Origin of the sequence: Microvirga lotononidis (assembly GCF_034627025.1) — a bacterium.
In the GTDB taxonomy this organism is placed as follows: Bacteria; Pseudomonadota; Alphaproteobacteria; order Rhizobiales; family Beijerinckiaceae; genus Microvirga; species Microvirga lotononidis.
This window is the reverse complement of the sequence record NZ_CP141050.1, coordinates 935,001-1,131,471: the sequence shown is the minus strand read 5'-3', so window position 1 is coordinate 1,131,471 and position 196,471 is coordinate 935,001. Positions and strand designations below refer to the sequence as shown.

General features: G+C 60.1%; 217 protein-coding genes, 2 tRNA genes and 9 pseudogenes. 118 read left to right on the top strand and 110 right to left on the bottom strand.

Annotated features, from left to right (window positions below):
* The first annotated feature begins 50 nt into the window (after positions 1 to 50).
* From U0023_RS35190 to repB, 5 genes are all read left to right on the top strand, one after another.
* Entirely contained in the window at positions 51 to 1,247 is a 1,197-nt protein-coding gene (locus tag U0023_RS35190; protein WP_009489732.1) for an IS256 family transposase, read from the top strand.
* Between the two features lie 484 nt (positions 1,248 to 1,731).
* A complete protein-coding gene (locus U0023_RS35185) occupies positions 1,732 to 2,130 on the top strand; it encodes a PIN domain-containing protein (protein WP_322883915.1) in 399 nt (132 codons plus the stop codon).
* A gap of 61 nt (positions 2,131 to 2,191) precedes the next feature.
* Positions 2,192 to 3,115, top strand: coding sequence for a recombinase family protein (locus U0023_RS35180; RefSeq protein ID WP_009492191.1), 924 nt, complete (start codon positions 2,192 to 2,194; stop codon positions 3,113 to 3,115).
* A 1,880-nt stretch (positions 3,116 to 4,995) separates the two neighbouring features.
* The gene (gene repA / locus U0023_RS35175; protein WP_009492190.1) at positions 4,996 to 6,210 is read left to right on the top strand and encodes a plasmid partitioning protein RepA; all 1,215 of its coding nucleotides are present in this window, start codon (positions 4,996 to 4,998) and stop codon (positions 6,208 to 6,210) included.
* On the top strand, positions 6,210 to 7,304 hold the full coding sequence (gene repB / locus U0023_RS35170; RefSeq protein WP_009492189.1) for a plasmid partitioning protein RepB: 1,095 nt from the start codon (positions 6,210 to 6,212) through the stop codon (positions 7,302 to 7,304). The genes repA and repB overlap by 1 nt, the downstream gene beginning before the upstream one ends.
* Positions 7,305 to 7,939: 635 nt before the next feature.
* On the opposite strand, the gene tnpC (U0023_RS35165) is transcribed toward repB, so the two are convergent.
* The 3 genes from tnpC (U0023_RS35165) to U0023_RS35155 form a co-directional block, all read right to left on the bottom strand.
* Complete coding sequence (gene tnpC / locus U0023_RS35165) at positions 7,940 to 9,514, bottom strand: IS66 family transposase (protein WP_009492188.1); 1,575 nt, start codon at positions 9,512 to 9,514, stop codon at positions 7,940 to 7,942.
* A 75-nt stretch (positions 9,515 to 9,589) separates the two neighbouring features.
* Complete coding sequence (gene tnpB, locus U0023_RS35160) at positions 9,590 to 9,934, bottom strand: IS66 family insertion sequence element accessory protein TnpB (RefSeq protein WP_009492187.1); 345 nt, start codon at positions 9,932 to 9,934, stop codon at positions 9,590 to 9,592.
* Positions 9,931 to 10,311, bottom strand: coding sequence for a transposase (locus U0023_RS35155; RefSeq protein WP_280942700.1), 381 nt, complete (start codon positions 10,309 to 10,311; stop codon positions 9,931 to 9,933). The genes tnpB (U0023_RS35160) and U0023_RS35155 overlap by 4 nt, the downstream gene beginning before the upstream one ends.
* Positions 10,312 to 10,765: 454 nt before the next feature.
* Here U0023_RS35155 and U0023_RS35150 point away from each other — a divergent pair, with 454 nt between their 5' ends.
* The 6 genes from U0023_RS35150 to U0023_RS35125 all read left to right on the top strand — a co-directional run bounded on the left by U0023_RS35150 (position 10,766) and on the right by U0023_RS35125 (position 18,027).
* Positions 10,766 to 11,431: an FABP family protein gene (locus tag U0023_RS35150; protein WP_009492185.1), complete on the top strand. Its 666-nt coding sequence runs from the start codon at positions 10,766 to 10,768 to the stop codon at positions 11,429 to 11,431.
* A gap of 102 nt (positions 11,432 to 11,533) precedes the next feature.
* Positions 11,534 to 12,673: an RHE_PE00001 family protein gene (locus U0023_RS35145; protein ID WP_280942692.1), complete on the top strand. Its 1,140-nt coding sequence runs from the start codon at positions 11,534 to 11,536 to the stop codon at positions 12,671 to 12,673.
* Positions 12,674 to 12,887: 214 nt separating this feature from the next.
* Positions 12,888 to 15,533, top strand: coding sequence for an EAL domain-containing protein (locus U0023_RS35140; RefSeq protein WP_009492183.1), 2,646 nt, complete (start codon positions 12,888 to 12,890; stop codon positions 15,531 to 15,533).
* Between the two features lie 164 nt (positions 15,534 to 15,697).
* On the top strand, positions 15,698 to 15,883 hold the full coding sequence (locus tag U0023_RS35135; RefSeq protein ID WP_009492182.1) for a hypothetical protein: 186 nt from the start codon (positions 15,698 to 15,700) through the stop codon (positions 15,881 to 15,883).
* 283 nt (positions 15,884 to 16,166) lie between these two features.
* Entirely contained in the window at positions 16,167 to 16,460 is a 294-nt protein-coding gene (locus tag U0023_RS35130; RefSeq protein WP_009492180.1) for a hypothetical protein, read from the top strand.
* A gap of 835 nt (positions 16,461 to 17,295) precedes the next feature.
* Positions 17,296 to 18,027 carry a GAF domain-containing protein gene (locus U0023_RS35125; RefSeq protein ID WP_009492178.1) on the top strand — a complete coding sequence of 244 codons (732 nt, stop codon included), beginning with the start codon at positions 17,296 to 17,298 and terminating at the stop codon, positions 18,025 to 18,027.
* A gap of 123 nt (positions 18,028 to 18,150) precedes the next feature.
* Here the strand turns inward: U0023_RS35125 and U0023_RS35120 are convergent, their stop codons facing one another.
* Positions 18,151 to 18,480, bottom strand: coding sequence for a hypothetical protein (locus U0023_RS35120; RefSeq protein ID WP_040639219.1), 330 nt, complete (start codon positions 18,478 to 18,480; stop codon positions 18,151 to 18,153).
* A 574-nt stretch (positions 18,481 to 19,054) separates the two neighbouring features.
* Here U0023_RS35120 and U0023_RS35115 point away from each other — a divergent pair.
* The 3 genes from U0023_RS35115 to U0023_RS35105 all read left to right on the top strand — a co-directional run bounded on the left by U0023_RS35115 (position 19,055) and on the right by U0023_RS35105 (position 20,445).
* Positions 19,055 to 19,240, top strand: coding sequence for a NepR family anti-sigma factor (locus tag U0023_RS35115; RefSeq protein WP_009488645.1), 186 nt, complete (start codon positions 19,055 to 19,057; stop codon positions 19,238 to 19,240).
* Between the two features lie 44 nt (positions 19,241 to 19,284).
* Positions 19,285 to 19,590, top strand: a complete 306-nt coding sequence (locus U0023_RS35110) for an integration host factor subunit alpha (protein ID WP_009488644.1) — start codon at positions 19,285 to 19,287, stop codon at positions 19,588 to 19,590.
* A gap of 381 nt (positions 19,591 to 19,971) precedes the next feature.
* A complete protein-coding gene (locus tag U0023_RS35105; protein ID WP_009488643.1) occupies positions 19,972 to 20,445 on the top strand; it encodes a sigma factor-like helix-turn-helix DNA-binding protein in 474 nt (157 codons plus the stop codon).
* A 13-nt stretch (positions 20,446 to 20,458) separates the two neighbouring features.
* On the opposite strand, the gene U0023_RS35100 is transcribed toward U0023_RS35105, so the two are convergent.
* The 7 genes from U0023_RS35100 to U0023_RS35070 form a co-directional block, all read right to left on the bottom strand.
* Positions 20,459 to 21,250, bottom strand: a complete 792-nt coding sequence (locus U0023_RS35100; protein WP_009488642.1) for a restriction endonuclease — start codon at positions 21,248 to 21,250, stop codon at positions 20,459 to 20,461.
* A 120-nt stretch (positions 21,251 to 21,370) separates the two neighbouring features.
* Positions 21,371 to 21,541, bottom strand: coding sequence for a hypothetical protein (locus U0023_RS35095; RefSeq protein ID WP_154660866.1), 171 nt, complete (start codon positions 21,539 to 21,541; stop codon positions 21,371 to 21,373).
* A 148-nt stretch (positions 21,542 to 21,689) separates the two neighbouring features.
* On the bottom strand, positions 21,690 to 21,995 hold the full coding sequence (locus U0023_RS35090) for a hypothetical protein (protein ID WP_322883893.1): 306 nt from the start codon (positions 21,993 to 21,995) through the stop codon (positions 21,690 to 21,692).
* A 94-nt stretch (positions 21,996 to 22,089) separates the two neighbouring features.
* Positions 22,090 to 22,299 carry a cold-shock protein gene (locus U0023_RS35085; RefSeq protein WP_262267116.1) on the bottom strand — a complete coding sequence of 70 codons (210 nt, stop codon included), beginning with the start codon at positions 22,297 to 22,299 and terminating at the stop codon, positions 22,090 to 22,092.
* 127 nt (positions 22,300 to 22,426) lie between these two features.
* A complete protein-coding gene (locus U0023_RS35080) occupies positions 22,427 to 23,746 on the bottom strand; it encodes a replication-associated recombination protein A (protein ID WP_322883892.1) in 1,320 nt (439 codons plus the stop codon).
* A 134-nt stretch (positions 23,747 to 23,880) separates the two neighbouring features.
* The gene (locus U0023_RS35075; protein WP_009492176.1) at positions 23,881 to 24,072 is read right to left on the bottom strand and encodes a hypothetical protein; all 192 of its coding nucleotides are present in this window, start codon (positions 24,070 to 24,072) and stop codon (positions 23,881 to 23,883) included.
* A 32-nt stretch (positions 24,073 to 24,104) separates the two neighbouring features.
* The gene (locus tag U0023_RS35070; protein ID WP_009492175.1) at positions 24,105 to 24,596 is read right to left on the bottom strand and encodes a hypothetical protein; all 492 of its coding nucleotides are present in this window, start codon (positions 24,594 to 24,596) and stop codon (positions 24,105 to 24,107) included.
* Positions 24,597 to 24,809: 213 nt separating this feature from the next.
* Between U0023_RS35070 and U0023_RS35065 the strand changes: the two genes are divergently transcribed.
* Complete coding sequence (locus U0023_RS35065) at positions 24,810 to 25,238, top strand: response regulator (RefSeq protein ID WP_009492174.1); 429 nt, start codon at positions 24,810 to 24,812, stop codon at positions 25,236 to 25,238.
* Between the two features lie 17 nt (positions 25,239 to 25,255).
* On the opposite strand, the gene U0023_RS35890 is transcribed toward U0023_RS35065, so the two are convergent.
* The 4 genes from U0023_RS35890 to U0023_RS35050 form a co-directional block, all read right to left on the bottom strand.
* The gene (locus U0023_RS35890) at positions 25,256 to 25,516 is read right to left on the bottom strand and encodes a LuxR C-terminal-related transcriptional regulator (RefSeq protein WP_009492173.1); all 261 of its coding nucleotides are present in this window, start codon (positions 25,514 to 25,516) and stop codon (positions 25,256 to 25,258) included.
* A gap of 150 nt (positions 25,517 to 25,666) precedes the next feature.
* Positions 25,667 to 26,485, bottom strand: coding sequence for a hypothetical protein (locus tag U0023_RS35060; RefSeq protein WP_009492172.1), 819 nt, complete (start codon positions 26,483 to 26,485; stop codon positions 25,667 to 25,669).
* Positions 26,486 to 26,499: 14 nt separating this feature from the next.
* Positions 26,500 to 27,303: a hypothetical protein gene (locus U0023_RS35055; protein ID WP_154661237.1), complete on the bottom strand. Its 804-nt coding sequence runs from the start codon at positions 27,301 to 27,303 to the stop codon at positions 26,500 to 26,502.
* A gap of 12 nt (positions 27,304 to 27,315) precedes the next feature.
* Entirely contained in the window at positions 27,316 to 27,741 is a 426-nt protein-coding gene (locus U0023_RS35050) for a hypothetical protein (protein ID WP_154661236.1), read from the bottom strand.
* Between the two features lie 42 nt (positions 27,742 to 27,783).
* Here U0023_RS35050 and U0023_RS35045 point away from each other — a divergent pair, with 42 nt between their 5' ends.
* A complete protein-coding gene (locus U0023_RS35045; RefSeq protein ID WP_154661235.1) occupies positions 27,784 to 27,972 on the top strand; it encodes a hypothetical protein in 189 nt (62 codons plus the stop codon).
* A gap of 29 nt (positions 27,973 to 28,001) precedes the next feature.
* Here U0023_RS35045 and U0023_RS35040 read toward each other — a convergent pair whose 3' ends face one another.
* From U0023_RS35040 to U0023_RS35005, 8 genes are all read right to left on the bottom strand, one after another.
* The gene (locus U0023_RS35040) at positions 28,002 to 28,319 is read right to left on the bottom strand and encodes a DUF5983 family protein (RefSeq protein WP_009492169.1); all 318 of its coding nucleotides are present in this window, start codon (positions 28,317 to 28,319) and stop codon (positions 28,002 to 28,004) included.
* Positions 28,320 to 28,402: 83 nt separating this feature from the next.
* Entirely contained in the window at positions 28,403 to 28,603 is a 201-nt protein-coding gene (locus tag U0023_RS35035) for a hypothetical protein (protein ID WP_009492168.1), read from the bottom strand.
* Positions 28,604 to 28,791: 188 nt separating this feature from the next.
* Positions 28,792 to 29,085, bottom strand: coding sequence for a hypothetical protein (locus U0023_RS35030; protein ID WP_009492167.1), 294 nt, complete (start codon positions 29,083 to 29,085; stop codon positions 28,792 to 28,794).
* Between the two features lie 210 nt (positions 29,086 to 29,295).
* Positions 29,296 to 29,736, bottom strand: coding sequence for a hypothetical protein (locus U0023_RS35025; protein WP_009492166.1), 441 nt, complete (start codon positions 29,734 to 29,736; stop codon positions 29,296 to 29,298).
* A 140-nt stretch (positions 29,737 to 29,876) separates the two neighbouring features.
* Positions 29,877 to 30,308 carry a hypothetical protein gene (locus tag U0023_RS35020; protein WP_009492165.1) on the bottom strand — a complete coding sequence of 144 codons (432 nt, stop codon included), beginning with the start codon at positions 30,306 to 30,308 and terminating at the stop codon, positions 29,877 to 29,879.
* Positions 30,309 to 30,320: 12 nt separating this feature from the next.
* On the bottom strand, positions 30,321 to 30,656 hold the full coding sequence (locus U0023_RS35015) for a hypothetical protein (RefSeq protein WP_009492164.1): 336 nt from the start codon (positions 30,654 to 30,656) through the stop codon (positions 30,321 to 30,323).
* Between the two features lie 89 nt (positions 30,657 to 30,745).
* The gene (locus U0023_RS35010) at positions 30,746 to 31,756 is read right to left on the bottom strand and encodes a hypothetical protein (protein ID WP_154661234.1); all 1,011 of its coding nucleotides are present in this window, start codon (positions 31,754 to 31,756) and stop codon (positions 30,746 to 30,748) included.
* Between the two features lie 373 nt (positions 31,757 to 32,129).
* Positions 32,130 to 32,402 (bottom strand): hypothetical protein, encoded by a 273-nt coding sequence (locus U0023_RS35005; RefSeq protein ID WP_154661233.1) that lies wholly within the window; start codon positions 32,400 to 32,402, stop codon positions 32,130 to 32,132.
* Between the two features lie 101 nt (positions 32,403 to 32,503).
* On the opposite strand from U0023_RS35005, the gene U0023_RS35000 reads away from it, so the two are divergent.
* A complete protein-coding gene (locus U0023_RS35000) occupies positions 32,504 to 32,896 on the top strand; it encodes a hypothetical protein (RefSeq protein WP_009492161.1) in 393 nt (130 codons plus the stop codon).
* A 1-nt stretch (position 32,897) separates the two neighbouring features.
* Here U0023_RS35000 and U0023_RS34995 read toward each other — a convergent pair whose 3' ends face one another.
* A complete protein-coding gene (locus U0023_RS34995; RefSeq protein ID WP_009492160.1) occupies positions 32,898 to 33,320 on the bottom strand; it encodes a hypothetical protein in 423 nt (140 codons plus the stop codon).
* 166 nt (positions 33,321 to 33,486) lie between these two features.
* Positions 33,487 to 33,894, bottom strand: a complete 408-nt coding sequence (locus tag U0023_RS34990) for a BA14K family protein (RefSeq protein ID WP_040639214.1) — start codon at positions 33,892 to 33,894, stop codon at positions 33,487 to 33,489.
* Positions 33,895 to 34,247: 353 nt separating this feature from the next.
* On the opposite strand from U0023_RS34990, the gene U0023_RS34985 reads away from it, so the two are divergent.
* Positions 34,248 to 35,666: a transposase gene (locus U0023_RS34985; RefSeq protein ID WP_040639222.1), complete on the top strand. Its 1,419-nt coding sequence runs from the start codon at positions 34,248 to 34,250 to the stop codon at positions 35,664 to 35,666.
* On the opposite strand, the pseudogene U0023_RS34980 reads toward U0023_RS34985, so the two are convergent.
* From U0023_RS34980 to U0023_RS34935, 10 genes and pseudogenes are all read right to left on the bottom strand, one after another.
* Positions 35,611 to 36,009, bottom strand: a pseudogene (locus tag U0023_RS34980) (transposase); the annotation flags it as partial. The gene U0023_RS34985 and the pseudogene U0023_RS34980 sit on opposite strands and share 56 nt — an antisense overlap.
* A gap of 232 nt (positions 36,010 to 36,241) precedes the next feature.
* Positions 36,242 to 37,012: an enoyl-CoA hydratase/isomerase family protein gene (locus U0023_RS34975; RefSeq protein ID WP_009492156.1), complete on the bottom strand. Its 771-nt coding sequence runs from the start codon at positions 37,010 to 37,012 to the stop codon at positions 36,242 to 36,244.
* Positions 37,009 to 38,205: a CaiB/BaiF CoA transferase family protein gene (locus U0023_RS34970; RefSeq protein WP_009492155.1), complete on the bottom strand. Its 1,197-nt coding sequence runs from the start codon at positions 38,203 to 38,205 to the stop codon at positions 37,009 to 37,011. Before U0023_RS34970 ends, U0023_RS34975 begins: the two co-directional genes overlap by 4 nt.
* A gap of 142 nt (positions 38,206 to 38,347) precedes the next feature.
* Positions 38,348 to 39,406 carry an ABC transporter ATP-binding protein gene (locus tag U0023_RS34965; protein ID WP_322883891.1) on the bottom strand — a complete coding sequence of 353 codons (1,059 nt, stop codon included), beginning with the start codon at positions 39,404 to 39,406 and terminating at the stop codon, positions 38,348 to 38,350.
* A gap of 43 nt (positions 39,407 to 39,449) precedes the next feature.
* On the bottom strand, positions 39,450 to 40,394 hold the full coding sequence (locus tag U0023_RS34960; RefSeq protein ID WP_009762988.1) for a carbohydrate ABC transporter permease: 945 nt from the start codon (positions 40,392 to 40,394) through the stop codon (positions 39,450 to 39,452).
* A 6-nt stretch (positions 40,395 to 40,400) separates the two neighbouring features.
* Entirely contained in the window at positions 40,401 to 41,279 is an 879-nt protein-coding gene (locus U0023_RS34955) for a carbohydrate ABC transporter permease (protein ID WP_210161015.1), read from the bottom strand.
* Positions 41,280 to 41,336: 57 nt separating this feature from the next.
* Positions 41,337 to 42,533: an ABC transporter substrate-binding protein gene (locus tag U0023_RS34950; RefSeq protein WP_323673926.1), complete on the bottom strand. Its 1,197-nt coding sequence runs from the start codon at positions 42,531 to 42,533 to the stop codon at positions 41,337 to 41,339.
* A gap of 174 nt (positions 42,534 to 42,707) precedes the next feature.
* A complete protein-coding gene (locus U0023_RS34945) occupies positions 42,708 to 43,496 on the bottom strand; it encodes an RraA family protein (protein WP_009762985.1) in 789 nt (262 codons plus the stop codon).
* 51 nt (positions 43,497 to 43,547) lie between these two features.
* Positions 43,548 to 44,459: an amidohydrolase family protein gene (locus U0023_RS34940; RefSeq protein ID WP_009762984.1), complete on the bottom strand. Its 912-nt coding sequence runs from the start codon at positions 44,457 to 44,459 to the stop codon at positions 43,548 to 43,550.
* Entirely contained in the window at positions 44,456 to 45,346 is an 891-nt protein-coding gene (locus U0023_RS34935) for an NAD(P)-dependent oxidoreductase (protein WP_009762983.1), read from the bottom strand. Before U0023_RS34935 ends, U0023_RS34940 begins: the two co-directional genes overlap by 4 nt.
* 311 nt (positions 45,347 to 45,657) lie before the next feature.
* Between U0023_RS34935 and U0023_RS35885 the strand changes: the two genes are divergently transcribed.
* From U0023_RS35885 to U0023_RS34895, 8 genes and pseudogenes are all read left to right on the top strand, one after another.
* Positions 45,658 to 46,425, top strand: coding sequence for a GntR family transcriptional regulator (locus tag U0023_RS35885; RefSeq protein WP_009762981.1), 768 nt, complete (start codon positions 45,658 to 45,660; stop codon positions 46,423 to 46,425).
* Positions 46,426 to 46,496: 71 nt separating this feature from the next.
* Positions 46,497 to 46,787, top strand: a pseudogene (locus U0023_RS35880) (NIPSNAP family protein); the annotation flags it as partial.
* 425 nt (positions 46,788 to 47,212) lie between these two features.
* Positions 47,213 to 47,668: an HAD domain-containing protein gene (locus tag U0023_RS34920; RefSeq protein WP_009762979.1), complete on the top strand. Its 456-nt coding sequence runs from the start codon at positions 47,213 to 47,215 to the stop codon at positions 47,666 to 47,668.
* 89 nt (positions 47,669 to 47,757) lie between these two features.
* Positions 47,758 to 47,958, top strand: a complete 201-nt coding sequence (locus U0023_RS34915; protein ID WP_009762978.1) for a hypothetical protein — start codon at positions 47,758 to 47,760, stop codon at positions 47,956 to 47,958.
* A 587-nt stretch (positions 47,959 to 48,545) separates the two neighbouring features.
* On the top strand, positions 48,546 to 49,022 hold the full coding sequence (locus U0023_RS34910) for a hypothetical protein (RefSeq protein WP_154661107.1): 477 nt from the start codon (positions 48,546 to 48,548) through the stop codon (positions 49,020 to 49,022).
* Positions 48,988 to 49,266: a hypothetical protein gene (locus U0023_RS34905; protein WP_009762975.1), complete on the top strand. Its 279-nt coding sequence runs from the start codon at positions 48,988 to 48,990 to the stop codon at positions 49,264 to 49,266. Before U0023_RS34910 ends, U0023_RS34905 begins: the two co-directional genes overlap by 35 nt.
* A gap of 112 nt (positions 49,267 to 49,378) precedes the next feature.
* Positions 49,379 to 49,864: a Panacea domain-containing protein gene (locus U0023_RS34900; protein ID WP_009762974.1), complete on the top strand. Its 486-nt coding sequence runs from the start codon at positions 49,379 to 49,381 to the stop codon at positions 49,862 to 49,864.
* A gap of 75 nt (positions 49,865 to 49,939) precedes the next feature.
* Positions 49,940 to 50,839 (top strand): hypothetical protein, encoded by a 900-nt coding sequence (locus tag U0023_RS34895; RefSeq protein WP_009762973.1) that lies wholly within the window; start codon positions 49,940 to 49,942, stop codon positions 50,837 to 50,839.
* Positions 50,840 to 51,658: 819 nt separating this feature from the next.
* On the opposite strand, the gene U0023_RS34890 is transcribed toward U0023_RS34895, so the two are convergent.
* The gene (locus U0023_RS34890; protein WP_009762971.1) at positions 51,659 to 53,248 is read right to left on the bottom strand and encodes an ABC transporter substrate-binding protein; all 1,590 of its coding nucleotides are present in this window, start codon (positions 53,246 to 53,248) and stop codon (positions 51,659 to 51,661) included.
* Positions 53,249 to 53,673: 425 nt separating this feature from the next.
* Positions 53,674 to 54,000, bottom strand: a pseudogene (locus tag U0023_RS34885) (IS66 family transposase); the annotation flags it as partial.
* A 278-nt stretch (positions 54,001 to 54,278) separates the two neighbouring features.
* Between U0023_RS34885 and U0023_RS34880 the strand changes: the two are divergent.
* Positions 54,279 to 55,484 (top strand): L,D-transpeptidase family protein, encoded by a 1,206-nt coding sequence (locus U0023_RS34880; protein WP_009762969.1) that lies wholly within the window; start codon positions 54,279 to 54,281, stop codon positions 55,482 to 55,484.
* A gap of 120 nt (positions 55,485 to 55,604) precedes the next feature.
* On the opposite strand, the gene U0023_RS34875 is transcribed toward U0023_RS34880, so the two are convergent.
* On the bottom strand, positions 55,605 to 56,270 hold the full coding sequence (locus U0023_RS34875) for a hypothetical protein (RefSeq protein ID WP_009762968.1): 666 nt from the start codon (positions 56,268 to 56,270) through the stop codon (positions 55,605 to 55,607).
* A gap of 399 nt (positions 56,271 to 56,669) precedes the next feature.
* Between U0023_RS34875 and U0023_RS34870 the strand changes: the two genes are divergently transcribed.
* From U0023_RS34870 to U0023_RS34855, 4 genes are all read left to right on the top strand, one after another.
* Positions 56,670 to 56,751: transfer RNA gene (locus U0023_RS34870), tRNA-Lys, on the top strand.
* A 690-nt stretch (positions 56,752 to 57,441) separates the two neighbouring features.
* Complete coding sequence (locus tag U0023_RS34865) at positions 57,442 to 58,824, top strand: cytochrome P450 (RefSeq protein WP_009762965.1); 1,383 nt, start codon at positions 57,442 to 57,444, stop codon at positions 58,822 to 58,824.
* Positions 58,825 to 59,091: 267 nt separating this feature from the next.
* Positions 59,092 to 59,283, top strand: coding sequence for a hypothetical protein (locus U0023_RS34860; RefSeq protein ID WP_040638642.1), 192 nt, complete (start codon positions 59,092 to 59,094; stop codon positions 59,281 to 59,283).
* Between the two features lie 190 nt (positions 59,284 to 59,473).
* Complete coding sequence (locus tag U0023_RS34855; RefSeq protein ID WP_009762963.1) at positions 59,474 to 59,866, top strand: cupin domain-containing protein; 393 nt, start codon at positions 59,474 to 59,476, stop codon at positions 59,864 to 59,866.
* Positions 59,867 to 59,906: 40 nt separating this feature from the next.
* On the opposite strand, the gene U0023_RS34850 is transcribed toward U0023_RS34855, so the two are convergent.
* Positions 59,907 to 62,360 (bottom strand): type IA DNA topoisomerase, encoded by a 2,454-nt coding sequence (locus U0023_RS34850; RefSeq protein ID WP_009762962.1) that lies wholly within the window; start codon positions 62,358 to 62,360, stop codon positions 59,907 to 59,909.
* A gap of 378 nt (positions 62,361 to 62,738) precedes the next feature.
* Between U0023_RS34850 and U0023_RS34845 the strand changes: the two genes are divergently transcribed.
* The 3 genes from U0023_RS34845 to U0023_RS34840 all read left to right on the top strand — a co-directional run bounded on the left by U0023_RS34845 (position 62,739) and on the right by U0023_RS34840 (position 65,614).
* Positions 62,739 to 62,999 carry a hypothetical protein gene (locus U0023_RS34845; RefSeq protein ID WP_009762961.1) on the top strand — a complete coding sequence of 87 codons (261 nt, stop codon included), beginning with the start codon at positions 62,739 to 62,741 and terminating at the stop codon, positions 62,997 to 62,999.
* 741 nt (positions 63,000 to 63,740) lie between these two features.
* Positions 63,741 to 64,013 carry a DUF6953 family protein gene (locus tag U0023_RS35875; RefSeq protein ID WP_040638641.1) on the top strand — a complete coding sequence of 91 codons (273 nt, stop codon included), beginning with the start codon at positions 63,741 to 63,743 and terminating at the stop codon, positions 64,011 to 64,013.
* 23 nt (positions 64,014 to 64,036) lie between these two features.
* Positions 64,037 to 65,614, top strand: coding sequence for an HNH endonuclease family protein (locus tag U0023_RS34840; RefSeq protein WP_009762960.1), 1,578 nt, complete (start codon positions 64,037 to 64,039; stop codon positions 65,612 to 65,614).
* Between the two features lie 86 nt (positions 65,615 to 65,700).
* Here U0023_RS34840 and U0023_RS34835 read toward each other — a convergent pair whose 3' ends face one another.
* Together U0023_RS34835 and U0023_RS34830 are read right to left on the bottom strand one after the other, a co-directional pair.
* Positions 65,701 to 67,641, bottom strand: coding sequence for a P-loop NTPase fold protein (locus U0023_RS34835; protein WP_009762959.1), 1,941 nt, complete (start codon positions 67,639 to 67,641; stop codon positions 65,701 to 65,703).
* Between the two features lie 188 nt (positions 67,642 to 67,829).
* Positions 67,830 to 68,261: a hypothetical protein gene (locus U0023_RS34830; protein WP_154661106.1), complete on the bottom strand. Its 432-nt coding sequence runs from the start codon at positions 68,259 to 68,261 to the stop codon at positions 67,830 to 67,832.
* A gap of 93 nt (positions 68,262 to 68,354) precedes the next feature.
* Here U0023_RS34830 and U0023_RS34825 point away from each other — a divergent pair, with 93 nt between their 5' ends.
* The 5 genes and pseudogenes from U0023_RS34825 to U0023_RS34805 all read left to right on the top strand — a co-directional run.
* Positions 68,355 to 68,495, top strand: coding sequence for a hypothetical protein (locus tag U0023_RS34825; protein ID WP_009762957.1), 141 nt, complete (start codon positions 68,355 to 68,357; stop codon positions 68,493 to 68,495).
* A gap of 102 nt (positions 68,496 to 68,597) precedes the next feature.
* Positions 68,598 to 68,744: a hypothetical protein gene (locus tag U0023_RS34820; protein WP_154661105.1), complete on the top strand. Its 147-nt coding sequence runs from the start codon at positions 68,598 to 68,600 to the stop codon at positions 68,742 to 68,744.
* A gap of 230 nt (positions 68,745 to 68,974) precedes the next feature.
* Positions 68,975 to 69,577 (top strand): annotated as a pseudogene (locus U0023_RS34815) (IS66 family transposase); the annotation flags it as partial.
* Between the two features lie 595 nt (positions 69,578 to 70,172).
* A complete protein-coding gene (locus U0023_RS34810) occupies positions 70,173 to 71,930 on the top strand; it encodes an adenylate/guanylate cyclase domain-containing protein (protein ID WP_245272975.1) in 1,758 nt (585 codons plus the stop codon).
* 189 nt (positions 71,931 to 72,119) lie between these two features.
* Positions 72,120 to 72,239: pseudogene (locus U0023_RS34805) on the top strand (IS6 family transposase); the annotation flags it as partial.
* A gap of 187 nt (positions 72,240 to 72,426) precedes the next feature.
* On the opposite strand, the gene U0023_RS34800 reads toward U0023_RS34805, so the two are convergent.
* Positions 72,427 to 72,723 (bottom strand): hypothetical protein, encoded by a 297-nt coding sequence (locus U0023_RS34800; RefSeq protein WP_009762954.1) that lies wholly within the window; start codon positions 72,721 to 72,723, stop codon positions 72,427 to 72,429.
* Between the two features lie 454 nt (positions 72,724 to 73,177).
* Here U0023_RS34800 and U0023_RS34795 point away from each other — a divergent pair, with 454 nt between their 5' ends.
* The 3 genes from U0023_RS34795 to istB all read left to right on the top strand — a co-directional run bounded on the left by U0023_RS34795 (position 73,178) and on the right by istB (position 75,835).
* Complete coding sequence (locus tag U0023_RS34795; protein ID WP_009762953.1) at positions 73,178 to 73,384, top strand: hypothetical protein; 207 nt, start codon at positions 73,178 to 73,180, stop codon at positions 73,382 to 73,384.
* Between the two features lie 133 nt (positions 73,385 to 73,517).
* Complete coding sequence (gene istA, locus U0023_RS34790) at positions 73,518 to 75,029, top strand: IS21 family transposase (protein WP_085985156.1); 1,512 nt, start codon at positions 73,518 to 73,520, stop codon at positions 75,027 to 75,029.
* Positions 75,026 to 75,835 carry an IS21-like element helper ATPase IstB gene (gene istB, locus U0023_RS34785; RefSeq protein ID WP_009492089.1) on the top strand — a complete coding sequence of 270 codons (810 nt, stop codon included), beginning with the start codon at positions 75,026 to 75,028 and terminating at the stop codon, positions 75,833 to 75,835. Before istA ends, istB begins: the two co-directional genes overlap by 4 nt.
* 1,029 nt (positions 75,836 to 76,864) lie before the next feature.
* Here the strand turns inward: istB and U0023_RS34780 are convergent.
* Positions 76,865 to 77,215, bottom strand: a pseudogene (locus U0023_RS34780) (MucR family transcriptional regulator); the annotation flags it as partial.
* A gap of 78 nt (positions 77,216 to 77,293) precedes the next feature.
* On the opposite strand from U0023_RS34780, the pseudogene U0023_RS34775 reads away from it, so the two are divergent.
* Positions 77,294 to 78,345: pseudogene (locus U0023_RS34775) on the top strand (IS110 family RNA-guided transposase).
* A gap of 200 nt (positions 78,346 to 78,545) precedes the next feature.
* Here U0023_RS34775 and U0023_RS34770 read toward each other — a convergent pair.
* A complete protein-coding gene (locus U0023_RS34770) occupies positions 78,546 to 78,758 on the bottom strand; it encodes a MucR family transcriptional regulator (protein ID WP_040638638.1) in 213 nt (70 codons plus the stop codon).
* Between the two features lie 827 nt (positions 78,759 to 79,585).
* Between U0023_RS34770 and U0023_RS34765 the strand changes: the two genes are divergently transcribed.
* Positions 79,586 to 79,816, top strand: a complete 231-nt coding sequence (locus U0023_RS34765; protein ID WP_009762948.1) for a hypothetical protein — start codon at positions 79,586 to 79,588, stop codon at positions 79,814 to 79,816.
* On the top strand, positions 79,806 to 80,351 hold the full coding sequence (locus U0023_RS34760) for a sigma-70 family RNA polymerase sigma factor (RefSeq protein ID WP_009762947.1): 546 nt from the start codon (positions 79,806 to 79,808) through the stop codon (positions 80,349 to 80,351). Before U0023_RS34765 ends, U0023_RS34760 begins: the two co-directional genes overlap by 11 nt.
* 194 nt (positions 80,352 to 80,545) lie before the next feature.
* Here U0023_RS34760 and U0023_RS34755 read toward each other — a convergent pair whose 3' ends face one another.
* The gene (locus tag U0023_RS34755; protein ID WP_009762946.1) at positions 80,546 to 80,884 is read right to left on the bottom strand and encodes a hypothetical protein; all 339 of its coding nucleotides are present in this window, start codon (positions 80,882 to 80,884) and stop codon (positions 80,546 to 80,548) included.
* A 216-nt stretch (positions 80,885 to 81,100) separates the two neighbouring features.
* Between U0023_RS34755 and U0023_RS34750 the strand changes: the two genes are divergently transcribed.
* Entirely contained in the window at positions 81,101 to 81,328 is a 228-nt protein-coding gene (locus tag U0023_RS34750; protein WP_009762945.1) for a hypothetical protein, read from the top strand.
* Between the two features lie 202 nt (positions 81,329 to 81,530).
* The gene (locus U0023_RS34745; RefSeq protein WP_009762944.1) at positions 81,531 to 83,636 is read left to right on the top strand and encodes a response regulator; all 2,106 of its coding nucleotides are present in this window, start codon (positions 81,531 to 81,533) and stop codon (positions 83,634 to 83,636) included.
* A gap of 264 nt (positions 83,637 to 83,900) precedes the next feature.
* Here U0023_RS34745 and U0023_RS34740 read toward each other — a convergent pair whose 3' ends face one another.
* Together U0023_RS34740 and U0023_RS35870 are read right to left on the bottom strand one after the other, a co-directional pair.
* Complete coding sequence (locus U0023_RS34740) at positions 83,901 to 84,311, bottom strand: hypothetical protein (RefSeq protein WP_009762943.1); 411 nt, start codon at positions 84,309 to 84,311, stop codon at positions 83,901 to 83,903.
* A 130-nt stretch (positions 84,312 to 84,441) separates the two neighbouring features.
* A complete protein-coding gene (locus U0023_RS35870; protein ID WP_195904201.1) occupies positions 84,442 to 84,621 on the bottom strand; it encodes a NepR family anti-sigma factor in 180 nt (59 codons plus the stop codon).
* A gap of 265 nt (positions 84,622 to 84,886) precedes the next feature.
* Between U0023_RS35870 and U0023_RS34735 the strand changes: the two genes are divergently transcribed.
* The 8 genes from U0023_RS34735 to U0023_RS34700 all read left to right on the top strand — a co-directional run bounded on the left by U0023_RS34735 (position 84,887) and on the right by U0023_RS34700 (position 88,812).
* Positions 84,887 to 85,231, top strand: a complete 345-nt coding sequence (locus U0023_RS34735; protein ID WP_009762942.1) for a hypothetical protein — start codon at positions 84,887 to 84,889, stop codon at positions 85,229 to 85,231.
* 166 nt (positions 85,232 to 85,397) lie between these two features.
* Positions 85,398 to 85,988, top strand: coding sequence for a LemA family protein (locus U0023_RS34730; RefSeq protein WP_009762941.1), 591 nt, complete (start codon positions 85,398 to 85,400; stop codon positions 85,986 to 85,988).
* 78 nt (positions 85,989 to 86,066) lie between these two features.
* On the top strand, positions 86,067 to 86,228 hold the full coding sequence (locus U0023_RS34725) for a hypothetical protein (protein WP_195904200.1): 162 nt from the start codon (positions 86,067 to 86,069) through the stop codon (positions 86,226 to 86,228).
* A gap of 20 nt (positions 86,229 to 86,248) precedes the next feature.
* Positions 86,249 to 86,707, top strand: coding sequence for a DUF6894 family protein (locus U0023_RS35865; RefSeq protein ID WP_407667451.1), 459 nt, complete (start codon positions 86,249 to 86,251; stop codon positions 86,705 to 86,707).
* Positions 86,708 to 87,034: 327 nt separating this feature from the next.
* On the top strand, positions 87,035 to 87,322 hold the full coding sequence (locus U0023_RS34715; RefSeq protein WP_154661104.1) for a hypothetical protein: 288 nt from the start codon (positions 87,035 to 87,037) through the stop codon (positions 87,320 to 87,322).
* Positions 87,323 to 87,410: 88 nt separating this feature from the next.
* The gene (locus U0023_RS34710; protein ID WP_009762937.1) at positions 87,411 to 87,635 is read left to right on the top strand and encodes a hypothetical protein; all 225 of its coding nucleotides are present in this window, start codon (positions 87,411 to 87,413) and stop codon (positions 87,633 to 87,635) included.
* A 200-nt stretch (positions 87,636 to 87,835) separates the two neighbouring features.
* On the top strand, positions 87,836 to 88,267 hold the full coding sequence (locus tag U0023_RS34705; RefSeq protein WP_009762936.1) for a PRC-barrel domain-containing protein: 432 nt from the start codon (positions 87,836 to 87,838) through the stop codon (positions 88,265 to 88,267).
* A 293-nt stretch (positions 88,268 to 88,560) separates the two neighbouring features.
* Positions 88,561 to 88,812, top strand: a complete 252-nt coding sequence (locus tag U0023_RS34700; RefSeq protein WP_009762935.1) for a hypothetical protein — start codon at positions 88,561 to 88,563, stop codon at positions 88,810 to 88,812.
* Positions 88,813 to 88,940: 128 nt separating this feature from the next.
* On the opposite strand, the gene U0023_RS34695 is transcribed toward U0023_RS34700, so the two are convergent.
* Both U0023_RS34695 and U0023_RS34690 read right to left on the bottom strand, forming a co-directional pair.
* On the bottom strand, positions 88,941 to 89,264 hold the full coding sequence (locus U0023_RS34695) for a hypothetical protein (RefSeq protein ID WP_009762934.1): 324 nt from the start codon (positions 89,262 to 89,264) through the stop codon (positions 88,941 to 88,943).
* A gap of 772 nt (positions 89,265 to 90,036) precedes the next feature.
* Positions 90,037 to 90,822, bottom strand: a complete 786-nt coding sequence (locus tag U0023_RS34690) for a hypothetical protein (protein ID WP_009762933.1) — start codon at positions 90,820 to 90,822, stop codon at positions 90,037 to 90,039.
* Positions 90,823 to 92,040: 1,218 nt separating this feature from the next.
* Between U0023_RS34690 and U0023_RS34685 the strand changes: the two genes are divergently transcribed.
* The 3 genes from U0023_RS34685 to U0023_RS34675 all read left to right on the top strand — a co-directional run bounded on the left by U0023_RS34685 (position 92,041) and on the right by U0023_RS34675 (position 93,609).
* Entirely contained in the window at positions 92,041 to 92,166 is a 126-nt protein-coding gene (locus tag U0023_RS34685; protein WP_009762931.1) for a hypothetical protein, read from the top strand.
* Between the two features lie 826 nt (positions 92,167 to 92,992).
* The gene (locus U0023_RS34680) at positions 92,993 to 93,199 is read left to right on the top strand and encodes a hypothetical protein (RefSeq protein ID WP_009762930.1); all 207 of its coding nucleotides are present in this window, start codon (positions 92,993 to 92,995) and stop codon (positions 93,197 to 93,199) included.
* Positions 93,196 to 93,609, top strand: a complete 414-nt coding sequence (locus tag U0023_RS34675; RefSeq protein ID WP_009762929.1) for an ASCH domain-containing protein — start codon at positions 93,196 to 93,198, stop codon at positions 93,607 to 93,609. The genes U0023_RS34680 and U0023_RS34675 overlap by 4 nt, the downstream gene beginning before the upstream one ends.
* A gap of 72 nt (positions 93,610 to 93,681) precedes the next feature.
* On the opposite strand, the gene U0023_RS34670 is transcribed toward U0023_RS34675, so the two are convergent.
* The gene (locus U0023_RS34670; RefSeq protein WP_009762928.1) at positions 93,682 to 94,260 is read right to left on the bottom strand and encodes a L,D-transpeptidase; all 579 of its coding nucleotides are present in this window, start codon (positions 94,258 to 94,260) and stop codon (positions 93,682 to 93,684) included.
* A gap of 197 nt (positions 94,261 to 94,457) precedes the next feature.
* Positions 94,458 to 94,760: a hypothetical protein gene (locus tag U0023_RS34665; protein ID WP_009762927.1), complete on the bottom strand. Its 303-nt coding sequence runs from the start codon at positions 94,758 to 94,760 to the stop codon at positions 94,458 to 94,460.
* Positions 94,761 to 95,054: 294 nt separating this feature from the next.
* Here U0023_RS34665 and U0023_RS34660 point away from each other — a divergent pair, with 294 nt between their 5' ends.
* Together U0023_RS34660 and U0023_RS34655 are read left to right on the top strand one after the other, a co-directional pair.
* Positions 95,055 to 95,417, top strand: coding sequence for a hypothetical protein (locus U0023_RS34660; protein WP_009762926.1), 363 nt, complete (start codon positions 95,055 to 95,057; stop codon positions 95,415 to 95,417).
* Between the two features lie 59 nt (positions 95,418 to 95,476).
* A complete protein-coding gene (locus U0023_RS34655) occupies positions 95,477 to 95,842 on the top strand; it encodes a DUF1236 domain-containing protein (RefSeq protein WP_009762925.1) in 366 nt (121 codons plus the stop codon).
* A gap of 55 nt (positions 95,843 to 95,897) precedes the next feature.
* Here U0023_RS34655 and U0023_RS34650 read toward each other — a convergent pair whose 3' ends face one another.
* Complete coding sequence (locus U0023_RS34650; RefSeq protein WP_280941514.1) at positions 95,898 to 96,293, bottom strand: response regulator; 396 nt, start codon at positions 96,291 to 96,293, stop codon at positions 95,898 to 95,900.
* Positions 96,294 to 96,304: 11 nt separating this feature from the next.
* On the opposite strand from U0023_RS34650, the gene U0023_RS34645 reads away from it, so the two are divergent.
* Positions 96,305 to 96,628 carry a transglutaminase-like cysteine peptidase gene (locus U0023_RS34645; RefSeq protein ID WP_009762923.1) on the top strand — a complete coding sequence of 108 codons (324 nt, stop codon included), beginning with the start codon at positions 96,305 to 96,307 and terminating at the stop codon, positions 96,626 to 96,628.
* A 1,010-nt stretch (positions 96,629 to 97,638) separates the two neighbouring features.
* Here the strand turns inward: U0023_RS34645 and U0023_RS34640 are convergent.
* Entirely contained in the window at positions 97,639 to 98,130 is a 492-nt protein-coding gene (locus U0023_RS34640; RefSeq protein ID WP_154661103.1) for a hypothetical protein, read from the bottom strand.
* Between the two features lie 223 nt (positions 98,131 to 98,353).
* A complete protein-coding gene (locus U0023_RS34635; RefSeq protein WP_009762921.1) occupies positions 98,354 to 98,581 on the bottom strand; it encodes a DUF6894 family protein in 228 nt (75 codons plus the stop codon).
* 209 nt (positions 98,582 to 98,790) lie between these two features.
* Between U0023_RS34635 and U0023_RS34630 the strand changes: the two genes are divergently transcribed.
* Positions 98,791 to 99,024, top strand: coding sequence for a hypothetical protein (locus tag U0023_RS34630; RefSeq protein WP_009762920.1), 234 nt, complete (start codon positions 98,791 to 98,793; stop codon positions 99,022 to 99,024).
* Between the two features lie 23 nt (positions 99,025 to 99,047).
* Here the strand turns inward: U0023_RS34630 and U0023_RS34625 are convergent, their stop codons facing one another.
* The 4 genes and pseudogenes from U0023_RS34625 to U0023_RS34610 form a co-directional block, all read right to left on the bottom strand.
* Complete coding sequence (locus tag U0023_RS34625) at positions 99,048 to 99,347, bottom strand: hypothetical protein (RefSeq protein WP_040638632.1); 300 nt, start codon at positions 99,345 to 99,347, stop codon at positions 99,048 to 99,050.
* A gap of 1,096 nt (positions 99,348 to 100,443) precedes the next feature.
* Positions 100,444 to 100,591: pseudogene (locus U0023_RS35990) on the bottom strand (IS6 family transposase); the annotation flags it as partial.
* A gap of 843 nt (positions 100,592 to 101,434) precedes the next feature.
* A complete protein-coding gene (locus tag U0023_RS34615) occupies positions 101,435 to 101,593 on the bottom strand; it encodes a hypothetical protein (RefSeq protein ID WP_009762918.1) in 159 nt (52 codons plus the stop codon).
* Between the two features lie 230 nt (positions 101,594 to 101,823).
* Positions 101,824 to 102,084: a DUF6894 family protein gene (locus U0023_RS34610; RefSeq protein ID WP_009762917.1), complete on the bottom strand. Its 261-nt coding sequence runs from the start codon at positions 102,082 to 102,084 to the stop codon at positions 101,824 to 101,826.
* Positions 102,085 to 102,907: 823 nt separating this feature from the next.
* On the opposite strand from U0023_RS34610, the gene U0023_RS34605 reads away from it, so the two are divergent.
* Positions 102,908 to 103,276, top strand: a complete 369-nt coding sequence (locus tag U0023_RS34605; RefSeq protein WP_009762915.1) for a hypothetical protein — start codon at positions 102,908 to 102,910, stop codon at positions 103,274 to 103,276.
* A gap of 16 nt (positions 103,277 to 103,292) precedes the next feature.
* Here the strand turns inward: U0023_RS34605 and U0023_RS34600 are convergent, their stop codons facing one another.
* On the bottom strand, positions 103,293 to 103,529 hold the full coding sequence (locus U0023_RS34600) for a hypothetical protein (protein WP_009762914.1): 237 nt from the start codon (positions 103,527 to 103,529) through the stop codon (positions 103,293 to 103,295).
* A 365-nt stretch (positions 103,530 to 103,894) separates the two neighbouring features.
* Between U0023_RS34600 and U0023_RS34595 the strand changes: the two genes are divergently transcribed.
* Positions 103,895 to 104,104: a hypothetical protein gene (locus U0023_RS34595; RefSeq protein ID WP_009762913.1), complete on the top strand. Its 210-nt coding sequence runs from the start codon at positions 103,895 to 103,897 to the stop codon at positions 104,102 to 104,104.
* A gap of 636 nt (positions 104,105 to 104,740) precedes the next feature.
* Here U0023_RS34595 and U0023_RS34590 read toward each other — a convergent pair.
* Positions 104,741 to 108,109: a PAS domain-containing protein gene (locus U0023_RS34590; RefSeq protein WP_009762912.1), complete on the bottom strand. Its 3,369-nt coding sequence runs from the start codon at positions 108,107 to 108,109 to the stop codon at positions 104,741 to 104,743.
* Between the two features lie 290 nt (positions 108,110 to 108,399).
* On the opposite strand from U0023_RS34590, the gene U0023_RS34585 reads away from it, so the two are divergent.
* From U0023_RS34585 to U0023_RS34575, 3 genes are all read left to right on the top strand, one after another.
* Positions 108,400 to 108,708 carry a response regulator gene (locus U0023_RS34585; protein ID WP_009762911.1) on the top strand — a complete coding sequence of 103 codons (309 nt, stop codon included), beginning with the start codon at positions 108,400 to 108,402 and terminating at the stop codon, positions 108,706 to 108,708.
* A gap of 48 nt (positions 108,709 to 108,756) precedes the next feature.
* Entirely contained in the window at positions 108,757 to 109,008 is a 252-nt protein-coding gene (locus U0023_RS34580; protein WP_009762910.1) for a WGR domain-containing protein, read from the top strand.
* A gap of 291 nt (positions 109,009 to 109,299) precedes the next feature.
* Positions 109,300 to 110,034, top strand: a complete 735-nt coding sequence (locus tag U0023_RS34575) for an outer membrane protein (RefSeq protein ID WP_322883890.1) — start codon at positions 109,300 to 109,302, stop codon at positions 110,032 to 110,034.
* 481 nt (positions 110,035 to 110,515) lie between these two features.
* Here the strand turns inward: U0023_RS34575 and U0023_RS34570 are convergent, their stop codons facing one another.
* Positions 110,516 to 112,489, bottom strand: a complete 1,974-nt coding sequence (locus U0023_RS34570; protein WP_009762908.1) for a transglycosylase domain-containing protein — start codon at positions 112,487 to 112,489, stop codon at positions 110,516 to 110,518.
* Between the two features lie 932 nt (positions 112,490 to 113,421).
* Between U0023_RS34570 and U0023_RS34565 the strand changes: the two genes are divergently transcribed.
* On the top strand, positions 113,422 to 113,631 hold the full coding sequence (locus U0023_RS34565; protein ID WP_009762905.1) for a hypothetical protein: 210 nt from the start codon (positions 113,422 to 113,424) through the stop codon (positions 113,629 to 113,631).
* Positions 113,632 to 113,767: 136 nt separating this feature from the next.
* On the top strand, positions 113,768 to 113,959 hold the full coding sequence (locus tag U0023_RS34560; protein ID WP_009762904.1) for a hypothetical protein: 192 nt from the start codon (positions 113,768 to 113,770) through the stop codon (positions 113,957 to 113,959).
* A gap of 361 nt (positions 113,960 to 114,320) precedes the next feature.
* Here U0023_RS34560 and U0023_RS34555 read toward each other — a convergent pair whose 3' ends face one another.
* The 4 genes from U0023_RS34555 to U0023_RS34540 all read right to left on the bottom strand — a co-directional run bounded on the left by U0023_RS34555 (position 114,321) and on the right by U0023_RS34540 (position 116,096).
* The gene (locus U0023_RS34555; RefSeq protein ID WP_009762902.1) at positions 114,321 to 114,572 is read right to left on the bottom strand and encodes a hypothetical protein; all 252 of its coding nucleotides are present in this window, start codon (positions 114,570 to 114,572) and stop codon (positions 114,321 to 114,323) included.
* Between the two features lie 30 nt (positions 114,573 to 114,602).
* Positions 114,603 to 114,941, bottom strand: coding sequence for a hypothetical protein (locus U0023_RS34550; protein ID WP_009762901.1), 339 nt, complete (start codon positions 114,939 to 114,941; stop codon positions 114,603 to 114,605).
* A gap of 322 nt (positions 114,942 to 115,263) precedes the next feature.
* Positions 115,264 to 115,491, bottom strand: a complete 228-nt coding sequence (locus U0023_RS35860; RefSeq protein WP_009762900.1) for a DUF6894 family protein — start codon at positions 115,489 to 115,491, stop codon at positions 115,264 to 115,266.
* Positions 115,492 to 115,640: 149 nt separating this feature from the next.
* Entirely contained in the window at positions 115,641 to 116,096 is a 456-nt protein-coding gene (locus tag U0023_RS34540) for a response regulator (protein WP_195904199.1), read from the bottom strand.
* Between the two features lie 217 nt (positions 116,097 to 116,313).
* Here U0023_RS34540 and U0023_RS34535 point away from each other — a divergent pair, with 217 nt between their 5' ends.
* The gene (locus U0023_RS34535) at positions 116,314 to 116,727 is read left to right on the top strand and encodes a response regulator (protein WP_009762898.1); all 414 of its coding nucleotides are present in this window, start codon (positions 116,314 to 116,316) and stop codon (positions 116,725 to 116,727) included.
* A 38-nt stretch (positions 116,728 to 116,765) separates the two neighbouring features.
* Positions 116,766 to 117,188 (top strand): response regulator, encoded by a 423-nt coding sequence (locus tag U0023_RS34530; RefSeq protein ID WP_009762897.1) that lies wholly within the window; start codon positions 116,766 to 116,768, stop codon positions 117,186 to 117,188.
* Between the two features lie 424 nt (positions 117,189 to 117,612).
* Here the strand turns inward: U0023_RS34530 and U0023_RS34525 are convergent, their stop codons facing one another.
* Positions 117,613 to 118,005, bottom strand: a complete 393-nt coding sequence (locus tag U0023_RS34525; RefSeq protein WP_009762895.1) for a hypothetical protein — start codon at positions 118,003 to 118,005, stop codon at positions 117,613 to 117,615.
* A 278-nt stretch (positions 118,006 to 118,283) separates the two neighbouring features.
* Here U0023_RS34525 and U0023_RS34520 point away from each other — a divergent pair, with 278 nt between their 5' ends.
* A complete protein-coding gene (locus tag U0023_RS34520; RefSeq protein WP_195904198.1) occupies positions 118,284 to 119,288 on the top strand; it encodes a sensor histidine kinase in 1,005 nt (334 codons plus the stop codon).
* Between the two features lie 45 nt (positions 119,289 to 119,333).
* Here the strand turns inward: U0023_RS34520 and U0023_RS34515 are convergent, their stop codons facing one another.
* The 3 genes from U0023_RS34515 to U0023_RS34505 form a co-directional block, all read right to left on the bottom strand.
* The gene (locus U0023_RS34515; protein ID WP_009762892.1) at positions 119,334 to 119,570 is read right to left on the bottom strand and encodes a hypothetical protein; all 237 of its coding nucleotides are present in this window, start codon (positions 119,568 to 119,570) and stop codon (positions 119,334 to 119,336) included.
* 59 nt (positions 119,571 to 119,629) lie between these two features.
* Positions 119,630 to 120,025 (bottom strand): response regulator, encoded by a 396-nt coding sequence (locus tag U0023_RS34510; RefSeq protein WP_009762891.1) that lies wholly within the window; start codon positions 120,023 to 120,025, stop codon positions 119,630 to 119,632.
* A gap of 153 nt (positions 120,026 to 120,178) precedes the next feature.
* A complete protein-coding gene (locus U0023_RS34505; protein WP_154661101.1) occupies positions 120,179 to 120,400 on the bottom strand; it encodes a hypothetical protein in 222 nt (73 codons plus the stop codon).
* A 130-nt stretch (positions 120,401 to 120,530) separates the two neighbouring features.
* Here U0023_RS34505 and U0023_RS34500 point away from each other — a divergent pair, with 130 nt between their 5' ends.
* Both U0023_RS34500 and U0023_RS34495 read left to right on the top strand, forming a co-directional pair.
* Positions 120,531 to 120,677 (top strand): ATP dependent DNA ligase, encoded by a 147-nt coding sequence (locus tag U0023_RS34500; protein ID WP_322883889.1) that lies wholly within the window; start codon positions 120,531 to 120,533, stop codon positions 120,675 to 120,677.
* Positions 120,678 to 120,851: 174 nt separating this feature from the next.
* The gene (locus U0023_RS34495) at positions 120,852 to 121,124 is read left to right on the top strand and encodes a hypothetical protein (protein ID WP_009762889.1); all 273 of its coding nucleotides are present in this window, start codon (positions 120,852 to 120,854) and stop codon (positions 121,122 to 121,124) included.
* Here the strand turns inward: U0023_RS34495 and U0023_RS34490 are convergent.
* On the bottom strand, positions 121,090 to 121,836 hold the full coding sequence (locus U0023_RS34490; protein ID WP_009762888.1) for an SOS response-associated peptidase: 747 nt from the start codon (positions 121,834 to 121,836) through the stop codon (positions 121,090 to 121,092). The genes U0023_RS34495 and U0023_RS34490 overlap by 35 nt on opposite strands.
* A gap of 95 nt (positions 121,837 to 121,931) precedes the next feature.
* On the opposite strand from U0023_RS34490, the gene U0023_RS34485 reads away from it, so the two are divergent.
* On the top strand, positions 121,932 to 122,543 hold the full coding sequence (locus U0023_RS34485) for a hypothetical protein (RefSeq protein WP_009762887.1): 612 nt from the start codon (positions 121,932 to 121,934) through the stop codon (positions 122,541 to 122,543).
* Between the two features lie 1,059 nt (positions 122,544 to 123,602).
* Here the strand turns inward: U0023_RS34485 and U0023_RS34480 are convergent.
* The 6 genes from U0023_RS34480 to U0023_RS34455 form a co-directional block, all read right to left on the bottom strand.
* Positions 123,603 to 124,076 (bottom strand): hypothetical protein, encoded by a 474-nt coding sequence (locus U0023_RS34480; RefSeq protein ID WP_009762886.1) that lies wholly within the window; start codon positions 124,074 to 124,076, stop codon positions 123,603 to 123,605.
* Between the two features lie 160 nt (positions 124,077 to 124,236).
* Positions 124,237 to 125,673: a phage/plasmid primase, P4 family gene (locus tag U0023_RS34475; protein ID WP_009762885.1), complete on the bottom strand. Its 1,437-nt coding sequence runs from the start codon at positions 125,671 to 125,673 to the stop codon at positions 124,237 to 124,239.
* Positions 125,663 to 125,893, bottom strand: coding sequence for a hypothetical protein (locus U0023_RS34470; protein ID WP_009762884.1), 231 nt, complete (start codon positions 125,891 to 125,893; stop codon positions 125,663 to 125,665). The genes U0023_RS34475 and U0023_RS34470 overlap by 11 nt, the downstream gene beginning before the upstream one ends.
* Before the next feature lie 411 nt (positions 125,894 to 126,304).
* On the bottom strand, positions 126,305 to 126,550 hold the full coding sequence (locus U0023_RS34465; RefSeq protein ID WP_210161013.1) for a helix-turn-helix transcriptional regulator: 246 nt from the start codon (positions 126,548 to 126,550) through the stop codon (positions 126,305 to 126,307).
* Between the two features lie 53 nt (positions 126,551 to 126,603).
* Complete coding sequence (locus U0023_RS34460; RefSeq protein ID WP_009762882.1) at positions 126,604 to 127,326, bottom strand: hypothetical protein; 723 nt, start codon at positions 127,324 to 127,326, stop codon at positions 126,604 to 126,606.
* A 13-nt stretch (positions 127,327 to 127,339) separates the two neighbouring features.
* Complete coding sequence (locus U0023_RS34455) at positions 127,340 to 128,575, bottom strand: tyrosine-type recombinase/integrase (protein ID WP_009762881.1); 1,236 nt, start codon at positions 128,573 to 128,575, stop codon at positions 127,340 to 127,342.
* Between the two features lie 330 nt (positions 128,576 to 128,905).
* Here U0023_RS34455 and U0023_RS34450 point away from each other — a divergent pair.
* The 7 genes from U0023_RS34450 (at position 128,906) to tnpC (U0023_RS34420) (ending at position 135,573) form a co-directional block, all read left to right on the top strand.
* A tRNA-Met gene (locus tag U0023_RS34450) sits at positions 128,906 to 128,982 on the top strand.
* A gap of 889 nt (positions 128,983 to 129,871) precedes the next feature.
* The gene (locus U0023_RS34445) at positions 129,872 to 130,447 is read left to right on the top strand and encodes an ABC-three component system protein (RefSeq protein WP_009762878.1); all 576 of its coding nucleotides are present in this window, start codon (positions 129,872 to 129,874) and stop codon (positions 130,445 to 130,447) included.
* A complete protein-coding gene (locus U0023_RS34440; protein ID WP_009762877.1) occupies positions 130,447 to 130,980 on the top strand; it encodes an ABC-three component system middle component 5 in 534 nt (177 codons plus the stop codon). The genes U0023_RS34445 and U0023_RS34440 overlap by 1 nt, the downstream gene beginning before the upstream one ends.
* On the top strand, positions 130,961 to 132,871 hold the full coding sequence (locus U0023_RS34435) for an AAA family ATPase (protein WP_040638626.1): 1,911 nt from the start codon (positions 130,961 to 130,963) through the stop codon (positions 132,869 to 132,871). The genes U0023_RS34440 and U0023_RS34435 overlap by 20 nt, the downstream gene beginning before the upstream one ends.
* 358 nt (positions 132,872 to 133,229) lie before the next feature.
* Complete coding sequence (gene tnpA / locus U0023_RS34430; RefSeq protein ID WP_040638625.1) at positions 133,230 to 133,625, top strand: IS66-like element accessory protein TnpA; 396 nt, start codon at positions 133,230 to 133,232, stop codon at positions 133,623 to 133,625.
* Entirely contained in the window at positions 133,622 to 133,978 is a 357-nt protein-coding gene (gene tnpB, locus U0023_RS34425) for an IS66 family insertion sequence element accessory protein TnpB (RefSeq protein WP_322883887.1), read from the top strand. Before tnpA ends, tnpB (U0023_RS34425) begins: the two co-directional genes overlap by 4 nt.
* A gap of 74 nt (positions 133,979 to 134,052) precedes the next feature.
* Positions 134,053 to 135,573 (top strand): IS66 family transposase, encoded by a 1,521-nt coding sequence (tnpC, locus tag U0023_RS34420; RefSeq protein ID WP_009762874.1) that lies wholly within the window; start codon positions 134,053 to 134,055, stop codon positions 135,571 to 135,573.
* Between the two features lie 141 nt (positions 135,574 to 135,714).
* Here the strand turns inward: tnpC (U0023_RS34420) and U0023_RS34415 are convergent, their stop codons facing one another.
* The 3 genes from U0023_RS34415 to U0023_RS34405 all read right to left on the bottom strand — a co-directional run bounded on the left by U0023_RS34415 (position 135,715) and on the right by U0023_RS34405 (position 137,254).
* The gene (locus U0023_RS34415; protein WP_154661100.1) at positions 135,715 to 136,224 is read right to left on the bottom strand and encodes a hypothetical protein; all 510 of its coding nucleotides are present in this window, start codon (positions 136,222 to 136,224) and stop codon (positions 135,715 to 135,717) included.
* Positions 136,225 to 136,390: 166 nt separating this feature from the next.
* Positions 136,391 to 136,750, bottom strand: a complete 360-nt coding sequence (locus U0023_RS34410; RefSeq protein WP_009762872.1) for a hypothetical protein — start codon at positions 136,748 to 136,750, stop codon at positions 136,391 to 136,393.
* A 78-nt stretch (positions 136,751 to 136,828) separates the two neighbouring features.
* Entirely contained in the window at positions 136,829 to 137,254 is a 426-nt protein-coding gene (locus U0023_RS34405) for a hypothetical protein (RefSeq protein WP_009762871.1), read from the bottom strand.
* Positions 137,255 to 137,384: 130 nt separating this feature from the next.
* On the opposite strand from U0023_RS34405, the gene U0023_RS34400 reads away from it, so the two are divergent.
* Positions 137,385 to 138,149 carry a hypothetical protein gene (locus U0023_RS34400; protein WP_009762870.1) on the top strand — a complete coding sequence of 255 codons (765 nt, stop codon included), beginning with the start codon at positions 137,385 to 137,387 and terminating at the stop codon, positions 138,147 to 138,149.
* 489 nt (positions 138,150 to 138,638) lie between these two features.
* On the opposite strand, the gene U0023_RS34395 is transcribed toward U0023_RS34400, so the two are convergent.
* A complete protein-coding gene (locus tag U0023_RS34395; RefSeq protein WP_083861461.1) occupies positions 138,639 to 139,199 on the bottom strand; it encodes an IS630 family transposase in 561 nt (186 codons plus the stop codon).
* Positions 139,171 to 139,704: a winged helix-turn-helix domain-containing protein gene (locus U0023_RS34390; protein ID WP_009489870.1), complete on the bottom strand. Its 534-nt coding sequence runs from the start codon at positions 139,702 to 139,704 to the stop codon at positions 139,171 to 139,173. Before U0023_RS34390 ends, U0023_RS34395 begins: the two co-directional genes overlap by 29 nt.
* 202 nt (positions 139,705 to 139,906) lie before the next feature.
* On the opposite strand from U0023_RS34390, the gene U0023_RS34385 reads away from it, so the two are divergent.
* The 4 genes from U0023_RS34385 (at position 139,907) to U0023_RS34370 (ending at position 142,794) form a co-directional block, all read left to right on the top strand.
* The gene (locus U0023_RS34385) at positions 139,907 to 140,737 is read left to right on the top strand and encodes an IS5 family transposase (protein WP_009764920.1); all 831 of its coding nucleotides are present in this window, start codon (positions 139,907 to 139,909) and stop codon (positions 140,735 to 140,737) included.
* Positions 140,738 to 140,983 (top strand): hypothetical protein, encoded by a 246-nt coding sequence (locus U0023_RS34380; protein WP_040639752.1) that lies wholly within the window; start codon positions 140,738 to 140,740, stop codon positions 140,981 to 140,983.
* A 123-nt stretch (positions 140,984 to 141,106) separates the two neighbouring features.
* On the top strand, positions 141,107 to 141,514 hold the full coding sequence (locus U0023_RS34375) for a DUF1236 domain-containing protein (RefSeq protein ID WP_009764919.1): 408 nt from the start codon (positions 141,107 to 141,109) through the stop codon (positions 141,512 to 141,514).
* A 722-nt stretch (positions 141,515 to 142,236) separates the two neighbouring features.
* Complete coding sequence (locus U0023_RS34370) at positions 142,237 to 142,794, top strand: PepSY domain-containing protein (protein ID WP_009764918.1); 558 nt, start codon at positions 142,237 to 142,239, stop codon at positions 142,792 to 142,794.
* Positions 142,795 to 143,401: 607 nt separating this feature from the next.
* Here U0023_RS34370 and U0023_RS34365 read toward each other — a convergent pair.
* Positions 143,402 to 144,433: an IS110 family RNA-guided transposase gene (locus U0023_RS34365; RefSeq protein ID WP_322883886.1), complete on the bottom strand. Its 1,032-nt coding sequence runs from the start codon at positions 144,431 to 144,433 to the stop codon at positions 143,402 to 143,404.
* Positions 144,434 to 144,817: 384 nt separating this feature from the next.
* On the opposite strand from U0023_RS34365, the gene U0023_RS34360 reads away from it, so the two are divergent.
* Positions 144,818 to 146,176 carry a metallophosphoesterase family protein gene (locus U0023_RS34360; RefSeq protein WP_009764914.1) on the top strand — a complete coding sequence of 453 codons (1,359 nt, stop codon included), beginning with the start codon at positions 144,818 to 144,820 and terminating at the stop codon, positions 146,174 to 146,176.
* Positions 146,177 to 146,216: 40 nt separating this feature from the next.
* Entirely contained in the window at positions 146,217 to 147,023 is an 807-nt protein-coding gene (locus U0023_RS34355; protein ID WP_009764913.1) for an inositol monophosphatase family protein, read from the top strand.
* 112 nt (positions 147,024 to 147,135) lie between these two features.
* Here U0023_RS34355 and U0023_RS34350 read toward each other — a convergent pair whose 3' ends face one another.
* On the bottom strand, positions 147,136 to 147,342 hold the full coding sequence (locus U0023_RS34350; RefSeq protein WP_040639749.1) for a GcrA family cell cycle regulator: 207 nt from the start codon (positions 147,340 to 147,342) through the stop codon (positions 147,136 to 147,138).
* 237 nt (positions 147,343 to 147,579) lie between these two features.
* On the opposite strand from U0023_RS34350, the gene U0023_RS34345 reads away from it, so the two are divergent.
* On the top strand, positions 147,580 to 147,780 hold the full coding sequence (locus tag U0023_RS34345) for a hypothetical protein (RefSeq protein WP_009764912.1): 201 nt from the start codon (positions 147,580 to 147,582) through the stop codon (positions 147,778 to 147,780).
* A gap of 31 nt (positions 147,781 to 147,811) precedes the next feature.
* Here the strand turns inward: U0023_RS34345 and U0023_RS34340 are convergent, their stop codons facing one another.
* The 3 genes from U0023_RS34340 to U0023_RS34330 are packed head-to-tail and all read right to left on the bottom strand — an operon-like array spanning position 147,812 to position 150,221.
* Entirely contained in the window at positions 147,812 to 148,168 is a 357-nt protein-coding gene (locus tag U0023_RS34340; protein ID WP_040639747.1) for a response regulator, read from the bottom strand.
* A gap of 54 nt (positions 148,169 to 148,222) precedes the next feature.
* On the bottom strand, positions 148,223 to 150,007 hold the full coding sequence (locus U0023_RS34335; RefSeq protein WP_009764910.1) for a sensor histidine kinase: 1,785 nt from the start codon (positions 150,005 to 150,007) through the stop codon (positions 148,223 to 148,225).
* A complete protein-coding gene (locus U0023_RS34330) occupies positions 149,985 to 150,221 on the bottom strand; it encodes a type II toxin-antitoxin system ParD family antitoxin (protein WP_210161073.1) in 237 nt (78 codons plus the stop codon). The genes U0023_RS34335 and U0023_RS34330 overlap by 23 nt, the downstream gene beginning before the upstream one ends.
* A gap of 164 nt (positions 150,222 to 150,385) precedes the next feature.
* Here U0023_RS34330 and U0023_RS34325 point away from each other — a divergent pair, with 164 nt between their 5' ends.
* Entirely contained in the window at positions 150,386 to 151,492 is a 1,107-nt protein-coding gene (locus U0023_RS34325; RefSeq protein WP_009764908.1) for a GGDEF domain-containing protein, read from the top strand.
* A gap of 439 nt (positions 151,493 to 151,931) precedes the next feature.
* Here the strand turns inward: U0023_RS34325 and U0023_RS34320 are convergent, their stop codons facing one another.
* Complete coding sequence (locus U0023_RS34320; protein ID WP_245273176.1) at positions 151,932 to 152,384, bottom strand: TetR/AcrR family transcriptional regulator; 453 nt, start codon at positions 152,382 to 152,384, stop codon at positions 151,932 to 151,934.
* Between the two features lie 165 nt (positions 152,385 to 152,549).
* On the opposite strand from U0023_RS34320, the gene U0023_RS34315 reads away from it, so the two are divergent.
* The 3 genes from U0023_RS34315 to U0023_RS34305 all read left to right on the top strand — a co-directional run bounded on the left by U0023_RS34315 (position 152,550) and on the right by U0023_RS34305 (position 154,151).
* Positions 152,550 to 152,936, top strand: a complete 387-nt coding sequence (locus tag U0023_RS34315) for a hypothetical protein (protein ID WP_009764906.1) — start codon at positions 152,550 to 152,552, stop codon at positions 152,934 to 152,936.
* Positions 152,937 to 153,188: 252 nt separating this feature from the next.
* Positions 153,189 to 153,506: a hypothetical protein gene (locus U0023_RS34310; RefSeq protein WP_210161072.1), complete on the top strand. Its 318-nt coding sequence runs from the start codon at positions 153,189 to 153,191 to the stop codon at positions 153,504 to 153,506.
* Positions 153,507 to 153,692: 186 nt separating this feature from the next.
* On the top strand, positions 153,693 to 154,151 hold the full coding sequence (locus tag U0023_RS34305) for a hypothetical protein (protein ID WP_009764900.1): 459 nt from the start codon (positions 153,693 to 153,695) through the stop codon (positions 154,149 to 154,151).
* Between the two features lie 177 nt (positions 154,152 to 154,328).
* Here U0023_RS34305 and U0023_RS34300 read toward each other — a convergent pair whose 3' ends face one another.
* The 4 genes from U0023_RS34300 to U0023_RS34285 are packed head-to-tail and all read right to left on the bottom strand — an operon-like array spanning position 154,329 to position 157,021.
* Positions 154,329 to 154,994, bottom strand: coding sequence for a dihydrofolate reductase family protein (locus tag U0023_RS34300; protein WP_009764899.1), 666 nt, complete (start codon positions 154,992 to 154,994; stop codon positions 154,329 to 154,331).
* Positions 154,987 to 155,487: a VOC family protein gene (locus U0023_RS34295; RefSeq protein WP_009764898.1), complete on the bottom strand. Its 501-nt coding sequence runs from the start codon at positions 155,485 to 155,487 to the stop codon at positions 154,987 to 154,989. The genes U0023_RS34300 and U0023_RS34295 overlap by 8 nt, the downstream gene beginning before the upstream one ends.
* A gap of 11 nt (positions 155,488 to 155,498) precedes the next feature.
* Positions 155,499 to 156,293, bottom strand: coding sequence for a VOC family protein (locus U0023_RS34290; protein WP_009764897.1), 795 nt, complete (start codon positions 156,291 to 156,293; stop codon positions 155,499 to 155,501).
* A 5-nt stretch (positions 156,294 to 156,298) separates the two neighbouring features.
* Complete coding sequence (locus U0023_RS34285; RefSeq protein ID WP_009764896.1) at positions 156,299 to 157,021, bottom strand: DUF1428 domain-containing protein; 723 nt, start codon at positions 157,019 to 157,021, stop codon at positions 156,299 to 156,301.
* A 105-nt stretch (positions 157,022 to 157,126) separates the two neighbouring features.
* Between U0023_RS34285 and U0023_RS34280 the strand changes: the two genes are divergently transcribed.
* Complete coding sequence (locus tag U0023_RS34280; RefSeq protein ID WP_009764895.1) at positions 157,127 to 157,573, top strand: MarR family winged helix-turn-helix transcriptional regulator; 447 nt, start codon at positions 157,127 to 157,129, stop codon at positions 157,571 to 157,573.
* A 765-nt stretch (positions 157,574 to 158,338) separates the two neighbouring features.
* Here the strand turns inward: U0023_RS34280 and U0023_RS34275 are convergent.
* A complete protein-coding gene (locus U0023_RS34275) occupies positions 158,339 to 158,845 on the bottom strand; it encodes a hypothetical protein (protein ID WP_009764894.1) in 507 nt (168 codons plus the stop codon).
* 944 nt (positions 158,846 to 159,789) lie between these two features.
* Here U0023_RS34275 and U0023_RS34270 point away from each other — a divergent pair.
* Positions 159,790 to 160,140, top strand: a complete 351-nt coding sequence (locus U0023_RS34270; protein WP_009764893.1) for a DUF2200 domain-containing protein — start codon at positions 159,790 to 159,792, stop codon at positions 160,138 to 160,140.
* Between the two features lie 117 nt (positions 160,141 to 160,257).
* Here the strand turns inward: U0023_RS34270 and U0023_RS34265 are convergent, their stop codons facing one another.
* Together U0023_RS34265 and U0023_RS34260 are read right to left on the bottom strand one after the other, a co-directional pair.
* On the bottom strand, positions 160,258 to 160,995 hold the full coding sequence (locus tag U0023_RS34265; RefSeq protein ID WP_009764892.1) for a Crp/Fnr family transcriptional regulator: 738 nt from the start codon (positions 160,993 to 160,995) through the stop codon (positions 160,258 to 160,260).
* A gap of 91 nt (positions 160,996 to 161,086) precedes the next feature.
* Complete coding sequence (locus U0023_RS34260) at positions 161,087 to 161,329, bottom strand: DUF6894 family protein (protein WP_009764891.1); 243 nt, start codon at positions 161,327 to 161,329, stop codon at positions 161,087 to 161,089.
* Between the two features lie 298 nt (positions 161,330 to 161,627).
* Here U0023_RS34260 and U0023_RS34255 point away from each other — a divergent pair, with 298 nt between their 5' ends.
* From U0023_RS34255 to U0023_RS34240, 4 genes are all read left to right on the top strand, one after another.
* Positions 161,628 to 162,071 carry a ribbon-helix-helix domain-containing protein gene (locus tag U0023_RS34255; protein ID WP_083861560.1) on the top strand — a complete coding sequence of 148 codons (444 nt, stop codon included), beginning with the start codon at positions 161,628 to 161,630 and terminating at the stop codon, positions 162,069 to 162,071.
* A 515-nt stretch (positions 162,072 to 162,586) separates the two neighbouring features.
* On the top strand, positions 162,587 to 162,796 hold the full coding sequence (locus tag U0023_RS34250) for a hypothetical protein (protein ID WP_154661341.1): 210 nt from the start codon (positions 162,587 to 162,589) through the stop codon (positions 162,794 to 162,796).
* Positions 162,797 to 163,031: 235 nt separating this feature from the next.
* Positions 163,032 to 163,223, top strand: a complete 192-nt coding sequence (locus tag U0023_RS34245) for a hypothetical protein (RefSeq protein WP_009764890.1) — start codon at positions 163,032 to 163,034, stop codon at positions 163,221 to 163,223.
* A gap of 188 nt (positions 163,224 to 163,411) precedes the next feature.
* Positions 163,412 to 163,660 carry a hypothetical protein gene (locus U0023_RS34240; protein ID WP_009764889.1) on the top strand — a complete coding sequence of 83 codons (249 nt, stop codon included), beginning with the start codon at positions 163,412 to 163,414 and terminating at the stop codon, positions 163,658 to 163,660.
* Between the two features lie 233 nt (positions 163,661 to 163,893).
* On the opposite strand, the gene U0023_RS34235 is transcribed toward U0023_RS34240, so the two are convergent.
* From U0023_RS34235 to U0023_RS34225, 3 genes are all read right to left on the bottom strand, one after another.
* Entirely contained in the window at positions 163,894 to 164,052 is a 159-nt protein-coding gene (locus U0023_RS34235) for a hypothetical protein (protein ID WP_195904281.1), read from the bottom strand.
* Positions 164,053 to 164,313: 261 nt separating this feature from the next.
* Positions 164,314 to 164,697, bottom strand: coding sequence for a response regulator (locus tag U0023_RS34230; RefSeq protein WP_009764888.1), 384 nt, complete (start codon positions 164,695 to 164,697; stop codon positions 164,314 to 164,316).
* Positions 164,698 to 164,818: 121 nt separating this feature from the next.
* On the bottom strand, positions 164,819 to 165,580 hold the full coding sequence (locus U0023_RS34225) for a hypothetical protein (protein WP_322883885.1): 762 nt from the start codon (positions 165,578 to 165,580) through the stop codon (positions 164,819 to 164,821).
* Positions 165,581 to 165,703: 123 nt separating this feature from the next.
* Between U0023_RS34225 and U0023_RS34220 the strand changes: the two genes are divergently transcribed.
* From U0023_RS34220 to U0023_RS34200, 5 genes are all read left to right on the top strand, one after another.
* Positions 165,704 to 166,573 (top strand): DUF6502 family protein, encoded by an 870-nt coding sequence (locus tag U0023_RS34220; protein ID WP_322883884.1) that lies wholly within the window; start codon positions 165,704 to 165,706, stop codon positions 166,571 to 166,573.
* Positions 166,570 to 167,841, top strand: a complete 1,272-nt coding sequence (locus tag U0023_RS34215) for a DUF5666 domain-containing protein (protein WP_322883883.1) — start codon at positions 166,570 to 166,572, stop codon at positions 167,839 to 167,841. Before U0023_RS34220 ends, U0023_RS34215 begins: the two co-directional genes overlap by 4 nt.
* A 1,086-nt stretch (positions 167,842 to 168,927) precedes the next feature.
* A complete protein-coding gene (locus U0023_RS34210) occupies positions 168,928 to 169,257 on the top strand; it encodes a hypothetical protein (RefSeq protein WP_322883882.1) in 330 nt (109 codons plus the stop codon).
* A 147-nt stretch (positions 169,258 to 169,404) separates the two neighbouring features.
* Positions 169,405 to 170,082 (top strand): transglutaminase-like cysteine peptidase, encoded by a 678-nt coding sequence (locus tag U0023_RS34205; RefSeq protein WP_322883881.1) that lies wholly within the window; start codon positions 169,405 to 169,407, stop codon positions 170,080 to 170,082.
* 587 nt (positions 170,083 to 170,669) lie between these two features.
* On the top strand, positions 170,670 to 171,404 hold the full coding sequence (locus tag U0023_RS34200) for an outer membrane protein (protein WP_322883880.1): 735 nt from the start codon (positions 170,670 to 170,672) through the stop codon (positions 171,402 to 171,404).
* Between the two features lie 317 nt (positions 171,405 to 171,721).
* On the opposite strand, the gene U0023_RS34195 is transcribed toward U0023_RS34200, so the two are convergent.
* Complete coding sequence (locus tag U0023_RS34195) at positions 171,722 to 171,955, bottom strand: type II toxin-antitoxin system Phd/YefM family antitoxin (RefSeq protein WP_322883879.1); 234 nt, start codon at positions 171,953 to 171,955, stop codon at positions 171,722 to 171,724.
* 284 nt (positions 171,956 to 172,239) lie between these two features.
* Complete coding sequence (locus U0023_RS35855; protein ID WP_052600562.1) at positions 172,240 to 172,614, bottom strand: response regulator; 375 nt, start codon at positions 172,612 to 172,614, stop codon at positions 172,240 to 172,242.
* 426 nt (positions 172,615 to 173,040) lie between these two features.
* On the opposite strand from U0023_RS35855, the pseudogene U0023_RS34190 reads away from it, so the two are divergent.
* Positions 173,041 to 173,241: pseudogene (locus U0023_RS34190) on the top strand (hypothetical protein); the annotation flags it as partial.
* Between the two features lie 387 nt (positions 173,242 to 173,628).
* Here the strand turns inward: U0023_RS34190 and U0023_RS34185 are convergent.
* On the bottom strand, positions 173,629 to 173,874 hold the full coding sequence (locus tag U0023_RS34185) for a DUF6894 family protein (protein ID WP_009764880.1): 246 nt from the start codon (positions 173,872 to 173,874) through the stop codon (positions 173,629 to 173,631).
* Between the two features lie 313 nt (positions 173,875 to 174,187).
* Here U0023_RS34185 and U0023_RS34180 point away from each other — a divergent pair, with 313 nt between their 5' ends.
* Positions 174,188 to 174,706 carry a PAS domain-containing protein gene (locus U0023_RS34180; protein ID WP_154661338.1) on the top strand — a complete coding sequence of 173 codons (519 nt, stop codon included), beginning with the start codon at positions 174,188 to 174,190 and terminating at the stop codon, positions 174,704 to 174,706.
* 77 nt (positions 174,707 to 174,783) lie between these two features.
* Entirely contained in the window at positions 174,784 to 175,005 is a 222-nt protein-coding gene (locus U0023_RS34175) for a DUF7696 family protein (RefSeq protein WP_009764878.1), read from the top strand.
* A gap of 329 nt (positions 175,006 to 175,334) precedes the next feature.
* Here the strand turns inward: U0023_RS34175 and U0023_RS34170 are convergent, their stop codons facing one another.
* Positions 175,335 to 175,763, bottom strand: a complete 429-nt coding sequence (locus U0023_RS34170; protein ID WP_009764876.1) for a DUF6894 family protein — start codon at positions 175,761 to 175,763, stop codon at positions 175,335 to 175,337.
* A gap of 323 nt (positions 175,764 to 176,086) precedes the next feature.
* On the opposite strand from U0023_RS34170, the gene U0023_RS34165 reads away from it, so the two are divergent.
* Positions 176,087 to 176,440, top strand: a complete 354-nt coding sequence (locus tag U0023_RS34165; protein WP_009764875.1) for a helix-turn-helix domain-containing protein — start codon at positions 176,087 to 176,089, stop codon at positions 176,438 to 176,440.
* 442 nt (positions 176,441 to 176,882) lie between these two features.
* On the opposite strand, the gene U0023_RS34160 is transcribed toward U0023_RS34165, so the two are convergent.
* From U0023_RS34160 to U0023_RS34150, 3 genes are all read right to left on the bottom strand, one after another.
* Entirely contained in the window at positions 176,883 to 177,143 is a 261-nt protein-coding gene (locus U0023_RS34160) for a DUF6894 family protein (protein ID WP_009764874.1), read from the bottom strand.
* A gap of 194 nt (positions 177,144 to 177,337) precedes the next feature.
* Positions 177,338 to 177,628, bottom strand: coding sequence for an excalibur calcium-binding domain-containing protein (locus U0023_RS34155; RefSeq protein WP_245273172.1), 291 nt, complete (start codon positions 177,626 to 177,628; stop codon positions 177,338 to 177,340).
* A 7-nt stretch (positions 177,629 to 177,635) separates the two neighbouring features.
* Positions 177,636 to 178,334 carry a thermonuclease family protein gene (locus U0023_RS34150; RefSeq protein ID WP_322883878.1) on the bottom strand — a complete coding sequence of 233 codons (699 nt, stop codon included), beginning with the start codon at positions 178,332 to 178,334 and terminating at the stop codon, positions 177,636 to 177,638.
* A gap of 566 nt (positions 178,335 to 178,900) precedes the next feature.
* On the opposite strand from U0023_RS34150, the gene U0023_RS34145 reads away from it, so the two are divergent.
* The gene (locus U0023_RS34145) at positions 178,901 to 179,734 is read left to right on the top strand and encodes a COG3904 family protein (RefSeq protein WP_040639740.1); all 834 of its coding nucleotides are present in this window, start codon (positions 178,901 to 178,903) and stop codon (positions 179,732 to 179,734) included.
* Between the two features lie 295 nt (positions 179,735 to 180,029).
* Here U0023_RS34145 and U0023_RS34140 read toward each other — a convergent pair whose 3' ends face one another.
* Complete coding sequence (locus tag U0023_RS34140; protein WP_009764869.1) at positions 180,030 to 181,061, bottom strand: IS110 family RNA-guided transposase; 1,032 nt, start codon at positions 181,059 to 181,061, stop codon at positions 180,030 to 180,032.
* Between the two features lie 434 nt (positions 181,062 to 181,495).
* Here U0023_RS34140 and U0023_RS34135 point away from each other — a divergent pair, with 434 nt between their 5' ends.
* From U0023_RS34135 to U0023_RS34115, 5 genes are all read left to right on the top strand, one after another.
* Positions 181,496 to 182,464 carry an IS5 family transposase gene (locus U0023_RS34135; protein WP_009764868.1) on the top strand — a complete coding sequence of 323 codons (969 nt, stop codon included), beginning with the start codon at positions 181,496 to 181,498 and terminating at the stop codon, positions 182,462 to 182,464.
* Positions 182,465 to 183,341: 877 nt separating this feature from the next.
* Entirely contained in the window at positions 183,342 to 183,749 is a 408-nt protein-coding gene (locus U0023_RS34130) for a response regulator (protein WP_009764866.1), read from the top strand.
* A 292-nt stretch (positions 183,750 to 184,041) separates the two neighbouring features.
* A complete protein-coding gene (locus tag U0023_RS34125) occupies positions 184,042 to 184,644 on the top strand; it encodes a hypothetical protein (protein ID WP_322883877.1) in 603 nt (200 codons plus the stop codon).
* Positions 184,645 to 185,532: 888 nt separating this feature from the next.
* Positions 185,533 to 185,784 carry a ParB N-terminal domain-containing protein gene (locus U0023_RS34120; RefSeq protein ID WP_009764864.1) on the top strand — a complete coding sequence of 84 codons (252 nt, stop codon included), beginning with the start codon at positions 185,533 to 185,535 and terminating at the stop codon, positions 185,782 to 185,784.
* A gap of 111 nt (positions 185,785 to 185,895) precedes the next feature.
* Complete coding sequence (locus U0023_RS34115) at positions 185,896 to 186,318, top strand: hypothetical protein (protein ID WP_009764863.1); 423 nt, start codon at positions 185,896 to 185,898, stop codon at positions 186,316 to 186,318.
* A gap of 74 nt (positions 186,319 to 186,392) precedes the next feature.
* Here U0023_RS34115 and U0023_RS34110 read toward each other — a convergent pair whose 3' ends face one another.
* Together U0023_RS34110 and U0023_RS34105 are read right to left on the bottom strand one after the other, a co-directional pair.
* Positions 186,393 to 186,728, bottom strand: a complete 336-nt coding sequence (locus tag U0023_RS34110; protein ID WP_009764862.1) for a DUF6894 family protein — start codon at positions 186,726 to 186,728, stop codon at positions 186,393 to 186,395.
* Positions 186,729 to 186,741: 13 nt separating this feature from the next.
* Complete coding sequence (locus U0023_RS34105) at positions 186,742 to 187,155, bottom strand: hypothetical protein (protein ID WP_040639736.1); 414 nt, start codon at positions 187,153 to 187,155, stop codon at positions 186,742 to 186,744.
* A 319-nt stretch (positions 187,156 to 187,474) separates the two neighbouring features.
* Between U0023_RS34105 and ilvA the strand changes: the two genes are divergently transcribed.
* Positions 187,475 to 189,034, top strand: a complete 1,560-nt coding sequence (gene ilvA / locus U0023_RS34100; protein WP_085985190.1) for a threonine ammonia-lyase, biosynthetic — start codon at positions 187,475 to 187,477, stop codon at positions 189,032 to 189,034.
* Between the two features lie 231 nt (positions 189,035 to 189,265).
* Here the strand turns inward: ilvA and U0023_RS34095 are convergent, their stop codons facing one another.
* On the bottom strand, positions 189,266 to 189,634 hold the full coding sequence (locus U0023_RS34095) for a hypothetical protein (RefSeq protein ID WP_009495109.1): 369 nt from the start codon (positions 189,632 to 189,634) through the stop codon (positions 189,266 to 189,268).
* A gap of 975 nt (positions 189,635 to 190,609) precedes the next feature.
* Here U0023_RS34095 and minD point away from each other — a divergent pair.
* Together minD and U0023_RS34085 are read left to right on the top strand one after the other, a co-directional pair.
* Positions 190,610 to 191,473, top strand: coding sequence for a septum site-determining protein MinD (gene minD, locus U0023_RS34090; RefSeq protein WP_009495107.1), 864 nt, complete (start codon positions 190,610 to 190,612; stop codon positions 191,471 to 191,473).
* A 185-nt stretch (positions 191,474 to 191,658) separates the two neighbouring features.
* On the top strand, positions 191,659 to 192,297 hold the full coding sequence (locus U0023_RS34085) for a hypothetical protein (RefSeq protein ID WP_009495105.1): 639 nt from the start codon (positions 191,659 to 191,661) through the stop codon (positions 192,295 to 192,297).
* A gap of 539 nt (positions 192,298 to 192,836) precedes the next feature.
* On the opposite strand, the gene U0023_RS34080 is transcribed toward U0023_RS34085, so the two are convergent.
* The gene (locus U0023_RS34080; protein WP_245273171.1) at positions 192,837 to 194,171 is read right to left on the bottom strand and encodes a replication-associated recombination protein A; all 1,335 of its coding nucleotides are present in this window, start codon (positions 194,169 to 194,171) and stop codon (positions 192,837 to 192,839) included.
* Positions 194,172 to 194,192: 21 nt separating this feature from the next.
* Positions 194,193 to 196,187 (bottom strand): putative bifunctional diguanylate cyclase/phosphodiesterase, encoded by a 1,995-nt coding sequence (locus U0023_RS34075; RefSeq protein ID WP_009495101.1) that lies wholly within the window; start codon positions 196,185 to 196,187, stop codon positions 194,193 to 194,195.
* Positions 196,188 to 196,471 lie beyond the last annotated feature (284 nt).

Below are 196,471 nucleotides of genomic sequence, written 5' to 3'. Positions count from 1 at the left end.
TCATGGCAGGATGGTGATGTTCAACGTCACCCTCCGAGAGGAGCCCCACCATGACCAACTCCAAGGATAAACCTGCCGCGGCCGCCATCAAGGACCTTCTGAGCCAGAACCCGGACGGGCTGCGCGAGATCGTGCGGGCCGTCATGCAGGAGATGCTCGAAGCCGAGATGACCGATGCGCTCCAGGCCGAGAAGGGCGAGCGCACCGCCTCCCGCCTCGGCTACCGCTCGGGCTATTACACCCGCACCCTGGTGACCCGCGTGGGCAAACTCGAGCTGCGGGTGCCGCAGGACCGGGACGGGCGCTTCTCGACCGAGCTGTTCGAGCGCTATCAGCGCTCCGAGCAGGCGCTGGTCGCCACCCTGGCCGAGATGTACGTGCAGGGGGTCTCTACCCGCAAGGTCAAGGCCATCACCGAGGAGCTGTGCGGCCACAGCTTCTCGGCTTCCGCCATCTCCTCGATCAACAAGCGGCTCGACGACAGCCTGGCCCAGTTCGCCTCCCGCCGGCTCGAGGAGCCGTTCCCATACCTGATCCTGGATGCCCGTTACGAGAAGGTGCGCGAGGGCGGCATCGTCCGCTCGCAGGCGGTGCTGATTGCGGTGGGCATCGACTGGGATGGCCGGCGCCAGATCCTGGGCGTCGAGATGGCCAACCGGGAAAGCCAGTCCTCCTGGCGCACGTTTCTGCTGGGCCTGCGCGAGCGCGGGCTGTCCGGGGTCGAGCTGGTGGTGGCCGATGATCATGCCGGGCTGAGAGCGGCGATCCGCGAAGTGCTGAGTGAGGCCGCCTACCAGCGCTGCTATGTGCACTTCCTCCGCAACGCGCTCGATCACCTGCCGCGCAAGGCCGATGACGACTGCCTGCAGGAGCTGCGCTGGCTCTACGACCGGCGTTCGGTCGAGGAGGCGCGGCGGGATCTCTCCGCCTGGATCGCCAAGTGGGAGGCGCGCTACCCGCGCCTGATCGCCTGGGCCGAGGAAACAATCGAGGAGACGTTCACGTTCTACCGGCTGCCGCGCCAGCACCATAAGCATCTCAAGAGCACCAACATGCTCGAGCGCCTGAACGAGGAGATCCGCCGACGCACCTACGTGGTGCGGATCTTCCCCAATGCCGCCTCATGCTGCCGGCTGGTGCGGGCGCTAGCGGTGGAGATGCACGAGAACTGGCTCGAAGCTCACCGCTACCTCAACATGGACGATCTGAAGGAGCACAAAAAGGATCAACTCCGCCAAGCCGCTTAGCCAGCCTGTCGGCCGCCCGCTTTGCAGAACTTGACGCACACAATCCTAATGCCCTCGTTTTCAAAGCATTTTCGCCGGCTGCAGGGAAGCCCTCCCCTCCCCCGCCGGTTAACAAAATGACTTGAAAGACGTCTTCAAACGATCGTTAGTACGCGCCTTGTGAAATTGTACAAATCGGCTTCACGTCGCTTGAAAACGCCGCCCTACGTGTTTACATACATTGCATGGCACATGTGATAACAATGAGAGAACTCCAGAAATTGTCGGCGGCTTCGATCGAGCGGCTGCCAGGTGCTGTCCCTGTGCAGAGCGATGGGCGAACCGTTGCTCTGCTCGTCCCGCTGCGTCCCGCGTCCGAAGCGGCCCGGGCACGGTTTCGTCAGGCGCTGGCACAGGCACACTCCCAACGCTCTCCCGAGGAGCAGGCTGCCCTTGACCGCGAGTTCGGTCCTTGAGCCGACCGCGCGGCGTTCCAGCCGCCTTGGTGGTCGACGCCAATATCCTTGTAGCCGCGGTCCTGGGGTCAATGACCGGTGCACACCTGGACCTGATCTCAGGACGGCGGAGCCTGCTCACCAGCGAAGAAGCCTTTGATGAGGCCTATCGGGTCATCGGGCATGTCAGGCCCAGCGATCTCGCCGTTCTGGAAAGCCTGCTTGAGCTCGTCACCATTATCGCCCGTGAGGACGTCGCCGACGAGGATAGGACAGCGGCTGCAACGGCGCTCAGCAACGGGCCGGCGTCCCGTAACGGCAGCGTCACCGATGCCCACTTGCTGGCTTTGGCCTGGACCTTGGATGCCGACCTGTGGAGCCACGATCGTGATTTCGCGGGGACCGGCTGGCCCTCGTGGTCGACCGCCAACTTGTTGTCAGCCGTATAAGCTTCGCACGTCATCCTCTCGATCGTAAGCCCGAGAACCGAACCGAGATGAGTGCCCCCTGATGGCCCCCTCCCCTGCCCCGAAACGGCGCCTGATCGGCTATGCCCGCGTGTCGACCGACGACCAGATGACGGACGCCCAGCTCATCGAGCTCGAGGCGGCCGGCTGCGGGCTAATCCATCAGGAGCAGGGCTCCGGGGGTTCCCGGGCCCGTCCGGTTCTTGCTCAACTGCTCAAGGAGATCCGGGCTGGTGACGTGCTCGTCGTCGTGCGCCTCGACCGGCTGGCGCGTTCGGTGAGCCATCTGCTCGAGGTCATTGAGGGGCTCGAGAAGAAGGGCGCGCATTTCAAATCTCTCCAGGATCCGATCGATACATCGACACCCCAGGGCATGTTCTCGCTGCAAGTGCTCGGTGCGGTGGCGCAGCTCGAGCGATCGCTGATCTCCGAGCGCACCAAGGCCGGACTACGGGCCGCCAAAGCCCGCGGGAAGGTTCTCGGCAGCCCCGGGGTTCGCGAACACCGCCCGGAAACTGTCCGCCGACTGACACTTGCCCGAGAGAAGCGGTATCTCGACCCACTCATTGCCTCGGCCGATCGCTGGATGCCCACGGTGAAGCGCATGCGGCCGGGCCAGCCGTGGTCCGACGTCGTTCAGGTTCTGAATGGATGGGGCCAAGATTGGACGGCGGAGCGCCTTCGGCGTGCCGTTCGAAAACTGGTCTCGCAGCGCATGGCCGATCCGGCGTTGCTTCAGAAGTCCCCTCCCCGCCCCTCTGCGGACCGGCTCATGACGCTGATCGCTGGCATTGCCATGGCCGATCCGGGTCTGTCGCTGCGGGATATTGCTGTGCAACTCGAACGCATGCGCGAGCGAAACCCACGAGGCGGGACAAAATGGAACGCCTCTTCCGTCAAGCAACAACTCGATCAAGCGCGAAGGGCCGGGCTGATTCTGCCGACTTCCCCGGAGGACGCAGCATAGCGCTTCTCCAGGGAACCTGGTTTACGAGCGGAGCCGAAGGTGTAACGGCCTATCCTCAGAGGGCGTTGTCGACAGGACGGAAAGGCAGCTGTCGAGGGGGCAGAGTGCTCTCAAGCCCCTGCCTGTTCTCCTCGACTAGGTTCTAGAGCTCCGCTCGCTCCTTTAGGTAGTCTCTGTGAGCTGGAATCGGAACGCACGCACTTCTCATGGTCATGCGAGCCAGCTCGGCATCAAAAAGCTCGTTAACCATAACTTGCAGTTTGGGGCGGCTCACGCATTTCGCCAACAAACCCAGGAACAGGCTCTCAGAATGTGTTTCCTCGGAAACCGCATGCCTTGATGGTCGAGATCGGCACAAAGCAGCCAGCTCGGAACCCGAGAGCTCGAATGGGGTGCCACGCCTATCATCCACGACGCTCCCCTGCCCCATAGCTCTTCCCCTATCGCCGGCTGACTCCCTAAGCTACGCGAAGTATAACATACTAGGTCGTCAGGAAATGCCGCGCCATCCTCGTCTGCTGGGAGCCTCTTCTCAGCTGAGAAGTTTCTGCCTAGAGCCGAGGTGTCGAACCCATTTCGACAACCGGCTGTGCTTCGAAGAGTCCGCCTATTCGAGTAAAAGTGGCTCCTAATGGATACTCTCGAAGTTCTCAGCTGAGAACTTCCAAGGCCTAAATGAGCGTTTTCGCGCCTCGACCAATCGTACGCCGGGTACACAGCGAGTTGTTAAGAGCAACTGGCTGACATGGTCGCAGCTGAGGAGCTTATACCGAAACAGGCTCGGGAGTATTGAGTTGTCTGGTACCGATCCGTGTTAAGTTAAGGCATCATATGAGCGAACAAGTTTTCTGCAGTCGGATGCCTTTTTTCACGATACCTCTCAGCCAACATGCATAGCCACAGCAACAAGTTCTCAGCTGAGAAGACCGCAAGGCCATTTGCAACTTTAGCGGCAAACTCTGTCAGCCGCCTCGTTTAGCAACCTGGATGCCAGTCGGGGGCCCAGGACTCCGGGTCCTATGGTAAAGGGCCTCTCTGCTTCAGAGATCAACCCAACAGACCGGCCAGTAGCCCTACCGGGCCAAGATGCTACCTCAAGGCAAGGTCAGAACAGGTCGTCGATATCAACGCTCTCAGCTGAGAAGTACTGCGGTCCCGGGATTGGCGAATAACCCTGCTAGAACCATACCTTCAGTTCGTACTCCGCCGTGTTTGAGCGGGGTGGGGCCCTTCCTTGGTGTCTTCTTCACATCGAGTTCTGAGCTGAGAACTCCCGGATCGGTCCTATACTCCTCACCTTAATCTTCCTACCAACTGGAGAACCGGGGAACGGATCGGCTCGCATTCAAAGCCTTTCTGAAGTCTCAGCTGAGAAGACATGGCCACCGGTAGGCGGCGCGACTGAGACACGTGTAGTGCCTTGGACCTGAAAACAAGAGTTCTCAGCTGAGAACTGCCGCGCAGGTTTAGATACGATCTGGGACCGCCCGATTGGATTCTCCGGCAGCAAAGTGTGTCGCCCGCTCCGGGGTGGTCAGTGGATGCAAAAGTTCTCAGATGAGAAGTTACAAATTTGGGCCTCGGTGCCGTTTCCGATAAAAATGAGTCGCTCACAGTCGATGAGTCCGTGAGATCGCTCAAAGGAGCGAAGACTTCTCAGCTGAGAAGTGCCTTGGTTCCGGATTAATCCCGACCAGCCCACTCGCTCCCAATCTTCTCAGCTGAGAACTCCGGGTGGAGGCAGATGCCAGCATCACTGACAAAATCGGCTCGAAACGTCTCAAAAGAGGGTCTCATTAACGATTTGTATAGAATTTCGACCTTTTAGTAACGGAAGAGGGTGCTTTTAGCCCCGGGTTTCCGTCTGAAGGAGAGCCAAAGTGTCTCTGGCCCAACCAAGAATCGACTTGGCGTCTTTCGTTGACCAAGAAGTCATCCGAAAGCACTCAAGCGATCTATCCGCAAAGCTTCATGCACAGCGTGTGAAGCAGAATCATCCTGGCATCCAAAAGCGGCTTCGCAAGTTCACCTCAGGCGAAGTCGCGAAGATGATCGGTATTGCGGATAGCTACCTGAGGCAGTTGGCGTTGGAGGGGAAGGGGCCTCAGGTCGAAGTCCTCCCGAATGGTCGCAGGCTGTACTCGGTCGAAGACATCAATGCTCTGCGCTTTCACCTGGATAGCGCCGATAAGGCCCGCCGTCACTACGTTAAGCATCGTGGTGAGGGCGAACACCTGCAGGTCATCAGTTGTGTCAACTTCAAAGGTGGCAGCGCCAAGACGACTACCACAGCCCACCTGGCACAGTATCTTGCCCTTAACGGATATCGCGTGCTCGCCGTAGATCTGGACCCACAAGCTAGCCTCACGGCTATCCACGGGCTTCAGCCTGAACTAGACGTCGGGGACCACCAAACCCTCTACGGAGCCATCCGGTATTCAGCCGACGCCTGCCATCCCAAAGATGTGATCCAGAAGACTTACTTCCCGAATTTGGACCTCATTCCAGCCAACCTCGAGTTGACCGAATTCGAGACCGAAACGCCAATGCACCTCCGGAGCCATAACCGGGACGCGTCGGTCATGTTCTTCGAACGTGTTGGGCTGGCTCTCTCTGCTGTAAGTGATCAGTACGACATCGTTCTGATCGACTGCCCACCTCAACTCGGCTTCCTCACCATGTCGGCTCTCAGCGCCTCTACCGCGCTGGTGGTCACCGTGCATCCGCAAATGCTGGACGTCATGTCGATGTGCCAGTTCCTTAAAATGACATCCTCAATGTTAGACGTTGTGCAGGATGCAGGTGGCAAGGTTCGTTACGACTGGATTCGCTACCTTATTACGCGCTTCGAGCCGAGCGACAAGCCACAAGCAGACATGGTCGATTTCATGCGGGGCATGTTCAAAGAGTATGTTCTGACCAACGCAGTGCTCAAGAGCACCGCGATCTCGGATGCAGGGATAACTAAGCAAACGCTCTATGAGGTCCCTCGTGAGGACTTCTCGAAAGGTACCTACGACCGGGCCATGGAGTCGTTAAACAGCGTCAATGCTGAAATCGAAGAACTTATCAAAGCCGCATGGGGGAGGGTGTAATGGGTAAGCGCGACAGAAAGTCTTTCCTTGATCCAGATATGGACGATTCTCTTGCACCACTCGGGGTTGTCGGCGGGACCGAACGGCCGGCTACCCCTCCTCAGGCATCCGCCACCGAGGGCTCATGGCTCCGAAGCATTAGTGCAACGATGAGGACTCCCCCTAACCCGAACAACCCAATCGGGGCAATGCGAGAGGTTATCGAACGCAGGCTTGAAAACGCAGGCCCTGAGGTGGAGGCTCTAAAGTCAAAACTTGAGGCTGGCGAGACAATTATCGAGCTTAGCCCAGATGAGATCGATCCTTCGTTCATCTCCGACCGCATGGAGATCAGCGACGCTGAGATCGAAGAGCTCGCCCAGCAGATTCATGAGCAAGGTCAGCTCGTCCCGATCCTGGTGCGCCCCCATCCCGAAAAGGAGGGACGCTACCAAGTCGCATTCGGTCACCGCCGTCTTCGCGCCGTTGCAAAACTCGGGATGAACGTCCGCGCAGTCGTCAAGAAGCTGACCGACGCAGAGCTCGTAATTGCGCAGGGTCAAGAAAATAATGCACGACTCGATCTAAGCTTCATCGAAAAAGCGCGATTCGCTTCGGAGCTTGAACAGCAAGGCTATGCTCGATCAATCATCAGCGCTGCTCTGACGATCACTGAGAACAACCTCTCAACCATGATCAGCATTGCTAATCGCATCCCGCGCGATGTGATCTACGCGATCGGTAAGGCTCCTAGTATTGGCCGCCCTCGGTGGAATGACCTTCTGACCATCTTTAAGGAAAAGGATAAAATCAAGAAGGCACTGGCTTTCGTAAAGACCGACGAGTTCCGAGCCCTTCAGTCTGATGATCGGTTCGTGGCCCTTTATGATCAGGTCATGAAGAAGGAGGCGACTGCGAGCACCACGAAAGTTGCTCCCGTGCAGACCTATCTCAATGACTCGTTTGGACGCCGGCGAGCCAGCATCAGCACGACGGATGCCCGTTGCACGATCCAGATCGACCGCCGCGACGATCCTGGATTCTCTGACTTCCTGGTTCAGAAGCTTGAAGAACTGTGTCGCGAGTATGAAGCACCCAAGAAGGAAGGCGATTGACCAAGTGGAGGGTAGGGGGCTTTGCTCACTATCCTCCACATGCTGTCCAACAGTATAATCATTACGTCCGTGGGCTGCTTTAAGCTGGGCAAGACACTGTGAAGGGGGAGAAGAGGGGCACATCTTTGAGAATGGGCAGTCCCTGGTATGCTTTGAACGAGAGTGCCGTCATCGCATGTCGCCTCATGACGGCAGGCGAGTGCCATGACATCAGCGGGGACGCGGCTGTTGCAACGAGCTTTAAAGGCAAAAATGGCATCCAGCCCCACGGGCTTTGTACAGGTTAAGAACGCGGATTAAACGAACGGTTGATGTCGCCGCCAGACTGCTTTTTGAGGGCTGCTGTAGTCGTACTTTCTTAGCCAGTTGCGGGGAATTTGCTCTGCGGGGCGGTCAGAAGCGGCCAAGATTGGCGCAGATCGGCCGATTTAGGGCCTAAACAGCCTGGAATGCCAGTTTTCAAGCGGCTCTCGCTCCGCACGGCAAGCTGTAGCCAAGTCGCTGGACACTACGGTTATTGAAGTAGACTCTTTCTTATACAATAGCTTAGATGTTGCGAAGCTAGTGACGGGGCTGGTAAGCGGGGCAGATTGGCAGGCAAAAGGATCCCCAGGTAAGCGCGTAGCTGATGCCGTTCAGGGGCGATAGTTCCACGGCATGAGAGCATCGATCTCGCGGTTGGGCCACCCGTTGGCGATGCGCTCAAGCGTTTGCGTCAGCCAGGCGTGTGGATCGACGTTGTTCATTTTGGCCGTGGCCAGAAGGCTGGCAATAGCAGCCCATGTGCGACCGCCGCCATCGGAGCCGGCGAAGAGCGAGTTCTTGCGTGTGATTGTCTGAGGCCGGATCGCGCGTTCAACCGTGTTGGAATCCAACTCGACGCGTCCGTCCGACAAGAACCGCTCTAAAGAGGCACGGCGCGTGAGCGCATACCGGATCGCCTCGGCCATCTTCGATTTGCGCGACAGCTTTGGCAGTTCCTGTTCCCACAGCGCGAAGAGTCCGCTCACGACAGCAGCCGATTCCGCCTGGCGGGCCTGCCTTCTTGTTCCCACATCCTTGCCGCGAACCCTCTCCTCCAGAGCCCAGAGCGAAGCCATCTGCTCCAGCGTCTGCGCGGCCACATTGGAGGCAGTCGACACGTGCAGCTCGTAGAATTTCCTGCGCACGTGCGACCAGCAGGCGGCCAGCTGCACGCCTTCATTGGCTCCCTTCGGCCGGGCAAGGCGATGATAGGCCGTGTAACCATCCACCTGCAGAATGCCGCGATAGCCCTCCAGGTGATGGACCACGCACTCACCGGCCCGACTGTCCTCAAAGCGGTAGACGACGATCGGCGGATCGCGGCCGCCAAACGGCCGATCATCGCGCACATAGGCCCACAAGTATGCTGTCTTGGCCTTGCCCATCCCGGTCGGCAGGGTGGTCTCATCGGCAAAGATCCGCTCGCCCTGCTTGATCCGCGCCAGGGCATACGCGGCCAGGGGCTCGAGCTCAAACCCGACCTTGCCCATCCACTGCGCCATCTGCGAACGCTCGATGAGAACCTGGTCGCGGGCGTAGATCGCTTCCTGGCGGTACAGCGGCAGGCCATCGGCGTACTTCGACACCGCGATCTGGGCCAGCAGCGCCTCGGTGGGAATGCCGCTGGCGATGATCCGGGCCGGCGCCGGAGCCTGAATGACGCCGTCGCGGCCCTTGTAGACATACTTGGGCCGGCGCGTGACGATCACCCGGAACTGCGCCGGCGTCACGTCCAGCCGCTCGCAGACGTCCTCGCCGATCCGGATCCGCTCCAGCCCTTCGCAGCCCGCAGGATCATCCGGCTCGATCACCACCTCAACCCGTTCCAGATGCGCTGCAAAGCCTTTGCGCGGGCGCGGTGGCCGCTTGGTTGACGAGCGTCCCAGGATCTCGTCCCTCTCGACCTCGAGGGCCGCCACACCGGTCTCGATCTCATCGAGCGCGAGGGCATACTGATCGTCCGTCAGCCGAGCCTTGCCGAGCCGCTCGGATCGGGTGCCGTAGCGGGCCCGCTCGAGCATCTTGACGATCTCCATCAGCCGCGCGATCCGCTCCTCGGCGCCTTGGTTCACCTGCTCGAGATGAGCATTGCGCTGTTCCAGACGCGCGGTCTTCTCGGCCATCGCCCGCACCATCGCCTTGAGCGCGTCGACATCATCGGGAAGGGTGGAATCATGGGCCGTCATCGCGTCCATCAGAGCATGGCGGGACCACCTGCCGAAGCGGCTCTCCGGCTCTGATTCATCATGCCGCAGGGAGAACTATCCGACCGATTGCGGAGCCCTGACGCTCACGGCGTGCACCCGCTTCCAGTCCATGCCATCGACCAGAGCGAGCAGCTGAGCATGATTGAGCTGCACCCGATGCTGACCGATCCGCGGCCAGCAGAAGTGCGCCTTCTCCAAGCGCTTGCTGTACAGGACCACGCCGGTGCCGTCCCACCAGACGATTTTGACACGATCCGCCCGTTTGGCCCGGAAGACGTAAAGCGCGCCGCTGAAGGGATCGGATCCGGCCTCGCGCACCAGCGCCAGCAAGCCGTCCGGACCTTTCCTAAAATCAACCGGATGGCTGGCCAGGAACACCTTCACGCCGGCCGGGATCATGCTTGTCGGACCGCCCGGAGGATGTTGACCAGGTGGTTCTGATCAACATCAGCCCCAACGCGAACCACCACGTCAGCGACAACGATCTCGATCATCGAGGCGGATGTCGGCGTGACTTCAACGAATCCAAGCCGCTGCTCATGGGGCTCGCCTTGGACGGCACCTGCCTGCATCGCCTTGCGGCGCCAGCCGAACAGTTGTGCTGGCGCAATCCCGGCCTGCCGCGCAATGGCCGACACATTGGCCCCAGGCTTAAGAGTCTCCTCAATGAGGGCCATTTTGGCTTCAACCGACCAGCGCCGGCGGGGCCGATCGGGACTCACCTCCAGGCGGCTGGGGATGGCTTCCAGGACATGGAAACTTCTATCATCAGACATAGGCGCAGACATAGAAACTGACACCGAAAGCTCCTCACTTTGATGTCAGTAAAGATCAGCCATCGCATCATGCCGCGCCAGATGTGGTCAGCTTACCGCTTACATCCCCAGAGGCGTCGATGTGATTCAATCCGTGGATGACGGGACCACACCCTCATTTCACCCAGCCCCTGTCCTGAAAGGCTCTGCGCCAGCCGGTCTCAGATCTAACCACCACCCTCAAGCTTGGCGAGCGGGGCTTCTCGCAACTGCCGACCCACAATCAGGCTGTGCGGGAGAGGACAAGCGGCGGCGTCTCGATGTTCGTAACTTGTACGCTGCAATCAGGTCCTTCAAGGCCTGATTGCATCCTGCCCTCTGACATGATCAAGGTCGCGGTTGCCGCCGCAGCCCGAGCCGACAATCGTTGTCAGTGTATGCTTGTCCCTCCAGCTGCAAAGAGAGAGGTTGCGCCATGATCCCTGCGCTTATGACTGTTCCCGCGGACGTCTTCACCGAACCCAGCGATGTCGATCCGGAAACACTGAACAATCTGGGTCCCTTGCGACGGCTGGCGGGACGCTGGCGGGCGCGCAAGGGCATTGACCTCAATCCCAAGGCAGAAGGCCCGGAGCGGCGCGTGTTCATCGAGACCATCGATTTTCGGGCGATCGACCCGCAGACGAACGGACCACAGCTGCTCTACGGCCTGCGCTACCACATCCACATCACGACCGAGGAAGAGGACATCACCTTCCACGATCAGGTCGGCTATTGGCTGTGGGAGCCGGCCACCGGCCTTGTCATGCAGACCGTGGCCATCCCGCGCGGGCAGGTTGCCATCGCGGCGGGCAAGGCGACAGCCGACGCGGACGAGATAATTGTAACGGCAACCCGCGGGCAAACCGAATATGGCATTTGCTCGACAACCTTTCTGGAGCAGGCGTTCCGCACGGACACTTACAAGATCACGATCACCTTCCACCCAGATGGAAGCTGGAGCTACGTGACTGATACCGAGCTGCTGGTGCATGGCCGGGACGCGCCTTTTGCTCATCAGGACAGGAACACGCTCCACCGGGTCGGTGACGCAAAGCCCAATCCCCTGGCGATGATTTTGGCCAAACGAAGGGCAGGTTGAGCGGAGTGGCGCGGCCGGTAGAACGTCGCTCCGTCTCGAATCTTATCCGCATGACGGTTCGGGCCTTCGCCTCCCAATCTGCCCCGCTTACCGGGGCTGCTGGTGCGCTTGAGTTTGACCGACGAAGGACCGGAACGGTCCGCGATCGCCATTCCCGAATTACCGTGGGAGACAATTGCGGGTCGTCTGGAGCAGCTCACGATTGCCATTCTCCGCTTCGATGCCCGGTTGGAGGCTTCCGGCCTTTCGGCGGGGTGGCAATCCCGTTGCGATATGACCGAAGCCGTCCGAGCGCTCATGCTCGATGGCCATCTGGTCGACGTCGGCGATCTCGTCCTGCATGACGCCGGAATGGATGTTCGGAGCCCGACCCATGAACTCACCCGGGCGGCCGCGGCTCTCAAATCTCGACGGACGGCAATGGCCCGCAAAGCCCCTTGGCCAGTGTCTTTCGACGGGCTCGCGGCCCTAAGGGGTGTTGGCGGGATCGGCTTGGAAGCAACGGCATCGAAACGTAAGCGGCCTGATCCGGATGATGACGAGGCTTACCCGGCCTTTGCCAATGATGCCGACCCCTGGCAGGCGCATTTCGCTGAAATCGACGCCGTGTTGGATCGCACCACCAGGGTCCTGGCGGGTGAAACTCCGCTGCCGAAGAGCCGGTCGCACCTGGTTTATGACCCGGATCAGGACGAGGCCGAAGCCGAGGACTTGTGGCTCGATCTCGTCAAACGGACTTCCCACTGGCCGGCCATTGCCGCCGCGGCGGTGGCTTGGAATGCCTGGCTCGATCTTAACCTCTATACCCGCTTGCCGTGGCTCGGGCTGACAATGGCCGCCTCTATCCTGAGAGCGCGAGGGCTCACGACCCATCTCTTGCCACTGGCCGCCGGCTTCAAGAAGTCGAGGTTCCGTCCACAGGGCAGGGAAGGGGCCAAGGAGAAACTCGACGGCTTTTGCAGTGTCGTCGAGGAGGCACTCGAGATCGCGAACAAGGATCTGGAGAGGCTAATTCTGGCCAAAGAATTGATGGGGCGGGTCACAGCCAAGACTCGCTCGAACTCGAAGCTGCCGGAACTGGTCGATCTGTTCCTGTCCCGCCCATTGGTGACCATGCCACTCGGCGCGAAATTGCTGAAGGTCACCCCAAAGGCAGTGGACCTCATGCTGCATCAACTGGGTGGGGCTCTCCCACGGGAACTGACCGGCCGAACCCGTTACCGAGCATGGGGCATCGTATAAGGGCGGCTCAACGTGCCTCGGGACGAGTTTTACAACACGACGTGCGCCTAGGCTGTCACCGCTTCCGATCCGGGCGCGATCATTTACCCCATTTCCTTTGTCCAATGGATTTCCAGAGGCTTCTCTGGCTTATTTCGATCAGGGCCGATTGTGGCCTGTGATGCACAGATTTCGTTGAAGTCCCGCCCGATGCCCCTGTCCAAGATATTGCCTCGTGACCTCCATTTCCTGGTGTAAGAACCTGCTTACTCGCAGTCCGGTCCTGAACGTTCTGGTTCTGGCTGCGGTCTTCAACCTGTTTTGCGTGGCCCTCGTCTACGATGAACGGGGGAACGCGTCCGACCAAGCCAAGGCAGCGTCAAGCAATCTTGTTGCATCGGTGAGCCGAGATATCTCCCGCAACATCGAGATCATCGATCTGACGATCCAGAAGGTTATAGATCGGGTCACTCAGCCGGGCTTCACCGAACTGGGTTCTGACCTTCAGCGCCAGTTGCTGTTCGACCAGGTTGCGACGGCGCAATATCTCGCCGCCATTGCCGTCGTCGATGAAACCGGAAAGCTGAGATATCACTCTCGTTTCACGGACCCGAACATCATCAACCTCTCTAAACAACAGTATTTTACCGTCCACCGTGATCGCCCGGATGTGGGGCTCTACGTTTCGCTACCGATCAAGAGCCCGGTTGGCCTTGGATGGGGTATTGTGTTCAGTCGGCGGCTTTCTCACCCGGATGGCCGGTTCGCTGGGATTGCGTATGTCGGCCTGGGCTTGGACTACTTCACCGATCTGTTCGGCAGAATGGACCTGGGACCGAATGGCTCCATGTCGCTCATGCGCGCGGACAAGAGGCTGCTCGTGCGGCAGCCGTTGAACGAAAAGCATCTCGGCACGGACGTCAGTGGGGCGGAGCTCTATCGTTACTATCCGCAGGAGCGCTCAGGGTCGTACGAGGCGACCACGTCTCCACTCGATGGTATTCCGCGGCTGTACACCTTCACCCAGATCGGGGATTACCCGCTTACCATCAGCGTAGGACGCTCCCTGCAGGATGTCTATGCCGCCTGGCGAAGCCGAGCTCTGACGATCGGCGGCATTGTGCTGGTCCTGACCGGGGCCATGATCGCCCTGGCTCTGAGCCTGCGCCGGGAATTCCGCTGGCGGCGAGCGGCGCACCAGGAGGCCTTGCACAACGAAGCGCTCTTCCGAGGAGCCATGAAGGGCGCAGGCATCGGGACGGCGCTTCTGCACCTCGACGGAACCGTGTTCAAGGTAAACCCGGCCTTCTGCCGGCTGTTCGGGTTTTCCGAAAGGGAGATGCTGTCGAAGACGGCGGCCGACCTGACGCCTCCGGATGACGATCCACCAGATGATGGCCCGCTCTTGCGAGGAGAGATCGCCTTCGCGGAAAGCGAACGGCGCTTGGTGCGCAAGGATGGGGTGGAAGTTTGGGTCCTCAGGTCTGCCTCTCTCCTGCGGGACGAGGCAGGTAAGCCCGCCTACATGATCGTGCAATTCCAGGATATCACGGCCCGGCGAGAAGCCGAGGAGCGGCTCAGATATAATGCGACCCATGACGAACTGACCGGCCTTCTGAATCGATCAGCCTTCGAGCAGAGGCTTGAAGAGGCTCTGGCGGAAAGCCGTGATACCGGCATCAAGCATGCCCTGGCCTTTGTCGATCTCGACCGGCTGAAGATCATCAACGATTCCGCCGGTCATGTCGCCGGCGACGCCCTGTTGCGAGGGGTGGCAGGGGCCTTACCGAGTTACCTGCGCGATGGCGATGTGATTGGCCGGCTCGGTGGAGATGAGTTTGGCATCATCCTGCTCGGGTGCTCGCTCGATGATGCGACACTGATCCTCGAGGAGCTCAATACCGCGCTCGGTGCGATCCAGTTCCCCTGGGACGATCGCAGCTATAGTGTCGGCGCGAGCATCGGGGTAACCGAGATCACGCCGAGCACCCGCTCCCCAAGCGCGGTCCTCGCTCAGGCGGATGTTGCCTGCCTGACGGCCAAGATGGCAGGACGGAACCGGGTCAGCATCTACAGACCCGAGCAGAGCGAAGCGGTTGATCGCCACCGCGAGATTGCGGTCGCTGCCGGGATTAAACTGGCCATAGACGAGGGTCGGCTCCGGCTGTTTGCTCAAAGGATTGTTGCGTGCGCGGATCCGACCCAGCAGCGGTATGAGGTCCTGGTGCGGATGCTGGACAGGGATGGGACGATCATCCCGCCGTCTGTGTTTGTTCCGGCGGCGGAACGGTATGATCTCATTGGCGCTATCGACCGTTGGGTGGTCCGGGAAGCGCTGACCTTTCTTGGACGGGCAGGGGGCCTTGACCAGCATCCCCAGATCCACCTCAACCTGTCGGCAGCCTCAATCGGTGATGCTTCGTTCGTGGCCTACGTGCGCGAGATCCTTGAGATTTCCGGAATCGCGCCCGAGATCCTTGCATTCGAGATCACGGAAACCACCGTGGTCAGCAATATGGCCGTGGCCGCGAAGACAGTCAGCAAGCTACGAGAAATCGGATGCCAGATTGCGCTGGATGATTTCGGCGTAGGCCTGAGTTCGTTCAACTACCTGCGCCAGTTCCCGGTCGATATCGTCAAAATCGACGGGAGCTTCGTTCACAACATGACGACGAACGCGGTGGATCGCTACATCGTCAAATCCATTCACCAGATTGCCAAAGAACTCGGGGCACAGACGGTTGCCGAGTTCGTCGAGGACCAAGCGACCTTAGAATTGGTCTCGTCCATGGGGATCACGTTCGCCCAGGGTTATGCGATCCACAGACCCGAGCCCTTCGAGGAGATCATGGCAGACCACGAAATCCGGGCCGAAGTGTAATGGCGGCGATCCACTATCTATTGGGCAAAGGTGAAGATTGAGCCTTGTGAGGATCGCTCCTGCGTTGGGTCGTCTAAGCTTTCCTTAGTTATGCCACGAGGTGCTCATTGGCTGTTCATCTTCAATGGGTTAAGGCTTCACCCCGTTCTAAGGGGCGGTTTCCCATGTTGATGTGGAGCACAGTTATTACTTTCCTCCTCTCGGCGGTGGCCATCGGGCCGCTGCGGGCGAGTGCTCCCTCCTGGCTTCTGTCTGGTGCAGAACTGGCGGCAGTGGTCAGTGTCTTTGCCCTGGTGTGCTTCCTTGAAAGCAGCGGTGGCAACGCCGATCGCTCCAATCCCACCGGCTGATAAGTTTTCGTAAGGGACTCCGCCTACGGTGCTGCTCCGTCCTTGATCGGAGACAGCCTATGAGACGCTTTCTGCTCGCCATGATCGGGATTGTCCTGGCGTCCCCAGCAGTCATCGCGGATGGCCTGAGCCTTGCGGGCTCGCTCTGGCAATGCACCCGCGCTTCCGACCGATCTCAGTTCGTGATTACCTTCTATCCGGGGGTGGCGTCGGGGGAGGGGAATTCGAGAACAACGAGGTAAGCCCCTACATTTTTCGATGCCTCGCACACCAAACCGGGCGAATGGTCGGGCTGGTGGAGCAGACAGGCCAGCGTTTCACCTGGTCGTTTCCCGACCAGAGCATCCGAATTGACGGGAGCCTCTCAGGCCCTGGGCAGGCAAATGCGCGGCTCACCGGCACCGAGACCTCGTTGGGAGAGCGCTCGGGCATTACCTGCACCTCCCTGTCCAAGCTGCCAAAGATCGGGGACGGTTTGGTCATCCCCTGGAATAACCATTTCATCGACTTGGATCAGGACGACGGCGAGCTGAAGGTGCCGGCGGGCATCTCTCTGCGGGAGCCAGGAGGTCGATAAGATTTATGGCTGCGGTGATCAGGGGTTAGTCGCAGATTCTGGTTCTGCGAGTTGTTACATCGCCATAGGCGTCGATCCGTTTTCGGACGACAACGCGGCACTCCTCTACCGGCGCAGAGATGCCGACAACTCTCTCCCGGTATACGGGTGGAGGCAGGAGCGGCTGCCCAGAGACGATCGGGAGGTTCCGGGGAGGGACCAAGGCAGGCCCCTCATAACCATCGCTATACTCCAGAGGCACAATCGGCAGAGGTCGCTGCGGCACCAGGGCTGGCCCTTCATAGCCACCAACGAAGCCTTGCTCGATCACCCGCCGGCCAATGACCCTGTGCTCGACCGGTGGGGCGATATAGGTCTCCTCAACCCCAAGCCTGCGCCGGACTGGTGGACGCTCCAGAACCGCCTGTTGATCCTCGTAGTATGGAGGGAGATCTGCCGCGATGGCAGCCGCGGTAATCACCAGAGACGATCCACTGAGCACAAGTGCAGCCAAGCTCAGTCGTGCAACTTTATGAAATTCAAAGGCCTGCATGTGAGCTCCTGACGCTCCTCGAAAGAGAACGTAGCCTTACGGTCAAGGTTCCGCTCGATGGAGTTTGAGAACGTGGCCTGGAGGCTCCAAAAGCTTTAGGTCCAGATGTCTGACCTCTCAGAATTGTGAAAGACTACGGCAACAGAAAACGGGAATAGAGCTCGCGTAGGGGTTCCTATCGCAATCTTAATATGCGACCCGTCAGGCATGCGGTCAGATTTAGGCTTTAATTCCTCTGCTGCAAAGCTTCTGACTGACCTTAGGAAATCCCTTCTATTGTGCTGTTAGAGGCCCCTTTTAAGAATGCATTTTCCGCTGCCGTCCAACGAAGACGAGCGCCTCGCCGCCCTTCATCAACTTCAGATCCTCGACACGCCTACATCGCCGGCTATCGATCGGATCTGCAGGATTGCACAGCGGTTGTTCGACGTTCCGATGGTTCATGTGACGCTGGCCGACACTCATCGGTACTTCTTGAAGGCGCGGTTCGGTGGAAGTGATGCAACGGAGGTGCCTCGAGATCACGCTTTCTGCAACTACACGATCTTGCACGATGAGGTCTTCGTGGTGCCTGACGCATGGGCAGACCAGACATTCATCAAAAACCCCCATGTGTCGGGCCCACCGTTCATCAGATTCTATGCTGGCGCCCCACTGACGATCCGGCCGGGCATCCGGCTGGGTGCCTTCTGTATTACGGACGTGAGGCCACGCGAGTTCAGCCCCCATCAGACATCGTTGCTTCGTGGTCTCAGCCGGTTGGTGGTCGACGAGATCTGGCTGCACCACCTGGACGTCTCGGGTCACGTTGAGACCCAATTCCATGCGTCTGGTACGACCGATCAATCTCTCGACTTCGAGACATGGATTCTGCCGACGAGCGCTCAGATCCGGGCAGCCCGTGGGCCGCTGAATTGGTCAATCCGAGAACTCGCAGGCGGCCAGCATCTCCCCGGCCTCGGTAAAGCAGATGGAGATTTCCGGAGAGCTTTCGGTCCGGCGCACCAGCGTGGACGCGGTTGTGCAAGCCTTTGAGCAGCACGGCGTTCAGTTTACGCGCGAGCCCGATGGGACTGTTGGGGTGGTCCGGAGGTCGGCGCTAGGGGACGTCCGCATCCCTGAAGAAACCGACTACCCGTTCTAAGAAGCGCTTGCCGGTCAACTGGGGAGGTGATGGGATACGTGGGTCCGTGGTTCGGACATCGCCTCCCAGGCGAGTTCGGCCAGCGCTCCATAGCGTTCCTGGTGGGCGGCGGAAGCCCAGATCACCTCCAGGTGGCCTCGGATGTCACGCAGCGCGATGACCGAGCCGTCCCAGCGAACCGTGGGTGAGGCAGCTGAGCTGGCGTCGTAGCCCGTTTCCTCACGCCAGATCATTCGGGCAATGGCACACATCACCCCGAAGGCCTCGTGGAGCCGGAAGACGCGGTCCGGCTCTGTCTCCTCATTGAGGGCCGACATGGCGGGGTAGTGATAGAGGCTGCTCATCAGGGGTGTAACCATCTTTCAGGCCAAGATGGGAACCTATGGCATGCCTAGGCCCTGAAGGCGTTGCGGCCAAAGGCCCCTAACCAACCAGAATGAACAGAAAAGCCTCCCCACCCGCCGTTGCCGTGGAGGTGAGGAGGCTTCCTTGAAGTGAGGAGGATGTGTCCTCGCCCGAGTAACGGCGGACCTGGCGGATGGTTTCACCGGCTTGAGACCGGGTCCGCGACGAAAGGGTTATTGCCAGCTATCGAGCCGATCGGTTTTGCTGGGGTGGATCAAGGCGACCGGCTTGGCCGTTAGCCAGACTGGGCCCAATGAAGAGACAGGTAGCAGTGATGACGGGACGCAGCGACAGGCCTTTGCCAGCTTAGTGGCCATGGTTCCTGGCGAGTATGGCGAGCGTCAGCTTCGCTCTTGCTACGCTTTTAAGGTAAGGTCCAAAGGCCTCCAGCTGAGCTTTTGCAGGCGTGTTCCGGGCGATACGGCCCCGCTGAAACCCATCACACGAGCGTGAGTTGCCTCTTCACATAGGTTAATCAGGGGCAATGCAGGGCACAGCCTTGAGAATTATGCCATGCAGCAGAATGACACTCGGGATTGGTCGCGTGACCTCCCCAGCAGCTTGAACTTTTCCCAGGAGCAGGTGGTCTTCTTCATCGGGCATTCCCTAAAGAGCCTGTACGATGATGTGCTCGCTGCCGACATGCCGGAGCATCTGAAAGCTCTTGTGCTCAAGCTTGAGGAGACATATCCCCCGTAGGCCATGCCGCTCGTGAGGGCCCCCTTTGTACGGTGGATGATCTGATGACCAGCAGGAACGTGACCCGAGTGGATCTGGCCCAGGCCGTCGTCGAGGCTGTTGGTTTGACCCGCCACGAAGCGGTGGCGCTCTCGGAGCAAGTGTTGGCCGAGATTTGCGATACCTTGGAGCGCGGCGAGAACGTGAAACTCTCCGGCTTCGGGAATTTCGTGGTTCGGGAGAAAGCCGAGAGAACCGGTCGAAATCCGAAGACGGGGGTTGAGGTCCCAATCGAACCTCGCCGCGTTGTCACCTTCACCCCATCCCATAAGCTGAAGGATCGTGTGAACGGCGATCCGGTGAGCGCCTGATCTAAGGCGCCGTGAACCCGCCCCTGAAATAAGAGACCTGTTCTCAGAGGCTAATTGCCCTTCGCAGGAGGATGCAAAGCCATCGGTGGCTGTGCCGTGAGCAGCGGGTATCGCCAAATACGGGGTTTGTACCGACTATAGGTTGAGCAAGCCCGCCCGCTCATCGTGGGGAACGGCGAAGATGGAACAAATCAACAACCAATTAGAATAGCCGAGCTTGAAAAACTCGAATCACGGACTCATTCTATTTCGGGTCGGCTTAATTCGGCAGACATGTCCAATAGCCGTGCGGGGCTGGTAGGACGCTCATCACCTCTTCGTCGTTCAAAAGTTTGTCTGAACCGGTGAGTGCATCGGGGCAGGAGTTCAGGAGTCTCTCTTTTGGCTACGCTGAAGCAATTTGAAGAAGCCCTGCGCGCCCAAGGCATGAATATGGCCTTGGCTATCCTGGAGAAGATGCGCAAGGAGGAGAAGAAGACCCGGTCGATCGCTCCGGCCCGTCGCGTCTCAGGGCGCAAAATGACGCCAGAGCTCGCCCGCAAGATCCTCGAGCTTCATAGCACCACCGACATGACCCAGCAGGAGATCGCGTTCCAGCTTGGGATCAACCAGGGTCGAGTGAACGAGGTGATCAAGCGCGGAAAGTGGCTCACTGAGGATTCGCAGTCCGAGGAGGCTCAGGCGCGAGATAAGGCGAAAGCCCGGATGAAGCGCATGCAGTCGGAGGATACACCGATCCCGCGCAAGCAGCCGGTGGCCGCAGGTGTCGAAGAAGCGCCGAAAAAGCCGAGAGCGAAGTCGGCCAGTCCTGCACAGTTGTCGATCGACGACTTCCTCAAAGTCTCCGACGACTAAATGGAATCTTGTATCAGCTAGACCCAGCGCCGCTGGCGACAATCAGCTCAAGCCGCGGCAGATCGGTGTGGTGCATCAGCAGCACGCCGTTCTTGTGCGCGAGCTGGTGAGCCGACTTGGTGAAGACCGAGTTGGTGACAACCACTGCGTAGGGTGCATCCTGAAAGGCGGCTGCGGCATAGGCTTCCTGAACCGCCTTGTTGCCGACGGTGCCGTTGTAGAACTTGCACTGGATCACAACCCGCCGGTCTTCCTTCTCGGCAATGATGTCAGCTCCCTGGTCGCCTGATCCGGGGGTGAGCGCAGCACGCCATCCGGCCTCCTGTAGGACATCCCGGCAGTAGAGCTCAAATTCCCTGCCGGTCATTGTGTCGTCGAGCACAACCGTCGACTCGGGTGGCTGGTGTCGATCGATGATCCGGTTGATCCGGGTCCTCAAGCGAGCCGCGTACCGCTTCGAATCCTTGGCCAGGAGATGATCGATCCTCCTGCGCTGGAATTCCGGCACGAGCGTCTTCTTGATGAAGCTGTTGAGGTGCTTATCCCACCCCTCCTCAGAGACATTCCCATATTCGTCAGGTGAGAGCATATGGGCGCGTTTCGTCGCTAGCGTCCTGACATGTGTCAGTGCCGCCCGGTCCGTCAGGTCATAGATCAGCAGGACCGAATGGATTTTGGTGAGGCGCAGGAACAGTAGCAGGGCCAGCCCGATCCAGGCGGCAACCGGCTGGATATACCAGCCGATACCGAGGAGGAAGAGCAGAACGGCGCTGAACGCCTTGTGTCTCCAGAGGTAGCGAAACATTCCCTTATCCGGCAGTCGGCGGGTTCCTATGTGACTGCAAGAGATTGGGTAGCCGACTGGGGTTACCAGCTGCCTCGCAAAGACTTCCGCGGACTGAAACTCACAGGATTATTTCGGCTGCTACTGCCTGGTGATCCGCGTCCGATCGAGAATTTGACCGGCGAAGGCTCGCAACCCTTCTGCCGTGCTGGTCTCGTCCCGCTGAATGACGAAGAGCCCGGTATGGAGCAGGATCATTAACTCTCTGGCTCGTTGAGACTCGGCATCAGTGGCCGGCATCACTTCAGCCATCTTCTCTCTCATGATCGCGGCGTCACGATCCAGGATCTGCATAAGGCGAGAGGTCACTGCATCTCCTTACAAGCGGTTCGTACAGGGGTGTTAGTCTTTGATCACTCACACCCGCTGATTGGTAGCGCTGCGAAGTCGGCAGGTCCAATCACTCAGGCTTGATGCCAAGGGCAAGGCAGTAGCCGTAGTAAGCGTGTTCTCCGGCCTTATGATAGATCTCCACAATGTCCATTTTCTTGCGCCGGTCGAGCGCAAAGCGCGATCTGGTCCGTTGAAGGCGCAGATACACCTTCGGGCAGGCATCGAGTTTGACGGCTTCCCGCAGGCGAGGGAACTCTTCCGTCGACATCTCCGCCGAGTAGCCATCACGCCCCATAAACATCACGAAGACCTTTCCGTGCCCGCGGATGAAGCGCTCGTCGCGGAGAAAGGCAGGGGGCGATGTCTCTGTCATGGGGTTCTCCGATTTGGCAGGCACAACAAAAAAAGCCGCCCCACAATGGAGCGGCTCGTTGTGAAGGCGGGTCGATCCGCGAAAGTGAGAGGTCTTAGACCTCCTGCAGGTTGGCGGCAGACTCTTTGCCCGTCCGGCGGTCCTGCTCGATCTCGTAGGAGATCTTCTGGCCGTCCTTCAGACCGCGGAGGCCTGCGCGCTCCACGGCTGAAATATGGACGAATACGTCCTTGCCGCCATTGTCCGGCTGGATGAAGCCGTAACCCTTGGTTTCGTTAAACCACTTAACCGTCCCAGTCGCCATTCTCGTCTCTAGTCCCTTGTAGTTCCCTCAGGCGGAGCGTCCTGCTCCGCCCTCCGGTGACCGATCGATCACGCGAAGGAGGCTAGTTGGGCAAGGTAACCGTGGCAACAACGTGGCAAAATCAATATTAACTTTTCTTCGGATGCCGCGATTGCTCCCGGCCGGTCACTTCCGCCCAGAACTGGTCCGCTCGGCCCTCAAAGGTATTCGGGCCCCGGCTGTCGCTTTGATAGAACTGGCCAGGTGTGATGCCTGGGGCATATTCCTGCTCCACCCAGCCTCTCGCGTCGTCATGCGGAAAGATGTACCCGCCATAGCCATGCAAGGATTTGGCGCTGGCATAGTGGGTATCGCGCAGATGCAGCGGAACTGGGATTGGCGGAGCGGACTGGGCGTAGGCCATAGCCTGTCCAATCCCGCGGCAGACCGAGTTCGATTTTGGAGCCCGGCAGATATGCAGAGCTGCATGCGCCAAGACAATCTGGGCCTCAGGATAGCCGATATGCTGCACGGCATGCAGCGCCGCGACAGCCGTCTGAAGGGCGGTGTTATCCGCGAGGCCGACATCCTCAGAGGCATGGATCATGATCCGCCGAGCGATGAATCTCGGGTCTTCGCCGGCATGAATTAATTTAGCCAGCCAGTAGAGCGTCGCGTCGGGGTCAGACCCTCGCATTGACTTGATGAAGGCGCTGATCGAGTCGTAGTGTTGATCGGCATTCCGATCATACAGAACCGGCGACGCCTGAAACAGGTCTGCGACCATCTCCCCAGTAATCGTCAGCATTGAGCCCGCGGTGGCATGGGCCGTAAGCCGGTCCATCGCCGTGAGAACGCGTCTGGCATCTCCACCCGCGTGAGCTGTGAGCTGTGCTAGAGCTGCTTCATCGACGTTGACCGAAATTCCTTTCTCCTCGAAGTGGGCCACGGCGCGAGTGACGACGTCCTTCATGTCGTTGACGGTCAGCGGCTCAAGCCGGAAGACAGTCATGCGTGACACGAGGGCAGGGGTGAGGACGAAACTCGGATTGCCCGTCGTCGCGCCAATCAGGTCAAAGACGCCGTCCTCGACGAGGCCGAGAAGATAGTCGCTTTGGCTGCTGCTGAAGCGATGCACCTCATCGGCAAAGACCAGGAGGTCGCGAACCTGCGATTCCCGGCCGAGTTCCTTGATGTCGGAGACGTTGTTGTGCGCGGGGTGGAGTTCCCGAAACTCTTTCCCGATCTCCTGGCCGATGGATCTCGCAATCGTCGTCTTGCCCGTGCCTGGAGGCCCCCAGAACAGCAATGCGCCCACACGCCCGGAGGACACGATGTTCCGGAGCACCGTGCCGGGGGCAAGGAGATGGCGCTGACCAACGATGTCATCGAGGCGGGTTGGCCGTATCTGAGCGGCAAGGGGCTTGGGGCGGTTACGCGCCGTGGCCGTCTGGAAGAGATCGCTCATGTGTGAACCTAAGGGATGTCCTTGCCCGGTTTCCGGGCGCTATGGGGAGCCTGAGATATGGTGATTTGATGCCGCGAATTCATCATCGATCCAAGGCTCTGCGACACTCTTCCATCAGGCCTCCCCAGCATTGTTCACGAGTGCCGGTAGCCGTCGGTTTCGATGCCGATGAACATCCCGTGCCAGGTTCCGCCGAAGACGCTGTCGAATGACAGGAGCTGGAATCTCTTCCGGAAAGCCCGATAATTCGGACTGCCATCTGGAGAGCGTTGAAAGAGCTGGTGCATGGACTTGATTTGGGCCCGGGTCGGGCGAGCGCGGTTCATGATTTCCCTCTTCTAAGTGGATTGAGGTTGGATCACTCGGTGAGGATGTGGGCAGCGGGCAGAACGGCTTTGGCCTGATCCGTGAAGAGGAATCCGACCTTCTGCTCTTCCGTCATGAGGTCCCATGCGGCGCGGAACAGGTCCTGAAGATCGCCAACCTCATGGTCGCCTTCCGAATCCTCGCCGTGTACGAAGGCAGCATGGGTGTAGGTGTCGGCACCCTTCACGTCAGTGAGCGTGAGAGGGCGCTTGGTGTCGTCTCGTTCCGTGAGGACCGGCTCAAAGAACTTCCTGGCCGGAAGCCCATCGCCCTCGTCGAACACGTTGACGATCTTGCCCTCGATGGCGAGGGTCAGTGCGATCCCTTGAGATCCCTCGAGGCGCTCAATGCGATCAATGATCGCCACGGCGCCGACCGGGAACGTGAGTTCGTTGTCATCGGGGTCCAAGCCGCTGGTTTCGACCAGCATTTGAACCACGTTGTCTTTCTTGAACCCGAGGGCCTCATGCAATTCCTGGGTCATTTCAGGTGTCCTCGATTGATGTTTCTGGGGTTTTCCGGAGTGGGAGTGCGCCAAGCAAAAAGGGCCGTCGTCTCTCGACGACAGCCCTCTTGGTCGGCTCGAACGAGCTCGATAACCCTTTACTTACCATACCGGCCACTCGTCGGCCCGGGAGCCGAACCGCTGGGCAGGCGCGTCGTTAACCAAGCGGACTAGCTCAGTGAGGTTGCGTACATGACACCGATCCTGTCCTCTTGGAGCCGCCCAGCCCCGGCTACAGCTCGCCTTCCAAAGAATCTGCGTCAGCGCGTTCTCGTGGTCGAAGATGAGTTGATCATCGGCGAGATTGCGGCTGAAGCCCTGACCGAGGCCGGCTTCGAGGTACTTACCGCTGCGAGTGCCGAGGAAGCCGAGATGATCTTGGCCGATGTTTCCGTGGACGTCCTCTTTACCGACATCAATCTCGGCGGCCGGGACGGGTTTGAGCTGGCGGCATCAGCTTTGACGCTCCAACCGCTTCTGTCGGTTGTCTTTACGTCCGGCCGCCCCCGCGCCTGTCACGGGATGTGTGCGTCTGCGGGTGTTCCGTTTCTGCCGAAGCCTTATCGGCTGCCGGAGATGATCGAGATGATCGAGCGGGTGGTGAAGCGCAATCCCCAGTGAGGCGGCATTGGCTTAGATCAGCCGTTAGCTGGGGTGCTCACCAGACGAGGCTTGGTCTGAGCCCTGGCTTTGAGAAGTAAGCCTTTGATGTGCTGCTTGACCTCAGGCTCGTCGACCGCGAGCCGCGCTGCGATGTCACTGGTCGGGACCCCCGCCGCTAAAAGCCGGAGAACAAGTGCTTCCTGCACCGACAGCGTAGGCCGTTGCCGCCTTGTATTCTCATTGGCGGCGGGATCGACATCCCGTTCAACCGGCCATTCTGTTCTCTTCGCCCCCATAAGCCCCCCTTGGCGTCGGAATATCATCCCAGCCATGTACTTGATTATAGGGGAACAGACTTTGCCGAGGAGCTCAAATAGTTTGAATTCTGCCGCAGCCCGCGCCTCATAGGGGGTATTGTTTAGCAGGCAATGAAAAGAGAGGTTGCTTTACCCGACCAGGGCCCACTGGCCGCCCATCGGCAGGTTCACGGTGAGCTTCTCGTGGGCGTAGAATAGGGTTTTCGACTCCTGATCGACCCAGCCATCGTCGTTGGACCAGAACTCACCGGCATCGTTGACAATCGCCCAGGTGGTTTTGTCCTGCTGTGCCTCCTGATGAACGCTAATCCGCTGGAACTCGACGGGCGCATTGTCCCTGAGCCAGTTCAGGATCGATTGGTGATAGGGACTGCCTCCCTGGGCCTTGCTGAAGACATGGGTCCAGGCCTCGGCATCGCCGGCGAACACGCCCATGCCATCGTCGCGCTCGAGCCGGGCTGTCTCGGTCTCCTCGTTGCATTCCGAAATGCGCCATCCTTCCTTCTCGGCCTGGTGCAGATCGGGCAGAGCGCTCCAGTCCGCACTGGGGGCCGTCGCGGGCGTAGGGCCTGCCTCGGGCTTTGCTGGCGCTGGGGTCACCTCGATGCCTTCGCTCAGGCAGAGTTCCTCCCAGCCGCCGTAGCGCTCGATACGATCATCCTGACCTTCGACCTGCAGAACAAAGGCCTCATCGTGATCGTCTTGGGCCGAGAGCAGTGACCATCCCGCAGCCTGGGCCGCAGCCTCATAGGAGCTCGCGTCCGTCTGCCCTTCAGTGAAGAGGGTCCAGTCTTCCTTGAACGCTTCCTGCCCGGCGCCATAGGTATAGACGCTGACGCCCTCGTCCTGACGCTTGATGAGGATCGTAAGCCCGTCGGCTTGATCCGTGATCTGGTCGCCGGTCTTGGGAAGGGACGCTTCGAGGCTGAGTACGGTGTCTGTCGGCATGGATGACCTGTTGTTCAAGCAGCTTGCGGAAGGGGTTCGAAGAAGAAGGGAGCGCCGGTTTCGGCATCATCACGGGCCTGCCGTGTGACGGCGCACCGGATGTTATGCAGGGCAGGGAAGAACGACCCGTCCTCTGGCCATCTGCGGCCGTTCGGAGCAATGAGGGCGAAGCCATGGCCCTTGGCATCGACTTCGACGTCAAAGCCGTCGGGCACCATGCCTTTGGTGCGCTCCTTCAGACCTTCAGGCTTGCCATGATCGGAACAGGTGCCATCGCTCCATTGACCGTTCCCTTCGATGATGAGGGCTGCATTGTAGGGATCGGTCTTGAGTTTCTTCATCGCGAGAAGCGCACCAGTGGCTGGCTGCGGGCCGTCCTCGCCTGGCTCGGGGAGCCGGTAGGTGGTCGCCGGGATCGGCAGCTTACCCTTGTGCTGTTTCCTGCGCTCCGTAAGCAGCGCCATGAAGGTTTCCTCGGACGATCCCTTTCGGCTGGAGCAACCCGACATGAATCCGGTCTCGCTGATGAAGGGCTTGCCCGGATCGATAGCGTAGAAGCACATCCAGCGATCCGGCGTGCAGATCGCCCGAATGCCATCGATCTCGAGGATGCAACGGGTCTTATCCTCGACAGCCTCTGGGCGGTCAGCCCACGGCTTTGTCTCGGTATCTCCGGAAGGAGCTTTGACAGGGTTCCTGTAGGAGAACACTGCGTCCTTGACGGCTTCTTTAACAGCCTCAGGCATCGTTGGATGCGGAGCAAACAATGCGTCGAAGTCGAACGCCATCTGGCGGGCGCCTAGAGTGTTTCGGGGCATGAGCTGAAGCCCCTACCAGGAGCCTCGGGTGACCACGCGGCGAGCCACATCGATCCATTCGTCGTCGCCATATCCGTGATAGCCACCGATGACCTTGGCGCCGGCGGGTGCAGTGGCGTCCCTTTCAAGTATGACAATCTTGTCGCCGTAGCGGTTGAGCAGACGTTCCTCGTAGAACACGGACGTCTCGCCCTGAGTGACACTCATGCGATGGCGCTCAATCCTGACCTTGGACGGATCGAAATCCGGAAGCGGGCGCTTCGTGTCATTGATGACCTCGACCCAAGCCTCGGTTGCGGTAAACCTGCCAATGATCGTGCCCGCCTCATCCTTGATCGTATGGCGTCCATCCGCACTGGTGAGGGCATCGCGCTTGTGGGAGAGGCCGCGAGCGTTGAGGGCCTCGTCTAGAGTCGGTTCTCCGGTCAACTCAACCATCAGACCATCACCGTCCTGCCTGACCCGGAATTTGAATCCTTCATGTTGAAACTCAGCCCAAGGATTGTCAGCCGTCAGTCCCCGGGCGCTGAACATCGTCTGAGCGGCTTTCTCGCGGACGATTTCGCGCCCTTGTGGGCCGAGGCGGCCGTGGAGTTTCGCCCGCAACGTCAGGAGCGGGTTATCGGACCGACCCGTGATGTGTTCTCGAAACCTTTCTTTCCTTCTTGACTGGAATGCTTTGGTCGATCGGGGCGGGATTAATGCTCGAAGACCGGAAGTACGTTCGGGTCCGGATCTGCCTCGTTGTCGTAGAGGACATAGTCGGCGCCGAGTTCACGGGCCTTCTTCATCGCTTCGACAATTTCGAGCGGGCACTTCGGATAAGCCTTGAGGTCAGCTTCGTGTGGGGCGTAGATGAGCCAACCGTGCTGGGTGACGCCGCCCGAGAACGGAAGCTCGTCGTTGTCGAGCGTGTTCAGATGGGTGATCGTCTCGGGCCGGAGATGTGCGGTGGACAGATCCAAGAAGGCGCGCAGCGGGTATTCCACCGCTGGCTTGAATACAGCGTCGGTCATAAGAATTTCCTGGGGTTTTGAATTGTCACTCTCGGCCAATTAAGGCTTACAGAGATGCAGACCTTCGCTGAAGAATGCTCAACTCAGCGGAAATGAAAAGGCGAGGGGTCTTCTCCAACCACTCGCCTGATCGGCAGGTTGTCTAATTCGCCCATCGGGTAAATGTTCATGGCGTAGATCTGCGCCGCGGCATCCCGCTCCGGTGGATCGTTCGGGAAAACGAGCGAAGCGGGAATGGCATTGGAGATGCTGCCGCCACGGGTCGCGGCGGCAATATGGAGCATGTTATTGTGTCCAGACGCTCAGAGCGAGCTCCCTTAGGGCCCATCGATATGAGCGCCACTGCCTGGGATCTGAAGCCGTGCTCCCGGTCAGCTGGCCGCTGGCCCGGAGCGAAACCGCCATTGTTGGGGGCGGGGTAAATCAGGTGCGGGAGGCGGATCTCACTAGATGATCCGGCCTTGTCCCTATCCTATCGAGCGTTGACGCGAGTCGGTTGAGTTCGCTTAATCGTGGCCTCAACCTTATCGAGTTTGTCCTCGATCTTATCCAATTTTGCCAGGATTTGGGTCAGAATGTCGGGCACGACCCGGTTGTAGTCCACGTTCTCCCGCGAAGCCTTCGCGGCGGCCTTTGTTGCATCAATCAATTCTCGGATATCTGCTCGAGATAGGTTGGCACTGTCAGAGGCCGACGGGCCGGACTGAGCTTGTGCTTGAGCCGTGAGAGCAATGAGGCAAATTCCGATCCCGATCGCAAGGCGCATGATCAAATCCCTGAAGTTGATGACACACAGCAAGTGTTGTCCTGGAATGCGCTAGGTCAAGCCCATCGCGGATTGAGTGCCGATCAATTTTGGATATGGTAGTTGGAGAACCCAGCTTTCAGAACTGCTCTGGGATGATTGAGCGTGTTCTCATGCATCTGCGGCTTCTTCCTGATCGGAATTCGCTTGGGAGGGTGGGCGGCGCGGCCCTTAGGCGGCGACCTGCTCCTCGCATGGGATGAACACGTAGTTGGCCGTGACCAGGACGCCGTACTGGGCGAGTTCCTCGATGAAGCGGTCGAGCCCTTCGGTCTGCTCGGCCGTCGCGGGCGAGGCGATCGGCTCGCCGTCGCCATCGAGGGAGTACCAGTCCTCGCCGTTGATCTGGTACTCGCGGGAGCCGTGATCGATGTAGAGAGCGTCGATCAGGTGGATCTCGTCCGGGCCTTCCCAGCCGAAGGCGCCCTCGTCGTCATTGCCGAACCGGGCTGCACCGGCGATCTCGAGCCGGAGCTTCTTGCAGATGTAGGCGAGGTGCTGTGCCAGGCGCTCATGGAGGTCACGGGCAAACGCTGTCTTGCAGGCGATAGCCTGGGCCCGAAGCTGGATGCGAATGCCGGACAGAACCGTGAATTGCTCGAGGGTGTCCATCGCCTTGCTCCTTCTTGGGGATTTTTCCAATCATCTCTTCACAATCCCAATCGAGAATTGAGATGAGCCGGGATCAGGGCGATGGGGTTTGAAAATGTGAGCATTAGAAAACCCGCCCCTTATGAGGGCGGGTTGGCGGGTCAGGCGGAGAACCCCGGCAGATCGACATGGTAAGGGGCCGGGTCATTGCAGACGAAGCCGCCACCCGGAAGTTTCCCGTCCTCCATGTACCGCTTGTGCTGCCTTTTGCAGCGGTCTCTCAGGGTGCGGCTATAACCGATGGCCTCAAAGAACGAATTTGGATTGTCGTGATCGACTAGCGTTCCATTTGCCTCAAGGAAGGCGTTCTGGATCTCGTGCTTGAGCACGTCCCCACCAAAGATCTGCTCATAGATCTTGGCCTGGATGTCGGCCTCGACCTGTTCCTGATCCTTGGCCGTATAGCCATGGATCAGGCACTGGCGGCGGAAGCTATCGAGGGTTCGTAGCTCCCCGATAGTCTTTGTCTTGATCCGATGCACGGTCCCTTTGGGATCGAGCACATAATAGGTGGACTTGAAGTGATCGGCCATGGTGGCACTGTATCACTGCAGAACGACGGATACGCCCTGGGTTTCCAGCGCCTCAATGACGCGGATAACTCCATCGAGGATAGCCGTCTGGTCGCTGGTCCAGAACTCAAACATCAGCCAAGTCGAGCTTTCGCCCTGCAGGAACCAGCAGGTGTCGACGAAGCGCTTCCCGTCCTCATGGCGGGTGAACCCATGTGGCGCCGCGCCAAGGTAGCGGAAGGCGGTGGCCCGGAACGTCTCGACGAAGGCAACCTCTTCTTCGTCGCTGTCGTTCATGTGGAGCTCAAGGAGCCAGCCCTTGCCGGGGAAGTCCGTGTGGAGCTTCAGGGAGTAGCGGCTCGCGTCCATCGTGAGGATCCTTTCGGGGATTTGTCCGATCATCTGTTTGCGGCAATGATCCCGAAATCGAAGACCTCCTACGTGCTATGGGAAAGCGGCTATCTGGATTGCTGATTGGCGCGGCGCTTGGACTGGATCTCCTTGACGATCATGGGATGGAAAATCCAGCGTCCCGTGCTGGAGACCGGAACAAGGATGCTTTGGCGGGAGAGGGCAGTGGCCCACGCCTGAATTGCGAATTCTGGAAATTCGAATTGAACCAAGCTTTCTCGCAGTGCAGCCGCCTGGTCTTCGGAGATGCGACTGAAACGGAAATTGATCCAGCCTCGATCCTTGAGCTTCCGAAGCGCCTCCTTGACAGTGATATGGGCGGATCTTCCAACAACAGCCTGTTCGATCACGCCGGAGACGATGGTTGCCTGCCAGTCCCGTGGCGGGACCTTAAAGCAACCCGATCCGGGGACATCGTGACCAATAGCCCTCTCCGTGCCATCGCTCTCGATGCGGCCTACCGCCAAGCACGCATTGCGGGAGGTTCGATGGCTCTCGAGAGCCGCTCGATAGGCCTTCACAAGAGGAGATACCTGTCGGGAGAGTGTGTCGGCTAGCCGGCGCCGACGGGTTTCAAGTTCCCGCTGCCCTTCCCGGGTTCTCGGATTGTGGATCCATTTGCGCGGGGCGGCGTGGAGGATGGCATCTTCGAGCCCCTCCCGCGAGATGTCGCGGGGCAGTCTGGATAGATCGACCTCAATGGCGCTGATGTCCATATCGACGATTTGCGCGATCTTGGCAGGCCCGCATTCATGGGTGACGGCAAACTCGACGATCAGGTCTCTGTTTCCCTTTCGAACGACGACGTCGGGAATGATCTCGCCCAGGCGGTTCTCCAAGACGGCGGCGTCAAATTCGTAGGACTTCCCTTCGAAGCCTACCCACCGCTCCGAACCGTCCCAAAGGTCCAGGGTCGGCAGGAAGAGCTGTAGCTTCTGTTCCAGAACCTCCTTGGCGAATTTGTGCAGGGCGGTTTCCGGTCCAGTGTTGCAGGGCCGCCCGTCTTCAGTGCCCTGGTGACCGAAATGGTGGTGTTGGACTTCTCCCTTCCGGGCCACGAGGGGAGCCCCGCAGCCGGGACAGATGCACTCGCAGGCTGTCCCTCGAGGGACCTCAGAGAGGTGAGCGATGGAGCCGTCCGGCCTCTGGCCGAGGACGAGGCTTTCCTGCCCGTCGTGGCAAGCGAAGCTGCTAAGGAGTGATGCCTCCATCACCGCAACCGTCCGTTTGAACTAATCCGGATCATAGCACAGGCTGACCCAGCGGGATCCTGCAGGCAGGGTCCTGACGATCAATGGTGGGTGGCAGAATAGTGGAACGTCAGTTCGGCATGAGGGCTTTTTGCGGAGTACCCGATGATGTCGCATCCGGTCTTGGATCTGACTGGGCCCGGAGCGCGAAGGATGATCTGGCTTCCCTGCTCCATACCGATCACCTGATAGGGGGCAGGGGCGCAGCCGGATTTGAACGCGAATGCGGTGCCGACGATCCGGTTTCCTTCGTAGTCCCTTCGAAAAGGACTGCCCCCTCCTTGACCCCTGCCGCTGCGAGGCTGGCCTTTGGCTTGGAATAGGTTGCTTTGATTTTGTCCCCGACGACAAACCAGTCGATGACCGACAGGTTGTGCTCATAGATATAGAGCTCGCCGGCAGAGGTGGGGCGTATCGCAATCGCGCTCAGAGTGGCTCCGAGCAGTGCGCTCATGAGGAGTGGCTTATGGCATTTCGGCAACATAGCAGGTAATCCGAGAGCGGAATCGATCGAGCATTGGTAGCCCCCATACCAGAATTCAAATGAGAATAGCGATGAGACGTTTTGGAATCCTGGTCGCAGGGTTAGCCGTGTCAGTATCGGCTTATGCGGCCGAACATACCCCGGCTGAGCGAGGTGAGATTTGTCGTGCCGCTATTGGCGGTGTGATGGGCAGAAAGCCATCGATTATGAAAGCCCAGGCCGAAGGCGAAGTTTCCGTCATTACCTACAATCGGCCTTCCGATGGCAAGCTTTGGAGCTATCGGTGTCGCCTCGAAGGCAACCGTGTGATCTGGGCCACCGAAACCGGGCGCTGGCGAACCGATCCGCTCGATAGCGTCGTGACATTTGAGGTTCTCGACAAGGGCAAGCGGGTCCGGATCGTCGAGCGGCACGAGGATGGATCTCAAAACGAGTATTCCTATCACCGGAGCGAGTTGCGCTGATTTAGGCCGCCTTCAGAACATTCCCTTCGGCCTCGGCAATCCGGGCCCAGAGGTCGATGTCCGGTTTCGGCGCCTCTGTCGCCGTGATGATGGCGGTACCATCCTGAAGGGCCTCGAAGGTCGTTCCGAGGCTTTCGAGCAGGGCGGGCGTTTTCCAGATCACGGAAATCTCGTCGACGGTCATGTCGCACATGCCGCCGCGGCCGCTGTTGTCGTAGATCATCGTGATCTTCGGCGTCATCAGGATCGAGTAATAGAAGCAGGATCGGATGATGACGTTTGGCTCCTTAGTCCGGCTCGGGTGACCGGCCATGAAGAAGGGGTCGAACTGATCGCCATTGTAAGCGCGGATCAGGAGGCGACCGACATCCGTCATCGGATCGCGAGGGAGGTCCTGCGGATGGGAGGCGGGAGCATCGGTCATTTCGAGCCTTTCGGGGTTTCTCAAATCATCGGATCGATGGGATGATTTTAAGGGAACTGAAGAAAGTCCGGATCGTAATTGGTCGAATTTCCAGAGGTTTGACGATACGCTCATAAAAAGAGGCCCCTGGTTGGAGCCTCTTTGCGTTCGTCTAGGGCCGGGCCGATTAGTACGTGCAGACGTAGCGATAGCCGTTGTTTGCCATGAACGTCCCCGTGACCGGGTCGTACGAACGGTACTTGCGGGCACAGTAGGCCGCGAGTTGCGGGTCCTGCGTACCGGGAGGCGGCGGCGGAGCCGCCTGTGCCTGGTTGGCGATCGCGCCAGCGACCAGAGCGCCAGCGGCGAGGCCAAGGACGCCAGCAGCAACCGCACCGCCGTTTCCGCCGCGGCGGTAATAGCGCGGGCCATTATAATAGCGGGGGCCGCCGTAGTAGCGGCGGTATTGGGTGTAGCTCTCACCCGGGTACTGCTTGGTGATCTCTGGCATCTTGGCGCGGGGTGCTGCAATCGCCTGAGACATAGGAGCCGCCAGGACAGAGGCGGCGAGAACGAGAGAAGTTAGCTTACGCATGATCGTCTGATTGACCTTTACCAGTGAGGTCCAAACGGGTCCGGCATGGTGACAGCCGTTCCGTTTGGCGCCTCGGTTTATAGGGCAGATTATCGAGGGGCTGAACTAAATCGTGGATGAACAAAATGCCTGCGGGGGATTACAAATTCGTAATCCGGATGATGGCTGGGTTTCCTGACGTGAGTATAAAGAATCTAAGACGGCAAACCTGACTGTCTGATAGAGTGTGGTGGTGGGGGTCTTCTGTACCTGATGGGAGGTGCGGGATGACCAGACTCTCAGGGCGCCAGCCGCCGGAGCGCGAGCGGGTGCTGCGTCCCGCCTGTCGGCTGTGTCCGGCCTGCAAAGCCCCGATGCGCATCCGCTACGAGAACCATCGCTCCCTTGTGACGCTGACCGGATCGATCCGCTTGCGGCTCAAGATCCGCTGGTGCGAGACCCTCGGCTGCGCCCGCTATCACAAGCCCTACCGGCCCGAGGTCGAGGGGGCCCTGGCCTTGCCCCAGCACGAGTTCGGCCTGGACATCATCGCCCTCGTCGGGGCCTTGCGCCAACGCGAGCATCGCAGCGTGCCCGAGATCCACGCGGTGCTCACCACCCGCGGCGTGGCGATTGCCGAGCGCAGTGTCACCAACCTGCTCGACCGCTACGATGAGCTGCTCGCCACAAGGCTGCTGGAGCGCCGCCCGCTGCAGAGGCTCCTGGCCCGGCAGGGGCGGGTCATTCTGGCGTTGGATGGCGTGCAGCCGGATGTCGGCCATGAGGTGCTGTGGGTGATCCGCGACTGCCTCTCGGGGATCATCGTGCTCGCCCGCAGCCTGCTCTCCGGCCGGGCCCAGGATCTGGCGGGGCTGCTGCGCGAGGCGGTGGCCGCCGTGGGCGTGCCGGTCGCGGGCGTGATCAGCGACGGTCAGACCTCCATTCGCCAGGCCGTCGCCCAGGTGCTGCCGGGCGTGCCGCATCAGCTGTGTCAGTTCCATTTCCTGCGCGAGGCGGCGCATCCGATCTTCGAGGCCGACCGGCATGCCAAGAAGGAACTCAAGAAGCAGGTGCGCGGCATCCGCGGGATCGTGCGCGCTGTGGAGGAGCGGGAAGATCCCGAAGCGGCGATCGTGCAGGGGTATTGTGCGGCCGTGCGCAGCGCGATCACCGATGATGGTCGGGCCCCGCTTTCCGCCTCGGGCCTCAAACTGAAGCGACGATTGGAGACGGTGGCCGGCTTGTGGCCGGACGTGGCGTACGCCTACCGGTTCGTGCACGCCGTGGCGCATTGGCTTGGCAATCCGCACGAGGAGAGTGCGGCGATGGTGCGGCGGCGGGTGAACGGGGTGCTGGGTGCGATGCAGCGGCAGCGCAACAAGGCCGGCACGCTGGCCGAGGCCTTCGATCATTTCCAGAAGGTCACGCGCAGCGATCGCCCTGGCCTGTTCCACACCTATGCGGTGCCGGACCTGCCGCGCACCAACAACGATCTCGAACAGCTGTTCGGCTCCCAGCGCTATCACGAGCGGCGCGCCACCGGCCGCAAGACGGCAGCCCCTGGTGCGGTTCTGCGCGGCCCGGTCCGGCTGCTCGCCGCTACCGCGACGCGCGTGCAGGCTCCGACAGCTCGCGACTTGGGCGTCGCGAACCGAGAGCACTGGAGAAGCTTGCGCCAGCGTCTGGAGAGAGGCCGCCGCGCGCGAACTCTGCGCACCCGGTTTCGACACGATCCCGCCGCTTACCTGGCGGCTCTCGAACAGCAGGCCTGCCAGTTAACTTTGCCGTCCTAGTTTTTTTGACCAGGCGGTTCTCGAGGGTGAGATCGGCCACCACCTCCTTGAGGGCGACAGCCTCCCGGCGCAGGCCCCTGACCTCGTCCGAGGTGGCCTCCCGGGCCGTGTCGCCGGCCAGGCGCTTCTTGCCGGCTTCCAGGAACTCCTTGGACCAGCGGTAATACCCGTTGGGCGAAATGCCCTCGCGCCGGCAAAGCTCGGCGATGCTGTCCTCGCCGCGCAGCCCTTCCAGCACGATGCGGATCTTCTCCTCGGCGGAGTAGTGCTTGCGGGTGGCGCGGCGGATCTCCTTGACCACCGTCTCAGCCGGCTCTTTCTCCGGCCTGTGCTTCTGTCTCATCGTCATGTCCTCATGGGCTACGATGAACCAGAACCTCTCCCTTCCTCAACTCACCCGATCTGTCTCATGAGTGCTGACGGCGGACAGCCGCAGCCTGATCCGAAGCCCCCGGATCCCGGCCAGCTTGAGAAAAGCCACCTTAACCAAGGTGGCTTTTCTTTTGTACAAATTTGTAAAACACCGAGCCGGTTGAGAACTTCTTGGTTTCGCTTCGTCGAATGGAACTGATTAACTACCGGCCGCTCCACGCAGGCTTACGCTTGGCGAGGAACGCGCTGACGCCTTCATGGAAATCCGCACTGCCATAGCAATCGCGGATCAGGTCGTCCCCTTCGAGCACGCCGGACGCAATCACCCGCCGGATTGCCTCTTTACTGACCCGCATTGTAATGGGTGCGTTTCGAGTCAGCCGGACAACCCATTCGGCCGTTCTATCATCGATGCTTCCTGCCTCAACAATCTCTGTCACGAAGCCGGCTTCCCGAGCTTCGGCGGCGGACAGAAGGGTTCCTCCAAGGATCATGCGCTTGACACGGCCGATCCCGAACTCTGCAACAAGGCGGGCGTAGCTGCTCATGGATAGGCAGTTCCCCAGGGTCCGTGCGATGGGAACACCGAATGATGCAGCGGGTGTTGCAATGCGCAAGTCGCAGCACGCCGCAATCGCAAGCCCTCCTCCGACGCACCAGCCATCAACGACGGCAAGGGTGGGACAGGGCAGCCGGTCGAGGCTCGTCAGGAATCTTTCCATGCGGCGTTCATATTCGACGCCATCATCACCGGTTCGGAACTCGGTAAATTGCTGGATGTCGGTCCCAGCCACGAAGGATCCACCAGTTCCCCGGAAGGTCGCGACGCGGATAGCAGAATCGGCTCCAATGCGCCCGCATATGGACGCGAGTTGCTCATACATCGCCCACGTCATGGCGTTGCGCGCCTCGGGACGATCAAAGGTTACGTGAGCGACCGGGCCTTCCCGCCTAAGGTGAACGTTGCCACTCATGGGCCGAACGCTCCCTGCTCACGCAGAGCCTGAATGCGGCCGGTATCGTATCCGAGCTCAGCCAGCACGGCCTCCGTGTGTTGCCCTAGGAGCGGGGGCGGGTAGCGCACTTGTTGAGGCGTTCCGCCCATCTTCACGGGAAATCCTAGAGCCTTGATCGCTCCCTCCACTGGATGATCCATCTCCATCACCATGTCTCGCGCGCTCGCCTGCTTGCTCTGTAGTGCCTGCGCATAATCATAGATCGGTGCGGCTGGAATGCCCGCTGCCAGGAAGGCATCCGTCCATTCGTCCCTCGATCGTTCTTTCAGGTTCTTCTCGATCTCTCGGATCAGTTCCTCACGATGCTGGAGCCGATCGGTGTTGGTCAGAAAACGCCTGTCTTCGACGAGATCTGGACGCCCGATGACCTCGCACAGGCTTACCCAGAGTTTCTGGTTGGCCGCCCCGATAACAAGGTAACCGTCGGAGGCGCGCACAGCCTGGTACGGCGCGCTCATGCGGTTAGCACTCCCGATCGGGCCGGGCACCCGTCCGGTGCCCCAATACTCCGCCGTTTCCCAGATCGACAGGCTCAGGGCCGTCTCGAACAAAGAGGCGTCGATGAATTGCCCCTCCCCAGTCTGCTCACGCCCGATGACGGCGCTGAGGATGCCGTAGAGCGCCAGCAGTCCGGACCCAAGGTCGGCAACCGGAATACTGTTCTTCACCGGCGGCAGCCCCGGATAGCCCGTTCCACTCATCACGCCGCTCATAGCTTGTGCAATCAGGTCGAAGCCCGGGCGTTGGGCCCAGGGGCCTGTTTGCCCAAAGCCTGAGATGCTCGCATATACGAGGCGCGGGTTGATCTCCCGTAATGTCGGATAGTCGATCTTCAATCTCGCGGTGACGCCTGGCCGGTAGTTCTCGACAAGGATGTCGGCCGTGCGAACGAGATCGTAGAACACGTCGCGTCCGGCTTCGCTCTTCAGGTCGATCTCAATGCTGCGCTTGTTCCTGTTCAGCGCGAGAAAGCCACCGCTGTCGGCCCCCTTTAGGCGGAAGCCCATGGCTCGTCGTGTCTGATCGCCGGTTCCCGGAGGCTCAACCTTGACTACGTTTGCGCCCATATCGCCGAGGAGCATGCAACAAAACGGCCCAGCCATGACTTGGCTGACGTCGAGAACCTTGAGCTGCGCAAGCGGGAGGGTCATTCGGAGGGTCCTTCTTCATCCTACGAGAGCAGGTTCCGGGCGAATCAATCGCCCTTCTGACTTGTTGTTGACCGTGTCTTGCATCGAACAAGGCTTCCTACCTGGCCAAATGCCACCAAATCGCACTCGTTCAGTCAGACGTTCAATTGATCCTCTGCCCCGTCTCCGGATTAAAGAGGTGCACCAGCTTAGGATCCGGCATGAGGGGGATCTGCTGGCCGGGCTGAGCGTCGACGCGCTCGCGGAACACGCCGACCACGTCGGCGCCGCCGAACTTGGCGAAGACCTGCGTCTCCGAGCCGGTCGGCTCGACCACCGCCACCTCGGCCGGCAGGCCGTTGGTGTCGTCGAGAATGAAGTGCTCGGGCCGGATGCCGTAGATGATCGGCTGCCCGTCCGAGGCCGCCGGGGCATTGGCCACCGGCAGGCTGGTGCCGCTCGCGGTGACGAAGCGCCCGCCCTGCAGGTGGCCTTTGAGGAAGTTCATCGCCGGCGAGCCGATGAAGCCGGCCACGAACAGGTTGGCCGGGCGGTCGTAGAGCTCGAGCGGCGCCCCGACCTGCTCGACCACGCCGTCGTGCATCACCACGATCTTGTCGGCCATGGTCATGGCCTCGATCTGGTCGTGGGTGACGTAGATGGTGGTGGTCTTCAGGCGCTGGTGCAGGGCCTTGATCTCGGTGCGCATGGCCACGCGCAGCTTGGCGTCGAGGTTGGACAGGGGCTCGTCGAACAGGAACACCTGCGGGTCGCGCACGATGGCCCGGCCCATCGCGACGCGCTGGCGCTGGCCGCCCGAGAGCTGGCGCGGGTAGCGGTCGAGCAGCTTGTTGAGCCCCAGGATCTCGGCGGCGCGGTCGACGCGGGCCTTGATCTCGGCTTTCGGCGCCTTCTTGAGCTTGAGCGAGAAGGCCATGTTGTCGGCGACCGTCATATGCGGGTAGAGGGCGTAGTTCTGGAACACCATGGCGATGTCGCGCTCTTTCGGCGGCATGTCGTTGACCACCTTCGGGCCGATGCGCAGCTCGCCGCCCGAGACGCTCTCCAGCCCGGCGATCATGCGCAGCAGGGTCGACTTGCCGCAGCCCGACGGGCCCACCAGGATCACGAACTCCCCGTCCTGGATGTCGATCGACACCCCGTGAATGACCGGGACCGTGCCGAAATTCTTGCGGATGTTGCGGATCTCAACTGAGGCCATTTCTGTATACCTTCCGATCGTGTCCAGACGCCGGCTAAGGCGCTTATCGCCCAACACCAAAGCTGATGCCCGTTGAGATGAATCGCTGGAGCAGAACGAAGAGCGATATCAGTGGGAGCGTCGCGATCACTGCACCGGTCATCAGGAGCGACCACTCGGTTCCCTCGCTTGATTGCAGCACAGCAAGACCAAGCTGGATGGTCTTGATATGATCACTGTTCGTGATGATGAGCGGCCACATGAAGTCGGACCAGGCAAACTGAAAGCTGAAGACGCCAAGCGTCGTCAGGGCCGGAATCGCCATCGGCAGCGTGATGCGCCAGTAGATGCCAAATTCACTGGCGCCATCGATCCGGGCGGCGTCCTCGAGCTCAGATGACATATTAAGAAAGAACTGGCGGAGGAAGAAGATCGAATAGCCACTCACGATGCCCGGAAGGATCAGACCCTTGAAGCTGTCAAGCCAGCCGGTCCCACCCATGCCGAGCCAGTCGTTTCCCCCTGCCAGTGGCATGTGCTTCATGATCACGAAAAGGGGGATGACCAGCACCTCGTGAGGAATCATGACGGTGGCGAGGATGGCGAAGAAGATTGCGTCTCGTCCGGGGAAGCGATAGCGGGCCAGCACGAAGGCTGCCATGCTGGAGAGGAGCAGCTGCAGGAATGTTCGGACGGTCGCATAGATCAGGGTGTTCCAGAACAGCAGGCCCATTTTCATGCGGGGATCTGACCAGATCCGGGCAAAGTTGTCCCAGCGGATCGTCTCCGGAAAAATGTGAGGCGGATAAGTGTAGATCTCCGGCTCAGACCGCAACGCGATCGAGATCATCCAGAAAAACGGGAACAGCATGACGAGCGCAATGACAGTGGCTGGCAGGTAGAACCCGAACCAATCCTTTAGAAGCCTTCGGACTGCCGGGCGTACGCTCAACTCCACACGACCGTCACGTGTGAGTTCGCTGGTAAAAGCTGTCGGATTTGCGGTCATGTGTGACTATCCGTAGATCTCTTTGCGGGCGACAAGCCGTAGGTTCACCATCGACACGGCCACCAGGATGACAAACAAGGCAAGTGCCATCGCAGAAGCGTAGCCAACCTCAAGATGAACAAATGCAGTCCTGTAGATCTGGTGTACGATGGTCGTGGTCGAGTTGTTCGGCCCCCCGCCCGTCATGACAAAGACCTGCGAGAACACCTGGAACGACGCGATGATCGAGGTGATTGTCACATAGACGGTCGAAGGTGCCAGCAGCGGCAGCGTAATGTACCGGAAGCTGCTGGTCGATCCGGCACCGTCAAGGGAGGCTGCCTCATAGAGCTCGCGGGGGATCGACTGAAGTCCGGCAAGGAAGATCACCATATTGAAGCCAAGCCCTTTCCAGATGCTCATAACGATGACGCTGGGCATTGCCCACGTGCTGCTGCTGAGCCACTGCTTCGGCGCGAAGCCGAGCAGCGCCAGAAGATAATTGAACAGACCGGTCGTCTCCGAATAGAACAACATCCAGACAAGAGCTGTCGTGACAAGCGGCGCAACGACTGGAGCATAATAGACGGTGCGGAAGAAGCCGACGCCCGGTAGCCTGCGATTTATGAATAGAGCAAGCAGAAGTGACAGGGCCATGCCGACCGGAACAGTCACAATCGTGTAATAGGCTGTGTTCAGTACCGCGGTCCAGAATACATCGTCGTCCAGAAGGTCCTCATAGTTGAGCAGACCAATCCATTTGGGTGACCCAAGAATGTCGTAGCTCGTAAAACTCAGGTAGACGACGAGTAGGATCGGGAACACCACGAAGAAGGTCAGCCAAGCCAACGGCAAGCCAAGGAAGACAGATCCAAGGATGATCTTCTGCCGATTCAGGCCCATCATTCACTCCTGGCAGGAACGGTGTGGGGCGGCGCGACCGCAGCGGTCGCGCCGGAGGTCTTAACGCCGCAGGCCGCGATTGGCCTGACGCGCGGCATTGTTGATGGTCTCCTGAGGATCAGCTCCTGAACTGATCGCTTCGAGAGCTGGCCGCAGCGCATCGACGACCTTCGTCCACTTGGCCTGGACCGGATAGATCTTGACGTTGGCGGCGATCTCCTGCGCCTTGGCGAGGGCCGGCACCTTCTGGAACGTTTCTTTTGCGTAGGGCTCGTTTACAACCGCCGGGGAGACACCGGTCTTGAGCACCTGGATGCGGTACTGCTGCGCCTCTGGAGACGCCATGAACTTCACGAACTTCGCCGCTTCCTCGGGGTGCTTACTGGACGCAAAGGCTGTGTAGGCTCCCACACTCGCGACTGTTCCCGACGGACCACCGGGTGTCGCGGACGGGAATGGCACCACATCGAAGGGTTGCGCCGGCTTTCCGAGATTCGCGGCCGCATAGAAAATCCACGGACCATCGAAAATCATCCCGAAGCGGCCAGTGAGCAAACCACTGCGCATGTTGTCCTGCGGCACGTTGGTGGAGACGAGCCCTTCGCGTGCCATTTTGCTGAGGAAGCCGGCTGCCTTCATGCCGGCATCGCTGTTGAAGGCCACTTCGGTCTCGTCGGCATTGAACACCTGTCCACCATTGGCATAAAGCAGGCTGACGAAGAAGTAGATGATATTGTCCTGATCCCCTACGGCCAAGCCATAGCGTTCAACGGCGTTTCCAGACTTCTTGGAAAGCGCCTTCGCCGAGGTGTACAGTTCGTCGAGGGTTGCAGGGCCTTTCTCCAGTCCGACCTCCTTGAAGGCATCAAGGTTGTAGACGATCATCCGCGGGTCCTGAGCGTATGGTACGCCATAGACGCCGTCCTTATACTGGACGTAGTTCCAGGAGGCCGGGTAAATGCTGTTCTTGATATCCGCCGCTCCGTACTTGTTCAGATCAATGAGAGATCCGGAGGCGGCGAATTGGGTCAGGAACCCGCTCCAGATCGGAGTGACGTCCGGTGCCGTACCAGATGCGACCGCTGTCGTGATTTTCTCGAAATTCCCGCCGAAGTTGACCTTGGTCCGAGTAATCTTGATATCCGGGTTGGCTTTTTCGAAGGCCTCGATCATCTTGATCGTCGCCGTCTCCTCCTGAACGCTGTGCCCCTCCCAGAACTGCAGCTCGACCGGGGCCGCCTGAGCGAGACCGTTCATTGTAAGAGATGCGCCGAGTACGAGACCGGTGGTCAAATAGCTCATCTTCGTCATCGTTTCCTCCGTTGTTCCGAGCCTCCTTGGCAGAGGTCTGCTTGATCTCCGGCGGAGCCGCCGCCGATGCGGAGTGGTCCCGGCCGGAGGCACTCCGAGGCGCGCCGGCCGGGATGTGTCTTAGGCCCGGTCGAGTGCGGCGTAGTACTCGTCAACCGCAGCAAAATCGACCGTCCTATCGACGGGCATTCCGAGCGCTTCGTAATGGCTCTTTCGCGACTTCATGTCGGCAATGAGCACTGCCTTGGCATGGCGCGCTACCTCTTCGGCGACTTCGAGAGGAACGACCACGAGGCCATCGTCGTCGCAGCCAACGATGTCGCCTGGACGAACCTGGGCTCCGCCAAAGCCGATTGTGGTTTGGGTCTCGACGGCCTCGATGCGGCCGGGAATGATCGTGCGGCCGCGGCTCTTAGCGCAAACCGGCGTCTTCTGCTGCAGGATCTCAGCGGTATCGCGGCATTGCCCGTTGGTGATGATCCCAACGGCCCCAGCTTTGACGGCGCGAAGGGTGTTTTCCGAGCCCCAGAGCCCGACGTTGTCGGCGCCCCCGACGTCGGTCACAACCACATGCCCAGGCTGGATTTCGTCGTTGAAGCCGAGTGCGCCCCGTCCGACCTTGTCGAACCAGATCCCATGGGCATTGACGATGTCTTCCGTGGTATCAAGCTTCCACATCGGCTTGTTGGATGGAACACAGCGCAGCGTGTAGGCGACACCCCAGAATCGCATCCCGAGCCAGAGTGGTCGAATATCTTCCGAGACCAGGCCGATGTTGAAGTATCCGATCCCGTCAAGGGCATCGCAAACGTCAACGACCCGCAACGGCTCAAAGTATTTGCGGATTCGAAATGCATCCGGCTGGCCTGCGGTGTTGGTTCCCATAGTGGAAGCGACTTTGGTATCCATTCTGCTCTCCTGCTGGGTTGGACGAACTCATGAGCCCGTGGTTGAAAGAGGTCAGAGGCGATAGATCCGCTCTGCGCTGTCGTGGGTCAGCTGATACTGCTCCGCCATCGGGCGGTCTGCGATCGCCGCTAGGAAGCCCGCTACAATCGTTCCGTAGGAGGCCACGAGGCTGTCCACGGGGTAGTTGCTAGCGAACATGGCTCGATCGGCTCCGAAGATCGCAATGGCGTCGCGGATCACTGGCGCATTGCTCTCCAAGCTCCAGGGACGCCCCTTCTGTCCGAGGCCGGAGATCTTGATAGCAATGTTCGGGCAGGTCGCCACCTTCTCAAGGGCACTGCGCCACGCGGCGAGCCCCTCTGGGCTGCGATCGGCAGGCAGGCCGGTGTGATTGATGATGATTTGTGTGTTTGGAAAATCGCGTGCGAGTTCCGAGGCGGCGTCCAAGTGCCACCAAGGCGTCTGCAGATCAAAGGACAGACCGAGGCATCCTAGGATCGCATATCCTTTGCGCCATTGTGGATCGTCCATTGATCCTGGTGCGCCACGCTTCGCCTCACCAGGGGAGCCCGCTGCAGTGGGTTTGTGGCGAATGCCACGCACGATAGAGACGCGGCTTTGCCGGTAAAGCGTCTCATCAGCATCTGGCGCGTCCAGAGCCGCATGAGCCACGCAGACTGTCGGAAGGCCTTCGCGGCGCGAGAGGTCATGCAGCCATTCGGTCTCAGCCACCGGCCGCGACCGATCCCACTCAGCTTCGATGTGAATCGTTTTCACGACCCGGTATGAGCCAATGTCACGTCGCAGGTCGGCAGGGAGGTAGTTGCGCTTGAGCGCGGAGTAGTCGCCGTATCGAAAGGGGATCGGGTCCGGATCCTGAAGCCAAGGGTAATAGTTCGTACTGAGATTCCAGAAATGCTGATGCGCATCAATGATCGGAATCTCGGCCCTGGTGTCGCTCATGATCCCGTTCCCTCATAAAGACGTACGATGGATGCTGAGTCCTCCATCTCATTGCCCTTCCCGACATAGGCGGCGTATCGGTCACAGGCGGTTTCGACGATCGGGAGGGACAGGCCAGCCGTGCGCTCGAAATCCACGACTGCCTTCAGATCCTTGAGAAGCTGGCGGGCATAGCCCTTGGGCGGCGCGAAATCGCGTGCCTTCATCTGCCGGTATATCGTCTGCAGCAGGACGCTGTCGGCCGCACCTCCCGCGAGGCACTGTGGGAGACGCTCAGCCGCAATACCCGCTGCTTCGGCGAGCACAACGGCTTCGGCCATCAGCACATAACCAGTCCCGACAATTGCCTGGTTGATGATCTTGGTGGTTTGCCCGGCCCCGACCGGACCCATGGGGGTGAAATTGGCGGCGAGGTCGTCCATGATCGGCTGGATCGCCTCGATATCGCTGGGCTCGCCACCGGCCATTATGGTCATAGTGCCCTGGCGCGCGGCCCCTGGACCGCCGGAGATCGGGGCATCAACCCAACTCGTCCCGGTCTCGGTGCGCAGGCGCATGGCCATCTCGCGAGTGGCCTCTGGATCAGCTGTGGAGAGGTCAATGACGATGCGTGGCTTGTTTTGCGCCGCCGCAATTCCATCCGGTGCAAACACGCATCGCCGCACCGCTTCTGTATGGAGCACGCACATCAGGACGAAATCACTGGCATCTGCCACGGCAGCCGGACTTGCCGCAGCGACTGCGCCGTGCGGGATGACCATATCGAGGCGCTCCGGCTCCTGATTCCAGACTGTCACGGTCCAGCCTCGGTCGAGAAGGCGACGGGTCATCCCCTCACCCATTAGGCCGATGCCGACGAACCCGAGCCGCGGCCTCGCTCCTGTCATAGCGGTGTCCTTCGAACACGCTTGCCCGGGTTGCTGCCGGCCTCTTGCAGAGGCGCCACCTTGTTTGAGATCAAAGTCTCAGCCCGGGGCTCCGCCACGTGGTGTTGCTGGAGGAACGGTTCGATCGACGCACACGATGCCGTCGGTGTCGGGGTTAAAGTGCGCGCAAGGGACCCTTCGCGCCAAAGCGCGATGCAGCCTGAAATGGCCATGGCGTTCTCCCTAACCCGGGATCGTCGAAGCGCCCCGGTTATTGTCAGCTAGCGTGCATACAAATTCCAGGAACGTCAACACCCCTCGTTCCCTTTTTGATGTTTGTCTCGGGCGCAAGAGTGGTGCATACATATCTCATGATGTATTCAGATCTCCCTGCTGACGTCCGGGACGAGACGTCTTCACCGATTGAGTCCGTTGGGGGGCGCAAGGGCCGCCTCCATGGCGCAGCAGTTACCGCGCTGCGGGAAAGGATCGTTTCAGGCCAGCTTCTGCCGGGGGCTCCCCTGAGGGAGAAGGAACTCTGCGAAGACCTCGGGATCTCCAGAACTCCATTGCGTGAGGCCATTCGGACGCTGGCAAGCGAAGGGTTGGTCCGGCTTGTCCCAAACCGGGGCGCCATTGTAGCGCCGCTCGATCTCGACGAGGTCGAGGCGCTCTATCAGACGGTCGGCCATATCGAGGCTGCGGCGGCTAAGCTGGCGTGTGTCAAGGCCAGCGATGAGGAGATCGCGGCGATCACGATCTCGCATCATCAGATGATGATTGCCTATGTGCAGCGCGATCTGCCTCGATACATCGCGCTCAATCAGGACATCCATCGTGGGATTGTCGCAGCTTCCCACAATTTTGTTCTCTTGGAAGTGTGGGACCTGCTCGCTCCTCGCGTGCGCCGCGCCCGCTCCGCTGCCAACCTTTATCCATCCCGATGGGATGCTGCCCTGCGCGAGCACGAGGCGATGCAATCAGCTCTTGTAGCCCGGGATGGGGACAGGCTCAGCGCCTTGATGGAGCCTCATTACCTTAACGGCTTGGCTGTGATGCGGGCAGCGAAAGATGTTGGCGAAAGCTCAGATTCCGCCTAGGGGTGGTAATCTTGTATACACGTTTTTGGCGGATGTCTTGTATACACCGATTAGGAATTAGGTGACGGGCCATGTTCTACGAGTTGCGGATGTACCACGCTGTCCCTGGGCGCCTGGAAGAACTCGTTGAACGGATCGGGCAGGTGCTACCACCCTTCTTTGAGCGACACGGTTTCCCGCCCCGGCTTGCTCAATGGACGGTGAGCGCCGGCCCGTCAGTACCCATGTTCGTGTGGCTGCTCCGCTGGCCGGGCGGGTTTGAACAGAGGTCTAGGTGCTTTGCCGGTCTGGGAGCAGATCAGGAGTGGCAGGCGATCCGGCAACGGACCAATGGAACAAGCGAGATGGTCCAGCGCTACGATCTGCGCTTTCTCACAGCCTCGACTGCTTGGAATCCGTCAGAGGCCGATGATACTGCGCCCCAACCAGTCGAAGCTGACCTCTTTGAACTGCGTATCCATGCGGTGCGGGTTGGTTCGCAAGGTACTGCGAATGAATTCCTTGCCCAATCTTACCTTCCCGCGATGGCCGCCAGTGGAGCGACGGTACTGGGGCTCTTCGAGAACCAGACTGGTCCCGCAAATCCAGGAGTTACGATGCTTCTTGGGTGGCGGAACTATAATGACAGACGCTCTGGTCTTCGGCAGCTCGAAACAATGCCTGACCTGCGAACGAGCAGTGCCGCTCAGACTCTTGGCTCAGCTGCGTGCATCCTGCTGGAACCCACCCCTTATGGACGCCCCAATCATGACCTGAGAACGGTCACTTGACATCGAATTGACCTAAGATGGCCGCGACCGCTCTCGTTTATCACGACATCGATGACGTGATCGTCACGGATCAGTCGATAAGACTTGGCGGGGCCGGCTACATAGCGCCAGGATCCGCCGCTATGGTCGTCGATATCCTCGACCAGACAGGTGTGCGCCTGGTCGTCGCGAGCACTTGGCGCCGCGACGCCGGCTGCCGGGACAAGCTCGCCAAGGCTGGGATCGGTCAGGATTGCTATTTCATGGATTGGCGGACACGGGATCTACTCCCGGAGGAGGAGATTGCCGACCTTCCGATCAGAGGCTCCGAGATCGATCGTCATCTGCAACGCCACCGGCCAGCCCGATACGTCATTATCGATGATGATCCAGGCATGCTGCTGCACCAGAAGCATTTCCACATTCAGGTTGACCCTAGCATCGAGCTCACATGGACCGATGCGGAAACAGCAATCGCCCTATTGCGCGGGTAGCGAAGTGCCAACTCCCCTGATCTGAATTCCAGGCTCAGTCCGAGATGAAAGGGATGAATTGAAAATCCCCAAAATCAAGGAGAGCCACGATGTCCGGTTACGATCGTTCTTCGTCTCAGGAAGCTGCCAACATCCAGACCTTCGGCTCTGACGTAAAGGACGCAACCGTCCTATCGGAAGGTAACGTCTTCGTGGTCCAGGTTGAGACGGCCCAGGGCGACTTCTTCTCCCTCCCCCACACCTCCTACGCAGCCGCCTCGGCCACCGCCGAGCGGCTCCTGTGCGCCTGATCGCGTCTGACAGAAAGGAAACACGATGCCGGATCATTACCGCGTCATTGAGCGAGACGGCAGCCGCCGTCTCGAAGCACGCCAGCTTGCCAGATCGACGGCCTCCACGAAGCCTGGATTCCTGCGGCTGTTCTATTCGTTGAATCCGAAGGCGACGCGCGGGTACTTCGGGGTTCGGCTCCACGATGATGGCGCCGACATCCTTGAAACGGCAACACGGCCACGTCCTTCATGCGGGTCCGGCCCAGCGAGCTCGGCCGATACAAAACCACTGACCATGTCGGGATTGGTTTACCCGCCTCTGCTACCATGGAGGCTGGAGAATTGGCCAAAGGCCCCTGATCGAGGGGACACAGCATCTCCAGCCTTACAGCCGCAGGATTCCGCAGTCATGGCAGACCCCCGTCAAACCCTTCTCATCGCTTACGACGCCCTGATGGCGGCTCGAACGCACAAGGAGGAACTGCTGCCTGCGCGGATCAAGACCCTGAAAACCGATCCGGAATGGACCGAAGCCGTGGCACGGGAAATCGCCTGCCGTACCGCTTTCGACCTCTGCGCTCTTGCCTTCTGTAAGGAACTGCGACGTGAATCTGCCCAGAATGATGCTTCACCTCCCCGCGACGGGAGAGTTGCTCGACGTAAAAGCTCTCGAGGAGGGTGAAATCCTCGGACTGAACGAAGCAGGCCATCTCCTCCAGTGGGGTGTGGACATTGGGATCTACACACCTCAGGAGACGGCGGAGGAGTTCGGAGCTCACAACGTTCGCCCCCACGAACTCCGCCGGCTCAAATCACAGGCAAAGAGGGCGACGGCCGATCTCCTCCTCTATCCGCTCAGCACGCAGGACAAGAACACGGTCCTCGCGGCTCTTTTCCATTACCATGAGGACGGCTTGGGAGAGCCCTTCGAGCGGTCGAATGAGGTCTATCTCCTAGCCTCCGGAGGCCAAGGGCCTGAACGAGGATATCTCGCTGGATCAGGACGGGGTTCAAGAACTACTCGACCGTCTGAGGCAGGCGGATGGTATGATCCCGAACGCCCCGCACCCATCCCCGTTTGATCCGACAAAACTCAGCCACCGTGATCTCTGCCTCGCCCTCGAGGAAATGCGCCGCCGGGGCTGGGCGGTGGCCGCCTATGATGTCAACGACGTTGACGCCCTGATCAGTGATAGCATCGAGCCGGCCCCTACCGATGAAGAAATCCGGACCTGGTTGAAGGCTAACCAGGACGATCATCAGGACGGCATGTGCGCAGCGATGCACGAGGCGATCAACGCCGAGTGGAACCGTCGCGGCGGCTAAGAGCTAGCCTCACAGCCACGATCTCGCGTCGGCCGGACCGACCACCAGCGCGGGAGGATGCATCCTCCCGCGCCGCATTCGTTTGCCTTCCGTTCAATGGAGATCCCGGACCATGGCATACCCCCCGATTGCAGTCGCAAACACGCTGATCGCCCGCCACGCCAGTTCAGGCGGTATCACACACAAGCGGAGCCAGACGCTCTGCTATCTCCTCTATGGCTGGTCGATCCCGATCCTTGGGAAGCCGCTCCTGACCGAAGCCCCGGAGGTCTGGAGCGAGGGTCCGATCTTCGGTCGCCTGTTCACTCAGCTGTCATCCTACGGGGATGCTCCGATCACGGAACCGGTTCAAGTCAAGGGGTGCCCCGCCGTGCCGGATGAGGACACGATCACCCACGAACTCATCGAATGGGTGGACGAGCGCCACGCCGGGCTGCCCGAGGCCAGCCTGAGCCTCCTCGCGCACAGTCCAAACTCACCGTGGCGGCGGGTGGCCGAAGAACATCACTTCCTCATGTCCGCCCCCGTCGAGATCCCACAGGCGGTGATTGCCCATCACTTCACCGCCCAAGCGCGGCAGGTTTCGCTCATCCAGTAGAGCCACCGCACTCTGGGACCCGATCAATGGTCGGGCCCACCTCGCTTCATCCCGTTCAAGCCCACGGAGGCTCCATTGCCGAAGAATCCTGGCATATTCACCGAACAAGGCCTCGCATCCCTGAAAGGGAGCATCGCTGCGATCTGCAGACACCCCTACAATGGCGAACGCTCATTCGTTGGGTTCGCCACGAACGTCGGCGGCGGTGCCTTCGCGACGATCTCAGATGGCAAGATCAAACTCCCTTGGGAGCAGTGGAAAGGGGCTGGCCCCTATCACGATCTTCGCATCCACCTTCTGGACGGTACCGGGCGAGTGTACTGGGTCGATTGGGTGTATGAGACGCCCGTTCTCCCGATCGCCGTCCTCCAGGTTCGCGGCGATGATATCGAGCGCTGGCCCAATCCTGACATTGCCACCATCGCGGCCATGAATGGCAAAAATCATGTATGGCGCATCGGCTATGCCGATGGTGTCTTCGGGGATAGCACTCTCAATCTTAGCACGCTCGGCACCGAGCCACCCCAAGTCCTTAAAGCCGGCTGGATCGCCACCCACCCGACGATGACGTACTTCCGCGACGGCGCCGACACCGCGTTTGGGGGCAAGCACACGATCGCAGCCCACGTCTGCTTCGATTATCCGAACCGAAGCGATCTGGGTGGTCCCGTCGTCGACAATGAGGGATGCCTCGCCGGAGTGCTGGTGGGAGCCGATCTAGGATCCCAGGAGGCCCATGTTGGGGCATATGTCCCTGCTCAGATGATCATGCCCTTTGTTGGGGCCGGTCGCGCCGCCAAGATCTATCACCAATTCCATGGGGGCATTGTACTCGGTTCTGCACCAGATCGACGAACAAGAGGCTGCGGCTTCCGCAGCGTAGAAGTATGGATTCTCTATCCAACTGAGAATGCGCAGAAGGGGAAGTTGAAATCCCCAAAAGAAGAATGTCGCTTCGAGAGGAGGCAACAATGAAGCTTTAGATCAAATCAACGTCCCGGCCCAGAGTGGCTTTCTGACATATACCTGCCTCATCCGTTGGTCCCTTTGACCGTTCTGCAGGGCTTCAAAACAAGTATCCTTGTTGGCCAGGTACTCGCTACGAGACCTCAGCCTCTGATCATCGCTGACGCGGACCCAAGATCCACGGGTCTAAAACATCGGCTAGTATGGGAACCGCTTACGGGCTTGCTACCTCTCGGGCATCGAAGGTGGGTTGGCACCCGAGGATCACTGCCAATCAGATTTTTGATTCATTTGAGAACGCGAAGAAGGGGAAGTTGAAATCCCCACGGATCAACCTGAGAGGAGGCCAACATGGAATGTTAGATACGCTAGCTGCTTCTGACATCGATAGTCGACCACATACCTGCCTCATCTGTTGGCCCATTGGCCGTACTCAGGAACTCTGCATCAGCGTGTCAAGCGATAGGATGCTCTACCTGTCAAACGCGGCAATCCAGTATGAATTGTGTCTCATAAGGTTAGTGCAACAATGCCGTTTAAGGACCCTGGCGAGGAGTGGTGAGCCACAGTGGGGCCAGAAACCCTGACAACAGGCTCGGAGGCCAGGTCCGACCATGTCATCCGAGAGGGGAGGGGAGTTGTTGCATCCGGGCGAGGCTTGAAGCCGGGAACCCATTCAAATGGGATGGTGCCAGATCATCGTGATCAGGCCGCTCCATTTGGGCTGGAGGCCTCCTCATCCGCTTAGAGACACCTGAGAAGGCCTCGTGCTTGAATATGCCGGCCCGCCGCGCTGGCAGGGCCGACGACACGACGATCCGCAGATCCCTAGTCCTTCTTGGCCCAGTAGAACAGGAGCTGGTTGTCGGCGCGCTGAACGAGCTTGACCTTCTTCGACACGCCCCAGGCGAGCGCCTGCTGGTGCAGCGGGATATGGCCGTAGTCTTTGGTGGCGATCTCAAATGCCGTCTTGATCAGCTGATTGCGCTTCTCCGGATCCGTTTCGACCAGGATCTGGTCGGTCACAGCATCAAGCTCCTTGTTGCAGTACCCGCCGTAATTGGTCTCGCCCCGGCTTGATCCCGGCACGTCGCGGCAGCCCATGACGTCATATAGAACATTGTGGCTGTCGAAGGTGCCGGGGGTCCAGCCGAGCAGCGAAAGGGATGTGGTGTAGCCGCCGGACTTGCCGGCTTTCGCGAAGTAGAGAGCCTTCGGCTGCGCGGTCAGGTTCACCTTCACACCGGCCCGGGCCAGCATACTAACGATGGCCTGACAGATCGCCTCGTCGTTGACGTAGCGGTCATTCGGGCAGTCCATGCCGACTTCGAACCCATTCGGATAGCCGGCATCGGCCAGCAGTTTCTTGGCGCCTTCGAGGTCGTATTTCGGGCGCTCGAAGTCCTTCGAGTAAACGAAGAGTTCCGGCGCGATCATCAGGGCCGACGGGGTCGACAGTCCGCGCATGACGCGGTCGCGGACGAGATTGATGTCAATTGCTTTGAAGAATGCCTCCCGAACCCGCACGTCCTTGAACGGGTTCTTGCCCTTCACGTTGGAGAATAGAAGCTCATCGCGGGCCGAGTCCATGTTAATAAAGATCGTCCGGAGCTCGGGCCCGGTGAGCACCTGGGCATTAGGCGAAGAATTGACGCGGGCAATGTCCTGCACCGGGACCGGCTCGATGACATCAACCTCGCCCGACAAGAGCGCGGCGACCCGGGTAGCGTCGCTTGCGATGGGCGTAAACACGATCTCATCGAGATTGTGCTCCGGCTTGTCCCACCAGCCCGGGTTCGGCTTGAAGACCGTCTTCACGCCAGCTTGATGGCTTTCGATCTTGAACGGTCCTGTGCCGTTGGCGTTCAGCGCCGCGAAGCTCGGCGTGGTGGCGGCCGCTGGCGTCGGAGCGGTGGCGCTGTTCGCCTCCGCCCATTCCTTGTCCATTATGTACCAGGTGTCCCATTGGGAGTTCAGGATCGGGTTCGGAGTTTTGAGCTTCACGTCGACGGTAAAATCATCGACCTTCACGAACTCGGCATTGGTCGGGACGCGGGTCGTGAAGTTCGAGCCGTTCATGCGGACCCGGGTGGCCGAGAAGATCACGTCGTCAGCATTGAAGTCGTTGCCGTTGTGAAATTTGACGCCCTTGCGCAGGAAGAAGCGCCAAGTCAGGCCGTCGTCGCTAATCTCCCAGCGCTCCGCAAGTGACGGCTGCACTGCGAGGTCCTTCCCGCGCCGCGTCAGACCCTCGTAGACATGCCCCAGGTGGGCGTTGGTGGTGGTCTCGTTGAGCGTATAAGGATCGAGGGACTTCAGATCGCCTTGGTTGGCGTAGCGCAGGGACGCGGCCAGGACAGGGGTGGACACGGCTGCGAGGAGGATCGTTGCAGGGATGACGACGCTGGTTCGGATCATAAGGCTATTCTCCACTGGCGGCTCCGCCTGATGCGAGGGCGGCGCTCTCGTTCGGTCCGGCCCGGAGCCGGAAGCGTCAGCGTGGCAGGAATTCCGGAGAGCGTCCAGCAGGGGAGGGGAGACCCAGGCCCGGAACAGGAGCGGCTCCCAAACACCTGCAAGCCCAAGACTCAGCCGCAGCCGATTTGGGCCTAGAAGGGACCGATGCACTCTTCCGAAAGGGTCCAAAACGGAGAACTGGCCATTAGTAACGATAAGCGGCGATTATCGATACTAAAATGCACCGAGAACAGGCATCAGGCAGCCAGTAGGCAAACGACCTATCGCTTCGCTTCTGGCTCCGGGTACATTGCTCCTCAATGACTTAGCCTAACTGTTCAGGCGCTCCGGACAGGTCATCGCGGCAGTTTGGGGGGCCTGGGGCCTCAGGCTGACCGGACGACGAGGTCGGCAAGGGGCCGAATTATCGGCTGATCCCCATTCAGGCCGAGCCGGTCGCCAAGATAGTCGAAGATCGACAGTCTGAGTTTGCGGCAGGTCTTCGAGAGCCCCAGCATCACATCTCGGGCCACCCGGCCATCCGCACTCATGGTGCCGCCGGAGATCTTGCGCTTGATCACCCAGGCCCGCAGGTCGTTCTCGGACGCATTGGTGTGCAGCGGGATCTCCGGCCGCTCGAGCACCATCAGCAGTTCGGCTTTCCGTCGCGCCACTTGGGCCAGCAGCGTGTCGAACTCCTGGTAGCCTGTGCGTTGACCAGAGATTGGGTTCAACGGTCGCCCGAGCGCTCAGTCGATCAACCCGCTATCCTGCACGGCATCGTGCCGCGAGAGCCGGGGAGACACTCGCCAAAACTGTCCATGCCTGTCCGGCGAGTCGAGGCGGCAATTTTCTCTTTGCCGCTCCTCTTTCACTGAGCTCCCCCGGGCTGGAGGCAAGCCACGTGTTGCCGCAATTTCCTGCAAATGGCAGTCTCGGTCCGTTACTCACGCCATAAGAGCCCATTTCATCCAACAACTGAAAGCCGCCTATGATCTCCATGCTCAGATGGTCACATCTGCCTGTCTTGGCTCTCATAGCCGCTGCCCTGCTAGGACAGGTCGCGCAGGCAGCGCCCGGATATCCGAAGCACGAAGCGCCTCTCCCCCCAGCAACAGTGGCTCTGATGAAGGAGAAGAGCACCGCTCCCGCCGAACCAATGCTAATCCGCATCTACAAGAAGGAGGCGGAGCTCGAAATCTGGAAGCGCAGCAGCAGCGGGCGCTATCTTCACCTCAAGACATTCCCCATCTGCCGCTGGTCGGGCCAACTCGGTCCCAAGCAGAAGGAGGGAGACCGGCAGACGCCGGAAGGCTTCTATGCCGTCACCGCCTCCCAAATGAACCCGAAATCCAAGCACTATCTCTCCTTCGACACCGGCTTTCCCAATGCCTACGATCGGGCGCAGGGGGCCACCGGCTCCGCCCTGATGGTGCACGGAACCTGCTCCTCCGCCGGCTGCTATGCCATGACGGATGCGGGAATGGCGGAGATCTACGCCCTGATGCGGGAGGCGTTCAGGGGCGGCCAGAAGGCCGTCCAGCTGCAAGCCTATCCGTTTCGCATGACGGCGGAAAACCTCGTTCAGCATCGCCTGGATCCGAACATTGCGTTCTGGCGCCAGCTCAAGGAGGGCTCCGATCGCTTCGAGGCCACTCGGGAAGAACTCGTCGTGATTGTTTCAACGGGGCGATACACCTTCCAACCGGCCAAAAGCCCGGACACGGAAGCAGAGGTGTTGGCCTACCGGGCCATGGAAGACGACCATATGACCGTGTTGCTGGAGGAGGGCAGGGCGGCCATCCGGACCACCTATGCCGATGGCGGGCAGCACCCCTCCTTCACCGCTCTGTGGCGCCGCGGCATCTCCCTGGGTGAGGTCAGCCGTCCCGAGGCTCTGGCCTATGCCGGCCTCGAGCGGGTGATTGCGCCCGCCCGGGCGACGCGACCGGTGTGTCCCGGAGCAGGTCCCTGCACCCCATCATCCGCTGACGCAAAGGTCGTCTCTCCTCCAGCCAGGGAAGAACGGCTCGTCGCCATCGCGCCGGTGGACGGCCCGTCCACGTGGCTGAAGGAACTGCCATCGCTATTGACGTCCGCCCCAGTTGGTGGCGCTGCAGTGAGTTTCTCTCACGACCAGCCGGCGATCCTGGGAGCGCAGGAGATCGTGCCCGCGCACTTGGAACAGAAGAGTTGAAGGGCGCATTGCCGGCGGGCGCCAGCGATCTGGCGGCTGGAAACACCGTCCTGCCGGGCCTGAAGGCGCCCGTGATGTCGGGGCCATGCTGAATAGACCTGTACGCTGTTACAATGGCGGTTAGGGCTTCAGTGCCACTGTGCGAGCAGAGGTCCAACGAATGGGCTTGTAGTTCTTGCCCTTGAGCTTGGCTTGGCCCCAGATCGCCTCGAGGTAGCGCGCCTCCCCGAGGATGATACCAACCAGTTTGGCGGCCCGGTTGATGTCGATGCTTTCCTGCTTGTCCTTGAGCCGCTGCGTGTCCGGCGTGGACATCCGGCTGACGAAGGTCACCACGAGGCCGGGAGCGCCCTCGACCTCGTAGGCATTGAACAGGCGTAGGCCATCCGGCTTCTCGTCAAGGAGCCGCTCGACGAAGGCGAAGCCGTTGTTCTGGGCATGCATCCGGATGTCCGCAAGGGTGGTCTCGCCATAGCGGAAGCCAGGAAAGTCGGCGGGCTTGCCATCAGGCCGGCCACCCCAGGTTTCCTCAGCATAGGCGATCCGGCCGTTGACCGGATCTGTCGCGAGCGCGAACATGTTCCCGTCAGACAGTCTCCACCGGACCTCCTCGTGGGGGCCTGCGGCAACTCTGGAGGTCGGCCTGCCCACGATCCGCGAGGCCGTGGCGATGTCCTCCCCGATGTGAATGCCGTTCAGGGTCTGAGCCTGCGTCCCGGCCGTCAGGATCAGAAAGCCAAAGGCGGGGAGCGCGTGCCGCGCGACAAAGGAGGTGCAGAGTCTCATGGTGATTGTTGGCAAAAGGGCGGACACCCTACCTTTGATAGGGCTTTCGTCAACCGGACTGGCACATTTGCCGGTCCATGGTTGCAGAAGGATCACAGCTTCGGGCTGTTCTGCCTTGTTGGGGGGCACATCGGACGGATAGCGATCGTTGACCTTCGATCCCGCAGCCGAGCGGTTTAGACGGGAACCTTGCTGATGATCCAGCCCGCCGCCTCTGCACTGAAGCCGATCTCTGTCAACTCGTCCTCAAGATCCCCGATCACATCAGGATCCATTGTGGGTGCTCCTGTGCTCCAGCGTCGTAGCGCAACATTCCCGGATCTTGGAGTTGATCGCGATAGACACGGATGGTCTCGTTGGCGCAACAAGAGTGCGACGGTCGACGAACGCCTCTGCGTGGAGCGCCGGCTAAATGATCTCCAGTCAAAAGAGCCTCTGACTTTTAATCAGAGGGTCCTGGGTTCGAGTCCCAGCGCGCTCACTACCTAAAACCCTTAACCGGCAAGGGTTTCAGACATTCTCCCTAGCGGCCTCTCCGGTCGCAGGCAGTCGCGGGGTAACATAGGGGGTAACGGCGAGCTTGGCGGGTGGGCAATCCGAGATCAGCATCGATCCCCACCTGCCTGATGAGTCGGTCCGCGGGATTAAGCGGAACTGCGACGATATCATTGGCCCTGCTGTGTCCCTATGACCTCAAGTTGGTCAGAGCAGAGGAATCATAATCCTTGTGTCGGGGGTTCAAATCCCTCCTCCGCTACCATAGGCCCAAGGCCCTTTCCCAGAGTTCTGATCGGACCCGGTACCAAGCTGGTACCAACTGGCTCGCCACGAACGGCCGAAATTCTCCCTGTCTGAACACTGCCCCGAAGGATTGAACACTCAATTCTTGTTCGGGTGATTCCCAATTCTCTCAGCGAGCTTGGCTGGTCGCAAGGATCAGCCGCGAAATCCACGATCGGCCTTCGAATCCATGCTGCTGCACCCGCATCCTGTTCCTGGCGTCGGTTGTCGGCACCCAATCCTTCCGACTGGTGCTTCCACCGATCCTTAGCGCCTCCATATCCTACGAGGCAAAGGTTTGAGCCGGTGTGGTCGAGTGGATTGAGCCATCTATCCTTGGTGCTCGCTCCGTATCTCTGCCTTGGGGCCTGAACGTGGTAAAACAGGGCCGATGCAGACCTCCGTCGCGCCTGAGTACACTCGGACTTTCGTCCCGCCTCATCCGGATCCTGCTCCGGAGAACCTCTCGCCGCGCCAGCTCGCCTCGCTAATGCGAACCAATAACATTCGTGTCTGGTCGCAACGGGCCTATGAGGAGGAGCTGGTCGTCCGTCGCTTCTTCGGCCGCTCCTCGGTTCTGTTCAATGCTCCCGAAGCCATCCGCCATGTGCTGGTCGATCACCCGGAGGCCTATGGCCGAACCCGCGCCACCCTCCGGATCCTCAAGCCGCTGCTGGGGGAGGGACTGTTCACCAGCGAGGGACCTGCCTGGCGGCATCAGCGGCGCACCCTGGCACCGGCCTTTACGCCGCGGTCAGTCGAGCTTCTCATTCCGCATATCCGCTCAGCCACGACTGAGATGATCGGCCGTCTCGCCGCCACCGAGAAGGAGCGGGTGGATCTCTTTCCCGTGATCCAGCGCCTCGCCCTCGAGATCGCCGGGCGCACCATGTTCTCCCTGGAGATGGGCCAGCACGGCCCCGAACTCCGGGAGCAGATTATGCGCTACGGCCAGAGGCTCGGCCGACCGCACCTGCTCGATTTCGTTGTGCCCATCGGCATTCCGACACCCCGTGATTTGGCGCGGGCCTGGTTCCGGCGGAACTGGATCCGGCTGATCGACCAGATCATGGCTGAGCGGCTCAAGGCCAAGACCCATGCCAGTGGTCCGCGCGATCTGCTCGACCTGCTCATGGCGGCTCACGACCCGGAGAGCGGGGAGGGGTTCTCGCCTAAGCAACTGCGGGATCAGATCGCCACCATGATCCTGGCCGGACACGAGACCACGGCGGTGGCGCTGTGTTGGTCGGTGTATCTGCTGGCCCACCTGCCGGAGGTGCAGGAGCGGATCGCCCAGGAGGCCACAACAGCTGTGTCGGACAGTAGGGCGGAGCCTCCGCTCAGCAAGCTGACCTACACACGGGCGGTGCTGGATGAGGCTATACGCCTCTACCCGCCGGCCTATGTGATCGTCCGGGCGGCCCGCCAGCCGGACGAGGTCGCAGGTGTTGCGATGAAGCCGGGCGATCTCGCGATCATCTCACCTTGGGTGCTGCACCGGCACCGGAAATACTGGCACGAGCCGGATGCGTTCGCCCCAGAACGCTTTCTCCCCGGCGCCTCGGCCATCGACCGCTTCGCCTACCTGCCCTTTGGGGTTGGGCCTCGCGTGTGCATTGGCGCCCACTTCGCCCTCACGGAGGCCACCTTAGTGCTGGCCGAACTCATGCGCTCGTACCGGATCGAGTTGGTCACAGATCAACCGGTCTTGCCCGTCGCCGTTGTGACCACCCAGCCTGATCACGCGCCGCTGTTCCGCCTGCGACACCGATAGGCTTCTGTCGGGATGATGAGCTTTCCGACGTCGGATAAGCCTCTACGTCCAGGAGTAGGTATCAGCTGAGAGGAGGAAGTCATGGCAAGAACGACCAAGTCGGTTAGCCGGGCCCGCACGACGGAGCGGGGAGCTTCCAAGAAGGGTGTCGGCAAACGAGCGGCCACTCGGGGAAGGAGCGCGGAAAGAGGTGCTGTGAAACGGGGAACTGCCAGGAAAGGCGCGACTAAGCGGGGATCCCGGGCTGCACTCGAAGTCAGAGGCTGGATGGTCAACTTTGTCTCCGGGGAGTCACTCCAGCTCGAGGCGGATGCTGTGAACATCGACAGCAGCGGAACGGTGACGTTCTCCCTGTTCGGGAACGATGTGTTGTCCGTCTCCGCGGCCAATTATAACTTCATCATGGAAACGAGTGAGCCTCTCGAGAGCAGTGAAGAGGAAACTGAAACCGATCGATAGGTCAATGTTGTCGGGGCAAGGCGTGCGTGGATTATGACTCGTTTCCCTACCCGACAGATGAAATGGCACTTCGACCTCGCCTCTTATCTCTTCCTCAGAGATCTGATGTGAGCGTCAGCGGCGTGAATTCAACAGCGCCAATGCGACAGGTGAATGGAAAGCCTCCAGTGCAAGGAGGGACTTAGCGGCGATGATGACTGCGGTCGGAAACATCTTTGAACACATCCGCCGCGATGCAGTGGACGAGGAATGCACGGAGCTTGTTGCCGCGGAAGGTGTCAGGATTGAGCGCATTGTCTCTACAGGGCAGGCAAGTCCGCCCGGGTTCTGGTACGACCAGGAGTGGCCTGAGTGGGTGCTGTTGCTCTCTGGATCCGCTGGCCTTCTGTTCGAGGGCGAACCCGCTCCCAGAGAGCTGAAACGAGGGGACTACCTGCTGATTCCGGCGCGGAAACGCCACCGCGTAGAATGGACAGACGCGACGGAGCTGACGATCTGGCTTGCTGTTCACTATGGCTCGTTATCTCGCAGTGAGTCGCTAAAGACCAAAAGCAGCTCAACACACTCATTAACACTTGGATGAGCATTCTTTTGGCCGCCTTGGCGTGCGTGCGGGGTGACGCTTATCGTAATGGCGGGGTGGGAGTCGCAGGACGCGCTCGTGCATGGCCCCGGGTCGATGACCCCTTGGCTGCTATGGATCGCTTGGTCGCAGGCGTTCCAGCATGGCTCTTGCCGGAACGGTCACTCCCAGCTGCCGGTGAACGGTTCTTGCGGTTCGTTCTCCCGTTTCCGTTCTCTGCTGGCGTTGCCTGATGTGACGCGTGTTCGTCGAGAAAGGCCCTGCAGACAGCAAAGTTTGTCGTGATCTCTGGTGGACACTCCACACCGTGTTCTTCAGCTAATGCCCGTGCGTAGCGCACCATCGCTTCACTTGGAGGGCGAGGGCCATTCTGAGGCCTGGGTTCTCCTGCTTCCGATGGCCGTGCTGGCGCATGCTGGTCAAGGAAGGTCCGACAGATGGCGGCATTGCTCTTCAAGCCTCGAGGCAGCTTGAGTCCCTTGCGTGCCGCAAGGGATGCGGCAAAGGCAATCATGGCCTTGGTCGGTGGCTTCCCAGCCGACGCGAAACTCACGGGAACTGTCGTAGGATCAATGGCAACGGTCTCCGACTGCGCGATGGCCCCAATCAATTCCTGTACGCGAACACGCGTCCGCTCCTGATAGGATGTGGCCCGATGAATGGCCTCATTCCGTGTGACGGCACGTCCGATCTCCGCTAACTCAGCCTCGAACATCGCTCGCCCAACAGGATCACCGTAGCTGGGAAAGACACGGCGAACGGCTGCGATGAAAGCAAGCCCGACCTCCGTGACCTGGATTGGCGGATCCTTGCCCTTCAGCAGGTCGACGTATTGGCTTTTCTGAAGCTTCGGCAGGATGGTGTCGCGGGTTGCCGCGGTTCCGAGGCCTTTGGGCTCGGTCGGGTTCGCTGGATTCTCCAGAGCGGCTTTGAGTGCTGGGTCTTCCACCTGATCGATGAGGCGGCCCATGACAACTGGCAACTCGCCGCGGGTGATCCGGCGTGGCGGCTCGGTTTTGGCTGTCTCGATCCGGGCGTCGGTTGCCTTCCCAGGCTCCTTATCTCGGATGGGCGGCAGACGGCCAGTAGTGGGTTCTTCGTCCGGCCTGGCCTTGCCGGGGACAATCTCATTCTCCTCGTCGGCTTCGGCGCCATAGACGGCCCGCCAGCCGGGGGACTTGATCACGCTGCCGCTGATTGAAAACCGCTTAGGGCCAAGTGGTGTTGGGGCCTGCACGGCGATCGTCGTCCGAGCATCGATGCCGTCCGGCAGGTGGGCCGCCAGGAAACTCTTGGCCACCAGTTCCCAGAGGCGGAGATGCTCTGCGCTGATGCTCCCCGGCTGTGGCACCTTGCGCAGCGGCACAATCGCATGATGCTCGCCCGGATCCTTAACGTAGTGGCCTTTGTTGCCCTTGCGGAACACGAGGTCTCCCGCAGTTGGCACGAGACTCGCAAGGTCGGACAAGAGCCTGATAGCGCTTTCAATGACCGCACTGGCATCGCCTGTCTGGCTCTCGGGCAGGTGCTCGGACTCGGTACGGGGATAGGTCAGATAACCCTGATCATAGAGGTCCTGAGCGAGTTTGGCCGTATGCTGCGGATCCCAGCCGAAGCGTTTGGCGCAACGGCGAGCGAGAGTGTCTTTCGAGAACAGGCGAGGGGGCGACCGGCGGACATCCTTCTGTTCAACGCCAAGCGGACCTGACCAGGAGGCGGATGCCTGCTGAATGATCTCGGCTATCTGTTTGTCGAGGATCTTGTCTTTCGGCGCGTGCCAAAGAGTGATCTCGGCCCCGCTGCCCGTCGCGGCCGTCAGAGCAATCTTGTAATAATCCTGCGGGACGAAGTCGCGGATGCGCTTCTCCAAATCCGCCAGGATCGCAAGCGTTGGCGTCTGCACGCCGCCAAAGCGCCAGGGCTCCCGAAACGTAGGCGGGCGCAGCCGCAGGGAGATGGCGCGGGTGCCGTTGAGGCCAAGATGATAATCTTCGTACTGGCGGCATAAGGCTTCAAGATAGGCGGCATAGTCCCGCTCACCCGAGTCCGGCTCCTTGGCCATCGCCGTAAAGGCGCGCCGGATCGAGATCTCGTCGAGGGCCCCCAGCTTGAGACGACCGACCCGACCTCGGTACCCGAGATGCTCAAGTACCTCCCAGGCGATCATCGAGCCCTCTCGACCCGGATCAGTGGCGATGATCACCCGCTCCGCGCCTTCAAGAGCCTGCTTGATCGCCTCGACCTTGGGCTTGTGCGACTGGCCCGAGCGGCTGGTGCCGTAGGTGACCGGAATGCGCTCGAGCACGATCGGGAGGGTGTCAAACCGCCACGACTTCCATTCGTCCCGCACGGTGCCGGGCTCCTCGGCTGCCAGGAGGTGCCCCTCAGCCGAAACACAGATCGTGCTCGGCGATTTGAAGAAGCGCTGCAGCTGGCGCATGGCCGAGGGCTTCTCGAAGAAGAACAGCGTGCGCGATGCTGATGGAGCGGTCATGACCCGGGGCAGCCTGATCGGAACGAAAAGAGAACATTATCTCCGGGACCGGAGCCCGTCAATGACTGGGGCGCTCCAGCGAAATGGTCCGTCAGGGCTCTTTTCAGGAAAAGGGGCGATCGCCATATCAGAGGTTGGGCGGAGCTAGCGACCCATTGTACCTTGGGAGACCAAGGGAAAAACAGCTGCCGGGGCTCTGATCCCGCGGTGTTCTAGACTCCACTGCGGGTCATCCCTTGAACAGGCCCACTCTGGCATAGGCTGGGGTGGGCCTTCCTGCATTCACCATCGTAGCCAAGGCTGAGAACCTGACTGCCTGAAGTGAATGCGACAGGATTCTCGCTTGCTTGGCCTACCGTCGAGAACGAGGATTGCCTCATGCTCAAACTCCTTCATCGTATCCGACAGTTGTTCCGCCGGCGGCCTCCCGGTGCCGACCTGACAGTGGTCGAGTACGAGGCCGTGTCTCTGATTGCGTATGAGGGGAGGGCTGCTTACGAGCGAGCGCGGGAGCAGGCGGAGTACTGCCTCGCCCGAGGAAGCGAAGCCGGCTGCCGGTTCTGGTCAGAGGTCGCCGTTGAGGTCGCCCGCCGGACAGGCAAGATGAACATGGGCAGAGCTAGCGAACAGCCGCGGTAAGTAAGCCCTGCCTGTAGGCCTCGTCTAGGCGAGCATCAGCTCCCCAAGCTGAATGTCGTGGGTTCGATTCCCATCGCCCGCTTCATCTTTTCTTCAGCTTTATCAGACGCTTTCAGGTTTCAACTCAGGAAGTGTCTGCTTTTGAGATTCCTCTGATACAACGCTGATACAACAATCGATTCTGATTATACTCGAATCGCTGCGACGATCTGTCCTTAAGTCGTCCCGATTTGACTGAGGCGGATTGGGGATCTTTGCCACCGCTTTGTGCCCCGCTGCTTGACCTATCCTAAGTTCGAAAACCGTTGTGAGCCCATATTGAGAGATGCATGCGATTAGGCATGTTCCTATGTCGGATCCCGTATCTCAGTATAGTTCTTAACTCTACTCACACAGACGCAAGGCTTGGGAGGCATTCGATAGCACCAACTGCCTTAATCTGAGTTCCCGATATGCCCTCTGCGCGAAAAACTTAACAAGGATCACGTTGAGCATCGCCCAATTGCTTCTGCAGCCCTGATGGTCACGAAGGAGCGTTCCCCAGCCTTTGAGTTTGCCGGCGGATTCAGCCCATGCTGGTGAGCTGTCGTCCGATGGAGCGGTTCTGCACTTCTAGCAAGTGAGATTAAATTTCAGTGGACTGGTGTATGCATTCCTATTGCGTGCGGAAATGTTGTGGCCGATGCTATGCACTGGTCAACTCAGCGTGTTTGAGAAGTATCTCGTTAGAACAGACTAGAGGTGTGGCAGGTGAGTACGAAAGTAGTTGCGGAGTGGATGCTCGATCAAATGGGAGATAGTCACTGGATATACCAAGAGATAATTGTCATAAAAATGCAGACTACATGGGCCGAGGAATACGTTTACAGGAACGCAAACGGGAACCCTGCGATCTCGAAAGATGTTCTCAAAGAGTTTCGCAAGCTCACCGAAGATACACTTGTTTGGGAGCGCGGTGAGCGTGCTTGGCGTCGTCGGCGTGAGAATGAAAAGGCGGGCAGATCTGTGGACTGACGTACTGCCCCAAGGAAGATAAAATGGCCGTTACGACGAATATTGTAAACCTCGACGCACTGATCAAGCGTGCTGATCTTGCAGAACCTGGGGATATTAGTGAGGAGATCCCCTCACTCTCGATTCTGGGACTTGAGCGAGGCGGATTGCTGTACCCTGCGCTTCGAAAGCCAGATTTTCAGCGCGAAACGGCAAGTTGGGCGCCTGAGCAGGTTGCTGACCTCATAAGTACCTTCGCTCGCCGAGAGCTGATACCGGCTTTAATCTTATGGCGAGCAGGCTCTGGTGTATTTGTGATCGACGGCGCTCATCGGCTGAGCGCTCTAATCGCTTGGGCACAAGACGATTATGGTGATGGTGAGGTGTCTCGGCGCTTCTTTCAAAATGCAATCCCCGAGGAGCAGCGACAAGCTGCACAGAGGACGCGTGATTTGGTAAAGGCGCAGGTCGGGTCATACCAAGATCATAAGATGGCCGTTGACTACCCGAATGCAGCCTCACCTGAACTTGCCCAACGAGCTGCTCGCATTCCTTGGCACCCGATCCAAGTCCAATGGATCCAGAATGCGGATCACGATAAAGCGGAAAAGGCATTCTTCCGCATCAACCAGGGTGGAACGAAGATTGATCCCACAGAACAGCGCATTTTGAATGCTCGACGTTCAGCAACTGCGCTCGCTGCGCGCGCAGTTCTCCGTGGGGGTGCAGGTCACCATTATTGGTCACGGTTCAATGAAGCAACACAGGACAAAATCGAGGAGCTTGGAAAAGAATGTTTTGATCTTCTTTTCAGCCCAAACCTCTCGCTCCCAATAAAAACCTTGGATGTTCCGGTCGCTGGGCAGGGATATGGACCACATGTGCTCCCGTTCGTGTTCGATTTGGTCAACTTGGCGAACCGTGTTGTAGCTGCGGATTCCAGTCGCAAGCGGGGTGTGAAAGACGAGCTAGAAGATGACGAGGACGGTAGCAGGACACTTGATTTCTTAAAGGGCGTTAGGGCCGCACTATGGCGAATATGTTCAACGAACCCTTCTTCACTAGGTCTCCATCCAGCTCTCTACTTTTATAGCCCGAGCGGAGTGTTTCAGCCAACGGCTCTCTTGAATTTCATCGCGCTTTTCCGAGAGTGGAATACGAAGGATTTCTTATCCTTTACGAGCGTCAGAGCTGAATTTGAGGAGTTCCTGCTCGCGAACCGAGGAATAACAGAAGCGGTTAGAAAGCTCGGGAGCGGCATTCGAAGCCGTCCGCGTGTCCTTGGGCTCTACAAGCGATTAATTGCAGACCTACAAGCAGGCAAATCGGTGAAGCAAGTTGGGCAGGAACTCGCCAATGACCCTGACTATGGCTTTCTTGTAGAGACGCCGCCAGAGTTGCGACTTGATGCTGGAGCGGGACGGTTCTCCAGAGAGACGAAGGGAGGTGCATTTCTGCGTGATGCACTGCCATCTGCTCCCAAATGCCCGACTTGCGGTGGCATAATGCATCGTAATGGGATGCAGGCAGGCCATATACTAGCCCGTCGGGAGGGCGGGCCCGCCTCGCTGAACAATGCACAGATGCAACACCCTTTCTGTAACAGCACAGTAGAGAATTGACTGCGAAAGCGGAGCCACGCTTAGGCTTCCGCTCCGCAACCATCGGGAGCGATTCACCCGTTAGATGCGAGTACTCCTTAGAAATCCTATTCTTGCTTAGCGTGGACCGCTCCAGCTATGGATGCCGGTGTGGTGGTTGATGTAGCAGACTGCGGAGGGCTAACGAACTGCTGTAAGTTCTGATCTAGTATCGTCCTCCACCACTTATTAAGGGGTGGTATCGATGTCGCAATTCGGCTGCTCAGCTCGGCATATAAAGCATCGATCCAGGATTGCTCTTCTGATCGCACAGTCGGACTGACAAGGTGCTTATAACGACTATTTAGCCATTTTAGAGTTCCAACATCAAACTCGTTGTTCCTCATTATGATGTCTGAAAAATCACTGGCGTTTGCTGTCTTAAAGATAGGCATTTGAAGATAGGGAGATAAGTCTTTGTCGAGCAAATTGTCGATGTCCCTGTCTTTTGCGATTAAACTATCGCAAATCACCTTGTAGACTTCAGGGTGCTTCAAACTTGCGGCTTCATCCATCGCTGACTTGATAAGGCTGTGAATGCGCAATAGTTTATCTTTGAAATCGTCCGCACCCAAGACTACGTAGTTATAAGCAGAAAGCCTATCCATCGCGAAGACATCTAGTTTTACGTCTAAGTATTTGCCGGACGATTTGAGGTCGGCTAAATATTTTTCCAGAAAGGCTTCTGGATCAACCCCGCTTGAAATGGAAAGGTCACCAAGGCTCTCTCGCCAGAGCATAATGCCTGCGAGATGGAGCAACTCACCTGGGTCAAGTATATCGAAGCCAGCAAACTTCGATATCAATTCTTGCGTGTCATCTCTCAAGCGATCCGAATTATAGTTCCAGACGTCGATTAAGCGTCTCCAAAGCGGGGTTTTTGAAGGCTCAGCCATGAGAGGGCTCGTGCGCAGAGACTGTTCGAGCTCGGGCTTCCTAAGTACGCCGTTCGCGATGAAATCGACAAGAATTTCGAAGCTTATAGTAGGGCTTTGGAGGTTTAATACGTCTGAATACCTTTTAATTATTTTATCTAGCGTATTCTCCTCCTCAGAGGGCTCTTTGTTTGCTTTCCCGGCCATGCCGCGCATGAGCCGTGATAGCCTGCCGGCTGTTGGATAGGAAACGAGGTCGCTCCTCATTGCCGCTCCAATCTCAACGGCCACGTATATGCATCCCCCGAGGATATCTCGCAGTCCGGCGTCTTTTACTGCAATGGTTGGATCAAAACCCGCCACCAACCGGTCAAATGCTTCCAAGGCAATTCTGAGCGAACGCAAGTTTTCGTGCTTTGATGCACGGAATACAGCCAGAGCAGAACTCTTCTCTTTTACTGCAAGGCTTTTCGCTTTCTCACACTTCAGACTTTTTACAAATGTATCGTATGCCTTGTCCGGATCAGCCTTCAGTTGCAATGATCGGCCGACGAGCTTTTCTTTGAAGCCAGTTAATAATACAGCATTTTCTATTTCTTCTTTGGATGCGCCAACTCGATTGAGGGCTTGCTCGTTCGAGATAATGATGACTTTGAAATTCTCTTTTTCGACGAATTTATTTATGTATCCAAGCGCATCAATGAGCTTCATCGAGCAACGCTCAACATCATCAAAGACAACAATTCCCTTTCTCACCTCCTTCAGGCGATCGGACAAGATCTTGGCGCGCGAGTCATCCAGCACTCCAGTAACAGCCTTATCAACCTTGAAGAATCCGCTGACACCAGTAGCCAGCGTAGAAAAGACAGAACCAGCCAAACGTTCTCCTCCTGTAAAAAGCTGGCTTGCTATCTGCTGCTCGATTTCTTGAGCAGATTTTACACCAAATAATGTTATGACGAGGTTCTTTGGGCTGTCCTCAGCATCTTTAGGGCAATGATCCTTTATATACTGCTTAATAAAGTAGGTTTTGCCAGAACCCCATGGTGCATCTATCTGAAATGCGTAGAAAGTTTCTTCAGACGCGCGAAAGCTATTCAGTTCATCGATTACATGCTGATTTTGATTTGACATGCATTATTATTCTCTCGTCATGTATTGGTGTTTTCACTTGTGCTTATTGGATACTTGCTGGATCGGTGTTCACGCTGAGCATCAGCGCAAGGAACGCTTCTGAGAGTGGCGTTAGGAGGCCCTTGCCGAGGGTGGTTGTGGCAATGAGGGCTACGTCGGACAGATAGTTCTTAACCTATGAGGCCATCTTAGTCGCACATGATGTCTTGGAGCTTTTCGAGGTCGTCGAGTTTCTCATGAAGCCTCATGATCTGATCGACAATTGACAATCTCGATCTGTCGTAGGTGGACATAGTAAAATTTCCATAGAAACGTCCGTCGCCGTCAACAATCCTCAAACCAGGTCCGTACCTATTCCATGGACTGTTATCTTCATATCTTGAACCAAACTTCCCATAGCGGTTCCAGATGCTCGTTTCTTCATACCTGGATCCAAATTTACCGTATCTGTTGCAAACAGACGCGTCATCTAATCGGTTGCAATTTAGGCATCCCGCAAATTCTGTGCCTGTTTTACCATCGAAGAGGAGGAGCGGGACACCTTGGGCCATAGCTGCATTGGGCATGGAGGTGAGCAGCGCCAGCGCGAGTAATGCCGTGCCTTTCCAAACCCGATTCATCTGTTCCCCCTGACCGTACATCAATTCTAGCCTGCTGACTGCTTCCGCTTAAATTGTCCAGGAAAATCGTCCGGGCCACATTGACGGAGAGGAATGAACCCGATCATTCTGATCGGCAATGCGGATCCGGATATCTTTTCTTTCATCGTCCAAGGAGCTTCGCTGGTCCTGCCAAACCCCAGATTTGAGACGGTGCGCCATGTGCATGCCAATGCTGGACAATCAGTTGGATAGCGAGACCTGAGATGGGGAGAGTTGGACTTGGCCACCTATGGCCTTACGGTCAGGCGTGAGGCATAGTTGAAAGCCATGACAGCCGAGGAGGGCGTCCGCTAGGTGCTCGGCGTTGACGTCAAGCGAACAGGCAATCGAAGTCGCGATCTCATTGAAGCGACACCTCCGGCGATCCCTGAGATTGAGCACCGCTTCGGCGACAAAGTCATCGTTGAGCCCGAGATCGGCCACGAGCGCCTTGGAGAGTGAGCCTCTCAGAATTGCAGGCCCGGTCGGGCTCAGATCTTGACCATTCGAGTCTCTCGCCGCTGACGCGGTTGATCGAGACGCAACAAACAATCAATCCTGCACCAATGTCCGATAAGTAGGGATTATCGGGCATTGCTGGACTTCTAAGTGGAACGTTTAGTTTGCTTAAAAGCCTCCCCGAAGACGGTGCCGGCGCGTCAGGCAGCAATTCGGTTGATATCCCAGCCACCTGGGGTGCGCTTCGGCATCACGGGCTGATGGGAAATACCGTCGTGGTCTCTGACGATGCCGGCCGGTTCCGCGTTGCCACGCACGCTTTGTGCTGGGTTCATGCCGAGCGCCACCTCGAGAAGCTGATGCCCGCCTCGCCCAAGCAGGCCAAAGCCGTTGAGTTGGTGCGCGAGGCGATCTGCTGCTTCTATCGGAGCCTGAAGTTATGGAAGCAGAGTCCCTCGCCGGGAGGGGAGCGGGCCTTCCGGTGGCAGTTCGACAAGATCTTTGGTCTGCGCACGGGCTACCAGGAGCTCGACGAGTTGCTGGCCCGCCTGGCGCGGCGCAAGTCCGAACTGCTGCGGGTGCTGGAGCGTCCGGAGATCCCGCTGCACACCAATGCGTCCGAGAACGACCTGCGCGCCTGGGTGATCAAGCGCAAGATCTCCGGTGGCGCGATGAGTGCCGATGGCCGCTTGGCCCGCGGCGTGATGCTGGGGCTCTCAAAGACCTGCCGCAAGCTTGGGCTGTCGTTCTTCACCTATCTTGGAGATCGGCTGGGATTGAACCCGGATCGACCAAGGATCCCGCCGCTGGCCGACCTCGTCACGCAGTTAGCCTGAGGCACAGCCCCCCGAAATGCCCCGGTTACGCTTTTGGAGAGGCGGTATCGTGAAACCTCAAATGAGAGGAGCCTCGACCGCAGAGACCTCGCGCCCTCTGTCGTTATCTAAGCAAGGGCAGGAGAATTTCGATGGCCCTGATGGGCGTTTACGGCGGGAGGAGAGGGGCGGGCAGGTCAGAGGTGAAGAGAGGACGTCGTCAAAGCCGCGCCTAGACGGCTTAGTTCGACCCAAACTGACCTTCGCGAACACCCTGCCGAAATAGCCTCCTGGCTTACGTGCGGATCAGCAGGCCATATTGGAAGCTCGATCATGGCGTGACCTCCTATGGGGGTGTCCCATCCTGAAGCCGGGCCGAAAGTGCCTTGAATGGCCGAAAGATGAACCCCTTTTCAGCGTCGCAGCTCAGGTGATTTCGCACACTGAGATTACCCCATACCGGTTTGGCTGCCTCGCGCGACGGCAGGGGGTGGGTCGATGCGTGCGATTGCCCTCAGCCTGTGGCATTCTCGTTCGAGCACGGGACGGCACCGGACCCAACCACCAAGGCACCGCTATGGCCAACACCGGGGTAGAAAGACGGCTGACAGCCATCATGGCCGCCGATGTGGTCGGCTACTCGCGCCTTGTCGAGGCCGATGAGACCTCGACGCTGACGTCCCTAAAGGATCTCCGGCAGGATGTGGTTGAGCCTCTGCTCGCCCAGCATCGGGGTCGGCTCGTCAAGCTCATGGGCGACGGCCTGATCGCTGAGTTCGGGTCGGTTGTCAGCGCCGTCGCTTGCGCGGCGGCGATCCAGACACGGCTTGGCAAGACCCAGCAACGAGTCGCGCCGGAGCGCCGGATCGTCCTGCGTATTGGGATCAACCTCGGGGACGTGGTGGTGGAGGGCGATGACCTCCTGGGTGACGGGGTCAACGTGGCTGCCCGTCTGGAGCAGGCCTGTCCGCCCGGCGGCGTTCTGATCGCGGGGGCGGCCTATGATCAACTCCCCGGCAAGCTCGACATCGGCTTCACGGATGCGGGCGAGCTGCGCCTGAAGAACATCGCCCGGCCGATGCGTACCTATCGGATGGAGGTCGAGGGCGCATCAGCCACCGGGACGGCGGCCGGACCCCTGACCGAGAGGCCTGCGGTGGCCGTGCTGCCTTTCGACAACATGGGCGGCGATCCGGGGCAGGACTACTTCAGCGACGGCATCACAGAGGACATCATCACCGAACTCTCGCGCTTCCGCGAACTCATGGTGATCGCCCGCAACTCCTCCTTCTCCTTCCGCGGCCGAAGCACGGACGTGCGCGAGATCGGCCGCACACTCGGGGCCGGGTACCTGGTCGAGGGCAGCGTCCGCCGGGCCGGGCCACGGGTGCGCATCACCGCCCAGCTCGTAGACGCCCGCAGCGGGGCCCACCTGTGGGCGGAACGGTACGACCGCGCGCTCGAGGACGTGTTCGCCATCCAGGAGGAGATCGCCCAGAGCATCGTCGCCACCGTCGCCCAGCGGGTCATCCAGGACAGCGAGGTCGCTGCCCGACGGCGTCCTCCCGGGGACGTTCGGGTCTATGACCTCTTCTTGCAGGGCAACCGCCTCATCGATGCCTTCACGCCCGAGGAGCAGGCACGGGCGCAGGTGCTCCTTAAGCAGGCGATCCAACTCGATCCCGGCTTCGCCCGCGCCTACACCACCCTGGCCTGGTTTCACCTCAACCGGTCGGTCGACACGGCGGTCGGGGTGCCCCGCGACAGGGACGAGGACCGGGCCGTGGCGCTGCGCCTGGCTGAGCAAGCCCTCACCCTGGATCCGAACGACTCGCGGGTACACTCGACCCTCGGCTACATGTACCTGATGTGGCGCGACTTCGACCGGGCCGAGCCGCACATGGACCTTGCGCTGGGCATGAACCCGAACGATGCCCTGATCCAGATGATCTGGGCCTGGGTCCAGTCGTGCGTGGGGCAGCCGGAGCGGGCCTTACCGGCGGCCGGGGTCGCCTTGCGGCTCCATCCGGGTCATCCGAACTGGTACAAGTACTTCCTTGCCCACATCCAGTTCCAGCGTGGGCGCTACGAGGAGGCGGCCGACCTGCTGGCGCGGATCACGCAGGACACGCCCGCGCGCCACCCGCGCTACATGGCATGGCGCGCGGCGGCCTGCGGCCACTTGGGCCGCATCGAGGAGGCGCGGCGATGCGCCGAGACCTTCGTCGAAGGTGTCAGGAGTTGCTGGGCGGGAGACCCTGCGGCGGGGCCGAAGGAGTACGTCGACTGGTTTGTGGACGTCACATACCTGAGGCGCGGTGAGGACATCGAACGGCTGCGCGAAGGCTTGCGGCTTGCTGGACTGCCCGCTTGAAGTTTCCCCTCATAGGATGAGGCGGAACGTACCGCATCGAATTGCGATCTGGATTCTTTAGCCCTGACGAGCGGTCCCCGCGCTGCTGAATGTCGCCTCTTGGCACTCCTGAGACCTACGCGTTTGGTCCACTGGTCGGTACCGTCAATTTAACCGACGAGTGACCTGGAATCGGGCTATCCGTGAGGCATGACCCCGACCCGTGCCCCTCGTTACGCCCGCCACCGCTTTCCAGCCGAACTGATCAGCTACGCCGTCTAGCTGTATTTTCGCTTTCCCTTGAGCCTGCGCATGGTCGAAGAGATGCTCCTCCGGCTATGTCCACTTGTCGATCCCCTGGATTTCACGGGCCACTGACGACCGACAGAGCATCAGTCTCTCTGCCCCAATGGCGATTGCATCACCTGCGGGATTGCCATCTGCTGGATCAGGTGATGACGGTGTCGAGAAGATACGGTTTAGGGAGGAATGCAGCCTTGTCCGATGAGTTGGCGGCCTATGCCGATGAGCGCCTGTTGCCGCGGGCTCGCTCGTATTTGGGTTTACGATGAAGCCGCTTGGGAAAGATCAGCCGAACCCGGACGGTTCTCCTTGCTGCCAAGCGGTCAAGGCGGTCTTTGATGACTTGGGCGGTTTCCGGGCCAATGCCGCGGAGCTGGTCGATCAAGGGAGCCACGGCCTTGAGTTGCGCGAGGTTGGTGATACGTGCGTCTTCAAGAGCTTTCCAGGCACTCACTGGCAGGAGCAGGCCGTTGAACGGATCGTCACGGTTCTGAGAGTGGCCTTGTGGCATCGCGTTCGCCTCCTGGCTTAGGGCGAGACCAACTGGGGCAGTTGGTGCTGTCCTGATCGGCTTCGAGCTTCCTGAAGGTGACGGCAGGCGAGGGGGTATCGATGGCGCTTGCTCATCCGTCTGGGGGAGAACCCGTACGCTCTCTGGTCCGGCGCCGGATCGATGTAGTCTACCGCCCCGAGATACGCGACAAGCGCCAGCAACAGAGCCCCAATCGCGACCACCAGTACTGAAAGAACGTCCATCGCAGCTAACCCGCCCTGTAAGACTATCGTCCGCTTGCAGGATGAGGATCAACGCATCTGCCGGAGTACTCCGTTCGTTATAGGTGCCCATTTCCGGCTAGGCGCGCATAGGAATATGCCCTGCCACGTCGCGTTCACTAATGAGGCCAGCTTGGCAATATCTTGGAAAAAGGCTTTGTTGCTGGCCTCACTCAACCGGAGACGCCATCATGAGCAAACTCGAAGCACTGACTGGCTTCATCTTCCTGGCTGTTTCGTCTGCCTGGGCGCAGACCCCGCCCGCCGCTCCTCCGGCCGGTGGCACTGGAGCGGTCACAGGAGGCATCATGGATTATTGGTGGGTGATCCTGCTGATCATCATCGTTGCTGCCTGCCGCGCGGCGATCAGGGTGGCAGTTGATCGGCAATCAGGATGAGATGCGAGGCCGCTGTCGCTTCTTAAGGGGGGCGAGAGCGGCGACGGTGTGATCCGTCAGGACCACACCGTCTGGCAGTCGCGGCCGACCGGCTAAGGATTGGATGTCTTCACGCCAATGAGGAATCCACCCTTTGCCCGGCCGCCATATCACCGACTGCCAGATGAGGCTGTACATGAAGTTTCGCCAAACCAACACCGCCCCGATCGCCGCTGCCAAGGCCGGCTTCAGTCCCTCCACCGCCTCCCGCATCGACAAGGACCCGCGGCTGCCCTCCCACAGGAAAGCCCCGCGCGGGCGCCGACGCCCCGATCCGCTCGCGGGTGTCTGGGACAGCGAGATCGTCCCGCTGCTCCAAGCCGCCCCGAGCCTGCGCCCCGTGGCCCTCTTCGAGGAGATCGTGCGCCGCCATCCCGACCTCGGCCCCGGCATCCGCCGCACCCTCGAGCGCCGCGTCCGATCCTGGCGTGCCCTGCATGGTCCCGAGCAGGAGGTCATCTTCCGCCAGGTGCACGAGCCCGGGCGCATGGGCCTGTCCGACTTCACCGACATGGCCGATCTGGCCATCACCCTTGCCGGCCAGCCCCTCGAGCACCGGCTCTATCACTTCCGGCTCGCCTATTCCGGCTTCGAGCATGCCCACGTGGTGCTCGGCGGCGAAAGCTATGTCGCACTCGCCGAGGGGCTGCAGAATGCCCTCTGGGCCTTGGGTGGCGCCCCACGCGAGCACCGCAGCGACAGTCTCTCGGCGGCCTTCCGCAATCTGGATCGCGACGCCCGCGAGGATCTGACCCGGCGCTATGATGCCCTGTGCACCCATTACGGCATGGAGCCGAGCCGCAACAATGCCGGAATTGCCCACGAGAACGGCGCCATCGAGAGCGTGCACGGCCACCTCAAGAAGGTGATCGAGGATGCTCTGCTGCTGCGCGGCTCACGCGACTTCGCCGATCTTTATGCCTACCGCCGCTTCGTCGACGAGGTGGTCGGGCGCCGCAATGCCCGCAATGCCCCACGGATTGAGGTCGAGCGCGCTGCCCTTCAGGAACTGCCGGACCGACGCACCGCCGCTTACGAGGATGCCATCGTCACGGTGACCTCGACCAGCGGCTTCGTGCTGCGCAAGGTGTTCTACAGCGTGCCCTCGCGCCTGATCGGCCATCGGCTGCGGGTGCGCCTGTTTGATGATCGGCTCGAGGTCTATCTCGGCGGCACGCACCAGATGACGCTGCCGCGCGGGCGGGCCCATCCCAACGGCCGGCACGGGCATGTGGTTGATTACCGGCACGTGATCCACTCGCTGCGGCGCAAGCCCATGGCCCTGATGGGGCTGGTCTACCGCGATCAGCTCTTCCCCCGGCAAGCCTATGCCCGGGCGTTCGAGGCGATGTGCGCCAAGCTTCCCACCCGGACCGCCTGCCGCACCATGGTCGATCTGCTGGCCTTGGCGCATGAGCGCGCCTGCGAGGCCGACCTCGCCGCGCGCCTCGATGCGGATCTGACGGCCGGCCGGCTGCCGGATCTCAAGAGCTTGCGCGCGCTGTTCAGTCCGGATGCCGGTGCCGTGCCCGACATCGTGGTCTCCTATGCGCCGCTCAGTGCCTACGAGGAACTCGCCCGCGGGCATCAGGGAGAGGTCGCATGACGAGCCCTAATGCGATTGATGCCGGTCGCCTGACCCTGGCGCTCAACGATCTGCGGCTTCCGGCGATCAAGACGATCTGGCCGGATTTCGCCGCCCGCGCCGACAAGGAGGGCTGGCCGGCGGCCCGCTTCCTGGCGGCTCTGGCCGAGCACGAGATGGCCGAGCGCGCCAGCCGGCGCATCCAGCGCCATCTCGATGAGGCCCGGCTGCCGCCCGGCAAGACCCTCGACAGCTTCGACTTCTCCGCGGTGCCGATGATCAGCAAGGCCCAGGTGATGGCGCTGGCGGCCGGCGACAGTTGGCTCGAGAAAGGCGCCAATCTGTTGATGTTCGGCCCGCCGGGCGGGGGCAAATCGCATCTGGCGGCAGCCCTGGGCCTGGCCCTGGTGGAGAATGGCTGGCGGGTGCTGTTCACCCGCACCACCGATCTGGTGCAGAAGCTCCAGACAGCACGGCGGGATCTTCAGCTCGAGGCGGCGATTGCCAAACTCGACAAGTACCATCTGCTGATCCTGGATGACCTCGCCTATGTCAGCAAGGATCAGGCAGAAACCAGCGTCATCTTTGAACTCATCGGCGCCCGGTACGAGCGTCGCTCACTTTTGATTACGGCCAATCAGCCCTTCGGCGAATGGGGGAAGATCTTTCCGGATCAGGCGATGACACTCGCCGCGGTGGATCGTTTGATTCACCACGCGACGATCTTTGAGATGAATGTCGAGAGCTATCGCCGCCGAACCGCCATCGAGCGTAAACGCGGACCGGGACGCCCGCCGACACGCGCGACAATCAAGACCTCATCCTGATTGACGCTCGCAGCGACAATCAAGAAAGCGCTTGCATCTGTGTCGCGGCGCGACAATCATTATGCCCGCCGCGACAGCCAATCACCATCCTGATCGTCGCGCACTTCCAATCCAGATTGTCGCGCAATAGCTGCCGCCATCTGGTACTTCTCGCGGCGCGGTAGGAGCATATAGGCGGACACCAGGAACGGGATCTGGCATCAGGCGTTGTTTGGTAGCCGTTTTGATGCTCATGACTGTCTCATAGAGACACGAACCCGGCCTTGGGGCCGGGTTCTTTTTCGGCTCCAGCTCGCCTCTCCCGTACGCCTTGCGTCTTCTCTAGCGGTTCAGCGGCGGGAGGGGGCGCTTGTAGATACGCTTGAACAACTGCTCAGCCTGAGCGAGGGCAGCACCCTGTTCCTGGGCTGACAGGCTAGAAACACACTCGTCTTGATAGTTCTCGATGTCCGACTCGTTCACCCAATGGTGGCCTGATCCGAGGATCACGATTCGCCAAGCGCAGGCCTCCATCATTTTTGGGAGTATCACGCCCTCACACTTCGCGGTCTTAAGGCAATAGGCGGCATTCCGCTGTGCTGTGTAGTTTCCAGCTAGGGCATTGCGCTCGTAGAGATAAAAAGTCTCCTGTGCCGTTGCGGGCGTGATCGAGACGGCACCGATCAGGAGGATGACGAGGAACCGGCCCAGTGCGAGAGGAATTGCAGTCCTTGGTCCCATCTCGTTTAACTAGGGTGTGCCATGAGAAAACCCACCCAAGTGAACTTCTGAGAACCGTCCGCTCCAGCTCACGTTGTCTTACAAGGATACAGCACTCGAAGGGACTGACCCATGAACGTCTCGATTGAGCTGGATGACCAGGCAAGACAGACCTACGCGGTCTTTGTTGACGGTGTCTGCATCGCTCGATCTTTGCCGATGGCCGAAGCCCATAGGGTCAGGCTGCAAGCCTTGAGCGGCGAAATCGGAAAGCCACGTCTGAGTTAGTGGAGAGAGTGTTCAGCTGGGCAGCCTAAGGATGCTTCGAGCTTACTCGTTGGTCTTTGTCTTGGCCGGCACGCGACGCTTGGGCTTTGAAGTCTCAGCCCGAGCGTGTCTCGTCTCATCGGACGCAACCGCTGTTCTTGCAGGGACCTTCCTTCGCTGCTGGCCGAGGCCGTTGCTTCTGGCGAGTTCCGAGCGCTTCTCGGCATAGCTCGGCGCGACCATCGGATAATCGGCGGGAAGCCCCCACTTTGTACGATACTCGTCAGGGGTCAGCCCCAGCCTCCCAAGATGGCGCTTGAGGGTTTTGTACCTCTTGCCGTCCTCGAGGCTGATCAGGAAATCCGGCGTGACGGACCTACGGATCGAAACGGCTGGCTCTGGCCGGGCAGGTTCTGTCTGCTAATGGGATGGACCGGCCGTGCTTACCGGCGCACCCTTCATCAGGGGCGCCCCAGCACGAGGACTTGAGCCATGGCCAAAGCTCCGCTTCACCAAGTTGCTACTCTTGGGATCGACATCGGCAAGACCAGCTTCCACCTGATCGGGTGGATGCCCGGGGTGCCATCGTCCTGCGCCAGAAGCTCTCCCGCGGGCAGGTCGAGGCACGTCTGGCCAACATGCCCTCCTGCCTGATCGGCATGGAAGCCTGCGTCGGGGCCCACCATCTCAGCCGTCAGTTGCTGGCCCTCGGCCATGATGTGAAGCTGATCCCGGCGCAGTTCGTGTCACCCTTCCGCAAGAGCCACAAGAACGACTTCCGCGATGCCGAAGCCATCGCCGAGGCGGTGCTCCGCCCCACCATGCGATTTGTCCCGACCAAGACAGTCGAGCAACTCGACCTGCAAGCGCTTCATCGTGTTCGTGCACGGTTGGTGAGCCAGCGCACAGCCGTGATCAACCAGATCCGTGCCTTCCTGCTGGAGCGCGGGATTGCGGTGCGCCAGAGGCTGCGCTCGCTGCGTCAGGCTCTGCCGGATATTCTCGCCCAGCGAACGGACGTGCTCACGCCGCGGATGACGTACCTGATCGAGGGCCTGATGCAGGACTGGCATCATCTCGACGAGCGCATCGATGCCGTGACAGGTGAGATCGAAGCCCTCGTGGCGGCGGACGAGGCCTGCCAGCGCCTGACGAGCATTCCGGGTGTGGGACCGATCATCGCCAGTGCCATGGTGGCCAGCATCGGCAATGGAGCCGCCTTCAGCCGGGGACGTGACTTCGGGGCGTGGCTCGGCTTGGTTCCCCGCCAGATCTCCACCGGCGACAGAACCGTGCTGGGCCGCCTGTCGAAGCGCGGCAACAGCTACCTGCGATCCCTGCTCATCCAGGCTGCTCGTGTGCTGCTGCTTTGGCCGGCGAAGTGGCGCCAGCACAGCTTTGGCGAATGGCTGACTGCCGCTTCGATGCGCCTGCACCACAACGTGTTGGCGGCAGCCCTGGCCAACAAGCTGGCCCGCATCGCCTGGAGTGTGTTGAGCCAGAACCGGATCTATGAACCGCGAACGGTGGCTGCCGCCGGTTAGGACGAGCAGGAGCCTGACCCCAGTTTAGCCGCCTGAAGCTCGCCGAGGTCTGCGAGAGGAAGACGAGATGGAGAACGGTCGCGCCGTCACATTGGTGCTCTGGTGACCCCAATGGCCGCAAGGGCCGATCGGCTAATGAGAACCGATGTGCGCGGATACCCATGATGGCCGGGAGCATTGCGCCGCAAGGGCCGGATACATTAGCCCAAGACCAACCTCACCGTCTCGAAAGCCCCTTGCGACGCACGGCCGGTCCATACATTGGGAGTCACCAATCCCTGGAGCGCGGCGTGTACGGACGCAATCACGGCCGCCAGATCGGCTCGGTGGACGGCATTGTTCGCAACGTACGACGCAACAATATCGGCAGTGATACTGGCTAGATCGAGGGTCGGCTGATCGGTTTGGTTCATGGTCATTCACTACGTGCCAAATGAGGGTGAGGCGCACAGACGCAATCATTGCGATCCGGCTAGAGAGACAGTCTGCGGTTCTGTCCAATATCTCTCTGCTCTAGGCGCTGCGAACAGTAAACGGAAGCGCCCTGGCCGTGACGGGTCTCAGGAAATCTCGGCCAGGGCACCGTGGCATCCGCAGGGGGCAAAATAACGGAGCCACACCGGATAAGCTAAGCTGTTCCCGCGGGCGCTCAACTGAGCAACCGGAGTGAGTCTTCATTCCTGAAGCGCTCAACCCTCGGCATCGGGAGTAGTCCAGAAACAGAAGCACCCGGGCTGAGGAGATCGGGTAAACCGCCAGCCATGAGCATCCAGATATGACGATGCCGCTTGCCACAAGCGACGAATTTCGGCGGATCGCTCCCATTCCCGTGGAGCCCAGAGGCTCAGATATCAGCTGCCAGCCCGAGCATCCGCGCAAATTAAAAGAGAAGCTTTCTGAGCAAATATCTGCTGATTGGGGAACCAGTCGGCTACAATCGAATTATTCGAACATACGGACCCACTATTAGTCCCCGCATTCCCCTTGTGCAAATGGGTCCAAGACTTACGAGTTACATCTTGCTCGACCCGGCGCTTGAAAGAGCAGCCGGGTTCTTTTTAGCTCAATTACCCACAGTTCCATCTTCGATGGCTACCCAGGACGATCTTACCTATACATCCCCGACGCACGTAAATTTGATGTAAGTTAATAATTTGTGTTTCACCCCCTGGAACGCCTGAGGATCTTTGCGGTTGGTTGTCGTGCTCCAGCAAGAGAGCGGATTGAGAGGAAACGCCTCATGGGACCTGCTGCGGATGAAGATTGGCCCGTGGGCCAGATTATTGTTGTTCCCCATGCGTGGCGCGATGACAGCCTCTGGACGGACATCCAATCAGAAACACACGACCGGATCGGGACAAACCTGCAAGCGATGTATGCTGGATTGCTCCAGCAATCGGTCTCTCCGCCGCTGATGAACCTAGCCCGTGAGATCGAGACGCGCTTAGCGACACCGCAGCATGCTGGTTGAGAGGGTGTCGCTGCGAGATGAACTGCTCGCCGCGATCCCGAGCCTGCGCGCCTTTGCCATCTCCTTCACCAACAATCGCGACCGCGCAGACGATCTGGTGCAGGAGACGATCATGCGAGCCTGGGCCAACATCGACAAGTTCGAACCCGGCACGAACATGCAGGCCTGGCTCTTCACCATCCTGCGCAACCTGTTCCACTCCGATTACCGCAAGCGCAAGCACGAAGTCGAGGATACGGATAGGGCCTTTGCGGCGCGGCTCAGGACGTATCCGGATCAGCAGAGCCATCTCGACTTCGAGGACTTCCGCGCAGCTCTGGCGACGCTTCCCAGAGACCAGCGCGAGGCACTTCTCCTCGTTGGAGCACAGGGACTGTCCTACGAGGAGGCCGCTGAAGTATGCCAAGTGCCGATAGGCACCGTCAAAAGCCGGGTCAATCGGGCTCGTCTGAAGCTGGCTTGCCTTCTGAGCCTTAGCAATGAGGCTGAACTCGGACCTGATGATGTCACCAAGGCTGCGGTGGCGGCAGATTAGAATTGATACGTTGGGCCATGTCAGCGTCAGGCTTGCTGCGCAACTCTGCCTGAGCAAACTGTCCCTTACTTGGCCGTGCCCGCACACGAAGGGCACTCATCAATGATCTCATGGGCGAGCTCAATGATCTGATCGAGCGGGGCAGCGTCGGAAGCTAAGGGCATGCTGAAGCCAAGTGACTATCGAGGCTGCCGTCACTTCGGCTCGACGCTTTGGTCGCCGCCTGGCGATCCCGGGGGCGGTATGACCCGCGTCGTGCCGGGATTTGGAACCGGAGGGCGGACGTTCATGTCGGGGGCGATGTCGGCCGGCGGACGGATCACGCCGTCGGTGCGATCCAGCTTGTCGCTCAGCGGAGCGTTCGAGCGGCCCACCGAGCCGGTCGAGCGGGGATCCTGCGGGCCGGTGCTTTCGGTTTTAAGGCTCTCAGAGGATTGAGGCTGGCCCTGGGCCTGAGCTCTTTGCTCCACGCCAGCCATGAGGCCAGCCATGGCAACGCCGACGATCAGGAACGCTTTCGGACTGAGGCACATGGGTGGCCTCCCTTAACCTGGGTTAAGTTCTGTTCTCCAACGCCGGTTTGCCTGCGGCCGTTCCGCTCAATGATTCCATGTCCAATGGCTCCGCGACGGATCTGAAAACATGGCCTTCCTCAGGATTCTTTGCCGCTTTTCAATGCCATTGCCGAACTGTCCAGCTTGCCCGGAGTTGTCAGGGGGATCCGCAGTCGGATCGGTTGGAGAAAGTTCATGCAGAAACTCATGTTCGTAACCGCCCTGTGTCTCCTAGCGGGCGCCTGTGCCACCCGCCAGCAGGCCACCAGCACGGCTGTTGGCGCGACCGCCGGGGCGGTGGTCGGAGGACCGGTTGGGGCAGTGGTCGGGGCCGGGGCCGGCGCGGTCGCGGGCGCCCCGGGCGGTGTTGTCGATGAGGTCCAGGGCGACAACCGCCGGCGGCGTGTTGTGCGGCGGCACTAGCATCGTCCTCAAGGAGCCGGTCCCGGCCCGCTCTACGGGCGGGGCCGCCAGCATTCATCCCAGCCGGGGGCAGAACGGCACCACGGTCGTCTGGCCCACCACCAGCCCCAGGTGCGACCACCACGCAAGCTTGGGTCACTAGGCTCACAGCGGGTGCTTTGATAACAAGCCCATCTCCGCGAGTGGAAGTCAGGCTGAATTCATGCTGGAAGATGAGAGGCAGGTGGTGTCGAATCCGGGCGTACTCCGCCCAGGTTCGGTTCGCCCCTTATCTGATGTGGTCCTTGCCAGGATCCTGGTCGTCGATGACGATCCCAGAAATCTCCTCGCCGTGGAAGAAGTGCTGCGCTCGCCGGGGATCGAGATCGTCACGGCTGATTCCGGCGAGGCGGCCCTGCGACGAGTGTTGCAAGACGACTTTGCCCTGATCCTGCTCGACGTGCAGATGCCGCGGCTCGACGGCTACGAGGTCGCCGGCCTGATCCGGACCCGGCCGCGCTCGGCGCGGGTGCCGATCCTGTTCCTCACGGCCGTCAACAAGGACGACGTGCATGTCTTCAAGGGGTACTCGGCAGGCGCGGTCGACTACGTGTTCAAGCCGGTCGAGCCGCTGATCCTGAAAGCCAAGGTCGCGATCTTCGTCGATCTTTACCGCAAGACCGAAGAGATCCGCCGGCAAGGCGAGGAGGAGCGGCGGCTGCTCATGGAAAACCTGCGAGTCCGCAGCGAGAAGCTGAAGGCGGAGCAAGCCCTACGGCGGCGCGAGGAGCACCAGTCCCTCGTCCTCCAGTCGCTGCCAATCGCGCTCTATACCGCCTCCGTGACGGGGGATCACCGACAACTCCATTTTACGAACGAGAGCATCGAGCGGATCACCGGCTTCGGGCCGGAGGCCTTTCTCGAACGGCCGGATTTCTGGTCGACCCGGCTGCACCCGGAGGATCGCGACCGGGTCCTGGCTCAGCTTCACGATCTGGCCGAGGACGGCACCGTCAGCCTGGAGTACCGCTGGCGCTGCGCCGATGGGACGGACCGCCATGTCCTCGACCAGACCGTGCTCATGCGCGACGACGAGGGGCGCCCGCGGGAGTTCTTCGGCATGTGGTTCGACATCACCGAACGCAAGCAGATGGAGCAGAACCTGCTCCACGCCAGCAAGCTTGAGGCTGTCGGCCGCCTGACGGGCGGCATCGCCCACGACTTCAACAACATGCTCAGCGTCGTCATCGGCAATCTCGATCTCTTGCGGAAATCCATTCAGGGCGACGAGACGGCCGAGAGGCGCGTGCGGATGGCAATGGAGAGTGCTCAGCATTGTGCTGACCTCACCTACCGGCTGCTCGCCTTCTCGCGGCGCCAACCACTGCAGGTCTCAACCATCGACGTGAAGACCCTCATGCCGGGGTTGCTGGACCTCATGCGGCGGACCTTGGGCGAGCGTATCCATGCGAAGCTGCATCTGGACCAGGATGTCTGGTCCATCCAGGCCGACCGGGCCCAGTTGGAGGCGGCGCTCCTGAACCTTGCGGTCAATGCCCGTGACGCCATGCCCGAGGGCGGCGACCTGACGATTGCTGTCGAAAACCGAGTGATGGGGGAGGGCAGGGCTGTCCCGGCCGGCGCATACGTCATGATCGCGGTCGGCGATACCGGAGCCGGCATGCCTCCCGAAGTGCTGAAGCGCGTGTTCGAGCCGTTCTTCACCACCAAGGAGAGTGGCAAGGGCACGGGCCTTGGACTCAGCATGGTCTATGGTTTCGTCCAGCAATCCCATGGCGATGTGGAGATCGACAGCATACCGAACGAGGGCACGAGCATTCGGATGTTCCTGCCCCGGGCAGAGGGTGTCGCCGAGCAACTGCAAGAAGCCCAACCCGCCGTTGCAGAGCCCTTCGGAGCCGGCCAGACCGTGCTTGTCGTGGAGGATGATCCGGCAGTTCGCCAAGTGGCGCTCTCGACAATCCGCTCGCTGGGTTTCGAGGCAATCGAGGCTGGGTCCGCCGACGAGGCGCTCCGGCTGCTGAAAGAGAACAGACACGTGCGCCTCGTGTTCTCCGACGTACGGATGCCGGGTGAACTCAATGGCATCGATCTTGCACGCGTGATCAAGCGGGAAATGCCGGACATCCGGGTGCTCCTGACCACCGGCTATGTGGACGACGACGAAACGATTGACGACGTCGACCTTCTCTATAAGCCTTACCGGACCAGCGATCTTGCAGCAAAGATCCAATCCGTCATGGCAGTTCCCCAGCCTCGTGATGTCAAATCACTTCCGGCTTCCGCACCCGCATCCGCCGCGGAGTAATGAATATTGCGGGAGTATCAGGCGGCCACATCCTAGGTGTGGACGGGCTGCAACGACGCAAGCCTTGAACGTGCGCCAAAAGAAAGGCCCGGTTGACCGGGCCTTTCTCACACGCGAGCTACAGGTTGGGGGCAAAGAGCACCGCGTGTTCAAGCCGACATAGCGTCCAAAGCGTGCGCCGCAAGAGACCTGCAGTCTCATAAGCGACGGACGGCAACCCTCGGAGCGACTGTTCGCTGCTATCCACCACCCATTATGGCTTTCCTACCAGCCGTAGTCGCTGTAAGCGGGACCGCCCCAGGAATAGCCGTAGCGCGCGGGCGCATAGCCATAACCGTATGTGACCGGCGCCGAGTACCTGACCACACGTGTGGTGCGATAGACCGAGTGCGGCGGATAGTCGTAATCGTCATAGGTTCGCACCACGCGCGTGGTCGTCACGGGCGCATAGCCGTAGCTCGGAGAGCCATAGGCCGGATAGCTGTAGCCATAGGCGGGGGCTGCATAGGCGTTGGACGCGGCAGCGCCGACCAGGCCGCCGACGGCGAGGCCGGCCACACCCGCCGCGACCACGGTCCCGGTGTTGCGGCGCGAGCGGGCTTCCGCATCCGTGGTGTCGGCCAGGGATCCAAACCCGACCAGGGCCACCGCCGAGAGAACTGCCAGTTTACGCATGACCTGACTCCGACAGAGTGGGACAAGACTCGGTGGCGCTAACGGTGCTTGGCGGGCGTGGGTTTCCGCGGGACCGTTGAGCCGAGGCAGGGCTGCATAGCGGGCCCTGAGGCTTGGCGTTCAACGCAGGCTACGCTGAGCGACCCAGTTCTCGTTCCTTCCGCCTGAGGGCAAGGAGTAGATCGACGCACTCGTCGGGGATCGGCTCGCCAATGAGGGGGCGGTAGACCAATCGCAGCCTGCGACCGATCCGAACCTGGGCTGCTTTGCCAAGGTGTGCTTTTCGAAAATTCTGTCTGTCAGCAGCCATGGTATCTCCGGGCTTCATTGCGCCTGAGGATGTAAAGGCATGGTTAACAGCTGGTTAAAGCCCGGCTTAGAGGAGAAGATGAGCCAGCCTTCTCTGGAAGTTAGCTTGGCTTTTCCTGATTGGACCAGCCTGTTCCGGCCTTTGCCGCCAAGCTATTATTGAGGCTTCACTTGGTGGGTGCGATTGCCGCACAGGCCCCTCGAGGAACGAACATGGTGCCGCGGCCGTTGCCGAAGCAGTTTGCTGTGTATTGTGCCTTGTCTCGATGAGTGATGTTCCCAGCCCCGCAAGCCTGAGTGCCGTCCAGAGCCGGATCGATGACATTGCCGATCAGGCTGGAGTGGAAGGGGCTGCGCGCCTGACCGTGGACGATACGCTGACAGCCTTGCCGTGGCCCTTTCGACGCCGTCTGGTGCTCACCCTCCAGAGCCTGAAGGCTTTCTCGTCCGATCCAGAGGTCCAGCGGGCCGCCGAGTTCTTTCAGCTGAAGGCTGCCAGAGTATGGGCCGCCATGCCGTTCCAGGGCCATGCGGCTGAGACGGCCTCGCGAACCACCGTCTTGGTTGAGCACCGGTCCGGCCGTCCAACGACTCAAGCCAAGAAGCTCTGATCGGGTTTCAGTGGAGACCCTCTGACGCCGGGTTCAGCTGGAGTAGTCCGCGAGGATGCCAGGGCTCAGAACCGGGAACCAGCGCCGACGGCTCGGGTTACGCGAGCGATGGCCAACTCTTGACGGCTGGTCTGGTCACCCGGCCCCTCCAGAGCAGGAGGAACAAGTGTGTACTCGTCTGGGAGCATTGAGCCTTGCCCTCGGCCTCAGCCTTGGTGTGACGGCCTGCGCTCCTGGGGATGTGTCCCGCTTGCGGGAGCGGGCCCAGCAAGCTTGGAGCGAGGTGCTCCACGAATATCAACAACGGGCCGATCAGGTGCCGCCGCTGGTCGAGGCGGTGCGGAGGAAGGCCCCGGCCGAACGCGAGGTGCTCGCCGAGGTCATGGCCGCCCATGACGAGGTCGTGGCCATCCGCAACGCCGACGGCTTCCTGGCCGAGCCGAAGCGCTTCCGGCACTACGAGCAGGCCCAGCAGCGCCTCTCGGATGCCCTGGAGAGGCTGTACACGACGATCAAGCGCTATCCCGAGCTCACGGGCGACACGGCCCTGCAGAACCGCCTACACGAATTCCAGCGCCAGGGAGACCAGCTGGTGGTGGCTCGCAGCGATCTCATCGGCGCCGTGCGGGCCCATAATGAGGAACTGGGCCGGTTTCCAGGCGGCTGGGTGGCAGCAATCGTCGATCCAAAAGCGAAGCCGCTGACGGCCTTCGCGCAAGCTGAGATCGAGCAGCCGCCAACCCCGGCGAAGCCGTAGCTCGGCCCGACTATGCCCTGAAGTTCGCAAATCCTTGCCGGTGCGGAATCAAGTTTGCCGGCGCCCGTTGCTGCCCACATGAAACCCCGGGGCGGAAGCCTGAATCAGCCGGTGGACTTCCTGGACGGGGACGAGCCGCTGGTCCGCCTGACGCAGGTCGACATTCCGCGCGAGATGGGCTTCTGGTTCCTGGAGGCTGAGGATGCCGACGAGGTACGAGATCCTGAAGCAGCGGCCTGACATCAAGGCGGTCCTGACCGATGCTGACATGGCGGGCTCCCTTGACGGGTTCGAGTTCGCGCGGCTGGTCCGGCAGGGATGGCGGAAGTCGGGGTGCTGGTGTCGGCTGGATACCTTGTCAGCAAGCCTTCCTTTTTAGACGCTGGGATTGCCCCACCAGGGAGCACCCAATGAAACTGAGTGGTCGCTTCGCCGTGCGAGGAAACGTGCTACCACTCTGCGTCCATGTCTCGGATGAGGAAGGACTGCCGATGCGCTGCTTTTTCCATCTCGTCCACGGTCGAGAAACGATTCGGGACGACACGGGTCTTGACGTTCTTGATCTTGAGGTGGCTGCGGCCCTGGCGCGAACCGCCATTAACGAACTGCGGGACGCCAATGGCGGCAGCCGTGACGATTGGAGCGGATGGCGCCTTGAGATCGTCGGTGTGGAGGGCCGCCTCCTTCACTCCCTGGATCTTGAACCGGCGCTGCATTGACCAGAGTCCTTGTCTGAGGACCGTGTTGCAAGTCCTTGTTTGACAGCCTGGATGACAGCCATTCGACATCCGGACTGTCGACCGCATTCGCGGCAAAGAAAAAGCGCCCATGAGAGGGCGCTTTGAGGGTCACCGGCCCTATGGGGGCATATTAGGCCGGCGACGTTTGTTAATGCGCTTGCGCCGCTTTGGTTCCCCGCCGATGCGACATGATCTTTGCCGGCCGTCTGCTTGTCTGGGTCAGCGGCATCCGCGGTCAATCTCTCTTGCCCTTTGGGAACGCTGTTGGACGGAGCGGGATTATTCTCTCGTCTACCCGTGGAGGCTATGATGATCGACGTCAGAATTCCCGCAGCCGCGATGTTGTTGGCAGGCCTTACTCTCTCCGTTGCCGCAGCCGAGAGCACCGTGTCCGAGGACACGCTCTCCGATACTTCCTGGCAGCATCACCTCTGGTCGCAGAAGTTCGACACCGTCTCCGATCCAGAAACAACGGGATCCATCGCTTCCCAATCCATCTCAGACACGAACATGAGCCGCCCCGACTGCGTTCCGGCAGGATTGCAGTTCAGCAATCCTCCTCTTCCACGTTGGCGGATCGGGTCTTGTTCATAGATCGTGAGGCTGAGCGCACGTAGAGATGCGGCGGTCCTCGCAATCCTTCTCATTCGGGGCATTCTCAATCCAGGAAGGAGGCAGCGCCATGCATGTCTTCGGAGCCTTCGAGTTGGACATCACACCGGGAACTCCCGACAAACCAGCCTCGATCAGGGTTGCCCTTCTGCGTTATACCAGGGGCGAGGATGGCCGCCTGTTCATCACTCCGGACTGTGCCACCCTTGAGGAGCTGGAAGGGCAGATCAATTCTCTTCAGGACGAATTGGACGAAATCCGCGAACGAGCCCGAAGAGCCTTCCAGGCGACCTAGAGCCCACCTCGTTTCCTCCGCTCTCTTGGCTCGACGGTGTTCAATCGTGTCATCCAACCCTGGGAGGAATTGATTGCGGTCTCATCCTCAGCGTTCGACTCGCTTGCCGTGACCTGGACAGGCCCGGCCCGCCGTGCTCAGCCCGCAAGCAAGTCGGAACGGCCGCTCCAGCATGACGTTTCTCTTGGGAGGAGAGGATCATGCCGACGCAGTTACCAAACGAGAGACAACTTCGCGAACCAGGCTCCATGGAACTCGACCCTTCGGGTGAGGGTATCGCCATTGAGGAGACCCGGCGTCTGATTGCCTCCAGCAAGGTCGAGGGCACGCCGGTGTTCAACCAATCCGGCGAGCAGCTCGGGGCCGTGTACAACTTCATGGTCGACAAGATCTCGGGGCAAGTCGCCTATGTGGTGATGAGCTTCGGCGGCTTTCTGGGGATCGGCGAGAGCTACCATCCGCTGCCCTGGCGAGCTTTGACCTATGACCCGCGGTTGGGCGGCTATGTGGTCGATATTGACAGAGACCGACTGGTTGAGGCCCCGCAGTACAGCGCCGGGGAGGATCCGTTTACGGATAACGAGTACGGCGCCAGGGTCGATGCCTACTACAAGACCACTCCGACGGCGTAATCGATGCCGCAATCTTACTCTGCCATGGGCTGAGGCGTTGTCGGCGTGATCAAAATCTGTGGTGGTATGGTTGGCAGAAGCATGCGGCGGGCTTGTGAGGCAGCCAACCGCCGTTCGTCCTGAAACGATCCGCTTTCCACCGGGCAACTCTCAAACCACTCCGCACTTCTTCACGCTCCCGTTGCGTGCCGCTCCTGCGTCATGCTGTCAAGCGGGGATGCCTTGTGCGGCTACGAACCTTCGGACAGGCTGAATCCGCGACAGTCCGCCGAAGTCCAGATGGCAGGGGCATCATGGTTCACAACAGCCGTTTCCAGGAAGCCGTTCAAGCTCGCGATGAGGGCGGCAGCTTTGAAGTCGCCACACGGGAACATCTCACGTCGCCTGAGAATGCCGGTGAGACGCCGGAGCAGATCGTAAGCCAACTCTCGAAGGTGGCGGCTTCCTATGCAGTTGGCGGTCTCCAGGACGAAGCCAACACCCTGCGTGAGATCGTGCGCCAGTATCAGTTGCGGTGGGCAAACGTTGGAATTCGTCCCGCCTGACGCTGAACGCCTTCCCACCTCTAATCTGGCTCAAGAGGCATCAGACCTGGGTTCTCGATTAGAACGCCCTGCTCGTGGTCTGCCGATGGAGGATATCCGTGGCGCAGAGGGTTCCGCCACCTCGCTGTTTACTCTCTTTCCGGCTCCCGGTCGCTCTCGCTATTCCGCTCGGCAGGTGGGGGCGTTCTGGCCCAGACCTCGGAAGCCAAACCGAGCATCACCGCGACCGCATCCCGGACGGCCTCGCTGGTCGCGCTGACACGTGCACTTTCCAGGATCAACCCCAGACGTCGCCGCTCCGGCCACGGCAGGCTCGCCAGAGTGGTCTCAAGATCCAAACGCTCAGAGGCAGAGACACCGGCGCGCCGGGCAATCTCGTCCACTTTAGCGGCCAGAGCGCTCAGGTGATGGGCAATCTCAGCGGAAGCCCGATGTGAAGAACCAAAAGCCATGTCGTCTCAAAGGCAATGCTCCCCAGCCATCACCGCGAGTTTCTGAAACAGTCCAATGGCTGCCTCGGTTCCGTTAAAGGCTTGTGGATAAACAGGAATGTTGCCGCACCCATTGGGGCTTTGTTAAGCGCTTGGGATCGGGCCAACGGCATCGCCGCACTGGACGGGAACCACCTCTGCCCTACCTTCCGGAGTACCTAGGCCGCTCCTCCCCTGGTCCTCCGGAGCCTTAGGTAAGGTCTGGGAGCCGCTGGGGGGCTCCCAGGCCTTTCTCTTTGGACCGGCACGAGCCCCACCCCTTGCAGCATCCTCTGTGAGCTGGTTCCAGAGGCGAGAACTTTCTCGCCGGCAAGGGCTATGACGATGCCTGGAGCAGCGATCTGCATTGCTCGGGAACACACGCTTTCCCTTGGACGCGGATGACAAGTGTGTGTGCTGCCCCTTGGCCGATGGTACTCGCCACGTATAATGTCCCTGAGTGCAACAACCATCGGCTTTCTATGAGACGCAACGAGCGGTTCGCATGGTATGGGCGCCTGGGGCTGATTGTGGCGGCTTTCGCCCTGATCGGCGGGATTATCGCGGCACCACTCCTACACCGGATTTGGGCTCCGGCTTCGATCATGGCGCAGCGGTAGAACTTTCTTTCGCCTGCATCGCCAATCCGCAGGTCCTCGGAGGAACGCTTCGGGTTGCCCCATAGCCATCCGGCCGATGACCATAGTCATCGGCAAGGACGTGATCCGAATAATGATGTTTGGTGCGCGATGCCTTAGTTGGTCAGAGATCGACCGCGTATGTCAGAGCGCGAACCTGGCTCAAGCGCCGCTCCTTGAAAACCGATGGAACCGGTCATGTCCCCGGGTGCGGACTTAGGCAATGGATCGGTACCAACCACATTGCTGGCAGTTCTTGCAGAGCGCTGCTCCGGATCAAGCTTCGACAGAATGCCAGGGTCGAACAACTCCTCCTGAATTGATCCATCCGTCCTGATGATCGTCTTGATCCCGGTCTCGGCATCGAGGAAAACCGACTTGATAGCTGCCTTACGGGCATTGTCGGCGCGAACTGGTTCAGCGGAGGTTTGGGAGTCTGATCCCGATTGTGGAGATGCTACACTTGCGACAGCGACGGCCTGTTGGCCTCCGGTCGTTCCCGCTGGCTCATTGGCATTGTCCTCTGCAGACCTTGCGGGGTCCTCATGCTTGGAGGCCCGAGAAGAACGTTGATCTTTGCTCGCTGCCGCAGCAAGCTGCTGATCCGAGACGAACTTCGCGAGTTGAGCCTGAGCTTCCGCAGCCTCTCGTTGGGTCTGCGAACCGAAGAGGGCGGCCAAAGGATTGCTTGCACGTTCCGCCGCGGCCTTGGCTTGTGCAGCCTCAGCGGCCTTGGCCGTCTCGATCTGCTTGCGAGCCGCCGCTGCCTGCTTGCGATTGCTGGTGTCGTAGGAGTACCGCTGCCCGTTGATTTCGTAGAAGACGGTTTTCGCCTCCACACTCCCGATCAAGGTTCCGAACGCAACAACCGAAACCCCGAGTGTCGTGAAGAGCCTGCCCATTCGAGTTCCCCTTTTATTGTCCTGCCGACGTAAGATTCGGTTAAGGATTGCGGCAACTCTATGGCAGGCGTTCGCCTTGTCCACGCGTGTTCCTGATAAAGCCTCCCCTGCATCTTTTTGAGTGCGGTCGAACCATGGCTCACGGTGACGGTCTCAGCGTGGGCTGGCGGGAAACAGGCTTTCGTCCATGCAATTCAGCACGCCTGTGCCTGATGAGATGTCGGCTGACCTGAGTATCCAACCCATCCGGACGCGCCCGCCGAAGGTCGGATTGGTGAGACGCTTCTTTCCAGCCATGGGTAAACCACCGCTTCTGGTTCACGAAGATACGATCCAATCGGATGTGATGATCGCAAGTTTGAGGTCCGCGATGAGCACGGTTCCACCGTCACACGACCAGGCGTCGATGGCTCCCGCATTCTCACACATATAGCTTGATCTGCCGGAACCATGCGGCCCGCTCAGGGTTAGATCCGGCAATCAAAAACAAGGGGTTCATTGCATGAGGAAGGCTGTCATTGCGTTTGCTTCGCTATCGGCGCTCACACTCTTTCCAACTTTCGCTATGGCGCAGAGCCGCACAGCCGTTGGCGTTGGGACCGGTGCGGTGGCGGGCGCCATTGTCGGTGGGCCCGTCGGCGCCGCGGTTGGCGGAGTAATCGGTGGCGTCATCAGTGCGAACACCGGACGCGCGCACTATCGAGCCTACCGGTATGCTCGGAAGCCCGTTTATACGAGCTACAGAAACCGTTATCGGCCGGTGCGCCAGCCTACCCGTGAGATTCCTCAGCGTAGACGGGAGTTCCATCCGCTTGGATAACCTGCTCCACCCAGCATCTGGACGAAATCGGCTCGTCGAGGCGCCGCATGCTGGTGGTCTGCGACCATAGGGAGCAGGAGCGACATCCCGTGTGTCCATCCACGATGAATCGTGCGGACGTGCGAACGCCGAGACACGACCGCAATGTTCCCAAGCGGACATTCATCGCGTGATCGGCAGCATAAGATTCGACCTGAACTCCCACGGCTTCTTAAGCAGCACAGGAACGTGCCGCAATTGCCGGACTGCTCGAGTGGCCTGTGGTCACGACGCTGTATCAAAATGTGAGCGCGATTATCATCAAGCAATTTGACCATCACGGAAGTGTTCATCTGCTGGCGCATGATTGCCTCATTCGGACGCTCATCTCCTGACCGATTCCGAAGGAGGGTGTAGCGATGGATTTCACGGAGGCTTTACGCATGGCCGAGCGGAACCTGACGGAAGGCGCCACCCTCACCGAACTCAAGGAGCTCGCTCAGGATCTCTGGGCTCTCACCCCAACAACATTCTTGCGGATCTGATCGAACTCAAGATCGCTGTGATCGAGGGACATTGGGACGGCGGGTGAGGCGTGAATTCACCTGCACATGGCATCCGCCATGTTCTCTGGATGCTCGATAACGACGTCGGAGCGGAAGGTTTGCCTGAGATGAGTATGCGGCGTTTGTGAGATGGACGTCATGTCTGCGGCGCAGCCCGTTCATGACATGGGTTCTATTGCCCGAAGAGCAAACACGGTCGATACAGGCTTTGGCTGATTTCAACGCGGCAGCGCTTTCTTCCTCCCGGCGCTGCCTGATCTGCCGTTCCCTCTGGAAGGTTTTGAACTTCGTCGGACCTCACCGTTAGCCAGGCCTCTGGCCCGGCCTTTTTTCGCTGATGCAGCTCGCCAGCGGGCAGAGGTTATCGTTCGCTATCGGCGACCAACCTGAAATCACACGCCGCTTTCCTGTGTTCGCCCCACGGACTGGAACTCCGAACACCCAGGTTGTCCCCGGACCGTTTTCGTCATGGTTCTGATGTCTGAAGGTTGGAACTGTCACGGCAGTTCAAATCGTGCAGTTTCACCCTGGGTCGATCAAACGAACAACAGGATAGGGCCGACCCGGACGAGAAGCACCCCAAGACCAGCACCAATGGTGACAAGGCTATGGTCGCGAGAAAGCCTTTTGCGATTGATGAGATGTCTTTCGTCGGCCGTCATTCGTCCTGCCTGACACATCCGATGGACGCCTGGCACGGCCGTAGGTTCATCTCACGGCCCCGCTGAAACCAGATCATGAGCGCACGAGTTACGTTTAACCTGTGTTAATCAACCAACGCTACGCGGACCTTGAGAATAATCCCATGCCATGGAACGACAACCGTGAGATGATGAACAACATCCCAAACAGCCTGACCTTCTCGCAGGAGCAAGTGAACTTAATTCTCGGCCATTCTCTGAAGAGTATCTACCAGGATACCTTGAGGTCACCTTTGCCGGAGCACTTGGAAACGCTCGTCGCTCAACTCGAAGCAAAGTTTTTCGTCGTGACGGGATTGTTGCCTGGATGACAGTCGCTCTTTCTGTCCGACAGCCTTTTGCGTGGGCGATCTTCCATGCCGGAATGGATGTCGATAATCGGGAATGGCCGACCCAGTTCCGCGGGCGCGTCCTGATCCATGCCACTGCAATCGTGCGCCAGGAGGATTATAGCGCTTTCCAACAGGCGTGCCGGAGCCCTGAGCAATGGCTGTGTCAGGCGATCATGCTGGGTGGAGGCTTGCCGCGGAAAGAGGATCTTCCCCGAGGAGGCATCGTTGGCGAGGTCGAGATCGCCGACTGCGTCACCGAGCATCCTTCCCCCTGGTTCATCGGCCCCTACGGCTTTGTGTTACGCAGCCCACGGATCGTGCCCTTCACGCCGCTTCCCGGCTCACTCCGTTTCTTTGATGTCGATGAGCAGTGTCTCATCAATTCCTGAGGATCTGCGGGCTGAGGCTATGGCGTCAAACCACGGCTGAGTTCCCAGAATGGTCAACCGCGTCAGATCTCGTCAGCGTAAGACCACGACCCGGGTGCCGACCCGTGTTCGGTTATAGAGATCAACGACATCGGCATTGGTCATGCGGATGCAGCCTGAGGAAACCGCATAACCGATCGTCTCCGGCTCATTCGAGCCATGGATGCGGTACATCGACGAGCCAAGATACAGAGCCCGGGCACCCAGGGGATTGCCGAGGCCACCTTTCATGAAACGCGGCAGATCAGGACGCCGCTGCAGCATCGCGGCCGGAGGGCTCCAGTCGGGCCACTCCCGCTTCATGCTGACCGTCTTGGTGCCGGCCCACGCAAAGCCTGGACGGCCGACCCCAATGCCGTATTGAATCGCCTGTCCCTGGCCGAGCACGTAGTAGAGCCGGCGCTGGCTGGTCGAGATAACGATCGTGCCGGGCTGCTGCGTACCGCGCCAGATAACAACTTGGCGGGCTGCCGGCGACGCCAGGCCTCCGAATAGCCGCTCGAAGAAGTTGGCGGGCCCGCCACTGAGCGAGGCGGTCGACTGAGCCTGAGCGGAACTGGCCAGCATCGCGCTACATGCCAGTCCCGCGAGTGTGATCATGAGACGGGGCATGCGGACCTCCCTTGTGCAGCATGGCATAGCTTCAACGCTCAAAGCCCAGCTTGAGATCCTCAGCCTGCCACCCTTGCTTCGCCCCTTGAGCACGGCCTACGGCGGCCCCCCTCTTAAGAAGGGAGGGAGCCGCGGCCGTTCAGAAGTCACTCCAGGCGGACAAAGGTAGAATGAGTTCCCGCCTTGGCACCCTCCGCTTAGGCACAGCGCAAGCTGCCAGAATCCTCATACGCCCAGACCCGCCTGGCAGCATGCCGGACCATCCGGGCCGCCTCTGCGAGTTCCACGTCGGCTCGAGTTTGTGCCCGGCTCTCGACGCTCTCCAGCACCAGCATGACCTGACTGCGGTTCTCGGTGGGCAAGGCCGTGAGGGACGCGTCAAGATCCGCGGGATCGCCCAGCGAAGGATCCGTCTGCAGCGCCATGGCGTAAAGGCGCTCAAGGATAATGGTAAAGGCTCGCGAGGTTTCGGGTCGGGTGGTTTGGGGAAATGCGTGCATGAATGCCCTTGCAGGTTTTTGGCAGGCTGCCGAAACAGCCGCTCTTCGTTATGGCTCGACGCCTGATGCCTCAGGTCGAGCCCACATAACGCCAAGCTTCCAGCAAAGTTCCCTGGCCCATTCGAATTCGGGCTCTGGTCGAGCGACGGCCTGGTTTCGAACAGCCGTATAGCCGCTCGCCCCATGCCAATGAATTCCAGCTGAAGGAATTGTTCGGGTAAGCGTCACACCGCCTCTGCCATTGTCTTGGTCCTAGTTGGGTTCAGGTTCCGGCCTGACGGCAAGGAGAGATCGATGCGAGCACGCACAGCAATTCTTATCGCAGGGCTGACTGGTCTGTGCCTGACCGCTTCAGCCCGGGCGGCTGATTATGGGATCGCCCCCTTCGAGGGTGTCGAGGTCGAGAGCCGCAGAGAGATCTACGAGACCCCACCGCCTGTCGTCACCGAGCGCTTCCGCGAGGAGAGGATCGAGCGCGGCCCACGGTATGTCGAAGAAGAGCGGATCGATGGCCGGCCCGGGCCGGGATGGCACCGGCCTAGTTACCCTGTTGCGGCCCGCCCCTGGTGGAGAGGCGAGGATTGCCGCCTGATCATCAAGCGCCGGATGAACCCGTGGGGTGAGGTGATCGAGCGGCGTGTCAGGGTCTGCGATTGAGGAGCATACGCAACCGGGCCTCACGCTCATCGTTCTCCCGATCAGCGGAGGAGGTAGTCATGAGAGCGACAGTGCCACTGATTCTGTTTGGGATGGTAGCCCTCGGCTGTGGCTCTCCCGCGTTGTCCCAGCCGGCGCAAGGAACTCCCATCGAGACCGGTGAGCCGATCCCGCTCTCCGCCGAGAAGCAGAAGATGATCCTGGATCAGGTCAAGGCCTCTCCGGACCTGCCGGAAACCAATCTGAACGAGCCCGTCCGGATCGGCATGGTCATTCCGCCAGAGGTGGAACTGCTCGAGTTGCCCCAGGATGCCGCCACGGCCGTTCCGACTGTCACGACCTATAATTACCTGATTGCCGGCAACCAGATTGCGATCGTGGAGCCGGAGAGCCGGAAGGTGATTCAGCTCATCAAGCGCCAATAGCGGCCTGAGAGCCTGATTTCTCTGAACCGAAAACTCTCCTGATGATCTGTCCGGCTCATCCCGCCTTCGGGAACGGAACGATCGTTCCCTCGGCTGGCTCAGCCGCATCCGGAGCAGGGTATGTGGCTCTGGCGATCTGAGCACGCTCGGCGGCCGAGCGCACGTAAGACACCAGGGTCTCGCTCGGGCAGGGCTTGGCCAGGAACGCGGCCCCGGGCGGAAGATCACCTTCCCTCGGCCATTTCCGTCCCGAGGTGATCAGGATTTCGATGTTGGACCAGTACTCGTGAACCTGGCGGGCGAGCGCGTAGCCGTTGCGGCCTGGCGGCATTTCGACGTCCGAGAGCAGGACGTCAACCCCAACTCCGGCGCTGAGCACAGTGAGAGCCTCGTCGGCGTTGGCTGCTTCCATAACACGGAAGCCAGCTTCAATCAGAATGTCAGCCGTCACCAACTCTGGCGATGGTTGTTCATGCCGTTCCGGTCTCGGCTAAGCCCGTGGCCCGTGTCGCCCTCACGTCAGAGCGGATGTCCGAGCTGCGGCAGATCAACAGCCATGTGAACAGCACCATCGTTGAAGTATCCGACATGGAGCAGTACGGGCGCGAGGACGTCTGGACACTGCCGACGAGTGGCAAGAGGGACTGCGAGGACTTCGCGCTGCTGAAGCGCAAGCTGCTCGTGCAGCGTGGCTGGCCGGCCGCGGCGCTGTCGATTGCGGTCGGCACGACCTCATCCGGTGAGCCGCATGCAGTGCTGGTCGTGACAACGGGCAACGGCGAGTAGGTCCTGGACAACCTGACCTCGTCCATCCTGCCGCCCGATCAGACGGGCCATACTCTCCTTTCGCGTCAGTCGGGCGTGGGTAGGTTTCGGCTTCGGGCGTTAGAACCAGCGAGCCGATGGTGGATCTTCCTGTCGCCCGCAGCCTACCCGTGGCACAGGCCGGGCTGCGCCGGCCGCGCGGCTGACCCGCTCCCTTCCCAAGTAAGCGGTGGAACTGAGTCGACAATAAGATCGTTGCCCGGCTGTGGCCCCTTAGGCGAGAGAAGCCCCTCCATCGAGTATTGCTTGCCCCTGATAGTTCAAGACTATCAGGGGCTTTCGTTTGGGCCTCTGTCAACGGACAGGCTAAAACCAAGGTGCAGCCAGGTATAAAGATTGCTTATCCGTTAACAGGCGCAGGTATATCCACATTTCATCTGAAAATATTTCTAGGATTGCGCCGGAACCATGTTCTTTGTTTGGCGTCATCTAGCAACCTGAGCCGCTCTTCTGCGATCAGCCCTCATCAGTACTCTCTTGTAAGGTGAATCATGAAGCGTTCGCACGCTCTCGCTTTGTCCGCGATGACCCTGTTTCTTGCCGCGTCGGCGTCCGCCCAGGCTCAGATGCCCAGGTCAGGCCAGCAGTGCCAGCCTGCTGTTGCTAACGCATCGATGTACGGCAACTGCCGCCTCCGCATCGTCCAGGGCCAGGAAGTCTGCCGATGTGCGATCCTCCCGCAGGCGCGGCGTGCAGTAAACCAAGACGTCAGAGCTGAGACGACCGGATCCACTGCTGTTCCCGGAGCATCGCTCCTGGATCGTCTCTTCGGCTCTGGCACGAGTGCCGTCGCAGGCGGCACGTCAGCGCGATCTGCGCCTGGTTCTTCTGCGATTGCTGGTTCCACGAGGGGCAGCAGTGCGACTTCCTCCGGCAGCACCATGGCAGGCGCAGCCGCAACCTCGGGTTCCGGTAGCGCGGCCGGACGATCCGCAGGCGGAGGCCTCGCCGGATCCGCTTCAGGAGATGCATCATCTGGCGCTTCTCTTGGCGGCAACTCTGCCAGCGGCAGTGGCCCGGCCAGCAGCACCGGCGGCATTGGAGGCTCGAGCGGCGGTGGCAGCCGCGGGTCGGCAGGTTCGGGCGGCGATGGCAATGGTGCCGGGCGGGGCAATGGCAATGGACCGGGAAATGGGAACGGTCAGGGGCCCGGCAACAACAACGGTCTGGGCAACGGATCGGAGCCTGCCGACAACACCAGTACTGATGTGAAGGGCACCGATCCGTCCAATCCCGGTGGCGGCAATGCCGGAGGTGGTGGTCGGGGAGGCAATGGCAATGGTGGCGCTGGCGGCAACGGCCATGGCGGCGGAAACGCTGGTGGCAACGGAAATGGCAACGGGGGCGGACGACGCTGAGGCCCTCACCTCTGCTGATTTCCAGCGCGCAGTCGCCGGGCACTCCACGAGGCTGCGCGCCAGCCATCTGCTCCAATAGAGGCCCTTGGCTGGTTCGCCAGCCAAGGGATCTTGATTATCGAAACGTTATTCCTGGCCTTTGCAGGTTCGGTGCTGGCAGCATGCAGTCGCTGAGCTGGTATGTTCTGGAAACGAGCGGAATGTCGTCCTGCGCCCCGAAGGACCGGGGATTTCCCATCCTAAACCGACGGCGATACCAGAGACGTCCGCCAAAAAGCCACCAGACGGAGCTGGCGTAGTCCCAAGGTCTGATGATCCCGCGTTCATGTCAGTGCAGGACCGGCTCCAGCGGGATCGACAAAAGGACCTCACCGGATGGGTTCACCACGTCCAGCCGCCAACCCTGCCAGGATGCGCCGACCTGGATGGCCTCCTCGCGGATGTCCTCGATGGCTTGCAGGGCGAAGCCCCTCGCCGTCGCGAGGTCCAGGATTTCGACACCCGTATCGTCTCCGATGAACTCGTGACTGTTCACCAGATGAAAGTAGCAGCGCATTGACGAACCATCGGTTGAGCCAGCGCAAGGCTGCCCAACCAATCCATTGAGCAGCGCAAGAGCACCGGAGTAAGATCCTGTCAGGGGGATTTAGTCGAGCCCGGTTCTTCGCCCACTGAACGATTTGATGAAATGCTTGCGGGGAATAAAGCTGCCGAGCTTCCGTTATTCTTCATTCCGGCAATGGATGCGAGCTGCAAGGAGGCCCCATGAGCGAGCAGGATCTTTACGTCATCCGTGCATCGGGAGAGGGCTGGGCCGTTCATCTCGGGGAGGAAACGCTTGGGCGGTTCGGCGAGCGGCCACAAGCCATCGAGGCTGCTGTTGTCGTGGCTGAGGCCTCAGCGCGTCAGGGAAAGGCCGCAGGTGTTGTGCTGGAGGAAGGTGACGACCAGGTGCCCATCTGGGACGCTGGGCGGGATGCGTACTCGGATCTCTCGTGAGAGCCGTCGGCTCACGGTTGTGACTAATCGTTGTCCCTCTCATCCGGTGGTGGCGTTCTGGCCCAGACATCGGCTGCTACATCGAGCATCACGGCGACAGCCTCACGGACGGCTTTGTCGCTGGTGCTGACCCGAGCACTCTCCAGGACCAAGCCAAGGCGCCGCCGGCTCGGCCACGGCAGTGCAGCCAGAGTGGTCTGAAGGTCCAATCGCGCAGCGGCCGATACTCCGGCGCGCTGGGCAATCTCATCAACCTTGGTGGCGAGGGCGCCCAAGTGTTCGGCAACCTGACCGGAGGTGGAATCTGATGTGAGCAATGGCATTGAATATCGAATGTTGTTTCAAGTGACCTGCTCCCCAGCCGACCCCTGAGTTTTAGAGACTATCCTGCGCTACCTGCGTTCCAGTAAGGCCCTGTGGATAAAAGGGAAATATTGGCGCACCTGTTGTCGGATCCTTAACCTGCCACGTAGCCTCCGAACCTTTCACCGTAATCCTGAGACATGATCCGCTTTGGCACCATGCAGCGAGGCGGATCGGCATGAGAGGACTTGGTGATCACCAAGCGCAGCATTCCTTCCAAACCTGAGCAGTATTGTCGCCACAATCGGCAACAAGGATCCGACTGAGCTGATTCCGGCCAAACGGTTGCGAGGGCTCATGACCTATAAGGAACGAGCTGTGCTCTATTGTCGTGTTGGGCTCATTCTGACGGCTTTTGCCATGATTGCCGGGGTTGTTGCCGAGCCGCTCCTCCGGCCGTTATGGTCCTCACGCCTGACCGTTGCCCAGCGGTAGTTCGTTCGCGGCCAATTCCTCACGTACAGACTCTTCGCCACTCCGATGAGAACAAGGCAGCTCGCTGGCAGTGACACCGGGAGGTAGGCTTTGGCAAGATCAAAGGGATCAACCATCCCGCCTTCCCAAGCTTGGCCAAAGCTCGAGACTCGATCGGACAGCACCTTGCACGAGGATGGCAACGGAATACGCTTCAGGCTTCATCAAACGGCCTTCGATGAAATTGCGTCTCAATGCCGGAACGTCTGGAATTGGCCCCTGGCGAACCTTAGCCGAATTTCTGCACTGGCGGCGTGAGCAGACCCTCGTGGGCAAGAACTCATTGGCTCAGGTTGACCGAGAGTGTGTGAAAACGCTGACGGACCCCACCTTTGAGAAATTTTTATGTCTTACAGCTTCAGACAGACCGGGGATTTCGCGGTGCAGAGGCACAAAATTGTACGAATAGTGCGCCAAGGATGAGCTAGTTCGAGTTTTCACACAGGCTGGACCCGAAGGAGACCTTCGATCCGGCAAACAGGGATGACCCGGCTGCCTCGCGCATCGTGCGGACCTGGAGGGCCACGTCAGTGAAAGGCGGATCCGGTTCTCGCTCGTGCGGACCGCTGGTTCCGCTCAAACGCGGCGCGGCGTCTTGCGCCTGAGGCGGCGAGCATCGTCTGGGCCGAACTTGAGCGCCCACCGGCGAGCTGTCTCGTAGGATACGAGACTATCGCCAAATGGTAGAGGCGATGATCTGAGGTGGGAACTGGTAGCCCTTGTAGCTGATCGCATGAGCATGCCGCCGCTCTCAAGCCACAAGCCGCTGCCCAAAGTCACTGTGACATCGCCGCGTCGCTGCCCTCCGGAACAATGCGGGTCTGCCTCAGGCCGCTTTCGCTCGCTGCATCGGGTGCCCGTGCGCACGACCACCCACTGCGAGCAGGGGCGACGGGACCCGCAAGGGCCCACGCGCGTCCCGCTCGCGCTGCTCGATCGAAATCCGCGGATGGACGAGGAGACCTTGGGCTGGGCATGGGGTCGGGGCGGATCTAGTCGACGCAAGGGAGTTAAACTCCCTCGTTCAGCGGGTGCACGGATTCGCAGTCGTCTGCGGAACCGCTCTGCGCTGCACGCCAAACGGCCACCTCTTGTCCTCGGAGTAGGGGAAGCGTCCTGCTGCTAGGATCCCCAAAGCTGGCTATCGTTTCTCTTGCCTGGAGATGCGGCTGCTCCGACTGGTGTTCGGGGCCAGGCGGGGAGAGGTCGGCAATGGTCTGCTTTCCGGCCTCTCCTTCCTCACAAAAAAACTCCCTCCCCAGAGGATGAGCAGTGGAGGGAGTGAGGCTCCGCTAACGGCTGTCTTATTCCTGACAACCGGCCTTTATTTGCGGGTTTGATGGTGACGAATTTGAGCAAGCTTGACTACAAGTTGTCGCCAGTATCCGCGCTGGCTCCGGGGGGCTTGCTGGAGCCCATTTTACTGAATAGTCGACACGGCGTTCCATAAGCCGCCGCGAATATGTTCCGAGCACTTCAAATCGCGTTCCATACTGACAATTATGCGAAATTGCGGAGGCGCTTTTCACCTGCGCACGAGAGGCAGTGCAATAATCTTGCCTTTGGAATGTGCCTATCGGCGATCCTCGTCTGCTGCCAGCTCCTCCAGATGCTGGGCCGCCTCGAACAGATGATACTTAGCTTCGAGGAGCGGAATCCGCGCGGCCATGGTGCGGATCCTCTGAGCCTGCTGCCGATACTCGGTGGCCTTATCGGGGCGGGGCGAATCCATAACTTATGCCTCCGATGAAGTTTCTCGCCTACCAACGGCCTAACGAGGCTGTGGTTCGCTGGCCTATAAAAACAGCCTTACCCAAATTTGAGTGGACGTTGCGCTACTCATCGAACAGCACAAGAACTCCGACTACCAGCCCGAAGATGGCGATGGGGATCAGAAGCGACACGAGGTCCTCAAGATCCATAGCAAACTCACCTAGGCAGGCGGTTCGAGATTGCGCGGGCTCAGTGCAGCGAAAAGATACTCTGCTCCTGATTGTAATCAGAGAGGGAGATGCGCAGGATCGTTCGGCCAGTCCCATCCGTGACCTCAAGGCGCCAGCCGTGCCACTCGTGCAACAGGAGGCGCTCTTTGATGAGCCCATTCGCCGCCCTGATGATGGCGAACACGGCGCCTTCCCCGCTCCACAGGACGATCCCCTCCTCGTCCGGGATCACCTCATGATCCGAGACAAGATGGAAGAAGTATCTGGCTGATGCGGGCATGGCCAATCACACTGCAAAAAAGTCCTCCAAGGCAGGATCACAGTCATTGATGCGGTCAGCAATGTGGCGAGAGAAGACCAGAATACCTTTTGGTTCTTAGCGCCAAGACGGTGGTATTACTTAAGGGCTAACGTGACCCCGCCGCCTTGCCCCATTCGATACTGAACGTTATGCGAAACTACGGTTCACGTGGCATCGGCCAAGAAAGAAGGACCAAGAGCGACCAGCTCTTGATCCTCAAGGTAGTACATGGGCCTCCCCAATGAGCAGGCTAGCGAAAGTCCACCTATCCGGATGTCTACCTGTCCACGGGTCGATAACCGGTTATCGTAGTTGCTCTCATCTCTGTTCGAGTGGCGTATGCATCACTTGGTTGACCTTGCATGGACTTGAGGCACAAAGGCCGAGAACCGCTTCATGGACTTTGTGCTGCTGTGCGGCCTGATGTTCGGGCTCACTATCACGGCCACAAGCATTTACGATGCCTGGAAGACGGATCTGCCGTGGATGGGCTGGGATCTAAGACGAAGGCAAAGGGCGCAACGGTAAGAAGCCCCAGACGCACGGTTCCGAACAGATCCCGTTCGATCATGAGCGAGTAGAAGCGCCGGATTCCCTGCTCCGGATTGATCCGATGCAGAACCAAGTGGGGCTTGATCGGGGATCAGAGGGCGTCAGGCATTTCATCCTGCTTTGATCGCCACTTCGGGATTACTTCCTTGAGTACTCGAATAAGTCTGATGGTATGTGGAAGATGTACGTCACATCCCTGACACGATTTACTTCAAACTCGTCCTTCCTTTTGTCCCCTGAGGAGATCGAGATGCAGCTGGACGATCCCTTTCCTGTTGAACATCTACCCAGGCGGGTTCAGGAATCCATCTTGGACGAGTTTCAGGGGCGTCATCCTACTGCTCTTGAGGTGGCCCGCGTGCCTGATGCCCATTGGATGAGGCTGCCTGGGATAGGTCCCACGACGCTTGCACGATTGCGCTCCCTAACAGAGGAGCTGTGCGGGCAAGTCCAGCCATCCGCCCTGACCAAGCTGACGGTTTCCCAATTGCTGAAGCGGCATGATCGCCTGATCACCCGCCGAGAGCAGCTGCAGGTCAAGTTGAGGGCCATTAGCGATCAGCTGCGGGCGAGCAAAACCGAACTCTGGATGCGAGGGATGACAGCTCGGGCTGAGTGAGACCCCTGCGGAATCGTCAAGCATCAGGAACTTGAGGCAGCGGCATCCAGCCCCGAACGTGCTGATCGAAGTCGGTCGATGAGCCATGGGCCGAGAAGACGCGCCAGAAGCTCACGCCGAATATCTCGTCTGTTTCCCAGAAGCCGACCGTCACCGGGAAGTCGGGCGGAGAGTCATCGTCCTGGATCCAAAGGAGGACGGGAGATCCATCGCGTGGCGCGGCGCTCACGTCGAGCCATCGGCCTGTTGTCATTCTCTGCCTCCGAACCGTTCGGAAGCTGGATCTGCCCCACTCTCATTTGCCCCGGCTTTGCCGATAGCCCTTCTCAGGTTCTCCAATGCTGCTTCCAGATTCTGGTTTGGCTCAAAGGAGAGCATAAGAAAATGTGGGGCAGCAATGCTGCCTGCAGTCTTGTCTCTGCCAGACCGGCCGGCGCTCGGGTTTTAATCATTGCCTTGTCCAAAAGGGATCCTCGCAGCCTGCCCACGAAACCGCATGCTCCCACGTCCCAGGCACGGCCCGTCCGGATGGGGAACGTTGAGCCCAGCCATCTGGTTGTTTAACCAATGGGCGGACTGCATCAGCAGAACCATACCCCGTGAGCAGGAGGAAGTGCCATGGTTCACAGGTTCCAGATCGGCCAGCTTGTGCGGCCGCGGGAGAAGCTTCTCGAGAATAGTGGGATCTACGAGATCCTGCGCCAGCTTCCGAGCGGACCGGATGGCGAGCCGCTCTACCGCATCAAAGCTGCAAGCGGACCGGTTCAGCGCGTTGTGCGCGAGGCTGACCTCATGCCGGCTTCAGCCTCCTCAAGAGCGGCAGGTTGAACAGGCTTTGCCTGTAGAAACAGCGATCTGTATCAGAACAGGCGCAACCAGTTGATGCTGCGGACTAACTACTGACGCCAGGTCGAATTACAGCCAAGCGGCCAGACCCGCCTCAGATCCGATGGTCTGGCGTCACAGCAGGGAGCTCAGCTCTTGGCTCTACGCTCCTCACGCTTGTTGAAGCCGAGGTTGGGTGATGATCGATTTGTCCGGATGCCAGTCGTTTCTCCAAGGCAGCAACTTGCCGTGCCAGATTGTCGATGGCTGCTTTGAGAGCGAGGACATCAGCCGCATCGGGAATGGTGGAGACTGTGCTTGCCGCCTGTAATGGGGCTGGCTCATTGAGGCGCGTGCGAGGCTCGGGCTGCGCTTCATTGTAGGGCTCTTGCCTCCTGCGGAAGGAGCGGAGCCGCCGGAGCACCTGCCAGATCAGCCACAGGACGCAGAAGGCGAGGAAGAGCGCAAGCAACGCTGAGGGCAGATTGTCGAACATACTTGTCGTCATTCCCGAACGAGCGGATTGTGATTTGGGGCAATGCCCCGGCGCTGGAGAGCGTTCCAGCGCTATGCATCCGAGGCGCGTGGCCACCCAGCAATTGTCGCTGTGTAATGATCAGGCGTTTCACAGCATCGTTTTCATTCATCCCGAATAATCGACCGGATCTTCTGCGCGAGTGCATCGACCGCAAACGGCTTCGTAATCATCTGCATGCCGGGTTCCAGGAAGCCCGCCGCCAGGGTGGCATTCTCGGCGTAGCCCGTAATGAACAGCACCTTGAGATCGCGGCGGCGTTCCCGGGCGGCGTCGGCGAGCTGGCGCCCGTTCAGGCCCGGCAGACCCACGTCCGTGATCAGGAGGTCGATGCGCCGCCGGGACTGGAGGATCTTCAGCCCCTCCGGTCCGTCCGCTGCCTCCAGGGTCCGGTAGCCGAGATCCTCCAGAACGTCGATGACCAGGCTGCGCACCACCGGCTCGTCCTCGACCACCAGCACGATCTCGCCCGACTCTGCGCGAGGCGCCTCGGCTAGCGTCGCGGCCTCGATCTGCGCGTCCGTTTCGCCGCGGTAGCGCGGCAGGTAGATCTTGATCGTGGTGCCCTGACCCACCTCGCTGTAGATCTTCGCATGGCCCTCCGACTGGCGGGCGAACCCATAGACCATCGACAGCCCCAGGCCGGTCCCCTGACCAATGGGTTTCGTCGTGAAGAATGGGTCGAACGCGCGCCCGATCACGTCCGGCGGCATGCCCGTTCCCGTGTCGGTCACGCAGATGCAGACATACTGGCCGGGCTTCACGTCCCGCTGCGCCGCGATGTAGGCCTCATCCAGGTGGGCGTTGCAGGTCTCAATCGTGAGCTTGCCGCCGTCCGGCATCGCGTCGCGGGCGTTGATGACGAGATTGAGCAGTGCACTCTCCAGTTGGTTGGGATCGCAGAGGGTCGGCCAGAGGCCGCCCGCCAGCACAACCTCCAGGGCCACCGTCTCGCCGACCGTGCGCCGGAACAGATCCTCCAAGGAAGCGACGAGCGCATTGGCCTGAACGGGCTGTGGGTCGAGCGGCTGCCGGCGGGCAAAGGCGAGCAGACGGTGCGTCAGGGCGGCGGCGCGATTGGCCGACGTCGTCGCTGCCGTGATGTAGCGGTCGACGGTCTCGAGGCGCCCCTGCGAAACGCGTGTGCGCAGCATGTCGAGGGATCCCACGATGCCGGTCAACAGGTTGTTGAAGTCGTGCGCGATGCCCCCGGTGAGCTGGCCCACCGCCTCCATCTTCTGCGACTGCCGCAGGGCCTCCTCCGTTTGACGCAACGCTTCATCCGCCGCCCGCTCCGCCGTGATGTCGCGGCCGATGGCGTAGAACAGTCCCTCCTTGGGCACTGCCGTCCACGAGATCAGCCGGTAGCTGCCGTCTTTGGTGCGGAAGCGGTTCTCGAACCGGAAGGTTTGGGCACCCTGGTCAAGGCTCCCAAGTTCGGCGAGCGTGCCCTCGACATCATCGGGATGGATGAGCCCAAGAAAGTTGCTGGCGAGCAGCTCGTCCTCGGACCAGCCGAGCATCGTCGTCCAGGCCGGGTTGACGGCGACCAGCGTTCCGTCCGAGCGGCAGACGTCCATCAGGTCGGTGCTGAGCTGCCAGATCTGATCCCGCTCCCTCGTGCGCTCCTCGACCTCGGCTTCCAGGGTCTCGTTCAGGCGCCGCAGCGCTTCCTCGGCGCGCCGGCGCTCCTCAATCTCGCGTTGGGTCTTCTGAAACAGGCGGGCGTTGTCGATGGCCACGGCCGCTCCCGCAGCGAGCCCGGAGATGAGCCGCTCCGAGCGCTCGTGGAAGACGCCCGTCTGCGCATGTCCGAAAAACAGGCCACCGATCACCTCACCGGATCGGGACGTCACAGGCACAGCCAAGTAACTGCGAACCGGCAAATGGCCTTTTGGCATGCCTCGATGCGGCTCCGAGTGTCCGTAGGCTGGATCCTGGGTGATGTCGTCCGAGCGCACAATGCGCTCACCGTTGAACGTCGGCGCGAACACCTTCGTATTGCGAGGCATCGGGAACTTCGAGAATGCCTCACGCGGAACGCCCGAGATCGAGTAGAGCATGTAGCTCTCGCCGGCCTCGTTCTCCACGTTGTAGAAGAACGCACCGAACTGGGCGCCGGTGAGCTCCACGCCTGCGTCAGTCACACGCTGGACCAGCCGCTCGAGATCGTGCTCTGACGCGGCAGCAGCAAGGGCCGTGTTGAGGATCTCCAGGGCGCGGGTTTCCTCCCGCAGGGCATCCTGGCTGGACCGACGCTCGGCAATGTCCTCGGTGGTGCCGTACCACTCGACGATCGCTCCGTCTGGACCGCGCCGGGGAAAGGCGCGCGAGTGCATCCAGCGGTAGCTGCCATCGCGCATGCGGGCGCGATGCTCGATGTCGTAGGGCTCACCGGTCGTGAACGCTCGAGTCCATGCCTCAAGCGAGGGGCCGAGATCGTCCGGATGAATCGCCTCTGCCCATGTCCCGCCGAGCCCACTGGTTCCCGTCCAATCCTGCCAGCGCTGGGCGACGCGATCGAGTTGGCCGTCAGGGCGGGCCGTCCAGGTGACCTGCGGGTTCAGCTCGATCGTATGACGGTAGTGATCCTCCGCCTCGCGAAGCTGGGCTTCTGCACGCTTGCGCTCGCTGATGTCCCGATAGAAGACCGACAGACCATCAGGAGCCGGATAGGCGCGGATCTCGGTCCAGGCCTCCCGCCCGTCAGGCCACGTGTACCTGTTCTCGAACGTGGCCGGCTTGCGCTCGGCCATGCACCGTTTGTAGAACTCACCCAACGGCGCGTTCTCGGTGTTCGGCCAGACCTCCCAATGGATGCGCCCGATGATCTCGGTCTCGGGCCGCTGATCCAGCCTCAACCCGGCCGGATTGATCCGGAGGATGCGGAACTCCCGGTCGAGCAGAATGAAGGCCTCATCCATGCCGTCGAGCACGCCTCGGGCGCGCTCCTCGCTCTCCTGAAGGGCGCGCTGGCCAAGGACCTTACTGGTCGTCTCAGTCGCGGCGCAGAACATGCCTGCGATGGTGCCGTCATCATCCCAGACGGGATTGTAGGAGAAGCTGAACCAGGCATCCTCACGGTAGCCGTGGCGTTCCATGGGGATCAGCAGGTCCTCATGCCAACTCGCCTGCCCGGACAGGGTCTGGTCGACCAGCGGCCTGATCTGCGGCCAGATGTCAGCCCAGACCGCCGCGAAGGGCCGCCCGAGCGCGTTGGGATGCTTGGCCCCGAAGATCGGGATGTAGTCGTCGTTGTAGAGGAAGGCGAGGTCGGGTCCCCAGGCGATGAACATCGCCTGCCTGGCGTTCAGCATCGTGCGTACGAGGGTGCGCAGGGACTGCGGCCAGGTCTCGGGCTCTCCCAGGGGGGACCCCGACCAGTCGTGGGAGCGCATGCGGGCCCCCATCTCCCCGCCGCCCGAGAGGAAGTCGCGATCGGTGGCGGCTGGGCGTGGGTTTCGGTCGTGCATCGGGATTCCGGATGGAGGCTGGGCCGGGCGGCCTCGGTGACGGAATGCGATCTAGGGCGACGCGCCCTGCACCGCAACCATCGTCCCAAGGGTCTGGCCTTGAGCTCATGCGCATCATCGTGGGCGCGGGATAGGAGTTCACCCCTCGGAGCAGGGAACAGTCACCGGAATGGTCCCAAGCGGTGGCTTGATCCTCCTCCAACTCAGGCTATTTCCCGGCCTCCATGCATCCAGCCAGTCCCTCTCCCTCTGTTGTTCTTGTCGTCGAAGATGATCCTTGGGTCCGCGCCATGGCGGTGGATGCTCTTGAGGTGGAGGGGTTTGAGGTAATCGAGGCTCCATCCGCCGATTACGCGGTGACCCTGTTGGAAGCCAGACGCGACATCAGCGTGGTGTTCACGGACATCACGATGCCCGGGACGCTCAACGGCCACGACCTGGCGCGCTTGGTTCGAAGGGCCTACCCACACGTCCATGTCCTGGTCTCGTCCGGCGCCCTGCCGCCCGGGTTCAGCGGCGAGGTGCCGGATGGGCGCTTCGTGCCCAAGCCCTACCGCATGACGGATATCGTGCGGATCATCCGCGAGATGGCTCGGTGACGTGGCTTCCATCGCGGGTCTGGAGCGTCTTGCCGCCCTCACGCCAAAGTGCCCAGCGACACCCCGATCAAGCACCACCTCGTGCTGCACCGGATCGACCCGGAGCAGGGGATCCGGCGCGTTTACTCACTCATGATCGAGCGCGACCTCTTCGGGACCGTGCGTCTTGTTAGCAATTGGCGGCGGATCGGCACCAACGGGCAAGAGAAGGTTGAGGAATTCGCCGACGAGGTCGAGTCCGGCCAAGCGCTGCAGGCGCTAGCCGCCCTAAAGCGCCGACGCGGGTATCAGGATTTATAAACCGCCTCAGTAGAGGTGCGAGACCACGCCATAGACGCAAAAAACCTTGCCCATTGCGGGGCAGGGCTAAGTCTCTCCTCGCCTTCGGAGTGTCCGAAAACAGAACCAGTAGGGCATACGGTTCCCACCCTGTCAAATCCACGAAATGTTAACGTCTTGCTAAGCATCATCGCCGTCATGGCCTCATCAAGTAGGGCCTAAACCGGAGCGGTGTTGCATCTTTGTCATAGTCTTTTTTTCCCGCCTCTCCATAAACTGTCCCAAGACCTCCTCGCCTAAAGGATTCTTCTCATGAAAACCCGTCTTCTCGGCTTGCTCGCCGCCACCACCCTCGCGACTGCTGGCATTTCCGCGGCTTCCGCTGCTGACCTGCCGATGCGCGCCGCTCCGCCGGCTCCGTACATCGCGGCCGTTCCGGTCTTCACCTGGACCGGCTTCTACGTCGGTGCCCAGGTCGGTTATGGCTGGAATGCCAACGACAACGACATCGTTCTCCCGAACGGGTTCGTGGTGCAGAGCGGCGATTTTGGTGACAGCGGCGACGGCTTCCTGGCCGGTGTCCATGCTGGCTATAACTACCAGATCGGCTCGTTCGTGATCGGTGTTGAAGGCGATATCGAAGGCGTGTTCGGCGATGACAACAATGACGTGGTCATCATCGGCCCCGGCGGCGGCGTGTTCACGAACTACGGCTTCGCCGGCAACGCTCTCGACTGGCAGGGCTCGATCCGCGCTCGCGCCGGTTTCGCGTTTGACCGCGCTTTGATCTACGCGACCGGCGGTTTCGCCTTCGCTGGTGTCTCGGATGGTTTCGGCATCCGTGGCAACGACGACACGCTGACCGGCTGGACGCTGGGCGCTGGTGTCGAATATGCCTTCACCAACAACCTGACCGCCCGTCTGGAGTACCGTTACACCAACTTTGATGGTGGCGATAACTTCTTCAACAATGTCTCGCTCGGCAGCAACGACATTGAATTCCACACAGTTCGTGCTGGCATCAGCTACAAGTTCAGCACCTACTAAGACCCGTCTCCCACAGAGACAGACAAGGCCCGGGCAAACACCCGGGCCTTTTTGTTTGGGTCGAGAGGCAGCGGACGACCGGGGAGATCAAGGCCAGCAAGGCGCTGGAGACGATCGCACAGGCGAAGCAGCGGCGGGGCTGTCGGGATCTATAGCAATGAAAGTGGGGAAAGTGCCTTAATCAGCGGGTGAACCGGAATGCGATGGAGGTATGTTCTGCCCAGGCTGTACTTGGGGTACAAGTTTGAGATTGTGCTCATGCCCGCGACCCTGCCACAGACCCTAGCCCTGGCGAACGTGACAGTACCTCTTCCGCGGGCCCCGGGACGACCTCACCGGCCTAACCGACCGCAGGTTCTTTCGGGATCGCCTTCGGCAACTCCTCCAACAAGCAGATGAAACAGGGCATCGTACCCCTGCATCAGTTCGCTTCCTGTCATATCAGGATCGGTACTGCGAGCCTCGCCAGAATGGCAAGGTCTCAGAGCCCGAACAGCCGTTCGAAGAAGTTCTTTTGGCGCCGGGGGCGCCGCTGGGGTTGGCTCCTGGCGCTTTCGCCGGCATTGGCGTAGCGCGAACCCTGTCCTGCGCCACCCACACCCGGCAGGCCCACCGGCTTCTGGTCCTTCAGGGCGATCTTCATGAAGTTGTGCCAGACGTCGGTGGGCAGATTACCGCCAGACACGCCCTTGGTGGGCGTGCTGTCGTCGTTGCCGAGCCAGACGCCGGCAACCAGATTGCCGGTGAAGCCCACGAACCAGGCATCCTTGTAGTCGTTGGTAGTGCCGGTCTTGCCGGCCATGGGCCAGCCGGGGATTTGCGCTTTCTTGGCAGTCCCGATGACGAAGACGTTGTGCATCATCGCGTTCATCATGGCATCGATGCTTGGATCGATGATGCGGTCCAGACCACTCGACGCCGGGCGGTTGAAGAGGAGCTTGCCATCCGTCGTCTTCACCTCAGTGATCACGTAAGGCACAGCCTCGAAGCCCCCATTGGCGAAGGCTGCATAGGCGCCCACGAGTTCCAGAGGTGTCACCTCGGAGGTGCCGAGGGCGATCGAGGGGTCAGCCTGGAGCGGCGAGGTGATGCCGAGGCGCTGAGCCGATTGCACGACGGCCTTGGGCCCGACCTCCATGTTGAGCTTCACCGCCACGGTGTTGAGGGAGAGCGCGAGAGCGTTGCGTAAGGTGATCGGCCCGCGATAGCCCCGATCATAATTCTCGGGCTTCCAGCCATTGATGTTCACCGGAGAATCCGTACGCACAGTGTCGGGGGTGAGCCCCCGCTCAAGGGCCGTCAGATACACGAACGGCTTGAAGGACGAGCCCGGCTGGCGGCGGGCGGAGGTGGCCCGGTTGAACTGGCTCGTCTCGTAGTCGCGGCCCCCCACGAGGGCTGTCACAGCCCCGTCGGGCCGCATGGCCACGAAGGCGCCCTGGCTCACATTGAACTTCTGGCCCTTGGCGTCGAGTTCGTCCACCAGCACCCGCTCGGCAGCCGCCTGCAGGGACGGCTCAAGGGTAGTCGTGACCACGACATCGGATTCGATTGTGCCGACGACGTCGTCGAGCACGTCCACCACGTAGTCAGCGGCATAGTTGGCCGAGCCGGCTCCTTTGGGACGCACGGGCTCGTTTGGTGCGCCGAGCGCCGACTTAGACATGTCCGGCGTGATGAAGCCGAGCTCGTTCATAGCCGCGATCACGAGTGCGGCGCGGGCCTGCGCGGCCTCGGGGTTGCGGTTGGGGGCGAGACGCGAGGGCGACTGCACGAGGCCCGCCAGCATGGCGGCTTCCGACAGCGACACATCGCGGGCCGATTTGCCGTAATAGCGCTGAGAGGCGGCCTCGACGCCGTAGGCGCCAGCACCGAAATAGACCCGGTTGAGGTAGAGCTCAAGGATCTGGTCCTTGGTGTAGTTACGCTCGAGCCAAAGGGCGAGGATCGCCTCCTGGATCTTGCGCGAGGCGGTGCGCTCCGGGGTCAGGAACAGGTTCTTGGCGAGCTGCTGCGTGAGGGTCGAGCCGCCCTGCAGGCCTCCGCTGTTGCTCAGGTTGCGGTAGGCGGCGCGGCCAAGGCCCATCAGATCGATGCCCCAATGGTCGTAGAAGCGCCGGTCCTCGATCGCGACGAACGCTTTTGGCAGGTAGGGCGGGAGCTCCTCCAGCGTGACGGTGCGGCCTCCGGTCTCGCCGCGGTTGGCAAGAAACGAGCCGTCGCTCGCCAGGATGGCGATGTTCGGGGGGCGTTTCGGCACGGTGAGCTGATCGATGGGCGGCAACTGCGAGGCGTAATAGGCGACGATGCCGCCCAAGCCGATGACGCCGCACAGGCTGACCGCGAGCCCGGCATAAACCACCTTACGGAAGAACGAGCCACCGCCCGCGCGCTGAGCCCGCTTTGGATGGCGAAGCTCTTCATCGCCGGTTTGAGAGGCTCGCCTGCGGGCCATCAACCCGTCCTTCCGATCCTCGGACCCGGGACGAGAATCCAGCTCCTGCGCTTCTGTACCCACCGCGTTGACAACCGGCTCGCGCCGGTCACATCCGTTCGCCACGTGTGATCAACCCCCATTCATGCCGCCGGTGCAATCGGGCGTTTCTGCCATAGGGGCTTGGCGCAACCAAGCCCCGGAGGGGACATGCATGTCACTCCCCAAGCCCCCATGGTTGAGAGCTCCGTCAACTTAGCTGAGTAAAGACGGTCTTCTGCTGTTCTCCGCTCTTCCGCGACTGGTCTAAGCAATTGAGACATCGTGGCCTGCTTCGGACCGAAGCACCGGGAGGGGTAAGTAAAACCGTGAATTGATGGCGCCTTGCAGGCCCCGCCCAGTGTCGCCATGATCTTACTCCTAATCGAAGCGGAAGAACCTCCAGCACACAGAAACGCCCCGGTGAAAAGCGTGACGGTCTTCAGCCGGGGCGTCTGTGGCCGTAGGGGGCTTGGCCCCACCAGCTAAGCTAGGCTGTCCGGATCGCCCCACAACTGGACAAAGGAGGTGAGTCTTTATTCCTGCCTGCGCACTTCGTATCGGGAGTTGCTTGAGCAAGGTAACGCCCTAATCGAAGGGTCCTTGCCCGACATATGGCTTAGGGCGTAAACGGCTCTGACTGATGGTTCAGGTTCGGAGCTTCAACCAGGGCACCCATCCTGTCGTTGGCCCGCAGCTTGCTGTCGCCGAACATAGTTCGAAGAACTCCTTCACGCGTCCGCCCAAGGTCTTGGCGCCGCCCCTCATCCGATCACGGTCCGTAGCATCGCTCCTGAGATCCGGCCCTTTGGATCCGAATACCGTGCAGCACTTGGCTTCTTCTGAGATCCACACTCCTGCCGCACTGCGCTACTAGCAAGGCTGGCCCGAGTGTAAGAGTGAGGAGAGGGATCATGCTCGCTTACAACCTGTTCCGGCGCAAGGGCGAAGCTGATTTGTTCTGTGCGGTGCCGGAAGACATCCCCGTGCCGGCATTCCTCACCCCGGAGGCATGGGAGTACGGCTGTTCGGTCGACATCCAAGCCTTGTCAGGTTTTGATGCCGAAGCGGCGGAGATCTCCGCCGGAGCCAATGGCTTCTATCTCTTCCATTCGGCATCCTAATCGGATGGCGCAGGAACCAGGCGGGTTGCGTCTTCGACACACGATTTGATTGCTACGATGTGGCCGGCGCCCATGAAGTCGAATGGGCGCGGGCCATCCACATGCCCACAACACAAGACAACAGAGTGGAGGCAGCATGTTCTTTGTCGTAACCGGAAACGGTCAGAACGGAGTGGTGGCGATCACCTGCGACAGCGCCGCCGCAGCGCTCGCGAAGGCTCGCCAGCTGGACACCGACGGGATCACCGACATCCTCATCACCGATGCCGACGGGCTGCAGCATGTCCCGGCCGAGTTCGACCGGCTCTACGTCGCACAGGCGCTGTAGGGCGTGCTTTCGCAGGGCCCAGGATTGAACCCGAACTGCTGAGTTAGCGCATCCATCCTTCAAGGCTGCAGATCACCACCGTGACGAGAACGGCGCCACCGAGGAGGAGGATGTCCTGCCATGAGCCCAGGTCGACCATGATACGCCTCCTGCCCTCAATGAAACGGATATCGAAACTCTTGTACTCAGAAACCGAAGCCATTCCATAGAAGGCGGCCGCATCTCATGAGATGTTCGATGAGACCAACGGGCCGGGCCCAAGCGAACCCCTGATGGACGATGCGGGACATGACTGGGCTTCGCGACAGCCCAGCCATGGCGCCGGAACGTCCTAGGCGCGAGCCGGTTCCGCGACGGCGGTTCAGCTCTCGGCAAAGCGGACAAAAGCCCGCAAGCCATCGATCAATTGCTTTCGCTGATCCGCAGGCAGACCTGGGCAGGTGGCATCGACCAGAGCCGTCAGCTCCTCACGGCTGGGCCGGCGTTCCCGGATTTCCTTGGCCCACATCGCGATCTCGGACGCCGTGCCCGCACACGAGGGGCACTCATCAATGATCTCATGGGCGAGCTCAATGATCTGATCGAGCGGGGCAGCGACAGAAGCTAACGGCATGCCGGCACCAAGTGACTGTCGAGGCTGCCGTCACTTCGGCTCGACGCTCTGGTCGCTGCCTGGCGATCCCGGGGGTGGGATCACCCGCGTCGTGCCGGGGTTCGGAACGGGCGGGCGGACGCTCATGTCGGGGGCGATGTTGGCGGGCGGACGGATCACGCCGTCGGTGCGATCCAGCTTGTCGCTCAGCGGCGCGGGCGAGCGACCCACCGAGCCTGTGGAGCGGGGATCCTGCAGGCCGGTGCTTTCAGTTTTGAGCGTCTCGGATGACTGAGGCTGGCCCTGCGCCTGTGCCTTTTGCCCCGTGCCGGTCGCCAAGCCGGCCATGGCAACACCAACGATCAGGAACGCTTTCGGACTGAGGCGCATGTGCGGCCTCCCTTAACCTAGGTTAAGTTCTGCTCTCCAACGCGGCCTCACGGCGACCGTTCCCCTAAGCCCCGCGGTTTATGACGTCTGGGTTTATCGAGTGATTGAGGCACAGTCAGCGTCCCCGGCTTAGAACGAGACGCCTTCAATGGACGTCGCACATCTGTTTCGATCGCAATGCTCAATGAAGCATGGGTCACCAGGACGTGGGATTCGGCAGGAATGGCAGGTGAGCGAGAGCCTCGAACAACCTCCATGGCTTTCACGCGCCCTGCTTCGTGGAATAGAGCGGAGATGCCTACAGACTCATCCTCGTGCAGGATCAATGCAACGTCGTGGAGAGAGACAAGGAATGGAGAAGAGTTCCCTCAGGGCACACGATGTGGAGGTGCCAACCACTCCAGTCTTCAATGACGTCGCCGTACTCCTGCCGGAGCTCACTGACGGCCAATACAGCTTGGGCCTTGGCGCTCTCAAGGTCAGAGACCTCTATCCCTTCGTCATCGATCAACTCCTCATGGCTGTTCACGAGGTGGAAGTAGCAGCGCATCGGCAATCCTCCAGCTCCGATAACTGGCCAGAGCTGGGTAGCCCATTTCTGGTGAATTATGAATGAATTGACCGGTCTAGGCGTTTATCCCTCTTCGGCTGTGCCTTTAAGGGACGTGGGTTGGAGGGGCTGATCGTTGTTGGCGCTGTTCATCCTGTTTTAGGGAAAAGCACGATTGTCTCGCCCGCGACATCTGCCTCATTCACCGCTGAACGGGCGACTCTGGCGGCTTGGGCTCTCTCGGCACATGACCGAACATAGGACACCAGAGTTTCGCTCGGGCAGGGCTTGGTCAGAAACGCGGCTCCCGGTGGCAAATCCCCCTCTCGCGGCCACTCACGGCCCGAGGTCATCAGGATCTCAACCATCGGCCAGTGTTCGTGGACCTGCCGGGCCAACTCGTAACCGTTAGGGCCGGGCGGCATCTCTACATCCGAGAGCAGGACGTCCACCTCGACCCCGGCCCGCAAGACCGTGAGGGCTTCTTCGACATGGGATGCTTCGATGACACGAAAGTTCGCATCAATGAGAATGTCGGCCGCGACCAGCCGTACCAATGGCTCGTCCTCAACCAGCAGAACAACACCCGAAAGTTGATTAGTCACGGAGCTAACACGACAAACGAGAAGAGAAGATAGGCCGGGGCAGTCAAGCTAAACGCCGTATCGGACATTCGGTTCCGCTTGAGCTTGAACACGCTTCTGATCAAGAGCAGGCCCCGTCCTTGCGCCGCCTTCAGGGACAGACCGACACACCCTCTGACGAGAACCCATGGGGTGGCTGCCCGTTATCAGGGCAACAAGTTGCGTAAGGGGGGTCAAAATGAGTGCTGCCTCGGTCACGGCTTTTCCACGCCGGACACCTCCTACCATTCTGGTGGTCGAAGACGATGTCCTGATACGTGCCCTGATCAGTGATGGACTGCGGGCGCAGGGCTTCAGGGTGCTGGAGGCGAGTTCGGCTGATGATGCCATTACCGTCCTCGACAGCGTCAGGGTGGATCTTCTGTTCGTCGATATCCACCTACCCGGCCTGCGGAATGGGCTGGATGTCGCCCGCCACGTTCAGGCTCGTGGAATACCGACCCAGATGATCCTCACTTCGGGCAAGTCGGATGCATCCGCTGTCCCGGATCTCGATGACTTTGGCCCTTTCGTCCGCAAACCCTACTTGGTGTCTCGGGTGGTTAGTCTCGTCAGCGATAGCCTGAACTGGCCGGATGCACCGCAGGCTTGAGGGTGGAACCAAGGCCCAAGCGTGGCGATTGGTCCCGCATGAGCCCTGCATCGACGCACCTGACACCCCGATCCGACGCTCCCCCTCAGACAGTCCTCGTGGTTGAAGACGAAGTTCTGGTCCGGCTGGTCATCGCCGATTACCTGCGCGAGTGTGGCTACAGGGTCTATGAAGCCGCGAATGCTGGCGAAGCGGTCGCAGTGCTCCAATCCCCTGAGGCATCAATCGATGTTGTGTTCAGCGATGCCCAGATGCCAGGTGACATGGATGGATTCGGGCTGGCCCGCTGGGTGCGTGCCAACAAACCCGGGATCCAGGTGATCCTCACCTCTGGCGTCGAACGAGCGGCAGACGTTGCCGCCACATTATGCGAGGCGGGGCCTCTGCTTAAGAAGCCATACCCATCGCAGGAGGCGGTCAATCATATCAAGCAGCTCCAGGCGAAGGCAGGACGGGCCTAAAAGGGTCCGTCAGGCTTCCGGCGGATCCTCTCCGGCACAACAGTGTCTACCCCTTAGATCGGGGTCCTGCGTTGAAGATGCTTGTCTAATCAACACAGGAGACTGTCTTGCATCAGACCGGCACGTCACAAGCTTAACAATTCCCAAATGGCTGCGTCAAAATTCCTGTTTTCCCACAGCCTGTTATGGGAACGGAGTCGGCCACATGATCGTTGCTGTAACCGAGGTGCTGCTGGGGAGCATTGCCTGATGGAATAATATGTCGGCGGTATCTTTGAATCGAGTTCCCAACAATGTGGCTCAGCACCTGAGTGCCCTTACCGCGAAGGTGGACGAGATTGCCGAGCGGGCCGGTGTGCCAAGCGTCCAGCGGTCAGACCTTGAGATCACTCTTGCCGCACTGCCGTGGCCGGATCGGCGCCGCTTAGGTTTGATCTTGGAAAATGCTCGTGTGAGCGCGATGAGTGAATCCGTCCGAGATGCTGTCGAGGTGATGCTCAGGCTGGCCGCCGACGTCTGGGCCAGAACTCCTCCACCCGGCGATAACGATCAAGGAAATGCGCAGGATTGAGTTTAGGCAGCCTATAGAGTCGAGAAGAATGTCTCGCCCCACCTCCCAGATTGGAATCATCTCACCGTACTCCTCTGCCGATATGATCTCTACAGTGTTCCCAGCGCGTCCCGACGCTTCGGCCACCGCCACTGCGGCCTGTATCGCTTCATGCCGCCCCTCAAACGTCCCGAGCGTCTCCTCTTCGAGGCGAATGGCCCATCGATCCTCTACGGCTTGAACGATGTAGGTATTATGCTCTGTCATGGAGCCTCCCTGCTTTCCCGTATTGGATAAGCTCGAATGAGGAGGATTTGAGTCAGGAGGCGACGAAGACCTCCCTTACATAGCGGAGACCATAAGGTCCCTGCCTCCGGCGCTGGTCAGTGAGGGTTCCCCTCAGCAATTTCAGTCTCGACATGTACAGCATATGCTAAAGCCCCCTTAAGCCCTAAGGGAACCTATGCTGTGCGAAGGCTGTTCCTTCCCTTGGAGGAGCAATGCGTAGGCTTTTTGAGAGGACGAGACAGCTTAGAACCCTGCCATTGTATCTGCGTTATGCTGCTACAGCAGTCTTAGTGCTGATCAGCTTCTCTATCCGATCCCGGTATTCTGAGCCCCTTGGCCCCTTTCCATTCCTTCTCTTTTTTCCTGCTATTATCGTCAGCGCCATTGTCTTCAATCAGGGCAGCGGATACGTTGCGACAGCCTTGAGTGGCGGACTATCGGCCTATTTCTTTATCCCTCCCATCGGCAGCCTTGCCATCAACGATCCGAGCCAGTTCCTGGGCTGGTGCCTTTATGTGCTTATCGGAGTGGCCATCACGGTGATCATTGAAGCGCAACATAAAGCGTACCGGGAACTCGCGTACGCTCACGCGAAGCTGAGCCAATCTTTGAAAGAGACCGCCGCCTCAGAAGCCGACAAAGCCAATCTCCTTCGTGAAATGAGCCATCGAGTGCTGAACAACATGCAGACAGTGATTTCGCTCCTGCACCTTCAGGCTCGCGTCAGTGACCCGAACACCCGCGACAACCTGCTGTCCGCAGCCGAACGGGTCGGCGTCATGGGCAAGGTTCAAAACCGCCTTGTGCGCTCGGAGGGAGTGACGACAACCGATGCGCACGATTTCATCAGCGAGCTCTGCAACGATCTACAAATGGCGCTCATTGGACAGCGCCCGATTCAGTTGAACGTCTATGCCGAGAGCCATCAGGTCCCGATCAATCAGGTTGTCTCGGTGGGCCTCATCATCAATGAGCTTGTGATCAATGCACTCAAGTATGCATTTCCTGATAACCGGCCCGGTCATGTGACCGTGGAGTTCACACGTTTGAACGATAAGTTTCGTCTGTGTGTCTCCGATGATGGCATTGGCGTTGCCCCTGTTCGCGAGCCCTCCGGGGTAGCCCATTCATCGACTGGTTTGGGGCAGCGCATCGTCAAAGCGTTCGTGGCCCAGCTTGATGGTCGGTTGGAGGTAGCACTCGGCTCTCCCGGAACAACATGCACCGTACATTTTCCAGCGCCCAAGCTAAATCTGGCGTAGGCCCCCCTTTACATGACCTGCCTCGGTCGGCCCGATAGGCTCTATTCAGCCGTCTTCGTTGATTTCCGCGCCCCCGAGCGATACGAGAGCGGCATCGAGCGTGGGGAACTTGTGCTCAGCTTTCGTGAAGGGCGCTGGCATTGTCTCGGGCGGGGCGTCGTCCAGCAGCTCCGCTGTCCACGTCGCCGCTCGCGGGCCGTTCTTCACGACACCGCCAATGAGCTTACCATTGAGCATAAGATCGTGGCTCCCCGGCGCAAGTTTATGCAGGGTGTAGGGCATCACGCCTTTCCTCGCTCAACCGGGAGGCTGGTCGTAGCAGTGGTCATGAGAAATGGAAGTCAGGCTGCCCTTGACGGGCTCATCAAGGCTTCGATCTGTTCAACCAGTACGTTCGGATAGACCGGCTTCGGGATGAACGTCGCCGAGGGCGGGAGATCACCCTCATCCGGGAATGCCTTGCCTGAAATGACGAGGACCCCAACCTCGGGCCAGCCCTGTGCAACCAGCCGTGCAAACTCGAAGCCGTCGAGGGAACCGGGCATATCAACATCCGTCAGGACGGCGCTGACCTCGGGCCGTTCCTTCAAGATCTCAAACGCCTCATCGGCATCCTGAGCCTCAAGCACCCAGAAGCCCGCCTCTCGCAGGATATCGACCTGCGTTAGCCGTACGAGCGGCTCGTCCTCGACGAGAAGGACGATAGGCTGGTTGAGGATAGGACCACGCGGTTTCATGGATGCGGAAACGGCAGGCAGAGGGACTTGGTTCCTTGCACCGCCTCGGAACCCATCCCAACCTTGGCCGTTATCAACGGATCTGGTGATCTGACAGGTGCCTGTGACTGAAATCGTCGAAGTCCACTGCAATGCCACCCTTACCTGACCAACCTACGGATTAAGGTGAAGGGCGGGTCGCTCGATCCTCGCGCCGAGCGCCTGTTCCAGCAGGTGCGTGAAGGTGCTGCCGCACTGTTCCCGGGCTGCGCGATTCTCGTGCGCATTGCGACCCGCAACAAAGATCCATACGCGCGATTGCGCATCTCCCGCGATGGTGTGAAGCAGCACGACCTTGAAGCAATGGAAGTTTTGATCGAGCGTATCGCTCAGCAAGTTGCTCTCAATGCAAGCGGAAACTAAGCGCAGTAAAGCTTCGCTTTGTTTCTGTCTCCGGTTGGCTTCGTAGGCTTTGGGCAGCTCTCACTACATGCGAGCGCGGGTGCATTGGGTCAAGCCGCGCTAAGTGGCCCAAGTTGAATTCACAGAATGGACACGGAACAGCATTCTGCGCCACCCGAGCTTCCTTGGTCTGCGTGAAGACAAGGATCCGCGTGAGGTCGTCGTGGACCGACTGGCGCCGGCAACCGCGGGAACGGGTCAGAGCTCGTGACCATCAAAACTGAGATAGGTGATGGAAGGAGCAAGCTTCTGACGAGTCATTTCGACGATCGAAGCCCAAAACCGCTGGCCCGATTTAACGATTGCTAGACTGATCTCAAGTAAAGGACGAACTGGGGGCCTGGAGAGAAGCCCGGTGTGTCGACCGTCGTTGTTGGGAGTGTTCATGGCCAAACCATCAAAGCTGCTTCATGCCTATGAACGGATGGTGGCTGCCGAGAAGGCGAAGCAGCGCCTGATGCCGGAGCGGCTGGTGACGCTCGTTGCGGACAAGCCTTGGATCAAGGCTGTGAGCAAGCACTCACAGGCCCGCCAAGCCTTCCTGGAGGCAGCAATCGACTTCTGCCGATCAGAGAAAGCCAAAGTGCCGAGGGCTTCTCACACGACCACCGCGAAGCAGGCGATCAAGACAACCCCTCAAGAGGTTCACGTACCCTGAGAGCCGAACCGAATTTTGCTTGCGGCTCACTCTCGCGACTACACTGATTGGGTTTGATTTCTAATCCTTCCTCCGGTGGGTCGGATCTTGGACCCTCGGACACGATCTCAAGCATGTCATCGGGCAAGGGATGCTGCAGCTTGAGGGCCTCCTCGGCTGGCGCGGTCAGCCACATCTCGTACTCGTCCGGCGTGGTCAGGATCACCGGCATCGCTTTCGGGTGGATCGGGACGACGACACTGTTCGGCTCCGTCGTCAGGAACGAATAGAGCAGATGCTCGCCCTCGACCGGCTCGGCCTTCGTTCCGCGGACTCCGGTCCACGGCCGCCAGATACCCGCGAACGCTGCCAGTGGCCGCCCCCTGGAGAGGGCGAACCAGATCGGGGTCTTGCGCGGCTTGGAGTCGGCATACTCGGAGAACGAGGTCAGCGGGACCAGGCAGCGGTACTGCGGCTTGAGCCAGGCTCGCCAAAACGGCGAGGAGACATTGCGGACATTGGTGACCGGCTGGGTGCCGACCTTCGGCGGGGGTGGGAAGCCCCAGCGCACGCGGGTCAGTTCCCGCTCGCCGTCATGAAGCCGGACGCCGGGAGCCATTTGGTCCGGGAAGATCGCCGGCAGGGGCGGCACATTGCCGGCGCTGTCGCGGCTGACCTCGAAGGCGCGACGCATGGCTTCCTGAGTGGTGTAGACGCTGTAGAGATTGCACACGGGCGGGATCCTCCGACGGGGCATAGCACTCTTATGCGGCGGCGTTGGTTCTCAAATCATGACAAGGCTGGCATAGCCGGGGGATGACCGACAAGATGAGTTCTGCGAATTTCGAACCCGCGGCGGATGAGGCTCAGCCGGACCTCAGCCTTCCGGCCGATCGCATGCCTGAGGCTGAAGTGGCCCTTCGGCTGGCCGGGTTCATCCTGTCCCTTCCCGGCTCGGGAGCAATGGCCAGTGTCGCGATCGACGCGGTCAGCATCAAGGTCGGTAACGCCGTCGTCTTCGACATCGGACACTTCATGACCGGCATGGGATGGGAGCAGGTCAAGGAACCGCAGGTCGGCCGGTCCGCCTGGACCGGCGCATACCGGCGCGGTGACAAGACGATCCGGGTGCACTCGCGGCCGGGCGAGGGCGATGTCGTCACCATGGTCGAGGGCCGTCGGATCATTGCGGAATGCCAGAAGGGGCCTCTAGCCCGCAGGGCTGGAAGTCTCGAGGTCTCGCTCCTCACGACGGCGCTGGGGCAGGCGCTCCTGTTCGATGTGTCCGCCGCCGACATCGTGATCGCCGCTGTGCCGGATACGCCGATCTTCCGCAGGCTCGTAGAGACATGGCAGAAACGTCCCCTCATTCGGCGGGCTGGCATCAGACTTGTCCTCGTGGCCCGCGACGGTTCGGTCTCGGGATTGGATCTGCAATAGCTGATCCTAACGACTGGCTTCCGATCCCAGCTCGTCACGATGTCCTTGGGCGGGTTGCGCCCGGGCACAGACTATACCGCTATATCATGCTTGCGGTGGAGCTAAGAACCATCTGCCGCAAGGCACGATCGTCCATTCGCCAGAACCTACATCATGTGGATGGAGAAAGCGTTGGCGGCTATCCCTCTCAGATCATCCTGTTGTCCACGCCATTCGCTTCCCCGTTTCTAGCATTCCGGCGTCGTGCGCGGTGGTTCCGATCGGCACGCCGCTTAGCGCAAACCGGCGAGCAATACATTACACCAGCGCGCCATGGCTTGAAGAGAGTGCGGCACTCCGGGCAGATGAGGAGAGCTGGCAGCTGCCCCTTGCGCTTTCGCGCGTTCCAGTGCTGGCGGCAACACTCACGGGTGCAGTACTTGCGGGTTCTGCCCACGAGAGGCAGGCCGCATCCCTGACATTCCTCGAAGGCTCGCGAGCGCCGCCGCTCGCTGTAGGCACCTCGCCGACAGGCATCAGAGCAGAATCGCGCCGTATCTCGTTGCGGACGGAAATCAATTCCACACCACTCGCAGGGCTTTGGATCGGGAGGAATCATTGCCAATGCCGCCTGATACACGTCACATGTAATGCAGGTCAGCCGCGGACGGCCCGGACGCTTTTCTGGTGGGATTTCACACTGGCAGACCTTGCATTGGGCAGCACCGCGTTGAGCGAGAAACTCCTGATAAAGCTTTTCAATATGACCCGATAAACGCATACGCTGGATCTCCGGTACATAGAGAAACGTGTGGGGTTCGGTACAGTTCGCCAACAATCGCACGACACAATAATAATCGACCTTGCGGGCGGAAAATGGCCCCCCGTGCGGTCGGCATCCCTATCGAACACCTTTTTAACTCACACCCCATACCCCCTAACAAGGAGCATCAGATAGAATCATTGCGGCCCGAAGACTCGAAGAATTGGATGCAAATCACGTCTGGCATACAGCCATCTCGGATACATCAAAGTGACCGCGGGTAGGCGCCTGTACCCGCAGCCAATCAATTCGCCTCCTCAGAACACAAGATCTTCGCCGTCGGGATCCTCTTTCTGTCGCCTCTCAAGCTCACGCATTTGCTCGATGTAGCCAAGCTGCTGGTCAAGTTCGATACAAGCACGATACTCACGTAACACATACGCCAGGGCCTGCGCCAAGTCTGAGGCGCTCGGCCCGCCAACGTTCCAGAGTGGGCTTACCAAGCCCTGTGCAAAGGTGAGATCGGTTGCTTCCGGCTCCCCTATTCCCGACATACCAGAGCGGATATCGGACAAGGAAACATCGAGCAGCGTGGCTAGCATCCTTGCAGTCACACGAACATCATCCTTACTGATCCGCTCGCTCAGGCCAGTTGCGCTGAGCACATCCCGAACTCGGCCGCTGCAGAGAGCGTGCCCGTCTTTCAGCAACCGCTCATGGACCTTAGAGGTCGTGCGATCAGCCTCGGGAAGCGCATTGTAGGTCTCAATGATAAGTTTCCAGTCAGTCATAGGAGTCTCCAATGATTAGGGAAGTAGAGGCTGATTGGCATGCTCCGTGGCCCTCGGTTGTGCGGCTGCGTTGATTGTGGGTGACGGGTGACGCTTGGTGACGCTTCTCCGCATTTGAGTGCGATTGCGCGCGCGGAGCGGCGATAATGGAAAAATGACGTCACCTGCCGTCACCCGTCACCGCTTTAGCTGTTGACCTGAGCCTGATGCCAGCCCAGCCTCGCACCTGCCTGGTGCGGTAAGGCTGCAGGCCGTTGCGGATCAGTGCCGGAGTGAAGTTTTTCAGCGACCCGGGGTGCTCTCCAGCCGCTTTCGCGTAAGCCGACCAGCTTGCAAACAGATCGACAGTTCTCTCCCATAGGTAGCTGGCGCCCGGCTCAACGTCGCACTGGTCCTCAAGCCACTGGCGGAACAGGTCCTGGTCCTCGAAGTAGGCTTGCGTGGCAGCTGTAACACTGGCAGGACGCACAAGGCCGTTCCGCTGCCAGTCGAGACAGCCTTCGATCATCCAGCGAAGAATGCCGGGCCACTCGCCTTTCAGCTTCTCCTCGAGGTCAGGATCCGGATGTTCGGGCTTGCGTGTGAATGGGACAATGTTGACACGCCGCCGCATCGCGTCATCCACGTTGCGTAGGATGGGCTGGTGATTGCCAACGATGGTGAGCTTGAACAGCGGCTGATAGGTGAAGAAGTCCATTCTCATGAACCGGGCCGTGATCGGATCACCGCCAGTCAGTTGCTTGAGGCGGCTTTCGGCCCAGGGGCGGCCCTCCTCCGTCTCACTTGCGGTGACAAGGCGTGCACCCCGCAGCATGGCCAGATCGGTCGGGTGCCTATCCCCCTTGGAAGCCATGAAGGTATCGGCGGCTGCCGTTGTGGCATAGTCCTTGAGCAGACCCGTCAGTACGTTCACGAACACGCTCTTGCCGTTGCCGCCAGGGCCGTAGATGAACACGAGCGCGTGCCCCCGCGTAATCCCTGTGAGGCAGTAGCCAGCCCACTGTTGTAGGAAGCGGATTAGGTCAGCGTCTCCGCCAGTCGCATCGGTGAGGAACTGAAGCCAGAGGAGACAATCAGCTGCCTCCAACGGGGCGGCGGCTGTCGACTTAGTGATACCCTCGGCCTGATCACCACCTCGGAGCAGTCCCGTGCGAAGGTCGACCGTTCCTGCTGGAGTGCCGAGCAGAAACGGGTCGGGATCCCACGCCTCTATGGTCACAGCGAACATGGGATCCACCCTGGCAAACCGCTCGACCCCTGAGGCAAAGGTTGTCTTCAACGCGGCCTGCCGCACCTTATCCTCCTGCCCGCGTGCGAGTTCGCGTGCGAGCAGGCGGGCTTCATGGAATACTCGGTTGGTGCGGATCCGGCGCCAGATATTGCCGTCCCATTCGAACCACGCGCCGGTGCTGTGGCAATACCGATAGCGACCCGCAAAGCGTTCCGCGAACCTCTCAGCTGCATAGTCTTCGGTCAGGACTCCGTCTTGAGCTGCAAGGACCTCGGTGCGGCGCGGCTTGCGACTTCCTGGTTCAGAGACGCGCGCCTCGTTCAACCCAATTGGGACTGGAAGGGGAGGGGCCAGTTCATCGCGCATGACCGTCCTCCTTCATGGTCTTGAGATCCGAGAGGGCGGCTATGACAGACCGTAAATAGGCAACCAAGCGCCTGACAGCGTATTCAAGCCCGGCATCATCCCCAATGGCGGCATAGGTGGATCCAAGATCGGCTTGGATCTGGGCGAACCAGAGCACCTCCGCGAGGTATTGCCGATAGGCATCGGGCGTACCATGAGTGATGTTGTCAGGATCGATCATCGCGAGACCTCCCACCCATAGAAGTGGCCTTCATCAGTGAAGCAGGCTGTGAGGCCGACACTTGTCAGGCAGAGAGCTTTTCGGCATTCTTTGCGCAGAGGTTTTGCAGTGGCCTCTCGAAGTCCTTGACGACCGCCGCGCCGGGGTCCAGCCGGAGCGGCGGTTTTCTTGTCAGAGGATGGCGGGCGATTCCCAATGGGCCAGCCCTGTCTGGGATCAGGCAAGCCGATCCCGTCTGCGCCGGTGAGGCGCGCTGAAGTAGATTTCATGGTCTGATATCTCAATTATCCCGACCGTCAGGTTGGGAACGGCGCCCCACTGTGTTCAGTAGTGCCTGTTATCCAGGTCATGCCTTCCGGCCCAATACCGGTCGGAAGGACAAAAGCAGAAGTGCAGGCCACGAGCCTTGTGTCACTCTCTCAAATGGATTTGTCCTGCGGCCGCACGAGTCCGCTCCCACTCTTCGATCTCCGCGAGGTCGTAGTACTTACGGCCGTTAATTGCGATAGCTCGCGGAAATGAGAGCTTCTTGTCGCGCTCCCACCGCCACAACGTCATTTCGGAGATGTTGCCAAAGCGGGCGCGAAGGTTACGACGAACGATGTATTGCTTGGCTGAACTCAACTTGTTCGCTCCTTCATCGTCAAGGATGAACAAGACATAAAAGATCTGACGGCTGACTTGTATTGTGGGCAGCAACGATTTCTGGGCTAGCGTCCACCACGCCGGGGGCGGGCCTTCCTTGGCTTTGGGGCCACTCCATTCCGCCGGTCGATGGCGTTCCCAATCGTGCTGGCTTTCGGCTCTGGCAGATCTCCCACCTCGTGCACAAGGGCTATGAAACGGTGCACCGGACCGTTAGGCGTCTTCGCAAGCTTCCGCTTTCCGATGTCCGTCCAAATGTCAAAGAGGTGGGGCCAAAGCATCCGGGTTGCGATCTGGCCTTCGGGATCTTTGGTGGTCACGTTGGGAAGCAGCGTGCGGACGCGTGCGAACTCGGCGTCATCTTTCGCTTGGCGAGTGGACTGCTCTGCAAGGATTTCGAGGTTCAGCAGGAGTTCTTTGGGACGGCGTCCAATCTCCGCAATCTCGTCAAGTGTTAATCCCCTTCCGCCTCTCGGTCCCTTGGGTCGGGAGAGGAGGCTTTGAAGAGCCGGTTCCTTAGCAAGGAGGCGATGCAGTTTCCTTGCTAGCTTTGCAATATCGCGAAGTCTTTCCTGTTCATCACCGTCCCGTGGGATCTTCTTCCGAGCCTCGATATGATAGTCAACTGAGCCTAATACAGACGTGATAAAACTGGCGATCTCGGACGCAGTTTCGTAATCGTCCAGCCCCAACATGGATTGCAGCTTGGTAACCTGATCCCGTGTGAAGAGGCCGCTGCCCCCCTGCTTGTATGCCAGAACTACCTTACCGATTTTATTCCGATCCATGGTGATTGACGCCTCATTGATCTACGCTTTTGGGCGAGGTCGATGCAACTGAGATGACATGATTGGCCCAAGCCTGCATCGCACTGCGACGCTCCTCCTCGTAAGCATGGACGTTGTAGACGCCACGCACGCCACCGAAGCTCTCGGACACATGGTTGATGGCCCGCTCAGTCACTTCGGATGGGATCCGCAGCCGGGCGCAGCCGGATACGAAGGTCCGCCGCAGATCGTGCATCCGCCACGGTGGGATGGCCTTGCCGCCGTTCGCTGCTGTGATTAGCTGGTCGAGCTTCGCTTTGGCTTTGCTGATGCCACTTACGGGTGAGGAGCCCGTGGTGGTAAAGACGAAGGGTGATCCGGCCATGCGCGGGATGCGGCGCAGGATATCCACAGCCATGTCTGACAAGGGTACGATGTGCTCGGCCCCATTCTTCGAGCGGGTGGATCGGATGGTCCAGGTGGCAGTGTCCAGAGTGAACTCGCCCCACGTCGCCTCGAACACTTCACTGCGGCGCTGGCCAGTCACAACCAGCAACTGCACCGCCGATCCAAAGGGCGGCCCAAGCTGCTCGGCGCAACGCCACACCAAGCTGAGCTCATGGTCTGTGAGCCTTCGATCGCGCTGGATGTCTCTGACTGAGATTGGGTTCTCGGTGCCCTTGGCGGGGTTGTCGGGCCGCAGATGCATGGCGACGGCGAAGGCGAACAGCTTTGAGCACCAGGCCCGGAAGCGGCTGGCCGCCACCGGCGAGCCGCGGGCGACAATCGCCTCGATGGCCTCAACCACATCAGCGCCGGTGATCTCTGCAACCGGCTTGTTACGCCAGCGGGGCAGGGCATCCCGCTCCAGGATGCGGCGCATCTCGCCCGTGGAGCGACGGCCGCGACGCTCCTGGGCTGTGAGGAAGCGTTCCAGGACCTGCCCGAAGCGGTGGCTGTCCGGCGCTCTTTCCATGCCCTTGAGCTTGGCAAGAGTGATCCGATCACCCGCCGGGTCACCGCCCTCCGAGACGATGCGCAGGGCCTCACCGGCAGCCTTGCGGGCATCCGCCAGCCCCATGCGAGGGAAGGGGGCGAGGGTGAGCTTGCGTGGCTTGCCGTCAGCTCGGTAGCGGACGGCCCAGCTTCTGGCGCCGCTCGGCTGGATAACAAGGTAGAGGCCGACCAACGCTCCGTCTGGGATCTCGACCCTCTTAGCGGGATTCGGCTTGAGGTTCTCAATGATCTTCTGGTTGAGAGCGCGTGCCATTGATCACTCCAGATCCTGACCGCCGACACACTTCCGTTTTAAGCTCTGGGTAGCAGGGGTAACGAAAAGAGCCTGGTAGCGGGTGATCTGAGAAGATAATAACACGGCCGCACAAATTGCAATATGTCTTTGTGAGACTTAGGTTTTGTGAAGTATGAAAGTTATAGAATGTGAGTGAGTGTTTTGCCGCGTGCACTAACTTTTAATCAGAGGGTCCTGGGTTCGAGACCCAGCGCGCTCACCACTTTAAACCCTTAACCGGCAAGGGTTTTTGGAAGCTCACACTCGCCTTTTACAATGCTGGCAACCTACTCCCGTGCGCACCAGCGGCGCGGAGTAGCTCAGTTGGTCAGAGCAGAGGAATCATAATCCTTGTGTCGGGGGTTCAAATCCCTCCTCCGCTACCAAATTTACCGATACGGATTAGGATCTTAGCTCAAAGGCGCCATATAGGCGCCTATTGTCGTTTCAGTCTCGGGTCACAAATGGGGTCACACGGAGCTAGTGTTGATCCCTGAGCTCGCTGCTAGCCTATCAAGAGGCGAGGGCGGTACGTGCCTCAGTCTCAGCGCTTGATCCCTTAGCCCATTCCCAAGGCTGACGCGGCTTATGCCCTTTCGAGAGGTTAGGATATTTCTTTGGTTCACGAACTGCGATGCGAAGCTTCTCGCGGGCTAGGCGTGGGTCCACACCCAACTCGGCGCATAGAACCTTTAGTGTAATCTTATCAGACATTGATCGTCTCCTAGTTGTAGAAGATTGTTGATAAGATGCGGTCCAGAAGCATGTCAGGGACAATCCCAGGTGTTTGCGGTTGCCGACCAACCATTTCCTAAACCGAAGGTCGGAAGTTCGAGTCTTCCCGGGATCGCCAGTTTCTCAACAAGATAGCTGATTTCCTCAACAATTTACCTTCGGACTGCGAGTGATGGGGTAACCCTTGGGGTAAACGCTGAAGCTCTAAAATCCTTAAGCTTCAAGTTTAGCAGAAAGCTAAGGCATCTCATCCGGATCCTGATTGCGGCTAAGAGTGATTCAGCTGTCGATGCTTGAATGGGTCTATTTTCAGTTACTCATTGCTGTGATAAGCCGAAAAACTTCGGGGCGTGAGAAACTATGGAACATCTAAAAGAGTATATCGAGTGGATCACGGGCGTGCTTGGATTCCTCTTGGGGAGTGGATTTACGCTGGCCTTTCAAAGGATCCGACAGGGGCAGAACGCCAACTTCGCGGATCAGCGAACCAGCCGGGTCGGAGGGGATCAAGCAGGACGTGATATAAAGAAATAAAGTTTCATGAGTAGCAATTTTGCGAATCAAGCTCGGGCGGTGGTCCAGGGCGACCAAGCAGGTCGCGATGTAATAAAGACCACAACAATCATCCAAGCCAGGGAGACCACCCAAGTCTCCCTATGGATCAAAAGGCTTGAGAAGCAAATAACTGAAGAAAACCGAGATGCTGCAAATCGGTTTGTTGAAAGCCTTAAATATTTCGTAGATCAGCGGGACGATGTGGAGATCGTCGGCTTGAAGGCAAAGATTGAGGCAAGTAGCTTCAACATATCATACCGAACAGCGATCAGCCGAAAAGAAGAATTCGCCAAACTCATGCTCCGATACCAGGAGTTTAGCTCGGCTCAAGAATTGTTTGCTTACTTCCTTTCTATAATACACGATGTATTCGAAGAGAAAGTCTGCCCGAAAATATCGGAGATCACCTATGACGAGCTTCAGCAAATAATCGACGAGCATATCATCGACAAGATATTTTCTGAAATCGGCGAAGGCAGCGAGAGTCTATTTATAAATAGAAATCATGTTCGAGGCATGATCTATTGGCTTGCTGATAAGTGCTACGTAAGGTGGCATTGATGACATATATATCCTACAGTGCAGCTCAAGATCCATTCCATGCGGTGTTCCGCATGTTATCGCTGCTTAAGGAGCCGGTCCCGATTACTTATGAGGTGGAGAGGGTCTATATATACGATTTTTACATCTGCTTTCCTTGGCAAATTGGAAAGATAGAAGGTGTCCGAAGTATCCCGGACTTCATTCGTGACCGTAATGCTCTCAAGCGCATATATGTACAAAACGAGTACGAGCAGATCCCGGAGCCCCGGATTATGCTCCAACGAATGCGACCAGCTCAATTGGCGGCCCTAAACAGCCTTAGTTCATATGGCTTCCTGGTTCCGGAACATCTGAAATGTGGTAATGTTACACGGACAGACGAACCCTTGCCTCAATCGCTGGAAGGGAAAGTCAATGCGTTTTCCGAAGCAAACAGAGCGCTCTTTGATTTTATCAAGAAAAAGCTGAGTACCCTTCCACTATCGGGTCCCAATGGACTGAAAGCCAAAACAGGTCTTGAAGAATACCGCTATGACTATGTTCAAACCTAATCTGCAGGTTCAGCGCCTCGTTGTTTATAGCCGGGGTGTGCCGGTGTTCGACGAGCAGTTTCACGCGGGATTAAACATAATCCGCGGCGAAAATTCTTCGGGAAAGTCCACAATCATGGACTTCCTTTTCTATGGCTTAGGAGGCGACCTTTTCGATTGGCGTGAGGCTGCATTAAAATGCGACATTATTTACCTGCAGGCTCTGGTTAATGGCAATTCAATAACATTGTCGCGTGAGATCGCTAACCACCCCGGGCGGCCAATGCGCCTATTCATAGGGGATCTATCCCAGGCGCTTTCTTCAGCTTCAGCAGGCTGGGAGATATATCCTTATGCGCGAGGAAGCAAAGATAGTTTCTCTCAAGTATTATTTCGATACCTTGGGTTGCCAGAAGTTCAGCTTGGTGAAAGCCAGACAAAGATTACGATGAATCAGATTCTGCGCCTTCTTTACGCAGATCAAATAAGCCCAATCGACAAGATTTTTCGGTACCAGCAGTTTGACGACGCTGTGACGCGCCAGACAGTGGGCGATCTGCTATGTGGGGCGTTTAGCGATCAGTACTACCGTGCACAAATACGCTCCAAAGAGGCTGCCGAGGATTTCAAAGAGGTCAATCTAAAGATCAAGTCTATTCTGAAGATGTACTCAGCTGAAAAAGTCCCTCTAACACGGGAATGGCTCGAAGCTGAGCGTGTCACGACTGAAGCTGATCTCAACGCCAAAAATAGGAAGATTGAAGAGATCGAAAACGCGATCTTTCATGCTCAGTTCGATGATAGGCTGACTTTAAATGATCAAGAAGAAACTTATAAGAAGCTCGTTGAGCTTCAGAGTTTGATAGCTACGATAGAAGAACAGATAACACAAAAAACACTTGAGCAGGCGGACTCAACTCAGTTCATAGAGGCTATAGAGAACAAGTTATTTCAATTGCAGAGCTCGCATGCTGTGATCGAGGAGTTTGGGAGGCTTGAATTCCAGTTTTGCCCCTCCTGCCTCGAGCCGGTTGAGCATCACGGCGTTGAAGGGGCTTGCACGCTTTGCAAAGAGCCATTCGAGAAGTCGCGGACACGCTCCCGCTCGCTGAAGCTGATCAATGAGTTCAGCCGCCAGAGGGAGCAGTCCCTTGAATTGCAAGCATTGCGTGACCTTGAGATCCGTGAGTTGAGATCAAAGCTCGCGAGAGAAAAGGAGCTGTGGGAGCAAGCGAACCGACATTACCGAGTGTCTGTGAAAACTCCTACAACTGCAATGCGGGCAGAGCTGCGCAGCCTCAACAGAGAGGTTGGATATTTGATCAAAAAGCTGGAGGAGCTTGCTGGAAGAAGCGAGATAATCTCCCAACTCGAAGAGCTTTCATCCGAGCGGGAAAAACTCCAGGCGGAGTTAGACAACCTGTCCGCATTAATTGAGCGCGAAAGCAACCGAAACAGAGAGCGCATCTCGAATGCTCGGCAGAAGATTGAAAGGATTGTTATTGATTTCCTAAGAAACGATTTGGCGAGGCAGAGTACGTTCGACAATGCACGCAATGTTGACTTTGAATTCGATGGGAACAGAGTTGCTGTAAATGGTGACAGCTTCTTCTCGGCTAGCTCCATGGTGTATCTGAAGAACAGCTTTCTTGCAGCGTTTGCGTATGCAGCCGCAAACGATAGCACGTTCTACCATCCTCGGCTCCTGATTATGGATACTGTAGAAGACAAAGGAATGGAGCCCCAAAGAAGTAAGAACTTCCAAATTCAGCTCCAAAAAAAATCTGAAGCGGCGCTCTCAGAACACCAAGTAATCATCGCAACATCTATGATAGCAGAGGAGCTAAACAACGACAAATACACAGTTGGTGACTACTATACGCATAATAACAGAACCCTTAAGGTCATGTAGCTTTCTCGAATAGTTTCTAGAAAGTAATTTACGTTGTAGGCCCATTCAGGCTTCTAATCCGAGGTATAGATTTGGAGGCGTAGCGCGATCATAACGAAATCTCATAGGTTCGTGCGTACTCCATGACCTTGTGAATAAGACGCTAGAGCATCAGACTGAAAGACGGGTCCACAACACCCCAGCCCTCTCCGTTGGGCAGAGGTGGGATCCGGGCGGGTCCGACAAAGCGTCCGATGCTCTAATATTTTCTACGACGTTGTTCCCCATGCCTGTTGTAAGCGGTGTTCCAGCCGCACCTTACATTCGCATGTCTGAGCAGCGAGACTGACGATCTTGGATTGAGGATCGTTTTGTGTCGATGGTTGACCATATGCTTGAGCCGCCGCGGCCCGTGCGGCGTCTGGAAGTGATCACCGGGGCCGGCGGACGCCGGCGCTGGTCAGCCGATGAGAAGGCGCGGATCCTGGAGGAAGCCATGGCGCCGGGCGCGGTGGTGTCCGAAGTGGCCCGCCGTCATGGCATGTCGCCCCAGCACCTGTTCACCTGGCGTCGTCAGGCCAAGCGAGAGGCTGACAATCATCCGCTGATCTTTACCCCAGTTGTTGTCAGCCCTGACACGCCGCAGCCCACGCCGGCCGCCTGCCGGGAGGCGATCATCGAGATTGTCGTGGAGGGCGTCGTCATCCGCGTCCCGCCCGGTGTCGATGGAGCGACACTGGCCCTCGTGCTGCAAACCCTCAAGAGCCTGCGATGATCGGACCAACCGGCACTGTCCGCGTCCTGGTGGCCACCAAGCCCGTCGACTTCCGCAAAGGCGCTGATGGCCTCGCTGCGCTCGTGCGCGAGACCATGGGAGCCGATCCGTTCTCCGGGACTGTTTACGTCTTCCGCGCCAAACGCGCGGATCGCGTCAAGCTGGTGTTCTGGGATGGCACCGGTGTCGTGCTGGTCGCCAAGCGATTGGAGGATGGCGAGTTCCGCTGGCCCAAGGTGCAGGACGGTGCCCTTCACCTGTCGGCGGCTCAACTCTCGGCTTTGCTCGAAGGTTTGGACTGGCGCCGCGTGCATGCGCCACGACCGACATCCGTGCCACTGGAGCCCAGCTGATCGGACGCGCCCATCCATAAGAGCCATCGCGGCTCCTGTCGAAGCATGATTCACTTCGGTTTGTGACCAGCGCGATGCAAACCCTCCCCGACGATCCTGATCTGCTCAAGGCCATGCTCCTGGCCGAGCGGGCGCGGGCCGAGCGGCTGGAGCAGATCATCAAGGCGATGCAGCGCCACCGCTTCGGCCGCAAAGCCGAGAGCCTGCCCGAGGATCAACTGCTGCTCGGGCTGGAGGAGGCCGAACAGGCCGAAGCCGCTGAAGGCGCCCAACACGAGCAAGCGGACCCGGCCGAGCGCAAACACCGGGCGGCCCAGCGGCGCCGGAACCGCGGATCCTTGCCGGCCCATCTGCCGCGCATCGAGACGATCATCGACATCGAGGATCCAGCCTGTCCCTGCTGTCGCAACCTCCTGCACCGCATCGGCGAGGATGTCTCCGAGCGCCTCGACATCGTGCCGGCGCAGCTGCGCGTGCTGGTGGTACGCCGGCCCAAATATGCCTGCCGCCACTGCGAAGATGGAGTGGTGCAAGCCCCCGCTCCAGCCCGTGTGATCGAAGGCGGGCTACCCACCGATGCCCTGGTCGCGCAGGTGCTGGTGTCGAAATACGCCGACCATCTGCCGCTCTACCGGCAGTCTCAGATTTACGCGCGTCAGGGCATCACTTTGGATCGTTCGACCCTGGCCGATTGGGTCGGCCGGGCTGCCTGGCACCTGCGGCCGGTGCATGACCGCCTGCTGGCGCAGCTGAAAGCCTCGTCGAGACTGTTTGCCGATGAGACCACCGCGCCCGTGCTCGATCCTGGCCGCGGCCAGACCAAGACCGGTCAGCTGTTTGCTTATGCACGCGATGACCGGCCGTGGGGCGGCACGGACCCGCCTGGAGTGGCGTACGTGTATGCGCCGGATCGCAAGGCGGTCCGGCCGATTGAGCATCTGTCCGGTTTTGCCGGCGTGCTGCAGGTGGACGGCTATAGCGGCTACCGAGCCCTGGCGGGCGGCAATCAGGTCACCCTCGCATTCTGTTGGGCGCATGTGCGGCGGCGCTTTTACGAGCTGGCGGTGGCCGGCGCGGCGCCGATTGCCAGCGAAGCGCTCACGCGGATTGCGGAGCTCTACCGCATCGAGAGCGAGATCCGTGGCATCGGTGCAGCGGAGCGGACCCGGATTCGGCAGCAGAAGAGCCGTCCAGTGCTGGACGCTCTCGAGCCGTGGTTGCGCGCCAAACTCGGTCTGATCAGCCAGAAGAGCAAGCTGGCCGAGGCGATCCGCTACGCGCTCTCACGCTGGGAGGGGTTGAGCCGCTTTGTGGAGGACGGGCGGATCGAGATCGACTCCAACGTGGTCGAGCGGGCGATTCGGCCTTTGGCCTTGACGCGCAAGAATGCGCTGTTTGCCGGCTCGGATCGCGGTGGCGAGCACTGGGCGATCATCGCCTCATTGGTCGAGACCTGCAAATTATGTGGGGTGGATCCGCAGGCTTATCTCTCCGACGTGCTAAGCCGCATCGTCGCGGGCCATCTCAACACCCGCATCGATGATCTGCTGCCGTGGGCCTATGCCACCGCGCCAGACCTCAAGGCCGTGGCCTGAAGACATCGCTTACTGCCTGTTCCCGCCTGATGCAGGATAATCAATGGCTGACATCCGTTGCGCTTCTCGTCAGCCGATTTGGGCTTGGTTGTTGATTACCTAGTAGGCCAACATCTCCTTTGAACTTGTCGCGGGCACCACTCACGGCTGGATCTGAAATCTTAGCGCGGAATCTGAGAGCGACTGCGCCGTGCCGCGTAACTCCTTCAACGCCCCAGTGACAGCTTCGGCTGGTGACGTTGCGTCGTCGAAGGGTGTGGTGACTTCAAAACTAAACTTCATCGACGAGAAGCTAAATACCACGCGTCCACTCCGACCTAAGTTGTTACCAGCAGGCTCGAATATGATCTGCTTGACCGTTAGTCTCCCATCGGAGGGGGCTTGCTGGCTCTGAGCTGGCGGCACTGGCTGAAGCGGCGGACCGCGGGTTTCAGTTAACTTGTTATCATCCGCCGCCCTCGCAAACTGCCCTTTCGGGCACTGTTCCTTATCGGCAGCGGCCTGACGTAATCCGAAGTTGAGCATTCCGTTGGAAAGTCGGGTCACCAGATATAAACACTCCACGTCCCTGAAGTGCAGAGCAAGATTCCCGCCGTTCCTGTTAGTTAATTCAACCCGCCCTTGGCCCATTGCTGAATGGGTGAAATTCATATCCCTGTCAAATCTGATGGACTCTCCGGTTGGGTCCACCCACAGTCCAGTGGGCGGTAACCACTGCTGCGCGTGCGCGGGAGCTAGCAGTGCGACAGTGAGCGGGAGCGCTGCTCTTAATTTCATGGTGAGGCTTCCTAATTACCGAGAGCCCCGGTCGCCTCAGCTAATCAGCGACTCGGTTAAAAATTCCACGCAGGTCGCTGCACCGGTCACCTCGGGCTGCAATCAGTTGCCACCGCATATCCTGCTCGCCACGCAAGACGGTCGCCCGGAACCAGCACGACATCGACTCCGCTTCGACGCGAATATTGCCGCCACGATAACCATCTCTTTGGATTGAGCCTTGGCCGGCGCTGCCCCACAAGTCCCATCCGCCAAACTGATCACGCTGGATGGTGATGTTGTAGCCGCTCTGATTGCTCCATTGCCCTTCGATGCGTCCGATTCCTTGTTGGGCATATGCTGCGGAACCGGCCGCGATGGTGATTACGACACTCGTCACCCAAGTTCTAGCCATTTGCATGCGCCACCTCCGCAATCTTAATCTAAGACAAACCCCTTCTGCGAGCCGCCGGGCCTAGGCTTGATGGCTAATCACTGCTCAGAACGCAGGATTAGCGTAGCAATCAGCCGAGAGCGGCTCGAGGCTCAGCACTTCATCGATATCGTAATTTTGCATCCGAACTTGGACGAAGGATGTATTGGTTCTAACCATGCCGGTCCCAATGGCATCGATCATCGCCGGTACCTGAAATTGTCCAGAGTAACGGATACCTTGCCCTCCGAACTTGACATAGATCCTACGTGGTAGCGCCTCCTCGCCTTCCACGCGGACCCGCGCCACGATAGTCAGAAGCTTATTGTTTATCGAGTAGTCCCAAGTGTCGATCTCGGCCACACAATAAGGGATGTTAGTTTGGGCACGTGCATTAGAGGCCAAAACTGCTTGTAGGAAAATAAGAGCGCCGACCATTAGGGCGGACGATAGCATACGTTTGCCGCAAGCATTCCCAGTAAGTAACTTCATAACCACCCCTCATGATATGGTGGCGCATAAAGTACCGATGATTAAGCTTTATACTTGCAGGTTCCTTCGTCAAAAAGGAAAATGCAATATATAAGGCATCGACCTCGTGACTATTCTGGGGGATGGCGCAATGGAAGGTTCATACTTCTGTGTTAGGTCCAGAATTCTGCTGCAAACCCTTCTCCTTGTGATGCTTGCGCTTGCAGGCGCGTCGCCTTCGTATGCCCAATTGGAGCGCATCTCCGGGGACTGGAACAACGACACCGGGTACAACATCAAGATTAGGCCAGACGCACTTGGTGGATGGACCATTTGGCTCGGAAATGGTGGCCAAGGCTCGATACAGAATGACGGTTCCTTCGGCGGTAACATCAGAGTAGAAGTGCAGGACCGACGATGTCACTATAGGGCTACCATCTTAGCAACTGGTTATAAAATGCGATGGCAGCTTCTTTCTGGGCCGACCGGATGTCTCGCAGGAGATTTCGCTCGCATCGGCGATCCCCCCGAAGAGAATGTGAGAGATGTCGATATTCAACGGCGGCAACTTGTCCACGACTACATGAAGCCAGATCCGATGCGATATCCGGCCTTTGTGTTCGAAAATCCGGTGTACGCTTACCTCGACGCCAGGACCCCTGGCTCCCCCCGCATCTCTATCCTTTATGCAGCCTGCGGGAACGATCGATGTGACGAACAGCGCAGCCAACGAGCTTTCTGCGCTCTGCAGGGTCTCAAGCCGGCGACGCTCGACCAATCAGTTGATGTAAAAGATTTCAGTGACGATGATTTTGTTCGCAATTGGCTATGGGATCTCGACTCGGGGAGGACGATACGTAGCCCACGTTCCGATTTTCGCTTGACATACTTCACCAAGATTTCGTGCCGCAGGTAGAGACAGCTTCCGGTAGTACCTGGATGGCCCGCGCTCAATAGAGCTCCGATCAAACTTGGAGTTACCCTCAATTGAAGATTCATGGAGTGACGTTCTGAGTCTCAGTAGCACCCATGACTCATGCTCGCGAGCGTGGATGAGAACAAGCAATGTGTCGCTGAAGAGCCTCATCCTCAAGGAACTCATTTAGGCGAGCAAGGTCTTCGAAGTGTACAAGGACCTACCCGGGAGCTCCGCTCATTCGCGATCGAATTCATCTAGTAGGATCTCGGTCAAGGCTTTGCCAATCGGCCAGCGCAGGCAGTGGAGGGTATTGGCGGAGTATAACATCTAAAGGCTAAATCGCCCTTCGAAAGTGCCGCTCGACTACTCGCTCTCTGGGCACCCGAGTGTTACCCCTGCACTGCGTCGGCGCATTGAGAAGCCATCAAAGTCACTGCAACTAGAACAGGATCGCTCATTTGGAGCTACGTACTGGGTAATACCCGCTCATGGAATTCCTGACGCAGTGAGATACGGGTAGGCCGTCAATGTTGTGAGACGGCCTGTCTCGTCGAGGAGCCGGTTCCAGGCGCGGCAGACCGCGTCCAACACGGCTTCATAATCGTCGAGCATCCGATGCGAGAGATAGCGCTCACGCAGGTAGAGCCAGACCCGCTCCACCGGGTTCAGCTGGGGTGACGCCGGCGGCAAAGGCAACAGCGTGATCGTCTCTGGCACGTGCAAGGCCCGCGCGTCGTGCCAGCCAGCCTGATCCAGCACGAGCACTGCATGTACGCCGGGTTCGAGCTGCCGGGCAAACTGCTCCAGAAAGATCATCATCGCGTCGGTGTTCACCCGCGGCAGAGCCAACGCGAAGGTCTCGTCCGTGCCGGGACGGCAGGCGGCAAACAGGTACAAGCTCTCGAAGCGCTGATCGACCACGCCGGGCGGACGTACCCCACGCTCGTACCAAACGCGGGTGGTCCGGCCCTTCTGGCCAAAGCGCGCTTCGTCCTGGCACCAGAGCTGAAGACGCGCCTCAGGATGCTCTGCCGCGACGGCCTGCAGCGCTGAGGGCAGCTCCTTTTTTGAACGCCGCCTGGGCGGCCGGATTGCCTTTCGGGTGCGAGGGCCGGGTCTTCTGCCGTGACAGGTCCAGCCGCTTGAGCAGGCACGAGAGCCCCCACTCACTGTAGCTCACGCCATACGTCCGCTCGACGTACTCGCACAGATCGACCAGACGCCAGGCGCTCACCCCATCGCGCTCGGGCTCCGGCCCGTGCAGGATGTGGGCCTTGAGAGCGGCCTGCTGACCAGGGCTGAGCTGCTCCGGGCGACCGGAACGATGGCGGTCATGCAGACCGTCCGGTCCCTCGGCATTGAAGCGCAGGATGGCATCGTGCAGAGCCTGACGTTCCATGCCGGCCAGGCGGGCGGCCTCCGTTCGGGTCATGCCCTCAAGCGCATTGGCAATGGCCAGCAACCGCAGGCTGGCCCGGGTGTCCCTCTCACGAGCAGCCCGTTGGCGTAAGTCGGATGGTGAGTAGTCCTGGCGGATCCGGAGGGCAGCCATGCTGATCCCCTCAACAACGCCCCCGCTCCGCAGTGAATCACGTCAGGCGCCCCGACGCAAATCCGAGTCAGCAATTCCCTGGCTGGGTATTAGAGGCTGGTGAGCAATTTTATTGCTCGAGCCAAGTGGTTGATTCAGAATAGGTTTGGTGCTGGGCCGCGGAGGCGGATGCGGGCTGTTTCACGTTTGAGGAGCCCGTGCCATGGATGTCAGTTCCTACGCCAGCGATCTCACTGATGCGGAATGGGCGCTGCTGGAGCCGCTGATAACCCGCAGCCATCCCGCCGGGCGACGGCAGACTTATCCGCTCCGACGCATCACCGACGCCATCTTCTATCTGCTGCGCACCGGCGCCCAGTGGCGGCTGCTACCGCACGAATACCCTCCGCGTTACGCCGTGTTCTATCACTATGCCCAGTGGCGCGAGAACGGGACGTGGGAGCAGGTCACGCGAGTGCTGCGCGAGAGTTATCGCCGCATGATTGGCCGGGCTCCTCAGCCGACAGCGGCGATCATCGACAGTCAGTCGGTCAAAACCACTGAGATGGGTGGACCACGTGGGTACGATGGTGGCAAAAAGATCAAGGGCCGCAAGCGTCACTTGCTCGTTGATACGCAAGGAACGCTGCTGAAGAACAAGGTGCATCCGGCCGACATCCATGACCGCGCGGGCGCCGAGCTCCTGTTGGAGGGTTTAGAGCATCTCTTCCCGGTTATCGAGCTCATGTGGGCGGACACGGCTTATCGAGGGTTGAAGGATTGGCTGTGCAGAGCGCTCGGATGGAAGCTATCCATTCCGCAACACTGGTGGAGCGGTGGCGTCTGGATGCGGGCCGACGCGGAGCCCCCAACACGGCCGAGTGGCTTTCACGTGCTCGCACGCAGATGGATCGTTGAGCGGACCATCGCCTGGTTGACCACCAACCGCCGCCTCGCCAAGGACTACGAACGCCTAGTCGAGACCGGCGAGATGCTGCTTTATCTTGCGATGAGCCGCATTTTGCTGCGCCGCCTCACGCGGAAAGAAAGATAATTGCTCACCAGCCTCTTAGTTGCGATCGACCATCCGGTCATGAATGAGGACGGTGAGCTTTCCGATGAGCAACGCCATATCGGTCTGCTCGCACGACCAATGGGTCCGATCGCCGATACGCCGGCAGAAGCGGACACGACGGCAAACGAGCGCAGGTTGCTGTTGCCGGCCAGCCGCAAGTGCTGGTGCAGCAGGTCGGACATGGAAGCCGTGCCCTCATCAACGGGCGGCACCGCGACTGCGTAAAGCCTGACCACCGATGCGCAGTGAGTTGCAGACGTGTCACTATGCCGGTCATCTCCGATTGTGCCGGAACTGTCATGCTTCAAGCGGGTTAAGGCTTAGCATCGGCTATTGGAGTAACCTGATATGTTAAAGAAGCTTCTTCTTGCGGGCGCAGTCGCTGCGGTCATGGCGCCAATCGGCGCCTCTGCTCAGTCGGGCGGTGCCGCGGCAGGCGCAACGACAGGGGCTGTTGGCGGCGCAATTGTCGGTGGTCCGGTCGGAGCTGTCGTAGGAGCCGTCGGCGGCGCCATTGTTGGCGGTATCGCTGACCAGCAGCAGCCTCAGTTCCGGCAGTATGTCGTCACCCAGAGTGCCCCCTCCTACCGCTATCAGGAAGAAGTGCGCGTCGGCGCGGTTCTGCCGGAGGCAGGTGTGACCTACTATGAGGTGCCAGCAGAGTATGGGGTGAAGGGCTACCGCTATACGGTCGTCAACGATACTCCTGTGCTCGTCGAACCGGGCACGCGCCGGATCGTTCAGGTGGTTCGTTAACCCGTCTCTGCACGAAAAAGGGCGGCCGTTGAGCCGCCCTTTCTATTGTGTCGCGCATCCGCACATAATCTCCATGTGCCGCTACCGAGGCGGTGGTCGGCTGAGGGCAACAGACGAGGTCGATCGGCCGGGCTTCCGACTACGATAATCTTTCACGGCGCGCGGTCTGCGTCTCACTTTGTACGTAGGAGAAAGCGGCGGCGCCTAGTTGTTCCTGTTGCGCTGTTCCTGACTTTTATTCGGAACGCTTCTGGATCTCAGCGTCGCGATCGTCCGCCAGTCGGTCCTACGTCCTCACCCTCTCCAGAAGCTGGATGCGTGGCTCCCCGTTGGGCACGGCTTGGCGAGGGCCCGACACTCGTCGGCGTGTTGCCGGTACTCCGATGCGGTTAGGCTGCTGTTCAGATGAGCGGCGTATCGAAAACCGCGAGTACCTGTTCATCTATGCGGTTCCGCGGCTGTGTCGCTCCCGAGGCGATCGTCGACGAGCGTGCGGCCGAAATCTAGCGCCAGATCGACCTCTGACTGCATCAACCCGTAATGCGGATGCCAAACTCATTGCGGATATCAATCTCGATGAGCAGAAGCGAGGACGACGTGAGACAGCGCCGATTTGATGCGGGCCGTCTGCCGAAAAAGATGCGGTGCAGGATGAAGTTTGGATGAACCCACAAAGCACAGCTGCGTTGTTGCCAAGCTAGACAACAACACAGGAGCTGTTCATGCTGAAACTCGTCCTCGCCGGAAGCGCGCTGGCGCTGACCACCTCTCTTGCTTTTGCTCAAACGCCTCCTGCCCCAGCTGCTGGTGCTCCCGCCGGAGTGACCCGCGATTCAAACAAGTTTCAGGCTGCGCGAAGCGCGAAGGTCTCTCTCAGCCAAGCGGTCGAGGCGGCCGAAAAGCAAGGTCAGGGCCGAGCGACGGAAGCCGAGTTCGAGGTCAAGGATGGCGGCGGGCAGTACGAAATCAAGGTGCTCAGCAACACGGGCGACAAGCTGACGAAGTTCAAGCTGGACGCAAACTCGGGACAGGTTGTCGAGACAGAGAATCAGCCCTTTGAGCGCTACTTCACGCGTCTCAAGCCGGCGGACTTCCAGAGCGCCAAGGTCTCGCTGAAGGATGCGATCGCGGCAGCCGAGCAGCGGGTTGGTGGAAAGGCGACGGATGCCGAGGTCGAGCGTGAGGGCAATGCCGTCCAGTACGAGATCGACGTGGCCACGGCCGACAAGACCCAAGAGATCAAGGTCGATGCCAACGGCCAGGTCGTCGCGAAGGACTGATCTGCCTGAGCTCAGCGCGGCCCAGAAGAGCCGCGCTGAGCTCGTTTCTGGAAGCGAAAGGACATGGGCGGCCTCGTTGCCCGAATGGACGGTTCTGATCCGCCGTGGCGGCAAGGATAGAGCTCCTCCGAAAGCTAGCTTGTTTCATGAATCGCGATCTGCGCGTGACATCGTCGCCCGGCTCGAACAGAACTTCACCCTGCTAGAGGGTTGCAGCTTCGAGATGTGGGTCAAGCAGCGCACGGTCCTTGGGCTGCAGCGAGGCCAAGAGGCGGTTGCTGACAAGAAGCCGGGCCACAGAGGGGTCGACCCCGGGGTGACGGGGAAGGATGTTCTCTTATTCCGGGGATTCTGGTCAAGCCCTTTGAATGGCCCTTTCCGTCAGATCGGCTGATATCACCTGTCGGGTCATGGTTCTCTCCGCGGTCAGCATTGGCTGCCGCATGATGGGATCGGAAGCCTCAGCCTCGCCATGTTGCATACGCGGTCAATCTGCTCCCTGAGGTTTAGGTTTCAGGCCGCAACGGTGCCCACGCGATGGCTGCTGCCTCGTCCCGACAAGGGACATCGTACCGCCAGATCTGGCGGATCTCTTGAGGCGGCTATCTCATGCGGGCTGCTCTTCCTGGCGCGCCCACCGGAAGTCCGTGTTGTCACGCCACATCCGGTGCAGGAGCACCGCCAGCTTACGCGCGACCGCGACGGTCGCCTTCTTGCCGCCCACCTTCTTGGCGAGCCGGGTGCCCCAGGCTTTCAGCGCAGACCAGCGCGAGACCCGGTTCAGCAGGATCCCGGCCGCTTCAAACAGATACGTGCGCAGCAACGGATCGCCGCACTTGGAGATCCGACCGCTTCGGTCGATCTCGCCCGACTGGTACCGTCGTGGGGTCAGGCCAAGGTAAGCCCCTACGCTGGACGAGCTCGAGAATCGGTCTGGTGTGTCGATGACACTGATATAAGCCAACGCAACCAGAGAGCCGACACCGGGAGCCGTCATCAGGCGGCGAGCCGCCTGATCCTGGCGCGCCAGCCCCATGAGGCGACGGGAGAGGATGCCGATTTGTCGGCTGACCTCCTGCAAGGCGCTCAGGAGTGCCTCAACCGCATCCTTCAGCGGCCCATCGGCCACCAGTTCGCGCACACGGTCGATGAAGGGCTGACGGCCTCCCTTGCCAGCAACCAGACCAAAGGGCTTGAGCATGCCTCGGATCTGGTTGATCAGGTCCACGCGCACCTCCACCAAGCGAGCGCGTGAGCTGAGGAAGCTGCGGATCACCTGGCTATCCAGGCTCTTGACGGTGACCTCCCGGTACCAGCCCGTGCGCACGATCTGCGCCAGCCCCAGCGCATCATTGGGATCGGTCTTGTTCACCTGCAGCGACAGCGCCGCCTTCGCATGGCGCGCATCCAGGCAAATCACAGGCAAGCCGCGCTTCTTCAACTCATGCCAGTGCCAGGTCGACAGTGGGCCGCTTTCCAGGCCAATGCGCTCGACATGCGTGGCTCTCGCTTTAACGACTGCAGCAATGGCCTCGGGCGTCGAGGCGCATTTGCCACGCCAGAGCGCCTTTCCTTGCTCGTCGACAATGCAGACGGCTGTCTGCTCCAGCGATACATCCAACCCGACATACTGCTTCATGAGGATACTCTCCGTTGGCTTCCAGTTTGGGCCTAATTACATCAGATCCTACTTTGCCGTCGAAGGGCACCAGGCCCGGAATAATCCCATGTTGCATTGGTATCCCATACCGCGGCCAGGATGGTCTCGACGCCGTCCTTGTTCAGGTCCACAGTGTGCAGGGTGGCACCATGTCAGAGAATGTCCCGCTTGTCCGTCGAGTACTCGACTTAGCTGTGGCATTTTTTGCCACAGCAATAGCTTGATACAGCCGCATCCCGTCGGTCCGCCCAGCCACTGATGTGGAATTTGCCGGGGAGCTACAATTCCGAGCCTGGTGCGACAGTTCTCAAATCGTCGAAGGCAAGGCATTTCCAACTTCTTCTTTCCTGGACTGGAGCGGAAATGCCCCAAGATGACATCGCGGCTTTCCTGCCGCGTACGCCAGGCCACCAGTTCGTCCTGTACGGCGACGCCTGCTCCGGTGTTCCTGGGGCCACTCATGAGACGACCTTCGCCTCGGTCAACGCGGTGATCCAGCGGCTGCGGCCGCAGCCGGAGTTCATCCTCTTCCCGGGCGACGAGATCATCGGCCTCACGGCCGATGGCGACGCGCTGCGGGCGCAGTGGCGGCATTGGCTCGACCAGGAGATGAGCTGGCTCGACCGCCAGACGATCCCGCTCTGGCACACCACCGGCAACCACACGGCCTACGACACCATGAGTGAGAACGTGTTCCGGGAAATCCTCGACCTGCCTCGGAACGGGCCGCCGGGGCAGGAGGGGCTGTCCTACTGGGTCCGTCGCGGCGACCTCCTGCTGGTCTTCGTTCACACCCTCTGGACCGGGTTGGGCGGCGAAGGCCACGTCGAGACCGAGTGGCTGGAAGGCGTGCTGCGCCAGCATGCGGATGCCCAGCACAAGCTCGTTCTGGGCCACCATCCCGTCTACCCGGTCAACGGCTTCTCCGGACCCTACCAGCGCGAGATCGGACCCGAGCACGCCAACCGCCTCTGGGACATCCTGGTGGAGGCGGACGTGCTCGCTTACCTATGCAGCCACATCCTGGCCTTCGACGTGCAGGTCCACCGAGGTGTGCTCCAGATCTGCACGGCAGGAGCCGGGACGGCTCACCGGATGCCTGAAGGCGTCGAGTATCTCCACTGCGTCCAGGCGGCCCTCGACGAACATGGACTGCGCTATCAAGTCCTCGATACGGACGGGACCGCGCGGGAACGATTGACATGGCCGATGGCACCGTTCCCCGACGAACGGTGGCGGGACCTCACCAGAGGAGAGGGGCCTGCGTCGCTCACCGGACGACTACAATCGGGCCGCAGGGTCGAGTTCCGCTTCCGGGGCCGCACGGCAGCCGAAGCCGTCAGCTCGAGGCAGACGCTGCTAACCGCCTTCTTTCCTGGAAGCATCGCCCCGGTATGGATTGGCTTGCAGGGGCCGCGGCAGACCCTGACCCTGATCATGGGACGCGAGCCGGGCCGGAGTCCACACTACTGGATCGGTCCCAGCTTTCCAGCCGACGAACACTTCGACCTGCATCTCGCAATCAACCCCGACATGGGGCCGGGCGGTGTCCTGTATCGGCCTTGGGGTGATAAGCGATGGACCTCGCTTGCAGCCGCCTCCGCGACAGGGCTGGAGACGTTGCGCTGGCCGGACCGGTGGAGCATCGGGCATGGGCAGCATGGCATTAAGGACCGGCCCTTCTCCGGACCGGAGCTGACGGTTTCGGCTGCTATTGGCTAAGGGTTCGCCGGGACAATGACGGCACCAAGGGGAGACTTCGATGCGCTCGAACGTGATGGACGAGGTGGCGACGATCCTGCGCCAGGCCGCTGCCGAGGCTATCCTGCCGCGCTATCGGAAGCTGCTGGCGGGCGACGTCGAGGAGAAGACGCCCGGCGAGGTCGTCACGGTCTCTGACAGGGAGGCCGAGCAGATCATCAGCCCCAGGTTGGCGGCGCTCCTGCCCGGCTCACGCGTCGTCGGAGAGGAAGCCGTCGCGACGAATCTGTCGCTGATGGACGGGCTCGACGAAGGCCTAGTCTGGCTGGTCGACCCGCTCGACGGCACCGCCAACTTCGTGGCCGGCTCGTCTGCCTTCTCCATCATGGTCGCGCTCCTGCAGGATGGGCAGACGACGGCCTCGTGGCTCCTGGACCCGGTCAGCGGTCAACTGTCGGTGGCTTCCCGCGGCGATGGAGCCTTCATCGACGGCGTCCGGGTTCGTGCGTCGACGGCATCTCTGACCGCCTCTGAATGCCGCGGCTCCGTACTCACGCGGTTCCTGCCTGAGGAGCTCAAGGAGCAGGTGGCGGCGGGATCGCCCGGGCTCGCTGAGGTGCTGCCCGGAGCCAAATGCGCTGGCGTGGACTATCCGTCGATCATCCAAGGGATGCAGAACTTCCTGATGTTCTGGCGGCTTCTGCCGTGGGACCACGCGCCAGGGGCCTTCCTCGTCGAGGAAGCTGGAGGGCATGTCGCCCGCCTCGATGGATCCGAGTACCGGCCATCGGATCAGCGGCCCGGCCTGCTCATCGGCCAGAACCGCGAGGTCTGGGATGTCGTCAGGAGCACACTCCTGAAAGGCTGAGGCGAGTGATCTGATTGAGCGGGCACTTGCAGGAGGGAGCAGGACTTTTAAGGGGACAGCGCATAAACTGTCACTTGCGCGCTCCGGGCCGGAATCAGGCGGCCCGTCCGGCTCATGACACCAGCGCCTCGCGCCGGATCTTCAGGGGTTGTGCCGGAACGTAGACGAGCCTTCGGTGCCAGTCGCACCAGCTCGATCCTTCGGGTGTCGGGGTGCCGCAGCACACGGCGCTGCGCAGGTCCTCCGAGACGATGAAGCGGCACTGCCGCGTTCCGAGCTTGAGGAGTTTCGTCCGTTGTCTGGGGTCGGGCTCTTGCATGACGGGCATCTATGGCACAGCGGGGCGGATCAGCGAAAGGCCCGGGGCGCGACGCGAATGAAGGCACCGCATCCGTCTATTCCCAGATCTCGGCGGGATCGTTCATCGGATGGAGTGACGGTGATGGGGGTTTGAAATTGGACGCTTGGACTGGCACAGGTCACGCAATGGGAACCTGTTCGCGCCGGTGCGTGTTCGCCTCCTATGAACCTGAGCGGGATTGGGGGCGAGACGTCCATGTCTGATACAGATAGCCGTGGCAGTCCCGTCCCTGCAGCGCTGACGTTCTCGCAGCGCGAGAGTATCCGTATGTTGGGGATCGCGTTGCGCAAGCTCTACAAGAGCTATCTGAAGGAACCCCCGCCCAAGCGGTTCCTCCCCCTGATCGCGAAACTCAGTGAGGCCGACCGGCGGTCATTTCTGGCTAACGACGCATAGGGGCGGTCCGCAATCGGGCTCTGGCGTGCGCTCATCCAAACGCTTTGCCGACAATCGCAGTGAGCTGGGCCGACCGGTAAGGCTTGGCCAGGAAGCAGCCATGGTCGGGGATGTCGGCGTCCCGGAATGTCGTGTGGCCGGACGTGACGAAGGGCCGGATGTCAGGCCAACGCTCAGCGACCAACGCGACCAAGGCCATGCCGTCCATCGAACCTGGCATAGGAATGTCGGTGAACAGAGCCGCGATCTCGTGGGCTCGGGCTTCCAGAAGCCTGAGCGCCGCATCGGCGTTGCCAGCCTCCTCCAGTATGTCGACCGCGTTCATGCGGATCATCGGTTCGTCCTCGACGACAAGGACGTAGCGGGGAGCGGAATCAGTCTCGGACATGATAGGCACAAAGCTCTCCTCTGGGAGAAGGTTCCTGGCTCATGCGGCGATCCCTCAGACGGCGGAAGCGGCCAGGCTGTCGAGCGGAGCCGTGATGGTGCACACCACGCCGGCCGGTTCATAACTGAGCTTGACGTCGCCGCCGATGTCGCCCGGCAGGCCGCGCGTGATCAGCCGCGAGCCGAAGCCCTTGCGCTTGGGTTCGAGCACGCGCGGACCATCATGTTCCGACCAGCGCAAGGCCAGGCAGGCTGGCATTTCCTCCGTCACGGTCCAGACCAGGTCGACGTAGCCGTGCTCGTTGGACAGAGCACCGTACTTGACCGCATTGGTGGCGAGCTCGTGCAGGATGAGCGCCAGGGACAAGGCCGCCTGCGGGCTGAGGCGCACGCGTGGGCCCCGGATGCGCAATCGCTCCGGCTCGGAGGCACGGTGAGCCTCGAGCACGCTGTGGACCAGCGCCCCGATCTCGGCCTCCTCCGCACTCTTGCTGATGAGGAGATCCTGGGCCTTGCCCAGCGCGACCAGCCGCGCCGCCAAGGCTTCACGAGCCACATCCATGGAGGGGGAGTTGCGCAGGGTATGGGAGGCGATCGCCTGGACCATGGTCAGCACATTCTTGAGCCGATGGCCAAGCTCGTGATGGACCACCTCGAGCTCCTGCTCCGCCCGCTTGCGGCGGGTGATGTCGAGCATCGCGCTGATCATACGAATGGGCTGGCCGGCTGCGTCCCGCACCATATAGCCGCGGTCGAGGACCGTCGCGTAGTGCCCGGAGGCACACCGAAAGCGATACTCGTGGCTCCATTCATCCCCATTGCCGGCGATCACGGCACGGATGTGGTTCTCCACCTCTTGAAGGTCATCGGGATGGATCTGGGCGATCCACCACTCGCCGGTCGGCTCGATCTCGTGCGGGTTGTAGCCGTACGCTGTGTAGAGGGCCTCATTCCACTGGACGTGGTTATGGACCAAGTCCCAGTCCCAGATCGCGTCGTTGGTGGCGCGGGTGACGAGACTGTAGCGCTCGACCGTCTCGCGCAAGGCGGCTTCAGCCTGCCTGCGATCCGTCGCGTCGCGCGAGATCGCCAGCAGCCTGTCCGGCCGGCCGTCGGAGCCCGCGATCGGCGTCACCTGCACGTCCCACCAGCGCGGCGAGCCCTTCAGGGTCTTAGCCAAGCCGGTGAACCGCCCGGCACCTCCAGCCTTGGCCGCCGCCATAGCCTCCTCAGCCGCGGCAGTGCCGTCATCCTCCCAGAGGCTTGCCCACGGACGGCCGAGGATCGCGGAGAGGTCTTCCACCTCCATGCCCCGCAAGCCACCCGCGTTCATGAACTCGATCCGCCCCTCAAGGTCGAGGACTTTGATGCAGTCGCCTGAGCTTTCCAGCACGCCGCGCAGGAAGGCTTCGCTCTGGCGGGTCTTCTCCTCGGCCAGCCGCTGCTCCGTGCGGTCGCGCAGGATCTTGAGGTAGCCTTCGATCGTGTCACTCGCCTCGTCGACGAGTGGCATCAGGGAGCCATTGGCCCAGAAGCGCTCGCCGCCCTTCTTGACATGCCAGCGCTCATCAGAGGCCCGGCCATAATCGCGCGCGATCTCCATCTCCTTGGCCGGAGCACCTGCGTCCCGATCCTCAGGCGTGAAGAACAGGCTGGCGTTCTGCCCCAGCACCTCGGCCTCAGACCAGCGCAGCACCTGCTCGGCCCCTCTGTTCCACGCGGTAATCCGCCCGCCGAGATCGAGGGTGATGATGGCGTAGTCGGTCGCGCTCTCGAGCAGGCTCTCGAGGAAGCGCTCGCGGTCCGACTGGAGAAGCTTACGAAGCAAACGGGTCGGCATTGGGGGTCATGGATGACGGAGCTTCAGATGGTTGCGGTTGCGGGTCAGCTCCGTCGATCCCGAGGACGTCCTTACTCTCTTGGACCTGCAGCAGCCTCAAGGCAGCGCGGACGACCTCGCTGTTGTTCTGATAGCGCCCCGAGGCGACGCGCCCGGCGACGAAGCGTTCGAGTTCGGGGGTGAGCGAGACGTTCATGGATTTGCGAATCGGCATGGAACAAACCATGGCCATACCGGCCGTTCTGTGTCAAAGGCTGCTACAGCCCGGCGGGTGCAGAATTGTCGCAGCGTCTGGTTCTCAAGCACGGGAGCATGCTCAGCCGCTTCACGAGGCGACGTGCATCAGGGGTAACGGCGTGAACGGAGCCGGGAAGACCGATGCTTCCTGTCCGAACCTTCCTGACCCGTCTGACGAGGCCGACGATTGCCAGCAGGCGCGCCCTCGTCCGCTACGTCGTCTTCGTGACCGTGTTCGGCCTTGCTGCAGCCCTTGCGATCGATGTTGCCCAACAACTCCTGTTCTTCACCAGTTGGACCGGCGCCTTCAGGTCGTGGGCCGTGACGGTGGTCGCCGTGACCGAGATCGCGACGCCGGTCGCTACGATGTTCGCTCGCGCGCGGTGGGAACGGCAGCGTGCCAAGGACGCCTTGGAGGATCTCAGCCGCACGGATCCGCTCACCGGGCTGCCGAACCGGCGCGCCCTGATGGAGGCAAGCGAAGCCCGAACCTCGCAGACGATGGTGTTGGTCATCGCGGACATCGACCGCTTCAAGGCGGTGAACGACACCTATGGCCACCGCGCTGGCGACGCCGTCCTTCAGGCGGTTGGCAGGATCATGACCCAACGTCTGGCCAGCTATGGGCTGGCGGGATGCCTCGGTGGGGAAGAGTTCGCGCTGATTTCCTCGAACGTCTCGCTCGATCAGATCATCGCTGCACTCCGTGACCTGTTGCGGGCGATCGAGACGACGCCGTTCATCACGCCCGGCGGCGCGGTCCGGATCACGATGGCAGCCGGCGTTGCCATCGGAATCAGCCAGAGCCGTTCGAGCGACTGTACTCGGAGGCCGACGAGGCACTGTACCTCGCCAAGCGTTCGGGCCGGAGCCGAATCGAGCTGTCGGCTCGGGCCAGGGAGGCTCTTCCAGCCGATCAGGAAGCTGATCACCGAGCATGGCATAGAAGCGCTCGCGCCGGTGCTGACGCGGTACGGGCGGCTTCTGCCGCTGAAGGGCGAGGACGTCTGGCTGCTCAACGTCACCAGCGTCCTCGACGCTCTCGAAAGGCAGAAGTCGCGCATCGTCTATTTCGATGATGGTGATATCCTCGATTTCGAGTGGCATGTGTTCAAGAAGAAAGTCATCGGAACCGCTGAGATCTCAAACTGCCGCGGCGGGCCTCGGCCCTCTATGTCACCAGCAGCCTCGTCGACGGAGTTCGGAGTGCCGGCCTTCGTGATGTCGCTTTTGCCCCCGTCTGGGTGAGTGAAGGTGAATAAAGCCGTGCAAACCGCAGCCGTTTGCCTACTGCTTGATGAAGCGCTCCTCGATTGTCGGCCTAGAATGGTGCTCATGGATGACGACCGGGTCGCCATCTTGCCGCTCAACTACGATGGTCCGACGGAAATCGAGCGGCCCGGCCGATGTCCGTCGTAATGATCCTCGCATACGACGAACGCCACATCCTGTCCGTCCACTACCCAGCATGTCGGGCGAACAACCGCTAGAAGGGCAGGGTGGTCACGTTCACCCATCGTCTTGATCGTTGTTCCGCTGCCGTCACCGGGCTGGACCGGAGCCTCTTGGAGAGTTCCTCTTACAGGCGGCCGCCGATCCTCATGCTCTCCTATTCACCCCCTCCAGCGAACTCCTCTGGGCGCCACAAGGGGTGACCCGCAGATGGACCACGCTCCCGAGCCAAATCTCAGTCCGGGCCTCCGAACAGATGTGCGATATCGTTCAAGGCCTCCTTCGGCAGCGACGTGTGGCGCTGGTCCACGACGGCCGCCTGCCCCAGAAAGGCCCAATAGAAAAACAAGGCCCGATGGGCCGCGCGTGTGGTGTCCATGCCAGCATCGACCAGCAAGCGAGCGACGCGGGCGATCCGCCGCTCGTCGACGGCCGCAACAATGCCGGCAACATACTTGTCGTGGGCGGCCCAAGATCGGATGGCGCGGTCCAGCCTGGGTTGCCGGTCAAAGGCTTGATGCAACAAATCTCTCAGTCGGTCCGGGTCGCCTGGCCTTGCATCCAGAGCATCAATAATCTGGTCCGTCGAGGTTTCCTGCCAGTGCTGCAGAAGCTCGGAGCGGAAGTCCTCGATGTCCTGGAAATGCCAATAGAAGCTGCCGCGCGACACATTGAGCTTGGCGGCCATGGGGCCAACCTTCAACCCTCCCGGCCCGTCATTCGCCAGCGTCCGCAGGCCGTGCTTCAACCAGTCCAGCTTCGTCAGCCGATCACCCATGGCTGCACCATACACATGTGTATTGACGCGTCCAGCGGTTGGATTATGGTCATGACCATACAGAGGTGTATGGTCATGACCAGCCACAACGCAGCTCTTATGATGGCCGGGCTCATCGGCAGCTTTGGTGCCGTCATCCATGGGATGCTCACCCAATCGCATCTTGTCGCTCCCGTCCGGGAGCTCACGGCCGCCCGGATCAGCGTGCCAGTTCAAAAACTGGTGACGATCCTGCTGCAGTTCAGCACCTTCAACTGGTTCATTGGCGGGCTCCTGCTGATCGCAGCCGCCTGCCTCTCAGGGCAGGAGGCAAGGCAGGCAGCGGGTCTGCTGGTGGGAAGCTCGTACCTGTTCGCCGCCCTCGGCAATCTCTGGGCAACCCGAGGCCGGCACCCGGGCTGGATCGTCTATGGAGTAGCACTCGGCTTGATCCTCTATGGGCTTACCGAGCCAGGGGCGTGAGTCTCATGCGAGTCATCGGTTGAAAGACAGAGACGTTGGTTCAGCCGCTCGATGACATGGAGGGGAAGAGGTGAGGGCGCGCGCCACAGAGCATCACTGCATGGGCGCGAGTTGTAGGGCTGCAAAAAGGCTGGAAGCGGCCCGGTCCAGGAGGTAGCGATGAGATTTGCACGATGGGTCTTCCGACTTGCCGGTCTCTACGGGATTGTTCTGCTCACCCCTTTCTATTTCTTGGAGAGACAGATTGGTGCCGTGACCGTTCCGATTGCCCATCCTGAATATTTTTATGGCTTTGTCGGCACGGCGCTGTCTGCGCAGATCCTTTTTCTCATCGTCTCGACGGACCCGGTCCGCTTCAGACCGGCAATGGTCGCGTGCGTGATCGAGAAACTGGCTTTCGGAATTCCTGTCTGGATTCTCTGGAGCATGGCTCGCGTTGGACTGGACGTCGTGTCCCTTGGCACCATTGATCTGATCTGGGCCGCACTGTTCACGATTGTCTACGTCCGCCTTGGTGTGCAGGTGCGGATGATCCGAGGCGCGACGAGCGTCGTCAACTCAACCCTGTGAGATGGCCCACCTCTCCTGGCAAGTTCGATCAGAGAGGGGGGCGGAACAAGCGATGTATGGCGCGGAACGTCAGCTGGCAGCTGTGTCCGGTGACGGCCCGTACGTCGATGATCGGAGCGCTGGGAGCATCACCGCCATCATCGCTGCGGTTCTCTTTTTTATTCACTGACAAGGAGAGATGAAGTGATGCTTCCCCGAATGATCGCCTTAGCGCTAACCGTCTTTATCCTCCTTCCCAGCGGGGCTCACCTGCTCGAGCTGCCCGGCAAGATCGGCCTTGACCGCGACGCCTATTTTACCGTCCAGCAGATTTACGCCGGGTGGGCCCTGTTCAGCATTCCGATCGCCGCGGCATTGGTTGCCAACAGCGCACTCGCCCTGACCGAGTGGCGCCGCGACCCTGGAGCCGCGCGGGCAGCGCTGTGCTCGGTAGGGCTCATTCTGCTGAGCCTCATCGTCTTCTTCATCTGGGTGTTACCCGCCAATCAGGCCACGGCCAACTGGACTCGAATCCCCGACAATTGGGAAACTCTCCGGCGGCAGTGGGAGTATGGTCACCTGGCCAGCGCCATCATTGTCTTCGGCGCCCTGCTGGCAACCGCTTGTGCAGCCATGCATCGACCACAAGCTCAGTTGAAGTCATGAGCGAGTCCGCAGCGATCACCGCCGACGAGCAGGGGAATTGTTTGAACGGCTGACGGCGGCGCAGCTCGCCGCCGTCCTCCGGGTGCTGGGACCAAGTATACGGCACTTGGACATGTCTCGTCTGCAGATAGCGCGATCAGCGCCTTCTCCTGAATGGCTGGCCGAAGAGCCGCAGGTTCACCAGCGACCTTCCGCTTGGCGCTGACGGAGCGCCAGTTCGGCATCGCTTGGGGGTTTTGTGGCAAAACTGCCGGTGCGAACCTCTCCATCACGCACAAACGATGCGAAGTGGACGCCTTTCGGCGAGTGTGCCTGCTCAACCAACGTCCATGAACGGGCTGTCGCCGGATCGCCCGAATACCAGCGCTTGCCGCGCCCAAGCATGACCGGGAAGGTGATCAATGCCAGCTGATCGACAAGGCCGGCGGGAAGCAGCGCCTGGTAGAGCATGCTGCTACCCTGGATCAGCAGGTCCGGTCCATCGCTGGCCTTGAGGCACGCGACAGCATCAGTGGGATCGCCAGCGAGGCGCTGGCTGTTGTTCCACGTCAGCGGCCGGTCGGATGACGTCACAACATGTTTTCGGACGGCATTGAACGTCTCGCCAATCGGCTGGTCGCCGTTGTGCGGCCAATAAGCGGCGAAGATCTCGTAGGTTCGCCGGCCAAGCAGCAGCTCATAGCTGCCGCCCAGCAGCCGCCCCATCGGCTCGTCCAGCGTGTCATCGAAATAGGGGAACACCCAGCCGCCGTGCGTAAAGCCGGTCTGGTCCTCCTCCGGCCCGCCTGGTGCCTGGATCACGCCGTCGAGCGACTGGAACAGGGAGCCGATGATTTTACGCATCGACGGCACCTCCACGCTCCGCAGCCTCGATCCGGGCGATGTCGATCTTGCGCATCGTCATCATTGCTTCGAACGCTCGCCTGGCGGCCGCCTTGTCAGGATTGCTGTTGGCCCGCAGCAGCGCCCGGGGTGTGATCTGCCACGAGAAGCCCCAGCGATCCTTGCACCAGCCGCAGGCGCTTTCCTGCCCGCCATTGCTGACGATCGCGTTCCAATAACGGTCCGTCTCTTCCTGATCCTCGGTCAGGACCATGAAGCTGACCGCCTCATTGGCCTTGAAATTGGGCCCGCCGTTCAGGCCGATGAACCGCCGGCCGAGCACGGTAAACTCGACCGTGAGTTCGGTGCCCTCTGTCCCACCCGGAAACTCTGACGGGGCGCGCATAGGAGCGCCGACACTGCTGTTGGGGAAGGTTGCGGCGTAGAACTCCGCAGCCTTACGGGCCTCCCCGTGATCGAACCACAGGCAGGTCATGAGCTTGTCGCTGGTCACGATATTTCTCCTTACTGACGTGGGCCGACCAGTCCAAAGACGGCGCCCTGGGGATCAACAGCGGTCAGCGCATACTCGCCGCCCGGGATTTCGCTGGGGCCGTGAAGGACCGTGCCCCCGCCGGCCCGCGCGGCGTCCGCCGCCCGGTCGATGTCGCCGACTCCGATATAGAAGGTCCACGCAGCCTGGGGCACCTGCGGCATCCTCGGCATGATGGCGCCGATCATGGTCTCGCCCTGGTAGAGGAAGCGGTAGGAGCCGAAGTCGCCCATATCCATGTCGCCCTCCTGCCGCCAGCCAAAATGCCGGGTGTAGAAGGCGACCGACCGATCCGGGTCGCTTGCCTGCAACTCGTTCCAGCGGACGTGCTGCGGACGATCGACGGAGAAGACGTCGCTCTCCACATCAGGCCGATCGGCGGGCGCGATTGGTGTCATCAGGTAGAAGGGCGCGCCGTCCGGATCGGTCACCATGGCGATGCGCCCGACGCCGCGGATGTCGCGGCCCGGCATCAGTGTCCGCCCACCGTCCTCCTCGACCCGGGCGACCGCCGCTTCGACATCGGGGACGCCGAGGTAACCGAGCCAGCACGGCCGCGCGCCATGCCGCTGCATCTCCTCTGTCAGCCGCAACACCCCGCCGCTGTTGCCGCCATCGCTTCGGGCAATCATCCGGTAGTCCATTTCGCCGGACGGCTGCGCCTCAATGGTCCAGCCCGCGACGACCGCGTCGTAGAAGCGCTTGGACCCGGCCGGGTCAGGGGTCATCAGCTCATACCAGATGAAGCTGCCTGCAGGATTGGCCATCGTCCCTACTCCGCCGCCGTGTCGAGGATCGGGCGGAAGCCGCCCCAGAACATGCGCTTGCCGTCGAACGGCATTGGAGTGTTCTGCTCAGGACCCTCGGCCATCATCCTGGCCCAGCCCGCATCCCGGGTCGCCTTGTCGGGCCATTGAATGTAGGAATAGACGACCTCTTCCCCGTCCTGGGCCTGCACAGCCCGCCAGTAGTCGGTTACTTCGCCGTTCGGCACGTCGTCCCCCCAGGCCTCGAGCACCCGGATCGCACCGTACTCCTTAAACTTGCCGGCCATACGCTGGGCCAAAGCCTGGTAGTCCTCCTTCTTCTCCGACGGAACCGGCACGACAAAGCCATCGGTGTAGCCGGGCGTGCCCGAGCCACGCTCATCGACAATAGTATCGAAGCCGCCGAAGATCATGCGCTTGCCGTCGAAGGGCATCATCTCGCCCATGGTCTGCATGCGCGGATCGGTCATGATCTTCTCGTTGGCCGCGTCCCGGGCTTCCTTCGACGGATACTCGATCCAGCTGAACACCACGGTTTCATCGTCCTTGGCGTCCACGGCGCGTCGGAAATCCGTGACCTTGCCGTTCGGCACGTCGTCGCCCCAGCACTCCACCATGCGGGTCGCGCCGAACTCCTTGAACAGGGGCGCGGCCTCGGCGGCGTGCCTGCGGTACTCGTCCTTCTTGTCCGCCGGCACGGCGAGCACGAAGCCATCGACATATTTCATCGCGTATCTCCCTTGGGGGTTGCCTAAATCGAGCGAGTGCGGTCGCGCGGCGCCTGACGCGCCTGTTCTCCTTGACAAATAAGTTGATATCAACATAATAGAGCCATGTCAAACCCCCGAGGCGTTCCCTACGAAACCACCCATCTGGTGCGCGACACCTGCCTGTGCCTGCATGTCCAAAGGGCTGCCCGCACCCTGGCGCGCCTGTTCGACGAGGCGCTGCGGCCGGTGGGGCTCACGTCCGGACAATTCTCCCTGCTGAACGCCCTCAACCGTCCCGCGCCGCCCTCCATCGCCCCGGTGGCGCAGCTGCTCGCCATGGACCGGACCACCCTGACCGCCGCCCTGAAGCCGCTGGAGCGCGACGGCCTGATCGCCATCGCCAAGGACCCGGACGACCGCCGCAACCGCCTCCTGAGCCTCACCGACAAAGGCCGGGAAACCCTCGCCGCCGCCATCCCGATCTGGTGCGAAACCCATGACAACGTTGAGGCCTGCTTGGCAGATAGGCAGCCTGCTGATTTACGAGGAGCGCTGAAGGCCCTCTCCTGAGTCAATCTGTCGCCTGACTCGGGGAGGTCGGGCAGAGCCTATTCGCTACATGGGTTCTGCGCCGGTAAGGCCTGTGTGTTCACCACGCCGGCTGCCGGGAGGCTGTATCCGGGCCGAGACTTCCGCGGCCCGTGCAAGCATCACGCCCACAGCACGCTGGATCGCTGCATTGTTCGTGCTGACCCGTGCGCTCTCAAGAATAACACTGGGCCATCCGCCTTTATGAGAAGGTTGGCCTACAGCTCGAAGGAACCCAGCGCAGGTATACCTGTCATTCGGCGTTGAACTCAGACCACCTCAAGTCCTGAGCGTAAACCGTTGATTGGCTTGTAACCTTCTTCGCATCGAGACGGTCACGGCCGGCGCTGATCGTAATACCTCTGTTAGGACTGCTTATCTCGATTCTTCAACCGGTTGCGCCTGTACGCAGGGGGCCAACCGTTCTAATCCGATTGACAATCTGGCTTTAATTTGCAGGCCGATTCTGAAGGCTCGTCGCAATGAGGTGCCAATCCGTTCGACCTTATCGTGTCTTTGAGAGCAAATTTTGCTCTGATCCCAGAAAGTCCCAAGCGAGGAACCGCCCACAGCGTAAGAGCGTTGGAGCTTGCGATTGGACGGAGGAGAGTATCAGTGAACCGCATTATCTGGATTATCGGAGCCATCGTTGTCGTCCTTGCGATCCTCTCTGTCCTCGGGCTTCGATAGCTCTCTCAGGGACACTGCTTTCCATCCGAAGTCCGCGCTGGCTGAAGCTCAGAGGATCTACGGGAGCTGATACTCCTCAAACGGCAGTGCGTCATCCGTGAGAGACTGGATGTTGAGCTGATCGTCCGAGAGAGGCGCTGTTCCTGCACTGTCGTTCGCGATCGTGCCAGTCGTCAGCTCTCGGGTGGGCGCAAGATCAGTGGCTATCCATGCAAAGGTCTCGCCCTCGTTAAGGTCAAGGAAGAGCTCAGGTGCAAGAGATGCCTCTTCCTGCTTCTCAGAAGGTGTGCCGCTGACCAGATCGGCCGGAGCGGCTGGTTCGGAGCGGAGTTCCACCAGATTACCGTTTGACGCATCAGCCACGGATACAGGCTGAGCGGCCTCAGAAGGTGCGAAAGACGCGGGGCCCTGAAGCAGCGCGAGATCCAAGGCGATGAGAGCAGCTGTTTCGCTCTCATAGGCATCCACGAGCTGCTCAGGGTTGAGGAGGTCGACTTCGGCATGGGCAGGAGCAGCAAAAGCTAACCCGGTGAGCAGGGTTACGGCACTGAGACGAACATTCATCGGATGGCTCCTGGGTGCGAGTGAGGGGCTTGAGTGTCGCGAATGGCTGACTAACGCCGGTTTAGCAGACGTGGCTAAGGAACGGTTACACGGACCTATTTCTGGTCCGTCCGGGGCCACACAAGAACTGTGCCGTTAGAGCGCTCATGGGATACGTAGCAGGAACAGGAGCCCAAAAGCCGACCTCTGGATTGAGCTAAAAGGCCGAATGGGGTCTGGTTTCGGATTTCAGATCGTCATTCACGCCGAAATCCCTGCTGGAGAGGAGATGCGCTCCTCATCCAAGCGCCCGCGTGAGAAACGCGCTGTCGAGACCAGTCCAGCAAATCAACGCAGCAGCTTTATATACGTACCTGATTGACGCGAGTATCGCCTCGCCTCGTATTGTGAAGGCAGTCCTCACCTCCTTGTCAGGGAGGTCACCGAACCGTTCTCGCTGATTGTGTCATTGAGCTGTTGTTCCAAGCCTAACCACACATGGCTACAGAGTATGAAATATGGTAGGAGCGTGTGCTTGAGCCACGCGCCAGTCCGGCGCGGACACGTCGCGCACTTTCGTCATTGGATGGTTGTCGAGCTTCGGGGGAGGGGGGAAGCCCCACCGCATTTGCAGCAACTTCCGCTCGCCATCCGCCAGCCGCACGATCGTGACATTCGATCGGGGAAGTTTCCCAGCAATCGAGGTACGTTCTCAGCGTTGCCGCGGGTCACCCCGAAGGCTCTCCGCATCGGGGCTTGGATGCTGTAGACATTCTAGAGGTTGCATATACGCAGCCCTTGGATCGGGATTTCACAAAGCAGCCGTGCCGGAGACCCTAGAAGATCCGATTCCGATTAGGTGTGATATAGCCATTGCTATATCTTTGGGCCTGGAGGAATGCTCATGGGCTCGCCAAGAGCTCAGCCGAGCGCAGTACGATAACAAGGGCGAAGAGTGACCTGTGATGGTAAAGCATCGCATCTATGCAACGAGCTTTTCCAAAGTGTATCCTCTCCTGGTCGCCAAGGCGGGGAAGAAGGGGCGCACGAAGGCCGAAGTTGACGAGGTCATTTTCTGGCTGACCGGATACTCGCAAGATGCCCTCGAAGAGCAGCTTGAGAGGCAAACAAGTTATGAAGACTTCTTCGCCCAAGCACCTCGGATGAATCCGTCGCGGGCAATGATCACCGGAGTCGTCTGCGGTGTCAGAATCGAGAGCATCGAAGAACCGACCATGCGGGAAATCCGATACTTAGACAAAATGATTGATGAGCTGGCCAAGGGCAAAGCGATAGACAAGATCCTTCGTGCATGAACGACTTCGACCTTCTTTAAGACTGAACATCAACAAGGCAAAATCAGCTAACGATATCAAGGTCTTGGTTCCATACGGGAATTATGCGCAATTGCGTGGTCGGCCGGGGACGGGGTGCTATTTGGACAAAGCCTTTGAGAAGGTGCCGGGCAGAAGGCGCTGGTAGATACTCCGGATCTTGCCGTAGCACTCGCACACCGTCTCTTCGAGGCCGGCCCGGTCCGTCACCGTGATGCTCCCGCGCCCCTGCTGAATGAGCCCCGCCATTTGCAGGGTGCGGGTCACCACGCTTACACTGGAGCGTTGCACGCCCAGCATCTCGGCCAGGAACTCGTGGGTCAGTGGCAGGACATGCCCATCCGCCCGGTCGTCCATGCTCAGGATCCACCGACAGCAGCGCGCTTCGATGCCATGCACGGCATTGCACGAGACGGTCTGAAAGGTATGGGCCAGCAGCGCTTCGCCATAGTTGGTCAGCACCTGCAGCAGCCTGGGGCTGGTGCTGCGCACCTCGTCCAGGTAGCGGAAGCCGATGCGCGAAGCGGTGCCGGGCATCTGCACCACGTAGCGGCCGAAGGCCTCACGGGTGGCCAAGGCGCCATTCAGGCTCGAAGCGCCCTCGCGCCCGAACACCCCCACCTCGACGAGGCCGCCGTCCTCCATGAGGTTCACCAGCGAGATGACCGCCTCATGCGGGAAGTAGATGTGGTGCATGACAGCGCCGGGCTCATACAGGATCTGCCCACGCGGCAGCTGGACCAGCTCCAGGTGCGGCTCCAGAGCCGCACAGTCCTCCGGCGCCACCGCGGCCAGGAGCCAGTTCTTGCGATGATCGGCTTTCGGGGCGTGGACCATGGCAAGCACCTCATTCGCAGCCCCTGATACAACGCGGATGCCCGCTAACCGGCTCAGTGGGGCTGAGCCGAAAAGAGGGTCCTAATAATGGTTACCCCAGCCACGGCGCCAGGCGCTCGATCGTCAGGCCAATCGTCACAGCCAGCACCGGCTGGTATCGCTCGTTCTTGACCTCGACACTGAGATGCCGGCTGTGGGCCAGGGCATCCCGTCCCAGCTGGAGCGCGGTTTGCATCGCCTCGTGCTCGGCCGCCTCCAGGCTGGCGCACTCGAAGCCCTCGGGATCGGGAATGAGGTTGGATCCCTGACGAACATCGAAGTAGAAGCGCGGCATGGCACCTCTCCTGTCCCTGATAACTCCCCGGCAGCGATGGGGGACAGCCCGATGGCTGGCGACGACCAGCCAGTGTCCCCACGCTGGGCCGCTTGCAAGGCTCTGAGCCCATCTGAGCCAAGGCTACCCCACTCTGTGTGGCTGATCTGTGGCCCTGGCGGCCATCTGTCCTTCGGGGGTTCTGATAACGTGGTAGCCAGGGCCAGCCGATTGATCCTTTGAACCGTTCCACAATGGAGCTTATGCGAATACCGAGCTCCAACACGGTGATGGCCTTGGGAGGAAGGGGTCCGAGGCCTTGGGGGCTGCGGCGCATCAGGACGGCAGCTACGCTCGCAAGAGCATAAAAAGCAGGGAGGCGGGAAGGGCTGGTAGTGGCACGCCTGAGACCTATGCCCGATGGCAGCCATCGTGGTTGAACCGGACGTTCCGAAAGCGCCGGGAATTTCGATTCCAGATCGAGGCTGGCCTTGGTGCCATCCCAGTTCGCAGACTGAGCTTTCCTCTGTCACGATCAACCAGTGATCATAGCGACTGGCCCTTGCTGTGTCACAGATGGGCACTACTTCCACCCAGCCATGGCAAACGTATTTCGCAAAATATCTCCCTCACGGCCGAGCTGAGCGCCTTCATTGCCTCCCTTGTCGCCTCGGGCGATTACCAGAGTGCCAGTGAGGTCGTTCGAGCCGAAAAGCGAATGGACTTCACTGCTTGGCCACTCCGGACCTTTACTGTTCAGTGAACTTCGCCCGTAATCGTCTGCGGCAGTGTGCTAGATATGGGCAACCAAGGGCACGCGCTGGTCGCGGGCGCTCCAGGTTCCCTTATCAAGGACACAGATAGCCCCGCGCCGTAAAACCCTTGCCGGCAGGGAGCGTCCAGATATGACAGTTCCCTTGCGAGCTGATCCCGGCCTGTCTCACTGGAAACATGATATTTAATAATGTGGTAGCGTTCTTGGGCGCTCTACTGAGCCTGTGACAGGCTGTTGGCTCATTAGGACGAGTTAAGGGCTGGCAGCGAAACCCGATCATTTGGCTCATGCTGATCTTTTTCGCCGGCGTCCCAATCGCGATGATCTCCGCAGCCCGCTCAGCCCTATAAACCAGCTCGGCCTCTGCCACGAGATCCATCCAGAAGTCACCATCCGGTGACCGTCTTCGGGTGCGTCGAAGATGGCCTGTAGCCGCGGAGGGGGATTCCGGTTGAGTCAGAGGCTGGCTACCATGTGCCCAGATCGTGATTCTGGTGAGGCAGATGGTGACAGCACTGCATGACAAGGAGATCGAGGTCAGGGCTCGTGCAATGCTGCGCGAGACGCTTGAGCGCTCGGGCTGGTATCCGGCTTTGCGTGGTCCAGAGCGCAGGCAGCTCATTGAGCGGGATGTGGAGTGGCACCGGCACCTGATGATGGACGACGCCAAACAGAGCCTTGAGCAGTGTCAGAAGAGCTCACGAGCCTCGTAGAACGCTGATGGAGGCTGCGCTTCTCTGGAAACCTGGGCCACGAGTAAACTAAAGGAGAGCTTTGAAGCACCAGCCCGACCCGCTATTCTAGGTCCGCTGCCTCCCATGGCTTGGTCCGTAGGACTGCCCTAGCCGTGAGGCTCCATCGCCAGCCCATCTGGGGTCTGCCCAGCCGCGCAAGCGTTCCCCGTTCGGCTGTAGGGTATCATCTGGGCTTGGTTGGAGGCCGTAGGCCATGCCGAAGCATCCCCATCATGACCAAGCGGCAGAGTACCGCCGCCAGGCGCTGGAGATCCGGACCATGGTCCAGAAGCTCTCGGTCAACGAGGCGCGCGAGCAACTTCTCAAGACCGTCGAGCGCCTTGAGAGGCTGGCAGAGGAAGAGGAGAGAAAGGTTCAGGCCAACAACTCGCGGCTAGAGCGTTAGCGAGAGGCATAATTTCAGGAGCTGGTACGTATAGCCGCGGCCTCAACCGCACAATGTCAAGCAGGGGCTGCTAGTTCCTGGCAACCCCTGATGGAATTCTATTGGTTGTATCGTCGGCAACGGTGTATAATACGAAATTGCTGGTGAGAGATGCGCGTGCTCCTGCCGGCAAGGCTTAGGAGCTTCCTATGCCCCATTTCTATGACACCTGCGCAGGACCGATTGACGGTCTCTATCTGCCTCCTATCGCCTGGGAGGTGCTGCGGCGAGAGAATATCCAAACCCTTGATCAGCTCAGGGCAAATGCACACCTGCTTGAGCAGTTCGATGGCATTGAGGCTGACATGGCGCAACAAGTCAGAGTAACGCTTGCCTATGTCGAGCCATTCGAAGAGCTGACCGCGAGAACAACGCAGTATGACGCCTGGAGTGCATAAGCGCGATCTGCATTCTGGCTCACGATTGCGGCCATAGGGTCTCTAGCCCCCACTGATGTCGGGAATGTCTGGCAGGGTGCTGCTTTGTGCCCACTTGGCTGCCCAATAGTCGTGCCAAGCCTGCCGTCTTTGCCTCGGATTGCGGACTTGACTACAACGGCCGCCTCTCCAATTGCCATTACGCTCCCCAGCCGGAGCACCGCCGCCAAGCGCACCGCCATGGCGAACGGCACCTAAGCAGCCATTCGGCCGTTGGCCAGCGGATTGTAGGTGCTGGAGTCGTAGATGCGGCCCGCGTCACCGATCAGCATGTCAACGAGCGCGCACATTTCCAAGCGTTGATGCCAGTCGCGGCAAGAGCGCGCCAGGCGCGAGACCTCGATGCCGAGCACCAGTCCACATGGCCAAGCCCGGCCTCGGCTGCTAGGCACTGCCGGGTCAACCCGCTCACAAGCCCCAGTCGCCGGCGTCGCTCGACTGGCAGATCCTGCGACCGCAGGGGGGCGCCGGTCTCTGGCTTATCTTGCCTCGCTCTCCAGCGGGCCAAGGACAGAAGAGCCCGATGGCCCTGCTTGTCTTGAAACAGCCAACAAGCCTCGCTGCCGCAGGCTCCAGCGGACCTACGAAGTTGGGCGAGGTCACCTTGTCTTCCGCTAAATGGCCCGCTCCGCAATCATGCTTGCCAGAACATTCCCCACTGTATCGCTGAAGGTCTGGTGCGAGAATGGCTTGGAGAGCACGCAAGTGTGCCGGTAACGCTCAGGGATCACACTGGAATCGTAGCCTGTCACGAACATGAACGGGATGCCGCGGTGACGCAGGATATCGGCCACAGGATAAACCACGAGACCGGCCACATTGACGTCCAGGATGGCGAGGTCGAGATCCTCATCTAGCGCAATCGCAATAGCCTGTTCGAAAGTGGCGGCAGGGCCGACGACGTATCCGCCGCAATCACCCACCATGTCCTCGATCAGCATCGACACCAGGGTCTCGTCTTCAACGATGAGAACGCGGTGGCCGCGGACGGTCTGCATGGGCGCTCTCCCGACGGTTCGACTGTGATGAATGGATCCCTGCATGTGAGCTCAACTGCGTAGGATGGAACGTGATGGATGACGCGTCCTGCCGCCGGTCGGCGGCAGGACGCCGCGCGTGTTACTGCCGTGCAGCCTGGATCTCGCGGGCCTCATCGACGATCTGATCGAACGCCGCGGATTCCGGATCGATCTTGAGCCCGAGCCTCTGGTTGAGTACCTTGACGGGCTCTTCCGGCACGCCTGGCTTCGACAGCGCCGCCAAAGCGGTGGCGGCTGCGGTGATCTCCGCGTCGGTGATTTCGTCCTCGACATTCGGGCCGAGCGTCAGTGCCTTCTCATAGGCGGCGATCAACCCGACCGTCGAATTCGGCGCCGCATTCCGACGGGCCGTCGCCGAGGCATTCACCGCGTTCATTCGGCCGAGCCTGGCGGTGTCGAGGCCGATGGTTTTAGCGCTGGAGGCTGCTTTCTTCGCGCCGGAGGAGATGGGCGTTTCGGCTTCCCTGGCCTCGCGCTTGGCATCGCGGGTGCTGTGCGCCTGCTCGGCCCTGGCCTGACCCTTCGAGGCTGCATCGTTGGGCCCCGTGCTGCGGCCGCTGGCGCCGCCGCGGGAGTTCTCGGCGCCACCACCGCGCGACTCGCCGCCGGAATGTCCGCCGGAGCCGCCGCCATGGCCGCCAGAGTTGCCGCCGCCGCTACCGGAGTTGCCGTTTCCGCCACCGCCGCCGTTTCCACCCCCGTTTCCACCGCCGTCGCCACCTTTGGCCTGGGCCTGCGCCTTTTCAAGCTTGAAGGAGGTCAGATCGAGCGACAGCGGTTGCAAGCCGATGGCGAGACCCAAGGCGAAAGCAGAGACAGTGAGAGTAAGACGTCGTGTCATGAGGTTTCCTTCCAAAACATGTGAGCCTGTGAGCCCCTTGCCTGAAGAACTATGTGAGAAATTTTCCCACGTCAACAGCGGTGTGGGATTGCTTCCCACGGCTGATCGGCCTAGTTAGACGTTATGTCCGGCGATGCCCCCTGCTCACCCGATCCAGCCAAGCTGCATGCGCCTCTGGCGCGCCTGCTTCGCCCCCTCGTGCGGCTCCTGATCCGGAGCGGGATCACGTTCCCCATGCTGTCGGAGCTGCTGCGCGAGCTTTACGTGAACGTCGCCGAGTACGACTTCGTCCTCCCGGGCAAGGACCAGACGGACAGCCGCGTCAGCCTGCTGACGGGCATCCACCGTAAGGAGGTGCGCCGGCTGCGGGGCGCGGGAGCCCCGGTCAACGCGGTGCCGGCAACGGTCTCGCAGACGAGCCGCATTCTGGCCCGCTGGCTTGCCGACCCGGACTTCACCGGCCCCGACAGGCGTCCCCTGCCTCTCCCCCGCATGGCTGAACCATCGCAGCCGTCCTTCGAGCGCCTCGTCGCCTCGGTCACGCGCGACGTGCGGCCGCGCGCCGTGCTGGACGAGTGGCTCGACCGCAAGCTGGTGGTGCTGGACGACGAGGATCGCGCCGTGCTGGCCGAGGCGGCCTACGTGCCCCACGGCGGAGAGGACCAGCAGCTCTACTATCTGGGGCGCAACCTGCACGACCACATCGCCGCCGCGGTCGCGAACGTGGAGGCCCAATCTCCTCCCTTTCTCGAACGCGCCGTCCACTACGATGGCCTGACGAAGGAACTGGCCGAGCAGCTGCAGCGGCGCTCCCGCGACGTGGCCATGGAGGCTCTCCACACGCTGAACCGTGAAGCCCACGCCGCCAGCGACAAGGCTCCCCCGGGGCAATGGCGCTGGAATTTCGGCGTTTACGTCTATTCCGAAGAGGTCGTGCCTCCATCCGCGCCAGCGACATCCACCGATACCAACGACAAGGACTCCAGGACGTGAAGGATCACGCCGCTTCGCTCGCACGAGCCCATGCCCACTGGCTCGTAGCACTGACTCTGCTTGTCGCCTCGCTGAGTCTTGCGTGGGGTCAGAACGGTCAGGACCGCGGCATCGGCGGCACTGGGGTCGTGGCCGACGATCAGGACGGCGACCGGGGCATCGGCGGCACGGGCATGATGGGCCGCATCCGCGGCTTCGGCAGCATCATCGTCAACGGCCAGCATGTGAACTATGCGCCGGACGTGTCAGTGCGGATCGACGGGCAGCCGCGCACAGCAGCCGACCTCAAGATCGGTCAGGTGGTGCGGGTGGTCGCCGAAAACCGCAACGGCGTGCTGGCGACCCGGCAGATTGATGTGACCAGCGAGGTTGCCGGCCCGATTCAGACGAGAAGCAGGACGACTCTGACAGTGCTCGGTCAGACCGTCTCCATGCAGGCGCTGGGCGCCTCAGGCCCGTGGCAGCGCGGCGACCGCGTGGCGGTGTTTGGGTTGCGGCGGCCGGACGGAACGATCGTCGCGAGCTTGATCGAGCGGCGGGATGGCGGGCCCGACAGGGTTGCCGGCCAGGTGATCAGATCGCGTAACGGCAGCCTTGGGATCGGGACATTGAGGCTCACTGGCGTGGATCCTGCGCTCGTCGGCACCCGGGCGGTGCTCGAAGGATCTTATGCCAATGAGACGCTCCAGGTGACTACAACCGCCCGGGAGCGGGATCTCCTGGGGGCGAATGTCCGGCGGCTCTCCATCGAGGCCTATGTCGAGCGGACGCGAAACGGGTTGCGCCTCGGGTCGGGGCTCGAGGTGGCAGGCAGCCCTTCAGCGAACCTGCCGGTCGGGTCCTATGCCCCGGCGGTGGTGACTGTCGTGACCGATCAGAGAGGACGTCTCGGCATCGAGGGTGTGTCCCTCGAAGGAAAACCAACGTCGCGCGGAGCACCCCAAGGGGAGGATAGCGGCAGTTCACGCAACACGCCGGCGGATGCCCGGGGACGCGGGGCCACCCCTCGTGACTCGAACCGAGGCTTCGGGCCTTCCCGCCAAGACACCTCGCCGGGCGCCGCTCGCGGCCGCGACGGCCAAGGCGGATCATCTGGCAATCGTTCAGGCGACGGCGGCAACAACGGCAAGGGCAATAGCGGCGGCGGCAACCAGGGCGCAGGCCGAGGCGGCGATCACGGTGGCGGCTCCGGTGCAGGCGGGGGCGGCAACGGCGGCGGCAATGGCGGAGGAAATGGTGGGGGCAACGGAGGCGGGGGCAAACGCTGACAGGATCGGCATGATCCCGCGTCCTTCCCATATGCCGCACGATGCAACTCGCATCATAAGGTCGGGGGGACAAGACCGAAGGGGCGAATAGCTGAGCATCCAATTGGCTTTGAACCTGGACCCTGTCACTTGTCTAGCGTAAGCCCCTGAGAGGCTTGGATCTTCTCTCACAGTGGGAGTCACGACCGGCACCGCCTGTGACCCCTCTGCTATAGCTGTTTGTTTCGAATGTTCAGCTGGGTGTGGCTGTTCTAGCAGGGGTCAACGTTTCGGAGCCGATTTACAGACAGCGTCATATCTGGCTGCGGCGCTTGTCCAAGAGGACTACCAGACGTTCCTGCGTGGCTCGTATCCCGCGGCGCAAAGCTTCCGATGCCCTTCTGTCAAGGTGGATCTAGCCTGAGGGCCACGCGTTCAGCTTTCCCCACAGAGGACTCAATGGCGCGATTCCCGATGACCAAGACGCTGACGCGAATCACTGTCACGGGACAAGACGGCGAGCACCAGCTTCAGATCGAGGACGGATCGGGCGAAGTCGCTGTTTACCACCAGATCCGAGCAGATCCTTCAGCTTGCCGAGGATCTCGGCGATCTGCTCGCGGAGGCGGAAGGGGGCAGGCCAAGAGCTACAAGAGCAAATCGTGTGGGCCGCCCCATGCACCTTCGCGCGGAACACCGGAGTTGGATCGCAAAAGCCCGCTGGACTCAGGTGATCCTCGCTCCAACAGCCTGAGCACTCTGGACCAAGCTTTGCACATGCCGATGCCGGGCGGGATGCCCGTGGAGGTACTCGATGAGCAATGGATAGCAGGCACTAGGCGTGGGCTGGGCCATGATCCGCATTCTTGCGGCCAGCCGCCGTCGCTCGGTGGACGTAGCCCATTCCTACAATGTCCATCGTGTCCGTTTTTGCCCAGCAAAGCTGAAACCTCTCCTACCCCTGACGAATTACTCCTTTAGAGGTGCGGCTCACCTGCCTATGCCTCCAGACCGGAACCTCTCACTCGACGTCCTTGAGGGGGGGGAGGCTTGTTGGTGCCGTGATCGCGAGTCGTCAGTAGAAACCTTGAGATGAGGAGATCATTCGTGTTGAAGAAGCAGATCAGTATCAGTGTGATGGCCGCTGGTTTCGCCTGCGGGATCGTGTCCGCCGCGTTGGCCCAGAGCGCTCATGGGACAACCAACTCCACCCTTGGATCGAGCGGTGCTGCGACCGGGACCAATGGCGCCCTGCATTCTGGAGCCAACAAGGCTCTGAACGGGGCCAAGTCGGATACGACCGGTACCGTGCTTCTGCCCTCCAACAGGAGTGCCACCGGCACGACAAACTCGACTCTTGGCGCAAGCGGTGCTGCGACTGGGACGAACGGCAAGCTACACTCCGGTGCCAACAAAGCCTGGAAAGAAACCCGCTGATGAACTTGCGTCTCCCGATCGCGATGAGGCGGATAGGACGGCTCTGTGCAATTACATGAGCCGGATGTCCTCACGCCAGGTAGAGACGCGCGGGCGGAGAGAGGGGCCTCCGCCCGCCTTCCTGTCACGAAGGGAGCGCCGGGCCGCATGCGTGCGGGTGATCTTTATTCGATGAATGGTTCAGGGATTTTGGCGATGTTGCATGGCCGCATGTTCTCGGTCTTTGCCGCTCTCTCATTGTGCTCATTAGCAAGTCCAACGTTCGCCCAAAGCGACCAGGAACCGCTCCATGGCTTTAATGAGTTCTGCCGCCGCCACCCGTCCGAATGCAGGCCCGCCGGTCCTTCCGTCAGGCAGGTTGCTGTGACGGCCCAACGCATGAGCGAACTTCAGCAGATCAACCTCACCGTCAACAGGTCGGTCGAAGAAATGTCCGACCGCGAGCAATGGGGAAAGGAAGATGTCTGGAGCTTGCCGACGACCGGCCGCGGGGACTGCGAAGATTATGCGCTGCTGAAGCGCAAGCTGTTGATCGAGCGCGGCTGGCCGTCGGCGGCGCTGCTGTTGACAGCAGCGCTCACGCCACAGGGCGAGTGGCATCTGGTCCTGACTGCGGTCACGGACAAGGGGGACTATGTTCTCGACAGCCGGACGGACACTCTGCGAACTATGTCGCAGACGGGCTACACGTATCTGTCGCGCCAGTCGCGAGCCAACCCGCGCGCCTGGGTTTCTGTGACCACGGGCGAGCAGACCAGGGAGCCGGTGGCGGATTTCCCGGTCCGTAGGCTCTCGTCGCGCGCTTCGGACATCTCAGATCACTGAGACTCCACCCAAGCGGACGGGGTGAGGAGGGGCAGAACAAGAGCCGTCCCCGATGACACGATGTCTCGGAGCAATTCTTGTCCCGATGCCTAAGAGGGCGAAGTGTGCCAATTGAAACCCAGTCGCCATACCAGCCCGCTGCGGCGAGTTCCTCCGAGCACAACGAGGCACGGTCGGCAAAGTCACCAGGCTGCCGAACAGCGCCTAAGCTGAGGAATTCGCCGACGAGGTCGAGGCCGGACAGGCGCTTGAGGCTATCACCCAGGTGAAGCGGCGGCGCGGGTACCGGGATTTATAAGCCGCCCAAGTAGAGGTGCGAGACCACACTCCAGACGCAAAAAACCCTGCCCGTTGCGGGGCAGGGTTAGTTCTCCTCTGCTTCGGAGTGTCCGAAAACAGAACCAATAGGGCATACGGTCCCCACCCTGTCAAATCCACGAAGTATTAACGTCTCGGTAAGCATAGTTGCAGCCTAGGCCTCAACAAGCAGGCGCTAAACTGGAGCGGTGTTGCATCTTTGTCATAGTCTTTCTTTCCCGCCTCTCCATAATCTGCCTCAAGATTTTCTCGCCCTAAGGATTCTCCTCATGAAAACCCGTCTTCTCGGCTTGCTCGCCGCCACCACCCTCGCGACTGCGGGGATGTCCGCTGCGTCCGCTGCTGACCTTCCGCTCCGCGCTGCTCCGCCGGCTCCGATCGTTGCTGCCGTTCCGGTCTTCACCTGGACCGGCTTCTACGTCGGTGCCCAGGTCGGCTATGGCTGGAATGCCAACGACAACGACATCGTTCTCCCGAGCGGGTTCGTGGTGCAGAGCGGCGATTTTGGTGACAGCGGCGACGGCTTCCTGGCCGGTGTCCACGCTGGTTACAACTACCAGCTCGGCTCATTCGTGGTCGGTGTTGAAGGCGATATCGAAGGCGTGTTCGGCGACGACAACAATGACGTGGTCATCATTGGCCCCGGTGGCGGCGTGTTCACGAACTACGGCTTTGCCGGCAATGCTCTCGACTGGCAGGGCTCGATCCGCGCTCGCGCCGGTTTCGCGTTTGACCGTGCATTGATCTACGCGACCGGCGGTTTCGCCTTCGCTGGTGTCTCGGATGGTTTCGGCATCCGCGGCAACGACGACACGCTGACCGGATGGACGCTGGGTGCTGGTGTCGAATATGCCTTCACCAACAACCTGACCGCCCGTCTGGAATACCGTTACACCAACTTTGATGGTGGCGATAACTTCTTCAACAATGTCTCGCTCGGCAGCAACGACATTGAATTCCATACGGTCCGTGCCGGCATCAGCTACAAGTTCAGCACGTACTAAGATCCATCGCTTCGGCGATTGAAAAGGCCCGGTGGCGACACCGGGCCTTTTGCGTTTCAGGTGGCGGAAAGTGGAAGCGATGTGGCCAAGCCCTCGAGAGGATGGCAGCAGCCAAAGTGCCGGCGCGGGGATCAAGACTTGTGAGCGCCGCAGGCTCATGTGAGATGTAATGGAGCAGCGAGGGGGCTCACAGAATGAATAGAAAAGGTGGAGCTTACGGCAGACAGGGTGGTTAGCTGCGAGTGTTCAATGATTGGTCTCGTTAAAAGATATCCTACTCTCGGCGACTGTGTTGCATGGATCAGTTGGTGACCAGATTAGTCATCCAACAATGCGTTTAGATGCGCATGCCGTTCATCCATGGTCGTATTCTGGATCTCTTTAACCTTATCTTCCGTCAAATTGCCGACAAGAAGTACCTTGCGGGCTTTTGCCTTTAGGCTCGTATAGTCGGCAAACTCGTCTGGCGACAAGAAGAACCCAGCCGTTCGCCCATGATTAGTCACTTCTACAGGTTCCGCTTTGGGAACGCGCCGGGCCCAGCGCGTCATCCATCGAAGCGGCCCCCCTCATCCCTGGGGCCAAAGTGACCGGACCGACCGCGATTTGATGCCCAGCCTTAGCTGTCCTCCACCTCACGCCCGAGGCGGCTCGGCCGGAACCTATCTCCTCCTAGCTGCTGGATTCGGCCATGAACAGTCAGCCTCAGTAATCTTGAAAGAGTAACCTCATCCCTGCCCGTGGTAACGTGGCAGCGTGTGGTGTAGCGGCATGGATTACCTAAAGTTCCTGCCTAGGCCGACCATAGGCGGGAATAAGTGATGTGGCACAGTCACTAATGATAGGTCACAAGAGGTGACGCCATGAGCTGGACCGCAACGAGAAAGGCTCGTGCGCCAAAGGGCTTGGGAAGCACGAAACTACGCTTCCCCTGCTTTGATCGGCTCTTGTCGTGAGAAGGTATGAATACAACGGGCAATCCTGGACACAAGCGACGGGCGTCTCTCGCTAGCTGCCACCCATCGAGGTTCGGAAGGCGAACCTCGGTCACAAGGAGGTTCGCGGCGCAGGTATCCTTCAGGTCGGCCAGTGCCGCCTCACCGTTTTCGTATCCGATGACTTTGTAGCCAACCTCTTCCAAGACAGCACGAAGCGTGTCTCGTACAGCACCATCGGGATCAACAAGTAGAACGGTAGGTGCAGAACTCATGCTAGGATAAGAGGCGACAGGCTAAGTTGGATCCTTCGCCTCTCAGCCCCGCCGTATCAGCGGCAGAAGGGGTATGGGGAAGCGGGCTGGCTGATTGCTGAGGCGACCAAGGACAGTCGACTAGCTGGATGGCCCATGCGCCTTGTTGGAACCACTCTTGGTATCGAGCAGGGATTGGTTACGAACCACTCTGTCCCGATCCTCGGCCAGACTGTCCCAAGTCCTTGCCATTTCCACAAGCTGATTGCGCTGGTCCCCAGCGGGCATTTGTTGGGCCAGTGCTCTGCACTCTTGAGCGTGTTTTCGATATTCCGCAGCCGTTTTCATGGTTCTCTATGGTGCTCATTCATGCGCGGCCATTTAGCCACTCCAGAGCGCCTAAGCAACCGGATCTGTTGCAGCTTTGAAGCTTGCCCCGCCTCAGCTATGGAACGGGGGTGGCGAGCGGGGCTGGCGGTGAAGCGGAATAACAAGAACCTGTTCAAAGGTCGACAGTTCACGGCGGAGATCATTCTGTGGGCGGCGCGCTGGTACCTGCAGTTCTCGATCAGCTATCGCGACCTCGAGCGCATGTTCTCCGATCGAGGCGTTCAGGTCGACCACACGATCCTGTTTCGGTGGATCCAGGCGGGGATGTCCCATTAACCGAGTATAGCCATTTAGCTGGTCGACAAGGTCTCATTCTGCACAGCCTAAGTCATTGATTTTCCTCACCGCGGGATTTTTCGTTGACGAGTACGGGGTAGTATTCGCCGTTAATGTGACATCCCCCCAACCGCAGAGCGCCCTGGACGAGGCCCAAGACAGCCCTCGGCCGGGGCGTTTCGCTTTCAGAGCTACTACTGATGCGGAAGGCGGACCTTTTGCCCTGATCTCGGCTCCTTTGGGAGCGTTGAGTGATCCCCGTGACAGGATAGGCTTCCGTCCGTAGCTCGCCCCCTTGGAGCTACATCCGTCCTGACTGAGGTTGTCCATAGCGTCCTCGGTCAGGGCGGTTTCTTTCGACAGGCGCAATCAGTCGTCGAACGGCCCCTCGGACATGACCAGGGAGAGAGCCGCCCTCAACACGCTCTTTCCGTTCTCGTCTCGGACATTGACGACAAAGGTGCGGTAGTTTCCGTCAGGCAGAGCATCTTGGGCCATATGGGGGAGTGTCATCTGCGCCTCGCGTCGAGCCGCTTCCATGTCGGGCGGTTCAAGCCCCATATCATCCTGAGCAGCAACGTCACCGTCGAAAGTATCAAAGGAAAAGCGAGGCATCGGCCCTCCAAGCCCACTGGACTGCGTGAATAACCGAAGGATAGCATCCTTTGTTCATCGTCCCTGACTATTGACTGCCTTATGACCTACTCCCGCGATACCACTGCCATCTTCGCGTTCAAGGGCCAACTCTAAGTATCGGTCTAAGAATCTTCCAGATTATCTTCACACACTTCGGCAAGGTTGATATACAGCGGCTCAGTTTCAATCTAGAGATGGCAGGCTGCTTGTGCACGAGGATGAAGTCGAAGCTGTCGCTCGGGCTCTATACGACACCTTGGAATGCGCCCGTGGGTGGGAGCATGAGCCTGAAGTGCTCAAGGAACGGCTTCGCGACAGTGTCCGCGTCACGATCAGGAAACTTGATGAGCACCTGAGAATAGTCCCGACCCGGGACATTGCACCTCTTGTTCTAACAGGGGACATCCGAGATGCGGGAGAGTTGCTCATGAACTCGCCCGATGTCAGTGCTTTGGAAATCACAAGCTCCCAAGCGTGCAGGGTTGCGCTGCGAGGCCCTGAACTGATTATTGAGGCCGCCAACAAAGCCTTTGTCAGGTCTGCGGGCCGAGATGGGTTCCTCGGGCTACCAGGATGGGAGGCTTTTCCAGAGCTGAGAGGGCAAGGCTATTTGGAGTTGCTGGATCAGGTGTACCGGACCAAGAAGCCGTTCGTCGGCCTCAAGATGCCGATCCTCTTCCAGCCGAGCAAGGGTGCTCCGATGGAGGAGCATGTGACCGACTTCATATACCGGCCGATCGAAGACGGCTCAGGGCATGTCACAGGTGTGTTTATTGAAAGCTACGACAGAACCGAGTGGGCACGCGCTTAGCCCGTACAATCCGGCAGATATCGTATCGCTGATAAGGAGCAACAGGCCCTTCACCTGGGCGTGGAGCACCCGGTCTCATGACCTATTCTCGTGACACTACCGCCTTATCCGAACTCACCGGCCAATCCGTCAGCACCTGGTCTGAAGAATGGAGGATCGACACGGAGGCGCGCACGGTCCTGAAGATGTCCAAGCAGAAACGGGATACATTCTTCACCGGTCGGAAGGATGAGAACGGCAAGATCACTGACCCGGGCGCGGGCGTGATCGAAGGAACCGAGCCGCCGAAGCGATCCTAGGGGTGGGTCGGACATTCGGCCCGTCCACCCCTATAGAGAGTATCGGCGGTCGCCTCACGCTGCTCTTAAAGTTTGAGAAGCGCGCCTGAGACATCGCCGGAGCTGCGCCAAACCTGAGGGGCAGCAATGGTCTATGGCCACAGTGAGACGGACGTGAAGCTGGATCGAAAGCGACAGGAAGTGCATGACCGCCTAGCCCGGGAAACGCGGGTCGGCTGGCCTACGCTGACGATCGTTGACGCGATCATTGTTTTTGGTGCCGCAATTGCCATTCACCTGATCTTGGGGGCTACTTTTGGTCGCAATTAGCGGATGCCACAAATGTGCTCCTACGACGTCCATATATCGTCTTTTCCCGTGCGGGGGCGGCAGATCGGGACTTTGAAGGCAACACGACCGTCCTCCTCCGACACCGCAATGAAGCTGCTACAATATTCCCGGACATTGTCTGCTATGAGCATGGTGATATGGTGGGCTTGGCTCCTGGCTTCATGGTCGTCCTGGAACGCTCTGCCATGATGATCGGGGCTGGCGTGTCCATTCAGAACAACATTGAAGTAGTAGTTTGGCATGCATGCGGCCCGCAAAGACCTTCCATACGAAGTTCGTGAGATCTGTCCTTGCGGTTTCTCAATGCTGGGCGCTTCTTCTGATTTGCTAGTGTTTCCTGGCGGGTCGCTAGAAACCCTGACGGGATTGTAAACACCCTGAATGAACGCCAGCTTTGCATCCATCGCCACCTGCCACGAGCCATCCATGACCTCCTCCCGCGATACCAGCCGATTGACGCCGGCCGAGATCGAAGATCTTCGGGAAGACAATCGGCGAGCCGCGGAACTGGCTCGCGAGCTCATCCGGGCAGAGAAAAAGAGCTCAAAGAATCAAGGGCCTCACGCGGTCGAGGCGATCTTGGAGGTTGCTCGCCAGATGCAGGCAGCACCAGACGCACGGAAGTAGCACAACGGCCTCATGTCGGTCGCCGCGTCACAAACTATCAAAAATTCGTCCCAAGTGATCAAGCTCGGCTCTCCAGTTGCGCTAGTCTGCTGCGATGGCAATCCCCTCTTCTCCTAGAGCTGGCTTGCACCAATCGGGCCAAAACATCCGCCCGCTGACCGCCGAGGTGCAGCGCGTACTTCGGGTCGAACTGCTCCGGGACAGCTGTTCAGCGACCAAGATCGCCAATCTCTTCGCGATCAATCGCCGGGCCCTTCACCGGCACCTGAAGGCCGAAGGCAGCTCGTTCCGGCAGGTGACCAACGAGGTACGTTGCGAGATTGCCTGCTGGTTGCTCGCTAGATCGGATCTCCCGGTCAGCCATATCGCCGAGGTGCTGAACTACGCCGAGATCAGCGCCTTCAGCCGCGCCTTTCACCGGTGGACGGGCCAAAGCCCATCGGTTTGGCGCAGTACTCATCGCGGGCCGGTAGGATAGGCGGGACATTGGCCGCATGCGCGGCTCGCCACATGCCTGGGGCCTGACCGGATCATCCCCGGAACGCGGCGGATGCGCCCCCAGCTCTGGATCAGCCGTCGGCTTCGGCATGGCCACAAGCAAGCGGACCGTCATGCACTCTCCTGAGACAGTCCATCTCTGACCGGATGGTAGTCGGCTGAGACTGACGTATTGGCAAAGGGAGCGCAATGCGCTCAACCGGTGCCATTTCGTGTCAGCCAAGCGGCCTTCGACGAAACTTGCGGTGCGGCCGTTCCAGACTGGGCGTTATGCGAAATTCCCGCGGCTATTGCGCTACTCATCGAACAGCACCAGAACTCCGATCACCAGCCCGAAGATGACGACGGGGATCAGAAGCGACACAAGGTCCTCAAGATCCATAGCAAGCTCACCTGGGCAGGCGGTTCGAGATTTCGCGGGCTCAATGCAGCGAAAAGATCCTCTGCGCCTGATTGAAATCAGAGAGGGAGATGCGCAGGATCGTTCGGCCAGTCCCATCCATGACCTCAAGGCACCAGTCTTGCCACTCGTCCGACATGAGGCCCTCTTTGATGAGTCCATTCGCCGCCCTGATAACGGAGAGCAGGGCGCCTTCCTCATTCCACAGGTCAATCCCCTCCTCGTCGGGGATCACCTCATGATCCGAGACAAGATGGAAGAAATATCTGGCTGATGCGGGCATGGCCAATCACTCTGCAAAAAGTCCTCCCAAACAGGATCACAGTCATCGATGCGGTCAGCAATGTGGCAAGCGAAGCGCAGAATACCTTTTAGGTATCAGCGCCAAGACGGTGGTATGACCTAAGGGCTACTATGGCCCTGCTGCCTCTCTCCATTCCATACCGGGCGTTATCGGAAATTCGATTGCGGACGCAGTCAGCAGCCTATTCTCTGCTTGATCGCATCAACCTGAGACCTGGAGCGGCAGACGTTCTCACAGGGAATGCCGTCGCCATCGGCATCGGCCCGGCTATAGCCGCCGCACCACATCTCGACAGCCTCCTCGCAGGTGCTCGCCGCCTTGCAGCTCCTGCGCTGCGCTACGACGTATTCCTTCACCCGCTCGACGCTGAGCTTGGCCGATTGTTCGGAGAGACTTCCCGTCGCTCCCACAGGCGCAGCCATCACCATTGCGGCCAAAGCTGCGATCACCCCCCACTTCATCATAGGCCCCCTAGCCTCTAGGCGCGCGCCACCCGGCTGCCTTTGCTTCATCTTCACTACAGAACCAGCGCTCTCCGCTGGCCTCATCGATCACCGTCTTGGCATAGCTCCGACTGCCCGGCAGGTGGTAGATCTTGTCCGATCCAGAGATGTTGCCCTTGATGGCGCACTTCCGGTCTGACCCCGTCGAAGCCTCCGACGACAGCCGCTTCCCACGGCGCCAGTCCCACGGCTCGACGAACTGCCCAGCCCATAGCCCCCGCTTGGCCGTGCGAGCCTCGGCTTCCGCTTTGGCATATCGACCATCGGAATATTGCTTGTACTCAAGGGCCCAGCCTTGAAGGACCATCTCCGCGTTGATCTCGCGGCCATTCGCCTGGCAAACAGCGACGACGCGGCCATAGCGATCGCGATCCTGTTCTTGGCAGGTCACACGGCCATTCCGCCCGATGAGGTCGGCTAAGGCTTCTGCCGCCCGGGCGCCGCAGAGATAACGCTTGCTGGCGGCATCGTCACAGGTCTGCTGTCCCTCTGGCGTGTCGATGCCATAGAGGCGGACCCGTGCCGATCGGCCTCGGATCGACAGGGTATCGCCGTCGACAATGTCAGCCTGTCCCGTGATGATAGGGCCAGCAGCGACGGGATGAACGAAAAGTAGGAACGCAAAGGCGAGGAGAACAAGAGGCTTCATGGTGCCAGGAAGTTGCATGATGGCCCGATGGCCCGCAAGCCCTCACCATTTCGACTTTCGGGGAGGTAAGAGCACACTGTGTGATTGATTGGAGAGCGAAGCCCGTCAGGCATCATTGCCATTTTAAGTTCTATTGCCTAGCCTCTATCTCTGAGGAAGCTTCTAGCCTTCCTCTCTCTCGGCCCCTTCGGTCTCACAGGGTCTAGCACAGTCAGGGAGGGTATCAGCCTCCCTGACCAAACCTTGCTCATCGCGGATACTTCTCAGGACGGGTCGAGAGATAGTGCCGGTAGCAGGCGATGACCTTCCGGCCTGCATCGGATCTGCCAGCTTGCTCATCCTTCTCGATGAGAGTGGAAGGGCTTAGCCTGCCTCGTGCCTGTGATGAATGCTGGCAGCCCATCGACGATCTCCAGCCGCTACGCTAGGGTCGCTCCCGCTTCAGGGGGCTGAATATGGTACTGCGAATATTGGCATTGGTGTTGCTGTCGGTCTGGACGTGCGGGAGCGCCATTGCCGCCGACTTCTGGGTAGGCGGCAATCCCTGCGAAGGCACGCCATGCACGACCCCTAGAAGCGTGGAAATGAGCGGACGCATCGTCCCTGGAGACGCCAAGCGATTCGAGGCACTGCTTGCCAAGGAGGGACCATCTATCAGCGGGGTGGCCCTCCGGTCGCCAGGCGGCGATGTCGATGAGGCCATGAGGATCGGGCGGATAGTCCGTGCGAAGCTTCTCCGTACGCTCGCTCCCATATCATCCCCCGAAGGGAACGTCTGCATGATGGGTGGCTCGCCCGAGCAAGCCTCCGAGTGCGTCTGTCTCAGCTCATGCTTCCTGATTTATGCGGGCGGCGTGATGCGTGGGGGCAACGTCCTCGGGCTTCATCGTCCCCGGTACGATGAGGCATTTTTTGCGAACCTGCCCCTGGAGGCGGCCAACAGGAGGTACGGAGCTGTCATTGAGAGAATCAAGGCGTACCTCCTCGAAATGGGCATCGGCGACAGGTACTTGGACCGGATGCTGCGCGTTTCTTCGTCCGAGATGGAGATCTTGTCGAAGGACGAGGCCGACCGCGATCTCAATGGCTTTATCCCGGCAATGGCCGAGTGGTTGAAGGCCAAATGCGGGGAGATCCCCGAAAAAGAGCAGAAGGCGATGTCCAGCCTAACACTCTACATGGCGCTTAAGGACATGCCGTACTCCCAGCTCGATGACGAGTTCAGAGCCTACGTCGCCGACATGTCACGGCGCGTAACGCCTGAAATGGAGCGTCGATACCAAGCCTATTCCCGGAGAGAGGGTGAGGTAACCGGCTGCCGGAATGGCGCCCTGCTTGAGGAGCGGCGGAAGCGCCACGGCGAGTTCGCAGAGTTCGATGAGCTGAATCGAACGGGGGAGAAACCCGGCCAGAAGTAGCACCTCCTAAACATCGACATTGTTGAACACGGGGATGTCATATGTGGACGCTCCCTGCCGGCAAGGGTTTTGTTGAACGTGTCTGCAAAATGGTCGGGTGCGGTCATATGTACGACCTGTTGGTGCGGTTCATTTGACCACTGGCCCTGATGAAAGTCCGCCAATCAGGTCCCAATCACATTATCGAGCTCGAGGCTCTGACAACGTCGCGGGTTTTCCTGATCCCGGCTCGACCGGTTTGCATCACGTCATTCATCACCCTTCCCGAACTAAGAACCCTAACCAGCGGTGGTGCTCAGACAGCAGCTGGTGCCGGAGCTTGGTAAACCTCTCCTCTGGCCAAAAGCGCCCAGGCGATCCGGGCTGTCTTGTTAGCCAGAGCCACCGAGACCAGCCGAGCTGGTTTCCTCGCGAGCAGCTCTGCGATCCAGGCACTGCCTGCCGCAGTCTTTTTGTGAGCATAACGGATCACCGCCGTGGCGCCGACCACCAGCAGCGTTCGCAAGTAGCCATCGCCCATCTTCGAGATCCGCCCCAACCGCTCCTTGCCGCCAGACGAATTCGGCCGTGGGGTCAGTCCCAGCCAAGCGGCAAACTCCCGGCCGGAGCGGAACTGCGAGGGATCTGTCACAGTCGCTGCGATTGCTGTGGCGGTGATGAAGCCGACACCTGGGATCGTTTCCAGCCTGCGGCTCTCCTGGCTCTGCCGATGCCAAGCCAGGAGTTCGGCCTCAAGCGCCCGGATCCGCGGCTGCAGATCGAGCAGTTGATCAACAAGAGGCGCCAGAGCCCGGCGGGCCAGCGGCGGCAGCACGGCATCGGCACTCTCGTCTGTGAGGATTGCGATCAACTCGCGGATGCGGCTGATCCCCTGCGCGACGATGATGCCGAACTCGGCCAGGTGTCCGCGCAGAGCATTGACCAGCATCGTGCGCTGGCGGATCAGCAGAGCCCGCACGCGATGGAGCATGAGCACGCTCTGCTGCTCGGCCGATTTGACCGGCACGAAGCGCATGCTCGGACGGGCCACGGCCTCGCAGATCGCTTCCGCATCGGCTGCATCGGTCTTGCCGCGTTTGACATAGGCTTTGACGTAAGCCGGCGGCATCAGCTTGACCATATGGCCCAGCTTGATCAACTCACGGGCCCAGTGGTGGGCGGTCGCGCACGCCTCCATACCGATCAGGCACGGGCTCAGACCAGCAAAGAACGGCAGCACCTCCCCTCGGCGCAGCCGCTTGCGGACGACGACTTGGCCAGTCGCATCAACGGCGTGCACCTGGAAGATGTGCTTGGCCAGATCCAGACCAACTGTGGTAATCTGCATGGCGGACGCTCCCTCTCCTTGTGGCGATCTTCACCACGACCACCCTTTGGCACTTTGATGCCGGTGAGCAGGGAGCGTCCACTCCATCACATTAACGGCGAATACTGCCCTGTACTCGTCAACGAAAAATCCCGCGGTGAGGAAAATCAATGACTTGGGCTGTGCAGAATGAGACCTTGTCGACCAGCAAAATGGCTATACTCGGTTAATGTGACATCCCCCGGCGATGAGCCTGTCGTTCCCCGTCATGGTGTTGGGAGCCCTGCTGATGAGCACACTGTCGGGTCTTGGTTCGTCCAGTTCCCCTTCGCCGCGCAACCAGCAACTCATCGCCGCCGCGGAGCGGGGGACGCCTTGTTGCATGGATGAGCGAGTTGGTAACTGCAGCTGGGAGGCGTAGAGGCCTATCCGGCCTCTGACCAAAGATTTCTCCCGTGCCATTCAAAGCTAATGCCGCTCGCCGCCACCGCATTCCGAAGCGGCAGTACCGGGTGACGAATTGGGCCGAGTACGACGCCAGTCTGCGCCAGCGCGGAAGCCTCACGATCTGGTTCACAGAGGAAGCGATTGCCGCCTGGCGGGCTGAGCCGCGCAGAACACGAGGCGGACAGCCGCATTACTCAGCCCTGGCGATCAGAACGGCGCTCACGCTCCGAGCGGTGTTCCGTTTGGCGCTGCGTCAGACGGAGGGTCTGATTGGCTCAATCCTCCACCTCCTGGGGCTGGATCTGGCGGTGCCGGATCACTCGACCTTGAGCCGGCGGGCCGAGACCCTGGAGGTCCCAAAGCCATGTTCACGCTCCAGAGGACCCGTTCACCTGCTGGTCGACAGCACCGGCCTACGGCTGTGCGGGCCTGGCGAATGGCTGATTGAGAAGCACGGCACCCGAAGACGCCGCACCTGGCGCAAACTGCACATCGGGGTCAATGCGGAGACCGGGCAGATCCTTGCATCGGTGCTGACTGCGAGCGATGTCGACGATGGCTCCCAGGTCGAGCCTTTGCTCGACCAGGTTGCAGCTCCACTCGCCTCCTTCATCGCGGATGGAGCCTACGATCAAACTGGCATCTACGGCATCATTGGCAAGCACCATCCTGAGGCTGATGTGATCGTTCCTCCACGATCAACGGCAGTGCCGAGCGACGATGGGAAGACCACTCCGACCCAACGCGACCGGCATCTCCAAAGCATCGCCGAGCATGGCCGCATGGGCTGGCAGAAGGCATCCGGGTATAATCAACGAGCCTTGGTGGAGAGCGCCATCGGCCGGTTCAAACGAGTGATCGGGGACGCCCTGCGCTCGCGGACCGACCGGCGTCGTACGACAGAAATCGCCATCGCCATTCATGCCCTCAACCGCATGCTTGAGCTTGGACGCCCGAAGTCCGTCCGCATCGTTTAGCCAAAGCCACGGCGTAGGCTCAGTACGTTCACCAGCAGTTCCATGCAACACAGTCACATTGAGTTCCCGCATGCGAGCACGCCGCGAACACGATCAAGCCTTTGCCCTTCACGTTGGTGGCGTCCCAGCGCACATCCTTGATCGGGGGGCAGCCTCCCAGTCGCCATCCTCGGTGTTTGCCGGCGTTGACCCAAGAGACCCTGCTTGAAACCTGTCGAATAGGGAATTCTACCTCTCACGTAGAACAGGCGAGGGGTTGGGGCCAAGACACTCAGGGCCTTCTGTCCGTACATTTGCCACATTATGCCGCTGCTCTGCCAGCAAGGGACCCTGAACGAGGGCAAGCACATAGGGGCATTCAGCGGCACAGTCCTGCCACCAACGAGAGTGTCTCAATGCAAGCCCTGCTCCCGATCGATGCTCCGGAAGTCACGTTTTCAATCCCACCTCACTCCACGTTCGATCAATCGCTGGCCTCTAATGACCTTCAGCAGCTTGGGGAGCGGCTGCGGCTGACCTATGGACCGGTTGAGACCGATCTCCCAGCCCGGCTGGCAGAACTTGTTGAACGGCTCACACGCCGGGAGCAGCCGGAAGGCTAGGCGTCGATGGGACCATATCTCAGGTCTGCCTCAGCGTGCACTTGCTGCTCGTTTGGATGTCTCAGTCGACACCAGCGTAGATCGACCGTCGAACGATCAAAGGGTTAGTTTGTACAATGCCATTGATCGGTGTCCTGCCTGGGATCGGTCGGACCGTCGAGGATCAGGCGTGGCAGCTTGGCGCACCCACCCGTTCGCCATGATAATTTAAGGAAGCATCAACCAAGCCGGCAGAATATCGGCAGGTCTCCCAAACAATACGCGATGCTCCAACGATGCTAGCCTCAGCTACCGTTCTTGTCGTCGACAATGACCCGATCACACGCGAGTTGCTGGAGGGGATTCTCCGGACTGGCGGCTGCCAGGTCCTCGCTGCTCCGACTGGAAACGTGGGCCTCCTATCACTTTGTCAGCAGCGCGCTCAAATCGACTGGCTTGTAACGAAAATAAGCCTTCCCGGGCTTGTCGATGGATGGCTCCTGGCCGATGAGTTTCATCGGCACCGCCCAGACCGGCCGGTGATCCTCCTGTCCGAGGCGATCGCGGAGGCTGAATGCCCCTCCATCGATGCGCTGGTGATTCCAGCGATAGCTCCGATGCGGGTTCTTGAGGCACTGACAAGCCTGGGCAGTGATGAAACCTCGCGTCTGGTGAACTCCCCTGAGATCGCTCGAGCAGCTTGAGCCTGCATAAACAGATTGGATGAAGGCACTCCGGCTGAGAGGGTCGAGCTCTCAGCCAAAGCGCCAGAGTAGGATGGTGCTCTGCGCTACCATGCTGGGCAATCAGGGATCGCCCAGAACTGGCTATTCATCAGCTCTCCATTTTAAGACCGTCTTCACCAAGACAACAAAAACACCTGCATGCTGGTGGCTGGCGGCCGAGGTAATCCATTTCAGCCTCTTTGTCGCCGCAACCGTGGGCCCGAATGAGCGGCGCTGAATTTCAGTCATCTTCCGTATGCGGGAGGCGCCCATGTTCCAAGAGTCTGCGCCACGTCTGTTGAACGCACACCGCGGTCTAATCCTGGCGCTCAGCTTGTCAGCCGCCGCAGGATGGACCTCGTTTGCCATCGTGAGGCACACGTCGGCTACGGTCGAACACCAGTTTCGTGATCAGGTCACAAGCCTGCGGGCCACGCAAACCGAGCTTGTTGCCGAGCAGACGAAGACTCGCGTGTCACTCTCCGAGATGACCCAGCTCCGCGCAGATCTTGCCGCAGCTCGGCGCGAGATCAACCAGCTGTCTCAGTCTCACGAGCAGGCTCGGGGGGAGTATCCCCCCGTCAGGCCTGATGCCAAAGGTGTAAACCTCCAACCCAATGACGCCACCCGTGACGTATCCCGGACAGATGCCATCGGCGAGAAAACCAGCGCGATCCACAAGGACAATGCAGTCTCAGCAAAGCCGCTAGAGAAGCAGCCTCGCAATCCGCAGGTTGCCGCCGTCGGTATTTCGCCATCGGTTGCCCGAAAGCCAGCTGAGAAGCCCCGCGGCAAAGAGCTGATTGTCGTCAGTGAACCAGATACAGCGGCCTTGCGCCAGCTCGTGAAGTCTGCGCAGACGCCAGTGCGGTAGATAACATCCCGGCGACCGTAGCCGGTTCTACGTCCAACCGCGCGGAGAAGGTGCAAAACTGATTGGCTGTCAAAAAATGAGGCACAACTGAACCAGCACCTCATGCAGCCTTGCACGCGTGAGATCCTCCTGTGTGAGGATCCTAGTACGGCATCGGTTGCAACTTACATTAAATAGGGATTGCGCTCGGCTCTCGTGGACAGTCTCATGCTCATAAAGACCCGTCCTCCACTTCATGGTGATAGTGAGCGACAACAAAGAAGATAAAGAATTTGTTAGGATTTTAGAGGGAAGTTGCTTGGCGTCGTGACGAGCCGGTCCGCCTTATCTTCGCAAGAGATCTTGCGCTTCCAGCAAAAGGCATCGCGCATGAGCAAGACGAAGCCCGACGCCAACCATTCCCTGCACCCTGCTCTCGAAGAGCTGCGGCAAATCCTCGCCAGAGAGCAGACGTTGGAGGGGTTTCAGAAGCGCTTTGGATATGACCCTTCCGCACTCTCCCGACGCATTTCGGAACGAGAGGAAAGAAAAGCGCTTAAGAAGCGGCGATAACCTTTCGACAGCCTCAGTTTCCCAAAACAGCCTTGAGCAAGTTTCGTAGACGCTCCGACATCTTCGACGATGAGCATGGGCGGTGCCCCGGGGCACGTCTTTCCCCAACACCCTTGTACCGGCCGTTTTATTAGGATTGGGGTGGACATTCGGTATTTGTTACAGCTGATGCATGGAATCTGTCTAAACCTGTGCTGATCAGCAGTCTTCATTACCGTTGCCTTCCCATGGCTGTGAGATGAACATGAACGATCCTGGAGATGTGTGTCGCTAGGCAAGCTGGCTCACCGCGCCTAAGCTTCCATCAGGCATGAACCCAATACAGGAGCAGTCGGGATGGTATTGAAGAAGCAGACCCTTTCGATCCACGATGTCTATGTGCCTGTGAAGCGCCGCCAAACCCTGGACCTGCAGAAGGTTGAGGCTTTGGCCGAGAGCATGATGGAAAAGGGGCAGGAGACCCCCATTCTCGTGCGGCCTTACGGGCAGCGGTTTGTCCTCGTCGAGGGACTGCATCGTTTGGAGGCGTGCAAAGCTCTCGGGGAGACCACCGTTCCAGCCTACTTTGTGCAGGCTCGTCGGCACTGAGCCGCGGCGATGCGAGTGGACCTCTCACGCGCTTTGGCGATGGAGCGCTGTCCCATCCCGCCGCAGTTTGTCTCCTCCTGATTAGATCCAAGTCGGAAAGGCCATTTCTCCATGACGAACAATCCGGGCAATCAGGCTCCGCTGACGAGTCACAGGCAGGAAGACTGGGACGAGGCGTGCGAGACCTACCTGCTCGAACATGCCCCAGGCTTGAAAGACTACTATGCAGCACAGCACCAAGCCTTCCTCCAGATTGAGGAGGATGCACTGTCTCGCTATCCGGATCCAACGCCGGGCGACATCGCGGCGGCGCAAGCGGCGGAGGCTGCTCTCCCGTCCAGGAAGAGGACGGAGCTTCAACTGCGTCGCAGCTTCGTGCCTCTGGCGGCTCACCTTCCAAGCGAGGTCAAGCGCAGCAGGAAGCGCTTCATTCAGCGCCATCAGCGCGCCTGGAACCGCGCCAACCCTGCACCCCTGACATGGGAGCTCGAGCGAACACTCACGGCAGAGTTCAGGAGAACTTATGGGCAGTGAGAGCCCAAAGGCCAGAGGCTCATTGATGTTCGATATCTGAGCATAGCCACTACGGCAGTTCGTCTCAGATTTGATCAATGAGCCGAGAGTGCGTCCAGCGGGATCACCTGGACGGCTCGGCCGGAGCTGTCAACAATCTCGAGGCGCCAGCCCCGCCACTCATCGGAACTTGTCGGCGTCTGGGCACGAAGCTCCTCGACGGCTTCCAGGGCCGAGACCACCGCCGCCTGGATGCTGGACGCCACGATGCCTTCTTCATCAGGAATCCGGTCATGGCCGTCCGTCAGGTTGAAGTAGTAGCGGGCTGGAACTGACTGAGCCGGCGAGGCCTGGTGCCAGGAACACGCTGACGGGATGCCGGCGCCGAGCTCTTCAATCGACATTGGCTTGCCTTTGATGGTGGTTGCCACGTGTTGGCCCGCCTTACTGGATTGCTGGGTATGAGACAGTGTCGAGTTCCACCCAGCCGGTACAGGTCGGGAGTGCGGGAACGAGGTAAGCGCGGCCTCCTTCCACGCTCTCAACCCGGCACGGGTAGGTTCTCCGGTCGCCTGGAGGTCGGTACAGGACGAGACTGCCAGCGGCGAGACGATCGGACAAAGAGTCTTCAGAGATGACGATTGCGCCTGTATCGAGCGGCTCACCGGCATCTGGTGCAGGAGCGATGTTTTGCTTGGCCGCCCGAACGCGTTCGAGCGCAGCAATGGCGAGACGGGCTCGGTCGCGATACCGGCTCATGACGAGTTTCAGAGGCCCCTGCTCGTTCCCCGCATGCCAGGACAGGCCGCCTGCTCTTGCAAGCTCGGCCGCAACCGCCTCTACTTCATCCTCTGCCATGTGCCCCCGGCGTATCGAACCACTGCCGTTAAGCGTTAGCGTTTGTTTTCGGTTCCGAACGACAAAAGTCGCAGTCTGCGGCAGACCGTCCCCAGCCTGAGATCACTAACGTCATTGAATGACAGGTTCGCGACCATTTCGCCCAAAGCTGCTAGTGGCTCTTGGACTGCAATGCAACTCAACTTTTATTGGTATATCGTTATGAGTTCTCCCGATGAACGGCACCTCGGTCGGCACAGGCACAGTGGCTGTTTCAACCTGATGCCATGTCCTGGTTGTGAGTGTATCAGGATCCCGAGGCAACCTGCGAGTTGCCTCGCTGAACCAGGAAGGCGGCTCTGACGTGCAGGACTATATCCGCAGGATCCTCTCCGCTCCAGTTTATGACGTCGCGATCGAAAGCCCGCTTGATCCAATGCCACGCCTGTCACTGCGGCTCGGCACGCCGGTCCGGCTCAAGCGCGAGGATCTTCAGCCGGTGTTCTCGTTCAAGCTGCGCGGCGCCTATGCCAGGATGGCAGGCCTCCCACGCGAAGCGCTTGAGCGGGGAGTGATCTGCGCCTCAGCCGGCAATCATGCCCAGGGCGTGGCTGTTGCGGCCAAGAAGCTCGGCGCCAAAGCCACCATCGTGATGCCCCGCACCACGCCTGCCATCAAGATCCAAGCGGTGAAAGGGCAGGGCGGTCGCGTGATCCTGCACGGCGAGAGCTTTGACGAAGCCTACTCCCATGCCCAGCAGCTTGAGGCGGAGAAGGGCCTTACCTTCATCCATCCCTATGACGATCCCGACGTGATCGCGGGACAGGGCACGGTGGGCATGGAGATCCTGCGCCAGCATCCCGATCCGCTCGAGGCCATCTTCGTGCCCATCGGGGGAGGAGGCCTGGCTGCGGGCGTGGCGGTCTACACCAAGTTCCTGCGGCCCGAGGTCAAGGTGATCGGCGTCGAGCCAGAGGACGCCGCCAGCATGGCGGCCGCTCTGGCCGCAGGCGACAGGGTGATCCTGAACCAGGTTGGACTGTTTGCCGATGGCGTGGCGGTGCGTCAGGCCGGTGAGGAGACGTTCCGCCTGTGCCGCGAACTGCTCGACGAGGTAATCACCGTCAGCACCGATGAGATCTGTGCGGCGGTCAAAGACATTTTCGAGGACACACGCGCCATTGCCGAGCCGTCCGGCGCCGTCAGCCTGGCCGGGCTGAAGAAGTACGTGGAACGGGAAGGAGCACGGCAACAGGGCCTGGTCGCCGTCAACAGCGGCGCCAACATGAACTTCGACCGGCTCAGGCACATCGCCGAGCGGGCTGAGCTCGGCGAGCACCGCGAGGCTCTCTTGGCAGTCACCATTCCCGAACAACCCGGCAGCTACCGCCGCTTCATTCAGCTGCTCGGCAAGCGCTCGATTACCGAGTTCAACTACCGCTACTCGGATCCTCAGGAAGCCCAGATCTTCGTCGGTGTGCAGCTCTCGGACGGCGATCCCGAGAAGCGCCAGATCATCGCGATGCTGCGGGAGCAGGGCTATCCCGTGCTCGACATGAGCGACAACGAGATGGCCAAGCTGCACGTGCGCTACATGGTCGGCGGGCACACACCCGGCCTTCAGGATGAGCTGATCTTCCGCTTCCAGTTCCCGGAGCGGCCCGGAGCGCTGCTGAAGTTCCTCAATGGGCTGTCCGGCAGTTGGAACATCTCGCTGTTCCACTACCGCAACCATGGCGCCGATTACGGACGGGTGCTGGCCGGCATCCAGGTTCCCACCGCGGAGCGAGCGCAGCTCAAGCACAGTCTGGATGAGCTTGGATACCCGTACTGGGACGAGAGCGACAATCCAGCGTATCGCTCCTTCCTGAACCGTGGGAAAGAGGGTGCAACCACCTGAGTCTGAGGCATAACTGCCCACGCACTCCTTCTCGGCTGCGAGATTGTACTGGAAAGCGCTGGCCGGAAAGTTCCGACTATGAGCCAGGCCTCACGGGGTGGCGTCGCTCCGGCTGGAGCAGCTTTGTTCTTCGTTAGAGTACCGACAACATTGCCGCCCTTTGGACGCTTAAAACTGAATAGTTGATCCTTACGATGCAAAGGCCTCCTTCTCCGAAACTATCGGTTGAGGTTAGCGTGCGGGGTTGGCGGCTAGCTTGATCTTCCGCGTCGGCTTGCCACTCTCGAACTGAGAGCTCAGGTGCAAGGGGAGGGCGAGCTGCCTCTTGCCTCGAACAGGAGCTTCCCTAAGCCCAGCCCGCTTGAGCCATTCCTGGAAATGAAGGTTGGCGGCCTGTTGAGCCTTCCTCTGCGTATCCTCGATGCCCTGCAACAGCACCCCGGCTGAGATCGGAATATCGTTGAGGTACCAACGGAAGCGACCCTGGTCGCTTCCGTTCGAAACACGATACACCCGCGCAAAGACGTGAAGGTGCAGACTGCCCACCACATCATCAGGGCTGTTGTCGTCAGGAATGGTTGGCTTCCACCGCAGTGCCATCTCTCACCTTTCTCAGCACCGGCTCTGATTACGCCGTAAGGGCTAAGGAGGTGTTATCGTGGTCGTGGGACGGGCAAGTTGCTCATCTCAAGCCGCGCACGGTCGTCAGAGAGCAAGGCGATCTGAGATTGTGACAGGGCCAAACTGAGTTGAGTCAACGACGATGTCGCTTTAACTAAGGATAGGGACGTCAACGGCCACAGCAGTCATCTTCCATACCAGCACGATTGCTGAATTCCCTCCGCACGAGACGTCTTCTTGCTCATGCAGGCTTGTGTTCTTCATGAGCATTGCATCACTGTCGCTAAGCTTGGGTTCTGTCATCGCCATCTCTGCTATTGCCGTCGCTCAACAGGGTTGCGCTGACTGCGGTGTCGGATCGCTGATCGAGGCTGCGGGTCAAGTCGTGAATAATCCAGCGCCTGGCCCGGCGTGCTGAGGATCGTTTCATCACCACCCTCCAGAGACACAGGAATGTCAGCGGCGCGGTCTGCTTGACGTATTGATTGTGACGAGATTTCCAGTGATCGGATCGAGAATAGTCATGGGCAGCCCTCTCGCGCTCAGACACAGGACCAATGCTGTGCCTGCCGTTTGGATCAATTTCGATTGAGATCGTGGTTACGAGACAGTTACTGCACCGGACCGCTCCTATCCCCAAAACAGGCCGAGGCGGTTCATCCGCGCCCCGTCTGCTTCGGAGGAGAGGGCTGATCCAAATCCCAGCGGATCAACGAGCCCATGGTCGCGACACGATGGTTAATGGATTGCTAAGAACCTGTCCCGAAGTTGCCCGATCTTACTCGAGCCTGTTAACGGTCTGGTAACCATTTCCGGCGCCGAATAGGTCTGCTCACGGGGACATCCGGCACTGCCCCAGTGCGGTACGCCTCGTTGCCGTTGCTGCCTCTCGATCTCGCATGTGCCTGCGTAGGTACCGTGCCTCTTCACGGTCTCTCTGGAGAAATGCCAGCGATGAAGAAGCTAAGGCCAAAGCATACCAAGGCGAAGACAAAGACCAGACAGGGCAGGGTGCTCGTCGTGACCTCCGGCAAAGGAGGCGTCGGCAAGACCACCTCCACGGCCGCCTTGGGTGCGGCCCTGGCTCAGAGCGGGCAGAAGGTCGTGCTCGTCGACTTTGATGTCGGGCTGCGCAATCTCGACCTGGTCATGGGGGCCGAGCGACGCGTGGTCTTTGACCTGATCAGCGTCATCAAAGGAGAGGCCAAGCTCGCGCAGGCGCTCATCCGAGACAAGCGCCTGGATACGCTGGCACTTCTGCCGGCCTCGCAAAGCCGCGATAAGGACAGCCTGACCGACGAGGGCGTCGCACAGATCATCGGTAATCTACGCACCCAGTTCGATTGGGTGATCTGCGACAGCCCGGCCGGTATTGAGAAGGGAGCTACCCTGGCCATGCGGCACGCCGATGTCGCCGTCGTCGTGGTGAACCCGGAAGTGTCCTCGATCCGCGATGCTGATCGGATCATCGGTATGCTCGACGCCAAGACAGCCAAAGCCGAGAGCGGCCAGCGCATCGACAAACATCTGCTTCTCACTCGATATGATCCCGTTCGTGCCCGGCGCGGCGAGATCATGAAGGTGGAGGACGTACTGGAGATCCTCTCCATTCCGCTGCTGGGCATCGTGCCAGAGAGTGGGGAAGTGCTGCTGAGCTCGAATGTCGGAGCGCCGGTGACCCTGGGCAGCCCCGGCAGTGCCCCGGCTCAAGCCTACCTTGAGGCGGCGAGAAGGCTGACGGGTGAGGGCGCTGTGATTGTTACCTCCTGCGATAAGCCCCGCCTGCTGCAGAGGCTGTTCGCCCGACGAGCCGCATAAACCTGTAGACTTCTCTCACAAGGGAAGGATCTTATGCTGTCTGGAAGACGCAATCGTGCAGAAGATATTCTGAAATCGGCCGATTTACGGCTATTTCAGATGAAAGCCACGTGTGTTCCTGAGGTTGACGTCGTGCCGGTAAGATCTTAGGTCGTCATCATTCAATCTTATGATCAGCATATGAGATGAAGCGGAACATCAAGACTTTTTCTGTTGAGATCAAGAAATCCCGCGTTCAGGGTCAACATCATCACCTCCCGCCCAAGCGCCTGTTTGAGCTGACATCGATTGAGCCAGCCAAAATCGTCCAGAAGGAAGAGCCTCAAGCGGCGGTCGAACCAGCTCCGGCTCCGCGCATTCTGCAGAGCATCGTCGAGTCTGTTTGGAACAGCCCGGAGCCTGTTGAGCCTGTCCGCCGAAAGCGCTCTTCCGTTGAGATCCGTCGGGAACAGATGGAATCTGATCTGACTGCGACAGCCTTTGAGGATGCGAAAACCACACATGTAGGAGATCAAGTGAGTTGCGGAGCCGTGCCGCAGACGGACGGCGCTCTTGATGATGCCGAGGATCCACCACCTGTCCATGACGTTCAGGCCGCACAAGGCGAGGGCGTGAGGGCCGGTTCACGGAAGCCACGGAAGAAGGTCCCTACTGTCGATGAACCGAAGATAGCATGTGAAACAATGCCAGAGGCAGAGCTGACTATACCATCAGCGGCGCCGTCGAATGCTGTCCCGCGCAGGCTGACGAAGCGGCAGGCCGCCGCGGCTCAATTCCCGCGCCATGAACGCTGGAAGGGGCGACTTCATCCCGCTGTCTGGTAAGTTTGCTACTCCATCGGATCTGTATATCCCCCTCGCAACGTAGCCACAACGTCCGCCGGTGGTACACCGCGGTGCCACAGGACATAGACGGTGCGATAGCGGGGTGGCGCAAGGCCAGCGGCGCGGCAGGCAGCAACTGCCTGCTCATGCGCCTTACGAATGCTGCCAAACGGCGTCGTATCACCCTGCCTCCAAGCCGTGGAGCGACAGCTCAGGATAGCGCGCCAGATGATGACCAGTTTCAGGTGCGGAAAGCTGCGGCCTTTCCGCGTGGTCTTTAGCCTCGAGGCCTGTTCTGACCCATGCTTCGCGCGCTCTCGAGCCAAAGTGAAGCGACGCTGCAGGGCGCGATGGGAGAGATCGTGACCGTCATCATCCGGGTTCGCGCCACGCTGTTCCACATTGCGCAAGGCCGTCCTCAATCGTGCGATCCGCCAAGCTGGAATGGTTTCGAAAGGTTCAGCGCTCATCGTGTTTCGTCACTGGATTGCGTCTCTCCTACCATGCAGGGCGGGAGTGGCCCTATCCCAGGTTTCTCCTCAACTGGTGCCCGACTCGTCCTGCCATTGCTGTGGCTGCGGCTGACCAGTGACGCGCTCCCACCAGGCATCAGCTCGCGCCTCGAACGTCTGACCGCCCCGGCCATCGCTCTGATAGAACTGACTGGGTTGGATCCCGGGAGAGTACGTCTGCTCAACCCAGCCACGCGGATCATCATGCGGGAACCGGTAGCCCACGTGGCCTAGTTTGGCCGCCCCGGCATAGTGCCCGTCCCGCAAGTGCGGAGGAACGGGGATCATCGGCTGGGATTTGACGTAAGCCATTGCCGCACCGATGCCGCGGCAGGCCGAATTGGACTTCGGCGCACGGGCGATGTGCAGGGCTGCATGGGCCAGAACAATCTGGGCCTCCGGATAGCCGACGTGCTGCACCGCCGTGAGGGCAGCGGCAGCGGTCTGCAAGGCCGTGTTGTCGGCCAGACCCACATCCTCCGAGGCATGGATGAGAATACGGCGGGCAATGAAGCGGGGATCCTCGCCGGAGTGGATCAGGCGAGCGAGCCAGTAGAGGGTGGCGTCCGGATCCGATCCGCGCATCGATTTGATGAAGGCGGAGATCGTGTCGTAGTGGAAGTCGCCTTTACGATCGAAGGGCAGGGGAGAGGCTTGGTAGACCTCATCGACCATGCTGCCGGTGATCGAGATGGCGGAACCGGGTTCGGATCCAAGCACCAGCGTCTCAAGGGCGTTCAACACGCGGCGGGCGTCGCCTCCTGCCCGGCCGGTGAGTTGCTTCATGGCATCCTCATCAAAGCAGACGTTCAGCTCCTTGGAGCTGGCAAGAAAGGCCACGGCCCGCTCCACCACCTGTCGTAGGTCATCCAACGAGTGCGGTTCCAGCTGGAAGATCGATGCCCGCGACACGAGGGCGGGCGTGAGCACGTGATAGGGGTTGCCGGTTGTGGCAGCAATCAGGTCGAAGGTGCCGGTTTCGGTCAGATCAAGGAGATAATCCTGCTGCGCGCTGCTGAAGCGATGGATCTCGTCGATGAACACCAGGATATCCTTCGCCTGAGCTTCCTGTGCCACGGCCTTGATGTCGGAAACATTGCTGCTGGCCGGGTGCAGAGAGCGGAACTCCTTCTTCATCTCCTGACCAATTGCCCGGGCAATCGTGGTCCTGCCTACTCCTGGGGGACCAAAGAGGATAACCGTGCCGAGACGGCCCGCTCGGACGCGCCGCCGCAACGGCCCGTTCGGTCCAAGGATATGCTGCTGCCCAATCAGTTCATCGAGCGTTTGCGGGCGGATTTCGGCGGCGAGTGGCTTGGGACGCTGCTCCTGAGCCTTGGAGAAGAGGTCAGCTTTCATCATAGAATTCGAAGCTTTGAATGATCAGGGGCTTGGAGGCTTGAGCAGAGAGGGATTCAGATCGCGTGGGATCAGGCTCAGCCCAAGATCAACAGAACTCAATTCAGCCCTGTTTAAGAAATCGACCAGCTCACGAGCCGGTTGCGGTCGCCCGAAGTAATACCCCTGGCCTTCAGTACACCCGGCCTCACGGATCTTGAGCAGCTGTTCCTCCGTCTCGATACCTTCAGCAACTGTGGACATCATGAGGCCAGCTCCAAGGCTGGTAATCGATTGGACGATCACGAAAGCGTCTGATCGCGAGCAGATATCGCGCACGAACGACCCATCAATCTTAATCTTGTTGATCGGGAAGTCACGCAAGTAACTGATCGACGAGTAACCAGTCCCAAAATCGTCCAGTGCGATGCGGATCCCGAGCCTGCGAAGCTGGTGAAGAATAGACAGCGTCTCTTCGTTCTCCTGGAGAAGACATGACTCGGTGATCTCCAATTCCAAGCGGTCGGGAGCAAGTCCTGATGTTGCCAAGGCGTTGCCCACAGACTGTGTGAGTGTGCCGCTCCGAAACTGAAGCGGCGAGAGGTTCACCGCCACTTTAAGGTTCCGCGGCCATTGCGCCGCTTCGTTGCAGGCCTGCATGAGGACCCACTCTCCCAGCGGCGAGATCAAGCCGATGTCTTCCGCCACAGGAATGAACTCGGACGGAGGGATCATACCCCGTTCGGGGTGACGCCAGCGAAGAAGGGCTTCGAACCCGGAGACTTCGTTGGCCGCGATATTGATCTGGGGCTGATAAAAGAGCTCAAACTCGCCGTTCACGAACGCGCTGCGCAAGTCAGCCTCAAGGACTTGGCGCACCCGCAACCGGGCTTCCATCCCTGGTTCGAAGAAACAGCAGTTGCCACGCCCCTGGGACTTGGCCTCGTAGAGTGCCAGATCCGCGTGCTTCAAGAGTTGGTCTGGCGATGCAACTCCAGTCTGAGCGGACGCAACACCGATGCTTGTACCGATAACAACCTCATGACCATCCACAAGGTAGGGGGCGCTGACCGCCTCAATAAGGCGATCGCCAAGCTGCATTGCCTCGGTAGAGCCGACACTGTGGGCAAGAACGACGAACTCGTCGCCCCCAATTCGGGCGGCCAGATCTCCGGACCGCAGCAGATTGCCGAGGCGTTCACCAACAAGTTTCAGCAGCCTGTCGCCAGCCGTATGGCCATGGTGGTCGTTGATAGCTTTGAAGCCATCCAGATCAAGGTACAGGAGTGCAATCCGCTGGCGCCCCTGTTGCACCATTTCCCACTTTTGTTCGAGGGCCGCCGTAAGGCCGGATCGGTTGGACAGCCCGGTGAGCATGTCATGGCGGGCGCGATAGTCATTGTCGCGCTCGGCTCGCATGGTGGTGACGAGCATCGCATTGAGCCGGTAGACAGCCTTGCTCATGGCAAAGAGATAGAACGGGATCTGGAGTGCCGTTAGAAGCATGATGGGTTCACCTGACAGCACGGCGCCAAGGCATGCGGGGCCAAAGCTCAGCACGATCATCGCGGTTGCCAACCGGGGCGCTGCGTAGTTGCGAAAGCAGATGCCGCCCATCATGGCCGCGGACGAGAGACAGGCGAGCGCAGCCACGACCCAGTCGCCGCTCAACAGGCTGATGAAGGTGCCATAGCCGACGCCGATGCCCCAAAGGACTGCGAGAACAATATACAAATCGGTCGGTGTCTCTCGGCCGTTTGCGGCGGCGCGAAAGGCGGCAATAATAATGTGAGTTCGTAACACACAGAGAACGAATTCGAACGCAAACCACGAGACGAACATGGGATGGGGCAGCCGAAGGGCGGCGACTGCCGCTACCAGCACAGTATTTGCCACACCCCCAATAAAGATCGGCAGAGTGCCGAACAGACTTGCGATCAGGGCCTGGCGAAGATTAAGTGGGATGTCTTGACCAGGATCAGCGAGCCAGCGAGTGAGTCTCCACTTTGGCAGGCTGAATGTTCCGGTTTGATCTCGCATGGCACACGTCAAAGGCGTCTAAAAAGGTCGCTGGATTCCGCAATGGGAGATGCTCTACGAAAACTGGATGAATAAATTCTAAGGAGAACCTCGCGCGGTAGCCAGCCACTCCAGACTTCTTGTCAAAATGTTTGTGCTCAGAAATTTTCCTGATGAAATACAGCATGCACAGTCGTCTAACGCTAAAGATCGAGCGATGACGGTGATTAAGACGAGTATATGAGACTGTAAATGTGGACGCCTATCCGAACAAGCGAAAGGCCCCGTGTCATTTCTGACCGGAG

Excerpts from the sequence above, each read along its gene's own strand:
- U0023_RS34400 (WP_009762870.1), top strand. The coding sequence starts at position 137,385 with ATGGAAGGTTCATACTTCTGTGTTAGGTCCAGAATTCTGCTGCAAACC.
- U0023_RS35060 (WP_009492172.1), bottom strand. The coding sequence starts at position 26,485 with ATGCCGACAGACACCGTACTCAGCCTCGAAGCGTCCCTTCCCAAGACC.
- U0023_RS34475 (WP_009762885.1), bottom strand. The coding sequence starts at position 125,673 with ATGCGCGATGAACTGGCCCCTCCCCTTCCAGTCCCAATTGGGTTGAAC.
- U0023_RS34585 (WP_009762911.1), top strand. The coding sequence starts at position 108,400 with ATGGCGGTGGATGCTCTTGAGGTGGAGGGGTTTGAGGTAATCGAGGCT.
- U0023_RS34920 (WP_009762979.1), top strand. The coding sequence starts at position 47,213 with ATGGCCGCGACCGCTCTCGTTTATCACGACATCGATGACGTGATCGTC.
- U0023_RS34435 (WP_040638626.1), top strand. The coding sequence starts at position 130,961 with ATGACTATGTTCAAACCTAATCTGCAGGTTCAGCGCCTCGTTGTTTAT.
- U0023_RS34835 (WP_009762959.1), bottom strand. The coding sequence starts at position 67,641 with ATGTCAAATCAAAATCAGCATGTAATCGATGAACTGAATAGCTTTCGC.
- U0023_RS34480 (WP_009762886.1), bottom strand. The coding sequence starts at position 124,076 with ATGACTGACTGGAAACTTATCATTGAGACCTACAATGCGCTTCCCGAG.
- U0023_RS34150 (WP_322883878.1), bottom strand. The coding sequence starts at position 178,334 with ATGCAACTTCCTGGCACCATGAAGCCTCTTGTTCTCCTCGCCTTTGCG.
- U0023_RS34115 (WP_009764863.1), top strand. The coding sequence starts at position 185,896 with ATGACGAACAATCCGGGCAATCAGGCTCCGCTGACGAGTCACAGGCAG.
- U0023_RS34940 (WP_009762984.1), bottom strand. The coding sequence starts at position 44,459 with ATGAGCGACACCAGGGCCGAGATTCCGATCATTGATGCGCATCAGCAT.
- U0023_RS34155 (WP_245273172.1), bottom strand. The coding sequence starts at position 177,628 with ATGATGAAGTGGGGGGTGATCGCAGCTTTGGCCGCAATGGTGATGGCT.
- U0023_RS35000 (WP_009492161.1), top strand. The coding sequence starts at position 32,504 with ATGAGACGTTTTGGAATCCTGGTCGCAGGGTTAGCCGTGTCAGTATCG.
- U0023_RS34455 (WP_009762881.1), bottom strand. The coding sequence starts at position 128,575 with ATGGCACGCGCTCTCAACCAGAAGATCATTGAGAACCTCAAGCCGAAT.
- U0023_RS34655 (WP_009762925.1), top strand. The coding sequence starts at position 95,477 with ATGAGAGCGACAGTGCCACTGATTCTGTTTGGGATGGTAGCCCTCGGC.
- U0023_RS35045 (WP_154661235.1), top strand. The coding sequence starts at position 27,784 with ATGTTGAAACTCAGCCCAAGGATTGTCAGCCGTCAGTCCCCGGGCGCT.
- U0023_RS35035 (WP_009492168.1), bottom strand. The coding sequence starts at position 28,603 with ATGCTCCATATTGCCGCCGCGACCCGTGGCGGCAGCATCTCCAATGCC.
- U0023_RS35080 (WP_322883892.1), bottom strand. The coding sequence starts at position 23,746 with ATGAGCGATCTCTTCCAGACGGCCACGGCGCGTAACCGCCCCAAGCCC.
- U0023_RS34205 (WP_322883881.1), top strand. The coding sequence starts at position 169,405 with ATGCGTGCGGGTGATCTTTATTCGATGAATGGTTCAGGGATTTTGGCG.
- tnpC (WP_009492188.1), bottom strand. The coding sequence starts at position 9,514 with ATGACGGCCCATGATTCCACCCTTCCCGATGATGTCGACGCGCTCAAG.
- U0023_RS34825 (WP_009762957.1), top strand. The coding sequence starts at position 68,355 with ATGAACCCGATCATTCTGATCGGCAATGCGGATCCGGATATCTTTTCT.
- U0023_RS34260 (WP_009764891.1), bottom strand. The coding sequence starts at position 161,329 with ATGCCGCGCTTCTACTTCGATGTTCGTCAGGGATCCAACCTCATTCCC.
- U0023_RS34515 (WP_009762892.1), bottom strand. The coding sequence starts at position 119,570 with ATGCCCTACACCCTGCATAAACTTGCGCCGGGGAGCCACGATCTTATG.
- U0023_RS34840 (WP_009762960.1), top strand. The coding sequence starts at position 64,037 with ATGGCCGTTACGACGAATATTGTAAACCTCGACGCACTGATCAAGCGT.
- U0023_RS34860 (WP_040638642.1), top strand. The coding sequence starts at position 59,092 with ATGGTCAACTTTGTCTCCGGGGAGTCACTCCAGCTCGAGGCGGATGCT.
- U0023_RS34085 (WP_009495105.1), top strand. The coding sequence starts at position 191,659 with ATGAAGCGGAACATCAAGACTTTTTCTGTTGAGATCAAGAAATCCCGC.
- U0023_RS34855 (WP_009762963.1), top strand. The coding sequence starts at position 59,474 with ATGATGACTGCGGTCGGAAACATCTTTGAACACATCCGCCGCGATGCA.
- U0023_RS35150 (WP_009492185.1), top strand. The coding sequence starts at position 10,766 with ATGATCCCTGCGCTTATGACTGTTCCCGCGGACGTCTTCACCGAACCC.
- U0023_RS35005 (WP_154661233.1), bottom strand. The coding sequence starts at position 32,402 with ATGAGCGCACTGCTCGGAGCCACTCTGAGCGCGATTGCGATACGCCCC.
- U0023_RS34600 (WP_009762914.1), bottom strand. The coding sequence starts at position 103,529 with ATGACAACAGGCCGATGGCTCGACGTGAGCGCCGCGCCACGCGATGGA.
- tnpA (WP_040638625.1), top strand. The coding sequence starts at position 133,230 with ATGGTTGACCATATGCTTGAGCCGCCGCGGCCCGTGCGGCGTCTGGAA.
- U0023_RS34105 (WP_040639736.1), bottom strand. The coding sequence starts at position 187,155 with ATGGCAGAGGATGAAGTAGAGGCGGTTGCGGCCGAGCTTGCAAGAGCA.
- U0023_RS34770 (WP_040638638.1), bottom strand. The coding sequence starts at position 78,758 with ATGAACCAAACCGATCAGCCGACCCTCGATCTAGCCAGTATCACTGCC.
- U0023_RS34685 (WP_009762931.1), top strand. The coding sequence starts at position 92,041 with ATGGATTTCACGGAGGCTTTACGCATGGCCGAGCGGAACCTGACGGAA.
- tnpB (WP_322883887.1), top strand. The coding sequence starts at position 133,622 with ATGATCGGACCAACCGGCACTGTCCGCGTCCTGGTGGCCACCAAGCCC.
- U0023_RS34410 (WP_009762872.1), bottom strand. The coding sequence starts at position 136,750 with ATGCAAATGGCTAGAACTTGGGTGACGAGTGTCGTAATCACCATCGCG.
- U0023_RS34275 (WP_009764894.1), bottom strand. The coding sequence starts at position 158,845 with ATGAATGTTCGTCTCAGTGCCGTAACCCTGCTCACCGGGTTAGCTTTT.
- U0023_RS34245 (WP_009764890.1), top strand. The coding sequence starts at position 163,032 with ATGCCGAAGCATCCCCATCATGACCAAGCGGCAGAGTACCGCCGCCAG.
- U0023_RS34495 (WP_009762889.1), top strand. The coding sequence starts at position 120,852 with ATGGCCAAACCATCAAAGCTGCTTCATGCCTATGAACGGATGGTGGCT.
- U0023_RS34330 (WP_210161073.1), bottom strand. The coding sequence starts at position 150,221 with ATGCCGATTCGCAAATCCATGAACGTCTCGCTCACCCCCGAACTCGAA.
- U0023_RS34305 (WP_009764900.1), top strand. The coding sequence starts at position 153,693 with ATGCTTCCCCGAATGATCGCCTTAGCGCTAACCGTCTTTATCCTCCTT.
- U0023_RS34565 (WP_009762905.1), top strand. The coding sequence starts at position 113,422 with ATGCTCGCTTACAACCTGTTCCGGCGCAAGGGCGAAGCTGATTTGTTC.
- U0023_RS35055 (WP_154661237.1), bottom strand. The coding sequence starts at position 27,303 with ATGCCCCGAAACACTCTAGGCGCCCGCCAGATGGCGTTCGACTTCGAC.
- U0023_RS35130 (WP_009492180.1), top strand. The coding sequence starts at position 16,167 with ATGGTCGGGCTGGTGGAGCAGACAGGCCAGCGTTTCACCTGGTCGTTT.
- U0023_RS34340 (WP_040639747.1), bottom strand. The coding sequence starts at position 148,168 with ATGTCCGAGACTGATTCCGCTCCCCGCTACGTCCTTGTCGTCGAGGAC.
- U0023_RS34630 (WP_009762920.1), top strand. The coding sequence starts at position 98,791 with ATGAGCGAGCAGGATCTTTACGTCATCCGTGCATCGGGAGAGGGCTGG.
- U0023_RS34950 (WP_323673926.1), bottom strand. The coding sequence starts at position 42,533 with ATGAACGGTCTCGCTCAGGCGGCCCCGGTCGAGCTGCAGTTCTGGGAG.
- U0023_RS34130 (WP_009764866.1), top strand. The coding sequence starts at position 183,342 with ATGCTAGCCTCAGCTACCGTTCTTGTCGTCGACAATGACCCGATCACA.
- U0023_RS34525 (WP_009762895.1), bottom strand. The coding sequence starts at position 118,005 with ATGACAGAGCATAATACCTACATCGTTCAAGCCGTAGAGGATCGATGG.
- U0023_RS34575 (WP_322883890.1), top strand. The coding sequence starts at position 109,300 with ATGAAAACCCGTCTTCTCGGCTTGCTCGCCGCCACCACCCTCGCGACT.
- U0023_RS34385 (WP_009764920.1), top strand. The coding sequence starts at position 139,907 with ATGGATGTCAGTTCCTACGCCAGCGATCTCACTGATGCGGAATGGGCG.
- U0023_RS35855 (WP_052600562.1), bottom strand. The coding sequence starts at position 172,614 with ATGAGTTCTGCACCTACCGTTCTACTTGTTGATCCCGATGGTGCTGTA.
- U0023_RS34175 (WP_009764878.1), top strand. The coding sequence starts at position 174,784 with ATGACCTATTCTCGTGACACTACCGCCTTATCCGAACTCACCGGCCAA.
- U0023_RS34965 (WP_322883891.1), bottom strand. The coding sequence starts at position 39,406 with ATGGCCTCAGTTGAGATCCGCAACATCCGCAAGAATTTCGGCACGGTC.
- U0023_RS34125 (WP_322883877.1), top strand. The coding sequence starts at position 184,042 with ATGTTCCAAGAGTCTGCGCCACGTCTGTTGAACGCACACCGCGGTCTA.
- U0023_RS35155 (WP_280942700.1), bottom strand. The coding sequence starts at position 10,311 with ATGTCTGATGATAGAAGTTTCCATGTCCTGGAAGCCATCCCCAGCCGC.
- U0023_RS34990 (WP_040639214.1), bottom strand. The coding sequence starts at position 33,894 with ATGCGTAAGCTAACTTCTCTCGTTCTCGCCGCCTCTGTCCTGGCGGCT.
- U0023_RS34185 (WP_009764880.1), bottom strand. The coding sequence starts at position 173,874 with ATGCCTCGCTTTTCCTTTGATACTTTCGACGGTGACGTTGCTGCTCAG.
- U0023_RS34610 (WP_009762917.1), bottom strand. The coding sequence starts at position 102,084 with ATGCCCGCATCAGCCAGATACTTCTTCCATCTTGTCTCGGATCATGAG.
- U0023_RS35040 (WP_009492169.1), bottom strand. The coding sequence starts at position 28,319 with ATGACCGACGCTGTATTCAAGCCAGCGGTGGAATACCCGCTGCGCGCC.
- U0023_RS34795 (WP_009762953.1), top strand. The coding sequence starts at position 73,178 with ATGAGCAAACTCGAAGCACTGACTGGCTTCATCTTCCTGGCTGTTTCG.
- U0023_RS34530 (WP_009762897.1), top strand. The coding sequence starts at position 116,766 with ATGAGCCCTGCATCGACGCACCTGACACCCCGATCCGACGCTCCCCCT.
- U0023_RS35030 (WP_009492167.1), bottom strand. The coding sequence starts at position 29,085 with ATGCGCCTTGCGATCGGGATCGGAATTTGCCTCATTGCTCTCACGGCT.
- U0023_RS35870 (WP_195904201.1), bottom strand. The coding sequence starts at position 84,621 with ATGGCTGCTGACAGACAGAATTTTCGAAAAGCACACCTTGGCAAAGCA.
- U0023_RS34240 (WP_009764889.1), top strand. The coding sequence starts at position 163,412 with ATGCCCCATTTCTATGACACCTGCGCAGGACCGATTGACGGTCTCTAT.
- U0023_RS34670 (WP_009762928.1), bottom strand. The coding sequence starts at position 94,260 with ATGCCCCGTCTCATGATCACACTCGCGGGACTGGCATGTAGCGCGATG.
- U0023_RS35020 (WP_009492165.1), bottom strand. The coding sequence starts at position 30,308 with ATGGCCGATCACTTCAAGTCCACCTATTATGTGCTCGATCCCAAAGGG.
- U0023_RS34705 (WP_009762936.1), top strand. The coding sequence starts at position 87,836 with ATGCCGACGCAGTTACCAAACGAGAGACAACTTCGCGAACCAGGCTCC.
- U0023_RS34700 (WP_009762935.1), top strand. The coding sequence starts at position 88,561 with ATGGTTCACAACAGCCGTTTCCAGGAAGCCGTTCAAGCTCGCGATGAG.
- U0023_RS34460 (WP_009762882.1), bottom strand. The coding sequence starts at position 127,326 with ATGGATCGGAATAAAATCGGTAAGGTAGTTCTGGCATACAAGCAGGGG.
- U0023_RS35095 (WP_154660866.1), bottom strand. The coding sequence starts at position 21,541 with ATGGCTGAAGTGATGCCGGCCACTGATGCCGAGTCTCAACGAGCCAGA.
- U0023_RS34440 (WP_009762877.1), top strand. The coding sequence starts at position 130,447 with ATGACATATATATCCTACAGTGCAGCTCAAGATCCATTCCATGCGGTG.
- U0023_RS34320 (WP_245273176.1), bottom strand. The coding sequence starts at position 152,384 with ATGGCCGCCAAGCTCAATGTGTCGCGCGGCAGCTTCTATTGGCATTTC.
- U0023_RS34095 (WP_009495109.1), bottom strand. The coding sequence starts at position 189,634 with ATGGCACTGCGGTGGAAGCCAACCATTCCTGACGACAACAGCCCTGAT.
- U0023_RS34250 (WP_154661341.1), top strand. The coding sequence starts at position 162,587 with ATGGTGACAGCACTGCATGACAAGGAGATCGAGGTCAGGGCTCGTGCA.
- U0023_RS34270 (WP_009764893.1), top strand. The coding sequence starts at position 159,790 with ATGGTAAAGCATCGCATCTATGCAACGAGCTTTTCCAAAGTGTATCCT.
- U0023_RS34810 (WP_245272975.1), top strand. The coding sequence starts at position 70,173 with ATGGCCGCCGATGTGGTCGGCTACTCGCGCCTTGTCGAGGCCGATGAG.
- U0023_RS34735 (WP_009762942.1), top strand. The coding sequence starts at position 84,887 with ATGAGTGATGTTCCCAGCCCCGCAAGCCTGAGTGCCGTCCAGAGCCGG.
- U0023_RS34660 (WP_009762926.1), top strand. The coding sequence starts at position 95,055 with ATGCGAGCACGCACAGCAATTCTTATCGCAGGGCTGACTGGTCTGTGC.
- U0023_RS34375 (WP_009764919.1), top strand. The coding sequence starts at position 141,107 with ATGTTAAAGAAGCTTCTTCTTGCGGGCGCAGTCGCTGCGGTCATGGCG.
- U0023_RS34160 (WP_009764874.1), bottom strand. The coding sequence starts at position 177,143 with ATGCCCGCATCAGCCAGATATTTCTTCCATCTTGTCTCGGATCATGAG.
- U0023_RS35125 (WP_009492178.1), top strand. The coding sequence starts at position 17,296 with ATGCATTTTCCGCTGCCGTCCAACGAAGACGAGCGCCTCGCCGCCCTT.
- U0023_RS34975 (WP_009492156.1), bottom strand. The coding sequence starts at position 37,012 with ATGAGTGGCAACGTTCACCTTAGGCGGGAAGGCCCGGTCGCTCACGTA.
- U0023_RS35100 (WP_009488642.1), bottom strand. The coding sequence starts at position 21,250 with ATGTTTCGCTACCTCTGGAGACACAAGGCGTTCAGCGCCGTTCTGCTC.
- U0023_RS34890 (WP_009762971.1), bottom strand. The coding sequence starts at position 53,248 with ATGATCCGAACCAGCGTCGTCATCCCTGCAACGATCCTCCTCGCAGCC.
- U0023_RS34390 (WP_009489870.1), bottom strand. The coding sequence starts at position 139,704 with ATGGCTGCCCTCCGGATCCGCCAGGACTACTCACCATCCGACTTACGC.
- tnpB (WP_009492187.1), bottom strand. The coding sequence starts at position 9,934 with ATGATCCCGGCCGGCGTGAAGGTGTTCCTGGCCAGCCATCCGGTTGAT.
- U0023_RS34570 (WP_009762908.1), bottom strand. The coding sequence starts at position 112,489 with ATGGCCCGCAGGCGAGCCTCTCAAACCGGCGATGAAGAGCTTCGCCAT.
- U0023_RS35085 (WP_262267116.1), bottom strand. The coding sequence starts at position 22,299 with ATGGCGACTGGGACGGTTAAGTGGTTTAACGAAACCAAGGGTTACGGC.
- U0023_RS34765 (WP_009762948.1), top strand. The coding sequence starts at position 79,586 with ATGGGACCTGCTGCGGATGAAGATTGGCCCGTGGGCCAGATTATTGTT.
- U0023_RS35885 (WP_009762981.1), top strand. The coding sequence starts at position 45,658 with ATGTTTGTCTCGGGCGCAAGAGTGGTGCATACATATCTCATGATGTAT.
- U0023_RS35865 (WP_407667451.1), top strand. The coding sequence starts at position 86,249 with ATGCTGACATGGCGGGCTCCCTTGACGGGTTCGAGTTCGCGCGGCTGG.
- U0023_RS34200 (WP_322883880.1), top strand. The coding sequence starts at position 170,670 with ATGAAAACCCGTCTTCTCGGCTTGCTCGCCGCCACCACCCTCGCGACT.
- U0023_RS34290 (WP_009764897.1), bottom strand. The coding sequence starts at position 156,293 with ATGGCCAATCCTGCAGGCAGCTTCATCTGGTATGAGCTGATGACCCCT.
- U0023_RS34915 (WP_009762978.1), top strand. The coding sequence starts at position 47,758 with ATGTCCGGTTACGATCGTTCTTCGTCTCAGGAAGCTGCCAACATCCAG.
- U0023_RS34850 (WP_009762962.1), bottom strand. The coding sequence starts at position 62,360 with ATGACCGCTCCATCAGCATCGCGCACGCTGTTCTTCTTCGAGAAGCCC.
- istB (WP_009492089.1), top strand. The coding sequence starts at position 75,026 with ATGACGAGCCCTAATGCGATTGATGCCGGTCGCCTGACCCTGGCGCTC.
- U0023_RS34680 (WP_009762930.1), top strand. The coding sequence starts at position 92,993 with ATGCCATGGAACGACAACCGTGAGATGATGAACAACATCCCAAACAGC.
- U0023_RS34370 (WP_009764918.1), top strand. The coding sequence starts at position 142,237 with ATGCTGAAACTCGTCCTCGCCGGAAGCGCGCTGGCGCTGACCACCTCT.
- U0023_RS34120 (WP_009764864.1), top strand. The coding sequence starts at position 185,533 with ATGGTATTGAAGAAGCAGACCCTTTCGATCCACGATGTCTATGTGCCT.
- U0023_RS34995 (WP_009492160.1), bottom strand. The coding sequence starts at position 33,320 with ATGACCGATGCTCCCGCCTCCCATCCGCAGGACCTCCCTCGCGATCCG.
- U0023_RS34935 (WP_009762983.1), bottom strand. The coding sequence starts at position 45,346 with ATGACAGGAGCGAGGCCGCGGCTCGGGTTCGTCGGCATCGGCCTAATG.
- U0023_RS35120 (WP_040639219.1), bottom strand. The coding sequence starts at position 18,480 with ATGAGCAGCCTCTATCACTACCCCGCCATGTCGGCCCTCAATGAGGAG.
- U0023_RS35075 (WP_009492176.1), bottom strand. The coding sequence starts at position 24,072 with ATGAACCGCGCTCGCCCGACCCGGGCCCAAATCAAGTCCATGCACCAG.
- U0023_RS34470 (WP_009762884.1), bottom strand. The coding sequence starts at position 125,893 with ATGATCGATCCTGACAACATCACTCATGGTACGCCCGATGCCTATCGG.
- U0023_RS34625 (WP_040638632.1), bottom strand. The coding sequence starts at position 99,347 with ATGCCATTGCTCACATCAGATTCCACCTCCGGTCAGGTTGCCGAACAC.
- U0023_RS34595 (WP_009762913.1), top strand. The coding sequence starts at position 103,895 with ATGGTTCACAGGTTCCAGATCGGCCAGCTTGTGCGGCCGCGGGAGAAG.
- U0023_RS34985 (WP_040639222.1), top strand. The coding sequence starts at position 34,248 with ATGCGCATCCGCTACGAGAACCATCGCTCCCTTGTGACGCTGACCGGA.
- U0023_RS34615 (WP_009762918.1), bottom strand. The coding sequence starts at position 101,593 with ATGGATTCGCCCCGCCCCGATAAGGCCACCGAGTATCGGCAGCAGGCT.
- U0023_RS34745 (WP_009762944.1), top strand. The coding sequence starts at position 81,531 with ATGCTGGAAGATGAGAGGCAGGTGGTGTCGAATCCGGGCGTACTCCGC.
- U0023_RS34315 (WP_009764906.1), top strand. The coding sequence starts at position 152,550 with ATGACCAGCCACAACGCAGCTCTTATGATGGCCGGGCTCATCGGCAGC.
- U0023_RS35110 (WP_009488644.1), top strand. The coding sequence starts at position 19,285 with ATGACCAGCAGGAACGTGACCCGAGTGGATCTGGCCCAGGCCGTCGTC.
- U0023_RS34905 (WP_009762975.1), top strand. The coding sequence starts at position 48,988 with ATGATCCCGAACGCCCCGCACCCATCCCCGTTTGATCCGACAAAACTC.
- U0023_RS34325 (WP_009764908.1), top strand. The coding sequence starts at position 150,386 with ATGCTTCCTGTCCGAACCTTCCTGACCCGTCTGACGAGGCCGACGATT.
- U0023_RS34695 (WP_009762934.1), bottom strand. The coding sequence starts at position 89,264 with ATGGCTTTTGGTTCTTCACATCGGGCTTCCGCTGAGATTGCCCATCAC.
- U0023_RS34140 (WP_009764869.1), bottom strand. The coding sequence starts at position 181,061 with ATGCAGATTACCACAGTTGGTCTGGATCTGGCCAAGCACATCTTCCAG.
- U0023_RS34510 (WP_009762891.1), bottom strand. The coding sequence starts at position 120,025 with ATGAAACCGCGTGGTCCTATCCTCAACCAGCCTATCGTCCTTCTCGTC.
- U0023_RS35065 (WP_009492174.1), top strand. The coding sequence starts at position 24,810 with ATGACACCGATCCTGTCCTCTTGGAGCCGCCCAGCCCCGGCTACAGCT.
- U0023_RS34740 (WP_009762943.1), bottom strand. The coding sequence starts at position 84,311 with ATGCGTAAACTGGCAGTTCTCTCGGCGGTGGCCCTGGTCGGGTTTGGA.
- U0023_RS34960 (WP_009762988.1), bottom strand. The coding sequence starts at position 40,394 with ATGACCGCAAATCCGACAGCTTTTACCAGCGAACTCACACGTGACGGT.
- U0023_RS34350 (WP_040639749.1), bottom strand. The coding sequence starts at position 147,342 with ATGCAAGAGCCCGACCCCAGACAACGGACGAAACTCCTCAAGCTCGGA.
- U0023_RS34945 (WP_009762985.1), bottom strand. The coding sequence starts at position 43,496 with ATGGATACCAAAGTCGCTTCCACTATGGGAACCAACACCGCAGGCCAG.
- U0023_RS35070 (WP_009492175.1), bottom strand. The coding sequence starts at position 24,596 with ATGACCCAGGAATTGCATGAGGCCCTCGGGTTCAAGAAAGACAACGTG.
- U0023_RS34665 (WP_009762927.1), bottom strand. The coding sequence starts at position 94,760 with ATGCACGCATTTCCCCAAACCACCCGACCCGAAACCTCGCGAGCCTTT.
- U0023_RS35860 (WP_009762900.1), bottom strand. The coding sequence starts at position 115,491 with ATGCGCTGCTACTTCCACCTCGTGAACAGCCATGAGGAGTTGATCGAT.
- U0023_RS35115 (WP_009488645.1), top strand. The coding sequence starts at position 19,055 with ATGCAGCAGAATGACACTCGGGATTGGTCGCGTGACCTCCCCAGCAGC.
- U0023_RS34955 (WP_210161015.1), bottom strand. The coding sequence starts at position 41,279 with ATGATGGGCCTGAATCGGCAGAAGATCATCCTTGGATCTGTCTTCCTT.
- U0023_RS34300 (WP_009764899.1), bottom strand. The coding sequence starts at position 154,994 with ATGCGTAAAATCATCGGCTCCCTGTTCCAGTCGCTCGACGGCGTGATC.
- U0023_RS34285 (WP_009764896.1), bottom strand. The coding sequence starts at position 157,021 with ATGAAATATGTCGATGGCTTCGTGCTCGCCGTGCCGGCGGACAAGAAG.
- U0023_RS34415 (WP_154661100.1), bottom strand. The coding sequence starts at position 136,224 with ATGAATTTCACCCATTCAGCAATGGGCCAAGGGCGGGTTGAATTAACT.
- U0023_RS35135 (WP_009492182.1), top strand. The coding sequence starts at position 15,698 with ATGTTGATGTGGAGCACAGTTATTACTTTCCTCCTCTCGGCGGTGGCC.
- U0023_RS34555 (WP_009762902.1), bottom strand. The coding sequence starts at position 114,572 with ATGCCGTTAGCTTCTGTCGCTGCCCCGCTCGATCAGATCATTGAGCTC.
- U0023_RS34550 (WP_009762901.1), bottom strand. The coding sequence starts at position 114,941 with ATGCGCCTCAGTCCGAAAGCGTTCCTGATCGTTGGTGTTGCCATGGCC.
- U0023_RS34405 (WP_009762871.1), bottom strand. The coding sequence starts at position 137,254 with ATGAAGTTACTTACTGGGAATGCTTGCGGCAAACGTATGCTATCGTCC.
- U0023_RS35190 (WP_009489732.1), top strand. The coding sequence starts at position 51 with ATGACCAACTCCAAGGATAAACCTGCCGCGGCCGCCATCAAGGACCTT.
- U0023_RS34645 (WP_009762923.1), top strand. The coding sequence starts at position 96,305 with ATGGTTGTTCATGCCGTTCCGGTCTCGGCTAAGCCCGTGGCCCGTGTC.
- U0023_RS35090 (WP_322883893.1), bottom strand. The coding sequence starts at position 21,995 with ATGACAGAGACATCGCCCCCTGCCTTTCTCCGCGACGAGCGCTTCATC.
- U0023_RS34750 (WP_009762945.1), top strand. The coding sequence starts at position 81,101 with ATGCAGAAACTCATGTTCGTAACCGCCCTGTGTCTCCTAGCGGGCGCC.
- U0023_RS34880 (WP_009762969.1), top strand. The coding sequence starts at position 54,279 with ATGATCTCCATGCTCAGATGGTCACATCTGCCTGTCTTGGCTCTCATA.
- U0023_RS34560 (WP_009762904.1), top strand. The coding sequence starts at position 113,768 with ATGTTCTTTGTCGTAACCGGAAACGGTCAGAACGGAGTGGTGGCGATC.
- U0023_RS34760 (WP_009762947.1), top strand. The coding sequence starts at position 79,806 with ATGCTGGTTGAGAGGGTGTCGCTGCGAGATGAACTGCTCGCCGCGATC.
- U0023_RS34690 (WP_009762933.1), bottom strand. The coding sequence starts at position 90,822 with ATGGGCAGGCTCTTCACGACACTCGGGGTTTCGGTTGTTGCGTTCGGA.
- minD (WP_009495107.1), top strand. The coding sequence starts at position 190,610 with ATGAAGAAGCTAAGGCCAAAGCATACCAAGGCGAAGACAAAGACCAGA.
- U0023_RS34080 (WP_245273171.1), bottom strand. The coding sequence starts at position 194,171 with ATGATGAAAGCTGACCTCTTCTCCAAGGCTCAGGAGCAGCGTCCCAAG.
- U0023_RS35180 (WP_009492191.1), top strand. The coding sequence starts at position 2,192 with ATGGCCCCCTCCCCTGCCCCGAAACGGCGCCTGATCGGCTATGCCCGC.
- U0023_RS34195 (WP_322883879.1), bottom strand. The coding sequence starts at position 171,955 with ATGACGCGCTGGGCCCGGCGCGTTCCCAAAGCGGAACCTGTAGAAGTG.
- U0023_RS34875 (WP_009762968.1), bottom strand. The coding sequence starts at position 56,270 with ATGAGACTCTGCACCTCCTTTGTCGCGCGGCACGCGCTCCCCGCCTTT.
- U0023_RS34725 (WP_195904200.1), top strand. The coding sequence starts at position 86,067 with ATGAAACCCCGGGGCGGAAGCCTGAATCAGCCGGTGGACTTCCTGGAC.
- U0023_RS35890 (WP_009492173.1), bottom strand. The coding sequence starts at position 25,516 with ATGGGGGCGAAGAGAACAGAATGGCCGGTTGAACGGGATGTCGATCCC.
- U0023_RS34865 (WP_009762965.1), top strand. The coding sequence starts at position 57,442 with ATGCAGACCTCCGTCGCGCCTGAGTACACTCGGACTTTCGTCCCGCCT.
- U0023_RS34535 (WP_009762898.1), top strand. The coding sequence starts at position 116,314 with ATGAGTGCTGCCTCGGTCACGGCTTTTCCACGCCGGACACCTCCTACC.
- U0023_RS35025 (WP_009492166.1), bottom strand. The coding sequence starts at position 29,736 with ATGGACACCCTCGAGCAATTCACGGTTCTGTCCGGCATTCGCATCCAG.
- U0023_RS34225 (WP_322883885.1), bottom strand. The coding sequence starts at position 165,580 with ATGACACGACGTCTTACTCTCACTGTCTCTGCTTTCGCCTTGGGTCTC.
- U0023_RS34830 (WP_154661106.1), bottom strand. The coding sequence starts at position 68,261 with ATGAATCGGGTTTGGAAAGGCACGGCATTACTCGCGCTGGCGCTGCTC.
- tnpC (WP_009762874.1), top strand. The coding sequence starts at position 134,053 with ATGCAAACCCTCCCCGACGATCCTGATCTGCTCAAGGCCATGCTCCTG.
- repB (WP_009492189.1), top strand. The coding sequence starts at position 6,210 with ATGGGTAAGCGCGACAGAAAGTCTTTCCTTGATCCAGATATGGACGAT.
- U0023_RS34635 (WP_009762921.1), bottom strand. The coding sequence starts at position 98,581 with ATGCGCTGCTACTTTCATCTGGTGAACAGTCACGAGTTCATCGGAGAC.
- U0023_RS34445 (WP_009762878.1), top strand. The coding sequence starts at position 129,872 with ATGAGTAGCAATTTTGCGAATCAAGCTCGGGCGGTGGTCCAGGGCGAC.
- U0023_RS34220 (WP_322883884.1), top strand. The coding sequence starts at position 165,704 with ATGTCCGGCGATGCCCCCTGCTCACCCGATCCAGCCAAGCTGCATGCG.
- U0023_RS34230 (WP_009764888.1), bottom strand. The coding sequence starts at position 164,697 with ATGCAGACCGTCCGCGGCCACCGCGTTCTCATCGTTGAAGACGAGACC.
- U0023_RS34590 (WP_009762912.1), bottom strand. The coding sequence starts at position 108,109 with ATGCACGACCGAAACCCACGCCCAGCCGCCACCGATCGCGACTTCCTC.
- U0023_RS34355 (WP_009764913.1), top strand. The coding sequence starts at position 146,217 with ATGCGCTCGAACGTGATGGACGAGGTGGCGACGATCCTGCGCCAGGCC.
- U0023_RS34345 (WP_009764912.1), top strand. The coding sequence starts at position 147,580 with ATGTCTGATACAGATAGCCGTGGCAGTCCCGTCCCTGCAGCGCTGACG.
- U0023_RS34335 (WP_009764910.1), bottom strand. The coding sequence starts at position 150,007 with ATGCCGACCCGTTTGCTTCGTAAGCTTCTCCAGTCGGACCGCGAGCGC.
- U0023_RS34075 (WP_009495101.1), bottom strand. The coding sequence starts at position 196,187 with ATGCGAGATCAAACCGGAACATTCAGCCTGCCAAAGTGGAGACTCACT.
- U0023_RS34970 (WP_009492155.1), bottom strand. The coding sequence starts at position 38,205 with ATGACCCTCCCGCTTGCGCAGCTCAAGGTTCTCGACGTCAGCCAAGTC.
- U0023_RS34485 (WP_009762887.1), top strand. The coding sequence starts at position 121,932 with ATGAGTTCTGCGAATTTCGAACCCGCGGCGGATGAGGCTCAGCCGGAC.
- U0023_RS34605 (WP_009762915.1), top strand. The coding sequence starts at position 102,908 with ATGCAGCTGGACGATCCCTTTCCTGTTGAACATCTACCCAGGCGGGTT.
- U0023_RS34675 (WP_009762929.1), top strand. The coding sequence starts at position 93,196 with ATGACAGTCGCTCTTTCTGTCCGACAGCCTTTTGCGTGGGCGATCTTC.
- U0023_RS35050 (WP_154661236.1), bottom strand. The coding sequence starts at position 27,741 with ATGGTTGAGTTGACCGGAGAACCGACTCTAGACGAGGCCCTCAACGCT.
- U0023_RS35015 (WP_009492164.1), bottom strand. The coding sequence starts at position 30,656 with ATGGACGCGAGCCGCTACTCCCTGAAGCTCCACACGGACTTCCCCGGC.
- U0023_RS34145 (WP_040639740.1), top strand. The coding sequence starts at position 178,901 with ATGAGCGGACGCATCGTCCCTGGAGACGCCAAGCGATTCGAGGCACTG.
- U0023_RS34280 (WP_009764895.1), top strand. The coding sequence starts at position 157,127 with ATGTCAAACCCCCGAGGCGTTCCCTACGAAACCACCCATCTGGTGCGC.
- U0023_RS34715 (WP_154661104.1), top strand. The coding sequence starts at position 87,035 with ATGATGATCGACGTCAGAATTCCCGCAGCCGCGATGTTGTTGGCAGGC.
- U0023_RS34360 (WP_009764914.1), top strand. The coding sequence starts at position 144,818 with ATGCCCCAAGATGACATCGCGGCTTTCCTGCCGCGTACGCCAGGCCAC.
- U0023_RS34710 (WP_009762937.1), top strand. The coding sequence starts at position 87,411 with ATGCATGTCTTCGGAGCCTTCGAGTTGGACATCACACCGGGAACTCCC.
- U0023_RS34170 (WP_009764876.1), bottom strand. The coding sequence starts at position 175,763 with ATGGATGGCTCGTGGCAGGTGGCGATGGATGCAAAGCTGGCGTTCATT.
- U0023_RS34900 (WP_009762974.1), top strand. The coding sequence starts at position 49,379 with ATGGCATACCCCCCGATTGCAGTCGCAAACACGCTGATCGCCCGCCAC.
- U0023_RS34265 (WP_009764892.1), bottom strand. The coding sequence starts at position 160,995 with ATGGTCCACGCCCCGAAAGCCGATCATCGCAAGAACTGGCTCCTGGCC.
- U0023_RS34365 (WP_322883886.1), bottom strand. The coding sequence starts at position 144,433 with ATGAAGCAGTATGTCGGGTTGGATGTATCGCTGGAGCAGACAGCCGTC.
- U0023_RS34800 (WP_009762954.1), bottom strand. The coding sequence starts at position 72,723 with ATGCCACAAGGCCACTCTCAGAACCGTGACGATCCGTTCAACGGCCTG.
- U0023_RS34845 (WP_009762961.1), top strand. The coding sequence starts at position 62,739 with ATGCTCAAACTCCTTCATCGTATCCGACAGTTGTTCCGCCGGCGGCCT.
- U0023_RS34755 (WP_009762946.1), bottom strand. The coding sequence starts at position 80,884 with ATGTGCCTCAGTCCGAAAGCGTTCCTGATCGTCGGCGTTGCCATGGCT.